At 65.5% G+C, this 224104-nt stretch carries 215 protein-coding genes, 2 tRNA genes and 2 pseudogenes (2 of these 219 only partly in view); 101 read left to right on the top strand and 118 right to left on the bottom strand.

All coding sequences use genetic code 11. The features are described from left to right. The 3 genes from FQ775_RS02920 to rpoZ form a co-directional block, all read right to left on the bottom strand. Positions 1-348, bottom strand: the 5' portion of a protein-coding gene (locus FQ775_RS02920) for a DUF2062 domain-containing protein (protein WP_146297434.1). Its footprint begins 243 nt before the window's first position; the window shows 348 of its 591 coding nt (coding positions 1-348); its start codon is at positions 346-348; the stop codon falls past the left edge of the window. A 179-nt stretch (positions 349-527) separates the two neighbouring features. Further along, positions 528-2771, bottom strand: a complete 2244-nt coding sequence (locus tag FQ775_RS02915; protein ID WP_146297436.1) for a RelA/SpoT family protein — start codon at positions 2769-2771, stop codon at positions 528-530. A gap of 112 nt (positions 2772-2883) precedes the next feature. Further along, on the bottom strand, positions 2884-3288 hold the full coding sequence (gene rpoZ, locus FQ775_RS02910; RefSeq protein ID WP_146297438.1) for a DNA-directed RNA polymerase subunit omega: 405 nt from the start codon (positions 3286-3288) through the stop codon (positions 2884-2886). A gap of 409 nt (positions 3289-3697) precedes the next feature. On the opposite strand from rpoZ, the gene FQ775_RS24135 reads away from it, so the two are divergent. The 5 genes from FQ775_RS24135 to FQ775_RS02885 all read left to right on the top strand — a co-directional run bounded on the left by FQ775_RS24135 (position 3698) and on the right by FQ775_RS02885 (position 12281). Beyond that, positions 3698-6115, top strand: coding sequence for a methyl-accepting chemotaxis protein (locus tag FQ775_RS24135; protein ID WP_284700295.1), 2418 nt, complete (start codon positions 3698-3700; stop codon positions 6113-6115). A gap of 220 nt (positions 6116-6335) precedes the next feature. After that, positions 6336-6920, top strand: a complete 585-nt coding sequence (locus FQ775_RS02900; protein ID WP_146297440.1) for a LabA-like NYN domain-containing protein — start codon at positions 6336-6338, stop codon at positions 6918-6920. Continuing rightward, positions 6920-7594 carry a uracil-DNA glycosylase gene (locus FQ775_RS02895; RefSeq protein WP_146297442.1) on the top strand — a complete coding sequence of 225 codons (675 nt, stop codon included), beginning with the start codon at positions 6920-6922 and terminating at the stop codon, positions 7592-7594. The genes FQ775_RS02900 and FQ775_RS02895 overlap by 1 nt, the downstream gene beginning before the upstream one ends. A 164-nt stretch (positions 7595-7758) precedes the next feature. Further along, positions 7759-9129, top strand: coding sequence for an efflux RND transporter periplasmic adaptor subunit (locus FQ775_RS02890; protein WP_146297444.1), 1371 nt, complete (start codon positions 7759-7761; stop codon positions 9127-9129). After that, entirely contained in the window at positions 9126-12281 is a 3156-nt protein-coding gene (locus FQ775_RS02885; protein WP_146297446.1) for an efflux RND transporter permease subunit, read from the top strand. The genes FQ775_RS02890 and FQ775_RS02885 overlap by 4 nt, the downstream gene beginning before the upstream one ends. 40 nt (positions 12282-12321) lie before the next feature. Here FQ775_RS02885 and FQ775_RS02880 read toward each other — a convergent pair whose 3' ends face one another. Further along, positions 12322-14241 carry an adenylate/guanylate cyclase domain-containing protein gene (locus FQ775_RS02880; RefSeq protein WP_167812751.1) on the bottom strand — a complete coding sequence of 640 codons (1920 nt, stop codon included), beginning with the start codon at positions 14239-14241 and terminating at the stop codon, positions 12322-12324. A gap of 280 nt (positions 14242-14521) precedes the next feature. Here FQ775_RS02880 and FQ775_RS02875 point away from each other — a divergent pair, with 280 nt between their 5' ends. From FQ775_RS02875 to FQ775_RS02850, 6 genes are read left to right on the top strand one after another with little or no spacing between them, the layout of a single operon-like run. Then, positions 14522-15361 carry a transporter substrate-binding domain-containing protein gene (locus FQ775_RS02875; RefSeq protein ID WP_146297450.1) on the top strand — a complete coding sequence of 280 codons (840 nt, stop codon included), beginning with the start codon at positions 14522-14524 and terminating at the stop codon, positions 15359-15361. 15 nt (positions 15362-15376) lie between these two features. Next, positions 15377-16051 carry an amino acid ABC transporter permease gene (locus FQ775_RS02870; protein ID WP_146297452.1) on the top strand — a complete coding sequence of 225 codons (675 nt, stop codon included), beginning with the start codon at positions 15377-15379 and terminating at the stop codon, positions 16049-16051. Next, complete coding sequence (locus FQ775_RS02865) at positions 16048-16713, top strand: amino acid ABC transporter permease (RefSeq protein WP_146297454.1); 666 nt, start codon at positions 16048-16050, stop codon at positions 16711-16713. The genes FQ775_RS02870 and FQ775_RS02865 overlap by 4 nt, the downstream gene beginning before the upstream one ends. A gap of 2 nt (positions 16714-16715) precedes the next feature. Next, a complete protein-coding gene (locus FQ775_RS02860; RefSeq protein ID WP_146297456.1) occupies positions 16716-17489 on the top strand; it encodes an amino acid ABC transporter ATP-binding protein in 774 nt (257 codons plus the stop codon). 16 nt (positions 17490-17505) lie between these two features. Further along, entirely contained in the window at positions 17506-18414 is a 909-nt protein-coding gene (locus FQ775_RS02855) for an aminotransferase class IV (RefSeq protein ID WP_146297458.1), read from the top strand. A gap of 48 nt (positions 18415-18462) precedes the next feature. Beyond that, the gene (locus FQ775_RS02850; RefSeq protein WP_146297460.1) at positions 18463-19152 is read left to right on the top strand and encodes a GntR family transcriptional regulator; all 690 of its coding nucleotides are present in this window, start codon (positions 18463-18465) and stop codon (positions 19150-19152) included. Positions 19153-19192: 40 nt separating this feature from the next. Here the strand turns inward: FQ775_RS02850 and FQ775_RS02845 are convergent, their stop codons facing one another. The 3 genes from FQ775_RS02845 to FQ775_RS02835 form a co-directional block, all read right to left on the bottom strand. Next, positions 19193-19477, bottom strand: coding sequence for a YciI family protein (locus FQ775_RS02845; protein WP_146297462.1), 285 nt, complete (start codon positions 19475-19477; stop codon positions 19193-19195). Between the two features lie 26 nt (positions 19478-19503). After that, entirely contained in the window at positions 19504-20097 is a 594-nt protein-coding gene (locus tag FQ775_RS02840) for a TetR/AcrR family transcriptional regulator (protein WP_146297464.1), read from the bottom strand. Positions 20098-20267: 170 nt separating this feature from the next. After that, positions 20268-21671 (bottom strand): aminotransferase-like domain-containing protein, encoded by a 1404-nt coding sequence (locus tag FQ775_RS02835; RefSeq protein ID WP_167812750.1) that lies wholly within the window; start codon positions 21669-21671, stop codon positions 20268-20270. A 118-nt stretch (positions 21672-21789) separates the two neighbouring features. Between FQ775_RS02835 and FQ775_RS02830 the strand changes: the two genes are divergently transcribed. Further along, positions 21790-22650: a DMT family transporter gene (locus FQ775_RS02830; protein ID WP_146297466.1), complete on the top strand. Its 861-nt coding sequence runs from the start codon at positions 21790-21792 to the stop codon at positions 22648-22650. A 21-nt stretch (positions 22651-22671) separates the two neighbouring features. On the opposite strand, the gene FQ775_RS23860 is transcribed toward FQ775_RS02830, so the two are convergent. Then, on the bottom strand, positions 22672-22959 hold the full coding sequence (locus FQ775_RS23860; protein WP_246730253.1) for a DUF1127 domain-containing protein: 288 nt from the start codon (positions 22957-22959) through the stop codon (positions 22672-22674). 130 nt (positions 22960-23089) lie between these two features. Between FQ775_RS23860 and FQ775_RS02820 the strand changes: the two genes are divergently transcribed. The 4 genes from FQ775_RS02820 to FQ775_RS02805 all read left to right on the top strand — a co-directional run bounded on the left by FQ775_RS02820 (position 23090) and on the right by FQ775_RS02805 (position 26784). After that, positions 23090-24031 (top strand): transcriptional regulator GcvA, encoded by a 942-nt coding sequence (locus FQ775_RS02820; RefSeq protein WP_146297468.1) that lies wholly within the window; start codon positions 23090-23092, stop codon positions 24029-24031. Positions 24032-24177: 146 nt separating this feature from the next. After that, complete coding sequence (locus FQ775_RS02815) at positions 24178-25182, top strand: ABC transporter substrate-binding protein (RefSeq protein WP_146297471.1); 1005 nt, start codon at positions 24178-24180, stop codon at positions 25180-25182. Positions 25183-25231: 49 nt separating this feature from the next. Continuing rightward, positions 25232-26023 carry an ABC transporter ATP-binding protein gene (locus tag FQ775_RS02810; RefSeq protein ID WP_146297473.1) on the top strand — a complete coding sequence of 264 codons (792 nt, stop codon included), beginning with the start codon at positions 25232-25234 and terminating at the stop codon, positions 26021-26023. Continuing rightward, complete coding sequence (locus FQ775_RS02805; protein WP_146297475.1) at positions 26020-26784, top strand: ABC transporter permease; 765 nt, start codon at positions 26020-26022, stop codon at positions 26782-26784. Before FQ775_RS02810 ends, FQ775_RS02805 begins: the two co-directional genes overlap by 4 nt. Positions 26785-26809: 25 nt before the next feature. Here the strand turns inward: FQ775_RS02805 and smpB are convergent, their stop codons facing one another. Beyond that, positions 26810-27289 (bottom strand): SsrA-binding protein SmpB, encoded by a 480-nt coding sequence (smpB, locus tag FQ775_RS02800; RefSeq protein WP_146297477.1) that lies wholly within the window; start codon positions 27287-27289, stop codon positions 26810-26812. A gap of 124 nt (positions 27290-27413) precedes the next feature. Continuing rightward, positions 27414-28295 carry a 4-hydroxy-tetrahydrodipicolinate synthase gene (gene dapA / locus FQ775_RS02795; RefSeq protein ID WP_146301770.1) on the bottom strand — a complete coding sequence of 294 codons (882 nt, stop codon included), beginning with the start codon at positions 28293-28295 and terminating at the stop codon, positions 27414-27416. A gap of 239 nt (positions 28296-28534) precedes the next feature. Here dapA and FQ775_RS02790 point away from each other — a divergent pair, with 239 nt between their 5' ends. Together FQ775_RS02790 and FQ775_RS02785 are read left to right on the top strand one after the other, a co-directional pair. Beyond that, complete coding sequence (locus tag FQ775_RS02790) at positions 28535-30619, top strand: lytic transglycosylase domain-containing protein (protein ID WP_146297479.1); 2085 nt, start codon at positions 28535-28537, stop codon at positions 30617-30619. A gap of 77 nt (positions 30620-30696) precedes the next feature. Continuing rightward, entirely contained in the window at positions 30697-31590 is an 894-nt protein-coding gene (locus tag FQ775_RS02785) for an alpha/beta fold hydrolase (RefSeq protein WP_146297481.1), read from the top strand. A gap of 171 nt (positions 31591-31761) precedes the next feature. Here FQ775_RS02785 and FQ775_RS02780 read toward each other — a convergent pair whose 3' ends face one another. Further along, entirely contained in the window at positions 31762-32979 is a 1218-nt protein-coding gene (locus FQ775_RS02780; protein ID WP_167812749.1) for a porin, read from the bottom strand. 247 nt (positions 32980-33226) lie between these two features. Then, positions 33227-33409: a hypothetical protein gene (locus tag FQ775_RS02775; protein WP_167812748.1), complete on the bottom strand. Its 183-nt coding sequence runs from the start codon at positions 33407-33409 to the stop codon at positions 33227-33229. 62 nt (positions 33410-33471) lie between these two features. Between FQ775_RS02775 and FQ775_RS02770 the strand changes: the two genes are divergently transcribed. The 3 genes from FQ775_RS02770 to FQ775_RS02760 all read left to right on the top strand — a co-directional run bounded on the left by FQ775_RS02770 (position 33472) and on the right by FQ775_RS02760 (position 36132). After that, a tRNA-Ser gene (locus tag FQ775_RS02770) sits at positions 33472-33562 on the top strand. Between the two features lie 163 nt (positions 33563-33725). Next, on the top strand, positions 33726-34943 hold the full coding sequence (locus tag FQ775_RS02765; protein ID WP_167812747.1) for a porin: 1218 nt from the start codon (positions 33726-33728) through the stop codon (positions 34941-34943). 262 nt (positions 34944-35205) lie between these two features. Continuing rightward, the gene (locus FQ775_RS02760; protein WP_146301225.1) at positions 35206-36132 is read left to right on the top strand and encodes a tyrosine-type recombinase/integrase; all 927 of its coding nucleotides are present in this window, start codon (positions 35206-35208) and stop codon (positions 36130-36132) included. Between the two features lie 14 nt (positions 36133-36146). Here the strand turns inward: FQ775_RS02760 and FQ775_RS02755 are convergent, their stop codons facing one another. After that, entirely contained in the window at positions 36147-37055 is a 909-nt protein-coding gene (locus FQ775_RS02755; RefSeq protein WP_146301224.1) for a LysR substrate-binding domain-containing protein, read from the bottom strand. Positions 37056-37159: 104 nt separating this feature from the next. On the opposite strand from FQ775_RS02755, the gene FQ775_RS02750 reads away from it, so the two are divergent. The 4 genes from FQ775_RS02750 to FQ775_RS02735 all read left to right on the top strand — a co-directional run bounded on the left by FQ775_RS02750 (position 37160) and on the right by FQ775_RS02735 (position 44004). After that, on the top strand, positions 37160-38296 hold the full coding sequence (locus FQ775_RS02750; RefSeq protein ID WP_146301223.1) for a TauD/TfdA family dioxygenase: 1137 nt from the start codon (positions 37160-37162) through the stop codon (positions 38294-38296). Further along, positions 38293-39051 carry a class II aldolase/adducin family protein gene (locus FQ775_RS02745; RefSeq protein WP_146301222.1) on the top strand — a complete coding sequence of 253 codons (759 nt, stop codon included), beginning with the start codon at positions 38293-38295 and terminating at the stop codon, positions 39049-39051. Before FQ775_RS02750 ends, FQ775_RS02745 begins: the two co-directional genes overlap by 4 nt. Before the next feature lie 156 nt (positions 39052-39207). Then, entirely contained in the window at positions 39208-42630 is a 3423-nt protein-coding gene (locus FQ775_RS02740; RefSeq protein WP_167812746.1) for a CHRD domain-containing protein, read from the top strand. A gap of 180 nt (positions 42631-42810) precedes the next feature. Beyond that, positions 42811-44004, top strand: a complete 1194-nt coding sequence (locus tag FQ775_RS02735; RefSeq protein WP_146301648.1) for a serine hydrolase domain-containing protein — start codon at positions 42811-42813, stop codon at positions 44002-44004. Between the two features lie 42 nt (positions 44005-44046). Here FQ775_RS02735 and FQ775_RS02730 read toward each other — a convergent pair whose 3' ends face one another. The 4 genes from FQ775_RS02730 to FQ775_RS02715 form a co-directional block, all read right to left on the bottom strand. Further along, positions 44047-44976: a metal ABC transporter permease gene (locus tag FQ775_RS02730; protein ID WP_146301649.1), complete on the bottom strand. Its 930-nt coding sequence runs from the start codon at positions 44974-44976 to the stop codon at positions 44047-44049. Positions 44977-45006: 30 nt separating this feature from the next. Next, positions 45007-46218, bottom strand: a complete 1212-nt coding sequence (locus tag FQ775_RS02725; protein WP_146301650.1) for a metal ABC transporter permease — start codon at positions 46216-46218, stop codon at positions 45007-45009. Between the two features lie 4 nt (positions 46219-46222). Further along, a complete protein-coding gene (locus FQ775_RS02720; RefSeq protein ID WP_146301651.1) occupies positions 46223-47029 on the bottom strand; it encodes a metal ABC transporter ATP-binding protein in 807 nt (268 codons plus the stop codon). 94 nt (positions 47030-47123) lie between these two features. Next, positions 47124-48098 (bottom strand): metal ABC transporter solute-binding protein, Zn/Mn family, encoded by a 975-nt coding sequence (locus FQ775_RS02715; protein WP_146301652.1) that lies wholly within the window; start codon positions 48096-48098, stop codon positions 47124-47126. 651 nt (positions 48099-48749) lie between these two features. Between FQ775_RS02715 and FQ775_RS02710 the strand changes: the two genes are divergently transcribed. After that, complete coding sequence (locus FQ775_RS02710) at positions 48750-49844, top strand: porin (protein ID WP_167812745.1); 1095 nt, start codon at positions 48750-48752, stop codon at positions 49842-49844. A 239-nt stretch (positions 49845-50083) separates the two neighbouring features. Beyond that, positions 50084-51199 (top strand): pyridoxal phosphate-dependent aminotransferase, encoded by a 1116-nt coding sequence (locus FQ775_RS02705; RefSeq protein ID WP_146301654.1) that lies wholly within the window; start codon positions 50084-50086, stop codon positions 51197-51199. A 73-nt stretch (positions 51200-51272) separates the two neighbouring features. On the opposite strand, the gene FQ775_RS02700 is transcribed toward FQ775_RS02705, so the two are convergent. Together FQ775_RS02700 and rnk are read right to left on the bottom strand one after the other, a co-directional pair. Then, positions 51273-51812, bottom strand: a complete 540-nt coding sequence (locus tag FQ775_RS02700) for a GreA/GreB family elongation factor (RefSeq protein ID WP_146301655.1) — start codon at positions 51810-51812, stop codon at positions 51273-51275. A 147-nt stretch (positions 51813-51959) separates the two neighbouring features. Beyond that, positions 51960-52406: a nucleoside diphosphate kinase regulator gene (rnk, locus tag FQ775_RS02695; protein WP_146301656.1), complete on the bottom strand. Its 447-nt coding sequence runs from the start codon at positions 52404-52406 to the stop codon at positions 51960-51962. Between the two features lie 432 nt (positions 52407-52838). On the opposite strand from rnk, the gene FQ775_RS02690 reads away from it, so the two are divergent. From FQ775_RS02690 to FQ775_RS02680, 3 genes are all read left to right on the top strand, one after another. Next, a complete protein-coding gene (locus FQ775_RS02690) occupies positions 52839-53447 on the top strand; it encodes a TetR/AcrR family transcriptional regulator (RefSeq protein WP_146301657.1) in 609 nt (202 codons plus the stop codon). 2 nt (positions 53448-53449) lie between these two features. Next, entirely contained in the window at positions 53450-54613 is a 1164-nt protein-coding gene (locus FQ775_RS02685; RefSeq protein WP_146301658.1) for an isovaleryl-CoA dehydrogenase, read from the top strand. Between the two features lie 128 nt (positions 54614-54741). Further along, on the top strand, positions 54742-55992 hold the full coding sequence (locus FQ775_RS02680) for an adenylate/guanylate cyclase domain-containing protein (protein ID WP_146301659.1): 1251 nt from the start codon (positions 54742-54744) through the stop codon (positions 55990-55992). 137 nt (positions 55993-56129) lie between these two features. Here the strand turns inward: FQ775_RS02680 and FQ775_RS02675 are convergent, their stop codons facing one another. Both FQ775_RS02675 and FQ775_RS02670 read right to left on the bottom strand, forming a co-directional pair. Beyond that, positions 56130-58280 carry a DNA/RNA non-specific endonuclease gene (locus FQ775_RS02675; protein WP_146301660.1) on the bottom strand — a complete coding sequence of 717 codons (2151 nt, stop codon included), beginning with the start codon at positions 58278-58280 and terminating at the stop codon, positions 56130-56132. A gap of 215 nt (positions 58281-58495) precedes the next feature. Continuing rightward, a complete protein-coding gene (locus FQ775_RS02670) occupies positions 58496-59656 on the bottom strand; it encodes a PcfJ domain-containing protein (RefSeq protein WP_146301661.1) in 1161 nt (386 codons plus the stop codon). 313 nt (positions 59657-59969) lie between these two features. Here FQ775_RS02670 and FQ775_RS02665 point away from each other — a divergent pair, with 313 nt between their 5' ends. From FQ775_RS02665 to FQ775_RS02625, 9 genes are all read left to right on the top strand, one after another. Further along, positions 59970-61568 carry an AMP-binding protein gene (locus tag FQ775_RS02665; protein WP_146301662.1) on the top strand — a complete coding sequence of 533 codons (1599 nt, stop codon included), beginning with the start codon at positions 59970-59972 and terminating at the stop codon, positions 61566-61568. Continuing rightward, positions 61565-63049: a hypothetical protein gene (locus FQ775_RS02660; RefSeq protein ID WP_167812744.1), complete on the top strand. Its 1485-nt coding sequence runs from the start codon at positions 61565-61567 to the stop codon at positions 63047-63049. Before FQ775_RS02665 ends, FQ775_RS02660 begins: the two co-directional genes overlap by 4 nt. Before the next feature lie 2 nt (positions 63050-63051). After that, on the top strand, positions 63052-63279 hold the full coding sequence (locus tag FQ775_RS02655; RefSeq protein WP_167812743.1) for a phosphopantetheine-binding protein: 228 nt from the start codon (positions 63052-63054) through the stop codon (positions 63277-63279). 99 nt (positions 63280-63378) lie between these two features. Then, positions 63379-64680 carry an MFS transporter gene (locus FQ775_RS02650; protein WP_146302123.1) on the top strand — a complete coding sequence of 434 codons (1302 nt, stop codon included), beginning with the start codon at positions 63379-63381 and terminating at the stop codon, positions 64678-64680. A gap of 11 nt (positions 64681-64691) precedes the next feature. After that, a complete protein-coding gene (locus tag FQ775_RS02645; protein ID WP_146301664.1) occupies positions 64692-65129 on the top strand; it encodes a YqaA family protein in 438 nt (145 codons plus the stop codon). Between the two features lie 5 nt (positions 65130-65134). After that, entirely contained in the window at positions 65135-65845 is a 711-nt protein-coding gene (locus FQ775_RS02640) for a HoxN/HupN/NixA family nickel/cobalt transporter (protein WP_206064873.1), read from the top strand. 270 nt (positions 65846-66115) lie between these two features. Then, the gene (locus FQ775_RS02635; RefSeq protein ID WP_146301665.1) at positions 66116-67195 is read left to right on the top strand and encodes a trypsin-like serine peptidase; all 1080 of its coding nucleotides are present in this window, start codon (positions 66116-66118) and stop codon (positions 67193-67195) included. A 101-nt stretch (positions 67196-67296) separates the two neighbouring features. Continuing rightward, positions 67297-68067 (top strand): hypothetical protein, encoded by a 771-nt coding sequence (locus tag FQ775_RS02630; protein WP_146301666.1) that lies wholly within the window; start codon positions 67297-67299, stop codon positions 68065-68067. Between the two features lie 98 nt (positions 68068-68165). After that, positions 68166-68879: a flavodoxin family protein gene (locus FQ775_RS02625; protein ID WP_146301667.1), complete on the top strand. Its 714-nt coding sequence runs from the start codon at positions 68166-68168 to the stop codon at positions 68877-68879. Between the two features lie 24 nt (positions 68880-68903). Here FQ775_RS02625 and FQ775_RS02620 read toward each other — a convergent pair whose 3' ends face one another. Together FQ775_RS02620 and FQ775_RS02615 are read right to left on the bottom strand one after the other, a co-directional pair. Further along, complete coding sequence (locus tag FQ775_RS02620) at positions 68904-69263, bottom strand: type II toxin-antitoxin system HicB family antitoxin (protein ID WP_146301668.1); 360 nt, start codon at positions 69261-69263, stop codon at positions 68904-68906. Continuing rightward, positions 69260-69514: a type II toxin-antitoxin system HicA family toxin gene (locus FQ775_RS02615; protein ID WP_146301669.1), complete on the bottom strand. Its 255-nt coding sequence runs from the start codon at positions 69512-69514 to the stop codon at positions 69260-69262. The genes FQ775_RS02620 and FQ775_RS02615 overlap by 4 nt, the downstream gene beginning before the upstream one ends. 101 nt (positions 69515-69615) lie before the next feature. Here FQ775_RS02615 and FQ775_RS02610 point away from each other — a divergent pair, with 101 nt between their 5' ends. Both FQ775_RS02610 and FQ775_RS02605 read left to right on the top strand, forming a co-directional pair. Continuing rightward, the gene (locus FQ775_RS02610) at positions 69616-71223 is read left to right on the top strand and encodes a carboxyl transferase domain-containing protein (RefSeq protein WP_146301670.1); all 1608 of its coding nucleotides are present in this window, start codon (positions 69616-69618) and stop codon (positions 71221-71223) included. 168 nt (positions 71224-71391) lie between these two features. Continuing rightward, positions 71392-71666: pseudogene (locus FQ775_RS02605) on the top strand (DUF2200 family protein); the annotation flags it as partial. Positions 71667-71700: 34 nt separating this feature from the next. Here FQ775_RS02605 and FQ775_RS02600 read toward each other — a convergent pair. Continuing rightward, the gene (locus tag FQ775_RS02600) at positions 71701-71880 is read right to left on the bottom strand and encodes a hypothetical protein (protein ID WP_146301671.1); all 180 of its coding nucleotides are present in this window, start codon (positions 71878-71880) and stop codon (positions 71701-71703) included. Between the two features lie 148 nt (positions 71881-72028). Between FQ775_RS02600 and FQ775_RS02595 the strand changes: the two genes are divergently transcribed. Then, the gene (locus tag FQ775_RS02595) at positions 72029-73039 is read left to right on the top strand and encodes a helix-turn-helix domain-containing protein (protein WP_146301672.1); all 1011 of its coding nucleotides are present in this window, start codon (positions 72029-72031) and stop codon (positions 73037-73039) included. Between the two features lie 472 nt (positions 73040-73511). On the opposite strand, the gene FQ775_RS02590 is transcribed toward FQ775_RS02595, so the two are convergent. Further along, positions 73512-74771: an MFS transporter gene (locus tag FQ775_RS02590; protein ID WP_146301673.1), complete on the bottom strand. Its 1260-nt coding sequence runs from the start codon at positions 74769-74771 to the stop codon at positions 73512-73514. A 269-nt stretch (positions 74772-75040) separates the two neighbouring features. On the opposite strand from FQ775_RS02590, the gene FQ775_RS02585 reads away from it, so the two are divergent. Further along, positions 75041-75712 (top strand): spermidine synthase, encoded by a 672-nt coding sequence (locus tag FQ775_RS02585; protein WP_146301674.1) that lies wholly within the window; start codon positions 75041-75043, stop codon positions 75710-75712. A 103-nt stretch (positions 75713-75815) separates the two neighbouring features. After that, positions 75816-76169: a DUF2200 domain-containing protein gene (locus FQ775_RS02580; protein WP_146301675.1), complete on the top strand. Its 354-nt coding sequence runs from the start codon at positions 75816-75818 to the stop codon at positions 76167-76169. A 44-nt stretch (positions 76170-76213) separates the two neighbouring features. Here FQ775_RS02580 and FQ775_RS02575 read toward each other — a convergent pair whose 3' ends face one another. The 4 genes from FQ775_RS02575 to FQ775_RS02560 all read right to left on the bottom strand — a co-directional run bounded on the left by FQ775_RS02575 (position 76214) and on the right by FQ775_RS02560 (position 80304). Then, positions 76214-76678: a P-loop nucleotide/nucleoside kinase family protein gene (locus FQ775_RS02575; protein ID WP_146302125.1), complete on the bottom strand. Its 465-nt coding sequence runs from the start codon at positions 76676-76678 to the stop codon at positions 76214-76216. Positions 76679-76969: 291 nt separating this feature from the next. Further along, positions 76970-78523 carry an alpha/beta hydrolase gene (locus tag FQ775_RS02570; protein WP_146301676.1) on the bottom strand — a complete coding sequence of 518 codons (1554 nt, stop codon included), beginning with the start codon at positions 78521-78523 and terminating at the stop codon, positions 76970-76972. Between the two features lie 266 nt (positions 78524-78789). Then, entirely contained in the window at positions 78790-79086 is a 297-nt protein-coding gene (locus tag FQ775_RS02565) for a PilZ domain-containing protein (RefSeq protein ID WP_146301677.1), read from the bottom strand. A 795-nt stretch (positions 79087-79881) separates the two neighbouring features. After that, positions 79882-80304, bottom strand: a complete 423-nt coding sequence (locus FQ775_RS02560) for a dihydrofolate reductase family protein (RefSeq protein ID WP_432420061.1) — start codon at positions 80302-80304, stop codon at positions 79882-79884. Between the two features lie 312 nt (positions 80305-80616). Between FQ775_RS02560 and FQ775_RS02555 the strand changes: the two genes are divergently transcribed. Then, positions 80617-81126, top strand: a complete 510-nt coding sequence (locus tag FQ775_RS02555; RefSeq protein WP_146299811.1) for a DUF1993 domain-containing protein — start codon at positions 80617-80619, stop codon at positions 81124-81126. A gap of 60 nt (positions 81127-81186) precedes the next feature. Here FQ775_RS02555 and FQ775_RS02550 read toward each other — a convergent pair whose 3' ends face one another. Then, on the bottom strand, positions 81187-81789 hold the full coding sequence (locus tag FQ775_RS02550) for a DUF922 domain-containing Zn-dependent protease (protein WP_146299810.1): 603 nt from the start codon (positions 81787-81789) through the stop codon (positions 81187-81189). Between the two features lie 161 nt (positions 81790-81950). Between FQ775_RS02550 and FQ775_RS02545 the strand changes: the two genes are divergently transcribed. Together FQ775_RS02545 and sugE are read left to right on the top strand one after the other, a co-directional pair. Beyond that, complete coding sequence (locus tag FQ775_RS02545) at positions 81951-83906, top strand: acetyl-CoA carboxylase biotin carboxylase subunit (RefSeq protein WP_146299809.1); 1956 nt, start codon at positions 81951-81953, stop codon at positions 83904-83906. A gap of 37 nt (positions 83907-83943) precedes the next feature. Next, complete coding sequence (gene sugE, locus FQ775_RS02540) at positions 83944-84264, top strand: quaternary ammonium compound efflux SMR transporter SugE (RefSeq protein ID WP_146299808.1); 321 nt, start codon at positions 83944-83946, stop codon at positions 84262-84264. A gap of 129 nt (positions 84265-84393) precedes the next feature. On the opposite strand, the gene FQ775_RS02535 is transcribed toward sugE, so the two are convergent. Next, the gene (locus FQ775_RS02535; protein ID WP_146299807.1) at positions 84394-84660 is read right to left on the bottom strand and encodes an SEL1-like repeat protein; all 267 of its coding nucleotides are present in this window, start codon (positions 84658-84660) and stop codon (positions 84394-84396) included. 417 nt (positions 84661-85077) lie between these two features. Here FQ775_RS02535 and FQ775_RS02530 point away from each other — a divergent pair, with 417 nt between their 5' ends. After that, on the top strand, positions 85078-85419 hold the full coding sequence (locus tag FQ775_RS02530; RefSeq protein WP_146299806.1) for a DUF2147 domain-containing protein: 342 nt from the start codon (positions 85078-85080) through the stop codon (positions 85417-85419). Positions 85420-85467: 48 nt separating this feature from the next. Here the strand turns inward: FQ775_RS02530 and FQ775_RS02525 are convergent, their stop codons facing one another. Next, entirely contained in the window at positions 85468-86172 is a 705-nt protein-coding gene (locus tag FQ775_RS02525) for a glutathione S-transferase family protein (protein ID WP_146299805.1), read from the bottom strand. Positions 86173-86354: 182 nt separating this feature from the next. On the opposite strand from FQ775_RS02525, the gene FQ775_RS02520 reads away from it, so the two are divergent. The 3 genes from FQ775_RS02520 (at position 86355) to FQ775_RS02510 (ending at position 89459) form a co-directional block, all read left to right on the top strand. Next, positions 86355-86525, top strand: coding sequence for a hypothetical protein (locus FQ775_RS02520; protein ID WP_167812741.1), 171 nt, complete (start codon positions 86355-86357; stop codon positions 86523-86525). A gap of 177 nt (positions 86526-86702) precedes the next feature. Next, the gene (locus FQ775_RS02515; protein ID WP_146299804.1) at positions 86703-88205 is read left to right on the top strand and encodes an AMP nucleosidase; all 1503 of its coding nucleotides are present in this window, start codon (positions 86703-86705) and stop codon (positions 88203-88205) included. Between the two features lie 309 nt (positions 88206-88514). Next, positions 88515-89459 (top strand): LysR substrate-binding domain-containing protein, encoded by a 945-nt coding sequence (locus FQ775_RS02510; RefSeq protein WP_146299803.1) that lies wholly within the window; start codon positions 88515-88517, stop codon positions 89457-89459. Here FQ775_RS02510 and FQ775_RS02505 read toward each other — a convergent pair. Further along, complete coding sequence (locus FQ775_RS02505) at positions 89452-89997, bottom strand: hypothetical protein (protein ID WP_146299802.1); 546 nt, start codon at positions 89995-89997, stop codon at positions 89452-89454. The genes FQ775_RS02510 and FQ775_RS02505 overlap by 8 nt on opposite strands. A gap of 279 nt (positions 89998-90276) precedes the next feature. Here FQ775_RS02505 and FQ775_RS02500 point away from each other — a divergent pair, with 279 nt between their 5' ends. Next, positions 90277-91446, top strand: coding sequence for a helix-turn-helix transcriptional regulator (locus FQ775_RS02500; protein ID WP_146299801.1), 1170 nt, complete (start codon positions 90277-90279; stop codon positions 91444-91446). A 143-nt stretch (positions 91447-91589) separates the two neighbouring features. Further along, a complete protein-coding gene (locus FQ775_RS02495) occupies positions 91590-92639 on the top strand; it encodes an endonuclease/exonuclease/phosphatase family protein (RefSeq protein ID WP_146299800.1) in 1050 nt (349 codons plus the stop codon). Positions 92640-92655: 16 nt separating this feature from the next. Here FQ775_RS02495 and FQ775_RS02490 read toward each other — a convergent pair whose 3' ends face one another. Next, a complete protein-coding gene (locus FQ775_RS02490; protein WP_146299799.1) occupies positions 92656-92961 on the bottom strand; it encodes a hypothetical protein in 306 nt (101 codons plus the stop codon). A gap of 60 nt (positions 92962-93021) precedes the next feature. Next, complete coding sequence (locus FQ775_RS02485) at positions 93022-93699, bottom strand: TetR/AcrR family transcriptional regulator (RefSeq protein WP_146299798.1); 678 nt, start codon at positions 93697-93699, stop codon at positions 93022-93024. Positions 93700-93866: 167 nt separating this feature from the next. Here FQ775_RS02485 and FQ775_RS02480 point away from each other — a divergent pair, with 167 nt between their 5' ends. Further along, on the top strand, positions 93867-94355 hold the full coding sequence (locus FQ775_RS02480; RefSeq protein WP_146299797.1) for a RidA family protein: 489 nt from the start codon (positions 93867-93869) through the stop codon (positions 94353-94355). A 20-nt stretch (positions 94356-94375) separates the two neighbouring features. Here the strand turns inward: FQ775_RS02480 and FQ775_RS02475 are convergent, their stop codons facing one another. Together FQ775_RS02475 and FQ775_RS02470 are read right to left on the bottom strand one after the other, a co-directional pair. After that, positions 94376-94984, bottom strand: a complete 609-nt coding sequence (locus tag FQ775_RS02475; protein ID WP_146299796.1) for a DUF922 domain-containing protein — start codon at positions 94982-94984, stop codon at positions 94376-94378. 120 nt (positions 94985-95104) lie between these two features. After that, positions 95105-96820 carry an electron transfer flavoprotein-ubiquinone oxidoreductase gene (locus FQ775_RS02470; protein WP_146299795.1) on the bottom strand — a complete coding sequence of 572 codons (1716 nt, stop codon included), beginning with the start codon at positions 96818-96820 and terminating at the stop codon, positions 95105-95107. A 239-nt stretch (positions 96821-97059) separates the two neighbouring features. On the opposite strand from FQ775_RS02470, the gene FQ775_RS02465 reads away from it, so the two are divergent. The 3 genes from FQ775_RS02465 (at position 97060) to FQ775_RS02455 (ending at position 99077) form a co-directional block, all read left to right on the top strand. After that, a complete protein-coding gene (locus tag FQ775_RS02465; RefSeq protein WP_246730252.1) occupies positions 97060-97656 on the top strand; it encodes a hypothetical protein in 597 nt (198 codons plus the stop codon). A gap of 66 nt (positions 97657-97722) precedes the next feature. After that, positions 97723-98562 (top strand): uracil-DNA glycosylase, encoded by an 840-nt coding sequence (locus FQ775_RS02460; protein ID WP_146299794.1) that lies wholly within the window; start codon positions 97723-97725, stop codon positions 98560-98562. Positions 98563-98609: 47 nt separating this feature from the next. Then, positions 98610-99077: an MAPEG family protein gene (locus tag FQ775_RS02455; protein ID WP_146299793.1), complete on the top strand. Its 468-nt coding sequence runs from the start codon at positions 98610-98612 to the stop codon at positions 99075-99077. A 3-nt stretch (positions 99078-99080) separates the two neighbouring features. Here FQ775_RS02455 and FQ775_RS02450 read toward each other — a convergent pair whose 3' ends face one another. Both FQ775_RS02450 and FQ775_RS02445 read right to left on the bottom strand, forming a co-directional pair. Continuing rightward, a complete protein-coding gene (locus tag FQ775_RS02450; RefSeq protein WP_206064823.1) occupies positions 99081-99506 on the bottom strand; it encodes a PaaI family thioesterase in 426 nt (141 codons plus the stop codon). Positions 99507-99574: 68 nt separating this feature from the next. Next, positions 99575-99976, bottom strand: a complete 402-nt coding sequence (locus FQ775_RS02445) for a hypothetical protein (protein ID WP_146299791.1) — start codon at positions 99974-99976, stop codon at positions 99575-99577. 129 nt (positions 99977-100105) lie between these two features. Between FQ775_RS02445 and FQ775_RS02440 the strand changes: the two genes are divergently transcribed. Beyond that, positions 100106-100942 (top strand): helix-turn-helix domain-containing protein, encoded by an 837-nt coding sequence (locus FQ775_RS02440; protein WP_206064822.1) that lies wholly within the window; start codon positions 100106-100108, stop codon positions 100940-100942. On the opposite strand, the gene FQ775_RS02435 is transcribed toward FQ775_RS02440, so the two are convergent. Genes FQ775_RS02435 through FQ775_RS02425 form a run of 3 tightly spaced genes read right to left on the bottom strand, consistent with a single transcriptional unit; the run spans position 100939 to position 104367 of the window. Then, the gene (locus FQ775_RS02435) at positions 100939-101886 is read right to left on the bottom strand and encodes a DMT family transporter (RefSeq protein ID WP_246730250.1); all 948 of its coding nucleotides are present in this window, start codon (positions 101884-101886) and stop codon (positions 100939-100941) included. The two genes, FQ775_RS02440 and FQ775_RS02435, sit on opposite strands and share 4 nt — an antisense overlap. Continuing rightward, on the bottom strand, positions 101883-104192 hold the full coding sequence (locus tag FQ775_RS02430; RefSeq protein ID WP_146299788.1) for a xanthine dehydrogenase family protein molybdopterin-binding subunit: 2310 nt from the start codon (positions 104190-104192) through the stop codon (positions 101883-101885). Before FQ775_RS02430 ends, FQ775_RS02435 begins: the two co-directional genes overlap by 4 nt. Position 104193: 1 nt before the next feature. Next, positions 104194-104367: a hypothetical protein gene (locus tag FQ775_RS02425; RefSeq protein WP_167812740.1), complete on the bottom strand. Its 174-nt coding sequence runs from the start codon at positions 104365-104367 to the stop codon at positions 104194-104196. Here FQ775_RS02425 and pepN point away from each other — a divergent pair. Together pepN and FQ775_RS02415 are read left to right on the top strand one after the other, a co-directional pair. Continuing rightward, entirely contained in the window at positions 104354-106999 is a 2646-nt protein-coding gene (pepN, locus tag FQ775_RS02420; RefSeq protein ID WP_146299787.1) for an aminopeptidase N, read from the top strand. The two genes, FQ775_RS02425 and pepN, sit on opposite strands and share 14 nt — an antisense overlap. Before the next feature lie 144 nt (positions 107000-107143). After that, a complete protein-coding gene (locus FQ775_RS02415; RefSeq protein WP_146299786.1) occupies positions 107144-109465 on the top strand; it encodes a PAS domain-containing sensor histidine kinase in 2322 nt (773 codons plus the stop codon). A gap of 66 nt (positions 109466-109531) precedes the next feature. Here FQ775_RS02415 and FQ775_RS02410 read toward each other — a convergent pair whose 3' ends face one another. The 34 genes and pseudogenes from FQ775_RS02410 to FQ775_RS02245 all read right to left on the bottom strand — a co-directional run bounded on the left by FQ775_RS02410 (position 109532) and on the right by FQ775_RS02245 (position 141107). Beyond that, on the bottom strand, positions 109532-109996 hold the full coding sequence (locus tag FQ775_RS02410; protein ID WP_146299785.1) for an EF-hand domain-containing protein: 465 nt from the start codon (positions 109994-109996) through the stop codon (positions 109532-109534). Positions 109997-110059: 63 nt separating this feature from the next. Beyond that, on the bottom strand, positions 110060-113017 hold the full coding sequence (locus tag FQ775_RS02405) for a bifunctional [glutamine synthetase] adenylyltransferase/[glutamine synthetase]-adenylyl-L-tyrosine phosphorylase (protein ID WP_146299784.1): 2958 nt from the start codon (positions 113015-113017) through the stop codon (positions 110060-110062). Beyond that, a complete protein-coding gene (locus tag FQ775_RS02400) occupies positions 113014-114438 on the bottom strand; it encodes a sensor histidine kinase (protein WP_246730249.1) in 1425 nt (474 codons plus the stop codon). Before FQ775_RS02400 ends, FQ775_RS02405 begins: the two co-directional genes overlap by 4 nt. A gap of 22 nt (positions 114439-114460) precedes the next feature. Beyond that, a complete protein-coding gene (locus tag FQ775_RS02395) occupies positions 114461-115135 on the bottom strand; it encodes a response regulator transcription factor (RefSeq protein ID WP_146299782.1) in 675 nt (224 codons plus the stop codon). 239 nt (positions 115136-115374) lie between these two features. Continuing rightward, the gene (locus tag FQ775_RS02390) at positions 115375-116895 is read right to left on the bottom strand and encodes a Do family serine endopeptidase (protein ID WP_146299781.1); all 1521 of its coding nucleotides are present in this window, start codon (positions 116893-116895) and stop codon (positions 115375-115377) included. 116 nt (positions 116896-117011) lie between these two features. Beyond that, positions 117012-118247, bottom strand: coding sequence for a bifunctional alpha/beta hydrolase/OsmC family protein (locus FQ775_RS02385; protein WP_146299780.1), 1236 nt, complete (start codon positions 118245-118247; stop codon positions 117012-117014). A 39-nt stretch (positions 118248-118286) separates the two neighbouring features. Continuing rightward, positions 118287-118760, bottom strand: a complete 474-nt coding sequence (locus FQ775_RS02380) for a cytochrome c-type biogenesis protein (protein WP_432420041.1) — start codon at positions 118758-118760, stop codon at positions 118287-118289. Further along, complete coding sequence (locus tag FQ775_RS02375; RefSeq protein WP_146299779.1) at positions 118757-120742, bottom strand: heme lyase CcmF/NrfE family subunit; 1986 nt, start codon at positions 120740-120742, stop codon at positions 118757-118759. Before FQ775_RS02375 ends, FQ775_RS02380 begins: the two co-directional genes overlap by 4 nt. A gap of 10 nt (positions 120743-120752) precedes the next feature. After that, entirely contained in the window at positions 120753-121187 is a 435-nt protein-coding gene (ccmE, locus tag FQ775_RS02370) for a cytochrome c maturation protein CcmE (protein ID WP_146299778.1), read from the bottom strand. 1 nt (position 121188) lies between these two features. Next, positions 121189-122316 carry a c-type cytochrome biogenesis protein CcmI gene (ccmI, locus tag FQ775_RS02365; RefSeq protein ID WP_146299777.1) on the bottom strand — a complete coding sequence of 376 codons (1128 nt, stop codon included), beginning with the start codon at positions 122314-122316 and terminating at the stop codon, positions 121189-121191. 116 nt (positions 122317-122432) lie between these two features. Then, entirely contained in the window at positions 122433-122840 is a 408-nt protein-coding gene (locus FQ775_RS02360) for an RT0821/Lpp0805 family surface protein (RefSeq protein WP_146299776.1), read from the bottom strand. A gap of 106 nt (positions 122841-122946) precedes the next feature. Further along, the gene (locus tag FQ775_RS02355) at positions 122947-124317 is read right to left on the bottom strand and encodes an ATP-binding protein (RefSeq protein WP_146299775.1); all 1371 of its coding nucleotides are present in this window, start codon (positions 124315-124317) and stop codon (positions 122947-122949) included. A gap of 40 nt (positions 124318-124357) precedes the next feature. Continuing rightward, a complete protein-coding gene (locus tag FQ775_RS02350) occupies positions 124358-125023 on the bottom strand; it encodes a response regulator transcription factor (protein ID WP_146299774.1) in 666 nt (221 codons plus the stop codon). Positions 125024-125113: 90 nt separating this feature from the next. After that, a complete protein-coding gene (locus tag FQ775_RS23855) occupies positions 125114-125419 on the bottom strand; it encodes a hypothetical protein (RefSeq protein ID WP_146299773.1) in 306 nt (101 codons plus the stop codon). 107 nt (positions 125420-125526) lie between these two features. Then, positions 125527-125733 carry a hypothetical protein gene (locus tag FQ775_RS02340; protein ID WP_146299772.1) on the bottom strand — a complete coding sequence of 69 codons (207 nt, stop codon included), beginning with the start codon at positions 125731-125733 and terminating at the stop codon, positions 125527-125529. A 33-nt stretch (positions 125734-125766) separates the two neighbouring features. Next, a complete protein-coding gene (locus FQ775_RS02335) occupies positions 125767-129669 on the bottom strand; it encodes a baseplate multidomain protein megatron (protein ID WP_146299771.1) in 3903 nt (1300 codons plus the stop codon). 12 nt (positions 129670-129681) lie between these two features. Continuing rightward, positions 129682-130134: an NlpC/P60 family protein gene (locus FQ775_RS02330; protein ID WP_146299770.1), complete on the bottom strand. Its 453-nt coding sequence runs from the start codon at positions 130132-130134 to the stop codon at positions 129682-129684. Continuing rightward, positions 130131-131021: a DUF2163 domain-containing protein gene (locus FQ775_RS02325; protein WP_146299769.1), complete on the bottom strand. Its 891-nt coding sequence runs from the start codon at positions 131019-131021 to the stop codon at positions 130131-130133. Before FQ775_RS02325 ends, FQ775_RS02330 begins: the two co-directional genes overlap by 4 nt. Next, on the bottom strand, positions 131018-131668 hold the full coding sequence (locus FQ775_RS02320) for a DUF2460 domain-containing protein (RefSeq protein ID WP_146299768.1): 651 nt from the start codon (positions 131666-131668) through the stop codon (positions 131018-131020). Before FQ775_RS02320 ends, FQ775_RS02325 begins: the two co-directional genes overlap by 4 nt. A gap of 12 nt (positions 131669-131680) precedes the next feature. Continuing rightward, entirely contained in the window at positions 131681-132259 is a 579-nt protein-coding gene (locus FQ775_RS02315; protein ID WP_146299767.1) for a phage tail tape measure protein, read from the bottom strand. Next, the gene (locus tag FQ775_RS02310) at positions 132259-132468 is read right to left on the bottom strand and encodes a rcc01693 family protein (protein ID WP_146299766.1); all 210 of its coding nucleotides are present in this window, start codon (positions 132466-132468) and stop codon (positions 132259-132261) included. The genes FQ775_RS02315 and FQ775_RS02310 overlap by 1 nt, the downstream gene beginning before the upstream one ends. Further along, positions 132458-132805, bottom strand: coding sequence for a gene transfer agent family protein (locus FQ775_RS02305; RefSeq protein ID WP_206064821.1), 348 nt, complete (start codon positions 132803-132805; stop codon positions 132458-132460). The genes FQ775_RS02310 and FQ775_RS02305 overlap by 11 nt, the downstream gene beginning before the upstream one ends. Further along, complete coding sequence (locus FQ775_RS02300; protein ID WP_146299765.1) at positions 132802-133215, bottom strand: phage major tail protein, TP901-1 family; 414 nt, start codon at positions 133213-133215, stop codon at positions 132802-132804. The genes FQ775_RS02305 and FQ775_RS02300 overlap by 4 nt, the downstream gene beginning before the upstream one ends. 43 nt (positions 133216-133258) lie before the next feature. Continuing rightward, complete coding sequence (locus FQ775_RS02295; protein ID WP_146299764.1) at positions 133259-133672, bottom strand: DUF3168 domain-containing protein; 414 nt, start codon at positions 133670-133672, stop codon at positions 133259-133261. Then, entirely contained in the window at positions 133653-133841 is a 189-nt protein-coding gene (locus FQ775_RS02290) for a hypothetical protein (protein WP_146299763.1), read from the bottom strand. The genes FQ775_RS02295 and FQ775_RS02290 overlap by 20 nt, the downstream gene beginning before the upstream one ends. Further along, entirely contained in the window at positions 133838-134173 is a 336-nt protein-coding gene (locus FQ775_RS02285) for a phage head closure protein (RefSeq protein ID WP_246730248.1), read from the bottom strand. The genes FQ775_RS02290 and FQ775_RS02285 overlap by 4 nt, the downstream gene beginning before the upstream one ends. Next, entirely contained in the window at positions 134170-134742 is a 573-nt protein-coding gene (locus tag FQ775_RS02280) for a head-tail connector protein (protein WP_146299762.1), read from the bottom strand. The genes FQ775_RS02285 and FQ775_RS02280 overlap by 4 nt, the downstream gene beginning before the upstream one ends. A 125-nt stretch (positions 134743-134867) precedes the next feature. Then, entirely contained in the window at positions 134868-136121 is a 1254-nt protein-coding gene (locus FQ775_RS02275) for a phage major capsid protein (protein ID WP_146299761.1), read from the bottom strand. Beyond that, the gene (locus tag FQ775_RS02270; protein WP_246730338.1) at positions 136118-136699 is read right to left on the bottom strand and encodes an HK97 family phage prohead protease; all 582 of its coding nucleotides are present in this window, start codon (positions 136697-136699) and stop codon (positions 136118-136120) included. The genes FQ775_RS02275 and FQ775_RS02270 overlap by 4 nt, the downstream gene beginning before the upstream one ends. Before the next feature lie 7 nt (positions 136700-136706). After that, complete coding sequence (locus FQ775_RS02265; RefSeq protein ID WP_146299759.1) at positions 136707-137039, bottom strand: DUF6107 family protein; 333 nt, start codon at positions 137037-137039, stop codon at positions 136707-136709. 164 nt (positions 137040-137203) lie between these two features. Beyond that, positions 137204-137578 carry a hypothetical protein gene (locus FQ775_RS02260; protein WP_146299758.1) on the bottom strand — a complete coding sequence of 125 codons (375 nt, stop codon included), beginning with the start codon at positions 137576-137578 and terminating at the stop codon, positions 137204-137206. Positions 137579-138226: 648 nt separating this feature from the next. After that, positions 138227-139393: pseudogene (locus tag FQ775_RS02255) on the bottom strand (phage portal protein); the annotation flags it as partial. Between the two features lie 12 nt (positions 139394-139405). Continuing rightward, complete coding sequence (locus FQ775_RS02250) at positions 139406-140728, bottom strand: DNA-packaging protein (RefSeq protein WP_146299756.1); 1323 nt, start codon at positions 140726-140728, stop codon at positions 139406-139408. Continuing rightward, positions 140631-141107: a hypothetical protein gene (locus FQ775_RS02245; protein WP_146299755.1), complete on the bottom strand. Its 477-nt coding sequence runs from the start codon at positions 141105-141107 to the stop codon at positions 140631-140633. The genes FQ775_RS02250 and FQ775_RS02245 overlap by 98 nt, the downstream gene beginning before the upstream one ends. 184 nt (positions 141108-141291) lie before the next feature. On the opposite strand from FQ775_RS02245, the gene FQ775_RS02240 reads away from it, so the two are divergent. The 8 genes from FQ775_RS02240 to FQ775_RS02205 all read left to right on the top strand — a co-directional run bounded on the left by FQ775_RS02240 (position 141292) and on the right by FQ775_RS02205 (position 148670). Continuing rightward, entirely contained in the window at positions 141292-142251 is a 960-nt protein-coding gene (locus FQ775_RS02240) for an IS1595 family transposase (RefSeq protein ID WP_146299754.1), read from the top strand. Between the two features lie 271 nt (positions 142252-142522). Continuing rightward, positions 142523-142762 (top strand): hypothetical protein, encoded by a 240-nt coding sequence (locus tag FQ775_RS02235; RefSeq protein WP_146299753.1) that lies wholly within the window; start codon positions 142523-142525, stop codon positions 142760-142762. A gap of 186 nt (positions 142763-142948) precedes the next feature. Continuing rightward, on the top strand, positions 142949-143527 hold the full coding sequence (locus FQ775_RS02230; protein ID WP_146299752.1) for a hypothetical protein: 579 nt from the start codon (positions 142949-142951) through the stop codon (positions 143525-143527). 234 nt (positions 143528-143761) lie between these two features. Beyond that, the gene (locus FQ775_RS02225; protein WP_146299751.1) at positions 143762-144262 is read left to right on the top strand and encodes a hypothetical protein; all 501 of its coding nucleotides are present in this window, start codon (positions 143762-143764) and stop codon (positions 144260-144262) included. Positions 144263-144483: 221 nt separating this feature from the next. Further along, complete coding sequence (locus FQ775_RS02220) at positions 144484-146628, top strand: transglycosylase domain-containing protein (protein ID WP_146299750.1); 2145 nt, start codon at positions 144484-144486, stop codon at positions 146626-146628. 73 nt (positions 146629-146701) lie between these two features. After that, on the top strand, positions 146702-147289 hold the full coding sequence (locus tag FQ775_RS02215) for a DUF1214 domain-containing protein (protein WP_146299749.1): 588 nt from the start codon (positions 146702-146704) through the stop codon (positions 147287-147289). Further along, positions 147282-147827 carry a DUF1254 domain-containing protein gene (locus FQ775_RS02210; RefSeq protein WP_146299748.1) on the top strand — a complete coding sequence of 182 codons (546 nt, stop codon included), beginning with the start codon at positions 147282-147284 and terminating at the stop codon, positions 147825-147827. The genes FQ775_RS02215 and FQ775_RS02210 overlap by 8 nt, the downstream gene beginning before the upstream one ends. Before the next feature lie 144 nt (positions 147828-147971). Further along, positions 147972-148670 carry a DUF1013 domain-containing protein gene (locus FQ775_RS02205; protein WP_146299747.1) on the top strand — a complete coding sequence of 233 codons (699 nt, stop codon included), beginning with the start codon at positions 147972-147974 and terminating at the stop codon, positions 148668-148670. A 41-nt stretch (positions 148671-148711) separates the two neighbouring features. Here FQ775_RS02205 and FQ775_RS02200 read toward each other — a convergent pair whose 3' ends face one another. Continuing rightward, on the bottom strand, positions 148712-148894 hold the full coding sequence (locus FQ775_RS02200; RefSeq protein WP_146299746.1) for a hypothetical protein: 183 nt from the start codon (positions 148892-148894) through the stop codon (positions 148712-148714). Positions 148895-149054: 160 nt separating this feature from the next. Here FQ775_RS02200 and FQ775_RS02195 point away from each other — a divergent pair, with 160 nt between their 5' ends. After that, positions 149055-149984, top strand: coding sequence for a hypothetical protein (locus tag FQ775_RS02195; RefSeq protein ID WP_146299745.1), 930 nt, complete (start codon positions 149055-149057; stop codon positions 149982-149984). Here the strand turns inward: FQ775_RS02195 and FQ775_RS02190 are convergent. The 3 genes from FQ775_RS02190 to FQ775_RS02180 form a co-directional block, all read right to left on the bottom strand. Beyond that, a complete protein-coding gene (locus FQ775_RS02190) occupies positions 149971-150312 on the bottom strand; it encodes a DUF1491 family protein (RefSeq protein WP_146299744.1) in 342 nt (113 codons plus the stop codon). The genes FQ775_RS02195 and FQ775_RS02190 overlap by 14 nt on opposite strands. Positions 150313-150374: 62 nt before the next feature. After that, entirely contained in the window at positions 150375-151169 is a 795-nt protein-coding gene (locus tag FQ775_RS02185) for a peptidoglycan-binding domain-containing protein (RefSeq protein WP_146299743.1), read from the bottom strand. Continuing rightward, positions 151144-152946, bottom strand: coding sequence for a sensor histidine kinase (locus FQ775_RS02180; RefSeq protein ID WP_146299742.1), 1803 nt, complete (start codon positions 152944-152946; stop codon positions 151144-151146). Before FQ775_RS02180 ends, FQ775_RS02185 begins: the two co-directional genes overlap by 26 nt. A gap of 439 nt (positions 152947-153385) precedes the next feature. Between FQ775_RS02180 and FQ775_RS02175 the strand changes: the two genes are divergently transcribed. Next, positions 153386-153697: a DUF5330 domain-containing protein gene (locus tag FQ775_RS02175; protein WP_146299741.1), complete on the top strand. Its 312-nt coding sequence runs from the start codon at positions 153386-153388 to the stop codon at positions 153695-153697. Positions 153698-153770: 73 nt separating this feature from the next. Beyond that, the gene (locus tag FQ775_RS02170) at positions 153771-154199 is read left to right on the top strand and encodes a SufE family protein (protein WP_146301950.1); all 429 of its coding nucleotides are present in this window, start codon (positions 153771-153773) and stop codon (positions 154197-154199) included. Positions 154200-154202: 3 nt separating this feature from the next. Here FQ775_RS02170 and FQ775_RS02165 read toward each other — a convergent pair whose 3' ends face one another. After that, complete coding sequence (locus FQ775_RS02165; protein WP_146299740.1) at positions 154203-155021, bottom strand: DUF6456 domain-containing protein; 819 nt, start codon at positions 155019-155021, stop codon at positions 154203-154205. Continuing rightward, complete coding sequence (locus tag FQ775_RS02160; protein WP_246730247.1) at positions 155022-155447, bottom strand: helix-turn-helix domain-containing protein; 426 nt, start codon at positions 155445-155447, stop codon at positions 155022-155024. A 189-nt stretch (positions 155448-155636) separates the two neighbouring features. On the opposite strand from FQ775_RS02160, the gene FQ775_RS02155 reads away from it, so the two are divergent. After that, positions 155637-155996 (top strand): cytoplasmic protein, encoded by a 360-nt coding sequence (locus FQ775_RS02155; protein WP_432420040.1) that lies wholly within the window; start codon positions 155637-155639, stop codon positions 155994-155996. 86 nt (positions 155997-156082) lie between these two features. Here FQ775_RS02155 and FQ775_RS02150 read toward each other — a convergent pair whose 3' ends face one another. The 8 genes from FQ775_RS02150 to FQ775_RS02115 all read right to left on the bottom strand — a co-directional run bounded on the left by FQ775_RS02150 (position 156083) and on the right by FQ775_RS02115 (position 162696). Continuing rightward, positions 156083-156511 carry a Ros/MucR family transcriptional regulator gene (locus FQ775_RS02150; RefSeq protein WP_146299739.1) on the bottom strand — a complete coding sequence of 143 codons (429 nt, stop codon included), beginning with the start codon at positions 156509-156511 and terminating at the stop codon, positions 156083-156085. 324 nt (positions 156512-156835) lie between these two features. Next, entirely contained in the window at positions 156836-157192 is a 357-nt protein-coding gene (gene mnhG / locus FQ775_RS02145; protein WP_146299738.1) for a monovalent cation/H(+) antiporter subunit G, read from the bottom strand. After that, complete coding sequence (locus FQ775_RS02140; protein ID WP_146299737.1) at positions 157189-157515, bottom strand: cation:proton antiporter; 327 nt, start codon at positions 157513-157515, stop codon at positions 157189-157191. Before FQ775_RS02140 ends, mnhG begins: the two co-directional genes overlap by 4 nt. After that, positions 157512-157985 carry a Na+/H+ antiporter subunit E gene (locus FQ775_RS02135; RefSeq protein WP_146299736.1) on the bottom strand — a complete coding sequence of 158 codons (474 nt, stop codon included), beginning with the start codon at positions 157983-157985 and terminating at the stop codon, positions 157512-157514. Before FQ775_RS02135 ends, FQ775_RS02140 begins: the two co-directional genes overlap by 4 nt. Beyond that, positions 157982-159547, bottom strand: coding sequence for a Na+/H+ antiporter subunit D (locus tag FQ775_RS02130; protein WP_146299735.1), 1566 nt, complete (start codon positions 159545-159547; stop codon positions 157982-157984). Before FQ775_RS02130 ends, FQ775_RS02135 begins: the two co-directional genes overlap by 4 nt. A 5-nt stretch (positions 159548-159552) precedes the next feature. Next, positions 159553-159930, bottom strand: a complete 378-nt coding sequence (locus tag FQ775_RS02125; protein ID WP_146299734.1) for a Na+/H+ antiporter subunit C — start codon at positions 159928-159930, stop codon at positions 159553-159555. Further along, the gene (locus FQ775_RS02120; RefSeq protein WP_146299733.1) at positions 159930-160349 is read right to left on the bottom strand and encodes a Na+/H+ antiporter subunit B; all 420 of its coding nucleotides are present in this window, start codon (positions 160347-160349) and stop codon (positions 159930-159932) included. The genes FQ775_RS02125 and FQ775_RS02120 overlap by 1 nt, the downstream gene beginning before the upstream one ends. A 1-nt stretch (position 160350) precedes the next feature. Beyond that, positions 160351-162696, bottom strand: coding sequence for a putative monovalent cation/H+ antiporter subunit A (locus tag FQ775_RS02115; protein WP_146299732.1), 2346 nt, complete (start codon positions 162694-162696; stop codon positions 160351-160353). Positions 162697-162902: 206 nt separating this feature from the next. Between FQ775_RS02115 and msrB the strand changes: the two genes are divergently transcribed. Continuing rightward, positions 162903-163310, top strand: a complete 408-nt coding sequence (gene msrB / locus FQ775_RS02110) for a peptide-methionine (R)-S-oxide reductase MsrB (RefSeq protein WP_246730246.1) — start codon at positions 162903-162905, stop codon at positions 163308-163310. A 6-nt stretch (positions 163311-163316) separates the two neighbouring features. On the opposite strand, the gene FQ775_RS02105 is transcribed toward msrB, so the two are convergent. After that, positions 163317-163688, bottom strand: a complete 372-nt coding sequence (locus FQ775_RS02105; protein ID WP_146299730.1) for an SH3 domain-containing protein — start codon at positions 163686-163688, stop codon at positions 163317-163319. 117 nt (positions 163689-163805) lie between these two features. Here FQ775_RS02105 and FQ775_RS02100 point away from each other — a divergent pair, with 117 nt between their 5' ends. Both FQ775_RS02100 and FQ775_RS02095 read left to right on the top strand, forming a co-directional pair. Beyond that, positions 163806-165905: a S9 family peptidase gene (locus tag FQ775_RS02100; protein ID WP_146299729.1), complete on the top strand. Its 2100-nt coding sequence runs from the start codon at positions 163806-163808 to the stop codon at positions 165903-165905. 85 nt (positions 165906-165990) lie between these two features. Then, positions 165991-166311 carry a hypothetical protein gene (locus tag FQ775_RS02095; RefSeq protein ID WP_146299728.1) on the top strand — a complete coding sequence of 107 codons (321 nt, stop codon included), beginning with the start codon at positions 165991-165993 and terminating at the stop codon, positions 166309-166311. 19 nt (positions 166312-166330) lie between these two features. Here the strand turns inward: FQ775_RS02095 and FQ775_RS02090 are convergent, their stop codons facing one another. The 4 genes from FQ775_RS02090 to FQ775_RS02075 form a co-directional block, all read right to left on the bottom strand. Beyond that, positions 166331-167266, bottom strand: a complete 936-nt coding sequence (locus tag FQ775_RS02090) for a cytochrome c (protein WP_146299727.1) — start codon at positions 167264-167266, stop codon at positions 166331-166333. A 24-nt stretch (positions 167267-167290) separates the two neighbouring features. Then, positions 167291-167728 carry a c-type cytochrome gene (locus FQ775_RS02085; RefSeq protein WP_146299726.1) on the bottom strand — a complete coding sequence of 146 codons (438 nt, stop codon included), beginning with the start codon at positions 167726-167728 and terminating at the stop codon, positions 167291-167293. 180 nt (positions 167729-167908) lie between these two features. Beyond that, positions 167909-168508: a superoxide dismutase gene (locus FQ775_RS02080; RefSeq protein WP_146299725.1), complete on the bottom strand. Its 600-nt coding sequence runs from the start codon at positions 168506-168508 to the stop codon at positions 167909-167911. Positions 168509-168603: 95 nt separating this feature from the next. Next, positions 168604-169479, bottom strand: a complete 876-nt coding sequence (locus tag FQ775_RS02075; RefSeq protein ID WP_146299724.1) for a branched-chain amino acid aminotransferase — start codon at positions 169477-169479, stop codon at positions 168604-168606. A gap of 149 nt (positions 169480-169628) precedes the next feature. On the opposite strand from FQ775_RS02075, the gene FQ775_RS02070 reads away from it, so the two are divergent. Next, positions 169629-170282, top strand: a complete 654-nt coding sequence (locus FQ775_RS02070; RefSeq protein ID WP_146299723.1) for a haloacid dehalogenase type II — start codon at positions 169629-169631, stop codon at positions 170280-170282. A 206-nt stretch (positions 170283-170488) separates the two neighbouring features. Beyond that, positions 170489-171229: a L,D-transpeptidase gene (locus tag FQ775_RS02065; protein WP_146299722.1), complete on the top strand. Its 741-nt coding sequence runs from the start codon at positions 170489-170491 to the stop codon at positions 171227-171229. Between the two features lie 21 nt (positions 171230-171250). Here FQ775_RS02065 and FQ775_RS02060 read toward each other — a convergent pair whose 3' ends face one another. Continuing rightward, the gene (locus FQ775_RS02060) at positions 171251-172846 is read right to left on the bottom strand and encodes a helicase HerA-like C-terminal domain-containing protein (protein ID WP_146299721.1); all 1596 of its coding nucleotides are present in this window, start codon (positions 172844-172846) and stop codon (positions 171251-171253) included. Between the two features lie 283 nt (positions 172847-173129). Between FQ775_RS02060 and FQ775_RS02055 the strand changes: the two genes are divergently transcribed. The 5 genes from FQ775_RS02055 (at position 173130) to FQ775_RS02035 (ending at position 178827) form a co-directional block, all read left to right on the top strand. Then, the gene (locus tag FQ775_RS02055) at positions 173130-174569 is read left to right on the top strand and encodes a methylmalonyl-CoA mutase subunit beta (RefSeq protein WP_146299720.1); all 1440 of its coding nucleotides are present in this window, start codon (positions 173130-173132) and stop codon (positions 174567-174569) included. Next, positions 174566-176689: a methylmalonyl-CoA mutase gene (scpA, locus tag FQ775_RS02050; RefSeq protein WP_146299719.1), complete on the top strand. Its 2124-nt coding sequence runs from the start codon at positions 174566-174568 to the stop codon at positions 176687-176689. Before FQ775_RS02055 ends, scpA begins: the two co-directional genes overlap by 4 nt. 75 nt (positions 176690-176764) lie before the next feature. Next, entirely contained in the window at positions 176765-176986 is a 222-nt protein-coding gene (locus tag FQ775_RS02045; protein ID WP_146299718.1) for an AbrB/MazE/SpoVT family DNA-binding domain-containing protein, read from the top strand. Beyond that, positions 176983-177366 carry a type II toxin-antitoxin system death-on-curing family toxin gene (locus tag FQ775_RS02040; protein WP_146299717.1) on the top strand — a complete coding sequence of 128 codons (384 nt, stop codon included), beginning with the start codon at positions 176983-176985 and terminating at the stop codon, positions 177364-177366. Before FQ775_RS02045 ends, FQ775_RS02040 begins: the two co-directional genes overlap by 4 nt. A gap of 90 nt (positions 177367-177456) precedes the next feature. Further along, positions 177457-178827: a TIGR03808 family TAT-translocated repetitive protein gene (locus tag FQ775_RS02035; protein ID WP_146299716.1), complete on the top strand. Its 1371-nt coding sequence runs from the start codon at positions 177457-177459 to the stop codon at positions 178825-178827. A gap of 12 nt (positions 178828-178839) precedes the next feature. Here FQ775_RS02035 and FQ775_RS02030 read toward each other — a convergent pair whose 3' ends face one another. After that, positions 178840-179847, bottom strand: coding sequence for an asparaginase (locus FQ775_RS02030; protein ID WP_146299715.1), 1008 nt, complete (start codon positions 179845-179847; stop codon positions 178840-178842). Between the two features lie 76 nt (positions 179848-179923). Between FQ775_RS02030 and FQ775_RS02025 the strand changes: the two genes are divergently transcribed. Then, positions 179924-180667, top strand: a complete 744-nt coding sequence (locus tag FQ775_RS02025; RefSeq protein ID WP_146299714.1) for a DUF3750 domain-containing protein — start codon at positions 179924-179926, stop codon at positions 180665-180667. Here FQ775_RS02025 and FQ775_RS02020 read toward each other — a convergent pair. The 4 genes from FQ775_RS02020 to FQ775_RS02005 all read right to left on the bottom strand — a co-directional run bounded on the left by FQ775_RS02020 (position 180637) and on the right by FQ775_RS02005 (position 183903). Then, a complete protein-coding gene (locus tag FQ775_RS02020; protein ID WP_146299713.1) occupies positions 180637-181413 on the bottom strand; it encodes a type III pantothenate kinase in 777 nt (258 codons plus the stop codon). The two genes, FQ775_RS02025 and FQ775_RS02020, sit on opposite strands and share 31 nt — an antisense overlap. 72 nt (positions 181414-181485) lie before the next feature. Continuing rightward, the gene (locus FQ775_RS02015) at positions 181486-181968 is read right to left on the bottom strand and encodes a hypothetical protein (protein ID WP_146299712.1); all 483 of its coding nucleotides are present in this window, start codon (positions 181966-181968) and stop codon (positions 181486-181488) included. Positions 181969-181993: 25 nt separating this feature from the next. Beyond that, positions 181994-182740, bottom strand: a complete 747-nt coding sequence (locus FQ775_RS02010) for an SDR family NAD(P)-dependent oxidoreductase (protein WP_146299711.1) — start codon at positions 182738-182740, stop codon at positions 181994-181996. Further along, positions 182737-183903, bottom strand: coding sequence for an acetyl-CoA acetyltransferase (locus FQ775_RS02005; RefSeq protein ID WP_146299710.1), 1167 nt, complete (start codon positions 183901-183903; stop codon positions 182737-182739). The genes FQ775_RS02010 and FQ775_RS02005 overlap by 4 nt, the downstream gene beginning before the upstream one ends. Before the next feature lie 173 nt (positions 183904-184076). Here FQ775_RS02005 and betI point away from each other — a divergent pair, with 173 nt between their 5' ends. The 5 genes from betI (at position 184077) to betB (ending at position 190369) form a co-directional block, all read left to right on the top strand. Continuing rightward, on the top strand, positions 184077-184670 hold the full coding sequence (gene betI / locus FQ775_RS02000; RefSeq protein ID WP_146301948.1) for a transcriptional regulator BetI: 594 nt from the start codon (positions 184077-184079) through the stop codon (positions 184668-184670). Further along, complete coding sequence (gene betC, locus FQ775_RS01995; protein WP_146299709.1) at positions 184667-186193, top strand: choline-sulfatase; 1527 nt, start codon at positions 184667-184669, stop codon at positions 186191-186193. Before betI ends, betC begins: the two co-directional genes overlap by 4 nt. Then, positions 186193-187194 (top strand): threonine/serine dehydratase family protein, encoded by a 1002-nt coding sequence (locus FQ775_RS01990; RefSeq protein WP_146301947.1) that lies wholly within the window; start codon positions 186193-186195, stop codon positions 187192-187194. The genes betC and FQ775_RS01990 overlap by 1 nt, the downstream gene beginning before the upstream one ends. Further along, complete coding sequence (gene betA, locus FQ775_RS01985) at positions 187187-188839, top strand: choline dehydrogenase (RefSeq protein ID WP_146299708.1); 1653 nt, start codon at positions 187187-187189, stop codon at positions 188837-188839. The genes FQ775_RS01990 and betA overlap by 8 nt, the downstream gene beginning before the upstream one ends. A 66-nt stretch (positions 188840-188905) precedes the next feature. After that, positions 188906-190369 (top strand): betaine-aldehyde dehydrogenase, encoded by a 1464-nt coding sequence (gene betB, locus FQ775_RS01980; RefSeq protein ID WP_146299707.1) that lies wholly within the window; start codon positions 188906-188908, stop codon positions 190367-190369. Between the two features lie 6 nt (positions 190370-190375). Here betB and FQ775_RS01975 read toward each other — a convergent pair whose 3' ends face one another. After that, positions 190376-192613: an AGE family epimerase/isomerase gene (locus FQ775_RS01975; protein WP_146299706.1), complete on the bottom strand. Its 2238-nt coding sequence runs from the start codon at positions 192611-192613 to the stop codon at positions 190376-190378. Between the two features lie 15 nt (positions 192614-192628). Next, positions 192629-194146, bottom strand: coding sequence for a phosphomannomutase/phosphoglucomutase (locus FQ775_RS01970; RefSeq protein WP_146299705.1), 1518 nt, complete (start codon positions 194144-194146; stop codon positions 192629-192631). 209 nt (positions 194147-194355) lie between these two features. Here FQ775_RS01970 and FQ775_RS01965 point away from each other — a divergent pair. After that, positions 194356-194432, top strand: a tRNA-Pro gene (locus tag FQ775_RS01965). A 35-nt stretch (positions 194433-194467) separates the two neighbouring features. On the opposite strand, the gene FQ775_RS01960 is transcribed toward FQ775_RS01965, so the two are convergent. After that, positions 194468-194617, bottom strand: a complete 150-nt coding sequence (locus FQ775_RS01960) for a hypothetical protein (protein ID WP_167812738.1) — start codon at positions 194615-194617, stop codon at positions 194468-194470. A 324-nt stretch (positions 194618-194941) separates the two neighbouring features. Here FQ775_RS01960 and FQ775_RS01955 point away from each other — a divergent pair, with 324 nt between their 5' ends. From FQ775_RS01955 to FQ775_RS01940, 4 genes are all read left to right on the top strand, one after another. After that, positions 194942-196345 (top strand): cytochrome P450, encoded by a 1404-nt coding sequence (locus FQ775_RS01955; RefSeq protein WP_146299704.1) that lies wholly within the window; start codon positions 194942-194944, stop codon positions 196343-196345. A gap of 208 nt (positions 196346-196553) precedes the next feature. Next, positions 196554-197600 (top strand): GFA family protein, encoded by a 1047-nt coding sequence (locus tag FQ775_RS01950; protein ID WP_146299703.1) that lies wholly within the window; start codon positions 196554-196556, stop codon positions 197598-197600. Positions 197601-197854: 254 nt separating this feature from the next. Then, positions 197855-198298 carry a TadE/TadG family type IV pilus assembly protein gene (locus tag FQ775_RS01945; RefSeq protein ID WP_246730245.1) on the top strand — a complete coding sequence of 148 codons (444 nt, stop codon included), beginning with the start codon at positions 197855-197857 and terminating at the stop codon, positions 198296-198298. Position 198299: 1 nt separating this feature from the next. After that, a complete protein-coding gene (locus FQ775_RS01940) occupies positions 198300-200024 on the top strand; it encodes a TadG family pilus assembly protein (RefSeq protein ID WP_146299702.1) in 1725 nt (574 codons plus the stop codon). Between the two features lie 38 nt (positions 200025-200062). Here FQ775_RS01940 and FQ775_RS01935 read toward each other — a convergent pair whose 3' ends face one another. From FQ775_RS01935 to FQ775_RS01925, 3 genes are all read right to left on the bottom strand, one after another. Then, positions 200063-200845, bottom strand: a complete 783-nt coding sequence (locus FQ775_RS01935; RefSeq protein WP_146299701.1) for an ATP-binding cassette domain-containing protein — start codon at positions 200843-200845, stop codon at positions 200063-200065. Then, positions 200842-201924: an ABC transporter permease gene (locus FQ775_RS01930; RefSeq protein WP_146299700.1), complete on the bottom strand. Its 1083-nt coding sequence runs from the start codon at positions 201922-201924 to the stop codon at positions 200842-200844. Before FQ775_RS01930 ends, FQ775_RS01935 begins: the two co-directional genes overlap by 4 nt. Before the next feature lie 141 nt (positions 201925-202065). Then, the gene (locus FQ775_RS01925) at positions 202066-203055 is read right to left on the bottom strand and encodes a sugar ABC transporter substrate-binding protein (protein ID WP_146301945.1); all 990 of its coding nucleotides are present in this window, start codon (positions 203053-203055) and stop codon (positions 202066-202068) included. Positions 203056-203311: 256 nt separating this feature from the next. On the opposite strand from FQ775_RS01925, the gene FQ775_RS01920 reads away from it, so the two are divergent. Together FQ775_RS01920 and FQ775_RS01915 are read left to right on the top strand one after the other, a co-directional pair. Further along, positions 203312-204532 (top strand): ROK family transcriptional regulator, encoded by a 1221-nt coding sequence (locus FQ775_RS01920; RefSeq protein WP_432420039.1) that lies wholly within the window; start codon positions 203312-203314, stop codon positions 204530-204532. Positions 204533-204578: 46 nt separating this feature from the next. Then, positions 204579-205505, top strand: coding sequence for a carbohydrate kinase family protein (locus FQ775_RS01915; protein WP_146299699.1), 927 nt, complete (start codon positions 204579-204581; stop codon positions 205503-205505). A 9-nt stretch (positions 205506-205514) separates the two neighbouring features. Here the strand turns inward: FQ775_RS01915 and cysQ are convergent, their stop codons facing one another. The 3 genes from cysQ to cysD are packed head-to-tail and all read right to left on the bottom strand — an operon-like array spanning position 205515 to position 209188. After that, on the bottom strand, positions 205515-206342 hold the full coding sequence (gene cysQ / locus FQ775_RS01910; RefSeq protein ID WP_146301943.1) for a 3'(2'),5'-bisphosphate nucleotidase CysQ: 828 nt from the start codon (positions 206340-206342) through the stop codon (positions 205515-205517). After that, positions 206326-208263, bottom strand: a complete 1938-nt coding sequence (cysN, locus tag FQ775_RS01905) for a sulfate adenylyltransferase subunit CysN (RefSeq protein ID WP_146299698.1) — start codon at positions 208261-208263, stop codon at positions 206326-206328. Before cysN ends, cysQ begins: the two co-directional genes overlap by 17 nt. A gap of 1 nt (position 208264) precedes the next feature. Continuing rightward, a complete protein-coding gene (gene cysD / locus FQ775_RS01900; RefSeq protein ID WP_432420038.1) occupies positions 208265-209188 on the bottom strand; it encodes a sulfate adenylyltransferase subunit CysD in 924 nt (307 codons plus the stop codon). Positions 209189-209702: 514 nt separating this feature from the next. Between cysD and FQ775_RS01895 the strand changes: the two genes are divergently transcribed. The 3 genes from FQ775_RS01895 to FQ775_RS01885 all read left to right on the top strand — a co-directional run bounded on the left by FQ775_RS01895 (position 209703) and on the right by FQ775_RS01885 (position 213975). Further along, the gene (locus FQ775_RS01895; protein WP_146301941.1) at positions 209703-210728 is read left to right on the top strand and encodes an NAD-dependent epimerase; all 1026 of its coding nucleotides are present in this window, start codon (positions 209703-209705) and stop codon (positions 210726-210728) included. 307 nt (positions 210729-211035) lie between these two features. Further along, positions 211036-212988 (top strand): polysaccharide biosynthesis protein, encoded by a 1953-nt coding sequence (locus FQ775_RS01890; protein WP_146299697.1) that lies wholly within the window; start codon positions 211036-211038, stop codon positions 212986-212988. Between the two features lie 81 nt (positions 212989-213069). Then, positions 213070-213975, top strand: coding sequence for an MBL fold metallo-hydrolase (locus FQ775_RS01885; protein ID WP_146299696.1), 906 nt, complete (start codon positions 213070-213072; stop codon positions 213973-213975). 6 nt (positions 213976-213981) lie between these two features. On the opposite strand, the gene FQ775_RS01880 is transcribed toward FQ775_RS01885, so the two are convergent. Both FQ775_RS01880 and FQ775_RS01875 read right to left on the bottom strand, forming a co-directional pair. Continuing rightward, a complete protein-coding gene (locus tag FQ775_RS01880; protein WP_206064820.1) occupies positions 213982-214758 on the bottom strand; it encodes a DUF1499 domain-containing protein in 777 nt (258 codons plus the stop codon). A gap of 127 nt (positions 214759-214885) precedes the next feature. After that, positions 214886-216514, bottom strand: a complete 1629-nt coding sequence (locus tag FQ775_RS01875; protein WP_146299694.1) for a 3-(methylthio)propionyl-CoA ligase — start codon at positions 216512-216514, stop codon at positions 214886-214888. A gap of 176 nt (positions 216515-216690) precedes the next feature. On the opposite strand from FQ775_RS01875, the gene FQ775_RS01870 reads away from it, so the two are divergent. Both FQ775_RS01870 and FQ775_RS01865 read left to right on the top strand, forming a co-directional pair. Beyond that, positions 216691-217071 (top strand): hypothetical protein, encoded by a 381-nt coding sequence (locus FQ775_RS01870; protein WP_146299693.1) that lies wholly within the window; start codon positions 216691-216693, stop codon positions 217069-217071. A 126-nt stretch (positions 217072-217197) separates the two neighbouring features. Next, positions 217198-217575 carry a DUF427 domain-containing protein gene (locus tag FQ775_RS01865; RefSeq protein WP_146299692.1) on the top strand — a complete coding sequence of 126 codons (378 nt, stop codon included), beginning with the start codon at positions 217198-217200 and terminating at the stop codon, positions 217573-217575. Positions 217576-217590: 15 nt separating this feature from the next. Here the strand turns inward: FQ775_RS01865 and FQ775_RS01860 are convergent, their stop codons facing one another. Further along, on the bottom strand, positions 217591-218001 hold the full coding sequence (locus FQ775_RS01860) for a MerR family transcriptional regulator (protein WP_146299691.1): 411 nt from the start codon (positions 217999-218001) through the stop codon (positions 217591-217593). 67 nt (positions 218002-218068) lie between these two features. Between FQ775_RS01860 and FQ775_RS01855 the strand changes: the two genes are divergently transcribed. Further along, positions 218069-219007: a hypothetical protein gene (locus FQ775_RS01855; RefSeq protein WP_206064819.1), complete on the top strand. Its 939-nt coding sequence runs from the start codon at positions 218069-218071 to the stop codon at positions 219005-219007. A gap of 18 nt (positions 219008-219025) precedes the next feature. Here FQ775_RS01855 and FQ775_RS01850 read toward each other — a convergent pair whose 3' ends face one another. The 5 genes from FQ775_RS01850 to FQ775_RS01830 all read right to left on the bottom strand — a co-directional run. Then, a complete protein-coding gene (locus FQ775_RS01850) occupies positions 219026-219787 on the bottom strand; it encodes an FkbM family methyltransferase (protein ID WP_146299690.1) in 762 nt (253 codons plus the stop codon). After that, positions 219784-220185 (bottom strand): DUF6165 family protein, encoded by a 402-nt coding sequence (locus tag FQ775_RS01845; RefSeq protein ID WP_146299689.1) that lies wholly within the window; start codon positions 220183-220185, stop codon positions 219784-219786. The genes FQ775_RS01850 and FQ775_RS01845 overlap by 4 nt, the downstream gene beginning before the upstream one ends. After that, a complete protein-coding gene (locus FQ775_RS01840; protein ID WP_146299688.1) occupies positions 220182-221579 on the bottom strand; it encodes a tetratricopeptide repeat-containing glycosyltransferase family protein in 1398 nt (465 codons plus the stop codon). The genes FQ775_RS01845 and FQ775_RS01840 overlap by 4 nt, the downstream gene beginning before the upstream one ends. Positions 221580-221697: 118 nt before the next feature. After that, on the bottom strand, positions 221698-222873 hold the full coding sequence (locus FQ775_RS01835; RefSeq protein ID WP_167812736.1) for a hypothetical protein: 1176 nt from the start codon (positions 222871-222873) through the stop codon (positions 221698-221700). Between the two features lie 240 nt (positions 222874-223113). Next, positions 223114-224104: the 3' portion of a calcium-binding protein gene (locus FQ775_RS01830; protein ID WP_167812735.1), read on the bottom strand. Its footprint extends 734 nt past the window's final position; 991 of the gene's 1725 nt are visible here — the last part of the coding sequence; the start codon falls outside the window, past its right edge; its stop codon occupies positions 223114-223116.

Genomic DNA, 224104 nt, shown 5'->3' with positions numbered 1-224104 from the left:
GGATGCGTCATGGCTGCCGAGGATGAAGCAGCCGAGCTTGTAGGTCGATCCCCAGATCAGCGGAAAGGTGAGCGGATTGCCGATTGCCGTGCCGATGGCGGAGGCGATCAGATTGCCGGCCAGAACCCAGGCAAGCACGGCGGCCAAAATGAAATGGAAGCCCAGGAAGGGCAGGAAGGAAACGAAGACGCCGGCGGCGATGCCTGCCGCGATCGCATGCGGCGTTGCCGTCAGCCGCAGCACGCGCTTGGCGTAGTATTGCGCCGAACGCCAGAACGAACGGCGCGGCCAGAACAGCGTACGCGTCCGCTCCCAAACATCTGCCGGCTTTCTGCGCCGAAACAGCATCGTCGCTCGTTACCTCGGTCCTTGCGGGAATCAGAAAAGCCATCCGCGCCCGCCGCCCTGCCCCCGCAAAAGCGGCTGCGCAACTATCCCACTGCCCGCTTAACAAACATATAGCCGCGCAATGTGGCGCCGCCAACACGGACTAAGGGCGAAAGCGGGGCGGTTGGCCGGCCTTGCAATCAGCCGTTGACGCGGTGCGCCTCGCTCACCGAAGGCGTGTCGCGAAGTTGTCCAAGCAGGCGGTTGAGATGCTTCAGGTCCCATACCTCGAGGTCGAAACCCATCTCGGTGAAGTCGGGCGCGGTGCGCACCATGGAGAGCGTGTGAATGTTGGCATCGTTCGACGCGATCACCTGCGCGATTTCCGCAAGCGAGCCGGGCTCGTTGATGGCGGTCACGGAAATGCGCGCCGGAAAGCGCTCCTTGTTGCCTTCCTCGATGTCCCAGCGCACGTCGATCCAGCGTTCGGGCTGGTCGTCGAAGGCGGTCAATGACGGCGACTGGATCGGGTAGATGGTGATGCCGGAACCGGGCTGCATGATACCGACGATGCGGTCGCCCGGCACCGCGCCCTCTGGCGCGAAACGCACCGGCAGGTCGCCGGCAACGCCCCGGATCGGCAGCGCGCCGCCGCCGCTTTTCTTCTCGCGCTTCGGCACCTCGCCCTTCTTCGAGGAGCGGCCGGGAACCCGGAACAGCATCCCGGCGGCGTTCCTGAGGTTGAACCAGCCCTCCTCGCGCGCCTTGGGCACGACGGCGGTGACGCGCTCGTCCTTGTAGTCGGGAAAGACGGCGCGCAGCACGTCGGGCGAGGAAAGTTCGCCGCGGCCGACCGCAGCGATCACGTCCTCGACATCCTTGCGCGCCAGCCGGTGCAGCACCGGCTTCAGGAGGTCGCGCGAATAGTCGTGGCCGGCACGCTCGAAGGCGCGCTCCAGGATGCGGGTGCCGAGCCCGGAATATTGCTTGCGGATCGCAGCGCGGGTGGCGCGGCGGATTGCCGAACGCGCCTTGCCGGTCACCACCACCTGTTCCCAGGCCGCCGGCGGCACCTGCGCCTTGGAACGCACGATCTCGACCTCGTCGCCGTTTTTCAGTTCGGTCATCAGCGGCATGATGCGGCCGTTGACCTTGGCGCCGACGCAGGTGTCGCCGATGTCGGTGTGGACGGCATAGGCGAAGTCGATCGGCGTGGCGCCGCGCGGCAGCGCGATCAGCTTGCCCTTGGGCGTGAAGCAGAACACCTGGTCCTGGAACATCTCCAGCCGGGTGTTTTCGAGGAACTCCTCCGGATTGTCGCCTTCCGACAGCGACTCGATCGTACGCCGCAGCCAGGCGTAGGCATTGGTTTCCTTGGAGATCGCATGGCCAGCGCCGTTCGGCTTGGTGCCGAGGTCCTTGTAGATCGAATGCGCGGCGACGCCGTATTCGGCGACCCTGTGCATCTCGAAGGTGCGTATCTGCAGTTCCACGCGCTGCCGCGACGGCCCGACGATGGTCGTGTGGATGGAGCGGTAGTCGTTCTGCTTCGGTGTGGAGATGTAATCCTTGAACCGGCCCGGCACCATCGACCAGCTGGTGTGGATGGCGCACAAAGCCTGATAGCAATCCTCGACCGTATCGACGAGCACGCGAAAGCCGAAGATGTCGGAGAGCTGCTCGAAGGAGAGCGCCTTGGTTTCCATCTTGCGGAACACCGACCACGGCTTCTTCTGGCGGCTCTTGACCCTGGCGTTGACCCCGTATTTCGGAAACAGCGCGTTGAGCGCGGATTCGATCTCGCCGATGACGCCGCGATTGCGCTCGAACATCTCCGTCAGGCGCTCGGTCACCGCGCGGTAGCCGCCCGGATTGATGTGGCGGAAGGCGAGTTCCTCCAGCTCCTCGCGCATGTCCTGCATGCCCATGCGGCCGGCCAGCGGGGCGTAGATGTCCATCGTCTCCTCGGCGATGCGCAGCCGCTTGGCCTCGGGCACGTGGTCGAGCGTGCGCATGTTGTGCAGCCGGTCGGCGAGCTTGACCAGGAGCACACGCACGTCCTCGGAGATCGCCAGCAGCAGCTTGCGCAAATTCTCCGCCTGCTCCGCCTTCTTGGAGACGAGGTCGAGCTTCTTGAGCTTGGTCAGGCCGTCGACGAGCTTGCCCATGTCCTTGCCGAAGAGCTCGTCGATCTCCTGGCGCGTGGCGGTGGTGTCCTCGATCGTGTCATGCAGCAGCGCAACGGCGATGGTCGATTCGTCGAGATGCATGTCGACGAGGATCGCGGCCACTTCCAGCGGATGCGAAAAATACGGGTCGCCCGATGCCCGCTTCTGATGGCCATGCTTCTGCATGGCGTAGACATAGGCCTTGTTGAGAAGCGCCTCGTTCACGTCAGGCTTGTAGCGCTGCACGCGCTCGACAAGCTCATACTGGCGCATCATCGAATGGCCGCCTCCTCAAACGAAACATGCGCCGCGACAGTCACGGCGCATGCCCTAGATAAGAAAAATTCGGCCGCCGTGGTAGTGGCGACTAAGCAGGAGGCGAGCCGGCTCAGTAGTCGTCGCTCTTTTCCGGCGGAACCAGGCCCTCGATGCCGGCCAGAAGCTCCTCCTCGCTCATGCGGTCGAAGGAGACCGGCTCGTCGTCGTCCGCCCCGGTCTCGGCCACGGCGGCGACGGCGTCGCCCTGCTCGATCGCCTCGGGCTCGTCGGCCTCCGGCTCGTCGACCTCGACATGCTTCTGCAGCGAATGGATCAGGTCTTCCTTCAGGTCGCCCGGCGAAAGCGTCTCGTCGGCGATCTCGCGCAGCGCGACGACCGGGTTCTTGTCGTTGTCGCGATCGACGGTGATCGGCATGCCCTGGGAGATCTGGCGGGCGCGGTGGCCGGACAGGAGCACCAGTTCGAAACGGTTCTCGACCTTGTCAATGCAGTCTTCAACGGTGACGCGGGCCATGCAATGCCCCTTTCAGGTTCGATTGTGTCGGAATTGGCCGGCTGCATACTCCGAACGGCGGCGAAAAACAAGCACAAGACGCCGTCGCGCCAACGCACAAAGCATGCCGGATCGGCTGTCGGCGATCACCGGTATCAAATCCGAATGCGACGAACCGAGTAGTGCCGACCTCACTGCCGGCGCGCACCACCCCGCAGTGGGTTAATCATACGTCAACGAAGCCGTCATACTTTGGGTGAATCACTCTCCCGAGGGAGTGACCAGGCGATGCCGATGCAGCCCGGGGATTTGAAGGGGGCGGTGTCGGTGCCCTGCCGAGGCGGGGTTAGCCTGGCTTTCGCGACCCCGAGGCGCGCCGGGCGCCCCGAGGCCCCATGCGAGCGGCATTCCCGGCGTGGGGGACATTCAGATGACGACAGAACACAACGTTCGCGGTGACGCTGCCGCGACGGCTGGCGGCGGCTCATCGAGGAGAGCGCGCTTTTCGTCGGTTGGCGTGAGGACGAGCCTCCTTGTGCTGTTCTCGCTTTTGACCCTGGGGCTGGCGGCTTTTGCGATCGACAATCTCGTCGGCGCCTGGACCGGCATGAACGGCGCCAGGCAGATGCAGGCGAACAACGCAACCGCTGACCTTTTCCTGACCAGTGCCGGTGCGTGGGCCGCGGAGCGCGGCAATACGAATGCCGCCCTTCAAGGCGCGGCGAAGGCCGATGCAAAGGTCCTCACACGCATCAAGGGCCTGCGCGAAAAGGCGGATGCTGCCCTGCTGGGAGCACTGGAAAGGGTGGAAGGCGGTCCGCGCTTCGAGGGTCGCGATACGCTCCTCGAGAAGGTTCGCGCCGACATGAAAGCGGTCACCGCCCTTCGCGCCGATGTCGATGGGGAACTGGCCAAGAGCCTTACCCAGCGCGACCCAGCCGTGGTTGCCCGCTGGGTGCCGACGATGACGGCACTGATCATGTCCTCGCAGGATCTGCGCATCGCATCCCAGATCATTCCGAACAACGCGCTTGCTCGCTCGCTGCTGTTGCAGGAAGTCAAGCAGGCTGTGTGGGTGATGAGCGAATATTCAGGCCGTGAGCGCGCTGCGATCGGCGCTGTCATTGCGGGCGGAACGCCGATCAGTTCGGACCAGCGCGCGAGTCTCGCCGAACTGCGTGGCCGGCTGGAGCAGGCAAGGGCCACCGTGGAGGCTTATGCCGCGCGGGATTTCGCCAGCCCCGACGTCGTGCACGCTCTCGAGACCGTGCGGGAAGAATTCTTCGGCACATTCGAGACCCTGAGGCAGGACGTCTACCGCGCCGGAGCCGGAGGTTCGGCCTACCCGCTATCGGCGGACGAGTGGATCAGCGCGGCAACGCGCGCCATCGACACATTGCTTGCCCTGTCCGAAACCATCAGCGCAACCGCGGCTGCATATACCACTCGGGATGCCGACGCCGGTCAGCAGGGCTTGCTGATCAGCATCGCTGTCCTCTCGTTGACCGTGCTGATGGCCGGCATCGCTCTGTGGATCGTTGTCATGCGCGTCACCGGGCCGATCCAGCGCCTGACGGCCGTCATGTCGCGGCTCGCCGACGGCGATCTCGACGTGACTGTCCCCTCGACGGGACGCCGCGACGAAATAGGCGAGATGGCGCGAGCCGTACTGGTGTTCCGCGATGCGGGGCTTCAGAAGATGCAGCTCGAAGCGGATGCCGAAGAGGGCCGCAAGCTGACCGAACAGGAACGGCGTGAGCGCGAGCTGGAGAAGGAAAAGGAAGCGCGCGCCATCCAGGATGCCATTACCGCGCTCGGAACCTGCCTGAGCGGCCTGGCCCGGGGTGACGTCAGCAACCGGATCGAGACACCGTTCGCGCCGGCGCTCGACAAGCTGCGCACCGACTTCAACGAGTCGGCGGCAAAGCTGGAGGAAGCTCTTCGCGCCGTCGGCGAGAATGCGCGCGCCATTCATGGCGGTTCGGAAGAGATCCGCACGGCGGCGGACGATCTCGCCAAGCGGACCGAGATGCAGGCCGCTTCGGTGGAGCAGACCGCCGCGGCGGTCGAGCAACTGACCGCGACGGTGCGCAACTCCAGCCAGCGGGCCGAGGAGGCCGGCAAGCTGGTGTCGCGGACCCGGGAGAAGGCGGAAAGCTCTGGCGAGGTCGTGATCCGCACGGTGGAGGCGATGGGCACGATCGAAACGTCCTCGCGAGAGATCGGCAACATCATCGGCCTGATCGACGATATCGCGTTCCAGACCAACCTGCTGGCGCTCAACGCCGGCGTGGAAGCGGCGCGTGCCGGCGAGGCTGGCAAGGGCTTCGCAGTCGTCGCCCAGGAGGTACGGCAACTGGCGCAAAGATCCGCGGAAGCGGCCAAGGAGATCAAGACGCTGATCACCAATTCCGGTCAGCAAGTGGAGGCCGGGGTGGAACTCGTCGATGCCACAGGCAAGGCGCTGCGGGAGATCATCGGCGAGGTGCAGGAGATCAACGAACACGTCAGTGCCATCGTGGCGGCGGCGCGTGAACAGGCGACCGGTCTGGAGGAGATCAACAGCGCCGTCAGCCAGATGGGTCGGAGCGCCCAGCAGAACGCCGCCATGGTCGAGCAATCGACGGCCGCGAGTCACGGGCTGGCAGGCGAAGCCGCCGCTCTCAACACCTTGCTCGGACAGTTCAAATTGTCGGGCGGCAGCACAGCGGGAGTATCCTCCGCGCCCAAGGACGGCGACCCATCGTCCGTCGCGTCAGCTTCGCCGGCGCGGAAGCTGCTACGCAAGGTCGCCGGTGCCTTTGGCAGCGGCCGCGCCGACTGGACGCCGGGCGCCGCTGCCGGATGAGGCCGGCTGTGCGCCGATACTGATGAGCAGCGTGTGGGCCGCATGCGGCCCACACGTGTTCTGGCGGAGAGAGAGGCCGGCTCGCAGAGGTCGGAACGGCAACCCTGTTTCCCTTTCATTCGTTTTATGGCAATCCTATTTGCATTGCAGCGAGACGGCGCGTTGAGCGCACGTCGCATTCATTGCCTCGACGCGCCTGTTGCCGACAAAGGGATATTAGATGTTCGACCCGCGAGAAAAGATCGCCCTGTTTATCGACGGCGCCAATCTCTATGCCACGTCGCGCGCGCTCGGTTTCGACATCGACTACCGCAAGCTGCTGGCCAGCTTCAACCAGCGCGGCTATCTGCTGCGCGCCTATTATTACACGGCGCTGGTGGAGGATCAGGAATATTCCTCGATCCGGCCGCTGATCGACTGGCTCGACTACAATGGCTACAAGGTCGTGACCAAGCCCGCCAAGGAGTTCACCGACTCCACCGGGCGGCGCAAGATCAAGGGCAACATGGATATCGAGCTGACGATCGACGCGCTCGAGCTTGCCGACATCGTCGACCACTACGTCATCTTCTCCGGCGACGGTGACTTCCGAACCCTCGTCGAAGCCCTGCAGCGGCGCGGCCGCAAGGTCAGCGTGGTCTCGACCATGGCCTCGCAGCCGCCGATGATCTCCGACGAATTGCGCCGCCAGGCCGATCATTTCATCGACCTCGTCTCGCTCAAGGGCGATGTCGGTCGCGACCCGTCCGAGCGGCCCCAGCGGCGCGTCGATACCTCCACGGACGACGACGACAGCGACTATTGATGGCCCAGCCCTTGGCGTCCGGCTCTTTAGACACGGTCGAGCCGCCGCGCGACTGCGCGCTCTGTCCGCGCCTTCACGCCTTCATTGCCGGCTGGCGCGAGCGCGAGCCGGCCTGGCACAACGCGCCCGTGCCGACCTTCCTGCCGCCCGAAGGCGCCGGCGGCGTGCAACTGCTGATCGCCGGACTGGCGCCGGGGCTGCGCGGCGCCAATCGCACCGGCCGCCCGTTCACCGGCGACTATGCCGGCGACCTGCTCTATTCGACGCTCGCGCGCTTCGGCTTCGCGCGCGGCCAGTTCGAGGCACGGCCGGACGACAGCCTGGAACTGGTCGGCACCGCGATCACCAATGCCGTGCGCTGCGTGCCGCCGGAGAACAAGCCTGTCGGCGCCGAGATCAACACCTGCCGAGAACACTTTTTCCGGCCGACCATCGAGCGTTTCCCCGCGTTGCGGGCGATCGTGGCGCTGGGCTCGATCGCCCACCAGTCGACGGCGCGGGCGCTCGGCCTGCGCGTCGCCGACTACCCGTTCGGACATGGCTCGCGCCATCAGGTCGGCAGCCTTACGCTGTTTTCGAGCTATCACTGCTCGCGCTACAACACCAATACCGGCCGGCTGACGGAGGCGATGTTCACCGAGGTGTTCGCGCAGGTCCGTGAGGCGTTGGCCTGACGTCGGACGGAAGCGCATCGAGACACTCGTTAGCCCCCGCGAAGCGGATCGAAGGTGCCTTTGACCGCCAGGCGCGCTAAAGTCGCGCAAGGCACACATACCGGCAGACAGCGGGCACGGGGCTTTCCGGTTGCCGCAGGCCGGAAACAGGGGCGGAGTTGCCGATGTGGCGCAGGCTTTTGTTCTTTCCGCCAGTGATCGCGGCGGCCGCGCTCGTCTACTGGGCGGCAAACCAGCGCCAGCCACCGGCGACGCATGATCTGGCCGAGACCGTCCGCGACGTGCGGACGATCGTCGCGGGAGAGATCGATCTGGTGCCGCGGGTCACCGGCTTCGGCACGGTCAATCCCGGCAAGACCTGGAAAGCGGTCGTTCAGGTTCCCGGCGAGGTCACCTATGTGCATCCGGACCTCAAGCGCGGCCGCATCCTGGCCGAAGGCACCGAGATCATCCGGATTTCGCCGAGCGACACCGAAATCGCCATCGCGCGGGCGCAGGCCAATATCAGCAGGGTCGAGGCACAGCTGGCCGAACTCGACGCCAATGAAAGCAATCTCAGCGCGACGCTGGAGATCGAGGAGGAGGTGCTGGCGATCCGGCAGCGCGAATCGGAACGGCGCCAGCGGCTCGGCGAATCCGGCACGGTGTCGGCCACCGCGCTCGATCAGGATGCGCGCGAGACCTTGGCGCAGCGCAAGAAGGTGCAGGACATCCGCAACACGCTGAAACTCGTCCCCGCCCAGCGCCGCGCCCTGGAAGAGCAGAAGAAGCTCAATGAGCTCGAACTGGCGCAGGCGGAGCTCAATCTGGAGCGAACCCGGATCTCGCTGCCCTTCGATGCCCGCATCGCCGAGGTTTCGGCCGAGATGACGCAGTTCGCCCAGACCGGGTCGACACTTGTGACCGCCGACGGCATCGCGACCTCCGAGGTCGAGGCGCAGATCCCGATTTCGGAGTTCGCCAAGCTTGCGAGGGTGGCGACGCCCGACAATCAGGCAGGATCGGCGATTACCACTACCGATATCCGCGAGATCATCGACCGCATGGGCTTCTCCGTGACGATCAAGCTCGATGTCGATTCGGTCGCGGTCGAATGGCCGGCCAGGGTCTCGCGCCTTTCCGACACGGTCGACCTGAAAACAAGGTCGGTTGGCGTGATCGTGACGGCGGACGACACCTGGCGGAATGCCATTCCCGGCGAGCGGCCGCCGCTGTCGAAGGGTCTCTTCGTCGGCGTCGAACTGCGCGCCCGCAAGCTCGAGAACCGGATCGTGGTGCCGCGATCGGCGCTGCATGACGGCCATGTCTATGTGGTCGACGAGGAGGAACGGCTGAAGATCGTGCCGGTCGACACCGGCCTCTGGCAGGAAAGCATCGTGGTGATCCGCGAAGGCCTGGCCGCGGGCGACCGCGTGGTCGTTTCCGACCTGTTGCCGGCCATCGAAGGCATGCGGCTGCGCCCGGCGCGCGACGCCGGGCTTGAGGCGCAGCTTGCCCGCGAGGCCCTCGGCGAAGCGGCGGACGCGCAGTTGTGATCGCCTATTTCGCCCGTCACGCGACCGCCGCCAACCTGCTGATGCTGGCCCTTCTGGTCGTCGGCATCTTCTCCTACCCGACGCTGCAGCGCGAGACCTTTCCGCGCATCGCGCCAGACAAGGTTCGGGTCACGGTCGCCTGGCCCGGCAGCCGGCCGGAGGAAGTAGAGGCCGCGCTCTGCCAGAGGGTCGAGGACGCGCTCGATGCGGTCAACAACGTCGCCGAGGTGGTCTGCGAGGCGCTCGAGGGCGTGGCGACCGCCACGGTCGAGAAGACGGCCGCCGTCGACCTTGATCGCTTCACCGCCGACATCACCAGCGCCGTGGATGGTATCGCCGACTTCCCCGAAAACGTCGAGCGCCCGGTGGTGGCGCAACTCGGACGCACCGATTTCGTCGCCTCGATCGCGATCACCGGGCCGCGCGACCGGGTGCATCTGAAGGCCTATGCCGAAGACATCCGCGACCGCATGCTGTTATGGGGCGGCATCCCGAAGGTCGAGGTGCTGGGCTTCTCCGCGCATGAAATCCGCATCGGCCTGAACCGCGAGAGGCTGCGCAATTTCAACGTGTCGGTCGCCGACGTGGCGCGCGCCGTGCAGCAGGAATCGATCGACCTGCCCTCCGGCAGCCTGAAAACCTCGGAGCGCGAGTTCCTGGTGCGCTATTCCGGCGAGCGCAGGAAACCGGACGAATTCCGCGACGTGGTGGTCGTCTCCAGCAGCAGCGGCGGACAGGTCCGTCTCGGCAGCCTGGCTGAAATCGACGAACGCTTCACGCTGGACGAGGCGCGAGTCGAGTTCAACGGCATGCCCGCCGCCATCCTGGCCGTCACCAAGACGGCCGAGCAGGACATCCTCGAAGTGTTCGACCGGCTGCGCGCCTTCCTCGACGTCGCCTCGGCGACGGCGCCGCCGGCCGTCTCGATGGTGATCACCAATGACGTCTCGTCAGTCGTCAACGACCGGCTGGTGCTCTTGATCCGGAACGCGGCCCAGGGGCTGGCGCTGGTGTTCCTCGTCTTGTGGCTGTTCTTCGGCTTCCGCTATTCGCTCTGGGTGGCGGCCAGCCTGCCGGTCTCCTTCGCGGGCGGCTTCTTCCTGATGGTGCTGGCGGGGTATTCGATCAACATGCTGACCATGGTCGGGCTGCTGATCGTCATCGGCATCCTGATGGACGACGCCATCGTGATCGCCGAAAATATCGCCAGCCACCGCGCGCGCGGCAAGCCGGCTGTCCAAGCGACCATCGACGGCGCGACGCAGGTCTTGCCTTCGGTCTTCGCCTCCTTCGCAACGACGGCCTGCATCTTCGGTTCGCTCGGCTTCCTGCAAGGCGAGATCGGCCAGGTGCTGCGTGTCGTGCCGGTGGTCATGCTCTTCGTCCTGAGCATATCGCTGATCGAGGCGTTCCTGATCCTGCCGCATCATCTCAAGCAGACGCTCACTGCGGGAAACGAGGCCGGCGGCCGGGTCCAGGCATCGTTCAACCGGGGCCTCGACCTGATGCGCGAGCGCGTGGTCGTGCCGCTGGCGCGCGCGGCCGTCGGCTGGCGCTATCTCACGATGGGGCTCGCCATCGCGGTTCTGATGCTGACCTACGGTGCGCTGGCTTCCGGGCTGGTCAAGTTCTCGCCGTTTCCGGACATCGACGGCAACGTGATCGAGGCACGCATCATGATGCCGCCCGGCACGCCGCTGGCGCGCACCGAAAATGCCGTCCGGCATGTCAGCGAAGCACTGGAACGGGTCAGCGGCCGATTGAGCCCGCAGGAGCCGGACGGGGCGAAACTCGTCCGCAACATCACCCATCGCTACAACTATAACCAGGATGCCGGCGAATCCGGATCGCATGTCGCAACGGTGATCGCCGACCTGCTCGATTCGGAGACGCGCAATGCGCGGATCGCCGACATGCTGTCGTTGTGGCAGCGCGAGACCGGCGACATCCCGGACGCGGTGACGCTCAACTTCACCGAGGGGACGTTCGGTCCGGGCGGCCGTGCGATCGACATCAGGCTCACCGGCGGCGATCTCGACCAGCTCTCGGGCGCGGCTGCCGAGCTCAGCCAATGGCTGTCTCGCTATCGCGGCGTCTACAACGTCATGACCGATCTTCGGCCCGGCAAGCCGGAGCTGCGCGTCACCCTGCGTGAAGGAGCAGCCCCCCTCGGCATCAGCGGACGCGCAATCGCCGACCAGATCCGCTCCGCCTTCTACGGCTACAAGGTCGACGAGATCCAGACGCGCGGGGAAGGTTACGAAATCAACGTCGTGCTCGATCCGGCAAGCCGCGATTCGCTGGCCGATATCGACCAGTTCACGCTGACCGCCAGCGACGGGAGCCAGATCCCGCTCTCGGCCGTGGCGAGGATCGACACCGCGCGCGGCTATTCGCGCATCCGCCGCGTCGACGGCCAGCGTACGGTGTCGGTCCAGGGCGAACTCGACAGCCGGCAGGGCAATTCGACCGAGATCCTCGCAGAGACCCGGCAGCTTTTCCTGCCCGAGCTTAAGAAGCGCTACCCGGGCGTCGCGGTCGTGTTCGAGGGCGCCAACGCCGATGCCTCGGAGACGCAAGGGTCGATGCTGCAGGGCTTCGCCCTCGGCATCATCGGCATCTACCTTCTGCTGTCGTTCCAGTTCCGCAGCTATCTGGAACCGCTGGTGGTGATGATCATCATCCCCTTCGCCCTGATCGGAGCGATCGGCGGGCACATGCTGCTCGGCCTCGATTTCACCATGCCCTCGACGCTCGGCTTCCTGGCGCTGGCCGGCATCGTGGTCAACAACTCCATCCTGCTGGTCAGTTTCATCAAGTACCATCATGGCGAGGCGCGCACTGTCGCCGATGCCGCGCCGCTTGCCACCGGCGCCCGCTTCCGCGCCATCATGCTGACCTCGCTGACCACCATAGTGGGCTTGCTGCCGCTGCTGACGGAGCAGTCGCTGCAGGCGCAAGTGCTGATCCCGCTGGTGACCAGCCTCGCCTTCGGCCTGATGGCGACGACGGTGCTGGTGCTGTTCATCGTGCCGGCGGCCTATACGATCCTGGCCGATTTCGGCGGCGCCAACCTGGAGACCGATGGCGCGATCGACAAAGCCATCGCCGGGTCGGACCCCGCCTCCGCCGCGGACGCGCCTGCGCGGTAGGAAGGACGGCAACCCCGAGCGTGGCCCAGCGGGTGCGATCTCAGCTCGGTCCGCCCTCCGGGAACCCGGCCTTGCGCATGCCTTCGACGACACGTTCCCTGGCGATGCCACGCAGATGCGCGCTCTTCAAGAAGCCGTCTATCGTGAAGTTCGGTATACGCTTCAGCACTTCCTGTCGGGTGGCCGCCGCCTCCTGCGCCCTGCCGAGTTGGCCATATGCGGCTGCCAGGAACTGATAGCTGATGACGAGGTCGGGATTGGCCTTCTGGAACCGCGCGAAATCTTCGACCGCGGCCTCATAGTCCCCGTTGACGTACAAGGCGACACCCCGGAACTGGAACCGCGCCGGGGACGGTGAATACGGGTCCAGGCGCACGGCCGTCACGATGCTTTCCAGCGCCTCCTGTGGGCGGCCAGCATAGGCATAGGTCAATGCAAGGCCGAGAAGAATCTGGGGATTGCTCGGGCTGCGCGCCAGCGCCTTCTGGTTGACCTCGATCGCCTCGTCGTGATCACCAATGAGGCGGAGCACACTGCCCAGCATGCGCAGGGTGAAATCGTCATCGGGTGCCATGTCGACGGCCCGACGAGCAAGTTCCAGGCCGGTCTTGGCAGCGATGGAAGGGTCCTCCGTCCAGCGAAAGCGCGCGCTTTGTGCATGCCCGAGCGCCAGCAGTCCGATCGCCCGAGCGTAGTTCGGGTCACGCGCGATCGCCCGCTGCATCAAGTCGATGCCCTGCGCATTGGTCTTGGGCGTAAGCACCTGCATCACGTGCCAGCCACGCAGGAAAAGATCGTAGGCCTCGATGTCGCGCGTGCCCTCACCGGATCGGCGAGAGAATTCCGCCGCCATGACGTTGCTCGCCAGCCGCGAAACGACCTCGTAGGTGATCTCGTCCTGCACCGCGAAGACCTCGACCATCTTGCGGTCGTAGCTCTCCGCCCAGATGTTGGCCCCCTTCAGGGCGTCGACCAGTCGGACGGTCACCCGCAAATCGTCGCCCGCACGCCGCACGCTGCCTTCCAGAACATATTGCACGCCCAGATCCTCCGCCACATGGCGGATGTCGGCGGCCCGGCCACGATATTTTTCCGTCGAGCTGCGCGCGATCACAAACAGGTTCTCGAAGCCCGCGAGCCTGGTTATGACGTCTTCGGTCAGACCGTCGGCGAAATAGGCCTGTGCAGCGTCGCCCGAAACGTCGTCGAGCGGCAGCACGGCAATCGACGGCTTTTCCGGAAGCGGAAAAGCCATGTTCTCCACCGAGGCACGCGCGAAGTCAGGCTGCCAGGTTCGCCACAGGCCGAAGCCGCCTGCCAGCACCAGCGCGAATGCCATCAGCGCCATTGCCATGACCCGAGCGGAAGGCAGCCCGCCTCCCGGTGCGTCCGTCGCCACTGTCGGGAAGGCGTCGGCTCCTGCGCGATCGTCGCGCACCAGACGGTAGGCCTGGATCGGCTCGACGATATTCCTCACCTGTTGTGGCCCCATATCCGCAAAGCGATAGGGCAGCCTTGCGCGGACCTCATCGAAGGCGCCGCCTGAAATCGCCACGCCGCCCGGCGCGGCGAGTTGCTCGAGCCGCGCCGCCACGTTGACGCCGTCGCCGTGGATGTCGTCACCCTCCACGATGACGTCCCCGAGATTGACGCCAATGCGAAAATCGATACGCCGCTCGGCGGGCCTGTCTGCGTTCTCCGCGGCCAGCCGCGCCTGCAGCACCACGGCGCATTCGACCGCGTCGACCACGCTCTTGAACTCGGCCAAAAGCCCGTCCCCCATGGTCTTGACGATCCGGCCACCATGCCCGGCGATCGCCGGGGCGAAAACATCGTCAAAAAGGGTTCTGAGCGTCTTGCGCGTGCCAGCCTCGTCGGCACGCACCAAGCGCGTATAGCCGGCCGCGTCCGCCGACATGATGGCAGCAAGCCTTCGAACCGCCCGCTCCCCGGAACTCATGCCGGTGGCCCTCATGTTGTCAGGGAGCAAGAATACCGCGCAAGCGACGAACGTGTCTACCTGGCCGCGAGTTGACGGGGAGCCGCCGACACGTGCCGCCTTGCTTGAGCACCATCCGAACTCTCCCCGGCATGGCAGGCGATTCACACGTTTGCCGGGCGAGTTTGACCCCGGCTGGTTCCGATGCAGAATCGTCGATTGTTGACAATCGACAATTCTCGGCGTCCTATAAACGAGCCCAGCTATTCGGCCGCGGACAAAAAAGAGGAAGGAACACGACATGAAGATCACCCGCAGGAGCTTTTCATTGCTCGCCGGCGCGACCCTGGCATCGCTGACGATGCCTGGCGCAACGCTCCCGGCTCTGGCCTCCGGCACCATGGACGACATCAAGGCGCGCGGATCGCTGCGCGTCGGCGTCACCCAGGCGCCGCCCTGGTATTCGAAGGATCCCGCCACCGGCGAATGGACGTCGGGCGTCGGCGTCTCGGCCGGCAAGGCCATGGCCGAAGCGCTCGGCGTGGAATTCGAGCCGGTCGAGGTCACCTGGGGCACGGCGGTGGCCGCGCTGCAGAGCAACAAGATCGACATCATGTTCGTTCTCGACGCGACCGAGGAGCGCAAACAGGCAGCCGCCTTCCCGGATTCGCCGCTGCTTTATTATTCGCTGGCGGTGCTCGCCAAGGACGAGCTCGAGGTTTCGACCTGGGAAGACCTCAACAAGGCCGGCGTGAAGATCTCGGTGCCGCAGGCGACCAGCATGGACAAGTTCCTGACCGAGAACGTCGCCAACGCCGACATCCAGCGCTTCCCGGGCAATACCGAGGCGATCGCCGCCTTCCAGTCCGGCCGTGTCGATGCGGTGTGCCTGTTCCATCCGCCGCTGATTGCTGCACGCCAGAAGCTCGGCAGCGGCAAGATCGTGGTTCCCTCCCCGGTCAAGTCGAACCCGACCAGCGCCGCGGTGCGCCAGGGCGACGCCGACTTCGTGGCCTTCGTCGACACACAACTGCAGGACTATTACCAGTCCGGCAAGATCCAGGCCTGGTACGAGGAGTTCCTGACCGGCTTCGGCCTCGATCCCAAGGCGGCGCCGCCGATCATCAAGGAACTGCTCTAGCAGGCGCCGGCCGCCATGTATGAGTGGGACTTCTCGCCGGTGCTGGCGGAAAGCGGCCTTCTTCTGGCCGGCTTTCGCAACACGCTCATCCTGACGGCGACCGCCCTTTCGGGCGGGCTCGTCGTCGGGCTGCTGCTGGCGCTGGCGAGACTGTCCCACCGGCGCTGGCTGAGCGCGCCGGCTGGCGTGATCATCGAGGTCTTCCGCACGACGCCGCCGCTGGTGCAACTGTTCTGGTTCTATTTCGGCCTGCCGATCGTGCTGGCGGTGGAAATGACACCGTTTCTCGCCGCCGCGCTCACCTTCATGATCCAGAGCGGCGCGTTCTTCGCCGAGATCTTCCGGGCGGGCATCGTCTCGATCGAAAAGGGCCAGTGGGAGGCCGCCAGGGCGATCGGCATGAGCCACAACCAGTGCATGCGACGCATCATCCTGCCGCAGGCGGTCAAGCGCATGTTTCCCTCGATGATGGAGCGCTCGATCGAGCTGATGAAGACTACCACGCTGGTGGCGACCGTTTCCTATGCCGACCTCCTTTTCCAGGCCAACGAACTGGCGCAAAAGACCTTCCGGCCGCTGGAAGTCTTCACGGTCGTCGCGCTGATCTATTTCGTGGCGATCTCGTTCATCAGCTTCCTGGCCTCGCGGGTGGAGCGGCGCTTCGCCAGGAGCGGCGAGTTCACGGCATGAACTACAACTGGAACTTCGAGAGCGTTTTCGACAATTGGTGGGCGCTTGCCATCGGCGCGGTCGGCACGCTCAGGCTGTTCGCGGTCTGCCTGGTCATCGGCATGAGCCTCGGCCTCGTCGTGGCGCTCGGACGGCGCTCGCGCAGCCGTCCGGTCCGGTGGCTGTCGACGGCCTTCGTCGAGTTCTTCCGCAACACGCCGGTGCTGGTTCAGATCCTGTGGTTCTACTACGCGCTGCCGATCCTGGCGCCGATCGAGATCAGCCCGTTCATGGCCGCCATCCTCGGCATCTCGCTGAATTCGGCCGCCTATTCGGCCGAGATCTATCGCGGCGGCATCCAGTCGATCGAACCCGGACAATGGGAGGCGGCCAGGGCGATCGGCATGAGCGGGCTGCAGACGCTGCGTCGCGTGGTGCTGCCGCAGGCGATCCGCCGCATCATCCCGGCGCTCACCAATCGCGGCGTCGAAATCTTCAAGATGTCGACGCTCGCTTCCGTCGTCGCCTATGTCGAGCTCCTGCAGCAGGGCAAGCTCATTGCCTCGCTCAACTTCAATCCGCTGGAAGTCTATACGGTCGTGGCGGCCATCTTCCTCATCATCCTCTACCCGATCGTGCGCATGACCTACTCCGTCGAGCGCCGCCTCGCACGGAGCGACTGACCATGGCCGATCCCGTCCTCAGCCTCACCGGCCTGGAAAAATCCTTCGACGGCCATACCGTATTCGCCAACGTCGATCTCCAGGTCATGCCGGGCGACCGAATCGCCATCCTCGGGGCCTCGGGCTCGGGAAAGAGCACGCTCCTGCGTTGCATCAACGTGCTGGAGACGCCCGACGGCGGCGCCATCGAGATCGGCGGCAAGCCCGTCGGCGACGGCTCGCGCGGCGGCCCGGCCCGGTTTTCCGAACGGGAGTTATGCGCCCTGCGCCAGCGCGTCGGCATGGTGTTCCAGCAGTTCAATCTCTTTCCGCACATGACGGTTGCGGGCAATGTCGCCGAGGGGCTCGTCACGGTGCGCGGCATCCCGGCGGCCAAGGCGCGCGAGCGGGCGCTGGCCGAACTCAAGCGGGTCGGCCTTGCCGACAAGGCCGACACCTACCCGTCGCGGCTTTCCGGCGGACAGAAGCAGCGCGTCGCGATTGCCCGCGCGCTCGCCATGGACCCGGAAATCCTGCTCTTCGACGAACCGACATCGGCGCTCGACCCGGCCCTGGTCGGCGAGGTCCTGAGCGTCATCGAGCATCTCGCCAACGAGGGCCGGACGATGCTGCTGGTCACCCACGAGATCGGCTTTGCCTACCACGTGGCGACGAAAATCGTGTTCCTCGCCGAAGGCGGAATCTACGAAACGGGAACCCCGGACGAGGTTCTCAAGCACCCGAAGCGTCCGCTGACCCGGCAGTTCCTGGCCGAGCACCAGCGCTTCCAGTTCTGATGGAGACTTCGAGTTCATGACGGACAATGCCAGCGCACAGGCCTATGTCGCCGACCCGCGCAACGAAGACGTGCTGATCTACGTCAACGGCGATCTGGTTCCGCGGAACAAGGCGGTGGTCTCCGTCTTCGACAGCGGTTTCGTGCTCGGCGACGGCGTGTGGGAAGGCCTGCGCGTCAAGAAGGGACGGATCATCCAGCTCGACGCGCATCTGGGCCGGCTGTTCGAGGGCGCGGGTTCGATCGCACTCGACATCGGCCGTACCCGCGACGAGATCGAGGCCGCGATCCGGCAGACGCTCGAGGCCAACAGCATGGAGGACGGCGTCCATATCCGCCTGATGGTGACGCGCGGCATGAAAAGCACGCCGAATCAGGATCCGCGCTTCCTGATCGGCAAGGCGACACTGGTGATCGTGGCCGAATACAAGGCGCCGCGACCGGAGGCGAAAGCGAAAGGCCTGTCGCTCTTCACCTCGACATTCCGGACCAGCGGGCCGGACGTCTTCGATCTGCGGCTCAATTCTCACAGCCGGCTGAACCTGATCCAGGCGCTGATCCAGGCGATCAATGCCGGCGCCGACGAGGCGCTGATGCTCGATCCGCGCGGCTTCGTCGCCAGTTGCAACTCCACCAACTTCTTCGTCGTACGCGGCCGCGAGATCTGGACCTCGACCGGCTCGTTCTCCTTCAAGGGGCTGACGCAGCGGGCGACGATCGACGCCTGGCGGGACCGCGGCGAGCTTGCCCTGGAGAAGGACTTCACCCTGGCGGAAGCCTATTCCGCCGACGAGGCCTTCATCACCGGCACGCTCGGCGGCATAACGCCGGTGGTCAGGATCGACGGACGCGTGATCGGCGCCGGGCGTCCGGGGCCGGTCACCGCCGAGGTGAACGAAGCCTATCAGCAATGGGTCATGCGCTAGTGGCAACGCGGACGACCGGGTTTGGATATGCGAACGAGCAGGCAGGACATGGACGGTTCAGCGACGGCGGCCCAGCAGCGCATCACTCCGGTCAGGCGCGAAACCTTCAGCAGCCAGATCGCGGCCAAGCTTCGCCGCGCCATCATCGGCGGCGAGATCGAGGCCGGAAGCCAGATCACCGAGACCGAACTCGCGGCGCGTTTCGGCGTCAGCCGCGGGCCGCTGCGCGAAGCGATGGCGATGCTGGCCTCCGAAGGCCTGATCGTGACCGCTTCCTATCGCGGCACCCGTGTCCTGAAGCTCTCGACCAAGGATGTCAGGGAGATCTATTCGCTGCGAACCGCGCTCGAGACGCTGGCCTTCCGGGAAATATGGGACCGCCGAGACAAGGCCTTCGCCGACGAGCTTGCGGCGAGGCACAAGACGCTGATGTCGACGCTCGGGCTCAACGATCACGTCGCCTCGAGCGAGGCGGAGGTGCGTTTCCACGCGCTGGTCTACGAGGCGTGCGGTCACGACCTGCTTCTGGAAAGCTGGCAGCGCATCGCCAGCCGGATGCAGCTCTATCTGGCCGTGCATCAGCGCGCGCACGGACGCACCGCGCCTGTCCGCGACGCGCATGAAAGCTATCTCCGGCTGGCGCTCGGCGACAGTCTGGAACTGATGCTGGAAGAGGTCGACGCGCACATGCGGCGCGGCCTGCAGTCGCTGGAAAAGTATCTCGATACCTATCCCTGAACTTCCGCCGCCCGACGGGGACGTCGACCGTGGCGGCCCGTCAGGCGGCCAGGAAGGCCAGGCGGTCGTCGGCGCGCGCCGGGGCGATTTCGATGATCTCGGCGGTGACGACGCCCTCGGCGACGAAGGGATCCTGTTCGACGCGCGCCTCGACCTCGTTTCGCGTGACGTTGTGGGCCAGTATCGCGCCGCCGGCATTGGGCTGCAGGCTGCCGACCAGCAGAAAGACGCCGTCGTCGAAGCCACGCCTGATCCAGGCGTTGTGCCCTTCCATGAACTGCGGTGCCTTGGCCTTGTCGGCAAATTTCAGGGTGACGACGAACATTTTGAACTCCGTTGTGTGGTTGGCTGTCAATCAGGTGACGAAGCCGGCTCGGTTCCGGCTGCAATGGCATCCAGCCAGGCGTCCATCGCCTCGACCTCGCGGCGGACGAAATCCTCCTCGCCGAGCGCGGCGGCGAGGGTGGCGACGCCCTGGCTGTGCATCAGGACATGCATGGCAAGCTCGTCGGCGTCGGCGGTGCGGCCAAGCTCGGCAAACTGGCGGGCGAGCCATCGGCGGAACAGGATGAACAGTTCGGCCGCGTCACGCCTGGCAACGTGATCGAGCTTGGCGAGTTCGTTCGACAGCGTGCCGACCGGGCAGCCAAAGGCCATGATCGTCGTCTGATTGGCGATCAGGATATGGACGAAGCGGCCGATGCGCTCGCGCGGTGTCGCCGCCTCTGCCTCCCAGCCTTCCAGCATGGCCTTCGTATTGTCGAGACGTAGCGCGATCACGGCGTCGAGGATCTCGTCCTTCGCCTTGAAATGATAATAGAAATTTCCTCGCGACAGGCCGACATCCGCGGCGATGTCTGCAAACGACGTCGCCTCGAACCCCTGTTCGTAAAAGCGCCGGTCGGCGGCCTCGACGATCTGCCGGCGGGTGTCGGTCGCCGCCATCAGCATTCTCCCTTCGCCAGCGCCACCGGCCATCCGATCACGCCTCTAGGTCATTTGTCCTATCTCTAGGTCACTTGTCCTAATCAATCAAGACGAAAGTGCGCTGGGTAGCGCATGGCACGCCGGACCGTGCCGCGTCTCCTCCGCCTGGCAATCCCGCAGCGGCAGCCCTACCCGCAGGCCTTCGCGGCACGCAGGGAACGCTCCAGCACGGTGAAGACGTGCGGATCGCCCATCTGGGCGACGTTGAAGCGCATGAAGCCTGACGCGGTCTGCGACACGCTGAAGACGTCGCCCGGCGCCAGCACGACGTCGTCGGCGAGTGCGGAACGGGCGGCCGCGGCGGCGTCACACCCTTCCGGCAGGCCGCACCACAGGTAAAAGCCGCCGCGCGGCATCAGCCAGGGCGAAACGCCCAGCGCCTCGAGCCTCCCGGCCATGTCGCGCCGGGCACGGGCCAGGCGCCGCCGCAGCGCCTCCAGATGCTTGCGATAGCTGCCGTCGCTCAGCGCCGAGTGGACCAGCCCGGCCGCGACCGGGCTGGCGCCGCCGAAGCTGGTCGCGACCTGGAGGTCGATCAGTGCCTCGATCCAGTCGCCGCGCGCGGCGATGTAGCCGCAGCGGACCGAGGCCGAGAGCGTCTTCGAAAAGCTGCCGATGCGGATCACCCGCGACAGCCCGTCCAGCGCCGCCAACCTTGGCGACGGCTCGGGCTCGAAATCGGCGAAGATGTCGTCTTCGACGATCGCCATGTCGTGCTCCGCAGCGAGGTTCAGCACACGGTGCGCGACCTGCGCCGACGGCGTCGCCCCGGTCGGATTGTGGAGCGCGGAATTGGTGATGTAGAGCCGTGGCCGATGTGCCGCCGCCAGTTCGGCGAAGCTGGCAATATCGGGCCCGCCCGGCGTCCACGGCACGCCGACCACCGACGCCTGGTGCGCCCGGAGCAGCGCCCGGAAATTGAAATAGCATGGATCGTCGACCATCACCGTATCCCCCGGCCGCAACAGGAAGCGGCAGACGAGGTCGATCGCCTGCGTTCCCGAACCGGTCAGCAGGATGCGGTCGGGGCCGACATCCAGGCCCTCGCCGGCGAATTGCCTGGCCAGCAGCCGGCGCAGCGCGGTCAGGCCGCGGGTGGCGCCGTAGTCGCTCAGCACCTTGTCGTCGGCCCGCGCCAGCCGCCGCATGGCGCGGCGAAGCGCTGCATTCGGCATCCAGTCGGCGGGCAGCCAGCCGCAGCCCGGCTTGGCCGTCTCGGCGTCGGCGTCGAGCGACTGGCGCGAGACCCAGAACGGGTCGATCTCGCGGTCGAGCCTGGGACCGACCTCGGCCAACGCCAGCGGCGGCGCCAGGTTCGCGACATAGAAGCCGGACCCCTGGCGGGCGCGGATCAGCCCTTCGGCGGCAAGGCGATCATAGGCTTCGACGACGGTGGACGGCGACACGCCCATGGCGCCGGCAAAACCGCGGATGGAGGGCAGCCGGTCGCCTGCAGACAGCGCCCGGCTGGCCAGCCTGGTCCGGATCGCCTCCATCACCGTCGCGGTCCGGGTTCCCGCTGCCTCGCGCAAGGTCAGCTCCCATCTGTTTGGATAATCGTAACGGTACAGTTTGGAGAAATTGTACCGGACTGTTTGTGTCACCACCAGCCCTGACCGGCTAGCGTGCTCCGGCAATTCGGAGACTCGCATGAAACCATCACTGGCAGGCTGGGGCAGCGGGCTCCTCGGCGTCATCATCTTCAGCGGCTCGCTGCCGGCGACCCGCGTCGCGGTCGGCGGCTTTTCGCCCCTGTTCCTGACCTCGGCGCGGGCGGCAATCGCCGCCCTCTTGGGCGTGGCGGCCCTTGCCGTCCTGCGCCAGCGGCGGCCCGAACGCGGCGACCTCGGCCCGCTCGGCATCGTGGCGCTCGGTGTCGTCATCGGCTTTCCGCTGCTGACGGCGCTCGCGCTTCAGCACATCAATGCGGCGCGCTCGATCGTGTTCATCGGGCTCCTGCCGCTGTGCACGGCGACCTTCGGCTGCCTGCGCGCCGGCGAACGGCCGAAACCCGCCTTCTGGCTGTTCTCCGTCGCCGGAAGCCTGCTGGTCGCCGGCTTTGCCTTCGCCGAGGGCGGCCGAGGTTCGCTCATCGGCGACGCACTGATGGTGGCCGCCGTCCTCGTCTGCGGGCTGGGCTACGCCGAAGGCGCGGCGCTGTCGCGTCGCCTCGGCGGCTGGCAGGTGATTTCCTGGGCGCTTGTTCTGTCGCTGCCGGTCATGGCGGCGCTCGCCCTGGCGACGCTGCCGGCGGAATGGAGCGGGATCGGCCTGCCGGCGTGGATCGGGCTCGCCTACGTCGCCGTCTTCAGCATGCTGGTCGGCTTCGTGTTCTGGTATCGCGGCCTGGCGCTCGGCGGCATCGCCGGCGTCGGACAACTGCAATTGCTGCAGCCCTTCTTCGGGCTGGCGCTGGCCGGCCTGCTGCTCGGCGAACCGGTGGCCTGGACAATGATCGCGGTGACGGCCCTGGTCGTCCTCTGTGTCGCCGGCGCCAGGCGCTTCGCGTGAGGCCGGGCCCCGGCGGCGTTCTCACCAACCCCGGCGACGCAACCGCATCTCGCACCAGAACGGCTGCAGCGCCTCGCGGTTGACCTCGGCCCGGGTGACGCCGATGTCGCCGAGAACGTGGTCGTCAAGAGCGCGCAGATGCCGCCGGTCGCAAACGCGCTGGCGCCAACGCGACGGCAACGCCAACAGGCGCTGCACGAAGGTCATGAAATCTAATGCGCTGGCGCGGCGGCGCGCCACATCCGTAGACCCAGCCTCGCCTGCCGTCTTGAGCGGCATCGCCCTCGAATTGAACGAAAGAACAGCCATTTTTCCTCGCTTTTCTGATCTGCCTCGCCAGAGTGGAGACCTTCGATGATTTCAGCGTCGTCAATTCGGGCTTGCATCGCAAACGACAATTTCTCAGAATTCAGATGAGAGAATCTAATGTGAAAGCGCCATGGCCAGACGCCTGCCCCCGCTCAACGCGCTGCGCTGCTTCGAGGCCGCGGCGCGCCACCTGTCGTTCACCAGGGCCGCGGACGAACTGTCCGTGACACAGGCGGCCGTCAGCCATCAGATCAAGGCGCTGGAGGCCACGCTGGGCGTCCAGCTGTTCCGGCGCCACAACCGGCGGCTCGAGCTGACACGGGCCGGCGTCGGCTACCTGCCGCCTTTGAGCGACGCTTTCGATCTGATGGCGACCGCGACGCGGCGGCTGCGGCCGGACCGCGATTCTGCGCAACTGAAGATCAGCACGCTGCAGTCCTTCGCCACCAAATGGCTCATCCCCCGACTGGCGCGCTTCAACGAACGGCACCCGGAGATCGATCCGATGATCTCGACCTCGCAACGTCTCGTCGACCTCGAGGCGGAAGACGTCGATGTCGCCATTCGCGTCGGACGCGGCGTCTACGATGGCCTTCACGCTTTACTGCTGATGGACGACCTCGCCTTTCCGGTCTGCTCCCCGCGCCTGCTCGACGGGCCGAGGCCGCTACGCCAGCCGGACGACCTGGCGCATCACGTGCTGCTCCACGACTTTTCGGTGGGTCGCGACGGCGACGGGCCGGACTGGCGCCACTGGCTGAAGCAGGCCGGCGTTACCGGCATGGACGCCGGCAAGGGCCCGTCCTACAACGACACCGCGATGGCGCTGCAGGCGGCGATCGCCGGCCAGGGGATCGCACTGGCGCGCCGCTCGCTGGTCATCGATGACCTCAGGGCCGGCACCCTCGTCCGGCCCTTTGGCCCCGAGGTGCCGACGGCGTTCGCCTGGTATTTCGTCTGTGCACCCTCTTCCGCCGACGAGCCCAGGCTCAACGCCTTCCTCGCCTGGCTGCGGGAAGAGATCGCTGACGATTTCGGCGACAATCGCGACGGCTCGATCTCTCGGGCTTGACGGCGCCGAACGAACGCCATCGCCACTGCTACATCCGGCGGTTGCACAAAAGGCAGGCAAATCCGGGTTTCTTTTTCGCTTGATCAAAAATTGTTCATACGCTTCCATGTGCGGTGCAGCATCAAAAGGATGCATGGGGAGTTCAGATGTTCAAACGGATGCTTATCGCGGCGACGATGTTCGCCGCTGCCGCCACGCAGGGTTGGGCGCAGGAGAAGGTTCCTTTTGCCCTCGACTGGAAGTTCGAAGGCCCGGCCGCGCCCTATTTCGTTGCCATCGACAAGGGCTATTTCGAGGCCGAGGGCCTCTCGGTCGAGATCTCGGAAGGCGCCGGCTCGCTCGACGCCATCCCGAAGGTCGCGACCGGGGCGTTTCCGGTCGGTTTCGCCGACATCAATTCGCTGATGCGCTTCCTCGACCAGAACCCCGGCGCGCCGGTCACAGCCGTGATGATGATCTACGACAAGCCGCCCTTCTCCGTCGTCGGGCGCAAGTCGCTCGGCATCGAGGCACCCAAGGACCTCGAAGGCAAGGTGCTGGGCGCGCCGCCGCCCGACGGCGCCTGGGCGCAGTTCCCGATCTTCGCCGCCGAGAACGATCTCGACATGAGCAAGATCACCGTCGAGCCGGTCGGCTTCCCGACTCGCGAGCCGATGCTGGCGGAAGGCAAGGTTGCCGCCGTCACCGGCTTCTCCTTCTCCTCGACGCTCAACCTGAAGCGCCTCGGCGTGCCGCTCGAAGACCAGACGGTGCTTCTGATGAGCAATTACGGCGTTTCGCTCTACGGCAACGCGATCATCGTCAACACCGACTTCGCCAAGGCCAATCCGGCGCTGGTCACCGGCTTCCTGAAGGCGGTCGCCATGGGCTGGAAAGACGCCGTCGCCGACCCGGCAGCAGCGATCGAAAGCCTCGTCAAGCGCAACCCGGCCGCCGACGCCGCGCTCGAGACCGAGCGCCTGCAGATGTCGATCGACGCCAATGTCCTGACCGACTACGTCAAGGCGAACGGCATCGGCAGCGTCGACGCAGACCGCATGGCCAAGGCCATCGAGCAGACCAAGTCGGTCTACGAGTTCAAGACCGAACCGGATGCGAGCCTCTATTTCGACGCCTCCTATCTTCCGTCCGACGGAATGATGCTGCAGTAATGGCCCGGCCTGCCCGCCGCCCGGCGGGCAGGCCTTTCGGGGGCGAGGTGTGACCAATCTCATCGACATCAAGGGCGTGACGCACGCCTACAAGACCGCGCAGGGGCCGCTGCCGGTCTTGAACAACCTCAACATCGCCGTGCCCGAGGGCGAGTTCTGTGCCGTCGTCGGCCCGTCGGGCTGCGGCAAGTCCACGCTCACGCGGCTGATCGCCGGGCTGATGATGCCCGACCGCGGCGAGGTCTGGCTTCATGGCGAACTGGTCAAAGGCCCGCGCAAGACCGTCGGCATGGCGTTCCAGAACCCGGTGCTGCTGGAATGGCGCACCATCCTGCGCAACGTCATGCTGCCTCTGGAAATCGTCGCGCCGTCGATGCCGAAAGCCGACAAGGAGGCGCGGGCCCGCGAACTCCTGGCACTGGTCGGCCTCGAAGGCTTCGAGAACAAGCGCCCGTCGGCGCTCTCGGGCGGCATGCGCCAGCGCGCCTCGCTGTGCAGGGCGATCGTGCACAAGCCCGACGTGCTGATCATGGACGAGCCGTTCGGGGCGCTCGACGCGTTCACCCGCGAAGACCTCTGGCAGACCATGCATGCCTTGCGCGAGAAAGAGCCGTTCACCGGCGTGCTCATCACCCACGATCTGCGCGAGAGCGTCTTTCTCGGCGATCAGGTGGTGGTGCTGTCGGGCCGGCCGGCGACGACGCAATATGTGCTCGACGTCAACTATCCCGGCCCGCGCGAGATCGACGGGCTCTATACGCCCGAATGCTCCGACATGCTGCATACGCTGCGCGACCAGATCCGCATCGCCCAGGGCCGTGCCGAGGACATGGCGGCATGAACGCGCTGCGCAAGGTCGGCGTGCCGGTCGCCGCCATCGCCATTTTCCTGGCGCTGTGGGAACTGCTGGTCTGGGCCAATGGCTGGCCGAACTACAAGATGGCCTCGCCTTCCGACCTGCCGCCGGCCTATGCCCGATATTGGGAACTCTTCCTGGTGATGGGCTGGCAGACGCTGTGGCGCACCGTCGCCGGGGTCGCCATCGCGGTCGCGTTCGGCACCTTCCTCGGCATGCTGATGGGCTTTTCGAGGATCATGCGCGACGCGCTCTACCCGCTGCTGGTCGGCTTCAACGCGATCCCGAAGGCGACGCTGGTCCCGGTCATCGCGCTGATCTTCATCGGCCAGCACGATTTCAATACCGTGCTGATGGCGTTCATGATCTCGTTCTTCCCGATCGCGGTCTCGGTCGGCATCGGCCTGTCGACGCTGGAGCCGGAATACCGCGACATCCTGCGCTCGCTCGGCGCCTCGCGTTTCACCATCTTTTCCAAGATCGCGCTGCCCAAGACCTTGCCGGAATTTTTCGGCGCGCTGAAGGTGGCGGTGACGCTGGCCTTCATCGGCACCAATCTGGTCGAGATCGTCTCGCCGCACGGGCGCGGGCTCGGCGCGCTGTTCAAGTCCGGCGAAACCAATGGCGACTACCCGCTGATGTTTGCGGTGCTGATCGCGCTCGCCTTCCTCGGTATCCTGCTCTACTACGCCGTCATCGTCCTTGAGCGCATCTTCGCCGGCTGGGCGGAGCGGCCGGACCAGTAGGGCCACCGGCGCGCCGGCCGGCGCGTCAGCCCTTTTCCTTCAAGAGTCGCGCCTTTTCGCGGTTCCAGTCGCGTTCCTTGGCGGTCTCGCGCTTGTCGTGCAGCTTCTTGCCGCGGGCGATCGCCAGGAGCAGCTTGGCGCGGCCGCGATCGTTGAAATAGATCTTGAGTGGCACCATGGTCATGCCCTCGCGCTCCACCGCCTGGGCCAGCCGCGCCATCTCGCGCTTGTTGAGCAGGAGCTTGCGGCGCCGGCGCGGCTCGTGGTTGAAACGGTTGCCCTGCAGATATTCCGGCAGGTGCGAGTTGATGAGCCAGATCTCGCCGCCCTCGACCGAAGCATAGGACTCCGCGATGTTGGCATGCCCCTCGCGCAGCGACTTGACCTCGGTGCCGGTCAGCGCCAGCCCGGCCTCGATGGTGTCGATCACCTCGTAGGAAAAGCGCGCCTTGCGGTTTTCGGCGACCGTCTTGCTGTTGGGGTCGGACTTCTTGGCCTGGTTCATCGGAGCGATCCTTTTCGGCCACGGGTATCGTGTGCCACGCCGGCGATTTCAAGGCCCGCGGCGAAAAGGTCTTGTTCAGGCAGCAAAGCCGGCGGCGAGACGGCCGGCCGGGCGACGCCTGGCTTCAGTTGATCAGGCCGGCATGCTTCATGGCGGCGTCGATCGCGCCGGCGGTCGCGGCCTCGACCGGCACCAGTGGCAGGCGCACGGAATTTTCGCCGCGGTCGAGACGCGACAGGGCGTATTTGGCACCGCACAGGCCGGGCTCGATGAACAGCGCCTTGTGCAGCGGCATCAGCCGGTCCTGCAACTCGATCGCCCGCGCGCCGTCGCCGCCGAGCGAAGCCTGCTGGAACTCCGAGCACAGGCGCGGCGCGACATTGGCCGTCACCGAGATCGCGCCGACGCCGCCATGGGCGTTGAAGCCGAGCGCGGAAGCGTCCTCGCCGGAAAGCTGGATGAAATCCCGGCCGCAGGTCAGCCGTTGCTCCGACACGCGGTCGACCTTGGCGGTGGCGTCCTTGACGCCAACGATGTTGGAGAAGTCGGCCGCAAGCCGGCCCATCGTTTCCGGCGTCATGTCGATCACCGAGCGGGGCGGGATGTTGTAGATGAAGATCGGCAGGCTGGTGGCCCGCGCCACCGCCGCGAAATGCTCGTAAAGCCCCTTCTGGTTGGGCTTGTTGTAATAGGGCGTCACCACCAGCGCGGCGTCGGCGCCGACGCTTTCGGCATATTCGACCAGGCTGATCGCCTCGCGCGTGTTGTTGGAGCCGGCGCCCGCCATCACCGGCACGCGTCCGGCCGCCACCTCGACGCAGACCTTCACCACCTCGCGATGCTCGGCATGCGACAGGGTCGGCGACTCGCCGGTGGTGCCGACCGGGACGAGCCCGTTGGTGCCCTCGGCGATCTGCCATTCGACCAGCGCCCGGAACGCTTTCTCGTCGAAGCTCCCGTCGCTGGCGAAGGGGGTGACGAGCGCTGTGAACGAGCCTCTGAACATGATCGAGCCGAACTCCCTGGCGTTCCTGGCACGCCGAACCGCGCGCATCCGGGCTCCATAGCCGATTGAACCGCCTCGCACCATAGTCTTGCCACTCCGCCGGGCAAGGTTGCAGGCGTCGGGTTTCCGGCGGTCCAGCGGTGGCGTGATAACCTTTCGTTCACCACTCCTTCACCGCCGGGGCCTATTCTGGCACCGACCCGTGCCGATGAACCCGCCCGTTCCGCGATGGAGAGGTGATGCGCGCGCAACCCGTCATGTTTGCCTTGCTGGCCGGCCTGCTGGCCACGCCGCTGCTGCTGCTTTTGCCCCCGAAGGCAGACGTTGCACTGCCCGAGGCGGGCGTGCCGCTGCCGACATGGCGGCCGGCTGGGGTCGTCGCCGACGCCGACGGGGTCGATGACACCGTCACCGGCTCGGTCCGGCCCGTTTCTGCGGCCGACGACGCAGCGCTCGCCCTGTTGAAGGACGGCCTCGACGCGCTTTCGGCAGGCAACGCCGAGATGGCGCGCGCGGCGCGTGACGCATTGCCCGACAAGAGCCTCGACCGGCGCATCCTCACCTGGGCGATCGCGCTCTCGGGCCGGGAGGATCTTTCGAGCAGCGAACTGGCGGCGGCCGCCGACGACCTCGCCGACTGGCCCGGCGCCGGTGCGCTGAAGCGCGCGGCCGAGGGCGCCCTGGCGCGCGAAAGGCCGGTGGCCGCCGACGTGGTCGATGCCTTCGCCGGCGGCGAGCCTCAGACCTTCGAGGGCATCATGCTGGTCGGCCGGGCGCTGCTGGAACTCGGACGCGAAGACGAGGCGCGCGCCATGCTGTCGCCGTACTGGCGCCGGCAAAAGCTCGACGGCAATGAGGAGATGGCCTTCCTGAGCGCCTTCGCCGAGGTCCTGCCGGCAGAGGATCACCGCTATCGCGCCGAGCGCATGCTTTATGAAAACCGCATTCGCTCGGCCGAGCGTGTTGCCCGCCGCGCCGGCGTCGACGAACTGGTGGCGGCCTGGGGCGCGGTGATCCGCAACCGCTCCAACGCGGGCGAGTTGCTCGATGCGGTGCCCGAAGCGCAGCGCGGCGACGGCTACCGTTACGCCAGGGCCAAATATCTGAGACGAAAGGGAGAATTCGTCGAAGCCGCGGACGTTCTGGCGGCCGCCACGCGCGCCGGAGAGGCCTTTATCGACGGGGACGCCTGGTGGACGGAACGGCGCGTGCTGTCGCGCGAACTCCTCGACATCGACGAGCCGAAGCTCGCTTATCAGGTGGCGGCTGCCGCCGTGCCGGAAAGCCCGTCGGCGATCGCCGACGCCGCCTTCCACGCCGGCTGGTACGCGCTGCGCATGCTCGACGACCCGAAGGCGGCCGCCGGCCATTTCGAGCGCATCGCCGCGGTGGTCTCCGGTCCGATCTCGCTGTCGCGCGCCTATTACTGGATGGGCCGCGCGGTGGAAGCCGGCGCACCGGGCGATGCCGAAGCCGCCTATCGCGAAGCAGCCGCGCACGGCACCGCCTTTTACGGCCAGCTCGCCGCGGCGAAGCTTGGCCGCGACACCATTTCGGCCAGCCGTCCCGAGCCGAGCGAAGCCGACCGCGCGCGCTTTGCCGGCCGCGAGGCGGTTGGCGCAATCGAACGGCTGGAGCGTGCCGGACATGGCTGGCGTTCCGATATTCTCTACCGCGATCTCGCCGCCGAGCTTGAAAGCCCCGGCGAACTGGCGCTGCTGGTGGCCCAGGCGGAGGCGCGCGGCGACCATTATCTGGCGCTGAAGATCGGCAAGGCCGCCGCCTTGCGCGGCATCGATGTCGGAGCGCTCGCCCATCCGGTCGGCGCCATTCCCGCCACCGCCGACATCGGCGGCGCGGGCATCGCGCTGGCCTACGCCGTGGCGCGCCAGGAAAGCGAGTTCAACGTCGCCGCCGTCTCCGGCGCCGGCGCGCGCGGGCTCTTGCAGCTTTTGCCGGGCACGGCGCGCGACATGGCGCGCAAGGCCGGCCTCGACTATTCCGCCTCCAGGCTCACCACCGACGCGGCCTACAACGCAACGCTCGGTGCGGCCTTCCTCGGCGAGCAGCTCGACCGTTTCGACGGCTCCTACATCCTGACCTTTGCGGGCTACAATGCCGGCCCGCGCCGGGCGGCCGAATGGGTCGAACGCTACGGCGACCCGCGCGGCACCGACATCGAGACTGCCGTCGACTGGATCGAACGCATCCCCTTCACCGAGACCCGCAACTATGTGCAGCGGGTGATGGAAAACTACCAGGTCTACAAGATGCGGCTGACCGCCCGCGTCGACATCGAGCACGATCTCGTCTCGGGTCGCTGAGCGGTGCCGTTTGACCCGACCCTGTCTACCCGCTAGCAGTCTGACGATCGCCGCGCATCGCGGCATGGAGAGAGCCGGTGGGCGCAGGGGTTGAGCAGCGAAGCTTCTTTTATTCGGCCAGCGACGGCCTGCGCCTGCATGCACGCATCCACGGCCGCGACAACGGCTACCTCCCGGTCGTCTGCCTGCCCGGCCTGACGCGCAATGCCCGTGATTTCGGGATGCTGGCGGAGATGCTGGCCAGCGACGGCGAACGCCCGCGCCGGGTGATTTCGTTCGACTATCGCGGCCGCGGCCTGTCGGCGCGTGACCGCGACTGGCGCAATTACGATGTCCTGAACGAGGCCGCCGACGTCGTCGCCGGCCTCATTGCGCTGGATATCGAGCATGCGGCCTTCATCGGCACCTCGCGCGGCGGCCTCATCATCCATGCACTTGCCGCGATGCGCCCCGGGCTGATGGAGGCAGTGGTGCTCAACGATATCGGCCCGCGCATCGACGGCGCCGGGCTGGCCCAGATCCGTGCCTATCTCGAACGCGCGCCGAAGCCGAAGTCGCTGAAGGAGGCGATCGCCATCCAGCGCGCGGCCGTCGGTGCCTCGTTTCCGGCCCTCGACGATGCCGACTGGCAGCGCATGGTGGCCGCGATCTATGACGACAAGGACGGCCGGCTCGAGCCGGCCTATGACGAAAAGCTCCTGAAGACGGTGACCGGCGTCGATCTCAACCGGCCGCTGCCGGAGCTCTGGCCGCAATTTGCCGGCCTTGCCGGCGTGCCGCTTCTGGTCCTCCGCGGCGAGAACTCGAAGCTGCTCTCGGCTGAGACGCTTGGCGAGATGGCGACGCGTCATCCCGATATCGAGACGGTGACGGTGGCAGGCCAGGGCCATGCGCCGCTGCTTGAGACCGGAACGCTGCCCGGCACGATCAAGGCGTTCCTGAAGCGCGCCGAAGACCGCATGGCGCACTGACGCGCCCCAAAAGCCCAGACCCCTCGGGTAGCTCTGAGCCGCTCCCGGAACAATCGCGCGCGCCGGGCAATCGGCCGCGGCCGGCGCCGAACAAAAAGCGATCACCCAAAAGAAAAAGGCCCGGCGGTTTCCCGCCGGGCCCTTCTTGTTCATCCAATCAGCATCAGCCGATCAGAAGTAGCGCGTGAAGCGCAGGAAGCCCGAGATCGTGCCGTCCGGATCCAGCGGAGCCGGGGTGGCCGGAGCGCGGAACGCACCGACATCGTCGTAGTGCAGTTCGGCGCGGACCTCGAAGTCCTGAACCGGGAACCACACCAGCGAGACTTCCGCACCCCAGGCGTCGACGCCCGAGAGCAGGTCCGAACCGGCGTAGTAGAGGTCGTTCCACCACTGGAACGCCACCGACGCGCCGAAGGTGGCGGTGAACTGGTGGTTATAGGACACCAGCACGTTCCACTCGGAGCCGCCGTAGTAGCTCTCGGCCGTCGGGCCGAAGATCGCGCTCGGCGAGCCGACATTGTAGGCATGCGCGCCGTCAGCGTAATGCACGAAGACGCGGAACGACGAGCCGGGCGAGTTCGGCACGTTGATCTGCGCACCGAGCTGGACGCCGAAGCCGCCGTCGTTCAGGCCGGCAATCGGAGCCAGGCCGGAGAGTGTCGGGACGGTGCCGTCGAAGCTCTCGTCGTAGCCGACGCGCACCCAGACAGCGCCCCAGCCCTGCGACACGCCGATCTTGGCGACGACGTCGGGCATGTAGCCTTCACCGGCCAGCGTGTCGTCTTCGAGCGAGATCGCGGCGAAGAAGCCGTTCGAGCCGTCGAAGCGATAGCCGATCAGGTGACGCTGCTGGTAGCCGTAATACATGCCACCCCAGGAGTGCGAACCGTAGTTGGACGGACCGCCATTCTTGGAGTCGGCCCAGAACGATTCGGTGTAACCCATGATCAGGCCGCCGAGTTCGATGTAGGCCTGGTCGATCGAGGCCGGACCGTCAACCTGGGTGCCCCAGGTCGACTGGATGCGGATGCGGCTGCGCAGCGAGCCCCACTCCGTCTCCTGGCGCGCGTCGATGTTGACGCGGGCACGGGTCGACTTCATCCAGCCATCGGCCGTGGTCGAGTCGTAGTAGCCGGTGGTGTCGCCGGCGATGCCCGGGCCCGAATTGGTGCGGTAGTTACCGGCGGCGATCTGGTACCAGACATAGCCCGAGATGCGCAGGCAGGTCTCGGTGCCGGGGATGTAGAAGAAGCCCGCGCCGTATGCGTCGCAGACGCGCACATATTCGACGGGTTCCGGCTCGGCGATGACGACAGCGTCGGCAGCGCGCGCACCGGAGACCGCGGCCAGGGCCGCGGCGGAGCCAAGAAGAAGGCTCTTGATTTTCATTTCTGACCTCCAGTCAAAGTTTCAAAGTGGGTCTGGGCTATTCTGGCTGAAGGACAGCGATCCCTGCCCGATCCCCAATGTGAAAAAGATGCGCAAGCACGCCCCTTCTCCGAGGCTCAACATACTCGCCGCCTTTCCCCGTTCAACAAGCAACTGGCCGCCGACAGGCTCTCCAACAACCGTTCGGCAGGTGTTGTTGCACAAATGCCACGATTTTGACCCTGGCCGGGCCGGAATGGGGCATTTGCTAACGGGAGGTAAACGCTCCGGCGCGCTGATTGCCACCGCCGGCACGCCGCAAATGCCGCAAAACCGGCACCGAATCGTGATTCATGGCCGGGAAGGCGTCGACCTCACGCGCATCACGATTCGCCAGGCCGTCGGCGGCGCTGCGCCACCGCAAGGGCACGAAGCGGCCTTTTTTCGACATGGCGCAAGCCGCTTGTTGATTGTGGCGGCGCTTTTCTCTATCCCACGTCCGGCAAGCGCCAAGGAGAGGTGGCCGAGTGGTCGAAGGCGCTCCCCTGCTAAGGGAGTAGGCCCCAAAAGGGCCTCGTGGGTTCGAATCCCATCCTCTCCGCCAGTCTTTCGCCGTACGCTGCACCCCCTTCTTTCGTTATCTTTGCGCAAGGCCCTGAACGAGCTCTGCTGTCGGCCGTCTGCCATAATCAACGGCGATACGTCCTAAGCCTCTGTTATCATTGGATGTGACCTTCGAGCTTCCGAATCTTGACTGGAGGTCAGAAATGAAAATCAAGAGCCTTCTTCTTGGCTCCGCCGCGGCCCTGGCCGCGGTCTCCGGTGCGCGCGCTGCCGACGCTGTCGTCATCGCCGAGCCGGAACCCGTCGAATATGTGCGCGTCTGCGACGCATACGGCGCGGGCTTCTTCTACATCCCCGGCACCGAGACCTGCCTGCGCATCTCGGGCTATGTCTGGTACCAGATCGCCGCCGGTAACTACCGCACCGATTCGGGCCCGGGCATCGCCGGCGACACCACCGGCTACTACGACTCGACTACGGCCGATGGCTGGATGAAGTCGACCCGTGCCCGCGTCAACATCGACGCGCGCCAGGAGACGGAGTGGGGCTCGCTGCGCAGCCGCATCCGCATCCAGTCGACCTGGGGCACCCCCTCTGACGGTCCGGCCTCGATCGACCAGGCCTATATCGAACTCGGCGGCCTGATCATGGGTTACACCGAATCGTTCTGGGCCGACTCCAAGAATGGCGGTCCGTCCAACTACGGTTCGCACTCCTGGGGTGGCATGTATTACGGCTACCAGCAGCGTCACCTGATCGGCTATCGCTTCGACGGCTCGAACGGCTTCTTCGCCGCGATCTCGCTCGAAGACGACACGCTGGCCGGTGAAGGCTACATGCCCGACGTCGTCGCCAAGATCGGCGTGTCGCAGGGCTGGGGCGCTGTCTGGGTGCGCGTCGGCTATGACGAGAGCTTCGACGGCTCGATCCCGACGCTTTCCGGTGCCGCAGCAATCTTCGGTCCCAACAGCGGCGGCTTCGGCGCCCAGATCGGTGCGCAGATCAACGTGCCGAACTCGCCCGGCTCGTCGTTCCGTATCTTCGTGCATTACGCTGACGGCGCGCATGCCTACAATGTCGGCTCGCCGAGCGCGATCTTCGGCCCGACGGCCGAGAGCTACTACGGCGGCTCCGAGTGGAACGTGCTGGTGTCCTATAACCACCAGTTCACCGCCACCTTCGGCGCGTCGGTGGCGTTCCAGTGGTGGAACGACCTCTACTACGCCACGACGGACGCGCTCTCGGGCGTCGACGCCTGGGGTGCGGAAGTCTCGCTGGTGTGGTTCCCGGTTCAGGACTTCGAGGTCCGCGCCGAACTGCACTACGACGATGTCGGTGCGTTCCGCGCTCCGGCCACCCCGGCTCCGCTGGATCCGGACGGCACGATCTCGGGCTTCCTGCGCTTCACGCGCTACTTCTAATCGGCTGATGCTGATTGGATGAACAAGAAGGGCCCGGCGGGAAACCGCCGGGCCTCTTTCGTTGATGAGCGGCCCTTATGCAATGCGATCGGGCCCTCTGGAAATGGCAGGGCGAGACGAGCGCGTCGGCCCGGGAACTCAAAAGAAAGCCTAGCCCCATGGCCTACTTGTTGGCCAGCCAACAAAATTTCTTGCGTGATCACCTCGATCCACGCAACATTGTATGGCTTGCCTATCAGGGAGCGGGGCTGACCGGAGTGACATGGGGCATCCGCAGCATACTTCAGAATCTGGACCTTCCGTCGCCGTAGGAGCCTTCTCGACCTCCTACTCGCAGGAATGGCAGAAAAAAATTCATGCGGTGCGAGAAAATTCCCTGGCCGACCTGTTCACAAAATTTGGCAGCATTCTCTGGGAAGACGGAAGACACAAATATAATGTTTCATCATTCATCGGAGAGCTGAACGAAATACTGCTTGGCAGGCGGTTCAGTTCCTTCTCCCAGAACATGCTTGATGACCTGATTGGCGCCCTGCGCGAACGCGGAAACAGCAATGCCACCATCAACCGCAAGATGGCGGCGCTGAGCAAATTGCTGCGCAAGGCGCACAAGATGGGCGAAATCCACAGTCTCCCGGAGTTCCGGCGGCAGAAAGAGAAAGCCGGGCGAATCCGTTTTCTCGAGCATGACGAGGAAGCCCGTTTGTTTGCCACGATCCGCGCGCGCAGCGAGGACGCCTTCCGGCTTTCCGTCTTCCTGGTAGACACGGGCTGCCGCCTGGGCGAGGCGATCGGACTGATCTGGAACGATATCGGCGAGGAGCGGGCCACCTTCTGGCTCACAAAATCCGGTCGCAGCCGTACGGTGCCTCTGACCAGACGGGCGCAGCGGACCATCGCGATCGAAAGGCGCGCGCTCAAGGGGCCGTTCGCCATGATGACCCAGATCCGCTATCGGGCGATCTGGAACGAGGCCAAGGCCGAGGTCGGGCTCGGTGACGACAGGGACGTCGTGCCGCACATCCTGCGCCACACCTGCGCCTCGCGGCTGGTGCGCGGCGGCATCGACATCCGCCGCGTGCAGATGTGGCTCGGGCACCAGACGCTGCAAATGACCATGCGCTATGCCCATCTGGCGACCAACGACCTCGATATGTGCGTCAAGGTGCTCGAGGATACCGGCTGCTGACGCCGCGCCGGCGATCATCCGTCGCCGGTCGTCCAGTTGCGCGCTTCCTCGCAAATCCATTCCATGAAGGCGGCGGCCGCCGGTTTCTGGCGGCTCTCGGGCGCACAGCTTGCCCAATAGGCGGTGCCAAAGTCGCACTCCCCGCCCGGCAGCGCGGCCAGCCGCCCTTCCGCCACCAGTGCCTCGGTGATCGAGCGCCATCCCAGCATCACGCCGCGACCGTCGAGTGCCGCCTGCACTGCCTGCACATAATTGTCGAACAGCTGCGCCGGCCCCCGTGGCCTGCCGAGCCCTTTTGCCGCCAGATAATCAGTCCACCCGGCCCAGCCATGCGACCTTGGCGCCCGCACATGGACGAGCGTCGCGGCCGCCAGTTCCCGCAGGGTACCGAGACGCTCGATCACCTCCGGTCGGCCGACCGGGCAGACGCGCTCGTCGAAGAGCTTTTCGGTCCACCCGTCGGTCCATGCCTGCGCGCCGTAACGCAGTGCGATGTCGATGCCGGCGGCGAAGGCCGGCATGTCGGTCGGCGGCGCCTGCACGTTGACCATGATCTCCTGGTTCCGGGCATAGAACGAGCCGAGCCGCGGCATCAGCCAGTGGGTCGCCATGCCCAACGTGCACGACACCGTCACCTGGCGCCCGGCGACACCCGCTGAAAAGCGGATTTCCTCGATCATGTCGCCAATCTGGCGCAGGCCGCTACGTGTCGCCTGGGCCAGCCGCTCGCCGGCCTCGGTCGGCACGGACGGCTTGACCGAACGGTCCATGAGTACGACGCCGACCTGCTCCTCCAGCGCCCTGATCGCCTGCGAGACCGCCGGGCGGGTGACGTTCAGTTCGGCCGCGGCCAGTTGCATCGAGCCGAGGCGGTGCACGGCGTCGAAGATGGTCAAAAGCCGGAGCGTCGGCAGGCGGTCCATGATAACTTGCAGCTTAACTTGGTGTAACGATTATCGGCCTTTCGCGGACCTTTGGAAACGGATTTTCTTTCGGTCACGAACACCGCGACCGCAAGAGGCCCGCCATGAACATCGTTGCGACCGACTTCAACGCCGTCACCCTCTCGGAGACCGGCCTGACCGTCCCGCTGCCGCAGGGTCCGCGCTACTTCAACTATTACTGGCTGCGCGACAATTGCCCGACGAGCTTCAACGCCGAAACGCGCGAACGCAGCTTCGACATCTTCCATCTCGATGAGGCGCCGCGCGCTGCCGCGGCCCGGCTCGAGGGCGACACGCTGGTGATCGACTGGGCGGCCGAAGATCATGTCACCCGCATGCCGCTTGCGTGGCTCGCGATCTATGGCGACGGCCACCGCCGCCCCGACCCGGCCGACCTGCCGCGCAAGGCCTGGTATGGCGATCACTACCCCGAGGTCGCGCGTTTCAGCCATGCCGAGCTGCTGTCGGACAAGGCCAGGGTGCGCGACTGGCTCGAGGCGCTGATCGTGGAAGGCATATCGGTCGTGACCGGCATGCCGGACAGCGATGCCGCCCTCACCGAGCTCGCCAACGTCATGGGGCAGGTCCGCCCGACCTTCTTCGGCCCCTATTTCGACGTCCGCGTCCACATCAACCCGACCAACACCGCCTACACCTCGGCGGCGCTGGAACTGCACACCGACGTGCCGGCCGAGGAGCACGCGCCGGGCATCCAGTTCCTGCACATGCGCGCCAACACGGTCGATGGCGGGCGCAATTTGTTCGGCGACGGCGTCGCCGCCGCCAACGACTTTCGCGCCATAGACCCGGAGGGCTTCCGGCTTTTGGCCGAGACCGACATCCCGTTCTTCTGCGAGCATGACGGCTACGACATGCGCGCCTGGCAGCGCATCATCGAGCTCGACCGTCACGGCGAGGTCTCCGGCCTCACCATCAGCCAGCACCTGCTCGACCTGATCGACCTGCCGCAGGATTTCCTGGACAGCTGGTACCCGGCCTTCTGCCGCTTCGGCAAACTGCTGCAGAGCGACAAATACGTCATGCGCTTCACGCTGAAGGCGGGCGAATGCATCGTGTTCGACAATCACCGTGTCGTGCATGGCCGTGCGGCGTATGTCGCCGAAAGCGGCGAGCGTTATCTGCGCGGCTGCTACACCGACCGCGCCGAGATGCGCTCGACCTATCGCGCGCTGGTAAGTGCGGGAAGGTTCAAGGCATGACGGTCGCCGCAAGGCTGGAAGCGCCGGCCACCGATCATCTCGCGCTGCGCCGCGACCTCGCGGCGGCGTTCCGGCTTTGCCACCGCTTCGGCTGGAGCGAATCCGTCGGCAACCATTTCAGCGCCGCGGTGTCGCCGGACGGGCGGCGCTTCCTGCTCAACCGGCGCTGGCAGCACTTTGCCACCATCCGCGCCAGCGACCTGTTGCTGCTCGACGCCGACGATCCGTCGGTGATGGAGGGCCCGGACGCGCCCGACGCCTCCGCCTGGGCGGTGCATGGCGCGCTGCACCGCGCATTGCCGCAGGCGCGGATCATCCTGCACTGCCATCCGCCCCACGCGACGGCGCTGGCGACGCTGAAGGACCCGACGCTGCTGCCGATCGACAACAACACGGCGCGCTTTTTCGGACGCGTCGGCTACGACCTCGAATTCGGCGGCATTTCCGACAACGAAGCCGAAGGCGAGCATCTCGTCCGTGCCATGGGCGGCCATTCGGTGCTGGTCATGGGCAATCACGGCGTCAGCGTGACCGGCGACACCGTCGCCGACGCCTTCGAGGACCTCTACTTTTTCGAGCGCGCCGCCGAGACGCTCATTCTGGCGCTATCGACCGGCAAGCCGCTCGCCGTCCTGAGCGACGCGGTCGCGGAGGAAACGGCTCGTGGCTGGCTCGCCTATCGCGGCATGGCCGAGCGGCATTTTGCCTATCTGACGTCGGTGCTCGACGCCGAGGACACCTCCTGGCGCGACTGACGCCGCTCGTGTAAAGGGCGCGGTGCCTTGGTGGTGCGCGCAAAGACCTTGCACGTTCCGGTAAGCTGCTCCAATCTCCCGCCCGGTGGGATCGCCGGCCCGTGCCAGCCGGGCATGGCGCCGCGCACGGTCCCGCAAGGAACGGGATCGTCCGTCATGGCAGCCTTCTTCGGCACGTCGCAGAACGATGTCTACACCTTCAATTTCGGCGCCAACGACACCTTCGTCGACTTCCGCTCGCTCTACTTCTCGGCGACGCTGAGCGGCGCGCAGGAGGTGCCTCCCAATGGCAGCGCCGCCTCGGGCACGGCGATGGCCAAGCTGCGGGCCTCGGAGACCCGCCTCGATCTGTCCGTGGAGACCCAGGGCGTCGATTTCGGCGGCCAGACGCCGACCGGCACCGACGACGTGACCGGCTACCACATACACAACGCCGATGCCGGCGTGAACGGTCCTGTCGTGTGGAACATAGAGACCGACGTCAACACCTCCGTCGACGCCGCCGCCGGGTCGTTCACTTCGGTCTGGTCGACGGCCGACGGGCTCAATGCGGGGCTGGTCGGGCGGCTCAAGGCATCCGGGCTCTATGTCAACATCCACACCCTTTCCTTCCCCGGCGGCGAGATTCGCGGCCAGCTGAGCGCGGTCGCCGGCTCGACGGGCAACGACCGCATCGACGTGCGGCCGCTCGGCATTGGCAGCTTCGAGACCATCCAGGCGATCGCGGCCTCGGTGGGACAGGACACCGTTCTGGCGGTCTTTGCCAATGGCGTCGCCTCGACGCTGACGCTGGCGGGGTTCGGCGTCAACCAGCTCGCCGCCTCGCAGTTCATCTTCGAGACCAGCCAGTCCAACGACACCCTGTCGGGCACGGCGGGCGCCGATGACCTGTTCGGAGCCGGCGGCAATGACCGCCTCGAGGGCCTTGCCGGCAACGACCGGCTGTTCGGAGAGACCGGCAACGACGTGCTGGTCGGCGGCGCCGGCGCCGACCAGCTCTTCGGCGGCTCCGGGACCGACACCGCCGACTATTCCGCCGCCGCAACGCGGGTGGCCGTCAACCTGGCCGACGGCACGGCGTTCGGCAGCGACGCGCAGGGCGACGTCTTGTCCGGCATCGAGAACATCATCGGCACCAACTACGTGCCCCTTCCCGACATCCTCACCGGCGACGGCGGCGCCAACCGGCTCGAGGGGCTCGCCGGCGACGATCAGCTCTTCGGCGGCGGCGGCAACGACGTGCTGGTCGGCGGCGCCGGCGCCGACCAGCTCTTCGGCGGCGACGGGACCGACACGGCGGACTATTCGGCCGCCGCGACGCGGGTGGCCGTCAACCTCGCCAACGGCACGGCGTTCGGCAGCGACGCGCAGGGCGACGTCTTGTCCGGCATCGAGAACATCATCGGCACCAACTACGTGCCGCTTCCCGACATCCTCACCGGCAACGGCGGCGCCAACCGGCTCGACGGGCTGGCCGGCGACGACCAGCTCAATGGTCTCGGCGGCAACGACGTGCTGGTCGGCGGCGCCGGCAACGACATCGCCAATGGCGGTGACGGCAACGACGTTCTCAATGGCGGCGACGGCGACGACACGCTCGACGGCGGCGCGGACGACGACTTCCTCACCGGCGGCGCGGGCGCCGACATGCTGATCGGCGGGCTCGGCACCGATACGGCCGAATATCTGAACTCGACCAACCGCATCAATGTCAACCTGACCACCGGCGCCGGGCTCGGCGGCCACGCCCATGGCGATACGCTTGCGGGCATCGAGAACATCATCGGCACCAACATCCTGCTGACGGACTACCTGACCGGCAATGCCGCGGCCAACCGCATCGAGGGGCGGGCCGGCGACGACGAGATCCGCGGCATGGCCGGCAACGACGTGCTGCTCGGCCAGGACGGCAACGACCTCGTCATGGGCGGCGCCGGCGACGACGACCTGTGGGGCGGGTTCGGCAACGACCAGCTCAAGGGCGAGGCCGACAACGACCGGCTGCTCGGCGGCGCCGGCGCCGACCAGCTCGACGGCGGCGACGGGACCGACACCGCCGACTACTCGCTGTCATCGGCGCGGGTGGCGGTCAATCTGGCGGCGGGCACCGGCTTCGGCGCCGACGCCCAGGGCGATACGCTCGTCAATGTCGAGAACCTTGTCGGCACCGACTATCTGCCGCTGCCCGACATCCTGACCGGCGACGCCAACGGCAACCACATCGACGGCCGCGCCGGCGACGACATCATCTACGGCGGAGACGGCAACGACACCCTCGTCGGCGGGGACGGCAACGACACGCTCTACGGCGGAGATGGCAACGACACGCTCACTGGCGGCGCCGGGGCCGACACCCTCACCGGCGGTGCGGGCAGCGACACCGTCGACTATTCGGACTCCAACAACCGCGTCGCGGTCAATCTCGGGACGAACTACGCCGCCGGCGGACACGCGGCCGGCGACGTGATCTCCGGCGTCGAGAACATCATCGGCAGCAACTTCCTGGCGCTGGGCGACGTCCTGACCGGCGACGCCAGCGCCAACACGCTGCATGGCCTCGCCGGCAACGACGAACTCGCCGGGGCCGGCGGCGACGACGTCCTGTTCGGCGGGACCGGCAACGACACGTTGAGCGGCGGCGAGGGCAACGACACCCTGCACGGCGAGGACGGCAATGACAGCCTGAATGGCGGTGAAGGCGATAACCATCTGTTTGGCGGCGAAGGCGATGACCATCTGCGCGGATGGAACGGCACCGATACGCTGACCGGAGGCGACGGCAACGACACGCTGTTCGGCGACGACGGCAACGACCATCTGTTCGGTGGCGCGGGCAATGACAGTCTGAGCGGATGGTGGGGCGACGACACGCTCGACGGAGGCGACGGAGACGACGGGCTCTTCGGCGGGCGCGGCACCGACACGCTCACCGGTGGCGACGGCGACGACACGCTCGGCGGCGGCGACGGCGCCGACACGCTCTACGGCGGGGACGGTACCGACACGGCGAGCTTCGGGTCTCTCACCGGCGTGACCGTGAACCTCGAGACCGGCGATGCCGAAGGCGACACCTTGTTCTCGATCGAGAACGTGACCAGTGGGTCCGGTGACGACGAATTGACCGGAGACGCAGGCGCCAACCGGCTCGACGGGGGCGCCGGCGCGGACACGCTGTACGGCGGAGATGGCGCGGATACGCTGGTCGGCGGAGATGGCGCGGACGTACTGGAAGGTGGCGGCGGCAACGACATCTTCGCCTATTTCTTCCAGACATTCGACTACGACGAAAGTGGGGACACGATCACCGACTTCGTCCAGGGCGAAGACAAGATCGACCTTTCCCCTACCATGGGCGCGACGCCCTTCACGTTCCTCGGGCAGGGAGAATTCACGGCAACGACATGGGGCACCGCCATGGAGCTGCGCTATTTCCTGGAAGACAACCCCGGCACGGAGAACGACCGCACCATCGTCGAAGGCGACATCTACGGCGAGGACATCGGGCCGCGCGGCGAGGCCGACTTCCAGATCGAGCTTGCGGGGCTGCACAACCTCACGGCCAACGATTTCATCCTGTAACGCCTTCGCCTCGGCGCGCCCGCGGCGAGGGCCGGCGCGGCAGCGTAGTGGGCCCGCGGTTGGCTGAGGCCGGACCCTGCCCGGATTCGCCGTTTCGTCCGAACTGCATCCCCTTTCGCCAGGCGGCCTTGCCCTTGTCTGCCCTTGCTGCTGCGCGCCACGCCCCGTAAGCATCGGGGCATGACAGACGCCGCTCCCGCTTCCCAGCCCCCTCCCCGCGATCGGATCAGGCTCGGCAACTGGCGCACCCACCCGGCTAGCCTGTGGTCGTTCCAGAACGTCGGCGAGTTGGTGCCGTCGGCCGACATCCTGCGTGGCGAAGGCGAAACCGAGCCCGGGCCGGGCGCGGGTGCGCTGGATGCGATGGCACTGGTCGCGCCTGACGGCGAGCGGACAAGCGCGGTCGCGCATCTGGAGAATTCGCATGGCGATGCCTTCGTGGCGTTGCGCGACGGGCAGATCGTCGCTGAATGGTGCGCGCCGCATTGCGATCCCGCCCGCCCCCACATCATCTTTTCGATTTCCAAATCGGTGACCGGGCTTCTCGCCGGCATCGCCGTGGCCGACGGCATGCTCGATCCCGAGGCGCCGGTCACCGACCATGTCGCGGTCCAACCCGGTTCTGCCTTTGCCGATGCCCGGGTGCGCGACCTGCTCGACATGACCGTCGCCATCGACTTCGAGGAAAACTATCTCGACCGCGAAAGCGATTTCGACCGCTACCGGCGCGCCATGCTGTGGAACCCGGAGCATGACGGCAGCGCACCGGAAACGCTGCACGAGGTGCTGGCCTCCCTGGTGCGGGCGCCCGGTGCGCATGGCGAGCGCTTCCGCTATGCCTCGCCGGTGACCGACATGCTCGGCATGGTCGTCGAGAAAGCGACCGGCATCCGCTATCACGACTATCTCGCCCGCCGGCTGTTCGGCCCGATGGGCGCGCGCGGCCCGTCTTGCGTCACAGTGGACAGGGAGGGCACGGCGCGCGCGGCCGGTGGCATCTCCATGACGGCGCGCGACCTTGCCCGGCTCGGCCAGCTGGTGCTCGACGGCGGCGCGGCCGGCGGCCGCCAGATCGTGCCGGTCGACTGGATCGCCGATATCCGCACCAACGGCAAGCGCAGCGCATGGGTCGACGGCGACTTCGCCGGCCTGTTCCCCGACGGGCGCTACCGTTCCTGCTGGTACGCTGTCGGCGACGACAATGGCAGCCTCAGTTGCATCGGCATCCATGAGCAATGGCTGTGGATCGATCCGGTGAACAAGGTCGTGCTGGTCAAGATGTCGTCGCGACCCGAACCCAGCCACGACCCGGCAACGATGCGCGAAGCGTCCATGCTGGCGCAGATTGCCCGCAAACTGGGCGGCGCGGCCTGAACCGCGCCAGGCCGTCGGCGGGCGCAGGCTCGGGCGCCGCGGTCAGGTCGCGTCGCGCGGCGCGCCGATGCGGGATCGGTGCGGTGCAAACAGACAGGCAAGGCCGAGGATGAGCCCTGAAACCGTCGCGATCATGCCGGCCGCGCTGACCGCGTCGTCAGCGCCCAGCCACAAAGGCCCGTAGCCGGCAAGTACGTAGCCGGCGACCGCCGAGAGCACGGCGAAAGCGACACTCCACACCACCTGGATCTCGAGCCGGTTGGTCATCAGGCGCGCGGCGGCGGGCGGGCAGATGAACATCGCGATGACGATGATCGAGCCAACCGCGTCGAAGGCCGCAACCGCGGCCACGGCTGCGGTCACCACCAGCGCGAAGCTCAAGACAGCCGTCGGAATGCCGATCGTGGCGGCAAAACCCTCGTCGAAGGTGGAAAGCTTCAGAGGTCGCCAGAAAATGAGCGTCAAAAAAGCGATCATCGCGGTCACGACCGCCATCCGCGTCAGTTCGGGCGGCAGGTCGGCGAGCGCGAGGGGATCGACCAGCGACGCCCAGCCGTCGGCCGCTAGCCAGATCAGGCTCTCCAGATTGCCGTAGAGGGCGTGTTCGACGTCGAGATGGACCGAACTGGTGTCGCTCTGTTCGAGCAGCAGCACGCCCGCGGCAAAAAGCGAGGTGAAGGTGACGCCCATTGCAGCACCCGGCTCGATGCGGCCGAGCCGCTTGATGGCCTCGATCAGGATCACGGACACGACCGCAGCACCCGCCGCCCCGAGCATCATCGGCCATGTGGAAATGACGCCGGTCACGAGGAAGGCGACGACGATGCCCGGCAGCACGACATGGCTGATGGCATCGCCGATCAGCGCCTGCCGGCGCAGGATGAGAAAATTGCCCGGCAACGCGCAGGCGATCGCGGCGAGCGTTCCGATCAGAAGCGGGGTCAGGCTCAGTTGGACGAATTCAGCGCCCATGCGGCGGCATCCTCGATGTCGATTGTGGCTTCATCGGGCGACCGACGGCCCGCCGATGATGCGGTCGATCTCGGCGATCTCGTCGCGGGTCAGCACGGTCTCGATCGGGGTGAGGCCGTCGTAGCGGCCGGAGACCGTCTCGTCGCTGTGAATTTCGCGGGCGACCTGCCAGCGTTTTTCATCGCGCAGCGTCCTTGCCGCCAGCGCCCTGCCCCTGTCGGTCGCGACGCGGTCGCCGCGGATCAGGCGGTTGCGGCGCAGGACCCGCAGGGTCAGCGGATCGAATATCTGTTCCTGGTGCGCCAGTGCCAGCAATCCCTGGCGCAGATGAACGCGGCGCTGGAAGCGGAGATGACGGACGATCGCGGCCAGCACGCCGCGATTGGGCGCGAGCAGTAGCGACAGGACGAAAAGCGCGAAACAGACCAGAACGATGATCGGCCCGGTGGGCAGTTTCGGCGCCGAGGCGGAGAGCGCCGCACCAAGGTAGCCGGAGACGCCGCCGATCGTGCCGGCGATCCAGATCACCCGGTCGGTGCGCTCGGTCCAGAAGCGCGCGGTCACCGGCGGAATGATCAGCATCGCGACGACGAGGATCAGGCCGACCAGCTTGAGGCCGATCACCGTGACGGCCATGACCAGCCCCATCATGGCGAGGTCGATCAGGCGCACGGGAACCCCGGAAGCGGCCGCGAACTCGGCATCGAAGGCGACCAGCGTCATCGGCCGGCGCAGCAGGAACACCGCGACAACCGAGAGCGCCCCGCCGATCGCGATGACCACCGCGTCCTGGAAGAGCATGCCGGCGGTGGAGCCGAGCAGAAAGCTTTCGAGCCCGGCCTGCCGGCCGCTCGACATGGTCTGGATGACCGTCAGGAGCACGATCCCGAACCCGAAAAAGACCGAAAGCACGGCGCCGATCGCCGCGTCCTCGGCAAGCCGCGTGCGCCGCGCGATCCACTCGACGAGGAGAAGCCCGATGCTCGCGCTGATCGCCGAGCCGAGGAGCAGGCCGACGAGGTTGCGGCCGTCGCCGCCAAGCAGGACCATGATGATGAAGGCGATGCCGACGCCCGGCAGGGTGGCGTGCGCCACGGCGTCGCTGACCAGCGCGCGCTTGCGCAGGAACAGGAACGTTCCGCCGCTGCCGCCGGCGACGCCGAGCAGGGCCGCGCCGATGGCAACGAGCGTGGCGTTGTAGCCGGACTGCAAGAGCAGGGCATCGAGGAGCGCGTTCGACATCGCTTCAGGCCACCGGCAGCTTCAGCTGGTCGATGTGGGCGGCGGCCAGCCGGCCGCCATAGGTCTTCTGCAGATTGTCGCCGGTGAAGGTGGTGGCAACGGGGCCCTCGGCCACCTTGCGGACGTTGATCAGCAGGACATGGTCGAAATAGTCGGCGACGGTCGCCAGATCGTGATGCACGCACACGACCGTCCGCTTGTCGGCCTTCAGCGATTTGAGCACGTCGATGATGGCCTTTTCCGTGGCGGCGTCGACGCCGGCGAAAGGCTCGTCCAGCAGATAGAGATCGGCGTTCTGGGCGAGGGCGCGGGCGAGAAAGACGCGCTGCTGCTGGCCGCCGGAAAGCTGGCCGATCTGGCGCTGGGCGAAATCAGCCATGCCGACGCGATCAAGGCAGGCGAGCGCGGCCTTGCGATGTTCGCCTCGTACCAGGCCGAGCAGGCCCAGTTCGCGGTACAGGCCCATCATGACGACGTCGATGACGCGGGTCGGAAAGTCCCAGTCGACGGAGGCGCGCTGCGGCACGTAGGCGACGCGCCGGCGGGCCTTCGCGAAGGGTTCGCCGAACACCGTCACGCTGCCCGAGAGGCGCGGCACGATGCCAAGCACCGCCTTGAGCAAGGTCGACTTGCCGGCGCCGTTGGGGCCGATGATCGCTGTCATGCTTTCAGCCGGAATTGTCACGTCGACCGAAAACACCGCCGGCTTTTCGCCATAGGAAACGGTGATGCCCTGGACCACCAACGGCGCATCGGCGGAAGAGCCCGCCGGAACGTGCCGGGAAACCAGTGCCATCGCAGCTTCGCTCATGTCGTGTCGCCTTCGCGGTGAGGGGCACACACCCCTTTCGAGTTTCGTTCGGAGGGGCGCCGGGTTCCGCGCGCCCTTCCGGGGTGGGCCGAGGTCAGCTGCCCACCGAGAGCTTGTCAAGCATGCCGCGCGCGGGCGCTTCACCGCCGAGTGCGCGCGTGATCGTCGTCGCGTTGTGATCGATCATGCCGAGATAGGTGCCCTCATAGGTGCCGTCAGCGCCCATGGCGTCGGAGAAAAGCTCGCCGCCAACGACAACCTCATGGCCCCTGGCCGCGGCGCCTTCGATGAGGGCTCGGATGTTCCGGTCCGAAACCGACGACTCGACGAACACGGCGCCGATGTCGCGCGCGACCAGCATGTCGACAAGCTCGGCGATGCGGTTGAGACCTGCCTCGCTTTCGGTCGAGATGCCCTGGATACCCATCACCTCGAAGCCGTAGGCGGAACCGAAATAGTTGAACGCGTCGTGAGCGGTCAGGAGCACGCGGCTTTCGGCCGGAACCGAGGAAAGCACCCTGGTGGTGTAGTTGGCAAGCTCGGCCAACTCCCCAAGATGCCTGGCGGCATTGGCCTTGAAGGTCTCGGCCCCGTCCGGGCTGGTCGCGATCAGGGCATCCCGCACGGCGATCACGACCTTCGACCACAGGTTCGGGTTCATCCAGACATGCGGGTCGAACTTTTCGTCATAATCATCATGCGAAAGCAGCATGTTGCGTGGCAGGCTCTCGGCGACCGCAACGACGTTGCGCTTGGCGGCCAGGTCGCGCATGAAGTCTTCCATCTGCGCCTCGAGGTAGAGGCCATGCCAGAGCACGAGGTCGGCATTGATCATGGCCGCAATGTCGGTGCGGGTCTGGCGATAGGCATGCGGGTCGACGCCCGGTCCCATCAGCGCCTTCACCGCCACCAGGTCGCCGCCGACCTGGCGCGCCGCATCGGCGATCATGCCCGTGGTGGCGACGACATCGATCTTCTCGTCGGCCGCCGCCGGCGCGGTCGCGTTCAACGCCCCTATCGCGGCCACCGCCAATGCGGCCATTAGCGACCGCCTCATCCTGTCGAACATTCGACCTCTCCTGTCGAGCTGGTTGGCAAATTCCGTAGCCCGGCGCGGCTCCAAAACTGCAATTGCGAAGCATTTGCAAAACGGGTTGACGCATTCGGCTTCCTACTCACATTATGCAATTGCAAATGAATTGCAACTAGATTGTTGAACACGAAGCATGACCGCCTGTCCGGAAGGCGCGGCAAAGCGCGTGGTCAGGCCGATGCGTGCAATACGTCGGAGGCAGCCCGGCCAAGTTATGGAGGAGGCGGCTCATGCTCGGAAACCTGCGGGCATCTCAGGAAAGTCGTTACGCCGAGTCGCGTGCGGCAAACTCGCCCGGTGCGATGCCGGCACGTGCGGCCACCATCATCTCCCTGCGCATCGACCCCCAACGCGACAGCGCCTGCGCGCCGTGGCGTAGCGTGTTCGGTGCAGTTGCCCGAGCATTGTGCAGCGCAGCGTAGCACAATTGTCACACGGGCAGGCCATTGTGCGGCCGGCTCATTTGGCGACGCGTTTTGTCAGCAGATGTCGCTAGCCACACGGCCGCAATTCTGCCTAATGTTGAACAACAGTTTCACAATTTGTTATAACATTACGGTACGCGACCCAGGATCGGCCCACCCAGAGCGGGTTCCCAAGCCGGCTCAGCCACAACCGGAGACTAGAATGCACCTGAGAAGTTTGCTCCTTGGCGCCGCAGCGGCGCTGGCCGCGGTTCCCGCCGCGCGGGCCGCCGATGCGGTCGTGATCGCCGAACCGGAGCCGGTCGAATATGTGCGCGTGTGCGATGCGTTCGGCGCCGGCTTCTTCTACATCCCCGGCACCGAGACCTGCCTGCGCATCTCGGGCTATGTCCGCTACCGGGTCGGCGCGACCAGCGATGACGGCGTAACCGACACGCCGAACTTCAACGGCTACGCGCCCGACGGCTGGAACAAGGAAACGCGCGCCCGCGTCAACATCGACGCCCGGCAGTCGACCGAGTGGGGCCTGCTGCGCAGCTATCTGCGCCTTCAGGCAACCTGGGGCGTGCCGTCGGATGGCCCGGTCCGCGTCGACCAGGCGTGGATCAGCCTCGGCGGCCTGCGCATGGGTTATTCGGAATCGGCATGGTCCGACACTGTCGGCGGCGTTAACACCACCGGCTCGCATTCGGACGGCGCGCTCTGGTACGGCGACCAGCAGCGTCATTTCATCCAGTACAATTTCGGCGGTGACGAAGGCATCTTCGGCGTGATCTCGCTTGAGGACGACACGCTTTCGGGCGAAGGCTACATGCCCGACGTCGTCGGCGTGCTCTCCTACCAGCAGGGCTGGGGCGGCGTCTGGGGCCGTGTCGGCTATGACGAATCCTTCGACGGCTTCGGCGCGTCGGTCGGCGTTCAGCTCAACGTGCCCAACACCGACGGCTCCAACTTCCGCCTGATCGGCTATTATGCCGACGGCGACCACGCCTACGGCACCGGCAGTTCCTACGGCGCCATCACCGGCGGCATGGGCAACTCGGAATGGGCGGTGCTGACCTCCTACTACCATCAGATCACCGAGCGCCTCGGCGGCTCGGTCGGCTTCGAATATTTCAGCGACTTCTATGCCGGCGGCTCGACGGTTTCCACCGGGCTCGACGGCTACGTCGCGGAAGTGTCGCTGATCTGGGAACCGGTCGACAATTTCGAGATCAACACCGAAGTCACCTACGACAAGATCGATACCTTCGGCGGCTCGGTCGGCGGCTTCGTGTCGTTCAAGCGCAGCTTCTGATCCGATCGGATTTCGATGCCAGAACGGCCCGGCGGCGACGCCGGGCCGTCCTCGTTGGCAGGGTGCCGCTCGGGCCCGATGACATAGCGTCGGCGTAGCAGGGGGCGTGTTTCTTGCCCCCTACGGCGCAGGGCTAGGATCATGCCGTTCGCTGACCGACCCCGGATCAGCAAACCGGCGATTGTTGCCGCCGGCATTTCGGCATAGGTTCGCCGCGACTGAAATCCGGACGATGTCTCATGCCGCACCGCCCTGCCCTGACGCCGCTTGTCGAATCGCTGCCCGCGACCGTGCCCTTCGTCGGCCCGGAAGCGCAGGAGCGGAGCCGCGGCCGCCCGTTCCGCGCCCGCATCGGCGCCAACGAAAACGGTTTCGGCCCCTCTCCGCGTGTCGCGGCCGCGATCGCCGAGGCCGCGCCCGAAAGCTGGAAATATTGCGATCCGGAAAACCACGATCTGCGCGCCGCGCTCGCCGCGCAGCTCGGCGTCGGCATGGAGAACATCGTGGTCGACGGCGGTATCGACATCCTGCTCGGTGTCACCGTGCGCCAGTATGTCGAGCCCGGCGCGGCGGTGGTCACCTCGCTCGGCGCCTACCCGACCTTCAACTACCATGTCGCCGGCTTCGGTGGCCGCCTGGTCACGGTGCCTTACGATGGCGGCGACCGCGAAAGCCTCGACGGGCTCGTCGACGCGGTCAAGCGCGAAGGTGCGCCGCTGGTCTACCTGTCCAACCCGGACAATCCGATGGGCACCTGGTGGGAGGCCGATGATGTGGTGCGCTTCATCGACGCGCTTCCCGAAACCACGATGCTGGTGCTCGACGAAGCCTATGGCGAGACCGCCCCCGCCTCGGCGCTGCCGCCGCTCGACGTGACGCGGCCCAACGTCCTGCGCATGCGCACCTTTTCCAAGGCCTACGCGCTTGCGGGGCTGCGCTGCGGCTACGCCATCGGCGAGCGGGAGACGATCCGCGCCTTCGAAAAGGTGCGCAACCATTTCGGCATGTCGCGCCTGGCGCAGGTCGCCGCGCTGGCCGCACTTCACGATCAGGCGCATCTGGCCGATATCGTCACGCGGGTCGCGGCCTGCCGAGACCGGATCGCCGGCATAGCGGCCGAGAACGGGCTCGTGGCGCTGCCCTCGGCGACCAATTTCGTTGCCATCGACTGCGGCGGCGACGGCGACTTTGCGCTCAAGGCGATGGAGGCGCTGGTCGCCGACGGCATCTTCGTGCGCAAACCGATGGCGCCGGGCCTCGACCGCTGCATCCGGGTCTCGGTCGGCCCGGAAGCCGAAATAGCGCTTTTCGCCGAGGCGCTGCCGCCGGCGCTTGCGGCAGCGCGTGGCGGTTGACCGGAACCAAGCCGTCAACCGCCGGCCCCGCAACGGACGGCCGGAAGCCGTGCAGGTTGGACGGCCGCCTGGTCTAGGCGGCTGGGGGACCGGGATCGTCAAGACCGCCGGAGCCGGCCGAAGGCGGGCGGCACGGGCTCTGAACGCCGCCCCGGATCAGCGTCAGTACGGGCCGATTTTCCGGTGGCGGTGTCGTGCGCGCCAGTGCATGCTTCTCGCGCCGCGCGGCCTCGGGCTGATAGAGCACGCTTTCCAGGACGACCGTCTCTTGAACGCCGTCCTGTCCGGCGAACCGGAGCGGTTGGCCTTCGCTGAGGCCGATCAACGCGAGCCCTCGCATCGAGGTAAGGGGAAGGAAAAGACCGACCGGCGATTGCATGCGTTCATGCGAGATCACCCGGGTGTCGGGCTCGCGGCCGTCGACGCTGAACGTGACACGGCTGTTGAGGGTGGCAACGTTCGCGGGAATGTCCTCCCCGAAGACAACACGGGCCGCCCCGAGCTTGGTTGTCAGAAGTATCGCCATGGGGTCGTCCCGCCCCAGGCAGCGCTCGAGCATGACCTCGAGGATCGTGTGGTCCTTGGTGGTGAGGATACAGTCTTTTTCAGACATCGCAGTTCTCCCCCGCTCCTTCAGGGAGCGGTTACGGTTTCGACAACAATGGAGAATCCCCTGGCCGCAGGTGGCGGCTCAGGGGCTACGATCCTGCGAGCAGACAGCCCCCGAACAGTGTCAGCCGGCAGAAAGGGCTGGCGTCGCTCATGAGGCGCGACCGTCTTGCTGCCCCGCAGCCGACACGCTGCCGCTGCCATTGTCCACGCTCATGACGGTGAGCCGATGAAGCCTGCCGTCGGGCGCGGTCCAGTCGATCGACTGGCCGGCCGCCAGGCCGATCAGTGCGACGCCGATGGGGGTCATGACGGAGATCCTGCCCTCGGCAATGTCTGCCTGACCGGGAAATACCAGCGTGACGGTGCGATCCTCGCCGAGATCGCTGGCAAAACGCACGTGCGAACCCATACGGACGATATCCGGAGCCAGCCTCGATTCGTCCACCCTTCGCGCACGGTCGAGTTCGGCGAAGAGCTGATCGGCGAGGCCGGGATTCCGCCTGGCCAGGCCGTCGGCCAGCCGAGACAACCGTTCATGGTCGGAGCGGGTCATGGCGATGGCCGGCTTGCGCTTTCGCTTGATATCGATCGTCATTCCCCGATGAACCTCGCAAATCCGCCGCCGGTACATCTCTCATGCACGGCGCCGTGTCCTGTTCTGCAAATGAAATGTCGCGCGTGGCGTTCGCGTCAGCCCGCTTGTCGCGGAAACTTGCCTTTGCCCCGGCAGCCGGGGCGCGACGCGACCGGGCCCGGGGTCAGTGTCCCGCGATAGGACACACCCTGTGTGGCATCAGGAGGGATTGCTCGGCCCGGTTCATGCCTTGAGACTTTGTGCAGGTCGGCGGGCATGTCAAGCCCCACGCGGTGCTGGACCAGCCGACGCAACCCTGTGGCTCGCCGCCACGGCACCACGTTGCGGCCGCGGCTGCCAGCGCTTCCGTCGTCCGGGTCCGACACGAGCCTCGGCGGCGACCTTGAATTAAATGAACGTTTGTTTTATTAATCGGCGCGAAGGAGACATTGCTTGGCGCGCACCACGGGATCATTCGGCGAAAGGACGGAGGCGGCGATCCGCGAGGCGGCCGCCAGCCTGATCGCGCGCTACGGCTACGAGGCGGTGTCGATGCGCCGGCTGGCGGAGGAGGTCGGCGTGCAGGCGGCCGCCCTCTACCGCTATTTCCCGACCAAGGAGGAACTGCTGTTCACGCTGATGCGCGAGCACATGGAGGCGCTGATCGCCTCCTGGCAGGCGGCCGACCCGGCCGGCCGCGACGAGGCGCAGAGGCTCGCCGCCTTCGTGAAGAACCATATCATCTTCCACGTCGCGCGGCGTCACTCGACCCATGTCTCCAACATGGAACTCAGGAGCCTGTCGCCGGAGAAGCTGACGGCGATCCTGAAGCTGCGCACGACCTACGAGAAGGAGTTGCGCCGCATCCTGCGCGAGGGCGCCGCCAAGGGCGCCTTCCTCGTCGACGACGCCGAACTGGCGGCGATGGCGATCATCCAGATGATCACCGGCGTGATCGTCTGGTTCCGGCCCGACGAGCGGCTTTCCGTCGCCGAGGTGGCTGACAAATATCACACCATGACGATGCGCCTGGTCGGAGCCAGGGCACGAGCGGAGGCTTGAAGATGTACACGCATACGATGCAGTTCGGGCTGGGCGAGGAGATCGAGGCGCTGCGCGACATGGTGCGCCGCTTCGCGTCGGAAAAGATCGCGCCGGTCGCCGCCGAGATCGATGAAACCAACGAGTTTCCGGCCTGGCTGTGGAAGGAACTCGGCGATCTCGGCCTGCTCGGCATCACCGCCGATCCCGACTATGGCGGCTCCGGCATGGGCTACCTCGCCCATGTTGTGGCGATCGAGGAGATTTCGCGAGCCTCGGCCTCGGTCGGGCTGTCCTATGGCGCCCATTCCAATCTCTGCGTCAACCAGATCCGGCGCTGGGGCACCGATGAGCAGAAGGCTGCCTACCTGCCGGCGCTTTGCACGGGCGAAAAGGTCGGCGCGCTCGCCATGTCGGAGGCCGGCGCCGGTTCCGACGTCGTTTCGATGCGGCTCAGGGCCGAGAAGAGGAACGACCGCTATGTGCTCAACGGCACCAAGATGTGGATCACCAACGGGCCCGACGCCGACACCATGGTCGTCTACGCCAAGAGCGATCCGGAACGGCATTCGCGCGGCATCACCGCCTTCATCGTCGAAAACACCATGAAGGGCTTTTCCGTCGCCCAGAAGCTCGACAAGCTCGGCATGCGCGGTTCCAACACCGGCGAGCTCGTCTTCGAGGATGTCGAGGTGCCGTTCGAGAACGTGCTGCACGAAGAGGGCCGCGGCGTCGAGGTCTTGATGTCCGGGCTCGACTATGAGCGCGTGGTGCTGGCCGCCGGCCCGGTCGGCATCATGGCCGCCTGCCTCGACGTCGCCGTGCCCTATTGCCACGAACGCAAGCAGTTCGGCCAGAAGATCGGCGAGTTCCAGCTGGTCCAGGCCAAGCTCGCCGACATGTATGCCACCCTCAACGCCTGCCGCGCCTATGTCTACGCGGTGGCGGCGGCCTGCGACCGCGGCGAGACGACGCGCAAGGATTCGGCCGGCTGCGTGCTTTTCGCGGCCGAAAAGGCCACGCAATGCGCACTCGACGCCATCCAGTTGCTCGGCGGCAACGGCTATATCAACGACTATCCGACCGGGCGGCTCCTGCGCGACGCCAAGCTCTACGAAATCGGCGCCGGCACCTCGGAAATCCGCCGCTGGCTGATCGGCCGCGAGATGATGGCGGAGAGCGCTTAAGCGCGGCGAAAATCGGCGCCACGCGCCGGCCTCCCTCCCGCCAGAGCCTTCTCGAGGCGATTGCGGCGGCTGCGCGAAAGGCGCACTATCCGGCCGCCCCGGCATAGGGGTGTCTCGGGGCGAACGCCATGCTGCTGGCGTCCTATTTCGACTACGGAACACACGGCTACCCGCCCAAGGTCGCACGCCGCCTGCGCGCGACCAACATCACCGCCGGCGCGGTCGCGGCCACCATGGTGGTGTTCCAGCTTGTCAGCCCCGGCCTGCCCGACTGGCTCACCGTCGCGACGATTGTCGGCAACGCATCGATTCCCTTGCTGCATCGCTTCGGGCCGGTCGCCGCACCCGTCGCCCTGATCGCGCTCCTGTGGCTGCATGTCAGCCGCGTCATCCTCGAGATCGGCACCAGCGACGGCATCTATCTCGCCTTTCTCAGCGCCGCGCCGCTGTCCATCCTGCTCCTCGGGCTGGAGCGGCTGTGGATCGCCGCGCTCCTGTCCATCGTGTCGATCGCCCTCGCTGCGGTGCTCTTCATCACCGTCCCTGCCGATACCGGGGTCGTCACCCCGACGGAAACGCGGATCAACTTCGTCCTCAACCTGACCCTCAACGCCACGGTCTTGTTCCTTGTCATCGCCTATATCGCCCGCATCGCCGCCAGGGCCGAGGAGGCGGCCGAACGCGAGCGCGAGCGCTCCGACCTCCTGCTCCTCAACATCCTGCCCGAGCCGGTCGCCAACCGCCTCAGGGACGCACCCGGCGATCTCGTTGCCGACCGCTATCAGGAAGCTTCGGTGCTGTTTGCCGACATCGCGGGCTTCACCCGGCATGCCTCGCAGGCCGAGCCCGAGGCGCTCGTCGGCTTCCTCAACACGGTCTTTCGACGTTTCGACGCGATCGTGGAAAGCCACGGTCTGGAAAAGATCAAGACGCTCGGCGACGGCTATGTGGTCATGAGCGGGGTTCCGGTCCCGCGCGCCGACCATGCCGAGGCGCTGGCGCATGCCGCGCTTTCCTTGCGGGACGCGGCCAGCGGCCTGACCGACATCTCGGGCCAGCCGCTTGCCATGCGCATCGGGCTCGCCACCGGTCCGGTGATCGCCGGTGTGATCGGTTCGAAAAAGTTCTTCTACGACGTCTGGGGCGATGCGGTGAACATGGCGGCGCGCATGCAGGAAACCGGCCTGCCCGGGCGCATCCACGTCACCTCGGAGATGGCCCGACTGCTGGAAGGAAGCTTCGCGCTCACCGCGCGCGGTCCGGTCGAGGTGAAAGGAAAGGGCAGCAGCGAGACCTGGTTCCTGGTCGGCTCGCGCAAGGCCGGACACCACGCCATCGTGGACGAAGATACGATCGAAAACCCCGTCGACCCGGTTTGATCCAGGAGCGCCGGCTGATCAAGCCGACCGCTACGACTTGCCTTAAGCAGGCCATCGCCTCCCCCGGATCTGCATCAGACGGTGCCGGGATTGCCGGGACAGATGGGACGCCAGGCGGCCCGTAGACGCCAGCCAGCTCAAAACAGGATGTCGCCGGGTCCCTTCAGGGGCCGGTCGCTGCGGCGTTCGCGCGCGAACACCTCGCCCAGTTCGGCCACCGCCATCGGGTCGACATTACGCAGCGGACCGAAGTCGATGCCGGTCAGTTCCTCGATGCGGCCGATGCGGACCTGGCGCACGTCGAAACGGCCGACGTCGAAACGCTCGGCGGCGAGATTGTCGATCAGGTCGCTCTGGTGCAGCACGAACCCGACCGCGCCAAGACCGCCGGACCGCGTGTGATAGGCCACCACCTTCCAGAATGCGCTCGGGATCAGCAGGCCGCGATGCACGCGGTCATCGGCGCCGAACACCGGCCCGTTGAAGACCGACAGCCGCTTGAGCCCGTCCCTGGCCTGGTGGGTGACGTGGTTCTCGAGTTCGCCCCACAGCCGCAGATCCTTCGGCTGCGACTTGCGGCTCTGGTTGAACACCTCGTGCTGAGGCGCGCAATTGGTCCAGTGGAAGGTGTCGTCATTGGCCTTTCGCGCTTCCGCCTCGCTGTAGCCCCAGCCGGCGTCGACGCGGCGGGTCAGGTGGCCGCGATCGAGCGGATTGTGTTTGTAGAACGCGTTGTCGGCCTGTTCGCCGTCATCAAGGCGCGGATCGAGAAACCAGGAATCGGTTCCGCGCTCCTGCGCGAAGGGCGCCTCGGCGTCGTAATTGACCGCCGACAGGTAGGCGAGCCGCCGGTCCGCGTTCATGACCACGCTGTAGTGGTGGTATCTCAGCTCGTTCTCGCCGTCATCGGCCAGCGCCACGCGGCCATGGCGCGGGTCGACGACCCGCGGCAGCGGCAGTTCGATATCGAGGAAATCGCGCCGATAGCCCGGGCGGCTGCCATAGTCGGGCTCCGGCCGCACCTCCTCGAAGAGCGGTCCGGGCCGCGCGACCAGTTCGCCGCCCGCCTCGCCCACCGAGACGCTGATCGTCAGCGGAATGGTGATCGTCGCCGAGCCGCGCAGCGCCGGCATCGCGATGGGAACCGCAGCGGCAGCATGCGGCTTTTCGACCTCGATCGGGCGCACCGGTCCCATCTCCTCCGATTCGGCCCGCGACAAGAGGCCCGACAGGAGCTCGCCGGCCTCGCCGCCCAGGCCTTGCCTCAGCTTGAGATGGCTGATGATGCGCGAAATCCGGATCCCCTCATTGCCGACCCATTTGATGTCGGAGACCGGCATGTTGTCCGTCCACACCTGCCCGGCCTTGGTCAGGATGTCGCCATTTGCGTTGCGGTCGGGAACCGCCGAATGGTGGAGCGCGACGACCTCCCAGCGATCGTTGAAGACGGGCGAGCCCGAAGAGCCCGGCTCGGTATCGGCCCGGTAGTGGGCAAAACGGTCGTTGGGCGCCTTGGGCAGGGCGCTCAGCGCATTTTCTCGGATCACCACCTCCTTCAGCCGCCCCTGCGGGTGCTGGACGATGTTGACCGGGTGGGTGACGAGGATCTTGCCTTCCAGCCCGACCAGCGGGCAAAAGCCGTGCTCGGCCAGCGGCGAGCCGTCCTCGGCCACGGGCGCCACCGCGACCAGCGCGTAGTCGAGATCCTTATCGTTGAGAAACAGCCGGTCAGGCTCGAGCCGGAAGCGGCGCACCGTCTTGCGGGCGCCGGCGCGGTCGCGCTGATAGTCGAACTCGGCGACGCTGAACTCGGCCCACTCGGCCTGTTCCAGAACGTGCTCGTTGGTGATGAGCAGCGAAGGGCTGACCATGAAGCCGGTGCCGTAATAAAGCGAACCGTCCATGCGGGTGGCGACCCGCGCCACGGCGCGGCTGGCGTGGCTGCCGAGGTCCAGGAACTCGGCCGACAGGAAATCCTCGGTCGAACCGATCACGCGCTCGACGAACGACGCCTTGATATCGCTCTTGCGCACGACGTCGCAGGCGATCAGTTCCTGCACGCCCTCGGGCAACACCACGCGCTCGGCGGCATCCATGGCGCTCACCTCGCGCAGCGCCTGGGCACGAAGCCGGTTGGCATGCTTGGCGATGCGCTCGGCGGTATCGATCTTGTCCAGCTTCCCCTCGCGCGCGGCGCGCTCGGAGCGCTCGCGCTCGGACTTCGCCGCATCCCACCGCGATGCCGCGTCATTCAGCCGCCGTAGAGAAACCCGGAACTGGCCTGCCATGGCCCACCCTCCCCGTCACGCTGATGCAACCTTGTGTTGCCGCCTCATTCTACACAATCATTCTCCTGGTTATTGTGACGCACATCACACAAGACGGACGAAGCATCGAAGGTGCCGCCGGTTTCCAGGTCAGGCCGAGACCCGACGTTGCAAAGGAAACCGCGGGCGACCCAGCAACGGCACGGCCGGCCGCGCGATGATCGCCCGCACACCCCTCACCCCGACACCACGCCACGCGCCTTGGCCCAGCGCATGATCACCTTCTGCTCGTCGGGCAGAGCCGGCCGGTTGGCGAAGCCGCGCACCTGGACGATGCGGTCGTGGCGGTCGAGCTCGATCGTCAGCAGCCGCTCGGCCTTTCCGGCACCACGGCGCGCCAGCGACCAGATCGAGGCCGAGCCGGCGATGCATTTCGCCGCATAGGTCGAGACGCAATGGCGCATGGCGCGGGTCTCGGCCACCAGTTCGGCGGCCGAGGAGAGCTGGCGCACGACATATTCCTCGCGGCGGGCGCGCGGCTCCTTGGCCGAGGGCTTCCACGACCAGTCGGCAAGGCCCGAACCGGCCCAGCGGCCGCCCTCGGGCTCGGCCGGCATGCCGGCCCGCGCCCGCGCCTGCAGCGCCCGGCGGCGCGCCGCCTCGATGCGCTGGATCGTGGCGAGGTCGCGGTGCCATTCATGCATCTGGCGCTCCAGCGAGGCGAGCGTACGGCCCTTGACGCTGTAGTGGCGGTCGCGGCGCCGGCAGGCGGAGAGATAGTCGACCAGATCGTCGATGGTTTCGATCGGCGCCGGATGCGCCGCGAAGAACTGTACCACCTCACGCCAGAAGGCGAGCTGGCGCCGCGGCTTGTAGGCGATCTTGGAGCGCGCGATCCTCAGCGCGACGCCGAGATCGTCGGTGTAGCTGCGCGCCACCGCCTGCCAGAACGCCGCCTCGAAAGACAGCTCGCCCGGCGGGTTCAGGAAGCGGTGTACCTCCTTGCGGGTCAGCCACTTGCCGGCGCCCTCCTTGTAGAGCGAGCCACCGCGCGCGGCGATGATGTACCAGCCCTTGCGCAGCCGCACCTCGTCGATGTCGAGGCCCCCCTGGTCGATCCAGATCGCCTCGAGCGAAGGCGCGACGGCATAACGCGCATAAAGGTGCCGGGCCGCGGCCAGGCGCAGCCGTGCGGCGTCGCGCGACTTCATGCGCGGCCGCCAGGCGGACGGGTCGCGGATCGCGTCCGCGGCAAACCCGGCCTTCGCCTCGGCGAGCGCCTTGTTGAAATCGGGAGCCGGACGCGCCGCGCGGCGGACGCGCTTCAGCGTGGCATCATAAGCTTGAATTCTTTCGCGCTCGGCCTGCTGCCGGCGCGCAATCATGGAACGGGCCATGGCCTCCGGGCCTCAAGGAAAATCTGTCAGCCGAACGCAATTCGAGCGTCGGCACGGATCGTGGCGAACTCGAATGCGGTTTCATCGACAGGGCTCCTTTCAGCCTGGGTGGACGCGCCTCCTACCCGCGCATCATGGCATGGACAAGGCAGGCATGCGGTACAGGAGCGGCCGGCCACCGGCCGCCTGGCAAGCACCTGCATCAAAGACGCGGCAAAGCTGCGGTTAAGGTTAAGTGCGACTGTTATTTGATTCCCGCCATGCCCAACCGCATTTTGGTGCGCAAATTCGCGCAAGATCGGGGGCCGAATCCATGGGCAGGGACAGCGAAACAGGCTGGAATATTGCCGGACCGCTCTTCCAGACGGCGCAGACCGTTCCGGATCATCCTGCCGTCGTGGTCGGCAAGGCCACGCTTTCCTACGCCGAACTGGCACGCAGCGCGAGCGCACTGGCGCGGGTGCTGAGGCCGCGGCTCGTCACGCGGCGCGTCGGCATTCTGGCGACGCGATCGCTCGCCGCCTATCAGGGCATAGCCGGCGCGGCGTGGGCCGGCGCCACCTACGTTCCACTCAACCTGAAATGGCCGGCCGAGCGCCTTGTCGCCCTCATGAAGGAACTGGCGCTCGACGCGCTTGTCGTCGACCGCAACGGCGCAAGGTTGCTCGACCGGGCCGTTCTGGAGGCCGCCCCGAAGCTGATCATCGCCAGCGACGACGCGGCGGCCGTGCCCGGCGCGCTGCGCATCGGCGAACTGGAAGACCGCGGTATCGAGGCGCCGGCGCCGATGCCGGCCGAGCACAGCGCCTACATCATGTTCACCTCGGGCTCGACCGGGCTGCCCAAGGGGGTCGTCGTCTCCTGCGGCTCCCTTGCCGCCTATCTCCATGAGACCCGCAAATGGGCCGGCTTCACCACCGCCGACCGCGTCGCCGAGGCGCATGACGTGACCTTCGACCTCTCGGTCCACAACATGTTCCTGGCCTTCGAGGCCGGCGCCACGCTGCACATCATGAGCACGCTCGACATGATGGCGCCGCAGCGTTTCGTCAGATCGAACGAGATCACCGCCTGGATGTCGGTGCCGACCATCGTCGCCATGATGCGCGCCAACGGCCTTTTGAAGGACGGGCTGTTCCCGTCGCTGCGCCTTTCGGTGTTCTGCGGCGAGCCGCTGCCCATCCCGGCGGTCGAGGCATGGGCGCGGGCAGCGCCCAATTCGGTGGTCGAGAACATCTACGGGCCGACCGAATGCACCGTCGTGTGCATGCGCCAGCGCCTGACCGATCCGCCGGTCGCGACGCCGAAACGCAATATCCTGGCGATCGGTCGTCCCTACGACAATTTCCGCGTCGCGCTTTTCGACGGCGACCAGAAGCCGGTCCCGCGCGGCGAGATCGGCGAGATCGCGCTTTCGAGCGCGCAGCTTTCGGACGGCTATTTCGGCAAGCCGGAACTGACCGCCGACCGCTTCCGCATGATCAACGGCGAGCGCTGGTATCTCACCGGCGACCTCGGCGTCGAAGACGAAAACGGCGTCTTCCACCACATGGGCCGGGCCGACAACCAGATCAAGCTCAAGGGCAACCGCATCGAGCTCGAGGAAGTCGAGATGCATCTGCGCCGCACCGCCGGCACCGACCTCGCCTCCGTCGTCGCATGGCCGATCGTCGACGGCAGCGCGCAGGGGCTCGTCGCCTTCATCGCCGGCAAGGACGGTGACGGTGCCGCCCTGCAGCAGGCGATGATGCAGAGCCTGCCGCGCTACATGGTGCCGCAGCGCGTGGTCTTCGCGGAGAGATTGCCGCAAAACGCCAACGGCAAGACCGACCGCCGGGCGCTCGCCGCATGGCTCGATACGGATTCGGCCAAGGGCGACGCCGAGACCTCGCCACAGGCGGTCGTGGCGTGAGCAGCGTCACCGGCGAACTCGCCGGCCGCCCCACTCCGCTCGGGAGCCTCGCCGCGCTCCGGCGCGCCTGGCTCGGTATCGACAAGAACCCGGCGGCGATCGCCTTCACGGCGACGCCGGTCGGCACCGCCGTGGTCATCGCCGCGTTCCTGATCGCGCTTGGAGCGAGCCTGAAGGTCTCCCTGCCCACGCTGGCGCTGACGGCGGTGACGCTTGCCGCCATCGCCATCGTCCCGGCGCGACGCATCGCCATCATCTGCGGCGCCTCGATCTTCTTCTTCGTCATGCGGCCGTTCCGCATCAGCGGCTGGCAGACGCTCACCGACCAGCTGGCACCCGCCCTGTCGGCGCTTCCGGCCGCGGCGGTTTTGCCGGCGGTGGCCCTGTCCTTCCTCGCCATCGCCTTCGCCGTGCTCGCCACAATGCGCCGCTGGCCGCAGAGCGCTGCGGCGCGGCGCCCGGTCCTGTCGCTGATCCTGGGCTGGTTCGGCCTTCTAGCCGCGGCGATGTGGGCGCCTCCCGGCACGCCGGCCCACGCGCTCTTGTGGATCCTCACCGGGGTGTCGATCTCGTCCCTCTGGTATCTCGCCTATGCCGCCATCGACCTCAAGGGCAAGGCGCAGATGCCGGTCGCGGCGCGCGCCTCCTTCATGCGGCCGTTCTGGGGCGGCAGCGCGATCCCGATCGGCAAGAGCTTCGGCTACCTCTCAAGGTTCGACGCCCGCAACGAGGACGAACTGGCCACGACCCGGCTCAAGGGTCTCAAGCTCGCCGTCTGGGCCGCCATCCTCTCCGGCCTGCTGTTCGCCGCCGAAACCGTGCTTTACGAGGCCGGGCCATTGGTGCCGCTGCACGACGCCGTGCTTGCCCATGCCGGCGAACGCAGCCTCGGCACCGGCCTCAACTGGGCCATCGTTGTCACGAACTATTTCCTCGACCTGGTGATCATCGCGGTCTGGGGCCACGTCATCGTTGCCACGGTCAGGATGTGCGGCTGGCGCATTCCGCGCAACACGGTCAACCCGCTTGCCTCGCGCACGCTGGCCGAGTTCTGGAACCGCTATTTCTTCTATTTCAAGGAACTGCTGGTCGACCTGTTCTTCTACCCGGCCTTCCTGCGCTATTTCAAAGGCCACACCAAGCTGCGCATCGCCTTTGCGACCTTCTGCGCGGCCGGGCTCGGCAACTTCCTCTACCATTTCATGCGCGAGACCTACGTGTTCGCGACCGCCGACATCCTCGACGTGATCTGGATCTTCCAGTCGGCGATCTTCTACACCGCCGTCCTCGCCGCCGGCCTCATCGTCTCGCAATGGCGCGGGCGCAAGGCAAAGCCGGAGGATGGTTTTTTCGCCTACCATGTATGGCCGCGCCTCAACGTGATGGCCTTCTTCTGCTTCCTGAAGATTTTCGACGACATTTCCGGCGAAGGCACGCTTCTGGAGCGTGCGGCCTTCACCGCCAGCCTGTTCGGAGGATGAACATGAGCACGATACGCCAGGCCGTTGTTGATATCCTGGTCGAGCGCGGCGGGGACCCGTCGATCGACCCGGGCGAGGCGCTGTTCACGTCGGGCCGGCTCGATTCGGTGGCCGCGGTCCAGATCATGCTGGTTCTGGAGCGCGATTTCGGCATCGACCTCGCCGAGGCCGATTTCGACATCTCGCGCCTCGACACGCTCAACGATCTCGAGCAGCTGGTCTCCGCCTGACATCCCGGCGGTTCTGGACCGCCACGCAGGCAATCGGCCTCGGCGGCGCCAACCCGTCGGTCGATGAAATCGGGGCAATAAGCGAGTATCGTGTCCGCGATGCTCGCCGTTCTCGCGAATCGAACCTATCGTCACCTGTTCGCCGCGCAGGTGATCGCGCTGACCGGCACCGGGCTGGCGACGGTGGCGCTCGGCCTGCTCGCCTTCGAGCTCGCGGGCGCGGATGCAGGCATGGTGCTGGGCACCGCTCTCGCCATCAAGATGATCGCCTATGTCGGCGTGGCGCCGATTGCAGCAGCGTTCGCGGAGAAACTGCCGCGCCGGGCGATGCTCGTGGCGCTGGATCTGGTGCGCGCGGGCGTTGCGGTGCTGCTCCCCTTCGTCACCGAGGTCTGGCAGGTCTATGTCCTGATCTTCCTGCTCCAGTCCGCCTCGGCTGCCTTCACGCCGACGTTCCAGGCAACGATCCCGGATGTGCTGCCGGATGAGAAGGAATATACGCGCGCACTCTCCCTCTCCCGGCTGGCCTATGATCTGGAGAGTGTCGTCAGCCCGCTGCTGGCGGCTGCGCTGCTCACCGTCGTCTCCTTCCACAATCTCTTTGCCGGCACGGTCATCGGCTTCTTGTTGTCAGCGGCGCTCGTGCTTTCAGTCGCGCTGCCCGGCCCGCAGCCGTCCGAGCCGCGCGGGATCTACGACGGGACCACGCGCGGTCTGCGTATCTATCTGGCAACGCCGCGCCTCAGAGGGCTTCTGGCCATCAACGCTGCCGTCGCATCCGCCGGCGCGCTCGTAATCGTGAACACCGTCGTTTACGTGCAGGCAGAGTTCGGTCTCGATCAGCAGGCGACGGCTCTGGCGCTGGCCGCGTTCGGCGGCGGCTCCATGGTCGCGGCGCTTACGCTGCCAAAACTCCTCGAAACGGTAGCGGACCGCAGCGCCATGATCGCGGGGGCATCGTTGCTCGCGGCCGGCACCCTTACCGCGGCGGCGGTGCCCGGCTATCTCTGGCTGCTGCCGCTCTGGTTTGTCATCGGCCTGGGCTACTCGACGGCGCAGACGCCATCAGGTCGCTTGTTGCGGCGCTCGTCGAAGCCGGAGGATCGCCCTGCACTGTTTGCCGCGCAGTTTGCGCTCTCGCATGCCTGCTGGCTGATCGCGTATCCTCTCGCTGGCTGGGCGGGCTCCGCTCTCGGCCTGCAAACAACGGCGATTGCGCTCGCAATCCTGGCAATCATGGCCATTGTCGCGGCGCTTTCATTATGGCCGGCAGGGGACCCGGAGGTGATCGCCCACGACCACAGCGACCTGCCTGCCGGTCACCCTCATCTCAGGCACGCCACGCGCCGTCATCATGCTCATGTGTATGTCATCGACGACCTGCACCGGACATGGCCGTAGGCATCTGATCTATGGAAGATATGGCCGCGCTCGCGGGATTGTTCGGCATCGCCTTTGCGGCGGCCACGCTGCTTCCGGCCCAATCGGAGGCCACGCTGGTCGCGTTGCAACTGGCCGGTTATCCGGCACCCCTGCTCGTGGCGGTGGCCAGCCTCGGCAACACGCTCGGCGCCGTCGTCAACTGGGCACTTGGCCGTGGGGCCGAACGTTTCAGCGGGCGGCGCTGGTTTCCCGTGTCACCGGCGTCATTGCAACGCGCATCGGCGTGGTATCGAAAATGGGGACGCTGGAGCCTCCTCCTGTCCTGGGCGCCGATCGGCGGCGATGCGCTGACCGTGGCGGCGGGCGTGCTGCGTGAGCCGTTCTGGAGTTTCCTGGTGCTGGTCGCCATCGCCAAGACCGGACGGTACCTCGTGCTTGCGGCGGCAACGGCCGGATTGATCGGATGATGTGGTTGTTCCAGGACCTGATCGCCATCCAGCGGGAAATCTATCTCGCCTTCGGCGAACGTATCCGGGCCTTCGCCGATAGCGGCGACTGGTCGCTGCTCGCGTTCCACCTCCCCATGGGCATCCTGTTCGGCGCCGTGCATGCCTTGACGCCGGGGCACAGCAAGGCGGTGCTGGCGGCTTACCTGACCGGCTCGACCGCACGCGTGCCGCGCGCCCTGGGCATCTCCCTCATCCTTTCGACCGTCCATGTCGGCATGTCGGTGTTCATTGCCTTACTGTCGCTTCCGCTCGTCTCAGTCGCGCTGGGCAGCGTCGGCCGCGCACCGCTTCTGGAAAACCTCAGTCGCGGGTTGCTCGGCGCCATCGGCGTGTGGATGCTGTGGCAGGCGGCGCGCGGAACCGGACATGCGCACCGTCGCGACACCGCTGCCGGTTTCGCGGCGGGACTCATTCCCTGTCCGCTGACGCTCTTCGTGATGACATTTGCCATTTCGCGCGGCGTGCCGGAGGCAGGCGTGGCCTTCGCGGTGGTCATGCTGGGCGGGGTTGCATTCGTTCTGGCAGCCGTCGCGGTCGCGGCCGTCATTTTCCGCCAGAGCCTTTTGCAATTGCTGGCTTCGCGCCCAAGCCTCCTGGACAGGACCACGAGATCGATCCAACTCGTCGTCGGGATTATCCTGGTGGTTGTCGCGGCCAACACGCTGGTGGGATGAAAGGCGCTGCCTGCTTGCATGGCCGCGCTGCACCGGTGCGCTCTTTCAAATCGACCCTTCGCCCCGCCCATTGTGACTTCCGTCACAGAAGTGTCTGCGGTGCCGGGTTAGTCTTCGCGCAGAGTTCAGGACAAAGCGGGCAAGCCACCATGCCGGACGGGAGACCGGCGTGAACGGGATGCGCGTGGCCGCCGCGGCGGCGGTCCGAGAACTCGTCGGGGCCTTTTGGCAAATGCCACATCGGGGGGCGTTTCAGGAAAGGACGACACCATGCAACATTCATCCAGAATCACCAGGCTCCAGGCCGTGGCCGCGGTGCTGGCCGCTTCCGTAGCGTTTTCGGCTCCCGCCTTCGCCGACGGCGAGGACGACGGCTTCGCCGGCGCCGACGGCGCACCGCCGCTGCCGCAGACCTCTGCCGAGTTCGACGATCGCGAGCAGTTCGTGCCGCCGCTGGCGCTGCCGATCGAGGACACCTACATCAAGGAGGCGCTGTCGCGTGACCTGTCGGAACTGCGCGAGGACCTGACCGCGGTCTCGATCACGCCCGACGGCAAGGTCGAGGAACTGGCGCCTGACGACGCCATGCTGGAGCGCATGGTCGAGGCGATCGAGGAACTGGAGGGCGACGCCGGCTTCGAAGGCGGCGACGAAGGCGTCAACGAGGACGATTCCGCCTTCGAAAGCGATTCCGTCCAGTCCGAAAGCGTCATCGGCGCCGACACGCGTGTAAAGGTCAACGGCACCACAAGCTACCCGTACCGCACGGTCGGCCGCATCGACATCGGCTGCACCGGCACGCTGATCGGGCCGCGCCACGTGCTGACCGCCGGCCACTGCGTCTACAATATCTCGAACGACAAATGGTATTCGTCGCTCGCCTTCTCGCCGGGCCAGAACGGGGCCACGCGTCCCTGGGGCAAGATCGCCTGGAAACGTGCGGTCTCGGTCAAGGGCTGGACCAAGTCGCACAAGCGCGACTACGATTACGCCATGATCGTGCTCAGCCAGGACATCGGCAACACGGTCGGCTGGATGGGCTACGGGTGGAAGAACCCGATGCCGAAATACAATGTCAACATCAACGGCTATCCCGGCGACAAGCCGTCCGGCACGATGTGGCATGCCTTCTGCGGCATGAAGATCATTACCACCTACCGGCTCTATTATCCCTGCGATACCTTCGGCGGCATGAGCGGCTCGGGCGTCTATGTCTACTGGGCCTCGCAGAACAAGCGCACCATCTACGGCATCCACGCCTACGGCGTCGATTCGACCGGCTACAATGGCGCAACGCGCATCCGCAAGGCGGTGTTCGAAAACCTCAAGGGCTGGAAGGCCAAATACTGACGTCGCCGCGCCGGGCCCGACACAATCGGGCCCGGTTCTGCTGCTTTCTTGAGCCCCGGCCGGCGCATATGCCCCCGGCCGGCATCTTCGGAGTGTTGACCATGCGCGCCCTGCTTCCCGCCGCCATCCTCGCCGCCCTGGGCGCCGCCGACCCGGCCGCGGCACAGGCGCTGACGATCGGCGAAAACGACATCGTCTCGTTGTCGGGGGCGCCGGAAGTGGTTTCGGCAGCTGCCCGCGTCGATGCCGCCGGCCGGCCGGCGCTCGACCTCACCATGCGCTTTCCCAATGAATGCTACGCCGATATCGGCGCGAAAGTCTTCGCCATGCGCGCCGGCGATGGTCCGCCGCATGCCGTCGTCACCCAGCGCGTGACGGACACGGCCTGCATCGAGATTTTTCAGCCGGTCGAGCGCGGGGTGACGATACTCCTGCCCTCGGTCATGGCCGCCGACGAAATCAGGCTGATCGCCCGGTCTTCCGCAGGCCCGGTACAGACGCTTCAGACCACGATCGCGGGAGCACCGGGCGAAAACGCCATCGCCGAGGCCGAAACCCTTGCCGGCTTCGCGCCGGCCGCCACCGACATAACCGTCGCCGCGCCGGAATCCGGCCCCGGCTACACGGTCCACGCCACACTGACGCTTGACCCGGGCTGCGCGCCCGACGGCCTGTCGGCACGCCTCTTCGAGGTGCCGGACGCCGAGGGCCAGCCGAGCCTCGACGTGCTTTTCGTCAGCGCGCCGGCAGGCTGCGGAGGCAGCGGGACGGCCGAAATCGGCATCAATGTCGAAACGCCGCAGGCGCCGGCCGGCCGCAGCCTCTATGTCGCCAACGAGGCCGAACCCCTCCCGCGTCCGCTTGCGCCCTGACGGTCATCGCCTCCGCGGAACCGTGCCGCATATGACGGAACCTGCCGGTTGTCCCTGGCGTTGCGCCAGAATGGCATGACTCAAAGGGAGGAGACGCGATGACCCTCAGCGACAGGCAGAAGGACCTTTGCCGCGACCACGGTTTCGATTTTTCCGGGCTCAAGGCGCTGCTCATCAACTGCACGCTCAAGGCCTCCCACCAGGGCGGCTCGCACACCCAGACGCTGATGGACGACTCGATCGCCATCATGGAAAAATGCGGCGTGGCGGTCTCCTGCCTGCGCGCCGCCGACCATCATCTCGCCTTCGGCGTCCAGCCCGACATGCGCGAGCACGGCGCTTCCCGCGACGACTGGCCGGAGACTTTCTGGCCGAAGGTGCGCGAGGCCGACATCCTCGTGCTCGGCTCGCCGATCTGGCTCGGCGAGGAATCCTCGCTCTGCCGCGTCGTCATCGAGCGGCTTTACGCCCATTCCGCGCAGCGCAACGACAAGGGCCAGTATGTCTTCTACGGCAAGACCGGCGGCGCGATCGTCACCGGCAACGAGGACGGCATCAAGCATGTCGCCATGACCTGCCTCTACGCCATGCAGCATGTCGGCTACGTGATTCCGCCTCAGGCCGATTGCGGCTGGATCGGCGAGGCCGGCCCAGGCGCCTCCTATGGCGACATGCTCGACGACGGCAGCCGCGCCGGCTTCGACAACGACTTCACCCGCCGCAACCTGACCTTCATGACCTGGAACCTGATGCATGTCGCACGCATGCTGAAGGAGGCCGGCGGCCTGCCCGCCCACGGCAACACCGCCTGACGGCCGGCGTGCCTGCCCCGTCGATCAGCTGCGCACGCGCGTCCAGCCGGCCTCGACGCGTTTCGACGCCGCGTCCGCCAGCGTGTCCGAAATCCACTGATTGACCGACTTGCCGTCGCTCGCCGCGGCGCGGCTTACAAGGTCGTGAATTTCAGGTGTCGTGCGCAAGGCTAGCTTGCCGGAAAACGGCTTCTCGGGCTCCTTGCCCTGTTCGGCGCAAAAGGAAAGATAATCCTCGACGCTGTCGCGGAACGCTTTCACGAGACCTTCGGCGGTGCTCGCCTCATACGTCACCAGATCACGGATGCCCACGACCCGGCCGTGGAAGACAAGATCGTCCTCCTCGAACTCGACGGTCCCTGCATACCCCTTGTACGATCTCAAGGTCCTATTCCCGCTTCGCTCAAAAACTGTCTCACATTGCGCACCACATATCGCCGCGCGTCCGGCGAAGGGTGGGGCCGATGCACGAAAAGCGTTCTGCCACGCAGCGAAAAACGTATGCGCGATCCACTGCCTTCGCTGATTTCAGCGCCAAGTCCGATCAGCATCGCCTCGATATCTCGCCACTTGATCGTGCCGCTGACCGGATCGCGAAAAACCGCTTCCAGTGTGCGGCGATGTTTGGCATGCATGCTAACCTCCAGCGCGTTGCTCCGGCCAAGGCCGGCTCATTGGCGGTCGCACGTCATGCGCAACGATGATATTAGAATATGATATCAAAACGGAATCGTCAATGGCCGTCATCCAATCCGCCCTCTCCCCTGCCTCCGAGGCCTTCCGCGACAATGCCGCCCGCATGAAGGCGCTGGTGGCCGAGATCGCCGGCAAGGCGGCCGAGGTCGAGACCGGCGGCCCCGGGGAAGCACGCGAGCGCCACGTCGCGCGCGGCAAGCTGTTGCCGCGCGAGCGGCTGGCGCAGTTGCTCGACGCCGGCTCGCCCTTCCTGGAGATCGGCCAGTTCGCCGCCTTCGACATGTATTCCGGCGACATCGCGTCGGCCGGCATGATCGCCGGCATCGGCCGCGTCTCGGGCCGCGAGGTGATGATCGTCGTCAACGACGCCACCGTGAAGGGCGGCACCTATTATCCGATGACGGTGAAAAAGCACCTGCGCGCCCAGGAGATCGCGCTGCAGAACAACCTGCCCTGCATCTATCTGGTCGATTCGGGCGGCGCCAATCTGCCCAACCAGGACGAGGTCTTTCCCGACCGCGAGCATTTCGGCCGAATCTTCTTCAACCAGGCCAACATGTCGGCTGCCGGCATTCCGCAGATCGCCTGCGTCATGGGCTCGTGCACGGCGGGCGGCGCCTACGTGCCGGCGATGTCGGACGAAACCATCATGGTGCGCAAGCAGGCAACCATCTTCCTCGGCGGCCCGCCGCTGGTGAAGGCGGCGACCGGCGAGGACGTCTCGGCCGAGGAACTCGGCGGCGCCGACCTGCACACGCGCGAATCGGGCGTTGCCGACCATTACGCCATCAATGACGAGCACGCGCTCGGTCTGGTGCGCCGCATCGTCGCCAATCTCAACCGGCCCAAGCCGGCGCGGCTCGAGACGCGTGCGCCGCGCGCCCCGCTCTTCGCCGCCGAGGAGATCTACGGCGTCGTGCCCGGCGACACCCGCACGCCCTACGACGTGCGCGAGGTGATCGCCCGCATCGTCGACGGCTCCGAACTCGACGAGTTCAAGGCCAATTACGGCACCACGCTGGTCACCGGCTTTGCCCATCTCCACGGCCTGCCGGTCGGCATCATCGCCAACAATGGCGTGCTGTTTTCGGAATCAGCGCTCAAGGGCGCGCATTTCATCGAGCTCTGCTGCCAGCGCAACATCCCGCTGGTCTTCCTGCAGAACATCACCGGCTTCATGGTCGGCCGCAAATACGAGGCCGGCGGCATCGCCAAGGACGGCGCCAAGCTGGTCACCGCGGTCGCCACCGCGCGCGTGCCCAAGGTCACCATCATCATCGGCGGTTCCTTCGGCGCCGGCAATTACGGCATGTGCGGACGTGCCTACTCGCCGCGCTTCTTGTGGATGTGGCCCAATGCGCGCATCTCGGTGATGGGCGGCGAACAGGCCGCCACCGTGCTGTCGCTGGTCAAGCGCGAGGGCATCGAGAGGAAGGGCGGCGCCTGGTCGGCCGAGGAAGAGGCCGCGTTCAAGAAGCCGATCCTGGAAAAATACGAGCGCGAGGGCCACCCGCTCTATTCCTCGGCCCGGCTCTGGGACGACGGCATCATCGACCCGGCCAAGACGCGCCAGGTGCTGGCGCTGTCGCTCTCGGCCGCGCTCAACGCCGAGATGGCGGAGACGAAGTTCGGCGTCTTCAGGATGTGAGCAGCCGGTTCGCGAAGCGAAGTCATCGTGCCATTGGCACGATGAAAGGCTAGCGAACGCCGGGACGCTCCGCAGCAGCGGGGACCCGGCGAGCTAACGGTACAGCATCTCGACGCCGTCGTCATCCTCGGGCTTGACCCGAGGATCCATGCCTGAACGCCCAAAGGCACTAAGGCAGAAGTCGACCGGATCATCGCGTGGCTGATGGGCTACGACGACACGCCGGCCTCAAGGCGGTGCTGGACGACAAGACCGACATCGAGCACTTCATCACCGAAGCCCCTCGCCTCAACCCGAAGCGCGATCAGATCACCGGCCTGATCTGCGGCATTCGCGTCGAGGAAATCGAGGACCCGCTGATGCGCGAAATCCGCTACCTCGACAAGCTCATCGACGAGCTGGCGCGGGGCAGGAAGATGGAGAAGATATTGCGGGAGGGGTGACGGGGCGGCCCGAGGCCGCCCCGAAATGCACGTCTCAGATGGGCGGTTCGTGCCCCCCGCCCCCGTTGCGACGGTTGCGGAAATCTTCGATTGCCAGCACCAGGTAAAGCGCAGCCAGTAGACCGGATACGATCAGCTTATCTGCACCGATGCATGTTCCGGCGTAACCGGCGGACATGCCGGCATAGATGAATGAATGAACGTACTTAAGCATATCGGCGATCCTTATCGGTTGAGGGTCGCCGCCCGGACGGCTATGTTTTGTCGACTTGGGGAATCTAGGCTCGAAGGCGGGAATCCGACGGCACGGACGTTCGCCAGAATTGCGCTCTCTTACGCGCGGTGTACGGATTGTTACGGAAATGACCTTCGGCGCTCGTTTTGGCCTCCTAGTTCGCCGTTATCGAGAAAACGACGGCATCAGCGCGAGCGATCTGGCGCTAAAGGCGCTCGGCGATATCGCCAAGCGGTCTCGTGTTTCCGAAATCGAAAACGGGAAGGTCGCCCAGCCGCAAGCCAAGACAATTAGTGCCCTCTGTGAGGCACTAGGCATCTCAGACGAAGAAGTTGAAGCCTGCCGCCACCCGCCAGTTGCGGTCCATCCGCTTCCGCAGGACACCGGCTTGCCGTCAGCACTCCTGGAAAACCTCGCGATGCGTTTCGGGCATGACAATCCCGATGCGCCGGCGGCGGAACTCGAAAGCTTTCTCAAGCAAAAGGCTAAGGACTTCCAGGAAATGCAGGTGCGGCTTTCCGCGTTGGCGGAGGCCGAGGGTCGCATCGCCAATCTGATGGCTGCCGCCCAGGCGGCGCTGGCCGGCGGCGATTTCGAGGAAGCCGATGCGCGTCTGGCTGACGCCGAAGAAATGCAGCAGACCGAATACACGTTGAAACAGATTCGAAAGCAGGTCGATCTTCGAGTTGAGCGTGGACGTGCCGCCCTCTTGAAGGGTGATGCGAATCTGGCTGCGGAACATTTTCAGACCGCTGCAGGCTTTTTTGCGCCGTTCTCTGAGGACGATCAAGCAGGATTGATCGCCGTGCTGGCCACCGAGCTGTATGATCAAGGCAAACGGTTTGGCGGCGCAGGCCTCGCCGAAGCCGTCGAGGCCTATCGCGCCGCCCTGCGCGTCCGCACCGAGGCCGACCACCCGGTCCAATGGGCGATGACGCAGGAAAACATCGGCCTTACGTTTGTAAGCTTGGCGATATTCGAACCCGACAGGGCACGCACGCACGTGGAAACGGCGCTATTGCACTTGGACAATGCCCTAACGAAGTTCGACCCGGTTCACATGCCTTTCAACCACAACAAGGCTGCACAGGCGCGAGAGCGCGTATCGGAAGCCCTTGCAGAGCTGGGCGGCAAGTAGGCTACTGGGTTGTGGGCTTGAATAATTCAATCCCGTTTGTTCGACCGCAGCCGTATCTTCCGCCCCTCCTACCGATATTTCCCACGTATTTTATCCCGCCTCCGCCACCTCCCCTACCATGCCTCTCGCAAATACCGCTGCGCGGGGTCCGCAGGACTCCGGTCGACAATGAGGTTGGAATGGACTGGGCATTTGCAATCAGACGCAATGGCGCAGGGCTGGAGCGCATTCTCGCGGCGCCGTTCGCGCTTGCCGGGCTTAAAGAAAGCGGGCAGGCAGGCTACGCGCGTGCCGCCACCCTGCCCCGCCATCTCCTTGCCCATGCGCTGCGCATCCTGCGCGCCGCCGAATCCGCCATCGTCATTGCCGCGCGGGAGGTCCCGCCGAGTCCGGCCGGCGAGGGATCGCGACCGGACTTCGCCGCTCTCGGCGGCCCTCAACGCCGAGATGGCGGAGACGAAGTTCGGCGTCTTCAGGATGTAGGCGGCGGTGCCTCCTCCTCGGTGCGCGCATCCATGGTGGCGAGCGTTTCCGGCGTCGCCGCCGGCAGCGCCGGCACCACCCGGAAATCGGTGCGCAGTTCGGGCGGCAGCGCTTCGTTCCGCCACGAGCGCCACAGCGCGTAGAGCCCGTAGACCGCATAGACGCCGCCGATCGCCATGAAGAAGCCGTTCGGCCCGAAGCCGTCCATCAGCCGCCCGCCGAGCTGCGGGCCGACCATGGTGCCGATCCCGTAGACGATCAGCAGCCCGCCCGAGACCTGCACGAACTCGTCCGAACTCGCCTGGTCGTTGGCGTGGGCGACGTTGAGGGCGTAGATGGTGAAGAGCACCGAGCCGAGCGCGAACGTGCCGAGGATGATGCTGACCGGCCGCGTCGGCGCCAGCACCACCATGGCGACCGAGATCGCCACCCCGATGGCGCCGGCCAGCGCCATGACATAGCGGCGGTCGACGCGGTCGGAGAGCTTGCCGAACGGCACCTGGAACAGCATGCCGCCGACCATGGCGGCGGTCAGCATCGCGGCAATGCCGGTCGAGGAGAGCCCGACCGCGCGCCCGTAGAGGGGGCCGAAATACATCCAGTTGCCGAAGATCACGCCGGCCAGCAGCGAGCCGACGACGGCTGCCGGCGACTTTCTGAACAGCGACAGCGCCTTGATCCGGACCTCGGCCAGCGGCTGCGGCGCCGGCGCGACCGACAGCGCCACCGGGATGAGCGCGGCGCCGAAGGCCAGCGCGGCGATCATGAACAGGTTCGCCGATCTGACGTCGCCGAGCGGCAGGATGAACTGGCCGACCGCGACGCCCGACATCGAGACGATCATGTAGGCGGCGAAGACCGCGCCGCGATTGCTGTTGCCGACGCGCTCGTTCAGCCAGCTTTCCACCACCATGTAGCCGCCCACCAGCGTCAGCCCGCCCATGGCGCGGAACACCGCCCAGGCCACCGGGTCGGTCACCATCGCGTGCAGCAGCATCGAGGCGGCGAGCGTCGTCTGCAGCACCGCGAACACCCTGATATGGCCGACCCGGCGCACGAAAAGCGGCGTCAGCAGGCATCCCGCGGTGAAGGCCACGGCATAGCAGGTGCCGATCCAGGCAATGGTCGTCGGCGACCAGCCCTCGGCCGCCGCGCGCAACGGCACGACCACGTTGCCGAGGCCGGTCCCCACCATCATCAGGAAGGTTCCGAGCAGGAGAGCGCCGAGCGGTCTGATCTCACGCAGCATGCCGGGGGTCCGTTGGACTGTTCACGCAGGCTTAGCCCCTGGCCGCCCGGTGCAATCCCATGAAAACGTCCCGTCGCTGCCGCATTTCAGCTAGTGAACGTCGTGGATTTCGGCGCGGCGTTGCGCCCTGCCGGCCGTGCCGCTAGAAGCAGCCGGCGACAGGGGCGGAGTCCAGATGGCAAACCACCGCATTGCCGGCATCGCGCGATCCAGCTTCCGCGACCTCGCCACATGAGTGCGCTGTTGCAAGCCCGACCGGAGTTGCCGCGATGATCCCGTGGGAAACGCTCGACACGGCGACCGTGCCCGGCGGCCGCGAGACGCTGCGGCTGAAGCGGCGCGGCACCGAGTTCTCCATCATGCTCGGCGCCAACGAACTGATGAACAGCCGGCTCAGCGGCTCGGAGGAGGCGCTGGCGCGGCTTGCGATCGAGCGCCTCGCCGCGCCCGCGCCGCGGCTCCTGATCGGCGGCCTCGGCCTCGGCTTCACGCTGCGCGCCTGCCTGCCGCTGCTGCCGCCGCAAGCGCGTGTCACCGTGGCCGAGCTGGTCCCGGCGGTGATCGCCTGGGCGCGCGGCCCGCTTGCGGTACTTCACGGCGACAGCCTCGACGACCCGCGCGTCACGGTGCTGGAGGCGGACGTCGCCGCCGCGATCCGCCAGGCGCGGGAGGGCTGGGACGCCATCCTGCTCGACGTCGACAACGGTCCCGAAGGGCTGAGCCGGGCCGGCAACGATGCGCTCTATAGCGCCGGCGGGCTTGCCGCCGCACGGTCGGCGCTGGCGCCCGGCGGCGTTCTCGCGGTGTGGTCGGCCAGGCCCGACCGCGGCTTCACCCGCCGCCTGCGCGCGGCCGGGCTGGCCGTCGAGGAAGTGACCGTGCGCGCCGGCACCACCAGGCGTGGCGCCCGCCACGTCATTTGGCTGGCAAGGAAGGCATGACCGCCGGGCCGGGCACGCACCACGAGGCGCGCCGACCTTGCATTTGGCGGCCGTCCGCCTCAGGCTCCGCCGCGCCGCGCACCACGATCACCGGGGAGCCCTGATGGCCAGGCACCGCATCTATGCGACGAGTTTCGCCAGCGTCTATCCGCACTATGTCGCCAAGGCCGAGAGGAAGGGGCGCACGAAGCAGGAGGTCGACGAGATCATCGCCTGGCTGACCGGCTACGGCCCCGCCGAGCTTGAGGCCGTGCTTGTGGCCAAGACCGATTTCGAGACCTTCTTCGCCGAGGCGCCGAAACCCAACCCGGCCCGCGACAAGGTCACCGGCGTGATCTGCGGCGTGCGCGTGGAAGAAGTCGAGGAGCCGACGATGCGCGAGATCCGCATCCTCGACAAGCTGGTCGACGAACTCGCCAGGGGCAAGGCGATGGAGAAGATCCTGCGGACGGCCTGACGCGCCCGCGCCCTGCCCGCAGCTCGCGGCCGCGCCGCTCGGCCCTACCCCTGATCGTGCAGGACGATCGAAAACCCCTCCTCCGCCGAAGGCTCGACGAAGTGGCTGGTGAAGAGGTCGAACTCGGCCTCGCTCACCCGGTATTCGTGCCCGCCCGTCGCGTTGCGGGCGGCGAGCCTCGCCTTGCACACGGCATCGCTCGCCCTGAGATAATGAAGCTCGTGCGCCGCGCCCGCCTTCTCGAAGATGCCGCGCATCCAGGCGCGCGCGGAAGGCGTGTTGGCCTGGAAGTCGAGCACCACGGAGACCGAGCGCAGCAGGTCGGCGACCAGCGGCGCCATGGCCTCGCGCAGCCGCCGCGTGCAGCGCGCATAGTCCTCGATCGTCGCGATCTCGCCCGGATAGAGCCGCGCCAGCCAGAAATCCTCGCTGATCAGCACGGTGTCCGGCGCCTGCGCCAGCCTCGCCGCCAGCGTCGACTTGCCTGAGGCGATCTTGCCGCAGATCATCAGGAGCTTGGGACGATGCAATTGCTTTTTCCGTTCTGGTGAGCCGGCGCGGATCACAGATATTTTCGGGCCGGGGGTCAAGCGCGGCGATGGTTTTCGCTCGGACTGGGTACCCGGTCGTTCATCCTCGGGCCTGACCCGAGGATCCATGCCGGAACGATTGCGGATGTTGCGTGGCGATACCTGATTGCCTCTAGCTTCTCCCGCACCGGCGCACGTCGGGCGGGCAGTGCGCCTCGGCCGCTCCGAGTACCCACCAAGATGGGAACTATCCGCGATGCAATCTTCCCTCTAGTTTCTTAACCTCCAAAACAATAGGTTATCCTGCACCGCTTCTTCAATAGAGTGCCGATCGCTCGGCGGGCTGTTGTGCTTCAGGATGGTAAAAATATCTGATAATACAGTTCTACTAGTAGAAAAATAACCATGAGAAAGATCTCCCAACTCTTTATCATTAACAGCGATCGTGTCCATCCCATTCAAGACGTATGGCGGAGGCATAACGCCAACCCTCGGAAAATTGTGAAACCAGCCCGAAATTGCCAGTGCCTTGTCACCGTCCGAAACGTAGGACGTGGTTCTTGCGCACTGACCCACAGCATGCCTTGCCAGATTCGGCATGATTGCCGTATCCACATCTGCAGCCGCAAGTATTATCTGATTCACTTTTTTAAGTATTTCTTTTCTACCATTTGAAAGAACTTCAAGTGCATTCATTACGCATCGACAACCCATGCTGTGCGATATAATATTTACGCTTTCTTCTTTTGAAATACGCACAAATTTCTCAATAAAATCTGCCAGGTAATACTTACTTGCTTCGCAAGAAGCTTCATCAGCAAGATAACCATGAATCTTACCTAATGACGGCCAGCTGAATAGTCCAATACCTTGTCCAATTCCTAAATCGAAGCCGAGCTGCGCTGCTCTTATTACTGATTCTTTGAAGCTTGTATTGTACCCATGGACAAAAATAGTGGGCTTCTCGCGCAACCTCATTCTTGCTTCGATACTTCTAACAAACTCACCAAATAGCTCCTCATTAAGGATTATGAGGTGCTGCAACTTGAGCCGATCGTCGCTCCGATTGAGCAATCTCTTCCACATCGGTGAGCCTAATGAGCCCATTCGGTGCGTTTCCGGCACTATGACTTCGCAAACTCCAAACGAGAGTTTTTGACTATTTTTGGTCCCAAAATCAGTAATTTCGCCTCGCGAAATAATCGGATTCCTATTCGTTGCGAAAACAACATCGTATCTATTTTTATATTTCTTCTTGGTAGAATCATGTTTTGTTTCTACCATAGCCGATAAATTATCTTTATCTTTTTTTTCTATAACTTCTGACAAATATTCGTGCCGCGAAGCAAATATGCGCGCACCAATCGACGTAAGCGTCGCTCTTTCAGCCGATCCCAGGTCAGCGCCGATGAATGTGGCGCCTGATCCGTTGGCCCGGTCGAAGGTCACATTGGCAATTGTGGGTCTATCAAATAGGGCGCCAGCTAGATAAGATTCATCGAATGACGATCCGACTAGGTCTGCACGGGTAAAGTCTGCGTCTTTAAAATTCGATTTCGACAGGTCTGCATTCAGAAGCATTGCGTGTTTAAATTTGGCTTTCGCAAAGTTCAACCGCGAAAGATCTGCGCCTCTGAGGTTCGCCCCAGAAAGATCTATCTTCTCAAAATACCTTGACGTCTTAGGTTTGTCGCGAAAATCGTTTGGCAATAGATCGAAGAAGCGAAGCCCGGAAAGATCGGGTACGAAAGCAACTTTCTTGCGGCGCTTGTTCCACTTTCTCACTCCTTCGCGCAGCCACCTTACGTGCCAGTTGTCCGCCATCGCGTTACCTACCCCTCGATAAGCTAGACCTGAAGACTTCTAATACCTGTAGGCAAGCCTACGCAACCAGGCGGCGACATTGGTATTTACCGCCTGTCCTCGCCTGGCACCGCGAGCATCGCTTCAAGCAACAGGGCGCGACGGCGCAATCAGGTGATGTCGGACCGGTCACCGACCTTGGCACGGGCCATTTCGAACGTTCCGTGCGCCTGGGCAAATAACGTCGGCACCGCGCTGGTCGCGGGAGGTTGCGGGCAGCCGTCCAGCTATCCGTAGTGCCAGGACGGTTTCGGCTCGGTGCCATCGAACCTGAGCCCCGCACGGTCGCCCTTCCGCCAGGCCAGGGTCGCCCGATAGCCGATGCCCTCGCTTGGAACATAAAGCAGGAAGTGGCTTGGGACGGGCACGTCTGCATCGATCCGGATTTCCGCGCCGTGCTGGTGCATGTTGCGAATGGTGCAGGAAAGCGCCGAGTTCTGCATCCCGGTAAGGATCGTGGCGCCCTTGAGGACGCGTCGTCGATGCTCACGGCGCTCTTCGTCAGACTTGGGCTCTGGCAACATTCTGGCTTCCCGACGGTGGCATGGTGGGCCAGTTTGGTTAAGAAACAGGTACAACCTTCCGCCGCTGTCCAATCTTGGCTCGAACGGGTTGGGGCCGTGCGTCCTTAGAGGCTTCGCCAACGCGAAGCGCCTCAGGATGAGGTCGGTCAGCGCCGAGGCTGCCGCGACGGCGATGCAGCACTGTCGCTCCTCATCCTGAGGTGCGACCCTGAGCTTGCCGAAGGGGAGCCTCGAAGGACGCACCGCGATCCCGTCGCTGCGGGACAAGTCAATCCCGTCCGTCCGCGCAACTGCCCGTTTCTACTCACTATTCCCTGTTCGCTAACTTCCTTTCCATCCACGCCCTCCCCACCTCCCCGTATCATCCCCGTCGATCGCCGCGCGGGAAACGGATGCGCACCGAGCCTCCGGGCGGCGTCCGGCGCCGGACCGGTGGTGCTACGGTGGCATCGCTGGAGGATGACTCCCCAGGTCCGGGCCCCAGGGTGAGGTGCGGGGCCGACAGGGTTCCGGTCGCGAGGCCACCGGCTTTGCGAGTGCCGTGTGTTCTGAGGCGAACGTGCGGCAACGCGCACCTGCACATCCGGGCAAGAACGCCGGGCGGGCGGCCGCGAGGTCGCACGTTACACTTGATGAGCGACCGGACGGCCGCCCGTCTTCCCCTTGTCAAAAGCCAGACGCGTTTCGCGGGCGTGGCGATGATGGAGCTCGTGCACAGGAGGGGCGATGCAAGCGCGGAAGGCTCAATCTCCCCCACAGGGGGGAGATCGGCCGTCATCAACGGCGCCGCTCGCTTCACCCGCGATATCGCGGCAGGTAGCGCAGGATGACCGCGCCGGTCTTGAGCGGCGTGACCTTGGTCAGCGTCATGTTGAGCGCCTGCGGCGCCGGCTTGAACAGCGGCTTGCCGTTGCCCAGCACCACCGGCGCGAGGCACAGGCGGTACTCGTCGACCAGCCCGTGCGCCAAGAGGTCGGCCACCAGATCGGCGCTGCCGAAGACAAAGATGTCCTTGCCCGGTTCGGCCTTGAGCCGCTCGACCGCGCCGGGTACCTCGCCGTCGAGCAGGCGGCTGTTCGCCCAGGTCGCTTCGGGCAGCGTGCGCGAGGCGACGATCTTTTCGACCGAGTTCATGAAGTCGGCGATCGGTCCGCTCTCCCCCCTCCAGTGAGCCGCCATGCCCTCATAGGTCGCGCGGCCGAAAAGCAGCGTGCCGATCTCTTCCGCCTGTTCGAGGCTGAAGGCTTAGAGCTCGTCGCCCCAGGCGGTCATGTGGAAGTCCAGTTCCCAGGGCCTGGCGCCCTCGAACAAACCGTCGAGCGACATCAGGTTCCAGGCCACGATCCTGCGCATGTTTCTCTCCTTAACCAATTGCGTTTTGCAACTGGATTCTCATTTCACATGCGCTTGCAAATTGCAACCGGTTTTTGGGATCATGCCTGTGCCGTGCGACTTCGGCCCGGTCCACGTTGCGCCAGCCTGCTCGGCATCCCACCTGCCACCGGTGCAACCCAACCAGCGGGACAACCCATGACGCTTTCGCTCTTCGACATCACCGTGCCGGTCTTCATCCGCGGCTTCCGCAACCTGTCGGCCAATCTGGAGAAGGCCCGCGCCCATGCCGAAGCCGAAGGCATTCCGGTCGAAGACATCATCGGGGCACGACTTTTCCCCGACATGCTGCCGCTGTCGGGTCAGGTGCAGCGGGCCTCCGACACGGCGAAATTCGTACCGGCCCGCGTCGGCGGGCTGGAGGCGCCGGCGATGCCTGACACCGAAACCAGCTTTGCCGACCTTGCCGCGCGCATCGACGCCACCGTCGCCTATCTGAAGACGGTGCCGGACGACGCCTTCGACGGGCGCGAGGCGACCGAGGTCGCGCTGCCGGCCGGCGGCGGCCGCACAATCAACTTTACGGCGCGCGACTATGTGCTCAATTTCGCGGTACCGAACTTCTATTTCCACCTGTCGATCGCGCACGGCATCATGCGCCACAAGGGTGTGGCGATCGGCAAGCTCGACTTCCTCGGCGGGCGCTGATTCCGCAAGCGCAAGGGGTGCCCGGCGGCCCGGCGGCGAGGAGAATGGAGGCGCCCTGCCCTATTCGGCGTTGACCAGCGCCAGGATCAGCTGATGGACATTGCCGCCCTGGCTCATCTCCTCGCGGTCGAACTCGCGGCTCCTGCGGCGCTGTTCGAGCGACAAGGCCGCGAGCCGCGTCTTCAGTTCGGCGCGCACCTTCTGGCAGTTCGGGTCGTTGGCGGCGGTCAGCCCGACCGAGGTCTCGCGGATCGCCTTGACCATGGCCACGATCATGGCGCCGTGGACGCGCTCGTGCTTTTCGATGCCGTCGATGAAGGTCTGCCAGCGCGCCTGCGTCGCCGCCGGCAGCGGCCCCTTCGGCTTCGGCAGCCGGTAGGTGATGATCAGGTGCGGCCGCGCCGAGCGCAGCGTGCAATGGCCGTTCCCGGGCACGTAGTCGCGCGACCATTTGAGGTCGAAGTCGGTGTAGGCGATCGCCCGTCCGGCGCCGATCTTCGGCCCGTTGGCGCCGATCGAACGGTAGAGGTCGATGCCGGTCTGGCCCGAAATCGCATAGGTCTTCACCTGCTCGACCGGCTGCCAGTCCTGCGCTGCCGCGGGAGAGACCAGCACCGCAAGCCCAGCCAGGGCTGCCGAAAGGAACGTCAAGAGCGCACGCAAGATCGCGATCCTCCACAAAGGAGCCGGAGGGTATGCGAAATCGTCCCCCGGCTGCAATCCGCACCTTTGTCATCCCGCCGGACGCCCCTGTTCATCGCCGTCTGGACTTGGCCGCCGGGAAATGGCTTAACCGGCAGGCGTGCCGACGCAGTGGAGGATCGATGTTTTCCAAAATCCTGATCGCCAATCGTGGCGAGATCGCCTGCCGCGTCATCCGCACGGCGCGGCGCATGGGCGTGCGCACGGTCGCGGTCTATTCGGAGGCCGACAGCCGCGCCATGCATGTCGCCATGGCCGACGAGGCGGTGGCGATCGGGCCGGCGCCGGTGGGCGACAGCTATCTCGTCGGCGAAAAGATCATCCAGGCGGCGAAGGAGACCGGCGCCGAGGCGATCCACCCCGGCTACGGCTTCCTTTCGGAAAACCCGGATTTCGTCGATGCCGTGACCAAGGCCGGGCTGGTCTTCATCGGCCCTTCGGCCGATTCGATCCGAGCCATGGGGCTGAAGGACGCCGCCAAGCGGCTGATGGAAAAGGCCGGCGTGCCGGTGGTGCCGGGCTATCACGGCGACGGCCAGGCGCTGGTGCTTCTGGCCGGCAAGGCGAAGGAGATCGGCTATCCGGTCCTGATCAAGGCGCGCGCCGGCGGCGGCGGCAAGGGCATGCGCCGCGTCGACGACCCGGACCAATTCGCCGAGGCTTTGGCTTCGGCACAGCGCGAGGCCAAGGCCGCCTTCGGCGACCCGCGCGTGCTGGTGGAAAAATATGTCGAGAAGCCGCGCCATATCGAGGTGCAAGTGTTCGGCGACAATCACGGCAACGCCGTCCACCTGTTCGAGCGCGACTGTTCGGCCCAGCGCCGCCACCAGAAGGTGATCGAGGAGGCGCCTGCGCCGGGCATGACGGCTCAGATGCGTGCCGCGATGACCGAGGCGGCGGTCAAGGCGGCGAAAGCCATCGACTATTCGGGCGCCGGAACGATCGAATTCATCGTCGACGCCTCCGACGGGCTCAGGCCGGACCGCTTCTGGTTCATGGAAATGAACACGCGGCTGCAGGTCGAGCACCCGGTGACCGAGATGGTGACCGGCGTCGACCTTGTCGAATGGCAGCTACGGGTCGCGTCCGGCGAGAAACTGCCGAAAACGCAGGAAGAGATCCGGCTTTGCGGGCACGCTTTCGAGGGGCGAATCTACGCCGAGGATGCCACACGCGGCTTCCTGCCGGCGATCGGAACGCTGCACCATCTCCGGTTCCCGACCGACACCGGCGCGGGCGACATGCGCGTTGAGACCGGCGTGCGCCAGGGCGACGCCATCTCGCCCTACTACGACCCGATGATCGCCAAGCTGGTCACCCGCGGCGCCGACCGGGGTGCAGCCCTTACGGCCCTCGTCGAGGCGCTGGAGCGCACCGAAATCGCCGGCTCGACCGCCAATGTCCCCTTCCTGGCAAGGCTGGCGAACGGTGCCGATTTCGCGGCGGGCGACGTCGACACCGGCATGATCCAGCGCCATCAGGAAGCGCTGACCGCCATTGCCGCGCCGGGGCCGGAGATCGTGGCGCGGGCGGCACTCGCGGCCTCGGGCGCCGTCCACGACCCTGCCTCGTCCGACCCCTGGGACGGGCTGGCGGGGTATTCCCACTACCATCCGATCGCCCGGCGCGTCCGGCTTGCCCGTGACGGCACGGAGATTCTCGCGGCGGTGACGGCGCGGCCGGACGGCGCCTTCGCGGTAAAGCTCGGCGAGGGGCAGGAGTTCGTCTTTGACGCATTGCACGCGCAATCGGCGCGCGTGGCGGTCTGGCCCGGCCATGTGACCGTGTTCGAGCGCGGGGTGGGTCACGATTTCTCCGTGCCCGACCCGGTTGCCGAGGCAGAGGAGGCCGCGAGCGGGTCCGACACAATCCGCGCGCCGATGCCGGGGCTGGTCAAGGTGGTGCGGGCGGCCGTCGGCGACGCGGTCACCAAGGGCCAGGCGCTGCTGGTACTTGAGGCCATGAAGATGGAGCACACCATCGCCGCGCCGCAGGACGGCACTTTGGCGGAGATCGCCGCGGAAGGCGCGCAGGTCACCGACGGCACGGTGCTGGCGCGGTTCGCGGGAAGCGAGTGACGCGACGTCGGACAAGAAACGCTGAGGAGTCCCCGCAATGGCCTGGGTTGTGTTGTTTGTCGCCGGCCTCTTCGAGATCGGGTGGGCGATCGGACTGAAATACACCGAAGGCTTCAGCAGGCTGGTACCGTCGGTGCTGACAATCGCGGCGATGGCGATCAGCCTCTACCTGCTCGGCGTTGCGCTGCGCACGCTGCCCGTCGGCACGGCCTACGCGGTCTGGACAGGGATCGGCGCCGTCGGCACCGCGGCGCTCGGCATCGTGCTTTTCGGCGAACCTGCGACGGCGGCGCGGCTTGCCTGCATCGCGCTGATCGTGGCCGGCATTCTCGGCCTCAAGATGTTTTCACCGGCCTGAGAATCGGAAAGCCGCGAAGGCCACCACCCGGCCTGTCGCGGCTTTCCCACATTGCAGCGCTGAAGATGTCCCCGTCCCCGTCGCTGCCTGTTGGTTCGTCCGTGCGCTGCGCGCCGCATGCCGCGGCGCTCAGTGCATGGTCATCCATTCGCGTGCCTCGCGCAGCGCCTTGGCGATCTCCAGCTTGCTCATGGAAGCCGCGATCTCGCCGCGCAGCGCCACGGCCCGTTCCGAGCCCTTGATCGCCGCGATGTTGAACCATTTGTGGGCGGCCACCATGTCGACGTCGCAGTCGCGGCCGGTTGCATACATCATACCGAGCTCGAAAAGGATGTCGGCCTGGGCCTGGTTTCCGATGTCGCCGACACCGGCCTCGAGCATGTCAAAACGCGCCATTTTTAGTCCCCTGTTGTCCCGCGGAGGCGGCTTGTTGCAATGAGCGTTTGCCGCCGTTCCGATGCTCTTGAGGATGCCGGCGAGGCTTGAATCCGCCGTTAAATAGCGTGCTTAATTTGAAGAAAATGAAATGAAAACAAGGGGTAAATCGAGGGTTTCGTTAAGCATCGGAGTCGGCGGAACTCCAGCGATTGCGACGCAGCATCGCTAAAATGTCCACTCGCCGAGGAAAGAAACGGCTAACCACGGCGCACAAAGAGGGCGCGGCGAAAAACCCGCGAGGCAGGCGAGAAGACAACGCCAGAAATCGAACGCGTGACGTTACGGCACCGCTTTCGCTGACACGCGAACTGAATTACGTTGACGTTCGCGTAAGACCGAGCCGACGTTTTCGGCGGTCGCGACAGGGAGGAAAGCATGAAGCGCATTCTGGCAGGAACCGTGGCCGCGTTGCTGATGACCGCAGGCGCGGCGTTCGCCGATCCGATCGAGGGCAACTGGAAAACCCAGTCCGGCGCGACCGCCGGGATCGCCAAGTGCGGCGGCAGTTTCTGCATCAAGCTGAAAACCGGCAAGCATGCCGGCAAGCAGATCGGCAAGATGCAGGCAAGCGGCGGCGGAAAGTATTCCGGCTCGATCACCGACCCGGCCGACGACAAGACCTATAGCGGGTCTGCGTCGCTGGCCGGCAGCATACTTAAGATGAAAGGCTGCGTTGCTGCTATCTTCTGCAAGACACAGACCTGGAACCGGCTCTAGCAGGTCCCGCGGTTGGGGGCCGGAGCGCAGGTCCAGCCCCCCGCTCCCTCAGGCCCGCGCGCGCTGGCCGAACAGGATCTTTTTCGCTTCCTCGTCGTCGGCGATACTGCGGCGATATTCCTGGCCGACGGCCATGCCGCGTTCGACGGCGGGCCGCGCCCTGATGGTTTCCAGCCATCGCTTCAGGTTGGGAAAATCGTCGATCTCCTGGCCCTGGTTCTTCCACGGTCGCACCCAACCGACGCAGGCAATGTCGGCGATCGAATAGTCGCCGGCGAGGAAGTCGCGGTCGGCGAGCCGCTTGTTCATGACGCCATAGAGACGGTTGACCTCGTTGGTGTAGCGGTCGATGGCGTAAGGGACCCGCTCGGGGGCGTATTGGCGGAAATGATGCGCCTGGCCGCACATCGGGCCGAGGCCGCCCATCTGCCACATCAGCCATTGCTCGACCTCGACGCGGGCGCGTTCCTCCTGGGGATAGAACTTGCCGAACTTGCGTCCAAGATATTGCAGGATGGCGCCGGACTCGAAGAGCGAGATCGGCTGCCCGCCCGGGCCTTCCGGATCGACGATCGCCGGCATGCGGTTGTTGGGCGCGATCTTCAGGAATTCCGCCTCGAACTGCTCGCCCCTGGCGATATTGACGTACCGAACTTCGTAAGGAACGCCCAGTTCCTCCAGCATGATGGAAATCTTCCAGCCGTTCGGCGTCGGCCAGTAATGAAGCTCGATCGGTCGGGTCTGCTTGGCCATGATCTCCTCCGGAACGCCGTCCTCCAGCAATAAGGCGTGAGCGTCGAAAGGCAAGCCGGCGCCGGGCCCCTTGCTGCCAAGACCAACGCCGCGGCGAAGCTGAACTGTGGATGAACGGACGCGTCAGGACAGGTTCAGTCCGCAGGCATTATTCGTGGTGTCGGGGAAGGGAGACACCCGAGATGATCGCACGCCGGCTTACCATCGTCAGCCTCATCATCCTGATCGGCGGCATGGGCCTTGCCATGCTGGTCGCCGAGGGCAGCCGCCCGGCGCGTTCGGTCGATATCGGTCTCTATACGCCTTGTGTCTTCGAGCAGGGCTTGGTCTGCGCCCCGCCCAGGCGGCGCTGATTTCCCGCCGGAAGACGAAACAGTTTCGCGAGTTTCCAAGGAAAATCCCGGAAAACCCGCCGCAAATCGGCCAAAGCCGGCTCAAATTTCGTGCTTTCGGCGCAACGCAGGACGGAAAGCGCTACGCTAGCCAACATGGCCACTCCCCGACCCCGGTCCAAATCTCTATAATGGGATATGGAAAAGCGAATCTACCCACAAGCCATCGAAACGGTCGAACGACCCGATCCCTACATCCGACAGAGCTTCACTGACGCCAAGGCGGCGGTGAAGGCATTGCAGGCGCTCTACGAGCGCAACACCGAGTTCCTGCGCGCCTCGTTCAACGGCCTGGCCGAAGGCGGCCCGGTCGACCGACGCTATCGCGCCTTCTATCCCGAGATCGGCGTCAGCGTCGCCTCCTACGACCAGATCGACACCCGTCTTGCCTACGGACACATGCCCTCGCCCGGTCAGTATTCGACCACGGTCACACGGCCTGACCTGTTCGAGAACTATCTGGTCGAGCAGCTTCGGCTCATCATCCGCAATCACGGCGTGCCGGTCACCGTCTCGGAATCCGAAACGCCGATCCCGATCCACTTCGCCTTCCTTGAAGGCAGCTATGTCGAGGCCTCGGTCGCCGACAAGATCAAGCGGCCGCTACGCGACCTGTTCGACGTGCCGGACCTCAACGGCACCGACGACCACATCGTCAACGGCACGCTGGAGCCGGGCATCGGCGACCCCATGCCACTCGCCCCGTTCACCGCGCAGCGCATCGACTATTCCCTGCACCGGCTGGCGCATTACACAGCGACAAGCCCGGCGCATTTCCAGAACTTCGTTCTTTTCACCAACTACCAGTTCTATATCGACGAGTTCTGCGCCTACGCCCGCGACCTGATGGCGCGCGGCGGCGACGGCTACGAAAGCTTCATCGAGCCCGGCAACCTCGTCACGCCTGCGGGCGCCGACAAGCCGCTCGACGGCGTCGCGCTCGGTCGCATGCCACAGATGCCGGCCTATCACCTGGCCAAGCCCGACCATTCCGGGATCACCATGGTCAACATCGGCGTCGGCCCCTCGAACGCCAAGACGATCACCGACCACATCGCAGTGCTACGCCCGCATGCATGGCTGATGCTCGGCCATTGCGCCGGGCTCCGCAACACGCAGGCGCTGGGCGACTACGTGCTGGCGCATGCCTATGTGCGCGAGGACCACGTGCTCGACGACGACCTGCCGGTGTGGGTGCCGATCCCGGCGCTGGCGGAGGTGCAGGTTGCCATGCAAGAGGCGGTCGCCGAGGTGACAGGGCTCTCCGGCTATGAGTTGAAGCGCATCATGCGCACCGGGACCGTGGCCACCATCGACAACCGCAACTGGGAACTGCGCGACCAGCGCGGGCCGGTGCAACGGCTTTCGCAGTCGCGCGCAATCGCGCTGGACATGGAATCGGCCACCATCGCAGCGAACGGTTTTCGTGTCCGCGTGCCATACGGGACGCTCCTGTGCGTCTCCGACAAGCCGCTGCACGGCGAACTGAAGCTGCCTGGCATGGCGACTGACTTCTACAAGCGCCAAGTCGCCCAGCATCTCACCATCGGCATCAGGGCACTGGAAAAGCTGGCCGCGATGCCGCCGGAGCGGTTGCATTCGCGCAAACTCAGAAGCTTCTCGGAGACGGCGTTCCAGTAGGGCTACAGGCGACGCTTCGGCGGTCTCGCCAACACGTACCTTCGCCCGACGGGTCGCGCAGATGCAGCGTCCACAGGACGTGGTCGGCGAGACCCGGCGGGCCTGCGAACATATGCGCAAGGAGCCTGCGCGAGAGGCCGACCGGCGGCTTTTCCGTCGCCGCCTCCGACGCCCGGCATCGAGGCGCGACCAAAAACAACTTCTTGAGAAAATCTCTTTTCATGGCCGGCACAATGATCGCAGGCCATCTTGCTCGCAAACGCGAACATCTCAGGTGCAATTTGAATTTTTCTCACTTACAGTCGCTTTATGCGACAACTGCCCTCCCTGCGCGGATTGCAAGCCTTCGAGGCAGTGGCGCGCGCCGGCAATCTGGCCGACGCGGCGGCCCAGCTGAACATCACGGCGAGCGCGGTCAGTCACCGCATCCGCAAGCTGGAAGAAGAACTCGGCCTGGAACTGTTGCGCCGGGCGGCGGGCGGGCTACGCCTCACCGAGGCCGGGCGCCGCTACCGGACAAGCGTCGAGGATGCCTTCGCGCAACTCGCGCAGGCGACCGCCGATCTTCTCGGTCCCGACCTGTCGCGGCCGCTCACGGTCAGCCTGACGTCTGAGTTCGGCACGCGCTGGCTGATGCCACGCTTTCACCGTTTCCGGGCCGCACATCCCGAGATCGACATCGCCGTGCTCAGCACCTACCGGCTGGCCAATCTTGCGACCGGTGAGGCCGACCTTGCGCTCCGCCACGGCTACGGCGAATGGGCGAGGCTGAAAGCCGAATTGATCCTGCCCTTCTGCGTGTCGCCGCTCTGCTCGCCGGGTCTTCGCGACAAACTGGCCGGCCTCCGCCCCGCCGAGGCGCTGGCCCAATGCACGCTGATTGGAGACGTCGACCGCGACCACGACGACTGGGGCGCCTGGTTGGAGGCCGCCGGCGCCGCCGGCATCAGCCCCGTCCGGCAGCTGAGGTTCGAGGATTATTCGATGGCGATCGAGGCGGCGATCGACGGCCAGGGAATTCTTCTGGGCTATTCGGGCTATGTCGAGGCAGAAACTGCGGCCGGAGCGCTGGTGCAGCCTTTCGACCTCACCGTTGCCGTGGCCAAGGGTTATTACCTCGTCTATCCCGAGGACCGGCTATCGAATCCTCGGGTGCGTGCCTTCCGGAACTGGGTCATCGCGGAGAGCGAAACGCAACACACGCTGTCGGGCGGGGAGGCCCGGCGTCGGGGCACGTCAACAAATCTCAATTGATCGGCTTCGTCTTCGTGCTGGACCTGCGCGACAGGCACGGTACGGCATAGACGATGCACTTCTTGATCGTGGCGAATCCCGAGCCACAGTCGATGTGCTTGTTCTTGGCGAGGTTCCAGTTGTTCCACCGTCCACCCTTTACCTTCGCCACCTCGCCAGCCCATTTCCTTATGGCCCGTTCCACGGCCTTCGACTTTCGTGCGCCGCTGGCATAATGCCCGGGGATCTGTGTTATGTGGCAAACGTCCTGTCCCTTGTAGGGAGCAGGCTTCGTTTTGGGCACGACGTCGGTGGACTTTTTTACCCTCGGGCCGCCGCTAGACTTTTTTGTCGTCGTCGTTGTGCGCACGCCGGGCTTTTCGGAGACCTTGATGACCGCGGGGCCACCACTGCCCTTCAGCACCGGCGGCACCTGGTCAAGGGTCAACGCCTGTGCCGGCACGGCAAACTGGATAGCGGCTATCGCGGCGATAGCGAAAACAGAGGCCGTGCGAAGAGATGTGCCGCGAACCGTGACACGCTTGGTCAACCCGATCATCGCGCCAGTTCCTTGTCCTGATTGCAGTAGCGACTGTTCTTGGGATCGATGATGCGGTCATGCCGGACCGGCGGGAGCCGGCAGGCCAGCCACCTCATCCCTGAGGGGCTTTCCGGCGGGCGCGGCCGGGCTGCGGGAGGCCATACTTTCATCGGCATTTGCGCTTTCCATCGCTCGGATGAAATTCCGGTGTACGATACCCGCCGCAGGGCTGTCGTCATCCTGGGGGATGACCGGCGCCACCCGGCGGCCGAACGCCCCTTAGACTAGGAATGCAGCATGACGTTGCCTGCCCGCACCAATGAGGTTGAACCCTGGTCGGAGCTGATCGGGGCGCTCTATGACTGCGCCGTCGACCCGGAAAACTGGGATAGCGTGCTCGCCACCATCTGCGAGGTTTTCCGCTACGAAACGTGCGTTCTCTATGTCGCCGACCCAGGGCTGGGCCGGCAGCGCTTCATGAGGACGGTCGGCATCACGCCCGAGTGGGCGGCCAGACTGGCGGCACATGACGGCCACCTTGAGGACCTTCACGGCACGATCGCGGATTTTCACAGCCGGTCGCTGGACGAGCCGTTCGTCTGCCTGCGCGACATCGACAGGCAAGCGTGGGAGAAAAGTCCGCTGCGGCTCGGTTGGGCGCAACCGCTGGGCCTCGTGGATTTCATCGACATCGTTGCCATGCGGCAGTCGGACCGCTTCGCATCCTGCGCCTTCGGGCGCCACCAGAAACACGGCCCCGTCAACGACGACGATATTGCCCGCATGCGGCTTTTGGCGCCGCATCTGCGCCGCGCCATCTCGATTGCCGATCTCATCGACATGAAAAGCTTGCGGATCGGCGCCTTCTGCGACGCACTCGATGGCCTGTCCGTCGGCGTCGTTCTGGTCGACCAGCACGCCGAGATTGTCCATGCCAATCGGGCGGCAAGCGAGATGCTGTCGAGGACCGGTCCCCTGGCAGCCGTCAGCGGGCGACTGCGAACCGTCGACGCGGAACAGACGAGCAGGTTGCGCGGGGCCATCGCCAGCGCCGCAGGGAGCGAGACCGAACTCGGCGGGGAAGGCATCAGCATGGCATTGCCAGGCTGCAACGGCACGATCGCGACCGCGCATGTTCTGCCGCTTGCCAACGGGCATCTGCGCCCGCATCTCGAGCCGAACGCCAGCGCGGCGGTCTTTGTCGCGTCGAGCAAATTGCAATCCGGCTCCGACATGGCCGGATTTGCCGAAAGCTTCGGCTTGTCGGCTGCGGAATGCCGCGTCGCCGAGCGGCTGATGCGCGGGCTGACCATCGACGAGTCGGCTGCCGAGCTGCGCATCGCGCGCACGACGATAAAGACGCATCTTGCCCGCATCTTCTCCAAGACCGGCACATCTCGCCAGAGCGAGTTGGTCTCGCTGATACGGAGCGTGATACCACCGGTGCGCAGCCAGCTTGGCCAGTAGTGGTCGCACCTCAGCGTGCGCCGTTTCCGCTCACTGGCAAGATCGGTGGGCGGCCAACGTCCCGGCTGGATGCGGTGGCGGACAACAGCGAACCTTTGGCGAGTGGCCATGATGACGCCGCACTCGGGGGGTTTTTCGCCTGCATGAAGATCACGAACTCGGAAAGGCGCAACCGCCCCGCGCTCGCCTCGCGGCTGGCGCGGACGGTCGCCGGCATCCTGTGCCTGTTGCTGCTGCTTGGCTTTTTCGGCGCAGCGCACCCGGCCTTCGCTTCCTTCGCCCATTTCAGGGCGCACCTTGCCGTCCTGCTCGGCGTCGCAGGTTTCGCTCTCCTAATGTGTCGTGCGCGCGGCAGCGGGCTGCTGGCGCTCGCCCTGGCCGGCCTTTGCTTCGCGACAACGCTGCCGCCGGGGGCCTGGCAAAGCCACGCCGTCGCTGAGGGTCCCGCCGCGCCGCGTTTGGCCGCGACCTACAGACTGCTGCAGCTCAATCTGCGCTTCGATCATTCGGAGCCGAAACGCGTCCTGTCGCTGATCGCGCGCGAGCGCCCCGACGTGATCACGCTGCAAGAGGTTTCGCCGAATTGGCGGCAGACGCTGTCGCTGATCGAACACGCCTATCCGCACCGCATCATCTGCCGGGGCCGGGGCCGCATCGGCGGCGTCGCGATCCTGTCGCGGCGGCCGATCCTCGACTCGAGCGGAAAGGATTGCCCGCAACGTGGGCGCTTCGCAGCGGCAACGCTCGATTTCGGCGGCACCGAAGTGACGGTCGCGGCAATCCACCTTGGCTGGCCCTGGCCCGCGGAGCAGATGCAGGAGATCGAGGCGCTGCTGCCACGCCTGGCCGCGCTGGGCGATACGGCCATCCTCGCTGGCGACTTCAATGCAACACCATGGAGCGCCGCCATGCACCGGATCGCAGGTGCGACCGGCTTTGCCGCCGCGCCACGGACCGGAGCGACCTGGCTCCATCACAGCCTGCCGCCGGCGCTGCGGCGCTGGGTCGGCCTGCCGATCGATCATGTGATGGCGAAGCCAGGAATAGCGCTGACGGCGGTGGGCACGGCGGCCGATGCCGGCTCGGACCATCTGCCAGTTGTCGCCAGCTTCTCGATCGTTGCCGGCGAAGACGAACCCGGCACCGCGGTCGCCAACGCCGAGCCGTCGGGCACTGAGATGCCGAACGGCTGACGCGGGCCCGGGTTGGTTATCGCGTCAGCGGATCGCCCCGTTGCGCGATCCACGCCGCCGGATCGTGAAAGACCGGCTCTTCGCCGTCGCGCAGGTCGATGACCGCTTCGCAATGGTCTCTGGCGTCGTGCGGGTTCCACTCGCCAAGCTGGCATCCGCCGACCATCGCGGCGACATCCTCCGGTTCGTCCAGAGCGGGGTAATAGTAGCCGAGGTCGCTGTCGCCCCTGATACGATCCATGGTGTCGAAGCAGACGAGCAGAAAGCGTTTGCCAACTGCCTTCGTTTTCTCGATCCGTCTTCGAACCTCAGTCATGATCATGCCGGATCGCCTGCTCCGAGGTGCGCCGAACGCCGGCGGTAAGCACGAACACGTACCTGCCTAACCTCTCGGAACAAGCCCGTCGAGCAGCAGATCGAGGCCCTTGCGAAAAGCGCCGTCCCAATCGTCGTCCAGGAGCAGATGCGAACGTTGGATGGTGGGGTGATCCTCGCCGGGGCGCGCGAGGTGCGGCGGAGCGGCGTCCTTGTCGACCCGAGCGCCCTCGAAGCTCGCCCGGGTGACGGTCGCGCCCATGACGAAGTTCCACAGCGACCAGATCGCGACGTTCAGGTGAGCATCGGCGACGCCGGCTCGGGACAAGGCGCTGCCCAGCAGTTCCAGGCGGTGGAGGATGTTGGGGCCGAGCGCCCGGCGCGGCAGCAGCGATGCCGACCAGGGATGGCGCAGCATCCTCGCCCGCCAATCCTCGAGCATGTGAACGACGTCGCCGCGCCAGTCCCCGCCCTCGTCCGGCGGCGGCGCGCGATATTCAAGCACGGCATCCAGCGCCAGATCGAAAACCTGCTCCTTGCTGCCGACATGCCAGTAAAGGCTCATTGCGCCGGCGCCGAGGCGATCGGCCAGCCCTCGCATCGTCAGGCCGTCCGCGCCGTGGGCATCCAGCAACTCAACCGCGACCGCCACGATGCGTTCGCGGGAGAGAGACGGCCCGGATCCGGCCGGCATATCCTCGCGTTGCGCCCGCTTGTCTCGGGCGCCGCTACGCCTGGCTGCCATCAAACCTCCTCCCTGATCAGCAGCCGATTTAGGGCAACAAACGACGGTTGTCGAATGCCATAGGGATTGACTCGTACCACGTACGATGCGAATGGCTGGTACATCACACGATATCGAAGCGACCGGTGCGAGGGCGAACCGCCCGCCGCCACGCCCCAGGGGAAATCATGTCACCTGCAATCAGAAAGCTGCTTATCGGAGGTGTGCTCATCATGGCTTTGGACCATCCCGGCGTGGCGACGGCCGGCAAAACCAATCCCGGGCTGACCATCGTCAATCCCGAGACGCTCTACGACCCGACACCAAACGGCTACAGCACCGCCGTCATCGCGCCGCGCGGGGCACGGATGGCGTACATTTCGGGACAGGGCGGCCAGGACGACAAGGGCACCCTGTCGCCTGATTTCGCCACCCAGGTCAGGCAGGCCTACGCAAATCTGCGCGCCGCACTCGATGCGCTCGGTGCCAAGCCGAACCAGGTCGCAAAACTCACCGTCTTCGTGGTCGACCACGACATGTCCAAGCTGGAAGTGCTGACCACCGCGGTCAAGGACATGTTCGGCGAAGACTTGCCGGCGCAGACGCTGGTTCCGGTGCCGAAACTCGCCATCGACCCGATGCTCTTCGAGGTCGAGGCGGTCGTCATGCTCGACTAGCCACCCGGCCTGATCGGAACCTACCCCGAAGGCTTGCCGAGCAGGGCGACGATGCTTTTTTCGACGGCGCCGCCCTGGCGATGCTCCTTGGCGTCGAACACGCGCTGCTTGCGATTATATTCGCGCACGACCTTGTCGACCTCGCGCTCGAGCTTGAGCATGGCCATGTTGCAACGGCTGTTGCGGTCGCGATAGCTGAAGGTCTTGAGCACACGGTCAAGCTTGACAGCCATCTCGCGCGCGATGCGGCCGTGCATCTTCTCGTGGCGGACATTGTCGGCCTGAAACGCCTTCCAGCGGCGCGCAACGTCGGAGGGCAGCTTTTCGGACGGTCGCGGGTAGACATAGGTGATGTTGAGGAGGAAGCGGCCGCCCTTCATGCGGCAGACACCATCCTGCTTGACCAGCTTGCCGCGAATGTCAGGCGCGTAACGCGTCTGGGCAATCGCACGGCGCAGGAACCCGTGGCGTGGACCGTGCCTGTTCATCTCGCGCAAGAGTTCGGCGCCGGTGCGGCCGGAGATCGAATAATACTCGACCGTTTCTTTCACCAACGGTCCGGCGAAAGCCGGCCATGCTGCGAGTGAAGCCGCAACCGCCAAGACCGCCGCGAAACGCCTGAACGCCATGCCTCATTCCTCCGTCCCGGTGGGGATGAAGGCACAGCCATGAGGCTTTGGCAATGTTCGATTCCAACGACGCCGAGCCGTCGTCCTCACGTCGTCCTAGCGCCGGCTGGAATCACGTCCTCACATGTTCGGATAGACCGGTCCTTCGCCACCCTGCGGCGGGACCCAATTGATGTTCTGGTTGGGATCCTTGATGTCGCAGGTCTTGCAGTGGACGCAGTTCTGCGCGTTGATGACGAAACGCGCCTCGGGATTGGTGTGCGAGACCTCACCGCCCTTGGCGCTGGCGCCCGGCCCGCCGGCGGGCGCGTTGCCGTCCGCGTCCACCCATTCGTAGACGCCGGCCGGGCAGTAGCGCGTCGACGGACCGGAAAAGACCGCGTATTCCGACGACTTCTGCAACTCCGGATCGGCGACCTTGAGGTGGACCGGCTGGTCCTCCTCGTGATTGGTGTTGGACAGGAACACCGACGACAGCCGGTCGAAGGTCAGGACGCCGTCGGGCTTCGGATAGTCGACCGGCTTGTGCTTCGCCGCCGGCTCGAGCGAGGCGGCGTCGGTCTTGCCGTGCTTCATGGTGCCGAACAGCGAGAAACCGAACAGCGAATTGGTCCACATGTCGAAGCCACCGAGCCCGACGCCAAGCCAGAGACCGAAACGCGACCAGAGCGGCTTGACGTTGCGGACCTTCTTCAAATCCTTGCCTATATCTGAGGCGCGCCATGCCTCCTCGTAGGCCGACAACTCGTCGGCCGAGCGGCCGGCGGCCAGCGCCTCGGCTGCGTTTTCGGCTGCCATCATGCCCGACAGCACTGCGTTGTGCGAACCCTTGATGCGCGGCACGTTGACGAAACCGGCGGAGCAGCCGATGAGCGCGCCGCCCGGGAAAGTGAGCTTGGGTACCGATTGGTAACCGCCCTCGGTGATGGCGCGGGCGCCGTAGGAGACACGCTTGCCGCCCTCGAAGGTGCCGCGCACCGAGGGATGGGTCTTGAAGCGCTGAAACTCCTCGAAGGGCGAGATATAGGGGTTCTTGTAGTTCAGGTGGACGACGAAGCCGACCGCGACCTGATTGTCCTCCAGATGGTAGAGGAACGAGCCGCCGCCGGTCTGGCTGTCGAGCGGCCAGCCGAAGGAGTGCTGGACGAGACCGGGCTTGTGGTTCTCCGGCGCGACCTGCCAGAGTTCTTTGAGGCCGATGCCGAACTTCTGCGGCTCGCTGCGCTCTGACAGGCCGAACTTCGCAATCAGTTGCTTGGCAAGCGACCCGCGTACACCCTCGCCGATCAGGGTGTATTTGCCGAGCAAGGCCATGCCCGGCGCGTAGTTGGGACCGTGCGAGCCGTCGCGCTCGATGCCCATGTCGCCGGTCGCTACCCCGATGACGGCGCCATCGTCATTGTAGAGGACCTCAGCCGCGGCGAAGCCCGGATAGATTTCCACGCCGAGCGCCTCTGCGCGGCCGGCGAGCCAGCGGCAGACATTGCCCAGCGAGACGATGTAGTTGCCGTGATTGTTCATCAGCGGCGGCAGAATGAAGTTCGGGATGCGGAACGAACCTGCGGGGCCGAGCATCAGGAACTGGTCGTCGGTGACCGGGGTCTTGAACGGATGATCGGGGTCGTCGCGCCAGTCGGGCAAAAGGCGATCGACACCGATCGGATCAACAACAGCACCGGAAAGGATGTGCGCGCCAACCTCGGCGCCCTTTTCGAGCACGACGACGGAAAGCTCCGGATTGAGCTGCTTGAGCCTTATCGACGCGGCCAGTCCCGCCGGGCCGGCTCCGACGATCACCACATCGAATTCCATGCTCTCGCGTTCGGCTTCGCTCATCTGCTCCTCCAGTTACCGGCGCCTGCCCTTCCGATCGAAGGCGCTTGGCGGGCAACACCGGCATTGTGCAATACCTTAGCGGTCGCATCCACGGAAGAAACGCGACCGGCGACATGGCGACGCGGCCCGCCAACGGCTTCTATTACTTTGACGTAAACGTCAATGCAAGTGGCGGCCTTTGGCAACCCGCCTTGCCGCCATCGCAATCTCGTTCATAATCCGCGCGAGGAGATCGGCATATGCTGCTCGCCGCAATCAGGATCGCGCTGACCGCCGGACTATGCCTTGTGCTGGCCGCGCTTCCCTTGCGGGCCGAATCGATCTGGCGGGCCGGCGCCTACACATTTTCCGACGAACTCGGTGGCTTCCGCATCCTGTCGGCAGGTGGCAGCGGCAGCCGCGACGACCCGATCGTCATCACCCAGGAACTCTATTCGGCAAGCCCGGTGACCATGGTCATCCGCGCGGCAGCGCCGATCCGGCTCTATACCTTCGGCGGTCAATTCGCCAATGGCTTCCTCCACATGGTGCTGGTGACGGTGAACGCCAGCGAACTGGCGTGGACCGAATTCCAGTTCGAACTGCAGGAAAAGCTCGGCCAACCGAGCGTTTTCGGAGACGGGCTCTCCTTCGACCAGCGCCGCACCGACAGCGATACCATCACCTCGGCCGGCTTCGCGCGCTTCAGCCGCGACTTCGAGCCTTATGACAGGCTGCTGTTCACCGACGGCTTCGTCGATCCCGGCAAGCAGGCCGACTTCGCCTTCCTGATCTCGGATTTCACGCCGATCCTGACCTTCTTCCTGGTACAGGATCCGCGCATACCACTGTCATGACGCCATTATGCAGGGTGCCGGCAGCCGTGCTCGGATGCTAGAGAGGACCGGGAAACGGAACCTGACGTGAACGGACTGCGCGAACTCCTGCTGTTTTATGCCGAGGCCGGCGCCGACGAGGCGCTGGAGGAGGCTCCTGTCGACCGGTTCGCCGACAGCCGGCTGGCGAAGGCCGCGCCGGCTCCTCCGCAGGCGCAAGCGCTCCAACGGCCCGCGCCCGCGATGCGACACGATCCGCCGACGCAGGCGCCCTCCCCGCCGGCGGCGGCTCCGGCCGTGCAAGCCAGCGTGCCCGACGACGCGCAGGCCGAGCGGGCACGCGAACTGGCGCGCAGCGCGGCCAGCCTCGACGAATTGCGCGACATCCTCGCCGGGTTCGATGGCTGCAACCTCAAATTCACCGCCAAGAACCTGGTGTTCGCCGACGGCAACCCCGAGGCGGACGTCATGTTCGTGGGCGAGGCGCCGGGGCGCGACGAGGATTTGCAGGGCCTGCCCTTCGTCGGACGCTCGGGCAAGCTGCTCGACCGCATGCTGGCGGCGATCGGGCTCGACCGGACCACAGCCTATATCGCCAACGTGATCCCGTGGCGTCCGCCCGGCAACCGCACGCCGACGCCGCTGGAAACCGAAATCTGCCGGCCTTTCATCGAGCGCCAGATCGAACTTGCGGCGCCCAAGGTGCTGGTAACTCTGGGCGGGCCGTCGGCCAAGGTGCTGCTGAACACACAGGAAGGGGTATTGCGGCTGCGCGGCAACTGGAAGGTCCACCGTACGGCCGGGGGAATCGATATTCCGGCGATGCCGACGCTGCACCCGGCCTATCTGCTCCGCAACCCTGCCCACAAGAGGTTGGCCTGGCGCGATTTTCTGGTGTTGAAGCAGAAACTGCGCGCCGTGGATTAGACACACCGCGACTGGGGCGAATCACGCCGCCGCGAGAGGGGGGAACCATGGAAATCATCTCGCTTTCGAATCCTGTCTTCGCGGTCTATGCCATCGCGGCCAGCCTGATGATCCTCAAGGTCGTCGCCATGTCATGGCTGACGGTCGCCCGCATGATGCAGGAGAATGCCGGACTGCGGGCGCCCGAGGATTTGAAGCCGACGCGGCTCAACCCGAAACCCGACCCGTCGCAGCTCTTGCCCAATGAGCGTGTGGAACGCGTGCGGCGCATCCAGGCTAACGATCTTGAGAACGTGCCGTTCTTTCTCGCCGCCGGCTTCCTCTACACGCTGACGGCGCCGCCGCTATGGCTGGCGCAGTTGCTGTTCTACGGCTACGCGATCACGCGGTTCGCGCATTTCGCCGCCTATTTCACCGGCCAGATCCACGATATTCGCGCCGCGCTGTGGACGCCGGGCTCGCTGATCATCATCTTCATGAGCCTGCGCGTGCTGCTGGCCGCCTTCGGCATCTGAGCCTCAGGTTCCGCCGCGCGCGGAAAAGATGCGGCTGACGACGAGCCCCTTGGCGACCATCGTTCCCGCATCGTCACGGACCACAACGTCGGAAACGGTCTGGCTGCGGCCGCGCTGCACGATGACCGCCTCGGCGGTGAGGTCGCAGCCCTTTGCCGGCGCCAGATATGCGATCGAGAGCGACGCCGTCGCGCCTCCGGTCGCGGTGCCGTCGATGCCCGACCCGGACGCGGCGGCCCCGGCAATATCGATCAGTGTCGCAATCACACCGCCATGGACGATATCGGCGAGCGTCACGTTGCCCACGCTGAAGGGGAGCGCGAAGACGACGCGATCCTTCGCTGCCTCGGCGACGCGGATGCCGAGATGTTTGGCGACCGGCGAGCCGGCGAGTACGGTTTCGATCCACTGCCGGGCGGCGGGCTCCATGGCGGCTTTCCCTTGTGATTTCGTCATCGGCCGGCGCCAAGCGCCGGCCTGTCTCACGATAGTCCGGTTCAGGCCGCGCGGGCAGTCGTGGCGGAACGCAGGCCGGCAAGCTGCAGCACCGCGAAGGCGGCAACTGCAATGGCCTGGGCGGCCACGAAGGCAATGCCAAGCAGATTGGGCTCGACCATGCCGGTCACGAGTATGGCGAAGCTCGCCGCGACCCAGAGCGCGTTGAGCGCAATGATGTCGATCAGCACCAGACGCGCTGCGTCCTGCCTCCGCGCGGTGGCAATCAGCATGCCGACAAAGGGGAACAAAACGATGCCGGCCCAGAACAGGAGCGGCTGCGGCAGGGCAAGGAATGGCGCCAGAAGGCCAGCACCGGCGGCCATCAGCACGGCGGCGGCGCCGCTCACGGCGGCATCGAGGTAGAGGGCGTTGCGCAGGAAGGGAGTGATGGCGACGGTCATCTCGGGTCTCCTTTGTTTCTCGAAGTCGCCGCGAACCGGCGAGTGACGGAACAATGACCTCGCAAGGCAGGGCTGGCGATTACGCGGCAGGTAATGGGAAAGCGCGCCGGGCTCGGCTATCAAACCGGCATGAGCACAAACCACACCCCTTCCCCTGCCACGCCGAGCGCCGGCGCCCTGATCCGCGAATGGCGAACGCGCCGTCGCATGAGCCAACTCGACCTCGCGCTCGAAGCCGAGATTTCGCAGCGTCATTTGAGTTTCGTGGAAAGTGGCCGCTCGACGCCGTCGCGCGACATGGTGCTGCATCTTGCCGAACAGCTCGAAGTGCCGCTGCGCGAGCGCAACCGCATCCTGCTCGCCGCCGGCTATGCGCCGGGCTTCGCCGAACGGCCGCTCGACGACCCGTCGATGGGCGCGGTCATGGCCGCGGTCGAAAAGGTGCTGGCCGGTCACGAGCCCAATCCGGCGCTCGCCGTCGACCGGCACTGGAACCTGATCAAGGGCAACCGGGCCATGGCGCCGTTCCTCGACGGGATCGCCAACCCTGCCCTGCTGGAGTCTCCGGTCAACGTCCTTCGCCTCAGCCTGCACCCGGAGGGCCTGGCGCCACGCATCGTCAACCTGATCGAATGGCGCGACCATCTGGTCGAACGACTTCATCGGCTGAACCAGGCCGTCGCCGAGCCGGCGCTTTACGAGCTTGAGCAGGAACTGCGCGCCTATCCGATGCCAAAACGCGTGCGCCCGGCCTCCGCGCACGACTATTCGGCAATCGCGGTGCCGTTGCGGTTGCGGTTCGGCGAGACGGAGCTCTCCTTCATCACAACCATCACCGTGTTCGGCACCCCGCTCGACGTGACGGTTTCGGAGATCGCCGTGGAGACCTTCTTCCCGGCCGACGAGCGAACCGCGGCAATCGTGCGCACGATGGCGGATGGCGGCACCGCCGGACGGCCGTCTTAACCTTGCGTCGGCGTGACCTTGCGGGCCGCGCCGCGCGGCAAGCCGAGCCGATGCTCGCGCCAGATGATGAACAGCCCGGCCAAAACGACGATGGCACCGCCAACGATCGTGTGGGGGGTCGGCACTTCGCTGAAGATGAAAAAACCGATCGCGATCGCCAGGATCATCGAGGTGTATTCGAACGGCGCGATGGTCGACATATCCGCGTGGCGATAGCTCTCCGTCATCAGTATCTGGCCGACGCCACCGCACAGCCCCGCCATGACCAGGAACGTCGCCTGCGCGGCATCGAGCGCGGCCCACCCGAAAGGAATGGTCAAAAGCCCCATCGCCGTCGAAGTGATCGAAAACCAGAAGACGATCGTCGGCGAGCGCTCGGTGAGCACCAGACGCCTGACGAGCAGCATGGCGACGGCCGAGACCGCCGCGCCGGCAAGCACGGCGATGACGCCGAGTGCCTCGTCGCGGCCAAGCGAGGAGCCCGACGTCAGAACGGTGAGCTTGGGCCAGGAAACGATGGTGACGCCGACAAGCCCGATCAGCACCGCGGTCCAGCGGAAGATGCGCACCTTCTCGCCCAGGAACAGCGCGCTGAACACCACCACGATCAACGGTTGCGCATAGTTGATGGCGACCCATTCCGGCAGCGGCAACCGCGTCAGTGCGAAAAAGCCGAGGCCCATCGCGGTGACGCCGACGAGGCCGCGCGCGATGTGCCCGGCAGGCCGGCTGGTGCGGAAGGCGACGGCGAGTTCACGCCGAAACGCCATCACGGCGACGACCGGGATGATAGCGAAGAGCGAACGGAAGAAGACGATCTGCCCGGGCGGCACATCGCCCGAGGCCTTGATGAAGGTCGACATGGCAACGAAGGCGCAGACCGACGTTACCTTCAGCGTGATCCCGGTGAGTGGCCTGCGGGCGCCATCGGCGTCGCCGGTCACTTCGCCCTGGCGGTTTCGATCGCCTCCCAGATGCGCGCCGGCGTCGCGGGCATCTCGATATGGCGAATGCCATAGGCCCGGTAGAGCGCATCGGTGACGGCGTTCATGACCGCAGGGGTGGCGCCGATGGTGCCGGCCTCTCCCGCACCCTTGATGCCGAGGGCATTGGTGGTCGACGGCACGTTGCGCGTCTCGAAGGAGAAGGACGGGAAGTCGTCGGCACGCGGCATGGCGTAGTCCATGAAGCTCGCCGTGATCAGTTGGCCGTCCTCGCCGTAGACGGTGTCCTCGGTCAGTGCCTGGCCGGCACCCTGTACCACGCCGCCATGAACCTGGCCGGCAAGCAGTACCGGGTTCACCGTGGCACCGAAATCGTCGACGATCGTATATTTGACGATCTCGACCCGACCGGTTTCGGGATCGATCTCGACCTCACAGATATGGGTGCCGTTCGGATAGGTCGCCTCGTCCTGGACGAACTCGCCCATGCCCTTCAGGTCGTCCGGCTGCTTCGCCGCCCTGGCGATCGCGGCAAAGTCCATCGAGCGGTCGGTACCCACGATGCGGGCTGAGCCCTCGACCAGTTCGATGTCGGCCGGCGCGGCCTCGAGTTCATCGGCAGCGATCTTCCTGATCTTGGCGGCAAGGTCCTCGCCGGCGCGCGCGGCCGACACGCCGCCGAGCGGGATCGAACGCGAACCGCCGGTGCCGCCGCCGTTGTCGAGGCGGTCTGTGTCGCCTTGGTGCACCTTGATCTTCTCGATGGGCAGATCGAGCTTTTCGGCGACGAACTGGGCGTAGGCCGTCGCATGGCCCTGCCCGTTGGACTGGGTTCCGATCAGGAGCAGCACCGAGCCGTCGCCCTGAAGCTCGACATGAGCGGGCTCCGAGCCGGCGAAGGCGCAGGCCTCGATATAGGTCGCCATCCCGATGCCGCGCAGCTTGCCGTTGCGGCCCGATTCTGTGGCGCGCTCCATGAAGCCGGCCCAGCCGGCGCGCTCCATGGCCTGTTCCATATGGCCCGCGAATTCGCCGACGTCATAAAGTCGGCCGGTCTGGGTGCGATAGGGAAACTGGTCGGGCGGGATGAAGTTGCGGCGGCGGATCTCGTCGGGCGTCAGGCCCATCTCGCGAGCGCATTCGTCGACCAGCTTTTCGAGCAGGAACGCTGCCTCCGGCCGGCCGGCGCCACGATAGGCATCGACAGGACAGGTATTGGTGTAGACCCCGATGATCTGCACGTCGAGCGCCTGGATGTCGTAGACGCCGGTCGACATCGTCGCACCGATGAAGGGAATGAACGGGCCGTATTGGGAGAGATAGGCGCCGAGATTGGCAACGTTCTTCACACGCAGCCCGAGGAAGCGACCTTCGTCGTCCATCGCCATCTCGGCCTCGACGAGATTGTCACGGCCCTGGGCGTCGGTCAGGAAATGCTCGCCGCGGTCGCCGGTCCACTTGACCGGCCGGCCCAGCCGCTTCGCCGCATCGAGCACCAGCGGGTATTCGCGATAGACGAAGGTCTTGGGGCCGAAGCCGCCACCGACGTCCGGCGTCACCACGCGCAGCTTGTCCGAGGTCAGGCCGAAGACCTGTTCGGCGATGATCTTGCGCATCGAGTGAACGCCTTGCGAGCCCACGGTCAGCACGAAGCGATCCTCGTCGGCGCGCCATTCGCCGATCGCGGCGCGCGGCTCCATGTAGTTGCAGACGAGACGGTTGTTGTGGAAGGCGATCCTGGCGAAGCGGCTCGCCTTCGAAAATGCCTCATCGGCCTTTGCCTGGTCGCCGAGGCGGTATTCGAAGGCGCGGTTGGAGCCCGCCTCCGGCCAGACCAGCGGGGCGCCTTCGTCGAGCGCGCCGGCGGTAGCCGCGACAGCCTCGGCATCGTCGAACTCGACCTCGATCATCTCGGCCGCATCCTGCGCCAGGGCACGGCTGTCGGCGACGACGAATGCGATGGCATCGCCGACATAACGGACATGGTCGCGGCACAGGATCGGGATGTCGCGCGTTGGCGCCCGGCTGCCGTCCGGCTGCCGCTGCATGGCGGGCGACTTGAGGTCGTTCAGGTGGCCGAGATCGGCACCGGTGAGCACGAGATGAACGCCCGGCGCGGTTTTCGCCGCCTCCGCAGACGTGATCTTGAAGGTCGCATTGGCCATCGGCGAGCGCAGGACGTAACCGTGCAGGAGGCTCTCTGGGGAGATGTCGTCGGTGTACCGGCCCTTGCCTGTGATGAAATCGGCGTCCTCGACGCGCAGCACAGAGGCGCCCATTCCGAATTTCGGCGTCAACACCGTCATGTCAAATTCCGATCATTGATTTGGAGGCGTCTGGCAGGATAAGCCACGCTTCAGTGTTGTCGAGCCTGCCTGTCGTGTAAAGAGCAGCATCGGCAATTTGTTGTGCCACGCGTTTGCCTTTGGCGGCCGCGACGGCGCGCCGCAGGCAAAGAGGTCGCAGGATGCGTTCGGACACCGGCCAGGTCTTCAAGCTCGAGGACTACCGCCCCAGCGATTTCCGCATCCCCGCGACTGAGCTGACCTTCGACCTCGCCCCTGAGCGGACGCTGGTGACGGCCGAACTGACCATCGAACGCCAGCCCGGCGTGGCGGCAAAGACGCCGCTGGTGCTCGACGGCGATGGGCTGACGCTGGTGTCGCTGGCGATCGACGGCGAAGCGGCCGGCGCGGCGAGTTTTCGTGCAACCCCGGACAGCCTGACGCTGCGGTCGCTGCCGGCCGCCAGGAGCTTCCGGTTGACCATCGTCACCGAGATCGCCCCGGCGGAGAACGCCGCGCTCATGGGGCTATATCTGTCGAACAGTGTTTACTGCACCCAGTGCGAGGCGGAAGGGTTTCGCCGCATCACCTATTTCCTCGACCGGCCGGACGTGCTGTCGGTCTACACGGTGCGCATCGAGGCCGACCTGAAAACGGCGCCGCTGCTCCTGTCCAACGGCAACCCCGGCGAGACCGGCGAATTGAACGGCGGACGCCATTTCGCCGTCTGGCACGACCCGTTTCCGAAGCCCTCCTACCTTTTCGCGCTGGTGGCGGGCGACCTCGCGACGGTCAGCGACAGCTTCGAGACCATGGAAGGCCGCAAGGTCGCGCTCGGCATCCATGTCGAGCATGGCAAGCAGGATCGCACGACCTACGCAATGGATGCGCTGAAGCGCTCGATGAAGTGGGACGAGGAACGCTTCGGCCGTGCCTACGACCTGGACGTGTTCAACATCGTCGCCGTGTCCGACTTCAACATGGGCGCGATGGAGAACAAGGGCCTCAACATCTTCAACGACAAATATGTGCTGGCCGATCCGGAGACGGCGACGGACACCGACTTCGCCAATATCGAGGCGATCATCGCGCACGAATATTTCCACAACTGGACCGGCAACCGCATCACCTGCCGCGACTGGTTCCAGCTCTGCCTGAAGGAAGGGCTGACGGTCTACCGCGACCAAGAATTCACCGCTGACCAGCGCTCGCGCGCGGTCGAGCGCATCGGCGACGTGCGCACGCTCAAGGGACACCAGTTTCCAGAGGATCAGGGCCCATTGGCCCATCCCGTGCGGCCGCGCCGCTATCGCGAGATCAACAACTTCTACACCGCAACCGTCTACGAAAAGGGCGCCGAGGTGGTGCGCATGATCCAAGCGCTGCTCGGTCCGGACCTCTTCCGCGCCGGCATGGACCTCTATTTCGAGCGCCATGATGGCGAGGCGGCGACGGTGGAGGAATTCGTCAAGGTGTTTGAGGACGCCGCCGGGCGCGACCTTTCCCAGTTCTTCCTCTGGTACCAGCAGGCAGGCACGCCCAACGTCACCGCCAAGGCGCGCTATGATGAGGGCGCGCGCGTGCTTGCCATCGATATCGAACAGTCGATCCCGCCGACACCGGGCGAAAGCCGCAAGAAGGTGATGCACATCCCGCTCGCCTTCGGGCTGGTGGGGCCGGACGGATCCGACATGGACTGGAAGGCCGTCGATGGCGCGAGCGTCGAAAACGGCGTCATCCATCTGCGCAAGCGCAAGCACGCGCTGCGCTTTTCCGGTGTCTCGGAACGGCCGCGATTGTCGTTGAACCGCGGCTTTTCGGCACCGGTCACGCTGTCGGTCGAGGAAAACCGCGCCGACCGCATCTTTCTTGCCCGCCATGACGGCGACCTGTTCTGCCGCTGGCAGGCGCTCAACACGCTGATGGTCGAGGTGCTGATCGCCGCCGCCAATCTCTGCCGCGACGGGCGGCCGCCCGACTTTCCCGCCGACCTCGTGGCGCTCTGCGGCGACATCGCCGCCGACGAGAGCCTCGAACCGGCGTTCCGGGCGCTGGCGCTCACGCTGCCGGCCGAAGCCGACATCGCGCGCGAGATGGGCAGCAATATCGATCCCGACGCCATTCTCGCGGCGCGTACGCTGCTGGCGGAGGCCATTGGCAGTGCGCATGCGCAGGCGTTCGCCGCGCTCTATGGCGCGCTCGACAGCAAGGCGCCGTTTACACCGGATTCGGGAAGTGCCGGGAGACGTGCACTCAGGAACATCATACTCGATTATCTGGCCGTAAGCAGCGGCGAGGCCAGCCTCGCCGCCCGGCAATATGCGGACGCATCGAACATGACCGACCGCGCCGCCGCACTCACGGTGCTGGCGACCAGGCATGGCGAGAGTACGGACAAGGCCGAGGCCTTCGCCGATTTCGAGCGTCGCTACCGGACCGACGCGCTGGTGCTCGACAAATGGTTCCAGATCCAGGCGGCGGCGCCAGGACCGGCCGCCGTCGAGACCGTGCGTGCGCTCGGCGAACATCCCGCCTTCTCGCTCACCAACCCGAACCGGCTGCGTGCGCTGGTCGGTACTTTCTCGACCGCCAACCAGACCGGCTTCCACAGGGCGGACGGCGAAGGTTATCGCTTCTTCGCCGAGATTGTGCTTCAGGTAGAGAAGAAGAACCCGCAAGTGGCTGCAAGGCTGGCCACCGCGCTCCGGTCGTGGCGTTCGCTCGAACCCGGCCGTAAGGCTCTGGCACGCGAGGTCCTGTTACGGATGTCCTCGGCGGAGAACCTCTCGGCCGACCTGCGCGACATCGTCGACCGCACGCTCGCCTGACCGGCCCGAGCGCAAAAAGCCAGAAATTTGCGATTTTGACGCCCCTGCCACTGGACAAGGCGAATCGCGTTTGATTCTTTAATAGCGATTCGGACGTGCGGCGTAGCCGGATCATTTCGGGGACATGCAAGAGGCTTGATGCCGATGGCAAAGGCGGACGCGCGCGGCGCGCCCGAGGCGGACATTTTTGCGCGGCGTGCGGGGCGCCGCGGCCCGCTGCGCGGCCTTGCCGGCAATGCCCGCATCATCGCCGCCCCCGCCTATGAGCGGCTGATCGCCGCCGAACCCTATCTGCGCCGCTCCATCCCGGCGCTCATCATCATCTTCCTGATCGTGGTCGCGGCGGCGCGCACCATGTCGCTGCTGGCCTGGCGTGACGATGTCGAGCGCTCGGCGCGCATGACCCTCGGCCTCGGCGCCGCGCAGATCGCCAGCGCCATGAAGGCGGCCGACCATGCCCCGCAGCCACATGCCAGCCAGGCCTTCCTGGAGGGCGTGTCGCCGCTCGTTCCGATGCGCTACCGACACGCGCTGGTCATCACCGACCCGGCTTTCAACATCGTCGCCTCGACGCCGGCCATGTTCGCCTGGAGCGGCCAGTCGCTGGAGGAGCTGGTGATCGGCGGCCAGCCGCTGTTTCTGTTCGGCGAGCGCGCCGGCGTGATGCCGGTGACCATCGACGGCAAGGAATGGCTGGCAGCCATCAGCCTCCTCGGCGCCAATGAGGGCGCGGCGGCAGCTCTGATCTCCCGCGACGCGGTGCTGGCCGAATGGCGCCGCACGGTCTCGCTCAACGTGACGCTTTTCGTCATCACCTCGGGCGTGCTGATCATCGTGCTTTACGCCTATTTCAGCCAGGCGGCGCGGGCGCAGGCGGCGGACCGCATCTATCACGAGGCACATCAGCGTATCGACCTGGCGCTGGTGCGCGGACGCTGCGGACTGTGGGACTGGGACATGGGCCGCGGCAAGATGTACTGGTCCCGCTCCATGTACGACATGCTGGGCTACGAGCCCTGCGAGGACATGCTGTCCTTCGGCGACGTGGCAGCGATCATCCATCCCGAAGACGGCGACCTGTTCGGGCTCGCCAACCAGATCGTGGCGCGCGAGATCGACCAGGTCGACCAGGTGTTCCGGATGCGCCACGCAGAAGGCCACTGGGTGTGGATGCGGGCGCGCGCCCAGGTCATCGACCCCGACGCCTCGGATGTGCACCTGATCGGCATCGCGGTCGACGTGACCGAACAGCACAACCTGGCGCGCCAGTCGGAAGAAGCCGACCTGAGGCTGCGCACCGCCATCGAAAGCATCTCCGAGTCCTTTGTGCTCTGGGACATGGAAGACCGGCTGGTGATGTGCAACACCAAGTTCCAGGAGCAGATGGGGCTCGCCGCCTCGCAGACCGAGCCGGGCGTCAGCCGCAACACGCTCGAGGCGAGCATGAATGGCTACGCCTTCGAGCGAAAGCTGGCGAGCGCGCAGGGGCGCAGCGGCGGCGCCACCTTCGAGCGCCAGCTCGCCGACGGCCGCTGGCTGCAGGTTAATCAGTTGCGCACCAAGGACGGCGGCACGGTTTCGGTCGGCGCGGATATCACGCAGCTCAAGCAGCATCAGGAAAAGCTGGTCGAGAGCGAACGCCGGCTGATGGCGACCATCCACGACCTCAGCCTGGCGCGCCGCGCCGAGGAGGAGCGCGCACGCGAGCTCGTTGAACTCAACCGCAAATATATGCGCGAGACCGAGCGCGCCGAGGCGGCGAACCGGGCCAAGTCGGAGTTCCTGGCCAACATGTCGCATGAGCTGAGAACGCCGCTCAACGCCATCATCGGCTTTTCGGAGCTGATGCAGTCGAGCCTGTTCGGGCCCCTCGGCTCGGAACGCTACGACGAATACACTCGCGACATCCACGCCAGCGGCACCTACCTGCTCGGCGTCATCAACGACATCCTCGACATGTCGAAGATCGAAGCCGGCCAGTTCTCGCTGCAGCGCGAGGAGATCGAGCTCACGCCACTGATGGGCGAGGCAATCCGGGTGATTTCGGTGCAGGCCGGGGAAAAGTCGATCGCCGTCGAAACCAAGATCGCGGAGAATGCGCGCATCCAGGCCGACCGAAGGGCGATCAAGCAGATCGCGCTCAACCTTTTGTCGAACGCGGTCAAGTTCACCGGCGAAGGCGGCAAGATCGTCGTGCACGCCAAGAAGGCCGGCGGCGCGCTGGTGCTGTCGATCGAGGACAATGGCTGCGGCATCCCGAAAGATGCGCTGAACAAGCTCGGCCGGCCGTTCGAACAGGTCGAGAACCAGTTCTCCAAGAGCCACAGCGGATCGGGACTGGGTCTGGCGATCTCACGATCGCTCACCGAAATGCACGGCGGTACGCTGAAGATCAAGTCGACCGAAGGTCACGGAACGATCGTGTCGGTGCGCATACCAGTGCGCGACATGCAGATGGCGGCCTGACGGCCGTTCGGGGCGGGGGCCTCGACGACCGGGAGCGGGGCTCCCGGGCATCTTTTTGCCTTGCGATCAGTGTCGGCGGTCGCGGCGATGATGGCCCTTGCCGTGGCGGCGCGGCATCTCGGAACGGTCGATCACGCCGTCGTCGTTGCGATCGAGAAGGGCGAACATCTTGCGTTGCCGGTTCTCGATCTCGCCGGGGGTCAGCGCACCGTCGCCATCGACATCGAAGCGCCTGACCAGTCGCCGGGCCGCCCGCTCGGCACGCATGCGCACGATCTCGTCGGCGATTTCGCCCACCGTCATCTGACCGTCACCGTCTGCATCGGCATTGGCGAGGCGGGCATCGATGGTGGTGGCGTACTCCTCGAAGGTCAGGTCGCCGCTGTTGTCGGCGTCGGCTTTTTCAAGGCGCATACCGTGATGCCCCTTGCCGCCATGGCGCATGTCGTCCGCCCGGGCGGTGGCGGTGAGGCCGCCGATCATGCCGGCCAGAGCCAGGAAGGTCAGGGCTGTCTTCATCTTCGTCTGCATGGTCTGGTGCTCCTTTGCATCGTCACCCCCGATGCGAACGAAACCGGCCGGGCATCCCATCGCTCAGCCATGTTTCGCACGAAACAGCGCTTCGAAATGTTTCCGCACGCGCTGTGACGTCTCTTCGATATGGGCTTCCAGCACCTTGAGGTCCGGAAGGTCGGTGTTGCGCAACAACAGGTCGGCCAGCCCGGGCGGCATGTCGTCGCGATCGACCGGGCCGGTCAGGCATAGGCGCGTGACCTGTGTCAGGTTCATGAACAACCGGTAGGCCGAGAGCAGTTCGTCCCTGACGCCCGGCTCGCAATAGTTCGGCGAAAGCCGCGCCAGCACCTCCGCGGTCGCAGTCGAGCGCTCGCCATCGAGGCCGTCGACCAGCACCGCCGCCTGGGCGATGAACTCGAGGTCGATCAGCCCGCCCGGAATGAGCTTCAGGTCCCAGACGTCGCGCGGCGGTTTTTCGTCCTCGATCAGTTGCCGCATTTCGGTGGCGTCGCCGAGCACTTTCTTGCGGTCGTGCGGCAGCGTCAGCACGTCATCGACCTCCGCCGTGACAACGCCGGCGAAGTCGTCGTCGCCGGCGACGACACGGGCCCGGGTCAGCGCCATCTGCTCCCAGGTCCACGCGTCGCTGCGCTGATATTTCCGGAAGGCATCGATATGGGTGGCGACCGGCCCCTTGTTGCCGGAGGGGCGCAGCCTGAGGTCGAGTTCGTAGAGCACGCCCTCGGCCGTCGGCGCCGACACGGCAGCGATCAGGCGCTGGGTCAGGCGCGCGAAATAGAGCGACGCCGCAAGCGGCTTGTCGCCGTCGGATTCCTCCGCGTCCTCGTCATGATCATAAAGCAGGATCAGGTCGATGTCGGAGCCGGCAGTGAGTTCCCGGCTGCCGAGCTTGCCCATGCCGAGGATGGCGATGCGGCCGCCCGGAACGCGGCCGTGACGAACGGCAAACTCGCCGGCGACGGCTTCGAGCGCCGCCCCGACCGTCAGATCGGCGAGGTCGGAAAAGGCCTTGCCGGCGCGGGTCGCGTCGATGGCGCCGGTGAGAAGCCGCATACCGATCAGGAACTTCTGCTCGGCCGTGAAGATGCGCAGCCGGTCCAGCGTTTCCTCGTAGGCCGTGGCGCCTTGCAGGAAGGTCTCCAGCCGTGCCGACAGATAGGCCTTGTTGGGAAGCTCCGACATCAGGGCCGGGTCGAGCAGCCCGTCGAAGACATGCGGGCGCCGGGTGATGATGGCGGCGAGCCGCGGCGCCGCACCCATGACCGTTGCCAAAAGCCGCAGCAGGCCGGGATTGGACTGCAGCAGCGAGAACAGCTGGATGCCGGCCGGCAGTCCTGAAAGAAACTCGTCGAAGCGCAGGATCGCCTCGTCGGCACGTCGCGTGCTGCCGAAGGCCTGCAACAGCGCCGGCGTCAGTTCGGTCAGCCGCTCGCGTGCCTCGGCCGACTGGGTGGCGCGATAGCGACCGAAATGCCAAGTGCGGATCACGCGGCACATGTCGCTCGGGCGCTCGAAGCCGAGTTCGCTCAAGGTGGAAAGCGTGTCCGGGTCGTCGACATCGCCGGTGAAGACCAGGTTGCCGATGCCCGAGGAAAGCTGTGGCGCGCTTTCGAACAGCGCCGCATAGTGGGTTTCGACCTCCTTCAGCGCGGCGCGGAAATCGACCGAGAAGTCTTCCGCCGAGCCATAGCCACGGAGCCGCGCGACGCGTTCCAGCCCCTCGTCATCCTCGGGCAAGGTATGGGTCTGCTCGTCGGCGATCATCTGGATCGCGTGTTCGACATCGCGCAGGAACCAGTAGCGCGCGGAAAGCGCGCCGCGCGCCTCCTCCGATATCCAGCCGCGCCCGGCGAGTTGGCCCAGCATCGGCACCGTCTCGCGCCCGCGCAACTCGGGAAAGCGCCCGCCGGCGATCAGCTGCTGGGTCTGGACGAAGAACTCGATCTCGCGAATGCCGCCGCGGCCGAGCTTGACGTTGTGGCCGCGAACCGCGACCTCGCCATGGCCCTTGTGGGCGTGAATCTGGCGCTTGATCGAGTGGACGTCGGCAATCGCGGCGTAGTCCATGTATTTGCGCCAGACATAGGGTGTCAGTTCCTTCAGGAAGCGCGTGGCCGCCGGGCGGTCGCCAGCCACGGGCCGCGCCTTGATCATAGCGGCGCGCTCCCAGTTCTGGCCACGGCTCTCATAGTAGTTGAGCGCCGCCTCGACCGGGATCGCCAGCGGCGTTGATCCGGGATCGGGACGCAGCCGCAGATCGGTCCGGAAGACATAGCCATGCTCCGTGCGGTCCTGCAGGATGCGCACCAGGCGACGCACGAGACGGGCGAAGAGGTCGGTCGATTCGAGCGGGTCGACCACGGCGGGCGCCTCGGGGTCGAAGAAGACGATCAGATCGATGTCGGAGGAGTAGTTGAGCTCGTGAGCGCCGAGCTTGCCCATGCCGAGAACGATCAGCCCGCTCTCCTTCTCCGGGTCGCCGGGATCGGCGAGGGAAAGCTTGCCGCGCTGGTGCCCCTCGCGCAGCAGGAAACAGACTGCGGCGCTGATCGCCGCATCGGCGAGCCGGCTCAGGCGTCCGACAGTGGTGCGGGTATCACTGACGCCGGCGAGATCGGCAAGAGCGATGAGGAAATGCGCCTCGGCCTTCAGCCGCCGCAGCCGCTCCATGAGCACGGCTTCGGTGACCTCGTCGCCGACCGCGGCATTCGCGGTCTCTTCGATCAACGTATCGATGCGCGTTTCGACGTCGGCGTCGAAAAGGCGCTCGATAATCGCCGGGGCGCGTCGCGCAACGTCGCGCAGATAGGGCGACAGGCTGAAGACGGTGCCGAGAAAGGCAGTACCATCGCCGCCACCGCGCAGCATGGCCTCAAGACGTTCCAGACCGTCCTCAGCCGCGCAGTCGGCAAGGGCCTCGATCGCCTCGGAGGCCTCGTCCTCGGAGAGCGGAACAAGGCAGCGCACGGGGCCGCCGAACCAGTCCCGTTTGCCCTTCTCAGCGTGCAGGCTCATCGTGCAGCCTCCCGCACCGGAAATATCATCGCAACCTCCAGCCCCGGCCCGGCATCGGCCAGTTCCAGTCGGCCGCGGTGGAAGGTCATGACCGCCTTGGCCAGACTCAGGCCGAGCCCTGAGCCCGGTTGCGACCGGCTGGCCTCAAGGCGGACGAAGCGCTCTGTGGCGCGGCGGTGGTCTTCCGCCGGGATGCCCGGTCCGTTGTCTGAAACCGCCACACGCACTTCTCCCCCGCTCTTTTCAAGCGTTACCAAAACACGCGGCTTTTCCGCGTGGCCGGAGGAGTATTTGATTGCGTTGTCGACGATGTTTGACAAGGCCTGCGCCAGCAGTTCGCGGTTGCCGGTGATCTTGGTCGCGCCCGACATGCGCGTTTCGAGCGCCACACCCGCCTCCTCCGCAACCGGTTCGTAAAGTTCGGCGACGTCGCCGATGATCTCCGCAAGATCGGTCGCGGCGAGCGATTCGGCGGAGTAGCCGGCCTCTAGGCGCGAGATCATCAAAATGGCATTGAACGTACGGATAAGCTGATCGGATTCGGCGATCGTCGCTTCCAGCGCGGTGCGCAGTTCGGCCGGCTTCTTGCGCCCGGCAAGCGCGGTTTCGGCGCGGCTGCGCAGGCGCGCGAGCGGCGTCTTGAGGTCGTGCGCGATGTTGTCGGAGACCTGCTTCAGCCCCTCGTTGAGGGCGGCGATCCGCGTCAGCATGGCATTGAGATTTTCCGACAGCCGGTCGAACTCGTCGCCGGCGCCGCTGACCGGCAAACGGCCCGAGAGGTCGCCGCCCATGATGCGGCGGCTGGCGACGGAGATGCTGTCGATACGGCGCAGCGCGGCGCGACCGACGAAATACCAGATCAGGAATGCGCCGAGTCCCATGATCAGCAGGGTGAGAATCAGCGCCCGCTGCACGACGTCACGGAAGCGCTCCGGCTCGCGCAGATCGCGGCCAACGAGCAGGATCATGCCGTTGGGCAGCCGCAAGACGAGCGCCATCGCTGTATGGTGCAGGTCGCCGTCGGCCTCCGCACCAGCACCGTTGTCGGCCGGCGGGCGCACCAGCCCGGGTTCGCCATAGCGCTTGTAGGCGAAGGGCCGGAGCGTCCAGCCCTCGATTTCGAGAATGCCCGGCTGCAGGCTTTCGACATTGCCGGCCAGGATGCGGCCGTTGGGATCGGCGATCAGGTAGAGATTGGCGCCCGGCTGACGGGCGCGCTGTTCCATCACACGCACCAGACGCGGCAGGCCGCCGCGCTCATAGGCGCGGCCGAGGCCGTGCATCTCCTCCTGGATGGTCTCGCGGGTCTGCGCGGCGATGATGCGCGACGAGATCGAGGTCATGTAGACGACAAGCACCACCGCGCAGGCGCCGAAAAGCAGAAGGTAGAGCGCCGACAGACGCGCGGCGGTCGTCTTCATGATCGCCGGCAATTTCATACGCTCAGCCGGCCTTCAGCATGTAGCCGGCGCCGCGGATCGTGTGGAGCAGCGGCTTGTCAAAGCCCTTCTCGATCTTGCCGCGCAGGCGCGACACGTGAACGTCGATCACATTGGTCTGCGGGTCGAAATGATAGTCCCAGACGTTCTCCAGCAGCATGGTGCGCGTCACCACCTGGCCGGCGTGGCGCATGAGGTACTCGAGCAGGCGGAACTCGCGCGGCTGCAACCCGATCTCGCGGCCGGCGCGCCGGACGGTGTGGGAGAGCCGGTCAAGCTCGAGGTCGCCGGCGCGGTAGACGGTCTCGACATCGCTGGTGCCGGCGCGGCGGTTCAGCACCTCTATGCGGGCCAGAAGCTCGGAGAAGGCGAAGGGCTTGGTGAGGTAGTCGTCACCACCCGCCCGCAGCCCGGTCACCCGGTCGTCGACCTCGCCGAGGGCGGACAGGATGAGAACCGGCGTACGCGTGCCACGCGCGCGCAGGCCGGCGATCACGGAAAGGCCGTCGCGACGCGGCAGCATGCGGTCGACGATCAGCACGTCGTATTCACCGCCATCGGCAAGGGTGAAGCCGGTTTCGCCGTCGCCGGCGACGTGGGCGGTGTGGCCGGCCTCCGTCAGCGCCTTTTCGAGGTAGTCGGCAGCCTCGCGGTCGTCTTCGATGAGCAGAATCTTCATGCCGGCCTTATACGACAAATCGGGCGCGGACGCCGCTACGCTGGTCGCTTGCATGGCTCGATCCCTGCCGGTGCGGCGGCGGGAGATGGGATGCCGCCGCCGCTGGACCGGAAACGTGAGCTACGAGGAACTGCTTCCGGACCGTGCTCCGCCGTCACGCGGAACGGGGGTGCCGGGAACCGCGGGAGGCAGAAGGTAAGCCGACGCCGGCGACAGGCCGGCGCCGGCAGTGGCGTTTGCTAGCCGCGCGCGACCGGCAAGGCGACGAAGCGGTTGGTGTCGTCGCGCTGGAGCTGGAACAGAACCGCCTTGCGGCCGGCCCTGGAGGCCTCGGCAACCGCCGCTTCCACGGCTGCGGCACTGTCGACCGGGCTGGAATTGACCGCCACGATGATATCGCCGGTGCGAATGCCGCGATCGGCGGCGTCGCTGCCCGGATCGACGTCGGTCACGACGACACCGTTGCCGTCTCCGGACGCCGCCACGGTCAAGCCGAAATCATCGAGCAGCGCACCATCATCCGTGTCCGGCGTTTCGGCGCGTGCCATCTTCTCGACGCCGGGCATTTCGGTGAGCTTCACCGTCAGCTTCTCGGTGGCACCGTTGCGCCACACGGTCACTTCGGTCGACGTGCCAGGAGCCATGCCGCCGATCAGGCGGGCGAGCGCACGCGGCGAATCGATCTGGGTGCCGTCGACATCGACGATCACGTCGCCGGCCTTGATGCCGGCGGCGAGCGCCGGGCTGTCGGCCTGCGGCTCGGTGACGAGCGCGCCCTTCTGTTCGGCAAGGCCGAGCGATTCGGCGATGTCCGGGGTGACCGGCTGGATCTGAACGCCGAGCCAGCCGCGCTCCACATTGCCGTCCTCGATCAGATCAGTGATGACCTCCTTGGCGATCGACGCCGGAATGGCGAAGGCAATGCCGACATTGCCCCCCGAGGGCGAGAAGATCGCGGTGTTGATGCCGACCACCTCGCCATTGAGGTTGAAGGCTGGGCCGCCGGAATTGCCGCGGTTCACGGCCGCGTCGATCTGGATGAAATCGTCATAGGGGCCGGCGCCGATGTCGCGGCCGCGCGCCGAGACGATGCCGGCCGTCACCGTGCCGCCGAGGCCGAACGGATTGCCGACCGCGACCACCCAGTCGCCGACACGGACCTTGGCATCGTCGGCGAAGTCGACATAGGTGAACTTGCGCGCCTCCTCGACCTTCATCACGGCAAGGTCGGTGCGCGGGTCGGAACCGATCAGCGTGGCGTCGAGCTCGGTGCCGTCATCCATCAGCACGGTGAACTCCGAGCCGCCGTCGATGACGTGGTTGTTGGTGACCAGATAGCCATCCTCGCTGATGAAGAAGCCGGAACCCTGCGACACCGGACGCGCCCTGCCGTGCCGCTCGGGCCGGCCGCCAGGGCCGCCAAAGCGGTCGCCGCGGAATTCGCGGAAGAAGCGCTTCAGGGGATGATCGTCGGGAAGATCCTCGAAGCCGGGACCGTTGAAGAAGAAGCCGGGACCGCGGTCGTTGGCCGGCTGCATCTTGGCCTTGACGCGCACGCTGACAACGGCCGGCGACACGCGCTCGACGATGTCGGCGAAGCCGGGCGCCTGCGGACCGTCGACACGCACCGGCTCGGCAAGCACGGGAAGCGACCCGGACGTGACGGCGCCGAAGCCGATTGCCGAAGCGATCGCGACGGAGGCCGCCGCGGCCATCCATTTCCTGCGTTTGCCGGAATTTGCGGAATGGGGTGAAGTCATTGCATTCATATCCTTTTCAGATCGGGATGCAGGTTGAAGCAGTCTCGACCCGACAGGTAGTTATGCCGACATTACCGCGCCATTTCCGCAACATGAAACTTTCGTAATGTTGACGCTCAATCGGCGCTGCGCACGACCGTCGCCACCTTCGCGTGGGCTTCGAGCGTGCGGTGCACCGGGCATTTGTTGGCGATCTCCTCGATCTTGTCCGCCAGTTCCGCCGGCACCTCGCCGTCGATGGTGATGATGCGCTCGAAGCGATCGATCTTACCCTTGCTTCCGCGTTCCTCGTCGCTGCATTCCTCGCAGTCGCGGGCATGGACCTTGGCGTGCGAGACGTCGACGCTGACGCGGCCGAGATCGAGCTTCTTGAACTCGGCGTAGATGCGCAGCGTCATGGACGTGCAGGCGCCGAGCGCGATCGACAGGAAATCATAGGGCGAGGGACCGGTGTCGAGGCCGCCAACGCTTTCCGGCTCGTCGGCGAAAAGTCGGTGCCGGCCGGCCTGGACGGCGTTCTGGAACTTGCCCTCGCCGGTTTCCATGATGCGCACATGCTCGACGTTTTCGGTCCCTTGCGGCGTGTCCTTGCGGACATAGCGCCCAACCCAGCCGGCGATCACCTGCGCGGCATATTGCGCATCGTCGGGGTTGGTGAGGAGATGATCCGCCTTGTCGAGCGAGACGAAGCTCTTCGGATGCTTGGCGGCCATGAAGATCGCCGTCGCGTTCTCGATGCCGACGACGGCATCGAGCGGCGAATGCAGGATCAGGAGCGGCTTCTTCATCTTGCCGATCGCATCGGCGAGATGGGTCGAGCGGACGTCGTCGACAAAACCCTTGCCGATCCTGAAGCTGCGGCCGGCGAGCGTGACCTCCGCTTCGCCCTCCCTTTCGATGGCGGAGAGGCTGGCGCCGAAATTCTTGAGCACATGGCCTGTGTCGGCCGGCGCGCCGATCGTCACCACCGCCCTCGCCTCGGGAATGTCCTTGGCTGCGGCCAGCACGGCCGCACCGCCGAGCGAATGGCCGACCAGAAGCGCCGGCGCCTCATAGCGGTCGCGCAGATAGGCCGCGGCCGAGACGAGGTCGCCGACATTGGAGGTGAAGTCGGTCGAGGCGAATTCGCCGTCGCTCGAGCCCAATCCGGTGAAATCGAAGCGCAGCACGGCGATGCCGGCGCGCGCCAGTTCCGCCGCGATGCGCCGCGCAGCGATCAGGTCCTTGGAGCAGGTGAAGCAATGGGCAAAGAGTGCCCAGGCGCGGGTCGGGCCGTTGGGAAGGTCGAGGCGGGCGGCGAGCCTGGCGCCGGAATGGCCTTCGAAGTCGACGCGGAGGATACCCTCGTTCATGGCCTTCCGTCTCCCTTGTTCGGACCGCCCGACAGCGTATCAGTTCGTTTCGCCGGGCTCCCGCAAAATCTGATCGAGTCTTTGGCGTTCGTCCTCGGTCAACGGCGTTGAAGCGCGTCGCCGACGCCGCGCCCCCAGAACGACGAATGCGCCGCCGGCACCGAGAAGCAGAACCGGCGTCGCCCAGAGCAGCGCGTTGCGGACGCTGAAACGTGGCCGCAACAGCACGAACTCGCCATAGCGCGAGACGACGAAGTCGATGACCTCGGCATCGCTGTCGCCGGCCAGCAGGCGTTCGCGCACCAGGACACGCAGGTCGCGCGCCAGTTCGGCGTCGGAATCGTCGATCGACTGGTTCTGGCAGACAAGGCAGCGCAGCCGCGCCGAGAGCCCGCGTGCGCGCTCCTCGAGCGCGGGATCGTCGAGGATTTCATCCGGCTGCACGGCCAGCGCTGAACTAGCAGGCACGCAGGCCAGCAGCAGGACCAGAAGGAGCTTGCGCAGCGTCGTCACGATACCGCCGCCGCGGCGGGTTGCGCAGCACGCCGGCGCGCCGGCGCGCCCACCCGCAGCCGTCTGTCGAGAAGCGAAAGCGTGCCGCCGGCCATCATCACCAGCGCGCCGAGCCAGATCAGCGTGACAAGCGGTTTCCACCAGATACGCACCACAATGCCACCGTCATTGGTCGCGTCGCCGAGCGAGACATAAACCTGGCTCAGGCCGCGTGTTTCGATGCCGGCTTCGGTGGTCGGCATCTGCCGGGCGGTATAGAGCCGCTTCGACGAGATGATCTCGGCCAGCAAGCGACCCTCGCGGTCATGTAACGCGAAAACGCCCTGGTCCTCGGTGTAGTTAGGGCCCTGATAGGGCCGCAAACCATCGAAATGCAGTTCGTAATCGGCGACGGCGACGCTCTCGCCCGGTTTCATCGTCAGGATGTGCTCGGTCTCGAAGGCGGTCACGGCGACGATGCCGAGCGTCGTCAGCCCGAGGCCGAGATGCGCCAGCGAGGTGCCGAAGGCCGAGCGCGGCAGTCCGGCAAGGCGCCGCCAGGCGGTGGCGAAGGAGACCGTGCCGAGGCCGGCGCGGTAGACAAGGTCGGTGAGTGCACCGAACACCAGCCAGGCCGCAAGTCCGATGCCAAGCGCGGCGAGTGCCGATGCCCTGTCGACGAAGACGAGCGCCACGATCCCGGCCAGCGCCGCCAGCGCGAAGGCGGCAGCCAGGCGCTGCGCGGCGGCGAAGAGGTCGCCGCGCTTCCAGGCGAGCATCGGCCCGAACGGAACAGCGACCAGAAGCAGCGCGAAGAGCGGCCCGAAGGTCAGGTTGAAAAACGGCGCGCCGACCGAGATCTTCTCGCCCGAAAGCGCCTCCACCAGTAGCGGGTAGAGCGTGCCGACCAACACCGTCGCGGTCGCCGTGCTGAGGAAGAGATTGTTCAATACCAGCGCCCCTTCGCGCGAGACGGGATGGAACAGCCCGCCCGGCGCGAGCGCCTGCGCCCGCCAGGCAAACAGCACCAGCGAGCCTCCGATGAAGAGCGTCAGGATCGCCAGGATGAAGACGCCCCGGCTCGGGTCGGTGGCGAAGGCGTGGACGGAGGTAAGGACCCCGGAGCGGACCAGGAAGGTGCCGAGCAGCGACAGCGAGAAGGTCAGGATGGCCAAGAGGATGGTCCAGATCTTCAGCGCCGAGCGCTTTTCCATGACGATTGCCGAGTGAAGCAGCGCTGTACCGGCGAGCCAGGGCATGAAGGAGGCGTTCTCGACCGGATCCCAGAACCAGAAGCCGCCCCAGCCGAGCTCGTAATAGGCCCAGAAGGAGCCCATCGCGATGCCACCGGTCAGGAAACACCAGGCAACCAGCGTCCACGGCCTGACCCAGCGCGCCCAAGCCGCGTCGATGCGGCCCTCGATCAGGGCGGCGACGGCGAAGGAAAAGCAGATCGAGAAACCGACATAACCGAGATAGAGCAGCGGCGGATGAATCGCCAGGCCGACATCCTGGAGCACAGGGTTGAGATCGCGGCCCTCGACCGGCGCCGGATTGAGGCGCGCGAACGGGTTCGATGTGACGATGATGAACAGGAAAAAGGCGGCGCCGACGAGTCCCTGGACGGACAACACCGTCGCCTTCAGCGTTGCCGGCAGGTTGCGGCCGAAGGCGGCCACCAGCGCGCCGAAGAAGGTCAGGATCACCACCCACAAAAGCATCGAGCCCTCGTGGTTGCCCCAGGTGCCGGTCAGCTTGAACAGAAGCGGCTTTTGCGAATGCGAATTCTCGAAGACGTTGGCGACCGAAAAGTCGGAGCCGAGATAGGCGGCGGTCAGCGCGGCAAAGGAAAGTGCCGTCAGCGCGAAGCCGGTGATCGCGACCGGCCCGCCGACCGCCATCAGCCGCTCGTCGCCGGCGCGTGCGCCGACCAGCGGCAGCGCCGCCTGCACGAGCGCCAGCACGAAAGCCAGTACGAGGGCAAAATGTCCGGTCTCGACCATGCTGCCTTACCTAGTTCTGCTGCCAGACACCCTGTTCCTTCAGGCTGTCGGCGACCTCCTTGGGCATGTAGTTCTCGTCATGCTTGGCCAGCACGCTGTCCGCGACGAAGGTGCCCGCGCCGTCGAACGTGCCCTCGGTGACCACGCCCTGCCCTTCCCGGAACAGGTCCGGCAAAAGCCCGACATAGGTGACCGGGACCCGCCCCCCGCCATCGGCAACGGCGAAGGTCACCCGGCTGCCTTCGCCACGCACGACGGAGCCTTCCTCGACCAGCCCGCCGAGCCTGACGCGCTGGCCGGGCGGCACGGCGGTCGCCACGAGGTCGGCGGGCATGTAGAAATAGGACGTCTTCTGCCCGAGCGCATAGAAGGTCAGCGCCGTCGCCGCGCCCAGGAAACCGAGCGCGCCCGCGATGATCGACAGTCTTTTCTGCTTGCGCGTCATCCTATTCGATCTCGCCGAGATTGAGCGTTGCCGCAAAGCTGCGCAGATCACCGGCCTCCGCGCTGTCCGGCCCGAGTGCCGTGACCGCACGGGCGAGCGCGTCGCGCGCTTCCTCCGCTCGGCCGAGCACACTGTAGGAACGGATAAGCCTCCGCCACCCGTCCGGATCGGCGGGGTTTTCGCGCAAGCGCTGGTCGAGCCCGGCCACCATCGTCTCGATCATCGCCGAGCGGTCGTCGGCATCCATCTCGGCGGCCGCGTCCATCTCGGCCTGGCTTGGCCCTTTCGCCGTTCGCAGCTGCTTTTCGCCGTCGGCACGCGCCAGCGCCTCCGCAACGACGCCGAGCCAGGGAGAATCGCCTGGCAGTTCAGCCCGCAGCGCCTTCAGCGCCGCGGTCGCCTCATCCATGCGACCCTCCTGTGCCATGGCGGTGGCCAGATAGAATCGCGCCTTGGGGTTGGGCCCGTCGCCGAGGTCGATCGCGCGGCGGAACGCTTCCACGGCCTCGCGCGTGACGATGCCGCCGGCGCCGACGTAGATTGCCTCGCCGAGCCCGGTTTCGCGCGCCGCACTCGGGCCGAGCAGGCGGATCGCGTTGCGATAGGCCGTCTGTGCCTCCGTGCCGCGGTTGAGCCGCAGATAGATCGGCGCCAGCACGTCCCAGCCGCGGCCATCGGCCGGATTGGCGCGCAAATGCGCTTCGGCGCGCGCCACCAGTTCCTCCACGCTGGCCTGCGCCGGGTCCTTGGCCAGGCGCGCGGCCAGCGGCTGACCGGGCAGGTCGGGCGAGCCGATGACGGAATAAAGCCCCCAGCTCAGAAGCGGAATGGCGAGAACGGCGACGGTGGCGACAAGCCTGGCGACAACCGTCCCGGTGCCGCGCGCACGCGCGGCCTCATCTTCCGCGCGGATGAGACGTCGGCCGATCTCGGCACGCGCTTCCTCTGCCTCGCGCTCGCCGATCAGCCCACGTTCGGCGTCACGCGCAATCTCGGCCATCTGGTCACGATAGACTTCGCGGTCATGGGCGGCGGCGCTCGCGGCCTCGCGCTTACGGCCGGCGAGCGGCAGGATGACAGCAAGGCATGCCGCAGCCGTCAAGAACGCGAGGATCACCCAGAAGATCATGGCCCAATCACATAACGTTGCGGCCGTTCAATGCCAATCAAACCGTCGTGCGGCCTTTTCGCCGCGCCAGCGTGGTTCGCGCCCTTCTACACAGCTCCGCCGGTGCTCTCGTTGCGCTAGGTCAAAGGCGTCCAGCTGCCGTCGGGGTTGCGGCAAGCAGTGCCGCGCGCCTCGCGCGCGCCGCCCGCACCGGTGATGCGGTGGGTGTATTGCCGGCAATCCTGCGATCCGACCCGATAAGGCTGCGCGGCGACGACCTCGCCTGACCAGCGTCCGCTTTCGCCCTGCCATTTCACCGCCTCGCCGCCCGGTGTGCGCTCCAGCGCGGCATATTCCGCCTCGAGCGCCATGCGGCGGTCACGGTCGCCAAGACCCTGGCCCAGTTCGCGCCCGACAAGACCGCCATCCATCGCCTCGGCGATGGATGCGGTCGTCTGCAGCCCAGGGGTCGTGCGGTTGAACGACGACGTCGTACACCCGGCAAGGAACGCAAGGGCGAGCGCCAGCGGGAGTGTGGTTTTCATACGGGCCGGCCTGCGTCCTTGTCCTGGCGGTCTGGCGAAACCTGATTCCGCGTAGACATCTGTTTTGACCGAAATTTGACGCGGCGGCAACGTGCGGCGATTGCCCTCACCCCGCAGCCTGCAGCCTGACCCGCGCCTTCAGGCCGCCGAGCTCCGAGCGCTCGAGCGCGATCTCGCCGCCATATTCGCGGACAAGGTCTGAAACGATGGCAAGGCCCAGCCCCGTCCCCGGCTTGGTCTCATCCAGGCGCTTGCCGCGCTTGATCGCCTCTCGTGCCTTGTCCTCGGGAATGCCGGGGCCGTCATCCTCGATCCGGATCTCTATCCAGCCGGCGCCGCCGTCCTCGCGCGGCGACAACGAGACCCGCACTGTGCCGGACGACCATTTGACCGCGTTTTCGAGCAGGTTGCCGACAATCTCTTCCAGATCCTCACGCTCGCCGGCGAAGACAAGTTCCTCGCCCGGAGCGGCATAGCCGATGTCGAGGTCCGGATGGAGTTTCTTGAAGACCCGTACGATCCGCTCAAGAAGCTCGCGCGTAGGCGTGCGAAAGACGACGCTGTCGCGCTGGGCGGCGATCCGCGCCCGCTGCAGATAGTGCTCGACCTGCTGCTGCATGGACGAGGCCTGCTCGGTGATGAGGCGGCCCTTGTCGCCGCCGAGCGCGCGGCCCTCATTGAGAAGCACGGCGACCGGCGTCTTCAGCGAATGGGCGAGGTTACCGACCTGGGTCCGTGCGCGTTCCACGATGCGGCGGTTGTTCTCGATCAGCGCATTGGTCTCGCTGGCGAGCGGCGCGATTTCGGAAGGGAAGCGTCCGTCGAGCTTCTTGGCGGTGCCTTCCCGGACCTGTGAAAGCGCGTTGCGCACCTGGTCGAGCGGCCGCAGGCCGAGCAGGATCGCGGCGGCGTTGATGGCGATCATGCCGGCGCCGAACAGGGCCAGATAGGTGTAGAGCTGGCGCTCGAACAGGCTGATCTGCTGCTCGAGTTCGCTGCGGTTTCCCATGACGCGGAAACGGGCGATGCGGTTTTCCGCATCGAGAATGAAGTCGTTCTCCAGAACGTCGATGCGTTCACCGGTGGGCGCCACGGTCTGGTAGCGGCGCTGGAACTCGCTGTCGAAGGGCACGTCACTTACCGGGGGTGCCGGAATCGCCTGTGTCATCGATGGCGAGCGGAAGCCGCCTTCGAGGCCCGGCGAGACCGGCTCGACAGCCCAGTACCAGCCCGAGCCGGGCTGGACGAATTTCAGATCGTAGAGTTCGGGTGCACCCTGCAGACTGCCGTCATCCGCAACGCTGACGGCCGTGACGATGCTGTAGAGATGCGCAGTCAGCAGGCTCCGGAAGCCGCGCTCCTCGGCGTCGCGATAAAGGGCGGAGATGAGGGTGGCGATCACCACCAGCGCAACGATCGCCCATAGGGTCGAATAGGTCACGACCCGGAAGGACAGCGAGCCCGGGCCGAAGGTCATCCGCCGTCCCTGGCGCGCTCCCGCGGCGCAGGTTTCGGCCTCATTCGGCCGGCTCGCGCATCCGGTAGCCCATGCCGCGCACGGTCTCGATCAGATCGATGCCGATTTTCTTGCGCAGGCGGCCGACAAACACCTCGACGGTGTTGGAATCGCGGTCGAAATCCTGGTCGTAGAGATGTTCGACGAGCTCCGTCCGTGACACCACCTCGCCCATATGGTGCATGAGATAGGCGAGCAGCCTGAACTCGTGCGATGTCAGCTTGATCGGCTTGCCCTCGACATCGACTTTCGACGACTTCGTGTCGAGGCGCAGCGGTCCGCAGACGATTTCAGCCGAGGCATGGCCGGCGGCGCGGCGGATCAGCGCGCGCACCCGCGCCAGCACCTCCTCCATATGGAAAGGCTTGGCGACGTAGTCGTCCGCGCCGGCGTCGATGCCGGCCACCTTGTCGCTCCAGCGGTCGCGGGCCGTGAGCATGAGCACCGGCAGCTTCTTGCCGTCACGGCGCCACTGCTCGATGACGGAAAGCCCGTCCATCTCCGGCAGGCCGATATCGAGGATCACGGCGTCGTAGGGTTCGGTGTCGCCGAGGAAATGCCCCTCCTCGCCGTCGAAGGCGCAGTCCACGACATAACCTGCTTCGGTGAGCGCGTCGGCGATCTGGCGGTTGAGATCCTTGTCGTCCTCGACAACGAGTATGCGCATGATGTCCCCGGCGTCGAACCTGGCCTGTAGATGCCCGCTGCGCCTGTTTAACCCTGTTCGCAGGCAAGGAAAACGAAATTTCTCCGCGCGTTACCCCGCGTTGACCGTCGTCTGCACGCGGCGCGGCGGCTTTCCGTCGCGGCTCGGCACCGTATAGGTGATGACGCAGACCGTCTGGCCGCCCTGCTGGACGGCGTCGGCCCGGCGCAACTGCCCTCCGGCGCTCGCCGCGACTTGCTGGCCGATCGCGTTGCAATTGGCCGCAACGGTGTGAATATAGCTCGGAATGCTGGGCGCGGCCGCCAAAAGCGTGCCGGCATGGCCGTGCACAGTGGCAGCGCCCAGCAAAACAGCCAGGCTCGCGACAATCCGCAAATGGGCGAGAAACGTCTTCATGCCGACGCTTCTAGCCGAAAGCGGCTGAACGCGGAATGAACGACGCGACATTGGCCATCACTGCTCCCCCCAGAGCCAACTGGCCTTTGCGGCCTTGCGGCACAAGGTTAGCCGATTTTTGTCGTCGCCGACAATCGTCCCATCACAGCGAGGATCCCGGAAATCGCGGTGATCGCCTGCAAAATGGTGTCAACAAGCACCGCGTCATCGATGCCGCCGAGCGGGATGCCGATGAGGCTGGCCGACGCCGTCGCTACGGTGACGACCGAGGCCCAGATGGTGCGGGACAGATACCAGGGTTTCGATGCGTTCATTTTTTCTTCCTTTCTGCTGATCTTGAGAGGTTTTCAGGCGATCTCGGTGCGCAAGACGGCGGCGAGGCCGGCGGTGCCGGTCGGCGATTTCTTCTGGCGAACGAGGATGTCGACGGTGGCCGGCAGCTCCGCGAAGTCGCTTGCGACATCGGCGGCGGTGTAGGTCCATCGTGGTGCGGTAACATCGACGCTGCGGATCAGCGTGCCGGCGAGGTCGCGAACCTCGACGACATAAGCCTCCGCCTCTTCGCCAAGCGGGATCTCGGCACTCTCCCAACTGTCGGCCGCCAGCCGTCCTCGCCTTGTCCAGGAGATGTCGACATCGCCGGAGGAAAGGTGCTGCGCACGCAGATGAACGGGCGACAGCGGCAGCGCTGCCCTGACGCCGCCTGCCACTGTCAGAGTAGCGAACTGACCACCTCCCAAGGCGCCGCCCGACGGACCCACGCGCCAGTTGAGAACCAACCCGGCCTCGTGCGCCCGTAGGCCGGCGGCCTGAACCGCCTCGTCAAGCAGGACGAACGGCGCTCCTGCCGGCGCGCCGCTAATGGTGGCGTCCTGGGTGCCGAGTTGGCCGCGCAGCAATTCGGAAAGCGCCCACTCGTTCGCGCTCGTCTCGACCGCGTCGCGGAACTGCAGCACCTCCCAAACGCCGGAAGCGGATCGCACCGCCGCGACATTGGCGCCATTGAGTAAGGACAGTTGCGAAACGCTCGCCAATTCGCCGCCGAAGAGCCGCACCCGCACGATGTTGGCGCGATCGGGACGGCCGAGCGGGCCAGCCGCGAGCGCCGCGGTCAGTTCACCGGCGACGGCCGGCCTTGAAAGCCGCCCGCGTTCCTCGAAGCCGGTCTCCTCGGCCGACGCGTAGACGATCATCGAACGCCAGGGCCGGGCCCAGACAGCAATGCGAAGATGGGCATGAGGCTTGTCGACGCTGCCGACGGTCGGCAGGTCAAGCAGATGCACCAGCGGCTTCGGTGTCGGCTCGGGCAGCCGCGCCGCCGTGTCCGCCCTGCCCGGCAGTTCGGGCGTGGCCGGACGGCGCTCGATGCGGCGGGCGGTGATGCGCCGGATGACACCCTCGTCGATTTCGGTCACCACATATTCGCCACTCGGCACCGGCGGCGGCAGGGCGATCAAGCTACCCGGCGCAACGCTGCGATCACTCGCCGGCAGCATAAACTCGATCGTCTCGCGCGCCCGCCATCTCCGCCGATGCCAGTCGGCGACAAGCGCCGTTGCCGCGCCTTCCTCCAGATAGCCCGAAAAGCGCAACGTCTCCTGTCGCGACGCCACGCCGGGTCGAGCGGAGCGTGCCGTCGCCGGCCGGTAGTCGCGGAACGGGTCGCGATAGGCGAGCAGCGTCTCACCGGGCAATTCGTGCGCCGGTTCGCGCATGACCGTCCTGACCGGCTCGGTGTCGCCCGCGACCAGCTCCGGCGGCTCGGCCGCTGCGCCATGAACCTCACCTATGCTGCGAAACACCAGCCCGTCGGCCGTCTCGAATCCCGAAAGCCCGAAGATCTCCGCCAGTTCGTCGAGATTTGCGCGCGGCGCCACCGGCTCAGTAGCCACATAACCGACCAGCGACCCCGACGCGCCCAAGACATTCGCGGCCGGGAGGCCGTGGTCGGCGAGCACGGCGTTGACGAGATCGCCGACGGTCGGATTGGCGAGCCGGCCGTTCAGCCAGTGGCCGAGCGGCCAGTTGCCTGCGTCGCCCCAGACGTCCCTGGCCAGCGGAAACGCTGGAAACGGCCGCGTGTCCCAGGCCCAGAGATAACACCGCTCGGCGTCGACCATGCGGCCGCCATAGACCGGCGAGATCGGGTTCGCTGTGGGTTCGAACGAAGCCGACTCCTCGTCCCAATGATCGAGATGGGCGCGCAGGAACCGGTGCTGGGCAAGGTCTGACCGACCCCCGCTCGAAAAGTGCGGCAGCGCACTTTCCGACGATTTGGGATCGACGAAGACATTGGGCTGGTTCGGCCCCTTGTCGCAGGCCGGGCAACCCAGCTCGGTGAACCAGATCGGCTTCGACTGCGGCACCCAGGCGGTCGGAGCGGGGTCCTCTACCCCGCCCGGCCGGTCGAAATGCTGGTTCGCCCACCAGGACTGGATGTCCTTGTAGCGATAGACCCATGGCTTGCCGTGAGTACCGTCGGTGATCGCCAACCGCGCGCGGTCCCGACGGTCTTCCTCGGTCGGGTAACACCAGTCGAAACCTTCGCCGCCGGTGATGCCGGCGCGCAGCGCGGCTGCGTCGTACGGCCCGGCGGCGCCATCCGGGTTGGAGCCGTCGGTATCGGCGTCGCGCCAGTCGGCAAGCGGCATGTAATTGTCGATGCCGACGGCATCGATTGCCGGATGCGCCCACAGCAGGTCGAGGTGGAAATAGACGTCGCCGCTTCCGTCGGCCGGCCGGTAGCCGAAATATTCGCTCCAGTCGGCGCCGTAGGAGAGCTTGGTACCCGGCCCCAGCATGCCGCGCACCTCGCCGGCAAGCTCGGCCAGCATTTCGACGACCGGGAAGGCGTCGTTGTCGTCACGGATCGTCGTCAGCCCGCGCAGTTCCGAACCGATCAGGAAGGCGTCGACACCGCCAGCCGCCTCGGCGAGGGCCGCGTAGTGGAGCACGAAGCGCCGGTAGCCCCAATCCTCCGGGTCGCCGGAAAAAACGACATTGCCGCCGCCCCAGGAAAACTCTTCCGGTTGCGCGGCACCGGCAAAGGCTTGCGCCTGTTCGCGCGCCGCCGCGGTCTTGTCGGCGCTGCCGGGCTGGCCCGCAGCGGGATGGCAGGTGATGCGTCCGCGCCAGGGATAGGCCGCCTGCGCGGTACCGCCGTAAGGATCGGGAAGCCCGTTGCCGGCAGCGATGTCCATCATGATGAAGGGGTAGAGCGTGACCTCGAGCCCCCTCGCCTTCAATTCCGCGATCGCCTGGAGGACGCTCTGGTCCGACGGGCTGCCGCCATAGGCGGAACGGCCGTCATCCTGGGTGACGACGTCGGCATCCTGCGGCCCGAAGCCTGCGACCTGCCAGGGTTCGGACGCGGACTCGATCGCCGGATCGGTCACCGCAGGTCGGATGCGGCACTCACCGGCACGCAGATCGTTGCCGAACCAGGTGACGACCAGTGCGACATGGGTCAGATTGGGGCAGATCGCCTGGAGTTCGTCGATCGAGGCCGTCAGGTCGGTTTCGCCGAACAAGCTGTGCCGGTTGACGAGGCTCGCCGTGCCAACCTGCTCGCTCGACGTCACCTCGCCCGGCGCATAACCGAACTCTGTAGAACCGGGGATGAGCGCGACGGCCCGCACCTGCCGGTGCAGTTCGCCGACCGGCCGGATGACCTCGAACTGCAACTGCGGCAGCCGGTTGCCATAATCTTCTAGCGCCAGCCGCTCGAACACGACATAGGCGATGCCGCGATAGGCCGGCGCGTTGCCGGCGCCCTGCTTGGCCTCGATCAGCGGATCGGGCTGCTGATCGGCTTCCCCCCGGTAGACACGCAGGGTGATGTTGGAAAGGTCGAGCTCGCGCCCGTCGGCCCATACCCTGCGGACATGCGCGATCTCGCCCTCGCACAGCGCGAAGGCGGCGTTGGCGTGATAGTGGTAGCTGTTGACCTTCGGCCCGCCCTTGGCGCCCTGCCGTTCGGAGGTTCGCGTCTCCTCGAACCGCGTCGCCCAGATCAGCGTCCCGCTCATCCGCGCGGTGCCGTAAAGGCGCGGCACCGGCGCGCCGTCCTCGGCCGAAAACGGCGGCGCCGTCTTCAGCCGCGGCCCCTCGAGCGTGCGGGTCGAGCCGATCAGCCATTGGTCGATTGTATAGCCGGCCAACGCGCCTGCGGCGGTGCCTATGGTGACCCCGGTCGCGCCGAGAAACCCGCCCAGATAGGCGCCGGCGGCCTGCAGCAATAAGGTTGCCACGTGCTTGTGATCTCAGTCCTTGAGTGGAAACGCGAATGCACCGGCGATGCGCCGGCGCCATTGCGGGACCAGCGGCGAAGCCAGCACCGAATGGCCCTGATAGGCGTGCACGAAGCGGTCCGCCGACAGCAGGATACCGGCATGCTTGGCCGGCAGGCCACGCTTCCAGCGAAACAGGATCAGGTCGCCGACCTCCATTTGCTGCTGCGGCCGTTCGACAAAATGGCGGCGCGCCGCCTCGAGCATCGCGTCACGTCCGCCAGCCTCTGCCCAGTCGGGGCTGTAGGTGCCGGGCGGCTCAGGCTCGTCGCCATAGATCGCGCGCCAGACGCCGCGCACCAGGCCGAGGCAATCGCAGCCGACGCCCTTGCGCGAGCCCTGATGGCGATAGGGCGTGCCGATCCAGCCAAGCGCCTCCGCCACCACGGCATCGGCGACGCTGACGGCTTCGGGGCGCGCGTTCACGGAACCAGCGGGCTCCCGTCGAAGACCTGCTGCTCGTTCGCGTAGCCATAGGCTTCGTCGTCGCCGGGGAGATGCGGAAAACCCCGGAAATTGAGATGGTTGGCGAACTTGGCCTTGCAGGTCGCGAAAGCCTTGTCGCAGCCGGCGACGACACGCACGGCAACACCGGCCTGCGGCAGCGGCGCCGTGCCGCGCCAGATCACCAGTTCGTCCGCGCCGTTGTCGCGCCGATGGGCGATGATGCGGTAGTCGGTCCCCGCCTGCGGTCCGTCGAGGCAGGTCAGCACCCCGTGCGAAAACCAGCCGTCGGCAAAGCCCGCGAGTCCGGAAACACTCACCGCATCGCTTCGCAGAACGTCGATCACCGCACCGGTGCCGACCAGGGTCGGATGTCCGATATCCACCTGGCAGCGCGCATCGCCCAGTTCGGCATCGCAGGCGCGGCGGAACCAGCGCCCGCCCGGCTGATTGATGTGAAGCTTGGTGCTTTCCAGTTCGGCCCGGAAGCGTCCGTCCTCGAGCGTGATGCGGCCGATCACCGCCTGGCGCAGCAAGGCGCGCTGTTCGGTGTCACGCCAGTTGACGAGCCAGGTCTCGACATTCGCGCCATCATATTTGCCGGCCGCGAGGTCATCGGCGTCGAGCGTGTCGGAAGACAGGGCGCCCTCGACATCCACGGTGTCGGCCGCCAGACCGAGCGTCTCGCGCGCCTCGGAGACAGAAAAGCCGCTCTGCGGGCGGAATTCGGTGCCATCGAAGGCGACCACGCCGTCATGGTCGCTGTATCCCGTGACGACCCCGTCCTCGCGGGTCACGCGCCAGCAATGGCAGACACTGGTGGTCTCGCCGCCAAGATGGGCCAGCAATTCGGGCGGAAAGGTGCTCATGGCAATATCTCCACGAGCGGAATCGACGGAATCTGCCCGGCCTTGAAGCTGGCGAGACTGATTTCCAGTGCCTCGGCGTTGAAGCGCACCGGCACGTCGTATTCGAAACCGGCGGTCACCGCCTCACCTTCGGCTGGCGTCGCCGCCATTTCGAAAGTCACCACGCCAGTCGCGGGATCGACGGTGAAGTCGGCGCCCTCGGCCATCTCGCCGCCATTGACCGCGACACGAACCGAACCTTCGACCGGCTTGGCGATCAGTCGAACATAGGCGTCCGGCCCCTCACCATAGGACTTTGCGAGCTGGAAGACCCGGTTTGCGCCGTCGCCGGTGCCGATGAGTTGATCGGTTGGCGAGACGTCGAGGTCCGGCCGGCAGGACTTCATGTCGAATGGATCCCTGAACCGGAAGCCGTGCAGTGTTCCGCGCCGCGCCTCGAAAAAAGCCATCACCTCGTAAAGGTCCTCGAGCGACCGGATGCCGGTGCCGGCGTCATAGGCGCGGCGCGAATGCGCAAAGCGTGCATTGCGTTTCTCCCGCCCCGAAGTGAGCGTGATGACCTCGTTGCGGCGCACCGGACCGCCGGTCGCGCCGAACGAGATCGCAGTCGGGAAGCGGACCTCGTGAAAAGCCTGCCATTCAGCCATCTAGGACCCTCGTCAGTTGCGCCGGGCGCCGCGTGCGGCGGCGCGGGCGATCATGCCAGTGATCTGCGCCTCGGACTTGCGGAACGAGGCGGCATCCGGCGTCTGCACGTTGAAGACGATGCTGACCGGCGCGGCATTGCCGGCGGCTGCGACGCCAAGCCGCCCGTCCGGGCCTCGTGACAGCGGCAGGATCGCCTCCGTGCCCGCCTCGCCCATCAGGCCGAACCCGCCCTGCATCGGAAAATAGGTCGGCTGCGACACGATCCCGCCATCGGCAAAGCGCGTCGGTTTGCCGGGTATGCCACCCTTGGCATGCGGAATGGCGTCGATCAGCACCTGGAAGAACTTCTCGTAGCCGGTGCTGAAAAGCTCCTGCAGCGGCGCCAGCGCCTTGCCCAGCGCCATCTCGGCCAGGCTGAGCCCGACGCGCCGCAGGACGTCTTCCAGTTCGCGGCCGCCCGCGGCGGCACCTTTCAGCGCGCCGGCGAGTCGCGCGCCGAAGCTGTCGGAGAGGTCGCGAAGCTCCTCAAGCGCCTTGGTGACCTGGGTGCCGTCGAACGTAATGGTGTAGTCGGTGCTGTCGTCGGGCATCACTTGTCCTTCCTGTGATCTGGAAAGCGCCGCATCAGCCCGTCGAGCCGGTCGCGATCCATCGGTCGCGCGCCCCTTGTCGCACCAAGCACACTGGCCAGCTCACGCGGCGTCATCGCCCAGAACGCCTCGGGCGCAAGGCGCAGGCCGCCAAGGCCGAGCGCCATCAGCCGGTCCCACGGGATGCGTTTGCGTGTCTTAGCCGCCATCGATACCGCTCCCGGTGGCCTCGTTGCCGCCAAAGGTGGCCTTCAACAGCCGCGCGACGATGTCGGTAAAACCAGCCGCGCCGCCGTCGACCGTCATCGTCAGAACGTCCGCGTCGCTGACATCGGCCCCGCCGCCACGCAAACCAGCGCCGACGATGCGGGCGATGTCGCGCGCGGCGAGCTTGCCCGAGGCGATGCGCGAAAGCAGCGTTCCCAGGTCCTCCGCCCCATAGGCCGCTTCCAGTTCCGCCAACGCGCCGAGCGTCAGGCACAGCCGGTAGCGCTTCTCTGAAAGCTCTGCGGCGATCTCGCCGCGCTTCGGGTTGATGACCATCATGCGGCCGCGAACGAGATGGCGCCGGCCGATTCCAGCGCCAGTTCGAAGGTCACCTCGCCGTCGTGGTTGCCGCTATATTCAAGCGCGATGATCTGGAACGGGCCGTCGACCGCGCCGAAATCCGGGATCACGATCTGCCACGGCGAGATCGCGCCGGCAAAGAAGCGCGTGCGTATCTCCTCGTCCGACTGTGCATCCTTGAAGATGCCGGAACCGCTCGCCGCGGCGCGCTGGATGCCGCTGCCGGCCAGCAACTCGCGCCAGCGGCCGCTCGATTCGGAATCGGTGATGTCGACGCTCTCGCTGTTGAAGGCGAGCCGCTTGGCTTTGAGGCCAGCCACGGTGACGAAGCTGCCTAGCCCGTCCGTGTCCAGTTTCAACAACAGGTCTTTTCCCTTCTGCGCGGTCATGCGCGGGCTCCTTCGGTTCGCGGATCGGGATTCAGTTGGTGGATCAGGCCGGTCGCTCGACCAGGGCGCGGAAGCGCATCGAGCCGCGATAAAGCGCCAGGTCGTCGTCGCGCCGCACCTCGGCGAATTCCAGCCGCATCAGCACGAGTTGCCCCTCCGCCATTGCCAGCGGCTGGTCGTCGAGGCAGGCTCTCACCAGTTCCATGATTTCGAGCGCCTCAGCCTTGCCGCGCGCCTTCGACCAGACATGCAGCGTGAAAAGCTGCTCGCTGCCGCCTTCGCTTGACGTGCTCCAGTCGAATAGGCTGGTGCGCCCGAAGCTGACATAGGGAAACGGCAATTCCCCCGGCGTATGGTGGTCGTGGATGCGCGGACCGCCGAGCTTGGCGACCAGCGCCCCGTCGGCTGTCAGCGCCGTGAAAACGGCCTTCTGCAGTTCAAGCGCGGTCGCGGCCATCGCGGCCTCCGATCTGTTCGCGGGGACGCCCGGCGGCCGTCACGCTCCGAGGACGCCGCCCCGAACGCGACAAGCGCCGATCCTCCTCGCGCTCGTTAGCGAGGTCGTGCGCGATCCTCTTCAGTGTTGCGGCCAACCCGTTGAATGTCAGTTCGACTGCCAGCTTCATCGCCCCTCCTCCTCCACGATGCAGACGAGGTAGCGGCCGGTCTCGTCCGGATCGTGCAGTGCCGTGACCAGAAAAACCCTTGCCCCCTTGCGGAAGCGCATGCCGCTAGCGATGTCGGCTCGAAAGCGGATGATGATGCGGTGCGTCACCTTCTCCAGCCGCTGGCCGGCGCCGGCGCGGCCCGACGCGCCCACCGGCACGATGGCGGCAAAGACGGGACCGACTTCGACCCAGTCGCCTACCTGCCCGCCGCTGTCGTCCTGGGCCGGCGTCAGCGCTTCCAGAACCAGCGCTTCGCGCAGCGCGCCGGGATCGATCGTCAAACCGCTCACAGCAGCCTCTTTGATCGATAGCCGGCGAGGAGGCGCTGATAGCCTTCCGGCAGCGACACCGGCTGGTCTTGCGGCCCGAACGATGCCCGGAATTCATACCAGTGGGCCACCAGCAGGATCATCGCCCGTTTCAGGAGGTCGGGAACGTCGGTGCCTGCCGGCCCGAAGCCGGCGCGGAAATCGACCTCGACGCCGTTCATCGCCAATCCCGGCGGCTCAGGCGACTTCACCAGCAGCCGCGCCGGCCGCGACAGCGTGTCGAGCTGGTAGTCGGCGGGCTCGACCAACGCCGCCTCGCCGTCTTCGCCATAGACCGTCACCGACAGGATTTCGGTCACCGGATGCCGTGGCAGCGCCACCTGCCCCGATCGCGGCCAGCCGTCGAGCGCCAGCCGCCAGTCCTGCTCGATCAGCGCGAGGCCGGCATGGCTTTCCACCTCCTCGCGAGCTGCGCGGATCAGCCCGGCGATCAGATCGTCCTCGGACGTGTGGTCGATGCGCAGATGCGCCCGGCACTCGGGAACCGTGACCGGCTCGGCGAGCGGCGCGACCGTTCGAAACAGCGCCATTCGGTTTCATCCATCTAAGTTTCAGAAAAGAGGCGGCCCCGGCGGGAGGAACCGGGGCCGCCAGGCGCGGACGCGGCAAGGATGCGGCCGGGACGATCGGGACGGGAAGCCGGCCGCGGCCCGCGTCACGCCGTTCCGAATTTCAGCAGCTTGATGGCGTCGAAGTCCTGCACGCCGCCGCCGACACGCTTGGTCGTGTAGAACAGGATGTAGGGCTTGGCCGAATAGGGGTCGCGCAGGACGCGGACGCCAGTGCGGTCGACGACCAGATAACCGCGCGAGAAATCGCCGAAGGCGATCGCCGCCTCGTCGGTGGCGATGTCGGGCATGTCCTCAGCCTCGACCAGCGGGAAGCCCATCAGCATGGCGCGGCTGCCGGGCGCGGCGGGCGGCTGCCACAGATAGTTGCCGTCGGCGTCCTTCAGCTTGCGGATCGTCGCCTGGGTCTTGCGGTTCATGACCCAGCTGGCGTTCTGGCGGTAGCCGGATTTCAGCGCATAGACGGTGTCGATCAGCACGTCCGAGGCGTCGCTCGCCGGCAGCGCGCCGGCGACCCCGGTGGCGACGTAACCGAGCTTGCCCCACTCCCACGACGCCTCGGCGATGCGGTTGTAGTCGAGGAAGCCGCGCGGCTTGCTGGTGCCGTCGCCATTGACGAAGGCGGCACCCTCCTGCTCGGCGAAGGCGGTCTCGATCTCGCCGGTGATCCACTGGTCGAGGTCGACGGCGGCATCGTCGAGCAGCGAGGCGGTGGCCGCCGGCATGGCATAGATCTCCATGGTCGGATATTGCAGCTCGGCCAGCGTCGGACTCGTCGTTTCCGGACGCGCCGTGGTCTCGCCGACCCAGCCGACCGCCGGGCCGGTCAGCGCGAACGGCTTCTTCAGGACCGCCGCCGAAACCTGCCGCACCGCCGCGATCGAGCGGATCGGCGACAGCGCGGTCAGCCGCTTGCCGATCGCCGCCTCGGTCTCGTCGGGCACCAGATAGCCGCCGTCCTGGCCGGAGCCATAGGACATCGCCTTGGTGTCGAGCGCCCGCAGACTGCGCTCGTCGCCCGAGCGCACATAAGTCTCGAAAGCCTCCTTGTGTTCGCTTGGCCCTTCGAAGGCGCGGGAGGAACCCAGCGCGGGGCGCGCCTTGCGCATCAGCAGCCCGTCAAGCGCGCGGCGCTGCTCGTCGAGCGCATCGGAGATGCGGTCGACCTTCTCGCTCAGGAGCACGTCGGCGCGGCCCTTGCCCTCGATCGCCGCCAGCCGGCTGTCATTGGTCTCCTTGAACGCCTCGAAGGCGCCCATGAACTCCTCGAAGACGGCGCTCACTTCGTGGCCCGCGCCGGTGCCTGCCTTGTTTTCGGGCGCGGCGGTGTCGTTGGTCATGGTCGGCAGTCCTTTCCTTGCATCATTTGCGTTGCGGTCCGGATGGTCCGGATCAGTTCCTGCGGCGCCTGGCCCGGCGGCTCGCCACCGGAAGGCCCTTGCCCGCGACCGGCAAGCTTGATTTCCTCAACCCGGGCGCCGGGAAGCATCGGGAAGGTCACCACCGACACCTCCCAGAGATCGGCCTCGAGGATGCGGCGCACGCCGCCGCGCGCCGTCCGTGCCGCCCTTACCGTGCGAAAACCGATCGACAGCCCGTCGACGGCGCCGGCGCGCATCAGTTCCAGCACCTCGCGCGAGCGCGCCACGCCGGGCGACAGCACGCCCTCGACGCGCAGGCCGCGGGGGTCCTCCGTGACCTCCAGCCAGCGCCCGATCGGCTGGCCGGGATCATGCTGGAACAGCATGCGGATGGCGCCGGCGCCCTTGCGGGCGAGCGACGCCGCAAATGCTCCGGGCTCCACCATGTCGCGCCCCTGGTCGACGACGCCGAACAGGCTCGCATAGCCGCGGAAGCGCCCGCCCTCCGTCTCGAAGCCGAAGCCGGGCCGCACCCAGCGCGCGGCAATAGCGGGCATTGTCGCTTCAGCCGCCATGGCCATTGCCCTCCGGGCTCACGTCGCGCCGGAAGAACCGCATCAGGAGCCCGAGCGCCCACCAGGCGCAAAGGCTCGCCGCGGCCGAGCCGGCGAGCATCGTCTCCGCCGTGCCCAGCTTCGCCGCCAGCCCGAGCTCGTCGGCGATCTTGAGCCCGGCGACGCCGCCGAAGGCCAGTCCGCAGACGATGCCGACGGCAAAGCGGATCGCCGCCTCGCGGCGGTCGCGCGGCAGGATGTAGGCCAGCGAGACGGCCGAGCCGGCCACCGCGCCGATGCCCTTCGCCGCCCATTGCCAGGCGGCGTCCGGTACGTCGGTCAATTCTTTCTCCGATATTCTCAGGAACACGGCAGGTGAGGCTACGCCTCGGCGACGACCGGGTTGGGCCGGGTGCTCGTCTGCTGTTGCAAGAGGTCCTGGCTTAGCCCCAGCCGACGACCACTTTGTCGGCTGACTCGGGATGGTTGAGCCAGATTCGGACCCGCCTACCCAATTCTCAGCCAGACCACCGGTGTTCCCTGGCGGCCGGTCGTCCAGACTTCGACATGCGCCTCACGACGGTCGAGCGGCATCTCATGAATCACATCACCCGGCACGATCATCAGAACCAGCCGGCGACTGGGAATGGCCTGGTCGAAGTCTGCAAGACGCGACAGCTCTGCACCCGGGGCTTTGGTCGGGTTGATGCGGATTTCCGTCGGCCCATCCATGTCGCCCTGACAGGAAAGGACAATGCAACTTTCAGTCCGCCAGACCTTTGCAGCTCCGTCCACCGACGGTGGGTCGAACAGCTCGGAATCGACGATGTAAAGGAGCCCGTTGGGGAGTGGCAGGCGAATAGTCTTTTCGTCGATCGTCATCGCCTTCTCCGGTGGTTCGTGACCCAGGCACCTTGCCTGCCGCTGCACGCTATGCAGTGTGGAAGAATTCGCTGCGGCCTTCCAGGTGGATTAAGCGCACTCGACAACTGATGGTCGAGGAAAAAATTCCCGCTCGATGTCCCCGGATCCTTCGTCCCACATGTGTGGCAGCCATATTTGCGTCCGATGCGATTGGTCTCGCGGATTTCCTCCGCTGTCCAGTTGCGTCCGGGACCGCGTGCCGGCAGAGATTCCTTGGCGTATGGACCCGGCCCGATCCCCAAGCGCTGCAGTTCCAGCAGCCTGGCCTCGGCCTCGCGCGTCGCTGCCCGATTGGCGGCGATTTCTCCTTGCACCGTCTCGTACGCGCTCGGACGCGGTTTCCATCTCGGATCGAGTTCCCGTACACGCTGCACGGCAGCGCGCATCCGGCTGTTGCTGATTGCCAGCTGCGTCGCCTGCGCCGGTGGTACGTTCCTCCAGCGTCCCCCGACACGGCGCGGGCCGCCGCGGCCGCCAGGCGCGGCCTGGCCCAAACCGGTATCACCCGCGCGCCGCCACCCTCGTCGGACACTTTCCGCCATCGGGATTGCCCTTGGGCACACGCGGTTGATCGGGACGAAACCCGGCCTTGGTTGCGACCTCGTCCCTTGGCGGATAACCGACCGCCTCGCGCTTTTCGTCGTCGCCAAGGAAGCTTGCCGCATCGACCCGCGCCCACAGCGCCTCGCGCTCGCCGGCAAGCCCCTCGATGCGGTCGGCGTCGTACCAGAGCCGCAAGCCCCGCCCGAAGGCCGGCCCCAGGAAGGCGGACAGGTCCTTGGCGATGCGGCCCACCAGCGGCAGCACCGTCAGGCGGTAGAATGCCCGGTTGGCCTCGGCATAGTTTGCGTAGGTGTTGTCGCCCGGAATGCCGAGCAGCATCGGCGGCACGCCGAAGGCGAGCGCCACGTCGCGCGCCGCGCCGTTCTTGGCCTGCATGAAATCCATATCCTTGGGCGACAGGCCCATAGCCTTCCAGTCGAGCCCGCCCTCCAGCAGCAGCGGCCGCCCGGCGCGCGTCGGCCCGCCATAACCCTGCTCCAGCTCCGTCTTCAGCCGCTCGAACTGCTCCTCGGTCAGGTTGGCGCCGTCCCTGGGCGCATAAACCAGCGCCCCCGACGGCCTTGCCGAATTGTCGAGCAGCGCCTTGTTCCAGCGCCCGGCCGCATTGTGGGTGTCGAGCGCCATCAGCGCCGCCTGCAGCGGCGGAAAGCCGTAATGGTCGTCGAGCGGGTGGAACAGCGAAAACTGCGCCGCCCCCTCCCCCGGCCGCCCCAGCAGCACGCGCCTTTTCGAGCCGTCGTGGCGGTAGTCGAGCGCAACGGGCCAGCCGGCCTCGTCGCTGGCCACTGTCACCCGGTCGGGCCGCAGCAGGTGCAGTTCGCGCCCGCCGGTGCCGGCCTCGACCAGCTCCGCATAGGCGTTGCCGGAAAGCAGCAGGTGGCCGTAGAGCGCCTCGAAGAAGGCACCGCCGGCCTGGCGCGGGTTGGGCCGGTCGATCAGCTGCATCAGCGGGTGCTCAGCGTGTTCGGCCGCCCCCTCGTAGAGCAGCCATGGCACCGAGGCCGCCGTCTCGGCGATCAGCCGCACGCAGCGGTGCACCACCGGGTTGCGCATGAAGCCCTCGCGGGCGAGCGCGGCATAGTCGCGCCGGGTCCAGTTCGCCTCGTTCTGCATGTGCAGCGCGACGAAGCCGATCGGCCCGGTCTGCTTGTTCTCGGCAGCCGCCATCCCGCCGTCGGGGCGCGGCGCCCACGGCCAGTTCCAGTTCATCGCAAATTCCTGCTAGTTGATTTCGCGGATGCGCGGTGTCGCGCGCGGTCCCAGAAGCAGTTCGGTCAGCGCCCAAACCAGCGCGTCGAGCCGGTCGGGCGAGCGGTTGTCGGAAAGTCCCGAGGGGCCGAAATCGCACATTTCGTCCTCAAGCTCAGGAAACCGCCTGGCATGCGCCACGCGCCCCTGCTCGTAGAGCGCCGCCACCGGCTCGGCGCGCAGCCACTTGCCGCGTGTCGCCCGCACCGGTTTCACCGCCACGCTTGCGTCGACGCCGTGGATCACGGTCGACACCATGTCGCCGCCTTGGTTGACCTCGACCACGATCGCGTCGGCCGCATAGCGGTGGTACAGCGCCACGGCCTTTTGCGCCCACGCCGTCGGCCGTGCCCGGCGCAAGGTCGCGTCGGCCATCACCAGCGCGCGCCCGTCGGAGAGTTCGCCGGCCACCACGATGCCGCAGGCATCCGAGGTTCGGCGTGCGCTCGCGGGCGGGTCGACCGCCACCACGATGCGGCCCGGCGTGTCGCCCACCCGCGCCGCGGCGGCACTTTCCACCATCAGCCGCGACCACAGCGCGTCCTCGCGGTCGGCGATCAGCTCGCCGTCCAGTTCCTGACGTCCGAGCCGCGTGCCGCCATAGCGCGCCTGCATGGCGGCGATGAAGCCGTCGGCGAGGTTGGCGGCGTTGTCGATGGTCTTCATCCGCGTCACCGCCACCGCCGGGTCGTCGAGCAGCCGGCGCAGAAGCGGGATCGGCCGCGGCGTCGTTGTGATGAGCTGTTTCGGCTCGGTGCCGACGCGCAGGCCGAACTGAAGCATGTCGAAGCAGGCGTCGGCATGCTTCCATTTGCCTGTCTCGTCGCACCACGCGGCGTCGAATTGCGGCCCGCGCAGGCTTTCGGGGTCCTCGGAGGAGAAAATCTGCGCCGTCGCCCCGTTCGGCCACACCAGCCGCCGGCGCGACGGCTCGAAGTTCGGACGCGCCACCCGCGCGCTGGCGGCAATCCCCGACAGGCCCTCGATCATCACTTCGCGCACGTCGCCCAAAGTCTCGCCGATCAGCGCCAGCCGGCCATAGGCGGTCTGCGCGAAGGGCGGCAGCCCGCGTACCAGCGCATGAACCCATTCCGCGCCGAGCCTTGTCTTGCCGGAGCCGCGTCCGCCCAGCACCAGCCAGGTCGGCTTCGGCGCCGCGAACAGGGGGTATTGCGCCGCGCGGGCAAAGCGGAACCATTCATCGCGAATCTTCCAGGCCTGCCTCCGGTCGAGCGCGCTCGGCCGCGATCGCGGCCGCGAATTCCTTGGCGAGTTCGACGATCCTTGCGTTGACATGTTCGAGGATCACGGCCTTTTCGACGTCGTTGTCCTGCTGCTTTTCGGTCATGCTCGCGCGCACAAGGTCGCTCGCCTTCTCGATGGCGCGGATCGCGGACGCCACGGCGTCGATCTGGGCCTTGTCGATCGTGCCGGCCTCGGCCGCGCGCCCCAGCGCCTCGACCAGCCCGATCCAGCGCGACAGCTCCGCCTGCAGCCGCTCCAGGCTGTGCGCGGCGGCTCGGTCGACCGGCGCCCGCCAGCCTTCGCGCGCGGCACGCGCCGCAAGCAGCCGCAGGCTCCAGCCGGTGATGTCGGCGATCGCTTCCAGCGTGGCGCTGCCATCCTCATAGGCGGCGCGCGCCGCGGCGCGGCGCAGCGCCATCTGCGTGCTCATTTCGGCAAGTCTCCAGACGAAAAAGGCGGCCGGCTTGATCAGCGGGCCGCCGTGCTCGACGCACAATTTCGACGATGACGGAAAGCTATCAAAGCACCGTCACGGTGTCAAGGATTTTTTTCCTAATTATGCACTTGACGTACCAAACCTGATTCTCTACAAAGGGAATCAAGGAGTTACCGCGATGGACATCACCGCACCGATCTACACAGACCCGGACAAGGCGCGAGAGCACCTTGAGGCCATCCATTGGCCGCACGGGCCGATCTGCCCGCATTGCAAGAACTCCGACCACACCCGCATCACGAAGCTGGAAGGCAAGTCCACGCGCCCCGGCGTCTACAAGTGCAAGGAGTGCCGCAAGCCCTTCACCGTGACTGTCGGAACCGTCTTTGAGCGATCCAAAATCCCGCTCAACAAGTGGGTTCTGGCATCGCACCTTATGGCTTCATCCAAGAAGGGCATGTCCGCCCATCAACTGTGGCGCATGCTCGGCTTTGGCTCCTACCGCACCGCTTGGTTCATGATGCATCGCATCCGCGAAGCCATGATGGAGAAGACCGACACGTCCGGCCCCATCGGCGGTGAAGGCAAGACCGTGGAAGTCGATGAAACCTATTTCGGCCCCAAGGATCGCATCACCACTCGCACCATTCGTGGCAAGCCCGGACACAAGTCAAAGCGTATGGTCGTCGCCCTTGTCGAGCGCGGCGGACACACCCGCATGTTCTATGTCGAGAAGGCCACTGCCGCCGATATCCGCGACGTGATGGTCCGCAATATCTCGCGCCGTTCGGTCCTCCATACCGACGAAAGCCGCCTCTATGTCGAGACTGGCAAGGAGTACGCCAAGCACCAGACCGTGAGGCACACCGCTGGCGAATACGTCCGTTACGAAGACGGCGCGATCATCCATTCAAACACGGTCGAGAACGTTTTCAGCGTTCTCAAGCGCGGCATGCGTGGCACCTACCAGCACTGTGGCGAAGCGCACTTGCATCGCTACCTTGCCGAGTTCGGCTTCCGCTACAATCGCCGCTCTGCCCTCGGCATCGAGGATTGGGAGCGCGCCGAAGACCTGTTGCGCGGTGCCCGCGACAAGCGTCTCACCTATCGGCGGACTGACGAAGCCGCGCACGCTTAAGCAGAAGGCGCGAAAGCTCAAACGCTTGCGCGCCGCTAAAAAGAACAAAAAGTGATTGTGAATCACGGTTACAATCCGTGATCGGGACTTGCGCCCACTGCGTGTCCTACCCTCAGATTGCAAACGGCGGTGGCTGATTCTCTCCCCAGAGCGCCACCGCCGTCATTGCAACCAAGCCACAGGACGGCTCGGCACATGAAGAACGACCGCCACACTAATGAAGGTGATGGTCCCGTCAAGCGTCCTGTGGCGATCACACACAGGAGCCATCATGGCACTTTACAAAGACGGCAACGAACTGACGCACACCGAAAGCGAAGACTTCGACAAGGTGCACTCACCCGGAGACAGCGCACCGTTTTCGGGCATCTATTTGTGCATCAATTGCCGTGACGAATACGCCTACAACGCTGGCGATCCGCTGCCCCCTCAGAACCATCGTCAGCACTCTGCCAACAAAGGTGCAATACGCTGGAGGCTTCTGGTCAAGACCCAACGGGGGCCAAACTAAGTCTTGGTATCGTGAGGGCTGTTGCCGGTCGTAGAGGCTGGAACATCCGTTCTCGAATCGGGCGGCAACGGCTGCTTACGTTCATCGCGACGACTCCCCCCGGTCTTCGGATCGGGAGGGGTTTTCAACAGGCGGCGCAATATCTCGTCGCCCTTTCCCTCGTCGGACTTGTCTTTTGGAGTAGGCATGGACCAGGAACCCTCCGCCGATTTCGATGAATTTGCTCGCCGCGTTGGGCGCATTTTCGTATCGTCAGCATACCTCGACAACGCCGTAACGATCGTTCTTGAGGCCGTAATCAGGAACTACCTAGACGCCAGTGACCCCTTTGAGAAACCGCGCAATTTTTCCAAGAAGACCGAGTTTATCCGCCGTTTTTTCAGAGACCACCCGGATTGGCAGTTTTTGACCGAAACCGTGAACAACGTCATGAACCGCGTCGACCACCTCGCAGACGCACGGAATGCGATCGCTCACGGGCTCATCGTAGATGTGACTGGCGTCCTCCAAGGGGATGACATCGAAATTCGTCTGTCCAAGAGAAAGAAGGGCAAAGAACGCCTGTTTACGTACACGTTCTCACACGAGAATCTGCTGCAATTAGGCCGGGAGTTGTTCGTTCACGCCGTGTTCGTCACACGTTTAGGTGAAATTGTTTCGGGCAATTTCAGCGAGCACAACGCGCAAAATATCCTCAGCAAGATCATCAGCGAGGTCGGAGGACCACTCCCAGTCGCTGATCCTCGCGGCGATCATTCCAACTAGCTTGCGGTGAGTTTCTTCCGAAACTGAGAAGCCGGCCTGTCGACTTGATTCCTTAGATGCTTCGGTCATGGTACGTCAAGTGCATAATTAGGATTTTTTTCCTACAATCTTGACAGGAAGTCGGACGATGCATCCCCGATGACTGTGGAGCGTCCGCCTTGGCCGCGCTCACCAACCTTGCTCTTCGCCGGCGCGCCGGCATGAAGGCACGGCATTGGCAGCGCGCGCATTTCAATGATCGATATTGGCATTGGCGTGTGGAGGAACGCCGCGATCTGGGTATGGCCAGTGTTTCTGGTCTTCCTGGCTGCCGGCCTGTGGTCTACCCGGACACGAGACAGCTCGGTGATGCCATATTTGTTTTCTCCGTTGCTTGGCTTGCTGCCCGCCAACGCAATTGATGCTCTGCCCCATTTCCCGGCAAACTGGCTGGCCTTTGCCTGCGCCTATGTCATCGGCGCAGCGTTCGCTTTTCGATGGCAGGATGACCTGATCCTTCACAAGCACGGACGGCATCAGCGGCTTCAAGGAGACCGGGTGACCCTTTTCGTCCTGATGTTGATCTTCTTTTCGAACCTCGCGGCGGGTGTCGTCAGCGACCTGGCGCCTCAGTTCCGCCAGATGATCCTTGTCACCGTGGCGTTTGCAGGTGTTACCGGGGCATGTTCCGGTAGTTTTGCGGGTCGCGCACTGCGAGTATTATCACGTCGACGCCGAGCCATTCCGCCGCCATGATGCAGGATACCACCTCTCTGTGAACTCCGTCACAGTCAGGTGGAATTCTTTCCTATCTCCTTTACGTTAAGGCCAATTGGCGCGACGCCCGGCCCGGTTTTTCCTTGTGCGGCCCGCCGCCTTTGGTGCAAAGATGGGGGTGCTAAATTTGAGGGCCGCCCAGAAATTGCCCGCATGGGAAAGCAGCTTCCTGCGCCGGACGGACCACAGGCAACAAGTGCATGGAAAACCCTTTCGAACGGAAGAAGTCGCGCGCGCCCCGCACGTCGAAACTGCTCGAAATCGACGCCTGGATCGATTCCACGCTTTATGAGGCGGGGTTCAAGGCGGGCGAATTCTGGGAATCGGTCACCATCTTCTTCCGCCGCTTCCGCGTCTATGGCTGGCGTCGTGGCATCTTCGAACTGCTGAGCGAGAGCTTCACCCTCGGCGCCGCCGGTTCGGTGGTGCTGCTGGCGCTCGCCATGCCGGCCTTCGAGGAGACCGCCGGCGACTGGCGCGCCCAGGCCGATTTCGCGGTCACCGTTCTGGACCGCTACGGCAACGAGATCGGCCAACGCGGTATCATCCAGCGCGATTCGGTGCCGGTCGACGAAATCCCCGACCATGTCGTGAAGTCCGTGCTGGCGACCGAGGACCGGCGCTTCTTCGATCATTACGGCATCGACTTCCTCGGCCTCCTGCGCGCCATGACCGAGAACGTGCGCGCCAACTCGGTGGTCCAGGGCGGCTCGACCATCACCCAGCAGTTGGCCAAGAACCTGTTCCTCAGCAACGAACGGACCATCGAACGCAAGGTCAAGGAGGCGTTCCTGGCCGTCTGGCTGGAGATGAACCTCTCCAAGAAGGAGATCCTGCAGCTTTATCTCGACCGCGCCTATATGGGCGGCGGCACCTTCGGCATCGCGGCCGCGGCCGACTTCTATTTCGACAAGGCCATCAAGGACGTCAATCTGGCCGAGGCGGCGATGCTCGCCGGCCTGTTCAAGGCGCCTGCCCGCTACGCGCCGCACATCAACCTGCCGGCCGCCCGCTCGCGCGCCAACGAGGTGCTCACCAATCTGGTCGAGGCCGAGTTCATGACCGAGGGCCAGGTGATCGCGGCACGCCGCGACCCGGCCGGCGTGGTCGACCGCGACAACCAGCAGCACCCCGACTATTTCCTCGACTGGGTGTTCGACGAGGTCCGGCGCATCGCCGCCAACGCACCGACCCATGCGCTGGTGGCCCGCACCACCATCGACATGAACATCCAGGCCGCCGCCGAGGAGGCGCTCGAATACCATCTGCGCCAGTACGGCAAGGATTATGGCGTTGGCCAGGGCGCCATCGTGGTCATGGAAAACAACGGCGCCGTGCGCGCCATCGTCGGCGGCCGCGACTACGGCACCAGCCAGTTCAACCGCGCCACACGCGCCCAGCGCCAGGTCGGCTCGTCGTTCAAGCCCTATGTCTACGCCGCCGCGATGGAAAACGGCTTTACGCCCGACACGGCCATCGTCGACGGCCCGATCAGCTGGGGCAACTGGTCGCCGAAGAACTATTCGCGCGGCTATCGCGGCCGCGTCACGCTGTCGACCGCGCTCATCAAGTCGATCAACACGGTGCCGGTGCGGCTCGCCAAGCAGCATCTCGGAATCAAACCGATCAAGGAACTGGCCGAGAAGATGGGCGTCGAATCGCCGGTCTTTTCCGACAAGACCATGGTTCTGGGAACCTCGGGCCTGACCGTGCTCGACCAGGCGACCGGCTATAACGTGTTTGCCAATGGCGGCTTCGCCGGCACCCGCCACGGCATCACGCAGTTGCTCACCCATTCGGGCGACGTCATCTATGACTGGCGCAAGGACGCGCCCGAGCCCGAGCGCGTGCTTTCGGAGCAGGCGGTATCGGCGATGAACTCGATCCTGGTCCAGGTACCAGAGATCGGCACGGCCCGCCGTTCCGCGCTCGAGGGCATCCGCAGCGCCGGCAAGACCGGCACCACGCAGGCCTACAAGGACGCCTGGTTCGTCGGCTATACCGGGAACTACACAACCGCCGTCTGGCTCGGCAATGACGACTACACCCCGACCCGCAACATGACCGGCGGCTCGCTGCCGGCCATGACCTGGCAGCGGTTGATGACCTATGCGCACCAGAATGTCGAGCTGAAGCCCATCCCCGGCATCGAGAACCCGTTCCTTGAAAAGGAAGAGCCGGAGCTGGTCGCCGAGGCCGACACGGCCGAGGGCGAGGCCGAGGACGAGCGTCCGCCGGTGATGTCGGCCGCCACCACCCGGGTGCTGCGAGAGATGACGCGCCTGTTCCGCGAGGCCGCCCCGATCCGGGTCGCGAGCGAGCGCGATACGCTTTCCTCCCTGTGACGCAGACCCTGATGCCGCGACTGCAACACCCTGAAGTGCTGCGGCCCCGTCCGGCCGGCCGGGCGCGCCCGGCATGATCCGCACCGCTTTCCTCGTCGCGGTTGCCGTGGCGATCGCGATCGGCGGCGGCGCCGGCTCGGTGTGGCTGGCGCTCAACACGATCGACGGCGTCGGCACGCTGACCGTCGGCCGCTGGACTGCCTACCCCGACAGTGGCACGCCCGACATCGACCCCTACGGCAAGGCGCGGTTCGCACGTGACGCCGAACTGCCGCTTGGCCGCGCCGAGGGCCTCTATTTCCTCGCTGACAGCGACTCTTCCGGTCAGACGCTGCGGCGCAACTGCGCCTACCGCCTCGAAGGCACGGTGCCAGTGGCGCGCTTCTGGACGCTCTATGCTGCCGACCGGGTGCGCTCGCCGACCCAGGGCGAGCGCACCGCCCGCGTCGCCGGCCTGCATTCGCGCCAGGTCCTGCGCCGCGCCGACAATTCCTTCGACATCGCGGTCGGCCGCCACCCGGCCCCCGGCAACTGGCTGCCACTCGAAGGCGTTGGCGACATGGTGCTGGTGCTGACGCTTTACGACACGCCGGTCGCCAACGGCGCCGACGAACGCGACATCGAGATGCCGCGGATCTACCGGACCGGCTGCGATGCTTAGGTTCGGCTATGCGATCCTCGTCGGGCTGGTCGGCGCGGCCATTGTGCACATCGCGGTGCTTCTGCTCGTGCCGGCCTATTCGGCGCAGGACGCCTGGTCGACGCTGTCACGCGACGGTGACCTGTTCGAGCTGGTGCGGCTGCCCGGCGGCTCACCGCGTTCCAGGGGCGGGCGCGCGCCTGACCCCTTCATTGCCGCCGCCGCCTGCCGTTTCGACCTCGCCGGCGATGGCGGCGCACGCCTGTCGGCGAGCGCGCCGGCGCTGTTCTGGTCGGTCTCCGTCTACAACCGCCGCGGCCACAACGTCTACAACCTCAACGACCGCTCGGCCTCCGATGGCGCGCTCGACATCGCGCTGGTCTCGCCGGCGCGCATGCTCGAGCTGCGCAAGGGCCTGCCGGAGGATATGGACGGCGCCACCATCATCGAGGTCGAGGACGATCTCGGCATCATCGTCGTGCGCACCTTCCGCCCCGATCCGACCTTTGTGCCTGTTATAGAGGCCTTCTTCGAATCGGCGCGCTGCGAGCCCCGCTGAGCCGCGCCACAAAGGCTTGCAGAACGCGCGCAAAACGTTGCGAAACGTCGCGGATCGCGGTATAGGCGTGGCCGAAATTCCCCAAATGGTGGCTTGAACCACCGCCCGCGCCAGGGACGCGGGCGAAGAAAGGATATTGTTCTCATGGCCAATCAGCTGCTCATGCCGAAAGCGACCGCCGTCTGGCTCGTCGACAACACGGCGATGACCTTCGACCAGATCGCCCAGTTCTGCCAGTTGCACCCGCTCGAGGTGAAGGCGATCGCCGACGGCGACGCCGCGCAGGGCATCAAGGGCATGGACCCCGTCTCCACCGGCCAGCTGTCGCGCGAGGAGATCGCCCGCGCGGAGGCGGATTCGGGCTACCGTCCCAAACTCTCCGAGCCGAAGGTGCGCATTCCCGAAAAGAAGCGTCGCGGCCCGCGCTACACGCCACTTTCCAAGCGCCAGGACCGTCCCAATGCCATCCTGTGGCTGGTGCGCAATCATCCGGAACTGAAGGACGCGCAGATTTCGCGCCTGGTCGGCACCACCAAGTCGACCATCGAGCAGATCCGCAACCGGACGCACTGGAATTCTGCCAATCTGCAGCCGATGGACCCGGTCACGCTCGGGCTCTGCTCGCAGATCGATCTCGATCTGGAAGTCCAGCGCGCCTCGCGCGGGGTTCAGCCGCAGCAGCCGGTCGGCGACACGCTGTTGCCGGCCTCGGCGACCGAATCGCTGCCGGTCGAGGAAAAGGCGCCCGAGCCGAAAAAGGACGACGACGAGCTCGACGCCGATGCCGTCTTTGCCAAGCTGTCGTCACTCAAGACCACGACCCCGCCCGCCGACGAGGAGTAGCGGCCGGCCCTCTGGCCGCCGCCACAGCGCGTGCGCCGGCCTCAGGTCAGCGCGGCCGGCGGTCGTCGTTTCGGGCCGCCCTTGCGCGCCACCTGGGCAAGGGTTTCGTTGCGGCGTTCGTAGCGCACGCCGGGAAAGACGACGATCTCGGCCGGCTCCGTCGGCACGGGACGCTTATTGTCGGCGTTGCCGGCGCGCGGCTTGAAGGTCAGGATTTTCGTCATGGCTCTGCGTTCCGGTGGATACGAATGAGCACGCGTACGACGTTGTGATTCCCAATCTGCCGACCATAGGGTTAACAGCTTGCTAACACATCGCTGCTAGCTTCAGCGCGTCCGGGCCGGCATTGCCCGGGGTGTTTGTTTTGTGGCGTAGGCGTTGGCAGTGACCGCAGCGGATTTCAGGCGGATCGAGAATCGTGGCGAAACCGGCCATCCGGAGCGCCTGCTGCGGGCCGCGGTGTCGGCGTTTTCCTCCCTGACACGGCCGACCCGGCGCGAAACCCTCCAGCTCGACCAGCTTGCCGCTCCCCTTTTCGACCGCGTCTCGCCAGGCGCGTTGCGCTATGTCGCCGCCGTCCTTTCCGACTCGCCCTACGCGCCGCGGCAGCTGATCGAACGGCTCTGCCATTCGTCGTCCGATATCGCCGCGCCGCTCCTGATCCGCTCGCCGCTTCTCAATGATGCCGACCTGATCGGCCTCGTGGCGCGCCAGGGGCTGGCACATGCCCGCATTATCAAGCGTCGTCCGCGCCTCAACCGGACGATCATGCAGCTGATCCTTGCCCTCGAAGCGTCTGCCGAGGCCGAGCTGCAGGCCGAAACGCCGGTCGAGGCCGAGGACATGGCTGTTGCCTCGCATTCGCAGCCTGGCCATGGACCAGCGGAAGAGACGCGGCGCGCACTGCTTGCCATCATGTCGGGCAACGGGAACACGCCCGCGGCGAGCACGGGAGCGGAGGCCGGACAGGACAGGCCCGACGGCTTCAGGGCGCTGCGCGCAGGCGTCCTTTCGGACAATCGCACCCGCATCTACGCCGCCCTCGCCGAAGCCGTCTCGATCGGCTACGACACCGCGCGTCTGATCGTCGAGGCGCGCTCTTATGACGATCTACTCGCCGCGCTGCGCTATCTCGACCTGCCCGAAGAACGCGCCTTCCTGCTTGTGTGCGCCGCCTCGCCGTGGCGCTTCGCGCGCCCGCAGAAAATTCGCGCCTTCCTCGAACAGTACCGCTCAATCGGCCATGAAGAAGCAGCCCGCAGGGTCGCCGGATGGCGCGGCACGACCGGCATCAGCGGCCTCAGGGCGTCATGACGTCGATCAGCTGATCGGCGGCGAGGCCTACCTCCAGTTCCACTACCCAGGCGTCCGGATCGAAGCGCAGTTCGCGCTCGAGTTTCTTGCCGAGCGCTTCCTCATCCAGTTCCGCGCCTGCTTGCGCGAAAAGCCGCGAAGCCTGGTTGTCGGCATATCCGGTCTGTGGCGCCGGTCCGTACAGCGTTGCGCCGCCAAGGCGGTCGCGGAACACCACGAAGATCGCGCCCGCCTCGGACGCGCCCCTGTTCAGCACTGCCGCGAAACCGCCGGCCGCGAACGCGCGCTTGGTCAGCGCGGCAACAAAAATGTCGGATCTGAGCCGCATGCCGAGCCACCTGCAGGCTTTGGCGACGACGTCCGCCGCCATCGCCTTGTGCGCAAGGACGGCTAGTTGGTCAAGCCGATCTCGGTCATCTTGGCAAGCAGCCTGGCGTCGGGCTGCCCGGTCACCGGAAGGCCGAACAGCGACTGGAATTCCTTGATCGCGCTGCTGGTCCTGTCGCCCACGATCCCGTCGAGCTCGATGCCCTCATTGCCGAATGCACGCAGACCGGCCTGGACCTTGATGATCTCGGCGTGCGGGATCGCATCCTTCGCCGCCGGCTCTTCCCGTGCCTCGGCGGCATCGGCGCGCGGGGCCGGCTTCGGCACCGCCTCGGCCGTTCTTTGCGCCGGCAAGGGACCATTGAGATGACGCAGCAGTTCCTCGCTGATCACGCCGTCGTTCTCCATCCCGACCAGCGTCTGGTAACGCTCGATCGCCTTGCGCGTCAGCGGACCGTCGAGGCCGTCGATGGCGCCGGCATAGAGGTCGAGGCGGGCGAGGATTTCCTGCACCCTGGCAACCGTCTCATCGCCTGATGCCGCTTCGCCTGCTGGAACCGAGGCTGTCGTTTCTGGACTGGTCGCGACCTTGGCCTCCGGCGCGGCCCGCTTGGTCGGCACGGGCAGCGGCTCGCGGCGTTCGACGGTGACCCGGGTCTGTAGGAGTGGTTCCGGGTGGGCGTACGGCTGGTACCAGAGCGCGTTCGCCGAGACGTAGCTCAGCACGACCAGATATGCGGTCGTGCCGCCGACCAGGACCGGATTGCGCACCAGTGTACCGCCGAGCATGGCCACGCCCTCGGCCAGCGCCGCGGCTCCTGACGGCGGGCGGCTACGCGAACTTGCGGACCGTTTCATCGGCTTCTTCTCTCCGCTTTATTCCGGGTTCGATTTCGACAATTCTGGCCGCAGGCGCCGGTGCTTCGTCGGCGTCTCCAAAAGGCAGCGTCACCGAGACCGTCGTTCCGGCCCCCGGGGCGCTTTCGATCGACAGGCTGCCCCTATGCCGCTCCACCAATCCCTTCACCAGCGCAAGGCCAAGCCCGGTCCCTTCAAAACCGCGCGTCTGGTCGTTGATTACCTGCACGAAGGGCCTGCCGATCCGCTCCAGATCCTCCACCGCCATGCCGATGCCGGTATCGCTGACCGTGAAGGTCACGCCGCGCCCGTCACGCGCCGCATCTATCACGATGTCACCGCCCTCGGGCGTGAACTTGACCGCGTTGGAAAGCAGGTTGATCAGGATCTGCTGTATTGCACGCCGGTCCCCGATCAGTTCGCCGACTGGCCCGTCACTGGCAAACCTGACCGTGATCCCCTTCGCCTTGGCCTGGCACGAAACCATGGCACGGCTGGTCTCCAATGCGTCTTCGAAGCGGTAGCGGTCGCGGGCCAGGACGAAGGTGCCGGCCTCGATCTTGGCGAGATCAAGGATCGAGTTGACGACGGCCAGCAGGTGCTGGCCCGATTCCTGAACGAGGCCGACATAGTCGCGCTGCCGTTCGCTCTTCAATGGTCCCGCCATCTCCTCGAGCAGCATGTCGGAAAAGCCGATGATGGCGTTGAGCGGCGTTCTCATCTCGTGGCTGATGGTCGCGAGAAAGCGCGTGCGCTCCTGCACCGCCTTCCCTTCCGCCTCTTCCAGCCTCTGGCGCAGTTCGGCCTTTTCATCCTCGCAGCGAAGCAGGCCGAGGAAGCGACCGCCCTCACCGCGCGAGACCCCATTGCCGACAAGTTCGAGCAGGAAATGCCGATAGCGGACGCCGCCACCTCGGGCTTCGCCGTCGGGAAGCCTCAGCCGCAGCTCGACGGCGCGGCGCGCCACTCCTGCGCGCAGGTCGGCCAGCGCGTGCAGATAATGCACCCGGTCTGCGACATGGATGCGCTCGAAAAGACCTTCGCCAAGCAGGAACGCCGGCTCCAGGCCCAGCATGCCTTGCGCGCGGGCGGAGACATCGATGACCTCGCCGCCCTCACCGAAGCGAAACACGACGGCGGACACCATCTGGTCAAGCGCCGGCGGTGCGTCGTCGTCAGCGGCGATGGCGGCCACCGGACGTCCTCCGCCGAGCCGGCCAGGCAACGACATCACATAAAGCACCGGCAACAGCCAATGGCCCGCCGCCGGCGTAGCGGCCGGGATCTCCGGCAGCATCAGTCCCGGCCCGAGCGACAAGCCGACCGCGGCCAGCGCGGCTCCGACGCCGACAAGCAGCGAGTTGCGGCTGCCACCGGCAAGACGCGTCTCCGCGACGAGCGGCAGCCACGCCAGGAAGAGCGGCGAGCCGACCCCGCCGGAAAAGTGGATGACCGTCGCGGCGGCCAAAGTTGCAACGGCGAGCGCGGCACCGGAGGCAAAGGCACGGCGCCCGGTCTGCGCGACAAGCACCGCCAGCGACCACCCGGCCACGAAGACCGCGCAAATGGCGGCCAGCGTCGGCGCCGGGCCAAGCGGGCCCATCAGGATCTGCGTGAAGGCGGCGGCGGCGAAGAACGGGCCGGCAAGGCAGGCGGCGATCAGCCGACGCTGGCGGGCACGCTCTGCCGGCGCCCGTACCTGCGGATTGACGAGCTGGTCGCACGCCTCTCCGAGGCGCTTCTGCCAGTCCCACGACCCTGAAAAGACACTACCCAACGTAACGCACTCGCCACTCGTCCGCTTGACGGATCTCCGTTTTCCCGGACCATCTCATCCACCCTTTAAGGAATGAATAAGCGCCGCCCGCATTGGCCGGCAGCCTCACCGGAAATGCGCCTCAACAACGGCTTCGACACCGCAACATGCCGTGATGGTAAACAAAGGGTATCGGGCCGGGGCAGCGTGACGGTCGCCCTCGTTGGCCTCGCCTTTGAGAATTCCTTTTTGTTTTCAATCTCTTATTCGATTGCCAAAGTCTTGCTTCAACCGCTGGGATTTGAACCGAATGCCGCGGGTCGCGCACCCTTCAAATTTGGCTCCAATTTGAGGCAAGTTCGCCGAACTCACGCAAGCGTCCCTTTGCGTGCATGTGACAAAGCTTCGCGTAACGGGAGCACGCCCGACCGACGGGCCACGGCACTTACGGGGACGCATGATGGGATTTCTTCTTAGAAGCGCTTTCTGGCTTTCGCTGGTATTGCTGTTTCTGCCGATCTCGCCGCAAGGCGACGAGGCGGTCGACACGGTCAGCCCGCTGGAAGCGATCGTCGCCGCGCGCGGCGCCTTCACCGACGTGTCCGGCATGTGCTCCCGCCGCCCGGATGTCTGCGAGACCGGCCGCGCCGCCTTCCAGACCATCGGCGTTCGCGCCAAGGAAAGCGCCCGCATCGCCTATGAACTGCTCGACGACAATCTTGGCGATCCGGACCGGGCAATCACGACGGGCGGCGTTTCGTCCTCTAACTGATCTGTGAGCTTTCGCCGCCCGCGGGGCGTGACGCGAACCGCCTTTGCCCCTATATGTCGGGCAAGGCATGAGCATGAAACCCGATCTCGACACCATCCTCGACGATTTCGCCTTCCTGGACGACTGGGAGGAGCGCTATCGCTATGTCATCGACCTCGGCAAGGATTTGCCGCCGTTCCCCGACGAAGACCGGACCGAGACCAATCGCGTCCGAGGCTGCGTCAGCCAGGTCTGGCTGACGACGAGCCGCGGCGATGGCGACGATCCGGTCATCAGCTTCCGGGGCGATTCGGATGCCCACATCGTGCGCGGTCTGGTCGCCATCATGCTGGCGCTTTATTCCGACCGGAAGGCAAGCGAGATCGCGGCCACCGACGCCGAGCCGTTGCTGCGCAAGCTCGGCCTCGACGAGCACCTGACGCCGCAACGGGCCAATGGCCTGCGCGCCATGGTGCGCCGCATGCGCGCCGACGCCGAAAGTACCTTGCGCGCCAACGCCTGAGCCTCAAGGCTGGCCGAGACCGCTCAGCGAGGGCCGGTAGTCGGCCGATCCCCAGTGATGGCGGACGCGGACGCAATGCCTCCTCGGTCGCGGATCGTAGTGTCGGGCGAGCGCGGCCAGCGCCGCCTTCAGCACGATTTTCGCCGAACGCGCCGGCCACTGCCGCTCGGCCTCGACCTGCGCCAGCCCCTTCAGGAAGCAGCACACGTCGACCAGCACGCCGCTCAGTTCTGGACCGACCGCATCACATGCCGCGTTGACGCATTGCCGCGCCGACAGCGCCATGTCGGAGAGGTCGACCGCCCCGCCCGCGCCGCGTCCGCTTCTCGCGACCGCCGTCACATCCCAGTTCGCGCCCATGCGCGGCATCAGCTGGCCGCGGGTGAAGTCGGCCCGCAGCCGCTCGCCGGCCAGGATTTCGGCCTCTGAAAGGAACGGCGAGCCGTCCCGTCCTCGCCGCCGCGCCAGTTGCGCGAGCGGCGATTCGGAAAGGTTCACGCACACGCTCTGGCGGTTGCCTTCGACCACAGTCTCGCTATCAGCCAGTGTCGCGTGCTGCGCGTGGAAGGCCTCGCTGCCGGCGCGGAGCCGGTCATAGCGCGCGACGCCGGCCGCGGTCAGCCGCAGCCCGTCCGGGGCGTCCCGCTCGACAAGGCCGGCCCGGACGAGGTTCGTCACGGCCTCTTCCTCGACGCTGATCTGATCGCCACCGCCATTCACCAGTCGGATGCGCGAGGCGCGCCCGCATGGGGCAAGTTCTGCCGGCCCCGGCCTGAGGAAGCGCAAAATGCGCTGGTCGTCACCCGCCTTTTGCCGCCCCATCTACGCTCGCCCTCCGTGGCGAAGCGCGGCGCGCGCGACACGTTCCGCCATGGCCACGATGGCGTCGAACTCGGCATCGTCACGCATGTCCTCAATGAGATGGCAGGCATGCAGCACGGTCGTGCGGTCGCGCCCGAACCCACGCCCTACATCGCTCATCGACAGCCCCATCACGACATGCGTGACATACATCGCGATCTGCCGCACCCGCGCCACGCCCAGCGCCGAACGTCCCGGGCGACGAAGCTCTTTCCCGCACACATTGAAAAGCGCCGAGGCGATGTCGATCATGCACTCGCAGGTCTCGACAGTCTGCTCCACCGCCTTCGGCCGCGGTCGCAAAGCGGCGCTCTCCGCGTGATGGCGGTCGAACGCAAATGCGCTACTCGTGTCGGGGGCGATGCGGCAGGGTCTGATGTCGGGCACGAGAAATATTCCTCCGTCGATGGGAATAAATTCTTATACCGGTCTCGAGGCGACCTGTGAACAAATCAGCAACCGCTGCTTGTGAAGAAATGCTCCTTGAGACTGTTTTCGTTGCACTTTTGCCAGACCTGCTCGTGAATGGCGGGCAAATTCGGTCCCCGCTTTGCAGCGCTTCGGCACAATCCGTGCATGACAGCGCACGATGCGGAAAAGGTGAAGCGGCGACTTGCCGGCGAGGCGCGCGGCTTCCTTCGCGACAAGGACGATGAAAGGCTTCGCGCTGCGACCATGGCCGCGCTCTTCCTGGCGGGCGGGATCGACATGGACCGCGTGCTGAACGGCTCCGACGAGGCGTGTCGAAACACGCTCGCGAAGCTGGACCGGCTGATCGAGCGCGAGCGGCTAAAGGGTCGGGCGAGGCACTGGAGCTACGACCTCAACCGCCACATCGCGCTGAAGCAGGCACGCGATGTCATCGCGGCGCGGATTGGCGCCACAATGACGAACGGCGCCCGAAGGCGCCGTCTGGCAAGGTTCAAGAAGGCGTAACTCGACCCGACACCATTCTGGCCAGAATGGCCGGCGACGCCCGGTCGCCTCGCCTCCGAGGAAGGTGCGGCCAGGCGGGAGCGGCCTCAGCGCGACTTGCGCTTGCGTCCCAGGCCCATCTTCTTGGCAAGCTGCGAACGGGCGGCGGCGTAGTTCGGCGCCACCATCGGGTAACCAGCATCCAGGCCCCACTTCTCGCGGTACTGGTCCGGCGTCAGACCGTAGTGGGTCATCAGGTGCCGCTTCAGCGACTTGAACTTCTTGCCGTCCTCAAGACAGATAATGTAGTCGTCGTGGATCGACTTCTTGGGATTGACCGCCGGCTTCGGCTTTTCAGCCGGCGCCTGTTCGGGCGAAGCGCCGACCCGGCCGAGAGCGGCATGAATATCCGCGATCAGGTTAGGCAGTTCAGCCGCCGGGACGGGATTGTTGCTTACATAAGCTGCGACCACGTCGGCGGTCAGCTCGATGAGATTGTCGTTGCTGCCGTTGGCAACATTGTCGGAAAGATCCATGTTCAACTTGGCCCCAGTTCAGGTTTTCGGTAACTCGCAGCGTTCTTGGGCGCTGCTAGGCACGCCTGCGATACCGCGTCAGAATACGATTCGCAATGTGACAGATAATCCATACAGAACATCTTGCAAGTCAAACTTTGTAATAAAGGCATAAGAATTACATAACCACCCATAGTTTTAGTACCCATAATTTTACGATTACAACCGGTGCGCGCCGATCACGAAATGCGCGCGCGGTCCGACGAAGGCCACGAGCAGCGCCACTGTCCATTGCCGGACGGCGCGAGGCGGCCGCGTGCGGCAACATCGCGCCAGCAACGCTCTCTATTCGTCGATCGGATCGGTTTCCTTCGGTGCCGGCATGTCGTCATGCACCGAGCCTTCCCAGAGCCGGTAGCCGGCACTGTAGGACGCCCGCGCCAGGAGATGCGCCGAGATCGGTGCCGTCAGCAGGAAGAACACGACGCCGGCAAGCGCGCGCGCGGCGACGGTGGCGTCGTCCGTGAAGATGCTGAGCGCGATCAGCATCACGCAGGCGCCCAGCGTGCCCGCCTTCGAGGCGGCGTGCGTCCTCGTATAGAAGTCGGGCAGCCGCACCAGCCCGACCGCCGCCACCAGGGCGAAGGCGGAGCCGATGATGATCAGCAGCCCGACGACGTAGTTGCCCAGATCCGGGATCATGTGCGCTGCTCCGATTTCGGCGGCGGCGTATCGCCCTCCTCGGGCACCTGACGGCTCATGACGAAGCGGGCGAAGGCGACCGTCGCCAGGAAGCCGACCAGCCCCAGGGCGATGGCGACATCGACATAGAGCGTGATGCCGGTCTTGATGCCGATGACGGCAATGAATCCGATCGCCACCGCGACCAGCATGTCGAGCGCGATGATGCGGTCGGGCAGCGTCGGGCCGCGCACCACGCGCAGAACGGTGACCAGGAAGGACAGGCTCAGCAGGCCGAGCGCGATGTTCTCGGCCAGGATCAGGAAGGATTGGCCCGTGCTCACCGGAACGCCTCCATGATCTTGCGCTCGAAGCCGTTGGCAATGTCGTAGCGCGTCTGGTCGGGATCCGAGCAGTCGATGGCGTGGACGTAGAGGAAGCGGCGGTCCTCCGACACGTCGACCGACAGCGTGCCCGGCGTGAGCGTGATCAGATTGGCCAGCAGCGTGATCTCGAAGTCGCGGTCGACCTTCAGCGGATAGGCGAAGATGCCGGGCTTCAGGTCCATGCGCGGCTGCAGCACGAGCACGGCCACCCGCCACGCCGAAAGCACAAGCTCATAGGCAAACAGGAACGCCAGCGCGAGCACGCGGCGGGCGCGCGCGAAATAGCCGAGCGAACCGACCTGCTCGCGGATCAGATAGAGCGCCGCCGCCCCGAACAGGAAACCGAGCAGGAAGTTCGGGAAGGTCGCCGAGCCGGTGATCGCCACCCAGGCGAGCGCAAGCAGGATGTTGTTCAGATAGAGGATCACGATCCGCCTCCCGCGGGGAACACCGCATCGAGATAGGGCGCCGGCGCGATCAGCCCGTCCGCCGCCGCCTGCGCCAGTTGCAGCACCGGTTCGGGATAAAGCCCGAGCACCAGCGCGGGAACCAGCAGCGCCACCAGCACCGCATAACCGCCTTCGAGCCTCGCCGACGGCCTCTCTTCCCGGCGCTTGTCGGTGAGTTCGCGCCAGAAGGCGAGCGCGAAGACGCGGCCGAGCGCGATCGTGGTCAGCAGGCCGCTCAGGAGGATGGCGAAGGCGAGCCACCAGGATTGCGCGTCGAGCGAGGCCTTGACCAGGATCACCTTCGGCCACAGGCCGGACAGCGGCGGCAGGCCGGCGGCGGCCAGCACCAGCACCAGCGCGATCGCCGCCAACAGCGGATGGTCGCGGTAAAGCCCGCTCACCTCATGCAGCGAGTAGCTGCCGCCGGCCTCGCGGATCAGCCCGGCCATCAGGTAGAGCGCGGTCATGACGAGGATAGAATGCACCGCGTAAAGCACCGTGCCGGCGACCCCGAGCGGAGTGCCGAGCGCCAGCCCGACAAACATGACGCCGATGCCCGATACCACCACGAAGCCGATGATGCGGCGAATGTCGGATTGTGCCAGCGCGCCCATGATCCCCAGGATCATCGTCGCCCCGGCGACCCAGGCGATCAGGTCCGACAGCACCACGCGCTCGAGCGGGAACAGCACCATCAAGGCACGCAGCAGGGCGTAGATGCCGACCTTGGTCAACAGCCCGCCAAACAGCGCCGAGGTCACGATCCGGGGCGTGTGATAGGAAGCCGGCAGCCAGAAATTCAGCGGAAACGCGGCCGCCTTCATGCCGAAGGCGAGCAGCAGCATGGTCGCGATCGTCATCAGCGGTCCGGTCTCGCGCATGCCGGCCACCTTGCGGGCGATGTCGGCCATGTTGAGCGTGCCGAGCGTGCCGTAGAGCGCGCCGGTGGCGATCAGGAACACCGTCGTCGCTACAAGGTTGAGCACGGCATATTTCGTCGCGCCGTCGATCTGTCGGCGTTCGGAACCCAGCACCAGCAGGCCGAAGGAGGAGATGACGAAGACCTCGAACCAGACGTAGAGGTTGAACAGGTCGCCGGTCAGGAAGGCGCCGTTGACGCCGGCCATCATCAGAAGCAGGAACGGGTAGAAGCCGTAACGCCGGCCGGTCGCGTCGATGTCGCGTATCGCGAAAAGCGCACCCACCAGCCCGACGAATGTGGCTGTCGCGGCAAAGGTCGCGCCCAGCGCGTCGGCGTTGAAGCTGATCCCGAACGGCGGTAGCCAGCGACCCATGGTCATCACCAGCGGCCCCTCCGCCACCACGCGCATGAGAAGGACCGCGGCGGCGAGGAAGGTCGCGGCCAGAAACGCGGTCGCCAGCCAGGCGTGCAGCCGCACCTGATGGCGCACCATGAGCAGGATCGCGCCGCCGGCGATCGGCAGCGCCACAGGGAGAATCACCGCCCAGTCGGCAAGCGCCGTCGGCGCGGTGATCATGGCCGCGTTGAGATCGACGCTATGGGTGCCGTTCGCAGCCATTCGGATCAGTACCCCAGCGGAGGCAGCCCTTCGCCCTTCGGCTCCGCGACCCGCATCTCGTCGGTGTCGTCGGTGCCGAGGTCCTGGTAGGCGCGATAGGCAAGCACCAGCAGGAAGGCGAAGAAGGAAAAGGAAATGACGATCGCCGTCAGGATCAGCGCCTGCGGCAGTGGATTGGCGACCGATTCGGGCGGCGTGTCGAAACCGGCCGGAATGATCGGCGGCACCTCGCGCAGGATGCGGCCCGCGGCAAAGATGGTCATGTTGACGGCATTGCCGAGCAAGACGATGCCGAGCAGCACGCGGATCGTGTGCTTCGACAGCATGAGATAGATGGCAACGCCGTAGAACAGGCCGACGACGACGGAGAGCGCGGTTTCCATCAGAGCCGCTCCCTTTCCTCGAGCGCCAGCGCCACCGAGGTGATCGAGCCGACGACGACGAAATAGACGCCGATGTCGAAGAACAACACCGTCGAAAGATCCAGCGTCACGCCCAGGAACGACGGCGACGTCCACAGCCCAGTCAGGAACGGCACGCCGAATCCGAGCGACACGAAGCCGGAGAGCGCGGCAAGGAACAGCCCGAAGCCGGAGAGCGCCATCGGATGGAAATAGAGCGCGCGGCGTACCGGCGAGACGCCGCAGGCGATGCCGTAGATGGCGAAGGCGGAGGCGGCGATCAGCCCGCCGATGAAGCCGCCGCCGGGCTCATTGTGCCCGCGCAGCAGAACGAACACCGAGAACAATACCATCAGGCTGGTCAGATAGGGTGCCGCGGTGCGGAAGATGACGGTGCGCATCTCAGCCCTCCTTTCCGTCAACCGGTGCGGCGCGCGGAACCCGGATGCGGATCAGGGCCAGGATCGCCAGGCCGGCGATCATCACCACCGAGATCTCGCCCAGCGTGTCGAGCCCACGGAAATCGACCAGGATGACGTTCACCACGTTGCGGCCATGCGCGATGACGTAGGAATAGGTGTTGAAGAATTCGGTCAGCCTATCGTCGAACGGCACCTGCGTGACCTTCAAGAGCAACACCCCGAAACCGAGCCCGCAGGCGCCGGCCACGCCGATGTCGATCAGCTTTTCATTGGTCGGCCGGTGGTCGCTCGGATGCAGCCGCAGCCGCGTCATGGCCAGCGCCAGGATGACGACCGACAGCGTCTCCACCATGAACTGCGTGAAGGACAGGTCCGGCGCGCCAAGCAGCATGAAGAGAAGAGCAACCGCGAAACCTTGAATGCCCAGCGACACGATCGCCGTCAGCCGGTCCTTTGCATAAACGACGGCCGCAAGGCCGATGACGGCGATCGCCAGCACCGTCCATTCGTAGAATGGCAGGTTGGGCATCTCAGGCCATACAGGCAGTTCGCCGAAGGCGATCATCGGCACCCACAGCGATAGCGCGATGGCGATGAAGGTGACCGTGACATAGACCTCCATGCGCCCGTTCTGGACCACGCCGGTGACCGACGACGACAGTTGCACGATGCCGCGGATCGCCTGATCGAACCCCTTGTCGGGGCCCCAGCCGATCGCCGTCAGCAGCGAGGCCATCATCGCCCTGCCCCGGTCGAGCATCAGATAGGCAACGACGCCCGCGGCAATAGTAGCGAGCGAAAGGAACAGCGGCAGGCCCACATGCGGGATCACGGAGATATGGACGTGGATCTCGGAGCCGGCGACCGCGCTGGCCATCGGACTTGAGAACAGGTGATGCGCCGCCTGCGACATCAGCGCCGCGACGCAACCGAGGACGGCCAGCACCAGTGGCCCAATCCACAAGAGCGGTGGCCCCTCATGCGCTTCCTTCGGCGTCGCGACCTTTTCTCCGGTGAAGGGCTTCAGCGCCACGGCGAAGCCGATGACGAACATCAGCGCATTGCCGGCGATCGCCACCAGCGTGAACAGACTGTGCCAGAGATCCTGGAAACGCAGCGCCGCGTAGATTTCCTCCTTGGCCAGGAAACCGAAGAAGGGCGGCAGGCCACCCATCGACAGCGCCGCCAGAAGCGCGGCGGCGAAGGTGATCGGCATGGCCGAGCGCAGGCCGCCGAGTTTGGTGACGTCGCGCGTGCCGCTTTCGTGGTCGATCGCGCCGGCGACCATGAACAGCGCGCCTTTGAACATCGAATGCGCGACCAGGTAGAGCACCGCGCCCTCGACGGCCTTTTCCGAGCCGAGGCCGGTCAGCATGACCAGAATGCCGAGTGAGGCGACCGTCGTGTAGGCGAGCATGAGCTTCAGGTCGGTCTGGCGCACCGCCAGAAGCGTGCCGACCATCAGCGTCGTGCCGCCGAAGATCGGCAGCACCGTCTCCCAGATGGCGGTGTCGCCAAAGGCGGGATTGAGCCGCATGACAAGATAGACCCCGGCCTTCACCATCGTCGCCGAATGCAGGTAGGCCGAGACCGGCGTCGGCGCCTCCATGGCGTTGGGAAGCCAGAAATGGAACGGGAACTGCGCCGACTTGGTGAAGGCACCGCCGAGCAACAGAACAAGTGCCGCCAGATAAAGCGGGCTGGCGCGCATCACATCACCCATCGCCAGCAGGCCCGATAGCTCCGTCGCCCCCGTCGCGATCCAGGTCACCAGCAGGCCGGCGAGCAGGGAAAGCCCGCCAAGGCCGGTGACGACAAGCGCCTGGATCGCGGCCCGCCGCGAGGCCTCGCGGCGATGGTCGAAGCCGATCAGCAGAAAGGAGGTGATCGACGTCAGTTCCCAGAACACGAAAAGCATCAGGAAGGAGTCGGAGACGACCAGCCCCTGCATTGCGCCCATGAACATCAGGATGAAGGAGAAGAATCGGCCGAGTTGCGGATGACCTTTCAGGTAGCCGCCCGAATATAGCACGATCAGCGTGCCGATGCCCGAGATCAGCAGCGCGAAAGTCAGCGAAAGCCCATCGAGAAACCAGGAAAAACGGACGTCGAGGCTCGGGATCCAGTCATAGCCGCCGCTGACCGGCATGCCTTCGGCGACCTGGCCTGTGAAGCCCAGAAAGTGAACGAAGATCAGCGCCGGCGCCAGCGCCAGAACCCAGGCGGCATTGTGCTTGAGCGCCCAGGTCAGGAAGGGCGCGGCCAGCGCGGCGAGGAACGGCAAGATCAGCGCCAGGAATGTCAGCGTCTGTGATCCGCTCGCCATTCAGAAGTCCCGTTGTCGCGCGGATTGCCGCGTCGTTCCTCAACCCTGTTCGGGCTGACATAGCGGCTCCATTTCCACCGGGCAAGGAAATGCGACCTTCGACCGCGCCTTGGCGCACAGGGAATTGTTCGCCGTGTTATCATCGGCGGCTGGATTCGGTGCGTTCAGTCACTAGATTTGTGGGGATTGCAGGTCGGGAGATCGCCGTGACGACGAAGAGCGGTTTGAAGGTTGAAAAGAGCGACAGCGAGTGGCGGGAGCAGCTGACGCCGGAGCAGTATCATGTCACCCGCAAGCATGGCACCGAGCGGGCCTTCACGGGCCCCTATTGGGACAGCAAGGACGTCGGGGAGTATGATTGCGTCTGCTGCGGCAAGCCACTGTTCCGCTCGGAAACCAAATTCGATTCAGGCACCGGCTGGCCGAGCTTTTACGCACCGATCGAGGAAGGCGCGGTCAGCGAGCACTCCGACCGCTCCTTCTTCATGAGGCGCACCGAGGTCCGCTGCGCGGATTGCGACGCCCATCTGGGCCACGTCTTCAATGATGGTCCGCAGCCGACCGGCCTGCGTTACTGCATGAACGGCACGGCGTTGGACTTCAAGAAGGACTGACTGCCTTCACAGCGGGCTGATATAGCGCCCGTAGACCCAACCGGTGACCCAGTCGCCGGTCTGGGTCGGGTCATGCCAGACCTCGCACCAGCGGTAGCGGACGGCCTGCGCTTGCTGCCAGGGTGACAGATGGGCGACGTCGTCGAGATCCAGGCCCTTGGTGCAGCGCCCGGTCATCTGTAGTGGCGTGCCATTGGGATAGGCGGCCTGCTTCTGCGAATAGTTGGCCGGGAACTTGCGCACGTTGAGCGTGTCGCCCCAAGGCACATTGTCGACCTGCCAGCCGAAGAAGGTCGATGCCTCGGCCTTGCCGGCGGCAGCGCCGACGGCCGACGAAAGCGCAAGGGCGACAGCAAGGTTCCTGATGAATCTGGTCATGTTGTCCTCCCGGAAAATCGAGATGTCGATTTGATTGCCCGGCCGGAATGACATAGCTGGCTTGAACGAACGCTGATGGCTGCGTTCATCCGACATTCAACAAGCCAGGTAGGACGCATGACAAAAACGGCCCGTTTCCCGAACGCCCAACCTCCGGCCACGGACAAGCGGCCTGTCGTCGACACCCATCACGGCGTGTCGCGCACCGACGAATATGCATGGCTGCGCGCGGAGAACTGGCAGCAGATGTTCCGCGACCCGTCGCTGCTTGCTGCCGACATCCGCGCTCATCTCGAAGCCGAGAACGCCTATCAGGCCGACATGATGGCCGACACCGAGGCGCTGCAGAAGACGCTGTTTGCCGAGATGCGCGGCCGCATCAAGGAAGATGATTCCTCGGTGCCGATGCAGGACGGCCCCTACGCCTACGGGACCTCGTTCAAGACCGGCGGCGAGCAGCCGCGCTTCTTCCGCACGCCACGCGACGGCGGCGCCGAGGACATCCTGCTGGACGGCGACGCCGAGGCCGATGGCCACGCCTATTTCCGCATCGGCGGCGCCGACCACGCGCCCGGCCACGACAAGCTGCTGTGGGGCTATGACGACAAGGGCTCGGAATTCTACAGCCTCAAGGTGCGCGACCTTGCCGGCCGCTCCGACCTTGCCGATATCGTGCCCGATACGGGCGGCGGCGGGGTCTGGAGTGCGGCGGGCGACGGCTTCTTCTACACCAGGCTCGACGAGAACCATCGCCCCTCCAAGGTGCTTTTCCACCGTCTCGGCGACGCGCCGGAGGCCGACCGTCTCGTCTACGAAGACCTCGACCCCGGCTTCTTCATGAATGTCGGCGGCACCCGCACCAATGACTGGGTGTTCATCGCCGTCAACGACCACGAAACCTCCGAATACCACGTGCTCCCCACCGGCGATCCAGACGCGGCGCCGAAGCTCGTGCGGGCGCGCGAGACCGGCGTTCAGTACGAGCTCGAGGAAGGCGGCGAGGAGTTCTTCATCCTGACCAATCTCGGTGACGCCAAGGATTTCCGCATCATGTCGGCGCCGGCCGCCGATCCGCGCGAGCAGAACTGGCGCGAGGTCGTGCCGCACGAGCCGGGCCGGCTCATCCTGTCGGTGATGGCCTTTGAACGCCATCTCGTCCGGCTGGAGCGCAAGGACGGCCTGCCGCGCATCGTCATCCGCGAGCGCGCCAGCGGTGACGAGCACATGATCGTCTTCGAGGAAGAAGCCTATTCGCTCGGCCTCGTCGGCTCGCTCGAATACGACACCGACATCATCCGCTTTTCCTATTCCTCGATGACCACGCCGGCGCAGGTGTTCGACTACGACATGGCGACCCGCGAACGCACGCTGCGCAAGACGCAGGAGGTTCCCTCCGGCCACGATCCGGACGCCTATGTCACGCGGCGGCTGATGGCGCCTTCTGATGACGGCGAACTGGTGCCGGTTTCGATCCTCTACCGGCGCGACACGCCGCTCGACGGCTCCGCGCCGTGCCTGCTCTACGGCTACGGCTCCTACGGCATCGCCATCCCGGCCTCTTTCAACACGAACTGCCTGTCGCTGGTCGACCGAGGTTTCGTCTACGCCATCGCCCATATCCGCGGCGGCAAGGACAAGGGTTTTGCCTGGTACGAGGACGGCAAGCGCCAACAGAAGGCCAACACCTTCAAGGATTTCATCGCCGCCGCCCGGCATCTCGTCGCCGAGGGTTTTACCGCCCACGACCGCATCGTCGCCCAGGGCGGCTCTGCCGGCGGCATGCTGATGGGTGCGGTCGCCAACATGGCGCCCGAGGCCTTCGGCGGCATCATCGCCGAGGTGCCGTTCGTCGACGTGCTCGCCACCATGCTCGATGAGACCCTGCCGCTGACGCCGCCGGAGTGGCCCGAATGGGGCAACCCGCTCGCGTCCGCCGAAGACTACGCCACCATCGCGGCCTATTCGCCCTACGACAATGTCGGCGCGCACGATTACCCGCCGATCCTCGCGGTCGCCGGTCTTACCGATCCGCGCGTGACCTACTGGGAGCCGGCGAAATGGGTGGCGCGGCTGCGCGAGCGCAAATCGGGCCACGACCCCGTGCTGTTTAGGATCAACATGGATGCCGGCCACGCCGGCGCCTCGGGCCGCTTCTCACGGCTGGAAGAGATCGCCTATTCCTATGCCTTCGCGCTCAAGGTCACCGGTCATTCCTGACAACGGACTTGGTTGCGCCGTATTCCGGATTAGGCTTGTCTGTCGAAGGACAGTAAACTTCAGGCATGTCCGGAGGAGATCCATCATGAATACACGCCGTCTTTTTGCAACTTGCGTTGCCTCGTCTGCTGCATTGCTCTTCATGCTTGCGGGAACGACCTGGGCCGGCGAGATCGTCCAGCGTCCCGGCGAGCGGCCGCGCGAGATGCCGAATGTCTGCAGCCAGCACCCGAGCGACAAATATTTCGGCTCCTTCCGCGGCATCGGCCAGAAGGGGCTTTTTCTCGACCAGATGATCTTCGAGGCCGGCTGCTTCCCGACCAAGAAGCGCTGTGACACCTGGCTTTACAACATCCGCTCCGACCACGGCGCCGGCGAACGAGCGGCTTCCTGCAAGCCGCGCTGAGCGGCGCGCGGCCGGCGGCTCACTGGCGCGCCGGATAGCCGTTGGGCCGCGCCGGCACAGCCTTGAGATAGGCCGCGATCGCCTCGCGATCTTCTGCCGGTAGCTTGGCCATGTTCTTCTGCACGGCGACCATGGCGCCACCGGCGGTGTCGAAATCGGGCGTGAAGCCCGATTCGAGATAATAGGCGATTTCGCCCGCCGACCAGCCGATGCCACCCTCGCCCGAGGTGATGTTGGGCACGATGCCGTCGCCTTCGGCGGCCACCGCGCCGGCCAGCCACTCGTCCTTCCTGAGCCCGCCGATGGCGTCGCGCGGGCTGTGGCACTCGCCGCAATGACCCGGCCCCTCCACGAGGTAGCGCCCGCGTGCCACCTCCTCCGGCGCATCGTCCGCCAGCGCCACCACCGGCGCGGGATCGAGATAGAGCATCTTCCACAGGCCGAGCCCGCGGCGAATGTTGAACGGAAAGCCGAGTTCGTGGCCGGGCGCCCTGCCCTCCACTTCCGGCAGAGTCTTGAGGAAGGCAAAAAGGTCAGCGACGTCGCCGGGCTCCATGCGCGCATAGGAGGTGAACGGAAACGCCGGGTAGTAGTGCCGGCCTTCCGGCGACACGCCGCGCATCATGGCATTGGCGAAATCGCCTACCGACCAGCCGCCAATGCCGTCCCTAACATGCGGCGAAATGTTGGGCGCGACAAAAGTCCCGAACGGCGTCTCGAGCCGCAGCCCGCCGGCCAGTTCCAGTACCGCGTCGCCTTCCGCCTTCGGGCGAGCGTGGCAGGAGGTGCAGCCGCCGGCCCAGAAGATGCGCTCGCCGCGCACGGCGTCGCCTGCCGGCAGCGCCGCGATCGTTTGCTGCGGCAGGCGATTCGGGCCGGTCAGGAACCAGAACAAAAGCCCGCCCGCCGCGCCGAAGACAACCAGCGCGAGGGCGAGCCTTCCAATCGTGGACATGCCTTTGTGGTTCAGCAGCAGGTCCTAGTTCTTCTTCATGCGATAGTCTTCGTGACAGCCGCCGCAATTCGGCCCGATCTTGCCGAGCGCGGCGCCGACGCCGGCCTGATCCATAGGCATCGACGCCACGACCTCGGCGACGTCGGCCTTCAGCTTGTCGGCCTTGGCCGTGAAGTCATCCATGTTTTCCCAGATCGCCGGGAGCGCGGCAGTCTCGCCTTCCATGCTGTCTTCGGGGAACAGCGCCGCGACGTCGATACTTTGCACGGCGGTGTTGAGCGCATTCAGGTTTTCTTCAACGACACCTTGGTCATAGGCGTTCTCGCCTTTTGCGATCGCGGCCAGGGGCCCGAGCGCCTTGCCCAGCGATTTCATCAGCGCCTGCCGGTCCTCGACGGGTCCGGCAAAGGCGGTCGAAGCGGTCAGCGCGAGCGCCGCAGCGGCCATGGTCAGCTTGTACATCAATGTCCTCCGGAGTCTGCTTTGGGGAAGAAAAATGAGGCTCCACAAGGGGATAATGGCCGAGATTCGGCTCACGCGTTTTCACGGTTCCGTGAGATAGTGTCTTCTCCCCGAGGACAGACTGTCAACGAAAAAGCCCCGGACGAACCGGGGCTTTCGCTGGCTCTGGTCAACGAGCCTTTAGCTCGCCTTTTCGTAGCACTCGAGCACGTAGTCCCAGTTGATGAGGCTGTCGACGAAAGCCTCGAGATATTTCGGACGCGCGTTGCGGTAGTCGATGTAATAGGAATGCTCCCAGACATCGACGCCGAGGATCGGCACGGCGCCGTGGACGAGCGGGTTCTCGCCGTTCGGCGTCTTCATGATCTCCAGCTTGCCGCCCTTGACGGCAACCCAGGCCCAGCCGGAGCCGAACTGCGTCACGCCGGCATTGATGAAATCGGCGCGGAACTTGTCGTAGCCGCCGAGATCGCTGTCGAAGGCCGTCTGCAGCTTGCCGGGCAGGCTCTTGCCGCCGCCATTGCCCTTCATCCACTTCCAGAAGTGCACATGGTTGTAATGCTGCGCGGCGTTGTTGAAGAGGCCGGCATTCTTGCCGTGCGACTGCTTGACGACGTCCTCCAGCGACAGACCGTCCATGCCGGCCTCGGCGGCCAGCTTGTTGCCGTTGTCGACATAGGCCTTGTGGTGCTTGTCGTGATGGTACTCAAGCGTTTCCTTCGACATGTAGGGCTGAAGCGCCTCGTAGTCATACGGCAGGTCGGGCAGTTCAAAAGCCATGGCTCAATTCTCCTTCTCGAACAAAATCGTGTTCCGCTGTTCAGCTAGGCGCCGGCCGCGGCAGCCGCAAGGACCGACGATGGCTTCATGCCATCCTACGCCGCCAGCGAGTGGGCCCAGTCCCAATAAAGGTCGCGCGCCTTCTTGGCCATCGGGCCCGGCTGCAACTGGCGGTCCTCGACCTGGATAACGGGGACCACCTTGGAATGGTTGCCGGTCGAAAACACCTCGTCGGCATTCAGGAAATCGGCGACCGACAGCGTCTTCTCGGTGACCTTGATGCCAGCCTCCGCCAACAGGCCGATCGTGCGCGAACGCGTGATCCCGGAAAGAAAGGTGCCATTGGCCACCGGGGTGAAGACTTCGCCGTCCTTGGCCAGGAAAATATTCGACGTTCCGGTCTCGGCGACGTTGCCGAGCATGTCCAGCACCAGCGCGTTGTCGAAGCCGCGCGACTTTGCCTCGATGATGGCGCGGCCGTTATTCGGATAGAGACAGCCCGCCTTGGCGTTGGTCGGCATGGTCTCGATCGTCGGGCGGCGGAACGGCGACACGGTCACCGAGAAGCCCGACGGCGCGATCATCGGCGCCTCGTAGAGGCAAAGGCAGAAGCGGGTCGAGGACGGCTCGGCCGGCACGCCCATATAGCCGCCATGCTCGGCCCAGTACATCGGACGGATATAGACCGCCGTTTTGCCGTCAAACTTCTTCAGCCCGTCGAGCGTCAGACCGGCGATCTCTTCGGCCGTCTTGGTCGGCTTCAGTCCGAGCGCGGTCGCCGATGCGTTCACCCGCTCGCTGTGACGATCGAGGTCCGGCGCCACGCCGTCAAACCAGCGCGCCCCGTCAAAGACGCTGCTGCCCAGCCACATGGCATGGCTACGGGGACCGATCAGGGCGACGTTGCCCTCGTGCCAGTCACCGTCAACATAGGTCCAAGTCTGCGACTGCGCGCTCGTATCAACCGCCATGAGCCGATCGTCCTCCAGTTCGGGGCCTATGGATAGTCTTTCACGGCGGCGCGTCAATCGCATTCGCCCGCAAACCGCTTGCGCCAGCGCGCCCTTGACCCCATAGCCCGCATCGGATCAAGTCTCGGCCAGAGCGGAAACGGATGGTCATGCGCCACACAGCCTTTGTCTTTGATGCCTATGGCACTTTGTTCGACGTACACGCCGCTGTGCGCCGTCACGCCGAGGCGGTCGGGCCCGACGGACAACAGCTTTCCGAAATATGGCGCGCCAAGCAGCTCGAATATTCCTGGGTGCGCACCATGATGGGCGCTTTCCAGGACTTTTGGCAGTTGACCGAACAGGCGCTCGACCATGCGTTCGAGAAGGTGCCGTCCGCCAACCGGTCAGCCAGACAGGATCTGCTCGACGCCTACTGGCGACTCGACTGCTATCCGGAGGTGCCTGCCGTCCTCAAGGCCTTGAAGGCGGATGGCGCCCGGCTGGCGATCCTGTCCAACGGCTCGCGCGCCATGCTCGAAGCGGCGGTGAAGTCGGCCGCGCTCGATCCGCTTCTGGACGACGTCTTTTCCGTCGACGACATCGGCCGCTTCAAGACCGATCCGCAGGTCTACGACATGGTGACCACGGCCTGGCGCCTTTATCCAGACGCGGTCTCCTTCCAGTCGTCCAACCGCTGGGACATCGCCGGGGCGACCAAGTTCGGCTTCCGCACGGTCTGGATCAACCGCGCCAACCAGCCCGACGAATACCGGGATTTCTCACCGGCGCTCATCCTGCCGTCGCTGGAGGGGCTCTCCTAACCCGCACAGTTTGGCGGGGCTCGTCCGATTCTTGCCGCCACCAGCCCTCGGCGTTGCAGAGCTGCAACAGGTGGTGCGCGATCACAACAGCGCCTCCCTTTGTTCACCCCGCCGCCTCAATTGACGCCCCATATCCCGCTCGCGGGAGGAACGTTCGGCGCGCCGGACGTTGAATCGTTTCTAGTGGCTTGCATCTAAGAGGTATCATGTCCGGCAATTATCATCCGCCTGCCAACAGGCTATCGCGTCGCTCGCTTCTGGTCGGCGTCGGAACCGGTCTGGCGTCCGCTGCACTGGCTTCCTGCACCACGACCGCCAGCGTGCCCCGCTCGGACGAACCGGGACGACCCAAGCTCGGCGTCGACTCCGCCTTCGGCAGCTATGCCGAGATGTATGGGCCGGTGGTCGACGAGGGCTACGAGTTGCCGGCGATCCCGCTCGACAAGATGGATCGGCGTTATCTTCGCCGTCTCGTGCCCGATCCCACCGGCGAGCGGCCGGGAACCGTCGTCGTCGATACCTCCGCGCATCACCTTTACCTCGTGCGCGAGGGCGGCGAGGCGATCCGCTACGGCGTCGGCCTCGGCCGCGCCGGCTTCGAATGGTCCGGCCGTGCGATCATCCAGTGGAAGCGCAAATGGCCGACATGGACGCCGCCGGCCGAGATGATCAAGCGCCAGCCGGAACTGGAAAAATACAGTGCCGAGAATGGCGGCATGGCGCCCGGGCTGGACAACCCGCTTGGCTCGCGCGCGCTCTACATTTTTCAGGACGGTGTCGACACGCTCTACCGCGTGCATGGTTCGCCAGAGTGGTGGACGATCGGCAAGTCGGTGTCGTCAGGCTGCGTGCGCATGATGAATCAGGACGTGATGGACCTTTACGACCGGGTGCCCAACCGCACCCCGATCCTGGTCACCTCGGGCCTGGGCGCGGTCGTTTCCTGACCGCCGCCCGCGGCCGGGCCGTCAACGCCCCTTCTTCAGGCTGCCCAAGATACCGCGCACGATGGCGCGCCCGACCTGCGTCCCGACCGACCGCACGACCGACTTGATCGCCGCTTCGGCGACGCCTTGCCGGTTCGATGAGCGTCGCCGCGTCGTGGTGGTCCTGCTGCGTGTAGACGTCCGGCGGCTGCTCCTGCGATCGTCGTCATCATCGTCGTCGAAGTCGGGCAAGGTCCATCGGCCGCGACGGCCACTGTCCCCGTGATCGTCCTCCTCCTCGCGCCGCGCCGCTTCCTCTTCCGCCTTGGCCGCCGCTGCGGCCTTCTTCTGCAGCATCTCGAAGGCCGATTCGCGATCGACGTTCTCGTCGTATTGACCGGCGACCGGGCTGATCGCCATCACCTCCTTGCGTTCGCCATCGTCGATCGGCCCCAGCCGTGAAGCCGGCGGCCGGATCAGCGTCCGCTGCACCATCGACGGGATACCCTTGGCTTCCAGCGTCGAGACCAGCGCCTCGCCCACGCCCAGCTGGGTGATCGCCTCGGCACAGTCGAAGTCGGGATTGGGCCGGAAGGTTTCGGCTGCCGTCTTCACCGCCTTCTGTTCCCGCGGCGTATACGCGCGCAGGGCATGCTGGATGCGATGGCCGAGCTGGGAGAGAACCGTGTCCGGCACGTCCAGCGGGTTCTGGGTGACGAAATAGACGCCGACGCCCTTCGACCGGATCAGCCGCACCACCTGCTCGACCCGGTCGACCAGCGCTTTCGGAGCCTCATCGAACAGGAGATGCGCCTCGTCGAAGAAAAAGACCAGGCGCGGGCGGTCGGGATCGCCCACCTCGGGCAGTTCCTCGAACAGTTCCGACATCAGCCACAGCAGGAACGTCGAATAGAGCCGCGGGTTCATCATCAGCTTGTCGGCGGCGAGGACGTTGATCGCGCCGCGTCCGTCGCGCGTGGTGCGCATCAGGTCGGCGATCTTGAGTGCCGGTTCGCCGAAGAAATGGTTGCCGCCCTGCTGCTCCAGCACCAGCAGCGAGCGCTGGATGGCGCCGACCGAGGCCTTGCTGACATTACCGTAGGTGCGGCCGATCTCGTCGGCGCGCTCGGCAATGTCGGCCAGCATCGCCTGCAGGTCCTTCATGTCGAGAAGTGCCATGCCCTCCTCGTCGGCTATGCGGAAGGCGATGTTCATGACGCCTTCCTGTGCGTCGGAGAGGTTCATCAGCCGCGACAATAGCAGCGGCCCCATCTCCGCAACGGTGGTCCGTACTGGGTGACCCTTCTCTCCGAACAGATCCCAGAAGATCACCGGGAATTCCTGGAACTCGTACGGGTCGAGCTTGATGGTCTCCGCGCGCTTCAGGAGAAAATCCTTCGCCTCGCCCATGACGGCGATGCCCGAAAGGTCGCCCTTGACGTCAGCGCAGAAGACCGGGACGCCGGCATTGGAGAAGCCTTCAGCCAGGATCTGCAGGGTCACGGTCTTTCCGGTGCCGGTCGCCCCGGTCACCAGGCCGTGCCGGTTGGCATATTTCAGCAGCAACTGCTCGGATGACTGGTAGCTGTCGTCCGGCTTGCGGCTCGCGCCGATGAAGAGGCTCTCGTCCTGCGCCATATGGGTCCCTCGTCGCAAATTGTCGCGACAGGCCATGGCGCCAGCCGCGTCCACCTGACGTATAGACATGCGCGCCGCCGGCCACAACTTCCCGGACGTTTGTCGAAAGTGCGGTTGCCGAGCCTGCCGTCCGACTGTATCGGAAGCTGCAAGGCAGCCGGGCCGGTGATGCGAAAAGGTCGCACTGTTCCACCGCTGCGCGGCCGGCCGGCCGGATTTGTTGCCGGGTCCATGCCTGACCTCTAGGCTGGACCTTGTTGTGGGGGAACTCGACCCGACTGCCATGGACCACAAACTGATCAGCGACATCTCCTTTCCGCCGGTCGACGAAGCCGCTTGGCGAGCGCTCGCGGAAAAGGCGCTCAAGGGGGCATCGTTCGACGAAGCCCTCGTCTCGAGCACCGATGACGGCATCAAGATCGAGCCGCTCTACCCCCGCTCCGTCCACCCGTTGCCGTCGGGAAGGATCGACACCTCCGCGCCGTGGCGGATCATGCAACGCGTCGACGATCCCGACCCGGCGCGCGCCAACCGGCAGGCGATCGAGGACATCGAGGGCGGCGCCACCGGCCTTTCGCTGGTCTTTGAAGGCGCTCCCAACGCCTTTGGTTACGGCCTGCCCTGCACGAGCGAGGCCTTCGACCGCGCGCTGGACAACGTGCCGCTCAATCGTCTCGCCCTGCGCATCGACGCGCATCCGATGAGCCGCACCTCGATCGACTGGCTGGTGGCCTCGCTGACCGCCAAACAGGCCGATCCGGCCCGCCTGCAACTCGCATTCGGCATCGATCCCGCCGCCATCTTCGCCGGCACCGGGCGGCTGCGCATGTCGATCGAGGCGCTCGAGGCCTCGATGCCGCAATCGCTGGCGCATTTCTTCGCTCTTGGCGTCCCGGGCGTGCTCCTGGAAGCCGACGGCAGGGTCAGCCACAATGGCGGCTCCAGCGAAGCCCAGGAACTGGGCATCATGCTGGCCTCCGCGGTTTCGCACCTGCGCATGTTCGAGAAGGCGCGCCAGCCACTGGTCTACGCCGCGCCGCATGTCGGCTTCGCCACGTCGGCCGACCAGAACCAGTTCGTCACCATCGCCAAGCTCAGGGCACTGCGGCGGCTCTGGGCGCGCGCCCAGGAAGTGTGCGGCATCGAGCCGTCGCCCGCCACCATCCATGCCGAAACCTCATGGCGAATGATGACGGCCAAGGACCCGGAGACCAATATCCTGCGCTCCACCATCGCCGTCTTCGCCGCCGCCGTCGGGGGTGCAGACTCGATTTCGGTACTTCCGCACGCGTTGACCCACGGCCTTCCGGAGGGCTTTGCCCGTCGCGTTGCCCGCAACACGCAGTTGGTGCTGGCGGAGGAAAGCGGCATCGGTTTCGTGGCCGACCCGGTAGCCGGTGCCGGCGGCACCGCCGCGCTCACCGAGGCGCTCTGCGAGGCCGCCTGGGAGGAGTTCCAGCGCATCGAACAGGAGGGCGGGGCGCTGAAGTCGCTGGCAGCCGGCCGCGTCCAGGAACGGGTGCGAGCGACGGCCGAGAAACGCGTCGCGAGCTACCGGGACGGATCTCGCGAAATCGTCGGCACCACGCTCTACCCGGCGGCGAGCGAAAGGGAGATTCAAGTGCTGGAAGCCGAAGTCAGGCCGCTGCCGACCGACGGCACGATCCATTGCGAGCCCCTTGCACCGACGCGCCTCGACGAATTGCTCGGAAGGCAGGCATGATCCCGGATTTTTCCACGATACCCTGGCAAAAACCCGCGCCTTTCGCGGTCAAGGACGACAGTATCGCGTTGGAGACGCCGGAGGGAATCGCTGTCTACAAGGTCTATGGGGAAGACGACCTTGCCGGCCTCAGCCATCTCGACACCTATCCCGGCGCCCCGCCCTTCGTTCGCGGGCCTTACCCGACCATGTATGTCCAGCAGCCCTGGACGATCCGTCAATATGCGGGGTTTTCGACAGCGGAAGAGTCGAACGCCTTCTACCGGCGCAACCTCGCCGCCGGCCAGAAGGGCCTTTCGGTCGCCTTCGATCTCGCCACCCACCGCGGTTACGACAGCGACCATCCGCGCGTCGCCGGCGATGTCGGCATGGCCGGGGTTGCGATCGATTCCATCCTCGACATGCGCCAGCTGTTCGACGGCATTCCGCTCGACGAGATGACAGTATCGATGACCATGAACGGTGCGGTTCTACCAATCATGGCGCTCTACATCGTGGCGGCAGAAGAACAGGGCGTCTCCGAGGAAGCACTGGCCGGGACCATCCAGAACGACATCCTCAAGGAGTTCATGGTCCGCAACACCTATATCTACCCGCCGAAGCCGTCGATGCGGATCATCTCCGACATCTTTTCCTACACGGCGCAGAAGATGCCGAAGTTCAATTCGATCTCGATCTCCGGCTATCACATCCAGGAGGCCGGAGCGACGGTCGACCTGGAGCTTGCCTACACGATCGCCGACGGCATCGAATATGCCCGCGCCGGCATCGCCGCCGGGCTCGACATCGACCAGTTCGCACCGCGACTCTCCTTCTTCTGGAACGCCGGCATGAACTTCTTCATGGAGGTCGCCAAGCAGCGTGCCGGACGGCTCCTGTGGGCGTCGCTGATGCAGAAGAACTTTGCGCCCAAGAGCCAGAAATCGCTGGCGCTCCGCGCTCACACCCAGACGTCGGGGTGGTCGCTGACCGCACAGGATCCCTACAACAACATCGTGCGCACGATGATCGAGGCGATGGCGGCGACCCAGGGCGGCACGCAGTCGCTGCACACCAACGCCTTCGACGAGGCGCTGGCGCTGCCGACCGACCATTCGGCCCGTATCGCCCGCAATACGCAGATCATCCTGCAGACGGAGTCCGGCACAACCCGAACCATCGACCCCTGGGGCGGTTCGGCCTTCGTCGAAAAGCTTACGCACGACCTTGCCGCACGCGCGCTCGACCACATCGAGGAGGTGGAGAGCCTTGGCGGCATGGCGGCGGCGATCGAGAAGGGCATCCCCAAGATGCGCATCGAGGAGGCGGCCGCGCGCACCCAGGCGCGCATCGATTCCGGCCGCCAGACGATGGTCGGCGTCAACGCGTTCCGCCCGGCCGAAGAGATGGACGTCGATGTGCTCAAGGTCGACAACGCCCAGGTGCGCGCACGCCAGCTTTCCAAGCTGCAGGAGTTGAAAGGTACTCGCGACGTCGGTGCCGTGGAGAGCGCGCTGACCGCGCTGACCGAAGCGGCCAGCGGCGGCGGCAATCTCCTTGAGTTCGCTGTCAAGGCGGCCCGCGCCAAGGCCACGGTCGGCGAGATTTCACTGGCGCTGGAGAAAGTCTTCGGTCGCCACGTCGCCTCGGTGCAGACGATCAGCGGTGTCTACCGCAAGGAGATCGGCGACAGTCCCGCCGTCGACCGGGTGCAGCAAAAGGTCGAGGCCTATCGCGAGAAGGCCGGTGCCGCACCACGCATCCTGGTCGCCAAGATGGGCCAGGATGGCCATGATCGCGGTCAGAAGGTGATCGCCACCGCGTTCGCCGATCTCGGTTTCGACGTCACGGTGGGCGCCATGTTCCAGACGCCCGACGAGATTGCCAGGCTGGCGGTCGAGCATGACGTCCAGATCGTCGGCGCCTCCTCACTGGCCGCCGGCCATTTGACGCTGGTGCCGGAACTTGCCGAGGCGCTCGGGAAGCTCGGCCGCGACGACATCATGATTGTTGCCGGCGGTGTGATCCCGCCAGACGATTTCGACGCCGTGCTGAAGGCTGGCGCGACCGCCATCTTCCCACCCGGTACGGTCATTCCGGAAGCAGCGGAAGAGCTGGTCGACAGGCTTCTGGAGCGATAGGAGCGCGTTTCAACGAGCGTTGCAACACAGGCAATCGCCTGTTATAATATGCGTTGCAACAGCGAGGCCGCGACCATGAACACCGTCATCCGCAAGATAGGCAACTCCGAAGGCGTGATTCTGCCGAAGGAACTGCTCGAGAGCCTGAATCTCAAAGCCGGGGACGCTGTCGTAATTTCTCAAGACAATGGCGAAATCGTCCTGTCGCGCGCCGATGACTCGTTCGAGCGGCAGATGGAAACCGCACGCGAGATCATGGACCGCTACAAGGTGGCCCTGCAGAAACTCGCCGAATGAAGTGGGAATTCCCCACTCGGCAGGTTGTTGAAGCTCTTCATGCCGAACAGTTGCGACGGCACGGGGGCGCCAGCGGTATCAGAGACGAAAACGCGCTCGAATCAGCGCTGCACCGCGCGGTCAACAAGGCAGCCTACGGCCAGCCCGACGTCTTCGAACTGACCGCGGCATATGCGTTCGGGCTAGCCCGCAACCACCCGTTCGTGGACGGCAACAAGCGAACAGCTATCGTCACCGCCATGCTTTTTCTGGCGTTGAATGGCCGCCGGATGACCGCGGACGACGGGCATCTTTATGTCTTTACGATGTCGCTTGCCGCCGGTGAGATCGACGAGGCCGGCGCCGCGGCTTTCTTCCGCGACCACTCCGAACAGACCTGAAACTTCGCATCGCTGCAGCTCGCGACCTCGCTTGCGCCGGCCTGGCACGCCGATTGCTCCGTCATCGGAAGAAGCTTCGGAGCTGTGCCAATGCTGAACAGACGCGCGTTTCTGGCGGGCGCAACCGCCATGGGTGCGGCGGTGACCCTGCCTGCCCGCGCCGCCAACCTGTCCGGGATCGAGACGGCCTCTATCCGCGGCAGCCTCGACGCGGCCGAACTCGGCATGCAGCCCGGCACCTATGACGACCAGAGCAAGGCGTTTCAGGACATCCTGCAAAAAGCGGCGGACCGCGATGCGCCGGTCTACCTGCCGCCGGGCGACTATGTCGTTTCCAACATCATCCTGCCGCGGCAGTTGCGCATGACCGGCGTTCCCGGCGCCTCACGCATCATCTATGGCGGCAACGGACATCTGTTCCTGGCCGAAGCCGCCGACCATCTGGAACTGACCGGCATCACCCTCGACGGCGCCAATCGCTGGATGAGCGATCACGTGCCGGCGCTGGTCGCCGTGCGCGGCGCCCGCCGTCTGGTAGTCGACAACTGCACCATCATCGGCAGCGGCAAGCACGCGCTGTCGCTGGAAGCCGTCGCCGGTCGCATCGAGCGCTCGGAGATTTCCGGTGCTGCGGACGCGGCGATCTACAGCGTCCAGGCCTCGGGCCTTTCGATCATCGGCAACACCATTTCCGACTGCGGCAACAATGGCATTCTGGTCCATCGCTGGCAGCCGGGCGAAGACGGCACCATCGTCTCCGGCAACCGCGTCAGCCGCATCGCTGCGCGCAATGGCGGTACCGGCCCGTTCGGAAACGGCATCAATGTCTTCCGCGCCGGCAACGTCATGGTCACAGACAACGCCATCTCGGACTGCGCCTTTTCCGCGATCCGTTCGAACGGCGGCAGCAACATCCAGATCACCGGCAACAACTGCCTGCGCTCCGGTGAAACGGCGGTCTATTCGGAATTCGCCTACGAGGGGGCTCTGATCGCCGGCAACATCGTCGACGGCGCCGCCAACGGCATCTCGATGGTCAACTACAATGAAGGCGGTCGCCTCGCCGTCTGCTCGGGCAATCTGGTACGCAACCTCTCGACCTCCGGTCCTTACGAGGCCGATCCGCCCGGCTTCGGTGTCGGCATCACCGCAGAAGCCGACACCGCCGTTACCGGCAACGTGGTCGAAAACGCGCCGCTCTTCGGCCTCCATCTCGGCTGGGGACCGTTCCTGCGTAACGTGACGGCGACGGGCAACATCATTCGACGTGCCGGCACCGGCATCGCCGTCAGCGTCGTCGAGGGCGCCGGCGCGGCGGTGATTGCCGACAACGTGATCTCGGAAACGCCGAACGGCGCGATCCGCGGCCATCGCTGGGTCGACCGCGTCACCCACGACCTCATTACCGGCGACACGTCCGGGTTCCGCCACCTGACGGTGGAGCGCAACCGGGCAGGCTGACTGGCGGGCTTGCTACCGGGCCAGTTCGCCGGCCGGCCGCACCTGGCCGACCACCGCGCCGCGGCGGGTCGGCACACCCGGCTGCGCCAGTTCATACAGCCGCCGGGCCAGTTGGTCGTCCTGATGCAACAGCCGGGCTAGCACCGCGGCGACGATCGTTTCGGAGGCGCGGGTGCCGCCATCGTCGCATTTGATCGCAATGCCGACCCCAAACTCGGGGACCGCGGCGCAGTAGACAGCCTCCGCTCCGGTCTTGACAAAGATGCGGCCGTTGCCCGCTTCCATCAGCTGCGCATCCATGCGCCCGGTTCCCGACACGTAGAAAGGCTCCTTCATGCAGGCGGTCAGGAGCCTGCTGGCCGCTGCCGCCCGCGCCGGGCCCAGGCCGACCCCGGTCGCCATGCGGGCAAAGCCGGCAGCCAGGGCGCGCAACGGCACGGCATGGGTGGGTATGGAGCAGCCATCGACGGCGGCGTTCGCCTCGTCGTGAGCAACGCCGGTGACTTCGCTCATCGTCTCACGCAGCCGCAGCTGCCAGGCGTGGCCGAAACCGACATAGCCCTTGCTGGGCAGGCCTTCGTGACAGCAGGCGCAGATGAAACCGGCATGCTTGCCCGAACAGTTGTTGTGCAACTGGCTGGGTGTCTCGCCGTCGCGCGCCAGCCTCCGCGACGCCTCGTCCGAGAATGGCCAGTGGGCACCGCACTCGAGCGCCTGTTCATCGAGGCCGACCTTCGCCAGCATCGATGCCGCAAGTGCGGCGTGCGCGACCTCACCGGAATGGGAGGCGCAGGCGAGAGCGAGTTCGCGGTCGCCGAAGCCCAGCGCGTCCGCTGCGCCGCTTTCGACCAGCGGCAAGGCCTGGATGGCTTTCACGGCCGAACGCGGGAAGACCGGCGCATCGACATCGCCGACAGCCGTGACGACGGCGCCGTCGGCGTCGAAGACCGCGATGGCGCCGCGATGCCGGCTTTCCACCAGATCGCCGCGCGTAACCTCGACCAGAACCGGATTTGCCATGGCCTCACCGAAATTTTAGTTGCCGATGCCGCACGCAACTATTCCCTTGTTCCAGAACAGGCAAAAGAAATCGTCGATGAAACTGGTGCGCCGAACCGTTGCGGCCTTGCTGGCCGTCTTCCTGCTGCCGTCGATGGCGACGGCCGCCTGGTGGGCCGTCAGCGAGCGTCCGTCCTCGTGGCGAACGGCAGACTGGTCTGCGAGCGGGGTTCTGCCTGCTCCCCTGCCCGACGCCGCGGCGATCCATATCCTCGCCGCACGCACAGGCGGGCTGAAGGGCGCCTTTGCGGTTCACAGCTGGATCGTGGTCAAGCGGCCGGGCCAGTCCGGTTACGACCGCTACGACAAGGTCGGCTGGGGCACGCCGGTACGCCGCAACCGCTACCCGGCCGATGGCCGCTGGTATTCCAACGATCCCGAGATCGTCGCAAGCCTGGAAGGCCCACCCGCCGCGCAGCTGATCCCGGCGGTGGAGAGCGCGATCGCCGATTACCCCTATGTGCGCTCCGGCGACTACCGGATATGGCCCGGTCCCAACTCCAACAGTTTCGTCGCGCATGTGCTGCGGGCGGTGCCCGAACTCGGCGCCGTGCTGCCGCCGAATGCAATCGGCCGCGACTTCGCGCCGGGCTGGGCGGCACTGTCGATCGCGCCCGACGGGCGGGACATCCACGCGACACTTGCCGGTCTGGCTGGGATTGCCGCCGGCGCCCGCAGCGGCCTGGAGTTTCACCTTTTCGGGCTGGTCGCGGGTTTCGACTTCGCCAGGCCGGCCTTGAAAATCCCGGCCTACGGCCGGCTTGAGTTGTTGCGCCGGTAGATTTCGAGCAGCCCGCGGATCGTCACGTCGGGATCGAAATGGTGGATCGATTCGGTCGCGTCGTAGAAAAGCGAGGCAATGCCGCCGGTCGCCACCACGGTCATCTCCTCGTTCCGCTCGGCCTTGATACGCTCGATCATGCCCTCGATCAGGCCGATATAACCCCAGAAGACGCCGGACTGCATGGCGCTCACCGTGTCGTTGCCGACCACACGCTGCGGCTTGCGAAGCGCGACGCGCGGCAGCTTGGCCGCAGCGTTGTGGAGCGCCTCGACCGATAAGTGGATGCCCGGGGCGATCGCGCCGCCCTCGAAACCGCCATCGGCTGCGACGACGTCGATGGTCGTGGCCGTACCGCTGTCGATGATGATTAGAGGCCCGGGATAGGCGATATGGGCGCCCAGGGCATTGACGACGCGGTCAGCACCGACTTCGGCAGGCTTGCCGACGCGTATGGGAATGCCGAGATCGACATTCTCGCCGATCACCAGCGGTTCGGCATGGAGGTAGCGGCGCGACAGGTTGCGCAGGTTGAAGATCGACTGGGGCACGACACTGGAGATGATGCAGGCATCGAGCAGGCGAAGTTCCAGTCCCGCCATCGACAGCAATTGGTGCAGCCAGACGGCATATTCGTCGGCCGTGCGGTTCGGTTCGGTCGCGGAGCGCCACTGGGCGATCCAGTTCTCGCCGTCATGGACGGCAAACAGGCTGTTGGTGTTGCCCTGCTCTATCGCCAGAAGCATCGGCTCCCTCCGCGGGCCGTTGATCTTTAGCCAGGCCGGCTGCATCGACAGCCGGCCTGGAAACGTCGCACCCTAGGAGCGGAACGCTTCCGTCAACGCCTTGCGCAAGGTGTCGTCATCGCCCTCCGCACCATAGCGGATATCGTCGATAACCAGCGCGCCGCCGCCCGGTATCAGCACAAGGCGGTCGGTCCAGTTGGCGTCGGGCGCATCCGGAAACGAATAACGCACCTCGACGAGGGTCGCTTCGCCTTCGGCCAAAACGGCGCCCGCCTCGCACACCGGAGCGCGATCGGGGACGCTCTGCCAGGGAACGCCATCGCCGAGCGGCGGCTTTTCGTCCGGGGTCGCCGCCTGCAGTTTGGCGTTCTCGGCCAGCGCGGACTTCACCGCCTCGGCGAGAGACGGTGACAGGAGGTACATGCGGCCCATGCCTTGTTCGAGATCGCCCAGCGAGCAGAACGCCTGGGCAAACGCCTTTGCCTCGTCATCATTGGCTAGGGCGACACCCTGCATGGCGACGCCCATCAGAAGGGCCGCGACCAGTCTACGCATTTTCGTTTGTCTCCGTTGATGAAATTCAGTCGCCGCGCCGGATGATGCCGGCGGCCAGAAAGCCGCCATCGACGGCAAGTGTCTGGCCGTTGATATAGCTTGCTTCCGGCGACAGCAGGAACGCGATCGCGGCTGCGACCTCGTCCGGTTCGCCATAACGCCCCTCCGGCACGCGCGCAATCCAGTCGCTGCGCTGGTGATCTTCGTGAAGCCGCGCCACCATCGGGGTGTCGATCGGCCCCGGCGCCACGCAATTGACCCTGATCCCGTCGCCGGCCAGTTCGACCGCCATCACCTCCGACATCATCCTCACGGCCGCCTTGGACGCGCCATAGGCGACGCGGCCGGCATTGGCGCGCAGGCCGGAAACGGAGGCGATATTGACGATGGCGAGCGTTTCCGAACGCCGTTCGATCGCCGCGCGGGCGCAGATGAAGGAGCCGACGAGGTTGACGTCGAGAATGCGGCGCATCAGTTCGGCGCTCGTCTCCAGGAACGGCACGTCGCGCGCGATGCCGGCTGAGTTCACCAGGCCGCCAACCGGGCCGACGCGGTCGACGATCGAGTCGAAGGCCTCGGCGATCTCGTCCTCATCGGTGATGTCGGCCTCGAGGAAGAGAGCACCCTCCCCTTCGAGCGCATCCTCGGCATCGGCCAGTGCTTCACGGTCGGCATCGAGCACGGCCACCGGCCAGCCGTCCTCAAGCAGGCGCCCGGCGACGGCAAGGCCGATACCGGACGCCCCGCCGGTGACGACGGCCGCGTGCCTCATTTGATCCTTTCGAGGATCGACACGTAGTTGGCGACGGCGGCGCCACCCATGTTGAAGATGCCGCCGATGCTGGCGTCGGGTACCTGGATGCCGCCTGCCTCGCCGGTCAGTTGCATGGCGGTCAAGGCGTGCATGGAAACGCCGGTGGCGCCGATCGGGTGCCCCTTTGCCTTGAGCCCCCCGGACGGATTGACCGGGAGGCGGCCGTCTTTGGCCGTCTGGCCCTCGAGCGCGATCCGGGCGCCCTCGCCGGGCTTGGCCAGGCCCATCGCCTCATATTCGATCAGTTCGGCGATCGTGAAGCAGTCATGCGTCTCGACGAAGGAGAGATCGTCGATCTTGAGACGCGCCCTGGAGAGCGCCCGGCTCCAGCCTTCGCTGCAGCCCTCGAAAGCGAGGATGTCGCGCTTCGACATTGGCAGGAAATCCTGCACATGCTCGTTGGCGCGGAAGGCGACGGCGCGGCGCATGGAAAGCGCCGTCTGGGTCTCGGCCAGCACGATGGCGGCGGCGCCGTCGGAGACCAGCGAACAATCGGTGCGCTTCAGCGGGCCGGCGACGAAAGGGTTCTTGTCGCTCTCGGTGCGGCAGAACTCGAAGCCGAAATCCTTGCGCATCTGCGCATAGGGATTGTCGACGCCGTTCTTGTGGTTCTTGGCCGCGATCATGGCCAGCGCGTCGGACTGGTCGCCATAACGCTGGAAATAGGCGCTGGCGATCTTGCCGAAGACGCCGGCGAAGCCGGCCGGCGTATCGCCGTCCTCGGGCAGGTAAGAGGCCTTGAGAAGGTTCTTGCCGATCTCGGGACCGGGCGTCTTGGTCATCTGCTCGGCGCCGACGACCAGCACGACGCGCGCCGCCTTGGCCTCGATGGCGCGCAGCCCCTGACGCACTGCCGCGGAGCCGGTCGCACAGGCGTTTTCGACACGCGTCGCAGGCTTGAAGCGCAGCCGGTCGTCGGCCTGCAGCACCAAGCTGGCAGTGAAATCCTGGGGCGAGAAGCCGGCATTGAAGTGGCCGAGCACGATCTCGTCGACGTCGTCAGGCCCGATCCCGGCATGTTCGATAGCGTCGGCTGCAACTTTCGTGATCAGCCCCTCGAGCGTCTCGTCTTCCAGCTTGCCAAACGGCGAATGCGCCCATCCTACGATCGATGCGGTCATTTCTACGGCCTCCACGGTGATGCGCACTGTAGCGGAAATGTCGTGCGCGGCAATTGATTGTTCAAGCGTGAACATAAATCAACATGCGCGTAAAGGGGCGCGCATACACTTGCGAGATTTTTTTATTGATTGATGGCTCAATTAAAAATAGACGACAGAAAGGGAGCTCGATGATGCCCAGGATCGGAATGGAACCGGTGCGCCGCAAGGCGCTGATCGACGCCGCCATTGCGGCAATCGGCGCACGCGGTTCGCTCGACGTGACCATGTCGGAGATCGCCGGGATCGCGGGTGTCTCGCCAGCCCTCGCGCATCATTATTTTGGTGCCAAGGACGACCTGCTGCAGGCCACCATGCGGCATCTGCTGTCCGAATTCGGCCGCGACGGCCGTGATGCGCTGGCCGGGGCGAAAACGCCTCGCGATCGCATCTCGGCCATCATTGCCATCAGCTTTTCGCAGACGCAGTTCCAGCCCGAGACCATTGCCGCATGGCTTGCCTTCTATGTCGAGGCGCAACGCTCGCCGGCTATGCGTCGGCTTTTGAAGGTCTATGCGCGGCGCCTCAACTCGAACCTGATGAGCGGGCTCGGTCCTCTGATGGAGCGCTCCCGGGCCGAGCGCGTCGCCGAGGGCGTCGCCGCGATGATCGACGGGCTTTACATCCGCCGCGCGCTCAAGGAAGGCGCCCCCAACGCCGCCAGCGCCATCGCGCTGGTCGAGAACTATGTCGAAACCATGCTGGCTGCCGGAGACGCTGCCCCGTGAACAGGCGACCGAATATCCTTATCATCATGGTCGACCAGCTCAACGGGACGCTGTTCCCCGACGGCCCGGCCGATTTCCTGCACGCGCCACACCTGAAGGCGCTGGCCGCGCGCTCGGCGCGTTTTGCCAACAACTACACCGCCTCGCCTCTCTGCGCGCCGGGGCGGGCATCGTTCATGAGTGGGCAACTGCCGTCGCGCACCCGCGTCTACGACAACGCGGCCGAGTTCGCCTCCTCGATCCCAACCTACGCCCACCATCTGCGCGCGGCGGGCTATCACACCTGCCTGTCCGGAAAGATGCATTTTGTCGGCCCCGACCAGTTGCATGGCTTCGAGGAGCGGCTCACGACCGACATCTATCCAGCCGATTTCGGCTGGACACCCGATTATCGCAAGCCGGGCGAGCGCATCGACTGGTGGTACCACAATCTCGGCTCTGTCACCGGCGCCGGCGTGGCCGAAATCTCCAACCAGATGGAGTATGACGACGAGGTCTGCTTCCACGGCGTCCAGAAGCTCTACGAACATGCCCGCGCCTCCGATGACCCGGCGCGGCGCCCCTGGTGCCTGACCGTCTCCTTCACCCATCCGCACGATCCTTACGTCGCGCGGCGGCAATACTGGGATCTCTACGAGGACTGCCCGGCGCTCGAGCCGCAGGTGGCACACATCCCAGAAAACGAGCAAGATCCGCATTCGCAACGGCTCTATCTTGCCAGCGACTACGCCGCCTTCGAAATCCGCACGGAACATGTCCGTCGCTCGCGGCGCGCCTACTTCGCCAACATCTCCTACCTCGACGACAAGGTCGGCGAGCTGATCGACACGCTCGACCGCACCAGGATGCTCGACGACACGATCATCCTGTTCTGCTCCGACCATGGCGACATGCTCGGCGAGCGCGGGCTGTGGTTCAAGATGTCGTTCTTCGAGGGTTCCGCGCGTGTACCGCTGATGGTGGCGGGACCCGGCATCGGAGCCGGTCGCCTCGACGTGCCTGTCTCAAACCTCGACATCCTGCCCACCCTTTGCGACCTCGCCGGCGCGGACATGGAAGCCATCATGCCGTGGACGGATGGACAGTCGCTGGTGCCGGTTCTGGGCGGCGGCGAGCGCACTGAACCGGTGTTGATGGAGTATGCCGCGGAAGGTTCCTATGCGCCGTTGGTCGCGATCCGCGAGGGCCGGTTCAAGTTCGTGCATTGCGAACTCGATCCGCCGCAACTCTTCGATCTTGAGGCCGACCCGCTCGAGAAGGACAATCTCGCCGGGCTCCCGGAATATGCATCCGATGTCGCAGGCTTCATGGAAGAAGTGCGGGCGCGCTGGAACATGGCCGCCTTCGACGCCGAGGTGCGCGAGAGCCAGGCGCGGCGCTGGGTCATCTATCCCGCCCTCCGGAACGGCGCCTACTATCCGTGGGACTTCCAGCCGCTGCGGCAGGCCTCCGAGCGCTACATGCGCAACCATATGGACCTGAACGTGCTTGAGGAAGAAAAGCGCTTCCCGAGGGGCGAATGATGTCCCTTAGCATCGTTCCCGACCTCGGCCAGTTGCAGGACGCCTACGCGGTCACGTCGAAGGCGACCCAGATCACGCCATTGTTGGCATCGGCCGCCCTTGCCCGGGAGACCGGCGCAGCGCGTGTCTTCGTAAAGCCGGAATCGCTGCAATGGGCCGGCTCGTTCAAGGTTCGCGGCGCCTATTGGCGGCTGAAGCAGCTCACCGCCGACGAAGCGCGGCGCGGGGTCGTCGCCTACTCGTCCGGCAATTTCGCGCAAGGGCTGTCCGCCGCCGGCCAGGCGCTCGGCATTCCGGTGACCATCGTCATGCCCGTCGACGCGCCTGCCGCCAAGCGCGAGGCAACGGCCGGCTACGGCGCCCGCGTGGTGCTGACCGAGCATGGCGAACGGGCGCGCGAGGAGGTGGCGGCGGAGAAGGCCGCGGCGATCGCCGACGAGGAAGGGCTGATGCTCCTGCATCCCTTCGACGATCCGCTGATCGTCGCCGGCCAGGCTGGTGCCGGTCTCGAAGCGCTCGACCAGCTTGCGGCCGGCAAGGCGCAGGCCGACATCCTGCTTTGCCCGGTCGGCGGCGGCGGGCTGATCGGTGGCGTCTCGCTCGCCTTCCACTACCTCTCGCCGGCCACGCAGATCTTCGCTGTCGAACCGCAAGGCTTTGACGGCATGGGCCGGTCGCTCACGCACGGCGAGATCGAGACGATGCCGATCGGGCCGAGCACGATCTGCGACGGGCTGATGGCGCGCAAGCCTGGCGCCGCCCCGTTCGCAGCGGTAACGGCGGCGGGCGTGCGTGGCCTTTCGGTTTCGGATGCCGCCGTTCGTCGCGCGATGAAGATTGCCTTCGAGAAGATGAAACTGGTCCTGGAACCGTCAGGTGCGGCGTCGCTGGCCGCTCTGCTTGACGGCCATCTCGACGTTGCCGGCAAGACAGTCCTCGTCGTCGCCACCGGCGGCAATGTCTCGCTCGCCGACTTCGCGAGGCATGTCGGCGATGCTTGAAGCAGACTATGTCATCGTCGGATCGGGCTCTGCCGGCTCCGCCCTCGCCTACCGGCTGTCGGAAGACGGCAGGCACTCGGTGATCGTCATCGAATATGGCGGCTCCGACATCGGCCCGTTCATCCAGATGCCGTCTGCGCTGTCGATCCCGATGAACACCAGCTTCTACGATTGGGGGTTTTCGAGCGAGCCCGAGCCGCATCTCGGCAACCGCGTTCTCGCCACGCCGCGCGGCAAGGTGCTGGGCGGCTCGTCCTCGATCAACGGCATGGTCTATGTGCGCGGCCACGCTCGCGATTTCGACCACTGGGCCGAGGAAGGCGCGGCCGGCTGGAGCTTCGCCGACGTCCTGCCCTACTTCAAGCGCATGGAGCACAGTCATGGCGGCGAGGAGGGCTGGCGCGGCACCGAGGGGCCGCTGCATGTGCAGCGCGGCCGGCGCCGAAACCCGCTCTACGCCGCCTTCATCGAGGCCGGACACCAGGCCGGTTTCGAGCTCACGGACGACTATAACGGCCGCAAGCAGGAGGGTTTCGGCGCGATGGAGCAGACCATCCATCGCGGCCGGCGCTGGTCGGCCGCAAACGCCTATCTGCGGCCGGCGCTGAAACGCAAGAATGTGAGTCTCGTCAAGGGCTTCGCGCGGCGAGTGACCATCGAGAATCAACGCGCGACCGGGGTCGAGATCGAAGCTCAGGGATCGATTCAACACGTTAAGGCAAGACGCGAGGTCGTGCTCGCGGCGTCGTCGATCAATTCGCCAAAGCTGCTCATGCTCTCGGGCGTCGGGCCAGCCGCTCAACTGCGCGACCACGGTATCGAGGTGATCGCCGACCGGCCCGGCGTCGGCGCCAACCTGCAGGACCATCTCGAGCTCTACATCCAGCAGGAGGCGACCAAGCCGGTCACACTCTACTCCGTACTGAACCCGTTCTCGAAGGCGCTGATCGGCGCCGAGTGGCTGTTCTTCAAGACCGGTCTGGGGGCCACCAACCATTTCGAGGCGGCCGCCTTCGTGCGCTCGAAGGCAGGCGTCGACTACCCTGATATACAGTACCATTTCCTGCCGGCGGCGATCCGCTACGACGGCAGGGCGGCCGCCAAGACGCACGGCTTCCAGGCCCATGTCGGCCCGATGCGCTCGAAGTCGCGCGGGACCGTAACGCTCCGTTCGGCCGACCCCGCCGACAAGCCGGTGATCCGTTTCAACTACATGTCGCACCCCGAGGATTGGGAGGATTTCCGTCACTGCATCCGGCTGACGCGGGACATCTTCGCGCAGCCGGCCTTCGACACCTATCGCGGCGAGGAGATCGCTCCGGGCAGTGATGTCCAGAGCAACGCGCAGCTCGACGACTTCATCAGCGAGCACGCCGAAAGCGCCTACCATCCCTGCGGAACCTGCCGCATGGGACGGGCCGACGATCCGCTGTCCGTCGTCGATCCGGAGTGCCGGGTGATCGGCGTCGACGGTCTGCGGGTGGCCGACTCGTCGATCTTCCCGCGCATCACCAACGGCAATCTCAACGGGCCGTCGATCATGACCGGCGAGAAGGCGGCCGACCACATTCTCGGGCGCACGCCGCTGCCGCCATCCAACCAGGAACCCTGGATCAACCCGCGCTGGCGCGAGAGCGACCGGTGAGTGCAGCCCCGGCACTGCCCGACGAAACCTGATAGTCTCGGCGCACTGTGCGCACAGGAGCAAGCGATGAAAGCCCAGCCCAAGGCCTCCCATTACATCAATGGCAGCTATGTCGAGGACGATGGCGGCCCGGCGATGGAGGTGATCTATCCGGCCACGGGCGAGGTGATCGCGCGGCTTCATGCCGCGACCGGCAACATCGTCGAGCTGGCCATCGAGGCAGCTCGCGCCGCGCAGCCGGCTTGGGCGCGGCTGCGCCCGGTCGAACGTGGGCGCATCCTGCGCCGCGCGGCCGATCTCCTGCGCGAACGCAACGACGAGCTGGCGCGGCTCGAAACGCTCGACACCGGCAAGGCGATCCAGGAAACGCTGGTCGCGGACCCCGCCTCGGCCGCCGAGGCGCTCGAATTCTTCGGCGGTGCCGTCGCCGCCTTCAACGGAGACTATGTCGATCTCGGCGGTCCCTTCGCCTACACGCGACGTGAACCGCTCGGCGTGTGTGTGGGCATCGGCGCCTGGAACTATCCGATCCAGGGCGCAGGCTGGAAGTCGGGCCCGGCGCTCGCCATGGGCAACGCCATGGTGTTCAAGCCGTCGGAAAACACACCCCTTTCCGCGCTGGCGCTGGCGGAAATCTTCACCGAGGCCGGGCTGCCGGACGGGCTTTTCAACGTCGTCCAGGGTTATGGCGACGTCGGTAGTGCACTCGCCGGCCATCCGGTGGTGGCCAAGGTCTCACTGACAGGGTCAGTACCGACCGGCCGGAAGGTGCTTGCGCAGGCCGGCGCCCAGATGAAACACGCCACGATGGAACTCGGCGGCAAGTCGCCCCTGATCGTCTTCGACGATGCCGATCTCGAAAACGCGGTCGGCGGCGCCATGCTGGCCAATTTCTACTCGACCGGCCAGGTCTGCTCAAACGGCACGCGGGTCTTCGTGCAGAAGGGGATGCATGACCGGTTTGTTGAGCGGCTGATCGAACGCACCAAGAAGATCGCGATCGGCGACCCGCTCGATCCGGAAACCCAGATGGGGCCGCTGATCAACAAGGCCCAACACGAAAAGGTTTGCGGCTACGTAGAGATCGGCAAACAGGAAGGCGCGACGCTCGCCTATGGCGGCGTCGTGCCGCAATTGCAGGGTTTCGAGCGTGGGTTCTTCGTCGAGCCAACCATCTTCACCGATGTCAGGGACGACATGCGCATCGCACGAGAGGAGATTTTCGGCCCGGTGATGAGCGTGTTTTCGTTCGATGGGGAGGCGGAAGCGATCTCACGCGCCAACGACACCGAGTTCGGGCTGTCAGCCGGCGTCTTCACGCGCGACCTGCCGCGCGCCCACCGCGTCATCGCCGAATTGCAGGCCGGCACCTGCTGGATCAACCACTACAATCTGGCGCCGGCGGAGATTCCTTTCGGCGGCGTCAAGCAGTCCGGTATCGGCCGCGAGAATTCGCTCGCCGCACTCAGCCACTATTCGCAGCTCAAGACGGTCTATGTCGAGACGGGCGACGTCGACAGCCCCTACTGAAGGGTCTCAGCCGGCGGCTTCGGTCTTGTCGAGATAACGCGTCAGCGCGAAGACCAGATGGTAGAAGATGCTGGCCGGGACCTCGGACGCTACGGAGCGGCCTTTCTCGTCGACCCTGTCGATCCAGAGACCGGTCGGGGCCGGGTCGATGTGCCAGCGGAACAGCCGCCCGACACGCGCCTCGACCTCCGGCTTCAGGTCCGGCCCCGCCGCGCCGTCAAGCGCCATCGCCGCCTTGATGGCTTCCGCCTGCGGCCAGGAACGCGACACGAGATCGAGCGGCATGCCGCTGCGTGACACCGCCCCATAGGCAAGCCCGGTCGAACGGTTGAGTCCATTGGCGACCGCCGAGGCATATAGCTTGCGTGCCATGCCGACGAGATCGGACTGGCCGGTCTTGTCGGCGAAATCCACCAGGAGCGAGGCCCATTCGAAATGATGCCCGGGCTCGGTCCACTGGCCCTTCTCGCCTGCCACCGGCGTGAAATCATCGTTGAAATATTCGCCGACCGTCCAGCTGTCCGGATCGAAGAAGCGGTGACGAAAGAGGTCGATGATGCGCGACGCGCGGCGCAGATGCGCGCGCTCGCCGGTCGCGTCGTACCAGGCCAGGAAGGCCTCGAGCAGGTGCATATGCGGGTTCGAACGGCGCACCCCACGCTCGCCCGCTGCTTCTAGGAAGCCGGTCAGGCGCTCGTCTTCCAGATGACGGTCGACGAAGCTGAAGGTCTCGCGCCCCAACCGCTCCGCATCGGGGTTGCCCGACAGATGCGCATGCGCCAGCGCCAGCAGCACGCAAGCATGGTCATAGGCGTCTTCGACAGGGTCGACGACGCTCCCGTCGACGTCGAGCACCCGCACCCAGCCACCATTGTCGCTACGGCCCCTGGTCGCGATGAAGTCGATGCCGTGCGCGATGATCTCGTCGGCAGGCCCCTGCCAACCGCGGGCGCGCGCGACCGCGAACGCGTAGACCTGCCGCGCCATGGTGCGCATGCGCTTCGGCCGCGCCAGCGGCTTGCCGGCAAAATCGAGCGCTTCGTGGAAGCCGCCGTGGCGCCGGTCTATGCCGGCTGTCGACCAGAGCGGCAGCGTCTCCTCGAACAGCCAGTGGGACACGCGGCGACGGTGCGCCCCGGCGACCAGCACCCGGTCATGGGCGGGCGTAAAACGCGTTTCGAGCCGGCCGCTCTGTTCCAGGCGCTCGACGACCTTCTTGACGTTCTGGCTTTCGGCGATCGGTGCAACGAAGGTCGCATCCTGGGTGGCCACGATCGCCACGTCCTTCATGCCGATCACCGACAGCAGCCGGCCCTCGGAGCGCAGGTAGGAATGAATCGTATCGAAAGCCAGGACGTCGCCGATGACGACGTTGCCGTTACCGTCAGTCTCGCCGATGTCGAGCAGCGATTGCCATGAGCCGAGGTCGTTCCAGCGGAAGCCGGCCGGCACCATGGCGATGCCGCTCGCCTTCTCCATGATCGCATAGTCGACCGAGATCGACGGTACCTGTTCGTAGACAGCAAGCGGCAGATAGATGCCGGATAGGTCGGAGGTGGCTTCCTCAAGCGCCCGCTCGGCGCCCTGCCAGATCTCCGGCTGCAATGCCAGAAAAGCGTCGCGCATGGCGCCTGCGCGAAAGAGGAAGATGCCGGTGTTCCAGAAGAAATTCCCCGCCTCTAGGTAGGATCGCGCAGTCTCGAGGTCCGGCTTCTCGACAAAGCGCAGCACATCGCTGGCGGTGCCTTCGCTTGCCGCCACCTCGATGTAACCGTAGCCGGTTTCCGGGTGGTCAGGCTTGACACCGAAAACGACCAGCCGTCCGGCCGCCGCAGCATCCGCGCCCGCCTCAACCGTCGCCCAGAAGTCGGCGTCGGTAGTGATGGCATGGTCGGAGGGCACGACGAGCACCAGTTCGTCGCCATGCGCTGCCAGTGTCTGCAACGCGGCAACCGCCACCGCCGCCGCAGTGTTGCGCCCCACCGGCTCGAAAATCGCCCGCCCGCCCGACAGTTCGATATCGACCAGATCGTTGCGCAGCCGCTCGGCATGGCGCTCGGAGCCGATCAGATAGACCGGCCATGCGCCGTCGCCGCCCGCTTTCAGCCGTCGCAACGTCTGCGCCAGCATCGAGCCGCCGCCCGACAGATCATGGAACTGCTTCGGATTGTCCTCGCGCGACAGCGGCCACAAGCGCGAGCCCACGCCGCCACTCATCACATAGCTGACGATCCTGGCCGCCATCGCCGGTCTCCGCCCTCAGAGCGTCTGGTTGTATTCGCCGACTTGCGGATGCTTGCGCAGCACGGCGTCGAGGGCTTCGAACATCTGACGCTTGCGCTCGTCCGAGACCGGACTTTCGACGACAACGACAAGCTCCGGCTTGTTCGAGGAAGCGCGGATCAGGCCCCAGGTGCCGTCCTCGTTGGTGACCCGAACGCCGTTGACCGTGACCAGATCGGCGATCGGCTGGCCGGCGAATTCGCCGCCACCCTTGCTGAGTTCCTGCAGCGAAGCGACGATCTCATCGACGATCCCGTATTTTTCCTCGTCGGCGCAGTGCGGCGACATGGTCGGCGAGCCGAAGGTGTGCGGCAGGTCGCGATAGAGGTCGGCCATCGTCTTTTGCGGGTTGCGGTCGAGCATGTGGCAGATGGCGATGGCGGTCACGAGCCCGTCGTCGTAGCCGCGGCCTATCGGCGGATTAAAGAAGAAATGGCCGGACTTCTCGAATCCGGCGATGGCGTCCAGTTCCTTGACGCGGCGTTTGATGTGCGAATGCCCGGTCTTCCAGTAGTCGGTTTCGGCGCCGTTGGCCTTCAGCGCCGCATCTGTCTTGAACAGCCCGGTCGATTTGACGTCGACGACGAAACGGGAACCCGGATGCTCGCTCGATATGTCGCGCGCGAGCATGACGCCGACCTTGTCGGCGAAGATTTCGTTGCCCTCGTTGTCGACCACGCCGCAGCGGTCGCCGTCACCGTCGAAGCCGAACCCGACATCGGCGCCGGTGCGCAGCACCTCGTCGCGAATGGCGTGCAGCATCTTCATGTCTTCGGGGTTGGGGTTGTAGCGCGGGAAGGAATGGTCGAGTTCGCAGTCGAGTTCGACCATCTCGCACCCGATGCGCTTGAGCACCTCCGGCGCGAAGGCGCCGGCGGTGCCATTGCCGCAGGCGGCGACCACCTTGAGCTTGCGCCCGATCCGCACGCCATCGACCAGGTCGGCGACATACCGGTCGCGGAAATCGGGCACGAAGCTGTAGCTGCCGCCGCCGGCCAGATCGAAATCGCCGCCGAGCACGATATCCTTCAGCGCGTTCATCTCGTCCGGCCCGAAGGTCAGCGGCCGCGCCGCGCCCATCTTCACCCCGGTCCAGCCGTTTTCGTTGTGAGAGGCCGTCACCATCGCCACCGACGGCGCGTCGAGCGCGAACTGCGCGAAATAGGCCATTGGCGACAGCGCCAGCCCGATATCCTTGACGCGCGCGCCCGCCGCCTGCAGGCCGGAGACGAGAGCCAGCTTGATCGCCAGCGAATAGGAGCGGAAATCATGGCCGACGACGATGTCGGGCCCGGCACCGAGCCGCTGGATCAGCGTGCCGATCCCCATGCCGAGGTGCTGGATGCCGATCAGGTTGATCTCCGGCTCCTTGTCCGACGCCGGATGCCCGAACCACCATCTCGCGTCATATTCGCGAAAGCCGGTCGCCTTCACGACGGCGCTGGTTTCGAAGGCAAAGGTGTTGGGTTTCGCGGCGGCGAGCGGTTTCATCATGACGGCTGACTGAGCTCCGGTCGGATGGTGTCCCACGACCCTAGCCGGGATCGCTTACTGTCGGCTTAAGTCCCTAGCGACCTTCGGCGCAAAGGTCGATGGCGAACCGTTCGCGCACGCCGCACGGTCGCGAAAGAAGCGCGAAACTGACACGGTTTCTTGCTTGCAGGATGGCGGCACCAACGTTATAGACCGCCGGTCTGGTTTTGCGGAGTGTAGCGCAGCCTGGTAGCGCACCTCGTTCGGGACGAGGGGGTCGCAGGTTCAAATCCTGCCACTCCGACCAGTCTTTCCAATGACATAGCCCATTCGCGACAGGCGCTATTCCGGCCTCCCGCAGAGGCTTCGCAATGATTGGCCTCTCCGCCCGACCACGTCGCGCCACGTGACGCGCTTGACGCGATAGACCTTGTCGAGCCGACGGATCGTCATGCGCCGCGCGGCGGTCAGCAGTTTCTGCGTGATCTTCATCCGCCATTTCGGCCGGCAGTGCTGGCCGCACAACTGATCCCGTGTTGCACTGCTGGCAACCGCGCCGTGCTCGGCGTCGCTTATCTGGTGGACGGTGCGAACCGGCGATGTCCCGCCATGATCTCAGTCCTGAATCATCACAGGCAACCGAATCATTTTCTTCATCCGTTGGCTAGTTCCTGCAGTCTTGCTCAGTCAAACGTTCATCCAGGCGAAATCAACGATCTTGAATGTGCTGCACGGTTCAAGTAGCCTGAAAGATAAGCGTGTTCGAAAATCCCGGCGGTGGCATCGTGTGGTGACGCGCGGGGCGGGGAAACAGCGATGGGCCGTCGTATCGCGGGGGCGACCGCGCTGCTTTGGTGTGGTCGGTTTGTCAGGGATCCCCTGTCGACGGCGTCCGACGTTGTGTCGCGGCATGGTTCGCTGGTCCGGATAGAACCGCCTGTTTCCACCATCCGACGGCTTGCACCCAAGATTCCAAAAACCATTCTCATTGCCGTAGGCGCACGCCACAATCAGGCCATCCTGGGGCAGCCCGAATTGTGGAGAACCGTCAATATTACGGCTGCGGGCAAGAAGGGACATGTGTCACGCAGGCTCGGGCGCGGCCTGGTTCAAATGAACGGTCCGGATCAGCGATATTACCGCCGAGTCCTCATGCCACCGCTAAGGAAAAGCCGCTTGGAGGCACGCGGCGAGCAAATCATGGATATCGCAGACCGCGAGATCAGCGGGTGGCCGAGCGGGGCCGAGTTTGACCTTTGGTCGCAATCACAGGAGCTCATGCAGCACCTCGCCATCGACCTGCTGTTTGGTGCCGACCGTGACGTCGCATGCCCGGTCGCGAACCGGATCACACGCGGGTTGTCGATAAGCATGTCGCTCGGCGCGGCTTTGCGGATTGATCTACCCGGTACGCCGTATCGCCAGTTTTTGCGGGAGGCCGAAGGCATCGCCGAAGCCATTTCAAGATGGGCGTCAAGCAAGCGTGGGAACCATGACCCTAACGACCTTCTGGCCCTCCTAGTCAACAGCCCGACCTCCTCGGGCAAACCGCCCGACGACGGCGTTTTCATCAACCAGGTTCCGACACTGTTCGGTGCCGCCTACGAAACGTGCCAGAATGCCCTCGTATGGACGCTTGTGTTGCTTGCTCTCCATCCCGACAAACAGAAGACCTTGATTGACGAAATCCGCTCCAACATCGGCGGCGCCCCAATCTCCTACGCGTCGATATCGCGATTGCCCTATCTGAACGCGGTGGTTTCAGAGAGCTTCAGGATACTGCCTCCTGTTCCGCTGCAATATCGCGTAGCATTGGATGAAGCAGAAGTGGGCGGCATTACCGTGCCGGCCGGAACGCGTGCCGTGCTCAGCCCATTTGTGACCAATCGGGATCCGGCTGTCTATGAGGAGCCGAGGCGGTTCCGCCCAGAGCGTTGGCTGAATTGGCACGCCAAAGCCTACGAGATGGCGACGTTTTCAGGCGGTCCGCGCGTTTGTCCCGGCGGTTGGTTTGCGAGTTCCGTCATCAAGACGGCAATAGCACGTCTGCTGAAAGACCAGGCCGTCGTGGTCCCGGGCGGAAGCCATATCGACTATCGCGTACGAGTGACAATGAGCCCCGCGGGTCGGGTACCGGTCATGCTTTCTCGCGAGCCCGCCTCCAAGCAACCGCGGATAAGAGGCAGATTGGCCAAGGCTCTTGAATTGTCTAAAACCTGAGAGCCCCTGCTCGGCATACATCCGCCACAAGTTCTGACTTACGTCTCAAAGCCCACTGCAAAGCGGGCAGCAGAGCGGTGTCTGTGAGCTTGGATTTGAGCCGGCTTTCCGCCATTGGTTGACCGATCGTGAGCGGTTCTCCCAGTTGGATGTCGGGCAATGGATTCGCCAACCAGCCCCGGCTACTCTTCATCAGGGGAGTACTGTCATGGAGCGCAAACTCGCCGCCATAATGGCTGCAGATGTCGTTGGTTTCTCGGGACTTGTGGCCGATGACGAGGAAGGAACATTGACCCGACTGGAGCGGATGGTGGACGACGTCATCACCATCCAAATCGAAGCGCATCGTGGTCGGATTTTTAAGACGCTGGGGGATGGTGTCCTGGCAGAGTTCTCCAGCACCATTGAAGCAGTGAGCTGCGCAATCGGGATTCAAAAGTCGGCGGCTCTAGACGCACACAGGTCTGGCGATCCCACCCCGCTGCGTCTGCGCATCGGCGTGTCCGTCGGCGATGTCGTGCTGCAGGGAACGGACCTCCTTGGCGATGGTGTCAATGCTGCTGCCCGGCTTCAAGCCTATGCAGATCCCGGCGGCATAGCGATATCCGGTGAGGTCATGGCGCAGGTTCGAGACAAAATCGAGCTCGCGTTCGAGGAACTCGGCTACAAGAGACTCAAAGAGACTGACGCTCCGATCCGGATATACAAGAGTGGACGCGGCACGGCGGCGCAGGGCCTGTTTGACTTCGACCAGGAGATGCTCTCCAGCAAGCTGATCAAGGGCGGCTGCTTGTGCGGCTCGATACGTTTCGAAATCAGCATGCCGGCCATCAGCACCGGTTACTGCCACTGCCGCATCTGCCAAAAGCTCACCGGTTCGGCAATGAGCACCTGGACTGCGTTTCCAGCATCGGCCGTTCACTTCTCGGCGGCCGCCCCGCGCTACTATGCATCCTCGCCGATTGCGCAACGTGGCTTCTGCCCTGATTGTGGATCGAGCCTGACCTACCGACTGACCGCGCCGCGACCTGCGGCCTATCTGGTTGTCTTCACGGCAAGCCTCGACGAGCCGCAGAATTTCCCGCCCGCCGTCCACGGGGGGATCGAAAGCAGAATGCCGTGGCTTGAGATTCTCGACGACCTTCCTCGAACCACCTGCTCCGAGTCGCGGGTTTTGCAAGAAGCATGGTCGTCTGTGGGATTGCCGGATCCGAAGACTTGGGGACCCGGAGCGAAGCGGCCCGACAGGCCTTGAACCGGCTCAGCGGCCCCTAGGCCTCCTATCGACATCGCGCCAGGTCACGCGCTTGTCCCGATAGACCTTGTCGAGCCGGCTGACGTCATCTGCACCGCGCGCAGCGGCACCCGGTTCACCCGCGGAAAGGCTTGCCGAGTCCCGCCAGCCAAGGCTCCCGCCAACCGGCGCTGCTCAAAGCTACAAGCCCCTGCAATTTTTACGTGTATCATCGGTTGACCGCTTGGCATTGGGTTGTAGCGTGAAATGACGCCATGATGACGTCGTTCCGACCCGCGACATGGGCGCGCCTGAAGGCCGATCGCTCGGCGGCGACCGCGGTCGAGTTCACCATCCTCGCACCGCTGTTCCTGCTCCTCATCATGGGCATGATCTCGTTCGGCATCTATCTGGCCGCATCACATTCCCTGCAGCAGCTTGCCGCCGATGCCACCCGCACGGCCATCGCAGGCGTCGATTCAGCGGAGCGGCGAGCGTTGGCGAGCCTGTTCATCGAGCGCAACGCCGACGCCTATCCGTTCATCCAGCGCGTTCATCTCGTCTTCGACATCGCCGAAGACCCGCTCAACCCCAACCAGTTCACGGTCACGCTGCGTTACGACGCGCACAGCCTTCCGGTCTGGGCGGCCATGAAAGGCCTGCCGTTGCCGCCGGCGGAGATGCGGCGGATTTCGACCATCCGGATGGGAGGACTCTGACATGACGACCCCCGGACAAGAACAGCTCAAGCAGAGATTGCGGTTGTTTGCCGCCGACCGCGGCGGCAACCTGGCGACGATGAGCGCCTTCATGGCACCGCTGGCGCTGGCGCTCGCCGCCATCGCCATCGACGGTGGCTCGCTGTACAACGAGAAGCGCCAGGTGCAGGCGCTCGCCGACATCTCGGCGATCGCCGGCGCCGCCCATATCGACCGCGCCGAGGAGGCCGTTCTTGCCTCGCTGCGCGACAACCGTCTGGGCCCGCTCACGGTCCTCGGTCCCGGCTATGACCCGCTCACCCCGGCGGCGGGCCAGAACCTCGTCACGATAGAGACCGGCCGTTACGAGGCGGACGGGTCGACCCCTGCAGGCCAGCGCTTCCAGCCCGGGGGATCGGATACCAATGCCGTCCGCGTCACCATCGCCAGGGACGGGGCGCGCCATTTCGGCGAAATCCTGGCCGGACAGCCGCGCATTGCCGTCGCATCGGTCGCGTCGGCCACGCCGCGCGCCGCCATTTCGATCGGCTCGCGGCTGGCGCGCCTGGAAGGCGGCGTCCTGAACAGCCTGCTCGGGGCCCTCACCGGCAACGAAATCGGATTGACGGTCATGGACTACGAGGCGCTCGTCGACGCCGACGTCTCGCTGTTCGGGTTCCTCGATGCGCTGGCGACCGAGCTCGATTTGCAGGCCGGCACCTACGAGGACCTCCTCGACGCCGAGGTAGTGCTCGCCGACGTCACCGCAGCGGCGGCGGCAACCGGGCAGTCTTCGCCAGGGCTCAGGGCGGCACTCGCCCGCTACGACACCGACGCGGCCTCACGTCTGTCGGTACCCCTGTCTCACGTGCTGCACCTGGGGCAGGCCGCCTATCTCGGCATTGGTCAAGGTGCCGGCGCGTTCGACGCAACCGTCGGCGTCATGGAATTCATCCTTGCCAGCCTGGTCGCGGCCAACGGCGCCAATCAGCTGGCGGTCGATCTTGGAGCGACGGTGCCGGGACTTGCCACGGCGCGGGTGACCGTCGTGATCGGCGAGCCGATGCAAGATAGTGTCTGGTTCGCGCTTGGCGAGCGCGGAACAATGGTGCGGACGGCACAGTTGCGCGCGCGGATCGACATCGACATCGGTGGCAGCGGCGTCCTTTCGGGGCTCGCCATACGCCTGCCGGTCTATGTGGAGATGGCGCAGGCGGAAGCGGAACTCAAACGCGTCACCTGCACCGACGGCAAGGTGTCCAGTGCCCAGGTGACGATCGACGCGCGCCCCGGGATTGCGTCATTGACTCTTGGCCAAGCCACGCCCGCCGCCTTCGCCGACACGACCCGCCCACCCGTTTTCGGCAAGGCAAGGATCGTCGACACGCCGCTGATCAAGGTCGATGGCAGCGCACGCGCCGAAGTCGCCAATCGCGCGCCGACGAGGCTTCAGTTCAGTGCCGCCGATATCCGGGCAGGCAGGATCAAGACGGTCGCCACGACGGATGTGACAACCTCGCTTGCCGCATCGCTGATCGGCGATCTCGATGTCACAGTCAGCATCGTCGGGCTCGACCTCGGCCTTTCGGGCGCGGTCCGCAGCGCACTCGCCACGACCTTGACCGCGGCGACGCCGGCGATCGACAGCCTGCTGGCAGACGTCCTCGCCGTCCTCGGCGTGCGTCTGGGCGAGGCCGACATCATGGTCACCGGCGTCACTTGCGGCCGCGCCGTGCTGGTGCAGTAGGCATCGGCCGGCCGCGAACTTCGCGACCGGCGCGCCGTTCAGGCAGCAAGCGCCTCGCGTGGTGGCTCCTTGGCGCCGGTCATGAAGGCGACCGCGTCCGACATTGAATAGTCCTTGGGATCGATGACGCACAGGCGGCGTCCGAGCCTGTGGACATGGATGCGGTCGGCCACCTCGAAAACATGCGGCATGTTGTGCGAGATGAGCACGATCGGCAGGCCTCGCGACCTTACATCGAGGATCAGTTCGAGAACCCTGCGGCTTTCCTTCACGCCGAGGGCCGCCGTCGGCTCGTCCATGATAATGACCTTCGAACCGAATGCCGCGGCGCGCGCGACCGCCACGCCCTGGCGTTGGCCACCCGAGAGCGTTTCGACCGCCTGGCCGATATTCTGGATCGTCATCAGGCCCAGATCGGACAGCTTTTCGCGCGCCATCTTTTCCATTGCCGCGCGATCGAGCAGCTTGAGCCAGCGGCCGAGGAAACCCGGCTTGCGCAGTTCGCGACCCAGAAACATGTTGTCGGCGATCGACAGTGCCGGCGACAGGGCCAGGGTCTGGTAGACCGTCTCGATGCCGGCTTCGCGCGCCGCCATGGGCGACTGGAAATGCACTAGGCGGCCTTCGAGGCGAATCTCACCCTCGTCGGGCCTGACCGCTCCGGAGAGAGCCTTGATCAGCGATGACTTGCCGGCACCGTTGTCGCCGATGACGGCAAGGATCTCGCCGGGATAGAGGTCGAAATCAGCCTGGTTCAGAGCGGTGACGCGTCCATAGCGCTTGACCAGTCCGCGCGCACTCAGGATCGGTTCCAAGGTCATGACGAAAGCTTCCTGATCCACTGGTCGAGAGCGACCGCGATAATGGTGAGCCAGCCGATCGCGAAGACCTGCCAGAGCACGTCGACGCCGGCCAGGCGCAGCCCGGAATTGAAGACACCGACGATCAGCGCGCCGACCAGCGGACCGACGATCGAGCCGCGACCGCCGAATAGCGAGATGCCGCCGATCACCACCGCCGTGATCGACTGCAGGTTGGCCTCCTGGAAGCTCTGCGGCGACACCGAGCCGACGCGGCCGATCGCCGCCCAGGCGGCAATCCCGCAGACGAGGCCGGCCAGCGCATAGACCGACAGCAGCACGCGATCGGTGCGGATGCCGGAAAGCTCGGCGGCCTCCTTGTCGTCACCGACCGCATAGACATGGCGCCCCCAGGGCGTCCGGTTGAGCAGGTACCAGAGCACGGCGAAAATGACGACCATCAGGATCGAGCCATAGGTGAACTGCGCGCCGCCGACCCGGAAGCTGTCGCCGAAGAACTTCAGCAAAGGTGCAGTGGCATCGATGTCCTGGCTGCGGATCGACTGCGCACCCGACAGCCACAGGGTCAACGCAAAGAAGATGTTCCACGTCCCCAGGGTGACGATGAACGGTGGCAGCCGGACGCGGGTGACGAAGGTGCCGTTGAGATAGCCGGCAGCAGCCCCGCCGGCGAAACCGACAAGGATGGCGAACGGCGCCGGCACGCCGAGCTTGACGGCAAGATTGCCGATAACGACCGACATCAGCACCATGATCGCGCCCACCGAAAGGTCGATGCCGGCGGTGAGAATGACGAGGCTCTGGGCGGCAGCCAGAATGCCGATGATCGACACCTGCTGCATGATCAGCGACAAATTGAAGGCGCTGAAGAAGTTTTCACCGGCGATGAAGCCGAAGGCGATCACGCTGCCGGCAAGCACGATGACCGGCACCATGGTCGGGTTGCCATGCAGGAAATGCTGCAGGCGATCAAAGAAGCTCTTCTGATGACTTTCGAAGGCGGCGATGCTGGTATCGCTGTCCGCGAGCGCGCTTTCGAAATCGTGCTTGCCCGAGCTCGGGCCCGACAGATCGCTCATGAGCATTCCTCCCGGCCTTCCCCGGCACTTTGACCACAAGACTCCTCGCGGTCAAAGCCTCCGACTGGAAACGAAGGCCTCTTGTTGAAGAGGCGGCCGCGTGGCCGCCTCCTAGCCGAACGGAAGCCGGCCGCGGCGGGTTCAGCCCCAGCACTTCTCCAGGCCCTCGGCCGAGCCGATGGAATCGACTCCCTCGACCGGCTTGTCGGTGATGAGAGTGACGCCGGTGTTGAAGAAGTTCAGGCCGGGCGTCGGCTCCGGCACCTTGCCGCTCTCGGCGAAGGCCTTGATCGCCTCGATGCCGAGTGAGGCCATCAGCAGCGGATATTGCTGCGAGGTGGCGCCGATGACGCCCTCCTTGACGTTCTGGACACCCGGGCAGCCGCCGTCGACAGAAACGATCAGCACATCGCCCTCCTTGCCGAAGGATTTGAGCGCTTCATATGCGCCGGCAGCTGCCGGCTCGTTGATCGTGTAGACGACGTTGATACCCGGTTCGCGCTGGAGAAGGTTTTCCATCGCCTTGCGGCCGCCCTCCTCGTTGCCATTGGTCACGTCATGGCCGGCGATGCGCGGGTCGTCCTCGTCGCCGATCCTGTTGACATCCTTGGTGTCGATGCCGAAGCCGGTCATGAACCCCTGGTCGCGCAGGACGTCAACCGTCGGCTGGCTCGGCGTCAGATCGAGAAAGCCTATCTTGGCGTCCTTGGCGCCGTCGCCGAGGGTTGCCGCGGCCCATTGGCCGATCAGCTCGCCGGCCTTGAAGTTGTCGGTGGCGAATGTCGCGTCGGCGGCGTCGATCGGATCGAGCGGAGTGTCGAGGGCAATGACGAGCAGACCGGCATCGCGCGCCTTCTTGACCACCGGCACGATCGCCTTGGTGTCGGACGCGGTGAGCAGAATGCCCTTCGCGCCGGACGCGATGCAGGTTTCGATCGCCTGGACTTGGGTTTCGTGGTCGCCATCGACCTTGCCGGCGTAAGTCGACAGATCGATGCCCAACTCATCGGCCTTGGCCGACGCGCCTTCCTTCATCTTGACGAAGAAGGGGTTGATGTCGGTCTTGGTGATCAGGCAGGCGCCGACATCGGCCGCGCTCGCCTGGCTGGCGGCCAGGACAGCCGCCGCCATCGTGCCCGTCAGCACGGTCGAACGAAGAATCGTGGAAATTTTCACGGTGGTCCTCCCAGTGAACAAACTTCAGTAGGCCGCACGCCCAAAGCGTTGCCGGGCCAGCCGATGCACGCGGTCGCGCGCCACCGACCGCATCCAGAAAACAGGATCAGCATCTGGCTGTCAATATTTAAATCACTCTTATTTATTAATTGACACGCGACCTGCCCCAAGCCATTTTGTTCGCAAAAGCATTCTAGGGATGGGGCAAGCGTTGGTATCGGACACGGCCAGCAGAGGGACTGTCGATTGGGACGAAGGCCATTTTGGCCGCGGCACCAACCAGTCCGGCATGCGCGACGCCAACGAACGCCTGGTGCTCTCGCTTGTCCGCCGCCATGGCAGCCTGTCGAAAACTGACCTCGCCCGCATGACCGGCCTCTCCGCCCAGACAGTCTCCGTGATCATGCGCGAACTCGAGGCCGAAGAATTGCTCGTGCGCGGCGACCCGATCCGCGGCAAGGTGGGGCAGCCGTCTGTGCCGCTGGCGCTCAACCCTGACGGCGCCTATTTCCTCGGCCTGAAGATCGGCCGGCGCAGCGCCGACCTGGTGCTCGTCGACTTCCTCGGCCGGGTCCGTGAAAACCGGGGCCTCGCTTATGATTATCCAAGCCCGGAAGGCACGGTCGGCTTCGTCAACGACAGCGTTCCGGGCATGGCGGCCACGTTGACCTTGGAGCAGCAAAAGCGCATCGCCGGTCTCGGCATCGCGATGCCGTTCGAACTCTGGAACTGGGGCGACACCGTCGGCGCGCCGGTCGACATCATGAACCGGTGGCGCGACGCCGACATTCGGGCGGAGATCGCCTCGCATTATCCGTTCCCGGTATATGTCCAGAACGATGCCACCGCTGCCTGCGGTGCCGAACTCGTCTTCGGCGATACCGGCGGATTGCGTGACTTTCTCTATTTCTACATCGGCTCATTCATCGGCGGCGGCATCGTCCTCAACGGCGCGGTCTATGCCGGTCGGACCGGGAACGCCGGAGCGCTCGGCTCGATGCCGGTTCCGGGCCATGACGGCAAGCCGCACCAGCTGATCGACATCGCCTCGCTGGCAGCACTGGAGCGAACGCTCAACGCAGCCGGACACGACGCTTCGTTTCTGTGGACGTCACCGTCCGTCTGGGACCTAGAGAACGCCGAACTGCGGACGTGGATTTCATCCGCCGGCGCCGGCATCGCCTATGCCGTCATGGCCAGCGCCAGCGTGGTCGACTTCGAGGCGGCGGTCATCGACGGCTGGTTGCCAGAGACGATCCGCAGCCGCATCGTTACCGCGGTGGGCGAAGCACTCCAGGCATTTGACCGCGAAGGAATCACGACGCCGGCGATCACCGCTGGCACCGTCGGCATTCATGCGCGCGCCCTCGGCGGCGCATGCCTGCCGTTGTTTGACCGGTTCCTGACCCAGCAGCGGCTATCGAAGGATTGACCATGACCGCTACGGCGCGGATTGGTCGGGAGAACAAGGAAAAGCGATGATCCTGTGTTGCGGCGAAGCCCTGATCGACATGCTGCCGCGGCAAACCGTCGACGGCGAACCGGCCTATGCGCCGCATGCGGGCGGCGCCGTCTTCAACACGGCAGTCGCGCTCGGCCGGCTCGGCAGCGCCGTCGGCTTCTTCTCGGGGCTTTCGACCGACTTCTTCGGCGACATGCTCAACGATGCCCTGGCCGCCAGCAATGTCGACACGCGCCATGTCCGCCGCTCCCCTCGCCCGACCACCATGGCCTTCGTCAAGCTTTCCAACGGCCAGGCGAGCTATCTGTTCTATGATGAGGCCACCGCGGGACGCATGCTCGCTCTCGACGACCTGCCGATACTGGACGACAGCGTCGCCGCGCTGCATTTCGGCGCCATCAGCCTCATTCCGGAGCCGTGCGGGTCGACCTACGAAGCCCTGATGATGCGCGAGAAGGACCGCCGCGTTGTCATGCTCGATCCCAACATCAGGCCGGACTTCATCCCGCATCCACAACGCCACCGCGCTCGCATCGCGCGCATGGCCGCCATGAGCGACATCGTGAAGGTCTCCGATGAGGATTTGCGGTGGATCAGTGAAGGTACGACGGAAGAAGAGTTCGCGCACGAGTTGCTCGGTCAGGGCGTCCGTCTCGTGGTCGTGACCAAGGGCCAGGCCGGTGCCACCGCCTACGCGGCGGCGTTCACCGTCGAGGTTCCCGCGCCCAGGGTCGCCGTGATCGACACCGTCGGCGCCGGCGACACCTTCAACGCCGGCCTGTTGGCGTCGCTGTCGCAAGAAGGGCTTCTGTCCAAGGAAAAACTCGTCGACATCGGCGAGCGCGAACTGTCGGCGGCGCTGTCCTTCGGCGCGCGCGTCGCCGCCGTCACGGTCTCGCGCGCCGGCGCCAACCCGCCCTGGCGGCGCGAACTGGGCGACTGAACCGGCCGATCACGCGACAGGCGTGGCGGGAACACTGCCGCCCATGGCGATGAACCATGGGTTGACCCACTCTCCGCCCTTGGCGTCGCGCCTGCCATAGGTCAGGCGCCCGCCGACGCTGTCGGCGCGGAAGGTACATCCGCCGGCAGCTCTCAGCACGGCGTCTCCCGCCGCCGTATCCCACTGCATGGTGCGGCCGAAACGCGGGTAGAGGTCGGCCTGCCCGCGCGCCAGCATGCAGAACTTCAGCGACGAACCGATCGGCATCGTTTTCTTGGCCCCACAGGCCACTATGTAGTCGGATGTCTCCTTGGTCCGGTGCGACCGGCTTGCGATCACCAGCGGCGGGTCGACGCGCGGCCGAACGGCGATCGCTTCACGCTTGGCAATTGCGCCGTCCTCGGAAACCTGCGCCATCTCCGCGATCCCCGGCAGGCCGCTATAGAGCGTGTGCTGCGCAGGGGCCAGCACCACGCCCACCACCGGCTCGCCATCGCGGATCAGGGCGATGTTGACCGTGAATTCCGGCCGCCCGGTCACGAACTCCTTGGTGCCGTCCAGCGGATCGACAAGGAAAAAGATATCGCCTGGATCGCCGGCCTCGTGGCCGTCACTCATTTCCTCCTCGGCGATGCAGGGAATGTCCGGGTAACTCTTGCGCAGCCCGCTCAGTATTACGGCCTCGGCGCGGCGGTCGGCCTCGGTAACAGGTGAGAGGTCGGGCTTCTGTTCGGTGGCGAAGCCAAGCCTCAGGACATCGGCGATTTCCCGCCCGGCCAGGACCGCCAATTCCTCAAGCCGGAAGCGGATTGCCCCGTCGTCATATTCCCGCGCCATCATCGTATTCTTGCCCGGAGAGAACCCGCTTGGCGAGCCATCGCTCTATTTCTTCCACCATCTCTTCCGGCGCCCGGCCGGCGGTCCTGATGTGGATATCGGGTTTTTCGGGCGTTTCATACGGCTGATCGATACCGGTGAAGTTCTTGAGTTCGCCGCGCTGCGCCTTGGCATAAAGTCCCTTCGGGTCGCGGCGCATGCATTCCTCGAGCGGCGTGTCGATGAAGACCTCGGCGAAGTCGATGTCGTTCATCAATTCGCGCGCCATGCGGCGATCCGCGGCAAAGGGCGAAATGAACGATACGATGACGATCAGGCCGGCATCGGCCATCAGCCGCGCCACCTCGGCCACACGGCGGATGTTTTCCACCCTGTCGGTTTCGGAAAAGCCGAGATCGCGGTTAAGGCCGTGGCGGACATTGTCGCCGTCGAGAACGTAGGTGTGACGACCCTCGGCGTGCAGCTTTCTTTCAAGCAGGTTGGCGATGGTCGACTTGCCCGATCCCGAAAGACCCGTGAGCCAGAGCACCGCAGGCTGCTGTCCTAGTGCTGCCGAACGCGCGTTGCGGTCGATATCGAGCACGTGCCAATGCACGTTGGAGGCCCGCCGCAACGGATTCAGAATCATGCCCGCTCCCGCCGTGCGGTTGGTGATGCGGTCGATCAGAACGAAGGCGCCGGTGGTGGGGTTGTCCGCGTAGGCATCGAAGGCGACGGGTGCCTGAAGCGAAAGATTGCAGACCCCGACCTCGTTGAGGGACAGCGTTTTTGCGGCGGTCTGGGCGTAGGTGTTGACGTCGACCCGCCATTTTACCTCGGTGACGCTGGCGGGAACCATGTCCGTTTCGGTGCGCAGCAGGTAGGAGCGGCCCGGGATCAAGGCCTGCTCGTCGAACCAGACGATGTTGGCGGCAAGCTGGTCTGCGACATGCGGACGGTGGTCGGGCGCGACCAGCATGTTGCCGCGCGAAACCTCTACCTCGTCATCCAAAACCAGCGTGACCGCCTCGCCCTCGCCGGCGCGCGCAAGGTCGCCTTCCGGCGCCACGATACGCGAGATGCGGGACGAACGCCCGGACTTGGCCACCACCACCTCGTCGCCGACCGCCACGCTGCCGGCCGCGATCGTTCCGGCGAAGCCCCGGAAGTTATGGTTCGGCCGGTTGACGTATTGCACCGGAAAGCGGAACGGCCGCGTCTCCTCGGCCGCCGCGACGTCGATGGTCTCGAGATAGTCAAGCAGCGCCGGCCCGTCATACCAGGACGTGCGCGGCGAACGCGACGTGACATTGTCGCCGTAGCGCGCGGAGATCGGGATCGGCCGCACCGATGCAAAGCCGAGTTGCGCGGCCATGCCGGAATACTCGTCAGCAATGGCACGGAAGCGCTCTTCCGAAAAATCGACGAGGTCGATTTTGTTGACGGCAAGCACGATATGGCGGATGCCAAGCAGGGAGGCAATATAGGAATGACGTCGCGTCTGGGTGGCCATGCCCTTGCGCGCGTCGACCAGGACGATGGCCAGATCGGCGGTCGAGGCGCCTGTCGCCATGTTGCGCGTATATTGTTCATGACCCGGCGTGTCGGCGACGATGAACTTGCGCTTCGAGGTCGCGAAGAAGCGATAGGCGACATCGATCGTGATGCCCTGCTCGCGTTCCGCCTCCAGGCCGTCCACGAGCAGCGCAAAGTCCATGTCGTCACCGGTCGTGCCGTGGACGCGCGAATCGCGCTCCAGCGCGGCAAGCTGGTCCTCGAAGATCAGCTTGGTGTCGTAGAGCAGCCGTCCGATCAGGGTCGACTTGCCGTCATCGACAGAGCCACAGGTCAGGAAGCGCAGGAACGACTTGCGCTCCTGGCGCGCCAGGAAATCTCGAAGCGCCTCGCCCTCCTCCAAAGCGCGCGGTGCCAGATGCTGCATGTCAGAAATACCCTTCGCGCTTCTTCTTCTCCATCGAACCGGACTCGTCGCGGTCGATGAGGCGGCCCTGCCGCTCCGAGGTGCGGGCAATCAGCATTTCGCTGACAATGCCGTCGAGCGTCTCCGCATCCGATTCGATGGCGCCGGTCAGCGGATAGCAGCCGAGGGTGCGGAAGCGGACGCGGCGGTTTAAGACTTCCTCGCCATCCCTGAGCTTCATGCGCTCGTCATCGACCATGACCAGCATGCCGTCGCGCTCGACGACGGGCCGCTCGGCCGCGAAGTAGAGCGGCACGATGGGGATGTTCTCGCGCAGGATGTACTGCCAGATGTCGAGCTCGGTCCAGTTCGACAGCGGAAACACCCGGATCGATTCACCCGGGTTCACCCGCGTGTTGTAGATCTTCCACATCTCCGGACGCTGGTTTTTTGGATCCCAACCGTGCCGCGCGTCGCGGAATGAGAAGACTCGCTCCTTGGCGCGCGATTTCTCCTCATCGCGGCGGGCACCACCGAAGGCGGCGTCGAAGCCGTATTTGTCAAGCGCCTGCCGCAGGGCCACCGTCTTCATGATGTTGGTGTGGACGCTCGAACCATGATCGAAGGGGTTGATTCCCTGTTGGCGGCCTTCCTCATTGATATGAACGAGAAGATCGAAGCCGAGTTCGACGGCCATGCGGTCGCGAAACGCGATCATCTCGCGGAACTTCCATGTCGTATCGACGTGCAGGAAGGGAAAGGGCGGCTTGGCCGGATAGAACGCCTTCATCGCCAGGTGCAGCATGACCGAGGAGTCCTTGCCGATCGAATACAGCATGACCGGCCGCTCGAAGGTCGCGGCGACTTCCCGGAAGATATGGATCGACTCGGCTTCAAGCCGATCGAGATGAGACAGTTGCCTGGACAGGCCCAGCGACTGGAGCATGTGAAAGATCACCCTGGTCGGCGCTTCGCGGATCAGGCCTGCAAAGTCCTTCCGATCGCCCGAACTCTCAAGGCCGCAGGTGTCAATGGCTGTGTCAAAAGCGGAGAGCTTTTGCCCACGCTTGCGATCCGGGGGAATAGGATTTCGTTTTCCCGCCGCTGCCGCGCGAAACGAGGAAAAATCGTCATATCGCCGGCTTGCAGACGGACGGCCCCACCCTCACCTCCAAGGCGGCTTTGGTCCGCCCCCCATACTTGCAATTTCATTGCCATCGGTGCACGAGTGACCGCCTCATTTCCGGCGGCCTCGGTCGATAATGCCGGCGACCCAGCACCGAGACAGACAACGTGGCGATGAAGACGAACGTGCCCCAGAACGCTAGCGGTCCTGATGAAGAGTGGCCGGCGACCGGGCGGCACGTTGCGAATGTCGCCCACTCGGTTTGCCGGGCCGCGGCCCATTTCCGCGTCGACGATGCAGGAGACGCCGACGGAGACTGCCCGCGGTTCCCCGCATGAGAATTCTGGTTACCGGCAATGCCGGCTTCATCGGCTTCCACGTCGCCCGCCGCCTGCTCGAACGAGGCGACACGGTGGTCGGCCTCGACAACGTCAACGGCTATTATGATCCGGCCCTGAAGGCAGCGCGGCTTCGCGTATTGGAAGAAACCGAAGGCGCCATCGCCGGTCGCTACCGGTTCCATCGCGCGGACCTCGCCGACGCCGGCGCCATCTCGGCCTGCTTTTCGGAAGGCCGTTTCGATCGCGTGATCCACCTCGCCGCGCAGGCCGGCATCCGCCATTCGATCGACAACCCTGGCGACTACGTACACAGCAATCTGGTCGGCTTCGCCAATGTCTTGGAAGCCTGCCGGCGGCAGGGGTGCGACCATCTCACCTTCGCCAGCACGAGCAGCGTCTACGGCGCCAATACCCGGATGCCATACTCCGAGCAGCACGGCGCGGACCATCCGCTGCAGTTTTATGCCGCAACAAAACGCGCCAACGAGTTGATGGCCCACTCCTACAGCCACCTCTTCGGTATGCCGATGACGGGGCTGCGCTTCTTCACCGTCTACGGCCCCTGGGGCCGGCCCGACATGGCGCTGTTCCGCTTCACCCGAAATATCCTGGCAGGGAAACCGATCCAGGTTTTCAACCACGGAAACCACAGGCGCGACTTCACCTACATCGACGACGTGGTGGACGGGGTCGTGCGTGCCAGCGATCACATCGCCGCGCCGGATCCGGGCTGGGACGCATCGAGCCCGTCGCCGGCCACGAGCCAGGCCCCGTTCCGCATCTTCAACATCGGTAACGGCAAGCCGGTCGGCCTCGATGAATGCATCGAAACGCTCGAGGCTGCTCTCGGCAAGCGCGCCATTCGCGAGAATCTGCCGGCTCAGCCGGGCGACGCGCAGGAAACCTACGCCGACTCCTCGGCCCTGTTCGACGCCTTCGACTGCCGTCCGACAACCAGCCTGCGCGACGGCATATCGCGATTTGTCAATTGGTACCTGAGCTACTTTGGAATATCATGACCGCCAATCGATCGATCGCGACGGCTGCCGCGAGCACCGTGGGTTGTTGTGGTTGACACAGTCTTGTGTTGTTCGCCGACTAGGCTTAGACGTCGATGCGAATTTTCGTTGCCCATCTTGAGTGGGTCCCGGGCCATGAATCGCCGGAACCGACAATCATGACTGCGCACGGTCCGGAACGGCGTGGACGATAAACAGAGAAAATACTTAGCCGTTACTTTTGGCAACGCGCGCAGACCGCAAAAGTGGTTTACAATTCGATGCTTAAGGGGCTAGAACAATAATTCGCCGGTACGGAAGGGGTGGCATGCGCGCGTCTTTGAAAAGTGGCTGGTCGGTCCTGCGCAGGACATTCGGCCTAGCGCCTGATATCGTGATCGCGTATGCGGCCTTCGCCGCCTCCTATGCCATCACGCTAGGCCACCCGGCGTGGATGAACGTGCCTGGTATCTATGAGAAGGCGGGCGCCTTCACGCTGATCTGCGCCATCTGCATCATCTTCTTCGGTGTCCACCGCGCCTCATGGCGCTACGCTTCAATTCCCGACCTTGTGGCCGTATTGAAGGCGGCGCTGGCCACTGTCGCGATCTATACCGTGGCGGTGTTTCTGGTCTCGCGTGGCGACAATGTGCCGCGCAGCGTGCCGATCCTGTCGACGCTCTTCCTGATTGCCGGGCTCTGTTCGGTGCGACTTGCGTATCGGCTGGCGATCGACGGCAACTGGAAGCTGCTCGGCCCGACCCCTGGCTGGGGTCGCGGCACCGGGGCGCGAAACGTCATCCTGGTCGGGCTTTCGCACGGAGCCGAAAGCTACATACGCGCAGCCAAGCGGCTCTCCAAGGACATCAATATCGCCGGCATCGTCGACGACGCCGAGGTCAACCACTCGCGGCTGGTCCAGGGCGTAAAGGTGATCGGCGGTATTGATCGGCTGCCCACGATCGTTGAACTGGCCGCAAGGCACGGGCGACCGATCGACGAATTGATCGTCACCGAACTGAAGCCGAGCCGCCAGTGGCTGAGCGAGATGGTCGATCTTTCGACCTCACTGGGCATCAAGGTGTCGCGCATCCCCGATCTGACCGCCACGTCGACGATCACCAACAATCTGCTCGAACCCAAGGCCATCGAGCTTGGCGACCTGCTCGGGCGCCCCGAGGTCGAAACGGATTTCCAGAGCGTCGCACGCCTCATCAGCGGCGGTGTAGTGCTTGCGACTGGCGCCGGCGGCTCGATCGGTTCGGAGCTCTGCCGGCAGATAGCATCGTTCGGACCGAAGCAACTCATCATCACGGACAGCTCCGAGCACCATCTCTATATGCTCGACAAGGAACTTCGGGGATCCTATCCGGATCTTCCGATCGTGACCCGGATCGTCAATGTGCGCGATCGCGTGCGCGTCGAGGCACTCTTCAGGGAGTACAAGCCGAGCGCAGTGTTCCATGCCGCGGCGCTCAAGCACGTGCCGCTGGTCGAGGAAAATCCGATCGAAGGCATCAAGACCAATGTGCTTGGCACCTGCGCGGTCGCCAACGCCGCGCTTGCCAATGATGTCTCGACCTTCGTGATGATCTCGACCGATAAGGCGGTGAACCCCACCAACATCATGGGTGCGACGAAGCGGGCGGCCGAAGCCTATTGCCAGGCGCTCGACGTCAGTTCGGAAAAGACCCGGTTCAAGACAGTGCGCTTTGGCAACGTGCTCGGCTCCAACGGTTCGGTCGTTCCGCGCTTTCAGGAGCAGATCGCCGAGGGCGGGCCGGTGACGGTCACCCATCCGCACATCGTGCGCTATTTCATGACCATTCCCGAGGCCGTTCGCCTCGTGCTCCATGCCTCCGGCTACGCCCGGCAGCGGGGCGGCGAGCGTGGCAAGATCATGGTGCTCGACATGGGCAAGCCGGTCCGCATCGTCGATCTGGCCGAGCGCATGATCCAGCTCGCCGGCTACCGTCCGCGCGTCGATATCGACATTGTGTTTACAGGCCTGCGGCCCGGCGAGAAGCTCTATGAAGAGCTGTTCGACCCTTCCGAGATCCAGGATGGCCGCACCGAGGAAGGCTTCGTTGTCGCCTCGCCGCGCGTGATCGACAAGTCGCTGCTGTTGCGCACACTCGACGGCCTGCGCAGCGCTGTCGAGCAGGAAGATGTCACTCGTGCCATCAAGCTCCTGACGCATATCGTTCCCGAATATGCGCCCAAGGCGGCCGGCGCCGAAGACGACGAAGCAATCGGCGGTGACCGCCGCGAGCCGGCCTAGCCTGTCGCGAAAACCGGGACAGTCGGCAAGGCGCTCCCGTTAACACGTCCTCGACTATCCGCCTTCCCACACGCAATCGCCATGGCCCTCGCTTTCGACATGGATTTTGATCCCGCCCATGGCACTGCGGTCGAGGTCGCGCCCCATGTTCGAAGGATTACGGTCAACAATCCTGGACCCTTCACGTTTCACGGCACGAACACCTACCTGATCGGTGAGCAGAGCCTGGCGATCATCGACCCCGGCCCGGAAGACGATCAGCACTTCGAGGCCGTCATGCTGGCCGTGGCCGACAGGCCTGTCAGCCACATATTGGTCAGCCACACCCACCGCGATCATTCGCCGCTGGCGCAGCGGCTGCAACAGGCGACGGGCGCGGTCATCTGCGCCGAGGGTCCGCACCGCCCAGCGCGTCCGCTGAGGATTGGCGAAATCAATCCCCTCGACGCGAGCGCCGACACAGAGTTCTCGCCTGACCGGCCACTTGCGGACAGCGAAATCGTCGAGGGCGACGGCTGGGCGCTGCGCGCCGTGCACACGCCGGGCCATACGGCGAACCACGTGGCGTTCGCGCTGGAGGGCACGGGTATTCTGTTTTCGGCCGATCACGTGATGGCATGGGCTACGTCGATCGTCGCTCCGCCGGATGGCGCGATGGCGGACTACATGGCCTCCCTGGACAAGCTGCTGGTACGCGACGACAGGCTTTATCTGCCGGGTCATGGCGGACCGGTGGTGCAGCCAGCGGCCTTCGTGCGCGGCCTCAAGGCGCATCGCAAGATGCGCGAGCGCGCGGTGTTGGAACGCCTGAAGGCCGGCGACCGGACCATTCCCGATATGGTCCGGGTGATCTATCGCGACACCGATCCGCGCCTGCACGGGGCCGCGGCACTCTCGGTTCTGGCGCATCTGGAAGACATCGTCGCGCGCGGCGACGCGTCTGTCGACGGCGATCTCGGCATCGACGCCAGCTTCGCACCGCGATGATGGGGTTCAGATCGTCGGCTCCGCGAGATCGGCGATCAGGGCGTCGAGATCGGCCAGGAAGCGCCTGATCCTCAGGCCGTTGTCGCCCAGGTCATGAGCGCCGTAATGCGATGCCGAACGCATGTCGACAAAGGTCGTTTCGCCTTCGTCGGTGATCCTGATCGCCACATCGGCCGGGAGGCGCAGCAGGTAGGAGGATGCCAGCGCCTCGATTGTCATCTCGCCCTGCTCCGGCAGCGCGCCGCGCTGCTCGACGACCGGCCAGCCACGCCGTGCGAGAATGCTCCGGATCGCCTCCAGGACCCGGTCGGGAGCCGCTTGGTAGCGGCGGCCATCGATCTCGGGATAGCTTCCGGCGATCGTTGCGGCGGCGGCAGCGTCGATCGGAACAATGCGGTTGGCGCGTGGGTCACGCAGGATTGCAGCGGCGCGGAAGCCGGGCGGATCGGTTAGGTCGGTCGCAACATCGACAAGCGGCGGATACTCGTAGGCGCGCCACGCCCCGACGGCGAAAGGCGCCAAGGTAAGGAGCGCTAGCAAGGAAGCTCTGACCAGCCGACCGGCGCCGCTCGCACCGTCGCTCCAGACCGCGGCAAAGCCGGCGAAAGCGGCGCCCAGAGCGACAAGCGCCAGAACGGCGACGAGGCCAAGTACCCAGAGGAACGCGACCGTTTCCATCGCCAGGTAACGGTGCGCGGCCACCGCGACCAGCATCAGGACGGCGGCCAACCCTGCAAGCCGTGCTGACCAGATCGCGGCAGGCGGATGTGACGATTCAACCAACTTACGGGAACCCAGCAAAGTCCGATCGGGCGCCATCAATAGAGCACACAAGGTCCGTTCGGAACCCGCCTGCACAGCGCGTTGTGGCTATCGCCGTCTCCGCTGCCTTCCAGCAAACGGCGTACGATCACGCCGTCGGCAACCGGTAGCCGCGAAACTGCTCGCGCAACGTCGTTTTCTGTATCTTGCCGGTCGCCGTGTGCGGAATTTCGTCGACGAAGGTCACATCGTCCGGGAGCCACCATTTGGCGCATCGCCCCTTCATGTAATCGAGGATGGCGTCCTTCGAAGGTTCCTTGCCCGGCTTTGGCACAACGATCAGCAGCGGCCGCTCGTCCCATTTCGGATGCGCAACGCCGATCACGGCAGCTTCGGCGATATCAGGATGGCCGACGGCAAGATTTTCCAGGTCGATCGTGGAAATCCACTCGCCGCCAGACTTGATCACGTCCTTGGCGCGGTCGGTAATCTGCATGTAGCCGTGCGGATCGATATGCGCCACGTCACCCGTATCGAACCAGTTCTCCTCATCGAACTGCTCGGTGCCGGCACCGCCATAATAGGCGGCTGCCACCGCCGGCCCGCGTACCTTCAAGCGCCCGAAGGTCTTGCCGTCCCAGGGCAGTTCGTGGTTTTCGTCGTCGGTCACCTTCATTTCGACGCCGAAAGGCGCATGACCCTGCTTCTCCTGCAGATCAAGCAGCTTGTCGCCGCCAAGTTCGGCATATTCTGGTTTGATCGAACCGAGCGAGCCCAGTGGCGACATCTCGGTCATGCCCCAGGCGTGGATGACCTGAACGTCGTAGTTCTTCTGGAACTTCTCGGTCATGGCGCGCGGGCAGGCCGAGCCGCCGATCACGACCTTCTTCAAATGTGGCAGTTCCTTGCCGGTTTCCTCAAGGTGCTGCAGCAGCATCAGCCACACGGTCGGCACCGCGGCCGTGAACGACACTTTCTCGGTGTCGAGCAGTTCGTAGATCGACGGACCGTCCATCTTCGCGCCGGGCATGACGAGCTTGGCCCCGATCATCGGGGCGCTCTGGGTCAGGCCCCAGGCGTTGGCGTGGAACATCGGCACCACCGGCAGGATCACGTCGCGCGCAGAGATGCCCATGGCGTCCGGCAGGCAGGCGATCATCGCATGAAGAACATTGGAGCGGTGGCTGTAGACGACGCCCTTCGGATCACCGGTCGTGCCTGACGTGTAGCACATGCCGGCGGCCGTGTTTTCGTCGAAGCTGCGCCACTGGTAGTCGCCATCCGCCTCGGCGATCCAGTCCTCGTAGGCGACGGCTTCGGGCAGCGAGGTTTGCGGCATGTGCGCCTGGTCGGTGAGGATAACCACCTTCTTCAGAGAGGGGATCGACGGCGCGATCTTCTCGACCAACGGAACAAAGGTCAGATCGGTGAAGAGGCACTTGTCCTCGGCATGGTTCATGATCCAGGCGATCTGCTCGGGAAAAAGCCGCGGATTGAGCGTGTGATAGACGCCGCCCATGCCCATTGCGCCGTACCATGTCTCGAGATGACGCGCCGAGTTCCAGCCCAGCGTGGCAATGCGGTCGCCGAGTTGATAACCGTCGCGCTCCAGTCGCTGGGCGACCTGAAGCGCCCGCCGCCGGACATCGGCGTAAGTGGTCCGCACGATCGGACCCTCGATCGAGCGCGAGACGATTTCGCGCCCGCCATGCTGGCGCGCGGCGTGATCCAGGATCTTGTGGCACAGCAGCGGCCATTGCTGCATCAGTCCGAGCATGGATATCCTCCCCTTCGATTTTCGGCATTGTGACGCGACGCGGCCACTTGTCCAGCGCCGACAACACAGACCGCCGAAAATATGCCGCGCGGCTAAATATCCGGCGCGCCTTATTGCAGCCATTGTGACCACGGATTCTGACCTTGGCGGGTTGGTGCGAAGTTTGGAGTATTCGCATGGACGCGCAGCAGATCATCGCCCCGGAAGCCGACCGCACGCCGCTTGAGGCCGTCGAATTCGAGCTGGCCTTGAATTCCCAGAACATTTTCGAGAGCGGTTTCGAGACGGCCGTCCACCGCGCCGCGGAAAAGGCCGACGCCGCGGTGCTTTTCCATATGCCCGCGCCCGACCTGCCCGACTGCCAGCGCATCGCTGCCGTGTCGCTTGGCGATGGCGCTGACGCACACACCCTGCTGGTCTTGCTGCAGGCGGATGGAGGCTCGTTCCGCATCGAGAGCGCCGCGGCAAGCGACAATCCTTTTGCCGGCATTGCACTCTCCTATCGCGGCCTTCTGGATGTCTTCGAGCCCTGGCAGGCTTCTTTCGCGGAAAACTGAGGCTGGATGGGGATCCGCCGGACCGACCTCCACGTCAGCAGGATGCGAGGTCGAGCTTGAAGGTCCTGGCCGGGCTCCATACCTTCGTTGCCTGCGCAAGCGACAACGGTTCGAAGGAAGTTTGCCATGAGTGCCAACCCGGCCCCCGGCTTCAGGAACAACCCCGACAAGGTGATCACGCTCGAACCGCACGACGGCACGGTGACCGTCTCGGCGGCCGGCACGGTGATTGCCGCGTCGAGCCACGCCAAGGTGCTATCGGAACCACCCTATCCGGCCGTGCTCTATGTGCCTTTCGCCGACATCGACTTTTCCCAGTTGGAGAAGACTGACCACACGACCCATTGCCCGTACAAGGGCGATGCGTCCTACTGGAGCGTGAAACCAGCCGGCTCGGAAGGCCGCAACGCGATGTGGGGTTACGAGGCGCCTTTCGACGAGATGGCCGACATCAGGGATCACGCGGCGTTTTATCCCGACAAGGTGACCATCGAGACGTCTTGAGCTAATGGCTCCGGTCTAGTGTTCGCCCGCGCACAATTCGTGCTCGCCCAGCGCGCGCAGAACGTAGCATTCGCCCACCGTGGCCGCCGAACACGAGGCGATGCGTTCAAGTTCCGCTTCAAGCCGGCGCAGCCGCGCGATCTTGTCGCGAACCTGCCCTAGATGGTCGGCGGCGATACGGTCGGCTTCCGCGCAAGGGCGATCGGGGTCGGCACTCAGCGCGATGAGTTCCCGGATCGCTTCGATGGCAATGCCCAGATCCCGCGCATGGCGAATGAAGACAAGGCGCTCGAGTTCGGCCGCGCCATAGCGGCGCTGGTTGCCTTCGGTGCGCCCCGGCTCTTCCAACAGTCCCATCTGTTCGTAGTAGCGGATGGTCGGCACCTTCACGCCGGACCTGCGCGCCATTTCCCCGATCGACAGCATCTCAAACTCCGCAAATCTCCAGACACTGGAGATTCTATGAACTCGAAGCGACCGATTCAAGGATGCGTTGGCCCGGCACCGACCGCCGCTGAGCTGGCTACGGCTCCGCCAGATATCCGGCCGGGAACAAGAGCTGTTGGCCCTTTGCCGACAATTGTTGTTAATTGGCATCGCCTTCAGCAAGGGCATTCTGGGCCGTCGCCAACCGGAACGGGGGAACGACATGGAATTTTCAGTATCGCTTTCGCATCCGCCCGAAACCCTCGGGCCGCGCGATGGCACCGTTGTCGTCGGATGGCTCCTCAGCGAAGCCCGGTCTGGCGTCATCTACTTCCCGCCAACGCGGGTCCGTTCGGCGGAAATGAACAAGGCGCACGCGAAATCGGCCTCACGCTGCCCGGCGGTGATCAATCTCGAAAGCCGCTATTTCGAGGTCAAATGCCCTTTCGACCTCAGCCTGCAATTCGTCCGTGACAAGGAAGGAAGGCCGGCGGTGCGCAACCTTCTGGGCGACGCCAGCCCGGTCAGGAAAAAGAAGCTCACCCAGATCATCCAGCTAACTGCCGAGCCGGAATGGCGCTACCCCGACCGGCCGACGATCCAGCTGATGCTGCCCTACCTCTTCATCGCCGACGAACCGGTCTACATGATGCAGGTGTCACCGTTCCTGCACTACAGGGCAGAGCCGCTGCCCGGTACCATCTTCGGCGGGCGATTTCCCATCCACGTGTGGCCCCGCCCTTTGATGTGGGCGTTCGAATGGCACGACGTCAGCAAGCCGATCAACCTGAAGCGCGGGGAGCCATTGTTCTACGTGCAGTTCGAGACCCTGCCGCAGGACCGCGCGGTTCAGGTCGTCGAGGCACAGCGCACCGAGGCACTCGACGAGTACCTGAACTTGATCTCCGGCGCAGTGAACTATGTCAGCCAGACGTTTTCGCTGTTCAAGGCAGCCGAAGAGCGCCGTCCCGAGCGGCTCGTCGAACCCGTCGACCGCCGACGGTAGGAGCGTGGACAGCCCAGGTCATCGCCTGCGGTAGATTTCGTCGACACCGGCGAATTCGACCAGCGCGTAGCCGTTCTTGGTCATGATCTCGCGAATTTCCGCCCGACCGGTGTTGTTCTCGATTGCCCACACCTCAATCGGCACGTCGTCAAAGGGAAAGGTGCGCAGGACGGCCAGTTCGCCACCCTCGATGTCAAGGGAGACAAAGTCCGCGCGCTCGATCCCGTGTTCGCGCAGGATCGAATCGAGCCTGCGGGTACGGACCGTCCGCGCCCTCTCGCGATGCCGGGGATCTGCCCTCACCTTGCCCAGGAGTGCCTTGTCGTACGTCCCCGAAAGGCCACTCATCTGCGTCAGGCCCTCTGTCACCTCGATGAACTCGGCTTCGCCGTCCTCATCCGAAACCGCGCATTCGACACATTCGCAGCGGCGATAGCGACGCGCCTCGGCGACAAGTCTTTCGGCGGCCTCGATCAACAGACCGCTCCACCGACGGCGGCTCTCGAAGAAGAGGGTGTTGGAGCCCGTCCGCCCGTCATGCCCGCCGACATCAACGAAGACGCCTTCTGCCCGTTCGCCGAGCAGGCGATCGACGATGAAATCCTGTCCAGCCTGCGATGTGTAGTCGTAGCCCGGCATCAGCCGGCGGCGGACGAGGTGAAGTTGCAGGTTGAGGTGGCCGCGACGGCGCGTTCGTTCCGATCCGAGCTCCGAAAGGAGCTCGTCGTGGACCTCACGAAGCAGCCGTTCGGCCTCGGAAACCCGGTCTGCAACGCTCACGGGCCTGCTTCCTCGCCGCCATAGGACTTTTCCTCGACGAGCCGCGAGCCAAGCAACTGGTTGATGTCCCGCTTGATGGCGGCTCGCTTGTCGTTCAGCCGATAGACCGAACGGGCAAGCGCCACGAACTCGGCGCCGAAATCCTGGCGCGATTCCTTCCGACGCAACGCGTCTTCGACATCCCATAACTCGCCATTCACCTCCGACAAGGCATCCCGGTGACGTGACAGCGCCTCGGAGGGAGGCAGCGCGGTCTTGGCTACCTCTGCCAGAGCATGCCGCTCAGCGGCAACGTTCCGCCGCCGCGCGAGGTCGGTGATCCGGTCGAGCTTGAGCTCAAGAATGGTAAGCTTGTCGACGAGTTCACCGGCGGAAACAGGCACGAGGATATCAGTCATTGCGGTCTTTTCGGGCCCGCGCTCGCCATGGCTTGGAGGTCGTTCTTTACCCGATCCAGCACGCCCGCCCAGTCGCGCGGTGAAGCCTGCCGCAAAAGCCGCATGCTCGGGTACCACTCCGTCTTGTCGCCGGCGATGCCATAGAGCCAGAATGGCTCCCAATGGAGAAGATTCCAGACCTCGGTACCAACGGCGCCGGCAACATGCGCGGTCACGGTGTCGATCGTGATGACGAGGTCCAGTTCGGCGATCAAGGCCGCACAATCGGCAAGATCGCGATCGGAACCGGCCGCATCGAGAATGAAGCTCGCGGTGCCGTCGTCCACATAGGCGTCGAGCGCCTTGCCCTTGTAGAGAGAGAACAGTTGCACGCCTGGAATGTCGACCAGATCCAGCAGCATGCGGTGGTCGAGCGATCGCATGGTGTTGCGGTCATATCCGGGCGAACCCGTCCACGCCACGCCGACCTTGAAGCGGTCGCGATAGGCGGCCACGATACGGGCGGCCCGCTCAGCCGAGTCCGCCGGCGGCGCGACACGCAAGGGCTCCGGCACACTCCGGTGATCGCGAAAATAGAACGCGGGGATGTCCATGATGCTTACCCAGCAATCGAAACGATCCTTGCGCGACACCTGGTCGTGAACGACATCAACGGCGTCGCCGGGGGCGAACAACCGGCGCAAGGGTGGCCTGACCTGGCAATGGACCAGAGCGCCTTGCGCCTTCAGATACGGCAGGAAACGCGCGAAATTCAGCGTGTCGCCAAAACCCTGTTCGGGAAGCACAAGGATGCTGCGGCCGTCCAACTCCTCGCCTTGCCAACGCGGCGCAGGTGCTTCCGGAAGGGTCAGCGAACCATCCTCCCAGCGTGCCAGATAATTGGCGAAACCGTCGCGATAGTCGCCGGCGGTGAGTTGCGTGAGGCCGAGCTGGAACCGCAGCTTCGGGTGTCCATTCAGCCTCTCCAGAGCCTCTTCCGCCACGCGCTCGGCTTGCGCCAGATCACCGGATGCGCGATGGGAGCGCACCAGAAGCGCGGATTGCTCCGGATCGGTCGGGTTTTCAGCCACAAGTTCCCGGCGCAGACCGATCGCTTCGGCATGTTCGCCGACATCATCGAGAATGTTCGCGTAGTTGTTCCGTACCACCCGGGATGCCGGGTTGATGCGGTAGGCCCGCCGCTGCGCGGCCAGCGCCCTGTCGTGGCAATGTTCGCTGCGATAGAGAACGCCAAGATTGGTCCAGACCTGCGGATCGTCGGGATGGTCGAGGAGGTGGCGATTGTAGAGGCGCTTGGCTTGCGCCAGCTCACCCTTGACATGCGCCTGCCGCGCCAGGGTTCTGAAATCCGAGGTGCTCGCCGAAGCCTGCCTGGGTGGCCGCTGCTCGTTCATCGACGGTCATTTCCCCCGGATCGCCGGCAGGCGGCGTGACCTTCCTGAACGCCACGCCACCGGCCGATCAACGCCACTGATCTGCCCATCCGGCGCCTGCGAGAGCCGAGTGCGCGAGTCACCCTATGAAGATCGAAGAAGCGGTCGCATCTGTGGAAGCGATGGCATCGCCCGAGGACTCCGCGTGGTCCGTTGCCGGAGTTTCGGCAAGGCTACCCCCGACAGCACTCAAGGTTTCCTCCGCGACATCCGACGTATCGGGCGTGGCGTCGCCTACAATGGCGGTGCCGTCGCCACTGTGCTGCTGTCCCGCCAGAACGAAACCGCCGCCGTCCATGCCCAACAGCCGATCTATGCCACGAGGCTCGCCGGAATAATATTCGCCAACAAACTCGGGAGTATCATCGTCGTCCGAAACGATGGCTGTGGGATCGTCCTCGCCATCGGGATTGTCGTCAGCCGTGTCCTCTTCGTCATCGCCGGTGTCGTCCGATTCATCCTCGAAAGGCCCGTCATCCTCTTCGTCGACCGGGTCGGGGTCGTCCTCCTCGTCGACCGGGTCGGGGTCGTCCTCCTCGTCCACCGGATCGGGATCGTCCTCCTCGTCCATCGGATCGGGGTCATCCTCCTCGTCGACCGGGTCGGGATCGTCCTCCTCGTCGACCGGATCGGGATCGTCCTCCTCGTCGACCGGGTCGGGATCGTCCTCCTCGTCGACCGGATCGGGGTCATCCTCTTCGTCGACCGGATCGGGATCGTCCTCCTCGTCGACCGGATCGGGATCATCCTCCTCGTCGACCGGATCGGGATCGTCCTCCTCGTCGACCGGATCGGAGTCATCCTCTTCGTCGTCCGGAGACGGCTCCTGTTCCCGGTCGTCTTCCTCGTCTTCGGAGGTGTCCGTGTCATCATCCTTGGCGGTTTCGTCCTCCGACTCCGTCTCGTCACCGGCGTCTTCGTCATCACCCGAGTTGTCTGGGGAATCTTCGTCGTCGCCGGAATCCTCCTGTTCGGAACCATCACCTTCGGTGCTCTCACCCACCTCCTCAGGAGCATCGTTCAGCTGGTGGAGCGGGGCGGCCGTCTCGGTGCTTCGCGCGGGTCTTTCGCCTTGACCGACGGCCGAGAACAGAAAGTCGTCGTCCTGCAGTAGACCGTCGTCGAGCTGTCCAGCACCGACAAACGCGAGCGGGGTCGGCCCGGTCGTCTCGGGCTCATGGTCGTCAAGCGGCCCTGAGAGATCGAGGATCGCTGACCTGCCGCGGTGATCGGAGTTGTCGGACGCCGAGGCCATACAGTTCTCCTGCTACACTACCCTAACCGACCGTTGGTTCGTTTCTCCCGGAAAAACTAGCACCCGCACAGGCAAAAATAAACATCGACGCCGACGGGTGGTTATCGGAAGGCACAGCGCGGCAAGGCCGGCGAGCAACCGCCCTTTCGGAGGCGGTCAGTCAGACTCCCAAACCCGCTCGCCGCCATGGCCCGGAGCAATCCGGGCCACGGCAGGTGCGATCGGATCGACAGGCCGGCGTCAGCCCATGAAGATCGCTGTGTCCTGGATTTGCGCGACCGTCGCCGTCGTCTCGATAATGGCGATCACGTCGGCGTCCGAAGACTGCCGGATCTCGACGGTTGAACCGGTGTCGACGAAATCGTAGTTGCCGATCGTCCCGTTCAGGAGCACGAAGTCGGTGGAAGAGCCGAAGGCGTCGTAGTCCTTGATGGTCAGCTCGCCACCGCCGACATAGTAATTTTCGTCGTCAGTACCGAGGTGGAAGAAGTCCTCTCCCGAGCCGCCATAGGCAATGTCGTCGGTGCCGGAGGTACCGTCGCGATCAACGCCCACGATGTGGTCGTCCCCGATACCGCCAAACAGAGTGTCCGTGCTGAGATTGCCAATCAGCACATCGTCGCCCTGGCCACCGAACAGGCGGTCGAGCGATGAGCCACCAAACAAGACGTCGTTGCCCTCGTTGCCCTCGTGCATGGCGCGGTCACCGATACCCTGAATCACGTCGTCGCCAGGGCCACCGCGCATTGTGTCGAAGCCGAAAGAGCCGGCACGCAGAAAGTCGTCGCCCTCGCCGCCGTCGAGGAGGTCGGTGCCGTTTCCAGCCCTGAGCGAGTCGTTGCCGGCGCCGCCGAAGATATCGTCATTGCCGGAGTCACCGTCCAGCAAATCCATGCCGTCGCCACCGAACAGCGAGTCGGCGGCATCGCCGCCATCGGCCCGGTCGTCACCAGCGCCCGCGACCAAGAAGTCATCGTCATCCGCGCCGAGCAGCACATCATCGCCGCCGCCGGCGAACAGTTGGTCATTGCCGCTCCGGCCGTCGATGAGGTCGCCGGTTTCGGTGCCTAGCAAGGTCTCGCTGGAAGCGTTGCCTCCGACCGCCTGCATGATCGTCAGTTCGCCGCTTGTCGTGTCGCGTGCCAGAAGTTCGGTAAAGCCGTCGTCGTCAAAATCGCCGCCCTCTTCAAAGACTAGGTCACGAAAGATCGGCGCCTCGTAGACAAGCCGT

This window comes from Nitratireductor mangrovi, assembly GCF_007922615.2.
GTDB classification, from domain to species: Bacteria; Pseudomonadota; Alphaproteobacteria; order Rhizobiales; family Rhizobiaceae; genus Mangrovimarina; species Mangrovimarina mangrovi.
The sequence above is the reverse complement of the archived record's forward strand: the minus strand, read 5'-3'. Positions and strand labels throughout refer to the sequence as shown.

What these genes read in the sequence shown, in the direction of transcription:
- FQ775_RS02915 (WP_146297436.1), bottom strand. Translation starts at nt 2,771, where the DNA reads ATGATGCGCCAGTATGAGCTTGTCGAGCGCGTGCAGCGCTACAAGCCT.
- rpoZ (WP_146297438.1), bottom strand. Translation starts at nt 3,288, where the DNA reads ATGGCCCGCGTCACCGTTGAAGACTGCATTGACAAGGTCGAGAACCGT.
- FQ775_RS24135 (WP_284700295.1), top strand. Translation starts at nt 3,698, where the DNA reads ATGACGACAGAACACAACGTTCGCGGTGACGCTGCCGCGACGGCTGGC.
- FQ775_RS02900 (WP_146297440.1), top strand. Translation starts at nt 6,336, where the DNA reads ATGTTCGACCCGCGAGAAAAGATCGCCCTGTTTATCGACGGCGCCAAT.
- FQ775_RS02895 (WP_146297442.1), top strand. Translation starts at nt 6,920, where the DNA reads ATGGCCCAGCCCTTGGCGTCCGGCTCTTTAGACACGGTCGAGCCGCCG.
- FQ775_RS02890 (WP_146297444.1), top strand. Translation starts at nt 7,759, where the DNA reads ATGTGGCGCAGGCTTTTGTTCTTTCCGCCAGTGATCGCGGCGGCCGCG.
- FQ775_RS02880 (WP_167812751.1), bottom strand. Translation starts at nt 14,241, where the DNA reads ATGAGTTCCGGGGAGCGGGCGGTTCGAAGGCTTGCTGCCATCATGTCG.
- FQ775_RS02875 (WP_146297450.1), top strand. Translation starts at nt 14,522, where the DNA reads ATGAAGATCACCCGCAGGAGCTTTTCATTGCTCGCCGGCGCGACCCTG.
- FQ775_RS02870 (WP_146297452.1), top strand. Translation starts at nt 15,377, where the DNA reads ATGTATGAGTGGGACTTCTCGCCGGTGCTGGCGGAAAGCGGCCTTCTT.
- FQ775_RS02865 (WP_146297454.1), top strand. Translation starts at nt 16,048, where the DNA reads ATGAACTACAACTGGAACTTCGAGAGCGTTTTCGACAATTGGTGGGCG.
- FQ775_RS02860 (WP_146297456.1), top strand. Translation starts at nt 16,716, where the DNA reads ATGGCCGATCCCGTCCTCAGCCTCACCGGCCTGGAAAAATCCTTCGAC.
- FQ775_RS02855 (WP_146297458.1), top strand. Translation starts at nt 17,506, where the DNA reads ATGACGGACAATGCCAGCGCACAGGCCTATGTCGCCGACCCGCGCAAC.
- FQ775_RS02850 (WP_146297460.1), top strand. Translation starts at nt 18,463, where the DNA reads ATGGACGGTTCAGCGACGGCGGCCCAGCAGCGCATCACTCCGGTCAGG.
- FQ775_RS02845 (WP_146297462.1), bottom strand. Translation starts at nt 19,477, where the DNA reads ATGTTCGTCGTCACCCTGAAATTTGCCGACAAGGCCAAGGCACCGCAG.
- FQ775_RS02840 (WP_146297464.1), bottom strand. Translation starts at nt 20,097, where the DNA reads ATGGCGGCGACCGACACCCGCCGGCAGATCGTCGAGGCCGCCGACCGG.
- FQ775_RS02830 (WP_146297466.1), top strand. Translation starts at nt 21,790, where the DNA reads ATGAAACCATCACTGGCAGGCTGGGGCAGCGGGCTCCTCGGCGTCATC.
- FQ775_RS23860 (WP_246730253.1), bottom strand. Translation starts at nt 22,959, where the DNA reads ATGGCTGTTCTTTCGTTCAATTCGAGGGCGATGCCGCTCAAGACGGCA.
- FQ775_RS02820 (WP_146297468.1), top strand. Translation starts at nt 23,090, where the DNA reads ATGGCCAGACGCCTGCCCCCGCTCAACGCGCTGCGCTGCTTCGAGGCC.
- FQ775_RS02815 (WP_146297471.1), top strand. Translation starts at nt 24,178, where the DNA reads ATGTTCAAACGGATGCTTATCGCGGCGACGATGTTCGCCGCTGCCGCC.
- FQ775_RS02805 (WP_146297475.1), top strand. Translation starts at nt 26,020, where the DNA reads ATGAACGCGCTGCGCAAGGTCGGCGTGCCGGTCGCCGCCATCGCCATT.
- smpB (WP_146297477.1), bottom strand. Translation starts at nt 27,289, where the DNA reads ATGAACCAGGCCAAGAAGTCCGACCCCAACAGCAAGACGGTCGCCGAA.
- dapA (WP_146301770.1), bottom strand. Translation starts at nt 28,295, where the DNA reads ATGTTCAGAGGCTCGTTCACAGCGCTCGTCACCCCCTTCGCCAGCGAC.
- FQ775_RS02790 (WP_146297479.1), top strand. Translation starts at nt 28,535, where the DNA reads ATGCGCGCGCAACCCGTCATGTTTGCCTTGCTGGCCGGCCTGCTGGCC.
- FQ775_RS02780 (WP_167812749.1), bottom strand. Translation starts at nt 32,979, where the DNA reads ATGAAAATCAAGAGCCTTCTTCTTGGCTCCGCCGCGGCCCTGGCCGCG.
- FQ775_RS02775 (WP_167812748.1), bottom strand. Translation starts at nt 33,409, where the DNA reads ATGTCGAAAAAAGGCCGCTTCGTGCCCTTGCGGTGGCGCAGCGCCGCC.
- FQ775_RS02765 (WP_167812747.1), top strand. Translation starts at nt 33,726, where the DNA reads ATGAAAATCAAGAGCCTTCTTCTTGGCTCCGCCGCGGCCCTGGCCGCG.
- FQ775_RS02760 (WP_146301225.1), top strand. Translation starts at nt 35,206, where the DNA reads ATGGGGCATCCGCAGCATACTTCAGAATCTGGACCTTCCGTCGCCGTA.
- FQ775_RS02755 (WP_146301224.1), bottom strand. Translation starts at nt 37,055, where the DNA reads ATGGACCGCCTGCCGACGCTCCGGCTTTTGACCATCTTCGACGCCGTG.
- FQ775_RS02750 (WP_146301223.1), top strand. Translation starts at nt 37,160, where the DNA reads ATGAACATCGTTGCGACCGACTTCAACGCCGTCACCCTCTCGGAGACC.
- FQ775_RS02745 (WP_146301222.1), top strand. Translation starts at nt 38,293, where the DNA reads ATGACGGTCGCCGCAAGGCTGGAAGCGCCGGCCACCGATCATCTCGCG.
- FQ775_RS02740 (WP_167812746.1), top strand. Translation starts at nt 39,208, where the DNA reads ATGGCAGCCTTCTTCGGCACGTCGCAGAACGATGTCTACACCTTCAAT.
- FQ775_RS02735 (WP_146301648.1), top strand. Translation starts at nt 42,811, where the DNA reads ATGACAGACGCCGCTCCCGCTTCCCAGCCCCCTCCCCGCGATCGGATC.
- FQ775_RS02730 (WP_146301649.1), bottom strand. Translation starts at nt 44,976, where the DNA reads ATGGGCGCTGAATTCGTCCAACTGAGCCTGACCCCGCTTCTGATCGGA.
- FQ775_RS02725 (WP_146301650.1), bottom strand. Translation starts at nt 46,218, where the DNA reads ATGTCGAACGCGCTCCTCGATGCCCTGCTCTTGCAGTCCGGCTACAAC.
- FQ775_RS02720 (WP_146301651.1), bottom strand. Translation starts at nt 47,029, where the DNA reads ATGAGCGAAGCTGCGATGGCACTGGTTTCCCGGCACGTTCCGGCGGGC.
- FQ775_RS02715 (WP_146301652.1), bottom strand. Translation starts at nt 48,098, where the DNA reads ATGTTCGACAGGATGAGGCGGTCGCTAATGGCCGCATTGGCGGTGGCC.
- FQ775_RS02710 (WP_167812745.1), top strand. Translation starts at nt 48,750, where the DNA reads ATGCACCTGAGAAGTTTGCTCCTTGGCGCCGCAGCGGCGCTGGCCGCG.
- FQ775_RS02705 (WP_146301654.1), top strand. Translation starts at nt 50,084, where the DNA reads ATGCCGCACCGCCCTGCCCTGACGCCGCTTGTCGAATCGCTGCCCGCG.
- FQ775_RS02700 (WP_146301655.1), bottom strand. Translation starts at nt 51,812, where the DNA reads ATGTCTGAAAAAGACTGTATCCTCACCACCAAGGACCACACGATCCTC.
- rnk (WP_146301656.1), bottom strand. Translation starts at nt 52,406, where the DNA reads ATGACGATCGATATCAAGCGAAAGCGCAAGCCGGCCATCGCCATGACC.
- FQ775_RS02685 (WP_146301658.1), top strand. Translation starts at nt 53,450, where the DNA reads ATGTACACGCATACGATGCAGTTCGGGCTGGGCGAGGAGATCGAGGCG.
- FQ775_RS02680 (WP_146301659.1), top strand. Translation starts at nt 54,742, where the DNA reads ATGCTGCTGGCGTCCTATTTCGACTACGGAACACACGGCTACCCGCCC.
- FQ775_RS02675 (WP_146301660.1), bottom strand. Translation starts at nt 58,280, where the DNA reads ATGGCAGGCCAGTTCCGGGTTTCTCTACGGCGGCTGAATGACGCGGCA.
- FQ775_RS02670 (WP_146301661.1), bottom strand. Translation starts at nt 59,656, where the DNA reads ATGGCCCGTTCCATGATTGCGCGCCGGCAGCAGGCCGAGCGCGAAAGA.
- FQ775_RS02665 (WP_146301662.1), top strand. Translation starts at nt 59,970, where the DNA reads ATGGGCAGGGACAGCGAAACAGGCTGGAATATTGCCGGACCGCTCTTC.
- FQ775_RS02655 (WP_167812743.1), top strand. Translation starts at nt 63,052, where the DNA reads ATGAGCACGATACGCCAGGCCGTTGTTGATATCCTGGTCGAGCGCGGC.
- FQ775_RS02650 (WP_146302123.1), top strand. Translation starts at nt 63,379, where the DNA reads ATGCTCGCCGTTCTCGCGAATCGAACCTATCGTCACCTGTTCGCCGCG.
- FQ775_RS02645 (WP_146301664.1), top strand. Translation starts at nt 64,692, where the DNA reads ATGGAAGATATGGCCGCGCTCGCGGGATTGTTCGGCATCGCCTTTGCG.
- FQ775_RS02635 (WP_146301665.1), top strand. Translation starts at nt 66,116, where the DNA reads ATGCAACATTCATCCAGAATCACCAGGCTCCAGGCCGTGGCCGCGGTG.
- FQ775_RS02630 (WP_146301666.1), top strand. Translation starts at nt 67,297, where the DNA reads ATGCGCGCCCTGCTTCCCGCCGCCATCCTCGCCGCCCTGGGCGCCGCC.
- FQ775_RS02625 (WP_146301667.1), top strand. Translation starts at nt 68,166, where the DNA reads ATGACCCTCAGCGACAGGCAGAAGGACCTTTGCCGCGACCACGGTTTC.
- FQ775_RS02615 (WP_146301669.1), bottom strand. Translation starts at nt 69,514, where the DNA reads ATGCATGCCAAACATCGCCGCACACTGGAAGCGGTTTTTCGCGATCCG.
- FQ775_RS02610 (WP_146301670.1), top strand. Translation starts at nt 69,616, where the DNA reads ATGGCCGTCATCCAATCCGCCCTCTCCCCTGCCTCCGAGGCCTTCCGC.
- FQ775_RS02600 (WP_146301671.1), bottom strand. Translation starts at nt 71,880, where the DNA reads ATGCTTAAGTACGTTCATTCATTCATCTATGCCGGCATGTCCGCCGGT.
- FQ775_RS02595 (WP_146301672.1), top strand. Translation starts at nt 72,029, where the DNA reads ATGACCTTCGGCGCTCGTTTTGGCCTCCTAGTTCGCCGTTATCGAGAA.
- FQ775_RS02590 (WP_146301673.1), bottom strand. Translation starts at nt 74,771, where the DNA reads ATGCTGCGTGAGATCAGACCGCTCGGCGCTCTCCTGCTCGGAACCTTC.
- FQ775_RS02585 (WP_146301674.1), top strand. Translation starts at nt 75,041, where the DNA reads ATGATCCCGTGGGAAACGCTCGACACGGCGACCGTGCCCGGCGGCCGC.
- FQ775_RS02580 (WP_146301675.1), top strand. Translation starts at nt 75,816, where the DNA reads ATGGCCAGGCACCGCATCTATGCGACGAGTTTCGCCAGCGTCTATCCG.
- FQ775_RS02575 (WP_146302125.1), bottom strand. Translation starts at nt 76,678, where the DNA reads ATGATCTGCGGCAAGATCGCCTCAGGCAAGTCGACGCTGGCGGCGAGG.
- FQ775_RS02570 (WP_146301676.1), bottom strand. Translation starts at nt 78,523, where the DNA reads ATGGCGGACAACTGGCACGTAAGGTGGCTGCGCGAAGGAGTGAGAAAG.
- FQ775_RS02565 (WP_146301677.1), bottom strand. Translation starts at nt 79,086, where the DNA reads ATGTTGCCAGAGCCCAAGTCTGACGAAGAGCGCCGTGAGCATCGACGA.
- FQ775_RS02555 (WP_146299811.1), top strand. Translation starts at nt 80,617, where the DNA reads ATGACGCTTTCGCTCTTCGACATCACCGTGCCGGTCTTCATCCGCGGC.
- FQ775_RS02545 (WP_146299809.1), top strand. Translation starts at nt 81,951, where the DNA reads ATGTTTTCCAAAATCCTGATCGCCAATCGTGGCGAGATCGCCTGCCGC.
- sugE (WP_146299808.1), top strand. Translation starts at nt 83,944, where the DNA reads ATGGCCTGGGTTGTGTTGTTTGTCGCCGGCCTCTTCGAGATCGGGTGG.
- FQ775_RS02535 (WP_146299807.1), bottom strand. Translation starts at nt 84,660, where the DNA reads ATGGCGCGTTTTGACATGCTCGAGGCCGGTGTCGGCGACATCGGAAAC.
- FQ775_RS02530 (WP_146299806.1), top strand. Translation starts at nt 85,078, where the DNA reads ATGAAGCGCATTCTGGCAGGAACCGTGGCCGCGTTGCTGATGACCGCA.
- FQ775_RS02525 (WP_146299805.1), bottom strand. Translation starts at nt 86,172, where the DNA reads ATGGCCAAGCAGACCCGACCGATCGAGCTTCATTACTGGCCGACGCCG.
- FQ775_RS02520 (WP_167812741.1), top strand. Translation starts at nt 86,355, where the DNA reads ATGATCGCACGCCGGCTTACCATCGTCAGCCTCATCATCCTGATCGGC.
- FQ775_RS02515 (WP_146299804.1), top strand. Translation starts at nt 86,703, where the DNA reads ATGGAAAAGCGAATCTACCCACAAGCCATCGAAACGGTCGAACGACCC.
- FQ775_RS02510 (WP_146299803.1), top strand. Translation starts at nt 88,515, where the DNA reads ATGCGACAACTGCCCTCCCTGCGCGGATTGCAAGCCTTCGAGGCAGTG.
- FQ775_RS02505 (WP_146299802.1), bottom strand. Translation starts at nt 89,997, where the DNA reads ATGATCGGGTTGACCAAGCGTGTCACGGTTCGCGGCACATCTCTTCGC.
- FQ775_RS02500 (WP_146299801.1), top strand. Translation starts at nt 90,277, where the DNA reads ATGACGTTGCCTGCCCGCACCAATGAGGTTGAACCCTGGTCGGAGCTG.
- FQ775_RS02495 (WP_146299800.1), top strand. Translation starts at nt 91,590, where the DNA reads ATGAAGATCACGAACTCGGAAAGGCGCAACCGCCCCGCGCTCGCCTCG.
- FQ775_RS02490 (WP_146299799.1), bottom strand. Translation starts at nt 92,961, where the DNA reads ATGATCATGACTGAGGTTCGAAGACGGATCGAGAAAACGAAGGCAGTT.
- FQ775_RS02485 (WP_146299798.1), bottom strand. Translation starts at nt 93,699, where the DNA reads ATGGCAGCCAGGCGTAGCGGCGCCCGAGACAAGCGGGCGCAACGCGAG.
- FQ775_RS02480 (WP_146299797.1), top strand. Translation starts at nt 93,867, where the DNA reads ATGTCACCTGCAATCAGAAAGCTGCTTATCGGAGGTGTGCTCATCATG.
- FQ775_RS02475 (WP_146299796.1), bottom strand. Translation starts at nt 94,984, where the DNA reads ATGGCGTTCAGGCGTTTCGCGGCGGTCTTGGCGGTTGCGGCTTCACTC.
- FQ775_RS02470 (WP_146299795.1), bottom strand. Translation starts at nt 96,820, where the DNA reads ATGAGCGAAGCCGAACGCGAGAGCATGGAATTCGATGTGGTGATCGTC.
- FQ775_RS02465 (WP_246730252.1), top strand. Translation starts at nt 97,060, where the DNA reads ATGCTGCTCGCCGCAATCAGGATCGCGCTGACCGCCGGACTATGCCTT.
- FQ775_RS02455 (WP_146299793.1), top strand. Translation starts at nt 98,610, where the DNA reads ATGGAAATCATCTCGCTTTCGAATCCTGTCTTCGCGGTCTATGCCATC.
- FQ775_RS02450 (WP_206064823.1), bottom strand. Translation starts at nt 99,506, where the DNA reads ATGGAGCCCGCCGCCCGGCAGTGGATCGAAACCGTACTCGCCGGCTCG.
- FQ775_RS02445 (WP_146299791.1), bottom strand. Translation starts at nt 99,976, where the DNA reads ATGACCGTCGCCATCACTCCCTTCCTGCGCAACGCCCTCTACCTCGAT.
- FQ775_RS02440 (WP_206064822.1), top strand. Translation starts at nt 100,106, where the DNA reads ATGAGCACAAACCACACCCCTTCCCCTGCCACGCCGAGCGCCGGCGCC.
- FQ775_RS02430 (WP_146299788.1), bottom strand. Translation starts at nt 104,192, where the DNA reads ATGACGGTGTTGACGCCGAAATTCGGAATGGGCGCCTCTGTGCTGCGC.
- pepN (WP_146299787.1), top strand. Translation starts at nt 104,354, where the DNA reads ATGCGTTCGGACACCGGCCAGGTCTTCAAGCTCGAGGACTACCGCCCC.
- FQ775_RS02415 (WP_146299786.1), top strand. Translation starts at nt 107,144, where the DNA reads ATGGCAAAGGCGGACGCGCGCGGCGCGCCCGAGGCGGACATTTTTGCG.
- FQ775_RS02410 (WP_146299785.1), bottom strand. Translation starts at nt 109,996, where the DNA reads ATGCAGACGAAGATGAAGACAGCCCTGACCTTCCTGGCTCTGGCCGGC.
- FQ775_RS02405 (WP_146299784.1), bottom strand. Translation starts at nt 113,017, where the DNA reads ATGAGCCTGCACGCTGAGAAGGGCAAACGGGACTGGTTCGGCGGCCCC.
- FQ775_RS02400 (WP_246730249.1), bottom strand. Translation starts at nt 114,438, where the DNA reads ATGAAGACGACCGCCGCGCGTCTGTCGGCGCTCTACCTTCTGCTTTTC.
- FQ775_RS02395 (WP_146299782.1), bottom strand. Translation starts at nt 115,135, where the DNA reads ATGAAGATTCTGCTCATCGAAGACGACCGCGAGGCTGCCGACTACCTC.
- FQ775_RS02390 (WP_146299781.1), bottom strand. Translation starts at nt 116,895, where the DNA reads ATGACTTCACCCCATTCCGCAAATTCCGGCAAACGCAGGAAATGGATG.
- FQ775_RS02385 (WP_146299780.1), bottom strand. Translation starts at nt 118,247, where the DNA reads ATGAACGAGGGTATCCTCCGCGTCGACTTCGAAGGCCATTCCGGCGCC.
- FQ775_RS02375 (WP_146299779.1), bottom strand. Translation starts at nt 120,742, where the DNA reads ATGGTCGAGACCGGACATTTTGCCCTCGTACTGGCTTTCGTGCTGGCG.
- ccmE (WP_146299778.1), bottom strand. Translation starts at nt 121,187, where the DNA reads ATGACGCGCAAGCAGAAAAGACTGTCGATCATCGCGGGCGCGCTCGGT.
- ccmI (WP_146299777.1), bottom strand. Translation starts at nt 122,316, where the DNA reads ATGATCTTCTGGGTGATCCTCGCGTTCTTGACGGCTGCGGCATGCCTT.
- FQ775_RS02360 (WP_146299776.1), bottom strand. Translation starts at nt 122,840, where the DNA reads ATGAAAACCACACTCCCGCTGGCGCTCGCCCTTGCGTTCCTTGCCGGG.
- FQ775_RS02355 (WP_146299775.1), bottom strand. Translation starts at nt 124,317, where the DNA reads ATGACCTTCGGCCCGGGCTCGCTGTCCTTCCGGGTCGTGACCTATTCG.
- FQ775_RS02350 (WP_146299774.1), bottom strand. Translation starts at nt 125,023, where the DNA reads ATGCGCATACTCGTTGTCGAGGACGACAAGGATCTCAACCGCCAGATC.
- FQ775_RS23855 (WP_146299773.1), bottom strand. Translation starts at nt 125,419, where the DNA reads ATGAAGACGTTTCTCGCCCATTTGCGGATTGTCGCGAGCCTGGCTGTT.
- FQ775_RS02340 (WP_146299772.1), bottom strand. Translation starts at nt 125,733, where the DNA reads ATGAACGCATCGAAACCCTGGTATCTGTCCCGCACCATCTGGGCCTCG.
- FQ775_RS02325 (WP_146299769.1), bottom strand. Translation starts at nt 131,021, where the DNA reads ATGAGCACCTTTCCGCCCGAATTGCTGGCCCATCTTGGCGGCGAGACC.
- FQ775_RS02320 (WP_146299768.1), bottom strand. Translation starts at nt 131,668, where the DNA reads ATGGCTGAATGGCAGGCTTTTCACGAGGTCCGCTTCCCGACTGCGATC.
- FQ775_RS02315 (WP_146299767.1), bottom strand. Translation starts at nt 132,259, where the DNA reads ATGCCCGACGACAGCACCGACTACACCATTACGTTCGACGGCACCCAG.
- FQ775_RS02310 (WP_146299766.1), bottom strand. Translation starts at nt 132,468, where the DNA reads ATGGCGGCTAAGACACGCAAACGCATCCCGTGGGACCGGCTGATGGCG.
- FQ775_RS02305 (WP_206064821.1), bottom strand. Translation starts at nt 132,805, where the DNA reads ATGATGGTCATCAACCCGAAGCGCGGCGAGATCGCCGCAGAGCTTTCA.
- FQ775_RS02300 (WP_146299765.1), bottom strand. Translation starts at nt 133,215, where the DNA reads ATGACCGCGCAGAAGGGAAAAGACCTGTTGTTGAAACTGGACACGGAC.
- FQ775_RS02295 (WP_146299764.1), bottom strand. Translation starts at nt 133,672, where the DNA reads ATGGCCGCGACCGCGCTTGAACTGCAGAAGGCCGTTTTCACGGCGCTG.
- FQ775_RS02290 (WP_146299763.1), bottom strand. Translation starts at nt 133,841, where the DNA reads ATGAAGCTGGCAGTCGAACTGACATTCAACGGGTTGGCCGCAACACTG.
- FQ775_RS02280 (WP_146299762.1), bottom strand. Translation starts at nt 134,742, where the DNA reads ATGGCGCTGTTTCGAACGGTCGCGCCGCTCGCCGAGCCGGTCACGGTT.
- FQ775_RS02275 (WP_146299761.1), bottom strand. Translation starts at nt 136,121, where the DNA reads ATGACCAACGACACCGCCGCGCCCGAAAACAAGGCAGGCACCGGCGCG.
- FQ775_RS02270 (WP_246730338.1), bottom strand. Translation starts at nt 136,699, where the DNA reads ATGCCCGCTATTGCCGCGCGCTGGGTGCGGCCCGGCTTCGGCTTCGAG.
- FQ775_RS02260 (WP_146299758.1), bottom strand. Translation starts at nt 137,578, where the DNA reads ATGACGATCGACGAAAAGACTATTCGCCTGCCACTCCCCAACGGGCTC.
- FQ775_RS02250 (WP_146299756.1), bottom strand. Translation starts at nt 140,728, where the DNA reads ATGTCAACGCAAGGATCGTCGAACTCGCCAAGGAATTCGCGGCCGCGA.
- FQ775_RS02245 (WP_146299755.1), bottom strand. Translation starts at nt 141,107, where the DNA reads ATGAGCACGCAGATGGCGCTGCGCCGCGCCGCGGCGCGCGCCGCCTAT.
- FQ775_RS02240 (WP_146299754.1), top strand. Translation starts at nt 141,292, where the DNA reads ATGGACATCACCGCACCGATCTACACAGACCCGGACAAGGCGCGAGAG.
- FQ775_RS02235 (WP_146299753.1), top strand. Translation starts at nt 142,523, where the DNA reads ATGGCACTTTACAAAGACGGCAACGAACTGACGCACACCGAAAGCGAA.
- FQ775_RS02230 (WP_146299752.1), top strand. Translation starts at nt 142,949, where the DNA reads ATGGACCAGGAACCCTCCGCCGATTTCGATGAATTTGCTCGCCGCGTT.
- FQ775_RS02225 (WP_146299751.1), top strand. Translation starts at nt 143,762, where the DNA reads ATGATCGATATTGGCATTGGCGTGTGGAGGAACGCCGCGATCTGGGTA.
- FQ775_RS02220 (WP_146299750.1), top strand. Translation starts at nt 144,484, where the DNA reads ATGGAAAACCCTTTCGAACGGAAGAAGTCGCGCGCGCCCCGCACGTCG.
- FQ775_RS02215 (WP_146299749.1), top strand. Translation starts at nt 146,702, where the DNA reads ATGATCCGCACCGCTTTCCTCGTCGCGGTTGCCGTGGCGATCGCGATC.
- FQ775_RS02210 (WP_146299748.1), top strand. Translation starts at nt 147,282, where the DNA reads ATGCTTAGGTTCGGCTATGCGATCCTCGTCGGGCTGGTCGGCGCGGCC.
- FQ775_RS02205 (WP_146299747.1), top strand. Translation starts at nt 147,972, where the DNA reads ATGGCCAATCAGCTGCTCATGCCGAAAGCGACCGCCGTCTGGCTCGTC.
- FQ775_RS02200 (WP_146299746.1), bottom strand. Translation starts at nt 148,894, where the DNA reads ATGACGAAAATCCTGACCTTCAAGCCGCGCGCCGGCAACGCCGACAAT.
- FQ775_RS02190 (WP_146299744.1), bottom strand. Translation starts at nt 150,312, where the DNA reads ATGCGGCTCAGATCCGACATTTTTGTTGCCGCGCTGACCAAGCGCGCG.
- FQ775_RS02185 (WP_146299743.1), bottom strand. Translation starts at nt 151,169, where the DNA reads ATGAAACGGTCCGCAAGTTCGCGTAGCCGCCCGCCGTCAGGAGCCGCG.
- FQ775_RS02175 (WP_146299741.1), top strand. Translation starts at nt 153,386, where the DNA reads ATGGGATTTCTTCTTAGAAGCGCTTTCTGGCTTTCGCTGGTATTGCTG.
- FQ775_RS02170 (WP_146301950.1), top strand. Translation starts at nt 153,771, where the DNA reads ATGAAACCCGATCTCGACACCATCCTCGACGATTTCGCCTTCCTGGAC.
- FQ775_RS02165 (WP_146299740.1), bottom strand. Translation starts at nt 155,021, where the DNA reads ATGGGGCGGCAAAAGGCGGGTGACGACCAGCGCATTTTGCGCTTCCTC.
- FQ775_RS02155 (WP_432420040.1), top strand. Translation starts at nt 155,637, where the DNA reads ATGACAGCGCACGATGCGGAAAAGGTGAAGCGGCGACTTGCCGGCGAG.
- FQ775_RS02150 (WP_146299739.1), bottom strand. Translation starts at nt 156,511, where the DNA reads ATGGATCTTTCCGACAATGTTGCCAACGGCAGCAACGACAATCTCATC.
- mnhG (WP_146299738.1), bottom strand. Translation starts at nt 157,192, where the DNA reads ATGATCCCGGATCTGGGCAACTACGTCGTCGGGCTGCTGATCATCATC.
- FQ775_RS02130 (WP_146299735.1), bottom strand. Translation starts at nt 159,547, where the DNA reads ATGGCTGCGAACGGCACCCATAGCGTCGATCTCAACGCGGCCATGATC.
- FQ775_RS02125 (WP_146299734.1), bottom strand. Translation starts at nt 159,930, where the DNA reads ATGGAAACCGCGCTCTCCGTCGTCGTCGGCCTGTTCTACGGCGTTGCC.
- FQ775_RS02120 (WP_146299733.1), bottom strand. Translation starts at nt 160,349, where the DNA reads ATGCGCACCGTCATCTTCCGCACCGCGGCACCCTATCTGACCAGCCTG.
- FQ775_RS02115 (WP_146299732.1), bottom strand. Translation starts at nt 162,696, where the DNA reads ATGGCGAGCGGATCACAGACGCTGACATTCCTGGCGCTGATCTTGCCG.
- FQ775_RS02105 (WP_146299730.1), bottom strand. Translation starts at nt 163,688, where the DNA reads ATGACCAGATTCATCAGGAACCTTGCTGTCGCCCTTGCGCTTTCGTCG.
- FQ775_RS02100 (WP_146299729.1), top strand. Translation starts at nt 163,806, where the DNA reads ATGACAAAAACGGCCCGTTTCCCGAACGCCCAACCTCCGGCCACGGAC.
- FQ775_RS02095 (WP_146299728.1), top strand. Translation starts at nt 165,991, where the DNA reads ATGAATACACGCCGTCTTTTTGCAACTTGCGTTGCCTCGTCTGCTGCA.
- FQ775_RS02090 (WP_146299727.1), bottom strand. Translation starts at nt 167,266, where the DNA reads ATGTCCACGATTGGAAGGCTCGCCCTCGCGCTGGTTGTCTTCGGCGCG.
- FQ775_RS02085 (WP_146299726.1), bottom strand. Translation starts at nt 167,728, where the DNA reads ATGTACAAGCTGACCATGGCCGCTGCGGCGCTCGCGCTGACCGCTTCG.
- FQ775_RS02080 (WP_146299725.1), bottom strand. Translation starts at nt 168,508, where the DNA reads ATGGCTTTTGAACTGCCCGACCTGCCGTATGACTACGAGGCGCTTCAG.
- FQ775_RS02075 (WP_146299724.1), bottom strand. Translation starts at nt 169,479, where the DNA reads ATGGCGGTTGATACGAGCGCGCAGTCGCAGACTTGGACCTATGTTGAC.
- FQ775_RS02070 (WP_146299723.1), top strand. Translation starts at nt 169,629, where the DNA reads ATGCGCCACACAGCCTTTGTCTTTGATGCCTATGGCACTTTGTTCGAC.
- FQ775_RS02065 (WP_146299722.1), top strand. Translation starts at nt 170,489, where the DNA reads ATGTCCGGCAATTATCATCCGCCTGCCAACAGGCTATCGCGTCGCTCG.
- FQ775_RS02060 (WP_146299721.1), bottom strand. Translation starts at nt 172,846, where the DNA reads ATGGCGCAGGACGAGAGCCTCTTCATCGGCGCGAGCCGCAAGCCGGAC.
- FQ775_RS02055 (WP_146299720.1), top strand. Translation starts at nt 173,130, where the DNA reads ATGGACCACAAACTGATCAGCGACATCTCCTTTCCGCCGGTCGACGAA.
- scpA (WP_146299719.1), top strand. Translation starts at nt 174,566, where the DNA reads ATGATCCCGGATTTTTCCACGATACCCTGGCAAAAACCCGCGCCTTTC.
- FQ775_RS02045 (WP_146299718.1), top strand. Translation starts at nt 176,765, where the DNA reads ATGAACACCGTCATCCGCAAGATAGGCAACTCCGAAGGCGTGATTCTG.
- FQ775_RS02040 (WP_146299717.1), top strand. Translation starts at nt 176,983, where the DNA reads ATGAAGTGGGAATTCCCCACTCGGCAGGTTGTTGAAGCTCTTCATGCC.
- FQ775_RS02035 (WP_146299716.1), top strand. Translation starts at nt 177,457, where the DNA reads ATGCTGAACAGACGCGCGTTTCTGGCGGGCGCAACCGCCATGGGTGCG.
- FQ775_RS02030 (WP_146299715.1), bottom strand. Translation starts at nt 179,847, where the DNA reads ATGGCAAATCCGGTTCTGGTCGAGGTTACGCGCGGCGATCTGGTGGAA.
- FQ775_RS02025 (WP_146299714.1), top strand. Translation starts at nt 179,924, where the DNA reads ATGAAACTGGTGCGCCGAACCGTTGCGGCCTTGCTGGCCGTCTTCCTG.
- FQ775_RS02020 (WP_146299713.1), bottom strand. Translation starts at nt 181,413, where the DNA reads ATGCTTCTGGCGATAGAGCAGGGCAACACCAACAGCCTGTTTGCCGTC.
- FQ775_RS02015 (WP_146299712.1), bottom strand. Translation starts at nt 181,968, where the DNA reads ATGCGTAGACTGGTCGCGGCCCTTCTGATGGGCGTCGCCATGCAGGGT.
- FQ775_RS02010 (WP_146299711.1), bottom strand. Translation starts at nt 182,740, where the DNA reads ATGAGGCACGCGGCCGTCGTCACCGGCGGGGCGTCCGGTATCGGCCTT.
- FQ775_RS02005 (WP_146299710.1), bottom strand. Translation starts at nt 183,903, where the DNA reads ATGACCGCATCGATCGTAGGATGGGCGCATTCGCCGTTTGGCAAGCTG.
- betI (WP_146301948.1), top strand. Translation starts at nt 184,077, where the DNA reads ATGCCCAGGATCGGAATGGAACCGGTGCGCCGCAAGGCGCTGATCGAC.
- FQ775_RS01990 (WP_146301947.1), top strand. Translation starts at nt 186,193, where the DNA reads ATGTCCCTTAGCATCGTTCCCGACCTCGGCCAGTTGCAGGACGCCTAC.
- betA (WP_146299708.1), top strand. Translation starts at nt 187,187, where the DNA reads ATGCTTGAAGCAGACTATGTCATCGTCGGATCGGGCTCTGCCGGCTCC.
- betB (WP_146299707.1), top strand. Translation starts at nt 188,906, where the DNA reads ATGAAAGCCCAGCCCAAGGCCTCCCATTACATCAATGGCAGCTATGTC.
- FQ775_RS01975 (WP_146299706.1), bottom strand. Translation starts at nt 192,613, where the DNA reads ATGGCGGCCAGGATCGTCAGCTATGTGATGAGTGGCGGCGTGGGCTCG.
- FQ775_RS01970 (WP_146299705.1), bottom strand. Translation starts at nt 194,146, where the DNA reads ATGATGAAACCGCTCGCCGCCGCGAAACCCAACACCTTTGCCTTCGAA.
- FQ775_RS01960 (WP_167812738.1), bottom strand. Translation starts at nt 194,617, where the DNA reads ATGAAGATCACGCAGAAACTGCTGACCGCCGCGCGGCGCATGACGATC.
- FQ775_RS01955 (WP_146299704.1), top strand. Translation starts at nt 194,942, where the DNA reads ATGGGCCGTCGTATCGCGGGGGCGACCGCGCTGCTTTGGTGTGGTCGG.
- FQ775_RS01950 (WP_146299703.1), top strand. Translation starts at nt 196,554, where the DNA reads ATGGAGCGCAAACTCGCCGCCATAATGGCTGCAGATGTCGTTGGTTTC.
- FQ775_RS01945 (WP_246730245.1), top strand. Translation starts at nt 197,855, where the DNA reads ATGATGACGTCGTTCCGACCCGCGACATGGGCGCGCCTGAAGGCCGAT.
- FQ775_RS01940 (WP_146299702.1), top strand. Translation starts at nt 198,300, where the DNA reads ATGACGACCCCCGGACAAGAACAGCTCAAGCAGAGATTGCGGTTGTTT.
- FQ775_RS01935 (WP_146299701.1), bottom strand. Translation starts at nt 200,845, where the DNA reads ATGACCTTGGAACCGATCCTGAGTGCGCGCGGACTGGTCAAGCGCTAT.
- FQ775_RS01930 (WP_146299700.1), bottom strand. Translation starts at nt 201,924, where the DNA reads ATGAGCGATCTGTCGGGCCCGAGCTCGGGCAAGCACGATTTCGAAAGC.
- FQ775_RS01925 (WP_146301945.1), bottom strand. Translation starts at nt 203,055, where the DNA reads ATGGCGGCGGCTGTCCTGGCCGCCAGCCAGGCGAGCGCGGCCGATGTC.
- FQ775_RS01915 (WP_146299699.1), top strand. Translation starts at nt 204,579, where the DNA reads ATGATCCTGTGTTGCGGCGAAGCCCTGATCGACATGCTGCCGCGGCAA.
- cysQ (WP_146301943.1), bottom strand. Translation starts at nt 206,342, where the DNA reads ATGGCGCGGGAATATGACGACGGGGCAATCCGCTTCCGGCTTGAGGAA.
- cysN (WP_146299698.1), bottom strand. Translation starts at nt 208,263, where the DNA reads ATGCAGCATCTGGCACCGCGCGCTTTGGAGGAGGGCGAGGCGCTTCGA.
- cysD (WP_432420038.1), bottom strand. Translation starts at nt 209,188, where the DNA reads ATGCTCCAGTCGCTGGGCCTGTCCAGGCAACTGTCTCATCTCGATCGG.
- FQ775_RS01895 (WP_146301941.1), top strand. Translation starts at nt 209,703, where the DNA reads ATGAGAATTCTGGTTACCGGCAATGCCGGCTTCATCGGCTTCCACGTC.
- FQ775_RS01890 (WP_146299697.1), top strand. Translation starts at nt 211,036, where the DNA reads ATGCGCGCGTCTTTGAAAAGTGGCTGGTCGGTCCTGCGCAGGACATTC.
- FQ775_RS01885 (WP_146299696.1), top strand. Translation starts at nt 213,070, where the DNA reads ATGGCCCTCGCTTTCGACATGGATTTTGATCCCGCCCATGGCACTGCG.
- FQ775_RS01875 (WP_146299694.1), bottom strand. Translation starts at nt 216,514, where the DNA reads ATGCTCGGACTGATGCAGCAATGGCCGCTGCTGTGCCACAAGATCCTG.
- FQ775_RS01870 (WP_146299693.1), top strand. Translation starts at nt 216,691, where the DNA reads ATGGACGCGCAGCAGATCATCGCCCCGGAAGCCGACCGCACGCCGCTT.
- FQ775_RS01865 (WP_146299692.1), top strand. Translation starts at nt 217,198, where the DNA reads ATGAGTGCCAACCCGGCCCCCGGCTTCAGGAACAACCCCGACAAGGTG.
- FQ775_RS01860 (WP_146299691.1), bottom strand. Translation starts at nt 218,001, where the DNA reads ATGCTGTCGATCGGGGAAATGGCGCGCAGGTCCGGCGTGAAGGTGCCG.
- FQ775_RS01845 (WP_146299689.1), bottom strand. Translation starts at nt 220,185, where the DNA reads ATGACTGATATCCTCGTGCCTGTTTCCGCCGGTGAACTCGTCGACAAG.
- FQ775_RS01840 (WP_146299688.1), bottom strand. Translation starts at nt 221,579, where the DNA reads ATGAACGAGCAGCGGCCACCCAGGCAGGCTTCGGCGAGCACCTCGGAT.
- FQ775_RS01835 (WP_167812736.1), bottom strand. Translation starts at nt 222,873, where the DNA reads ATGGCCTCGGCGTCCGACAACTCCGATCACCGCGGCAGGTCAGCGATC.